The organism is Streptomyces hyaluromycini, from assembly GCF_002217755.1.
Classification (GTDB): Bacteria; Actinomycetota; Actinomycetes; order Streptomycetales; family Streptomycetaceae; genus Streptomyces; species Streptomyces hyaluromycini.
In genome coordinates this window covers 416,319-645,320 of record NZ_BCFL01000016.1, presented here as the reverse complement: position 1 = coordinate 645,320, position 229,002 = coordinate 416,319, and the positions used below count along the sequence as shown (strand labels likewise).

203 protein-coding genes, 1 tRNA gene, 1 pseudogene and 1 riboswitch are annotated in these 229,002 nt (G+C 70.1%); of the genes and pseudogenes, 111 read left to right on the top strand and 94 right to left on the bottom strand.

Features of this window, described 5'->3' with window-relative positions; translation table 11 throughout:
• Positions 1-92 precede the first annotated feature (92 nt).
• Positions 93-217: riboswitch (cobalamin riboswitch) on the bottom strand.
• 52 nt (positions 218-269) lie between these two features.
• The 4 genes from SSP29_RS02955 to SSP29_RS02940 form a co-directional block, all read right to left on the bottom strand.
• Positions 270-776, bottom strand: a complete 507-nt coding sequence (locus SSP29_RS02955; RefSeq protein ID WP_089098853.1) for a GNAT family N-acetyltransferase — start codon at positions 774-776, stop codon at positions 270-272.
• A 121-nt stretch (positions 777-897) separates the two neighbouring features.
• Positions 898-2,502 (bottom strand): monocarboxylate uptake permease MctP, encoded by a 1,605-nt coding sequence (gene mctP, locus SSP29_RS02950; RefSeq protein ID WP_089098852.1) that lies wholly within the window; start codon positions 2,500-2,502, stop codon positions 898-900.
• Positions 2,499-2,774, bottom strand: coding sequence for a DUF3311 domain-containing protein (locus SSP29_RS02945; RefSeq protein WP_150133444.1), 276 nt, complete (start codon positions 2,772-2,774; stop codon positions 2,499-2,501). Before SSP29_RS02945 ends, mctP begins: the two co-directional genes overlap by 4 nt.
• A 444-nt stretch (positions 2,775-3,218) precedes the next feature.
• Positions 3,219-3,983: a GntR family transcriptional regulator gene (locus tag SSP29_RS02940; protein WP_089098851.1), complete on the bottom strand. Its 765-nt coding sequence runs from the start codon at positions 3,981-3,983 to the stop codon at positions 3,219-3,221.
• A 359-nt stretch (positions 3,984-4,342) separates the two neighbouring features.
• On the opposite strand from SSP29_RS02940, the gene SSP29_RS02935 reads away from it, so the two are divergent.
• The 4 genes from SSP29_RS02935 to SSP29_RS02920 all read left to right on the top strand — a co-directional run bounded on the left by SSP29_RS02935 (position 4,343) and on the right by SSP29_RS02920 (position 9,169).
• Positions 4,343-5,629, top strand: coding sequence for an extracellular solute-binding protein (locus tag SSP29_RS02935; RefSeq protein ID WP_089098850.1), 1,287 nt, complete (start codon positions 4,343-4,345; stop codon positions 5,627-5,629).
• A gap of 226 nt (positions 5,630-5,855) precedes the next feature.
• Entirely contained in the window at positions 5,856-6,830 is a 975-nt protein-coding gene (locus SSP29_RS02930; RefSeq protein WP_089098849.1) for a carbohydrate ABC transporter permease, read from the top strand.
• Entirely contained in the window at positions 6,827-7,669 is an 843-nt protein-coding gene (locus SSP29_RS02925) for a carbohydrate ABC transporter permease (protein WP_089098848.1), read from the top strand. The genes SSP29_RS02930 and SSP29_RS02925 overlap by 4 nt, the downstream gene beginning before the upstream one ends.
• 9 nt (positions 7,670-7,678) lie before the next feature.
• Entirely contained in the window at positions 7,679-9,169 is a 1,491-nt protein-coding gene (locus SSP29_RS02920; protein WP_089098847.1) for a glycoside hydrolase family 3 protein, read from the top strand.
• Positions 9,170-9,206: 37 nt separating this feature from the next.
• Here SSP29_RS02920 and SSP29_RS02915 read toward each other — a convergent pair whose 3' ends face one another.
• Positions 9,207-9,743 (bottom strand): GNAT family N-acetyltransferase, encoded by a 537-nt coding sequence (locus SSP29_RS02915; protein ID WP_089098846.1) that lies wholly within the window; start codon positions 9,741-9,743, stop codon positions 9,207-9,209.
• A gap of 118 nt (positions 9,744-9,861) precedes the next feature.
• A complete protein-coding gene (gene nagB / locus SSP29_RS02910) occupies positions 9,862-10,647 on the bottom strand; it encodes a glucosamine-6-phosphate deaminase (RefSeq protein WP_089098845.1) in 786 nt (261 codons plus the stop codon).
• 637 nt (positions 10,648-11,284) lie between these two features.
• Between nagB and SSP29_RS02905 the strand changes: the two genes are divergently transcribed.
• Complete coding sequence (locus SSP29_RS02905) at positions 11,285-12,760, top strand: sensor histidine kinase (protein ID WP_089098844.1); 1,476 nt, start codon at positions 11,285-11,287, stop codon at positions 12,758-12,760.
• A gap of 208 nt (positions 12,761-12,968) precedes the next feature.
• On the opposite strand, the gene SSP29_RS02900 is transcribed toward SSP29_RS02905, so the two are convergent.
• Together SSP29_RS02900 and SSP29_RS02895 are read right to left on the bottom strand one after the other, a co-directional pair.
• A complete protein-coding gene (locus tag SSP29_RS02900) occupies positions 12,969-13,226 on the bottom strand; it encodes a WhiB family transcriptional regulator (RefSeq protein ID WP_010353616.1) in 258 nt (85 codons plus the stop codon).
• A gap of 320 nt (positions 13,227-13,546) precedes the next feature.
• Entirely contained in the window at positions 13,547-14,515 is a 969-nt protein-coding gene (locus tag SSP29_RS02895; RefSeq protein WP_089098843.1) for a diacylglycerol/lipid kinase family protein, read from the bottom strand.
• Positions 14,516-14,652: 137 nt separating this feature from the next.
• Between SSP29_RS02895 and SSP29_RS02890 the strand changes: the two genes are divergently transcribed.
• On the top strand, positions 14,653-15,096 hold the full coding sequence (locus SSP29_RS02890; RefSeq protein WP_089098842.1) for a hypothetical protein: 444 nt from the start codon (positions 14,653-14,655) through the stop codon (positions 15,094-15,096).
• Between the two features lie 101 nt (positions 15,097-15,197).
• On the opposite strand, the gene SSP29_RS02885 is transcribed toward SSP29_RS02890, so the two are convergent.
• The 3 genes from SSP29_RS02885 to SSP29_RS54885 form a co-directional block, all read right to left on the bottom strand.
• Positions 15,198-16,310, bottom strand: coding sequence for an RNA polymerase sigma factor SigF (locus SSP29_RS02885; protein WP_089098841.1), 1,113 nt, complete (start codon positions 16,308-16,310; stop codon positions 15,198-15,200).
• Positions 16,307-16,720: an ATP-binding protein gene (locus SSP29_RS02880; RefSeq protein WP_004925829.1), complete on the bottom strand. Its 414-nt coding sequence runs from the start codon at positions 16,718-16,720 to the stop codon at positions 16,307-16,309. Before SSP29_RS02880 ends, SSP29_RS02885 begins: the two co-directional genes overlap by 4 nt.
• A 273-nt stretch (positions 16,721-16,993) precedes the next feature.
• Positions 16,994-17,254, bottom strand: a complete 261-nt coding sequence (locus SSP29_RS54885; protein ID WP_089098840.1) for a UBP-type zinc finger domain-containing protein — start codon at positions 17,252-17,254, stop codon at positions 16,994-16,996.
• A gap of 61 nt (positions 17,255-17,315) precedes the next feature.
• On the opposite strand from SSP29_RS54885, the gene SSP29_RS02870 reads away from it, so the two are divergent.
• Positions 17,316-18,911, top strand: a complete 1,596-nt coding sequence (locus tag SSP29_RS02870; RefSeq protein ID WP_089098839.1) for a Na+/H+ antiporter — start codon at positions 17,316-17,318, stop codon at positions 18,909-18,911.
• Between the two features lie 217 nt (positions 18,912-19,128).
• On the opposite strand, the gene SSP29_RS02865 is transcribed toward SSP29_RS02870, so the two are convergent.
• Positions 19,129-20,010, bottom strand: coding sequence for a 1-aminocyclopropane-1-carboxylate deaminase/D-cysteine desulfhydrase (locus SSP29_RS02865; RefSeq protein ID WP_089098838.1), 882 nt, complete (start codon positions 20,008-20,010; stop codon positions 19,129-19,131).
• A gap of 33 nt (positions 20,011-20,043) precedes the next feature.
• Positions 20,044-20,634: an N-acetylmuramoyl-L-alanine amidase gene (locus SSP29_RS02860; RefSeq protein WP_089098837.1), complete on the bottom strand. Its 591-nt coding sequence runs from the start codon at positions 20,632-20,634 to the stop codon at positions 20,044-20,046.
• Between the two features lie 336 nt (positions 20,635-20,970).
• Here SSP29_RS02860 and SSP29_RS02855 point away from each other — a divergent pair, with 336 nt between their 5' ends.
• The 4 genes from SSP29_RS02855 (at position 20,971) to SSP29_RS02840 (ending at position 24,314) form a co-directional block, all read left to right on the top strand.
• Complete coding sequence (locus tag SSP29_RS02855) at positions 20,971-22,377, top strand: family 2B encapsulin nanocompartment shell protein (RefSeq protein WP_089098836.1); 1,407 nt, start codon at positions 20,971-20,973, stop codon at positions 22,375-22,377.
• A gap of 113 nt (positions 22,378-22,490) precedes the next feature.
• Positions 22,491-23,591 carry a family 2 encapsulin nanocompartment cargo protein polyprenyl transferase gene (locus SSP29_RS02850; protein WP_089098835.1) on the top strand — a complete coding sequence of 367 codons (1,101 nt, stop codon included), beginning with the start codon at positions 22,491-22,493 and terminating at the stop codon, positions 23,589-23,591.
• A gap of 156 nt (positions 23,592-23,747) precedes the next feature.
• Positions 23,748-23,957, top strand: a complete 210-nt coding sequence (locus tag SSP29_RS51335) for a hypothetical protein (RefSeq protein WP_107436135.1) — start codon at positions 23,748-23,750, stop codon at positions 23,955-23,957.
• 9 nt (positions 23,958-23,966) lie between these two features.
• A complete protein-coding gene (locus tag SSP29_RS02840; protein WP_089098834.1) occupies positions 23,967-24,314 on the top strand; it encodes a DUF952 domain-containing protein in 348 nt (115 codons plus the stop codon).
• Here the strand turns inward: SSP29_RS02840 and SSP29_RS02835 are convergent.
• The 3 genes from SSP29_RS02835 to SSP29_RS02825 all read right to left on the bottom strand — a co-directional run bounded on the left by SSP29_RS02835 (position 24,311) and on the right by SSP29_RS02825 (position 25,978).
• Positions 24,311-25,060 (bottom strand): VOC family protein, encoded by a 750-nt coding sequence (locus tag SSP29_RS02835; RefSeq protein ID WP_089098833.1) that lies wholly within the window; start codon positions 25,058-25,060, stop codon positions 24,311-24,313. The genes SSP29_RS02840 and SSP29_RS02835 overlap by 4 nt on opposite strands.
• Before the next feature lie 18 nt (positions 25,061-25,078).
• Positions 25,079-25,498 (bottom strand): VOC family protein, encoded by a 420-nt coding sequence (locus SSP29_RS02830; protein WP_089098832.1) that lies wholly within the window; start codon positions 25,496-25,498, stop codon positions 25,079-25,081.
• Positions 25,499-25,579: 81 nt separating this feature from the next.
• Positions 25,580-25,978: a helix-turn-helix transcriptional regulator gene (locus SSP29_RS02825; RefSeq protein WP_089098831.1), complete on the bottom strand. Its 399-nt coding sequence runs from the start codon at positions 25,976-25,978 to the stop codon at positions 25,580-25,582.
• 106 nt (positions 25,979-26,084) lie between these two features.
• On the opposite strand from SSP29_RS02825, the gene SSP29_RS02820 reads away from it, so the two are divergent.
• The 8 genes from SSP29_RS02820 (at position 26,085) to SSP29_RS02785 (ending at position 30,699) form a co-directional block, all read left to right on the top strand.
• Positions 26,085-27,239, top strand: coding sequence for an inorganic phosphate transporter (locus SSP29_RS02820; RefSeq protein WP_089098830.1), 1,155 nt, complete (start codon positions 26,085-26,087; stop codon positions 27,237-27,239).
• Positions 27,240-27,253: 14 nt separating this feature from the next.
• Positions 27,254-27,484: a hypothetical protein gene (locus SSP29_RS02815; RefSeq protein ID WP_089098829.1), complete on the top strand. Its 231-nt coding sequence runs from the start codon at positions 27,254-27,256 to the stop codon at positions 27,482-27,484.
• 33 nt (positions 27,485-27,517) lie between these two features.
• A complete protein-coding gene (ppk2, locus tag SSP29_RS02810; protein WP_089098828.1) occupies positions 27,518-28,420 on the top strand; it encodes a polyphosphate kinase 2 in 903 nt (300 codons plus the stop codon).
• 204 nt (positions 28,421-28,624) lie between these two features.
• Positions 28,625-28,825, top strand: a complete 201-nt coding sequence (locus SSP29_RS02805) for a hypothetical protein (RefSeq protein ID WP_089098827.1) — start codon at positions 28,625-28,627, stop codon at positions 28,823-28,825.
• Entirely contained in the window at positions 28,825-29,184 is a 360-nt protein-coding gene (locus SSP29_RS02800; protein ID WP_145968840.1) for a hypothetical protein, read from the top strand. The genes SSP29_RS02805 and SSP29_RS02800 overlap by 1 nt, the downstream gene beginning before the upstream one ends.
• 8 nt (positions 29,185-29,192) lie before the next feature.
• Positions 29,193-29,672 (top strand): GNAT family N-acetyltransferase, encoded by a 480-nt coding sequence (locus tag SSP29_RS02795; RefSeq protein ID WP_089098825.1) that lies wholly within the window; start codon positions 29,193-29,195, stop codon positions 29,670-29,672.
• A 222-nt stretch (positions 29,673-29,894) separates the two neighbouring features.
• A complete protein-coding gene (locus tag SSP29_RS02790) occupies positions 29,895-30,476 on the top strand; it encodes a DUF5994 family protein (protein ID WP_150133437.1) in 582 nt (193 codons plus the stop codon).
• Between the two features lie 7 nt (positions 30,477-30,483).
• Complete coding sequence (locus SSP29_RS02785) at positions 30,484-30,699, top strand: hypothetical protein (RefSeq protein ID WP_089098823.1); 216 nt, start codon at positions 30,484-30,486, stop codon at positions 30,697-30,699.
• A 72-nt stretch (positions 30,700-30,771) separates the two neighbouring features.
• Here SSP29_RS02785 and SSP29_RS02780 read toward each other — a convergent pair whose 3' ends face one another.
• Positions 30,772-32,040 carry an ATP-binding protein gene (locus SSP29_RS02780; protein WP_089098822.1) on the bottom strand — a complete coding sequence of 423 codons (1,269 nt, stop codon included), beginning with the start codon at positions 32,038-32,040 and terminating at the stop codon, positions 30,772-30,774.
• A 273-nt stretch (positions 32,041-32,313) separates the two neighbouring features.
• The gene (gene sodN, locus SSP29_RS02770) at positions 32,314-32,709 is read right to left on the bottom strand and encodes a superoxide dismutase, Ni (RefSeq protein ID WP_055634112.1); all 396 of its coding nucleotides are present in this window, start codon (positions 32,707-32,709) and stop codon (positions 32,314-32,316) included.
• A 145-nt stretch (positions 32,710-32,854) separates the two neighbouring features.
• Between sodN and sodX the strand changes: the two genes are divergently transcribed.
• Entirely contained in the window at positions 32,855-33,301 is a 447-nt protein-coding gene (gene sodX, locus SSP29_RS02765; protein WP_089099778.1) for a nickel-type superoxide dismutase maturation protease, read from the top strand.
• Here the strand turns inward: sodX and SSP29_RS02760 are convergent.
• Positions 33,193-33,834: a CGNR zinc finger domain-containing protein gene (locus SSP29_RS02760; protein WP_089098821.1), complete on the bottom strand. Its 642-nt coding sequence runs from the start codon at positions 33,832-33,834 to the stop codon at positions 33,193-33,195. The two genes, sodX and SSP29_RS02760, sit on opposite strands and share 109 nt — an antisense overlap.
• A 100-nt stretch (positions 33,835-33,934) precedes the next feature.
• Here SSP29_RS02760 and SSP29_RS02755 point away from each other — a divergent pair, with 100 nt between their 5' ends.
• Entirely contained in the window at positions 33,935-34,711 is a 777-nt protein-coding gene (locus SSP29_RS02755) for a class I SAM-dependent methyltransferase (RefSeq protein WP_089098820.1), read from the top strand.
• A gap of 63 nt (positions 34,712-34,774) precedes the next feature.
• Here the strand turns inward: SSP29_RS02755 and SSP29_RS02750 are convergent, their stop codons facing one another.
• The 3 genes from SSP29_RS02750 to SSP29_RS02740 are packed head-to-tail and all read right to left on the bottom strand — an operon-like array spanning position 34,775 to position 37,493.
• Positions 34,775-35,575 carry an amino acid ABC transporter ATP-binding protein gene (locus SSP29_RS02750; protein ID WP_089098819.1) on the bottom strand — a complete coding sequence of 267 codons (801 nt, stop codon included), beginning with the start codon at positions 35,573-35,575 and terminating at the stop codon, positions 34,775-34,777.
• Positions 35,572-36,501 (bottom strand): amino acid ABC transporter permease, encoded by a 930-nt coding sequence (locus tag SSP29_RS02745; RefSeq protein WP_089098818.1) that lies wholly within the window; start codon positions 36,499-36,501, stop codon positions 35,572-35,574. The genes SSP29_RS02750 and SSP29_RS02745 overlap by 4 nt, the downstream gene beginning before the upstream one ends.
• 32 nt (positions 36,502-36,533) lie before the next feature.
• Positions 36,534-37,493, bottom strand: a complete 960-nt coding sequence (locus SSP29_RS02740) for an ABC transporter substrate-binding protein (protein WP_089098817.1) — start codon at positions 37,491-37,493, stop codon at positions 36,534-36,536.
• Between the two features lie 583 nt (positions 37,494-38,076).
• On the opposite strand from SSP29_RS02740, the gene SSP29_RS02735 reads away from it, so the two are divergent.
• Together SSP29_RS02735 and SSP29_RS02730 are read left to right on the top strand one after the other, a co-directional pair.
• On the top strand, positions 38,077-39,309 hold the full coding sequence (locus SSP29_RS02735) for an NAD(P)-dependent malic enzyme (protein ID WP_089098816.1): 1,233 nt from the start codon (positions 38,077-38,079) through the stop codon (positions 39,307-39,309).
• A 322-nt stretch (positions 39,310-39,631) separates the two neighbouring features.
• Entirely contained in the window at positions 39,632-40,597 is a 966-nt protein-coding gene (locus SSP29_RS02730; RefSeq protein WP_089098815.1) for a zinc-binding dehydrogenase, read from the top strand.
• Between the two features lie 17 nt (positions 40,598-40,614).
• On the opposite strand, the gene SSP29_RS02725 is transcribed toward SSP29_RS02730, so the two are convergent.
• Entirely contained in the window at positions 40,615-41,706 is a 1,092-nt protein-coding gene (locus tag SSP29_RS02725; RefSeq protein ID WP_089098814.1) for a PadR family transcriptional regulator, read from the bottom strand.
• Between the two features lies 1 nt (position 41,707).
• Complete coding sequence (locus SSP29_RS02720) at positions 41,708-42,592, bottom strand: DUF4097 family beta strand repeat-containing protein (RefSeq protein ID WP_089098813.1); 885 nt, start codon at positions 42,590-42,592, stop codon at positions 41,708-41,710.
• Between the two features lie 214 nt (positions 42,593-42,806).
• Between SSP29_RS02720 and SSP29_RS02715 the strand changes: the two genes are divergently transcribed.
• The gene (locus SSP29_RS02715) at positions 42,807-43,601 is read left to right on the top strand and encodes a hypothetical protein (protein WP_089099777.1); all 795 of its coding nucleotides are present in this window, start codon (positions 42,807-42,809) and stop codon (positions 43,599-43,601) included.
• 163 nt (positions 43,602-43,764) lie between these two features.
• Here SSP29_RS02715 and SSP29_RS02710 read toward each other — a convergent pair whose 3' ends face one another.
• The 5 genes from SSP29_RS02710 to SSP29_RS02690 all read right to left on the bottom strand — a co-directional run bounded on the left by SSP29_RS02710 (position 43,765) and on the right by SSP29_RS02690 (position 50,908).
• On the bottom strand, positions 43,765-43,944 hold the full coding sequence (locus SSP29_RS02710; RefSeq protein WP_023586593.1) for a DUF6104 family protein: 180 nt from the start codon (positions 43,942-43,944) through the stop codon (positions 43,765-43,767).
• A 151-nt stretch (positions 43,945-44,095) separates the two neighbouring features.
• Positions 44,096-47,908 carry a multifunctional oxoglutarate decarboxylase/oxoglutarate dehydrogenase thiamine pyrophosphate-binding subunit/dihydrolipoyllysine-residue succinyltransferase subunit gene (locus SSP29_RS02705; RefSeq protein WP_089098812.1) on the bottom strand — a complete coding sequence of 1,271 codons (3,813 nt, stop codon included), beginning with the start codon at positions 47,906-47,908 and terminating at the stop codon, positions 44,096-44,098.
• A gap of 326 nt (positions 47,909-48,234) precedes the next feature.
• Entirely contained in the window at positions 48,235-49,344 is a 1,110-nt protein-coding gene (locus SSP29_RS02700) for a HAMP domain-containing sensor histidine kinase (protein ID WP_089098811.1), read from the bottom strand.
• On the bottom strand, positions 49,341-50,081 hold the full coding sequence (locus tag SSP29_RS02695; RefSeq protein ID WP_089098810.1) for a response regulator transcription factor: 741 nt from the start codon (positions 50,079-50,081) through the stop codon (positions 49,341-49,343). Before SSP29_RS02695 ends, SSP29_RS02700 begins: the two co-directional genes overlap by 4 nt.
• Before the next feature lie 110 nt (positions 50,082-50,191).
• A complete protein-coding gene (locus SSP29_RS02690) occupies positions 50,192-50,908 on the bottom strand; it encodes a spermine/spermidine synthase domain-containing protein (protein ID WP_089098809.1) in 717 nt (238 codons plus the stop codon).
• 254 nt (positions 50,909-51,162) lie between these two features.
• On the opposite strand from SSP29_RS02690, the gene SSP29_RS02685 reads away from it, so the two are divergent.
• On the top strand, positions 51,163-51,990 hold the full coding sequence (locus tag SSP29_RS02685) for a rhomboid-like protein (RefSeq protein ID WP_150133430.1): 828 nt from the start codon (positions 51,163-51,165) through the stop codon (positions 51,988-51,990).
• Between the two features lie 62 nt (positions 51,991-52,052).
• Here the strand turns inward: SSP29_RS02685 and SSP29_RS02680 are convergent, their stop codons facing one another.
• Together SSP29_RS02680 and SSP29_RS02675 are read right to left on the bottom strand one after the other, a co-directional pair.
• The gene (locus tag SSP29_RS02680; protein ID WP_089098808.1) at positions 52,053-53,561 is read right to left on the bottom strand and encodes a sulfatase family protein; all 1,509 of its coding nucleotides are present in this window, start codon (positions 53,559-53,561) and stop codon (positions 52,053-52,055) included.
• 395 nt (positions 53,562-53,956) lie between these two features.
• Complete coding sequence (locus SSP29_RS02675; protein WP_089098807.1) at positions 53,957-54,760, bottom strand: GNAT family N-acetyltransferase; 804 nt, start codon at positions 54,758-54,760, stop codon at positions 53,957-53,959.
• Positions 54,761-54,956: 196 nt separating this feature from the next.
• On the opposite strand from SSP29_RS02675, the gene lon reads away from it, so the two are divergent.
• Positions 54,957-57,383: an endopeptidase La gene (gene lon, locus SSP29_RS02670; RefSeq protein ID WP_089098806.1), complete on the top strand. Its 2,427-nt coding sequence runs from the start codon at positions 54,957-54,959 to the stop codon at positions 57,381-57,383.
• A 184-nt stretch (positions 57,384-57,567) separates the two neighbouring features.
• Here lon and SSP29_RS02665 read toward each other — a convergent pair whose 3' ends face one another.
• Positions 57,568-58,395: a lysozyme gene (locus SSP29_RS02665; RefSeq protein WP_089098805.1), complete on the bottom strand. Its 828-nt coding sequence runs from the start codon at positions 58,393-58,395 to the stop codon at positions 57,568-57,570.
• 276 nt (positions 58,396-58,671) lie between these two features.
• On the opposite strand from SSP29_RS02665, the gene SSP29_RS02660 reads away from it, so the two are divergent.
• Positions 58,672-59,163 carry a MarR family winged helix-turn-helix transcriptional regulator gene (locus tag SSP29_RS02660; RefSeq protein WP_089098804.1) on the top strand — a complete coding sequence of 164 codons (492 nt, stop codon included), beginning with the start codon at positions 58,672-58,674 and terminating at the stop codon, positions 59,161-59,163.
• A gap of 23 nt (positions 59,164-59,186) precedes the next feature.
• On the opposite strand, the gene SSP29_RS02655 is transcribed toward SSP29_RS02660, so the two are convergent.
• Positions 59,187-59,975, bottom strand: coding sequence for a protein phosphatase 2C domain-containing protein (locus SSP29_RS02655; protein ID WP_089098803.1), 789 nt, complete (start codon positions 59,973-59,975; stop codon positions 59,187-59,189).
• A 384-nt stretch (positions 59,976-60,359) separates the two neighbouring features.
• Here SSP29_RS02655 and SSP29_RS02650 point away from each other — a divergent pair, with 384 nt between their 5' ends.
• From SSP29_RS02650 to SSP29_RS02615, 8 genes are all read left to right on the top strand, one after another.
• Positions 60,360-63,248 carry a sensor histidine kinase gene (locus SSP29_RS02650; protein WP_089098802.1) on the top strand — a complete coding sequence of 963 codons (2,889 nt, stop codon included), beginning with the start codon at positions 60,360-60,362 and terminating at the stop codon, positions 63,246-63,248.
• Positions 63,245-63,748: a roadblock/LC7 domain-containing protein gene (locus SSP29_RS02645; protein WP_089098801.1), complete on the top strand. Its 504-nt coding sequence runs from the start codon at positions 63,245-63,247 to the stop codon at positions 63,746-63,748. The genes SSP29_RS02650 and SSP29_RS02645 overlap by 4 nt, the downstream gene beginning before the upstream one ends.
• Positions 63,745-64,167: a DUF742 domain-containing protein gene (locus SSP29_RS02640; protein WP_089098800.1), complete on the top strand. Its 423-nt coding sequence runs from the start codon at positions 63,745-63,747 to the stop codon at positions 64,165-64,167. The genes SSP29_RS02645 and SSP29_RS02640 overlap by 4 nt, the downstream gene beginning before the upstream one ends.
• Positions 64,148-64,783, top strand: coding sequence for a GTP-binding protein (locus SSP29_RS02635; RefSeq protein ID WP_089098799.1), 636 nt, complete (start codon positions 64,148-64,150; stop codon positions 64,781-64,783). Before SSP29_RS02640 ends, SSP29_RS02635 begins: the two co-directional genes overlap by 20 nt.
• A gap of 42 nt (positions 64,784-64,825) precedes the next feature.
• A complete protein-coding gene (locus tag SSP29_RS02630) occupies positions 64,826-66,082 on the top strand; it encodes a styrene monooxygenase/indole monooxygenase family protein (protein ID WP_089098798.1) in 1,257 nt (418 codons plus the stop codon).
• A gap of 199 nt (positions 66,083-66,281) precedes the next feature.
• Positions 66,282-66,935: a TetR/AcrR family transcriptional regulator gene (locus SSP29_RS02625; protein WP_089098797.1), complete on the top strand. Its 654-nt coding sequence runs from the start codon at positions 66,282-66,284 to the stop codon at positions 66,933-66,935.
• Positions 66,936-66,945: 10 nt separating this feature from the next.
• Positions 66,946-67,278 carry a DUF8847 domain-containing protein gene (locus SSP29_RS02620; RefSeq protein WP_089098796.1) on the top strand — a complete coding sequence of 111 codons (333 nt, stop codon included), beginning with the start codon at positions 66,946-66,948 and terminating at the stop codon, positions 67,276-67,278.
• Between the two features lie 114 nt (positions 67,279-67,392).
• Positions 67,393-68,535 (top strand): C40 family peptidase, encoded by a 1,143-nt coding sequence (locus SSP29_RS02615; RefSeq protein ID WP_089098795.1) that lies wholly within the window; start codon positions 67,393-67,395, stop codon positions 68,533-68,535.
• 117 nt (positions 68,536-68,652) lie between these two features.
• Here the strand turns inward: SSP29_RS02615 and SSP29_RS02610 are convergent, their stop codons facing one another.
• The 7 genes from SSP29_RS02610 to SSP29_RS02580 form a co-directional block, all read right to left on the bottom strand.
• Positions 68,653-69,591, bottom strand: coding sequence for an AurF N-oxygenase family protein (locus tag SSP29_RS02610; protein WP_089098794.1), 939 nt, complete (start codon positions 69,589-69,591; stop codon positions 68,653-68,655).
• Positions 69,592-69,715: 124 nt separating this feature from the next.
• Positions 69,716-71,173 (bottom strand): penicillin-binding transpeptidase domain-containing protein, encoded by a 1,458-nt coding sequence (locus SSP29_RS02605; protein WP_089099775.1) that lies wholly within the window; start codon positions 71,171-71,173, stop codon positions 69,716-69,718.
• Positions 71,174-71,202: 29 nt separating this feature from the next.
• The gene (locus SSP29_RS02600) at positions 71,203-72,564 is read right to left on the bottom strand and encodes an FtsW/RodA/SpoVE family cell cycle protein (protein WP_089098793.1); all 1,362 of its coding nucleotides are present in this window, start codon (positions 72,562-72,564) and stop codon (positions 71,203-71,205) included.
• Positions 72,565-72,607: 43 nt separating this feature from the next.
• Positions 72,608-73,081, bottom strand: coding sequence for an SH3 domain-containing protein (locus tag SSP29_RS02595; RefSeq protein WP_089098792.1), 474 nt, complete (start codon positions 73,079-73,081; stop codon positions 72,608-72,610).
• Positions 73,082-73,354: 273 nt separating this feature from the next.
• Complete coding sequence (locus tag SSP29_RS02590; RefSeq protein WP_089098791.1) at positions 73,355-74,590, bottom strand: ATP-binding protein; 1,236 nt, start codon at positions 74,588-74,590, stop codon at positions 73,355-73,357.
• The gene (locus SSP29_RS02585) at positions 74,587-75,333 is read right to left on the bottom strand and encodes a hypothetical protein (protein WP_089098790.1); all 747 of its coding nucleotides are present in this window, start codon (positions 75,331-75,333) and stop codon (positions 74,587-74,589) included. The genes SSP29_RS02590 and SSP29_RS02585 overlap by 4 nt, the downstream gene beginning before the upstream one ends.
• A 121-nt stretch (positions 75,334-75,454) precedes the next feature.
• Complete coding sequence (locus SSP29_RS02580) at positions 75,455-75,961, bottom strand: protein-tyrosine phosphatase family protein (protein ID WP_150133427.1); 507 nt, start codon at positions 75,959-75,961, stop codon at positions 75,455-75,457.
• A 101-nt stretch (positions 75,962-76,062) separates the two neighbouring features.
• On the opposite strand from SSP29_RS02580, the gene SSP29_RS02575 reads away from it, so the two are divergent.
• Positions 76,063-76,866 (top strand): nuclease-related domain-containing protein, encoded by an 804-nt coding sequence (locus SSP29_RS02575; RefSeq protein WP_089098789.1) that lies wholly within the window; start codon positions 76,063-76,065, stop codon positions 76,864-76,866.
• 22 nt (positions 76,867-76,888) lie between these two features.
• Here SSP29_RS02575 and ligD read toward each other — a convergent pair whose 3' ends face one another.
• Positions 76,889-77,770, bottom strand: coding sequence for a non-homologous end-joining DNA ligase (gene ligD / locus SSP29_RS02570; protein ID WP_089098788.1), 882 nt, complete (start codon positions 77,768-77,770; stop codon positions 76,889-76,891).
• 52 nt (positions 77,771-77,822) lie between these two features.
• Between ligD and ku the strand changes: the two genes are divergently transcribed.
• The 3 genes from ku to SSP29_RS02555 all read left to right on the top strand — a co-directional run bounded on the left by ku (position 77,823) and on the right by SSP29_RS02555 (position 81,674).
• Positions 77,823-79,031, top strand: coding sequence for a non-homologous end joining protein Ku (ku, locus tag SSP29_RS02565; protein ID WP_089099773.1), 1,209 nt, complete (start codon positions 77,823-77,825; stop codon positions 79,029-79,031).
• A 486-nt stretch (positions 79,032-79,517) separates the two neighbouring features.
• A complete protein-coding gene (locus SSP29_RS02560; protein ID WP_245883030.1) occupies positions 79,518-80,000 on the top strand; it encodes a DoxX family protein in 483 nt (160 codons plus the stop codon).
• Positions 80,001-80,207: 207 nt separating this feature from the next.
• Positions 80,208-81,674, top strand: coding sequence for a multicopper oxidase family protein (locus SSP29_RS02555; protein ID WP_150133424.1), 1,467 nt, complete (start codon positions 80,208-80,210; stop codon positions 81,672-81,674).
• A gap of 158 nt (positions 81,675-81,832) precedes the next feature.
• On the opposite strand, the gene SSP29_RS02550 is transcribed toward SSP29_RS02555, so the two are convergent.
• Complete coding sequence (locus tag SSP29_RS02550; RefSeq protein WP_145968838.1) at positions 81,833-83,404, bottom strand: hypothetical protein; 1,572 nt, start codon at positions 83,402-83,404, stop codon at positions 81,833-81,835.
• Between the two features lie 405 nt (positions 83,405-83,809).
• Between SSP29_RS02550 and SSP29_RS02545 the strand changes: the two genes are divergently transcribed.
• Positions 83,810-84,700 carry a DUF2207 domain-containing protein gene (locus SSP29_RS02545; protein WP_089098784.1) on the top strand — a complete coding sequence of 297 codons (891 nt, stop codon included), beginning with the start codon at positions 83,810-83,812 and terminating at the stop codon, positions 84,698-84,700.
• Between the two features lie 292 nt (positions 84,701-84,992).
• Here the strand turns inward: SSP29_RS02545 and SSP29_RS02540 are convergent, their stop codons facing one another.
• The 9 genes from SSP29_RS02540 to SSP29_RS02490 all read right to left on the bottom strand — a co-directional run bounded on the left by SSP29_RS02540 (position 84,993) and on the right by SSP29_RS02490 (position 91,563).
• Positions 84,993-86,012 (bottom strand): DNA-directed RNA polymerase subunit alpha, encoded by a 1,020-nt coding sequence (locus SSP29_RS02540; RefSeq protein WP_089098783.1) that lies wholly within the window; start codon positions 86,010-86,012, stop codon positions 84,993-84,995.
• A 482-nt stretch (positions 86,013-86,494) separates the two neighbouring features.
• Positions 86,495-86,908: a type II toxin-antitoxin system VapC family toxin gene (locus SSP29_RS02530; RefSeq protein ID WP_089098782.1), complete on the bottom strand. Its 414-nt coding sequence runs from the start codon at positions 86,906-86,908 to the stop codon at positions 86,495-86,497.
• Positions 86,905-87,168 (bottom strand): CopG family transcriptional regulator, encoded by a 264-nt coding sequence (locus SSP29_RS02525; RefSeq protein ID WP_089098781.1) that lies wholly within the window; start codon positions 87,166-87,168, stop codon positions 86,905-86,907. The genes SSP29_RS02530 and SSP29_RS02525 overlap by 4 nt, the downstream gene beginning before the upstream one ends.
• 257 nt (positions 87,169-87,425) lie before the next feature.
• Complete coding sequence (locus SSP29_RS59530) at positions 87,426-87,941, bottom strand: IS5 family transposase (protein WP_245883001.1); 516 nt, start codon at positions 87,939-87,941, stop codon at positions 87,426-87,428.
• On the bottom strand, positions 87,874-88,320 hold the full coding sequence (locus SSP29_RS59525) for a transposase (protein ID WP_245883000.1): 447 nt from the start codon (positions 88,318-88,320) through the stop codon (positions 87,874-87,876). Before SSP29_RS59525 ends, SSP29_RS59530 begins: the two co-directional genes overlap by 68 nt.
• 1,809 nt (positions 88,321-90,129) lie before the next feature.
• Positions 90,130-90,540 carry a type II toxin-antitoxin system VapC family toxin gene (locus SSP29_RS02505; RefSeq protein WP_089098779.1) on the bottom strand — a complete coding sequence of 137 codons (411 nt, stop codon included), beginning with the start codon at positions 90,538-90,540 and terminating at the stop codon, positions 90,130-90,132.
• The gene (locus SSP29_RS02500) at positions 90,537-90,818 is read right to left on the bottom strand and encodes a type II toxin-antitoxin system Phd/YefM family antitoxin (RefSeq protein WP_089099771.1); all 282 of its coding nucleotides are present in this window, start codon (positions 90,816-90,818) and stop codon (positions 90,537-90,539) included. Before SSP29_RS02500 ends, SSP29_RS02505 begins: the two co-directional genes overlap by 4 nt.
• Positions 90,819-90,886: 68 nt before the next feature.
• The gene (locus SSP29_RS02495; RefSeq protein WP_089098778.1) at positions 90,887-91,303 is read right to left on the bottom strand and encodes a PIN domain-containing protein; all 417 of its coding nucleotides are present in this window, start codon (positions 91,301-91,303) and stop codon (positions 90,887-90,889) included.
• Positions 91,300-91,563 (bottom strand): CopG family transcriptional regulator, encoded by a 264-nt coding sequence (locus SSP29_RS02490; protein ID WP_089098777.1) that lies wholly within the window; start codon positions 91,561-91,563, stop codon positions 91,300-91,302. Before SSP29_RS02490 ends, SSP29_RS02495 begins: the two co-directional genes overlap by 4 nt.
• 433 nt (positions 91,564-91,996) lie before the next feature.
• Between SSP29_RS02490 and SSP29_RS02485 the strand changes: the two genes are divergently transcribed.
• Both SSP29_RS02485 and SSP29_RS02480 read left to right on the top strand, forming a co-directional pair.
• Positions 91,997-93,109 carry a tyrosine-type recombinase/integrase gene (locus SSP29_RS02485; protein WP_245882999.1) on the top strand — a complete coding sequence of 371 codons (1,113 nt, stop codon included), beginning with the start codon at positions 91,997-91,999 and terminating at the stop codon, positions 93,107-93,109.
• Positions 93,110-93,797: 688 nt separating this feature from the next.
• Positions 93,798-96,512, top strand: coding sequence for an AfsR/SARP family transcriptional regulator (locus SSP29_RS02480; protein ID WP_089098776.1), 2,715 nt, complete (start codon positions 93,798-93,800; stop codon positions 96,510-96,512).
• A 21-nt stretch (positions 96,513-96,533) separates the two neighbouring features.
• On the opposite strand, the gene SSP29_RS02475 is transcribed toward SSP29_RS02480, so the two are convergent.
• Positions 96,534-97,427 (bottom strand): serine/threonine-protein kinase, encoded by an 894-nt coding sequence (locus SSP29_RS02475; RefSeq protein ID WP_089098775.1) that lies wholly within the window; start codon positions 97,425-97,427, stop codon positions 96,534-96,536.
• On the opposite strand from SSP29_RS02475, the gene SSP29_RS02470 reads away from it, so the two are divergent.
• Genes SSP29_RS02470 through SSP29_RS02455 form a run of 4 tightly spaced genes read left to right on the top strand, consistent with a single transcriptional unit; the run spans position 97,427 to position 106,419 of the window.
• The gene (locus SSP29_RS02470) at positions 97,427-99,079 is read left to right on the top strand and encodes a PD-(D/E)XK nuclease family protein (RefSeq protein ID WP_150133416.1); all 1,653 of its coding nucleotides are present in this window, start codon (positions 97,427-97,429) and stop codon (positions 99,077-99,079) included. The genes SSP29_RS02475 and SSP29_RS02470 overlap by 1 nt on opposite strands.
• The gene (locus SSP29_RS02465) at positions 99,028-100,137 is read left to right on the top strand and encodes a pPIWI_RE_Y domain-containing protein (RefSeq protein WP_275539743.1); all 1,110 of its coding nucleotides are present in this window, start codon (positions 99,028-99,030) and stop codon (positions 100,135-100,137) included. Before SSP29_RS02470 ends, SSP29_RS02465 begins: the two co-directional genes overlap by 52 nt.
• Positions 100,130-103,699, top strand: coding sequence for a pPIWI_RE_Z domain-containing protein (locus SSP29_RS02460; protein WP_150133415.1), 3,570 nt, complete (start codon positions 100,130-100,132; stop codon positions 103,697-103,699). Before SSP29_RS02465 ends, SSP29_RS02460 begins: the two co-directional genes overlap by 8 nt.
• A complete protein-coding gene (locus tag SSP29_RS02455) occupies positions 103,687-106,419 on the top strand; it encodes a pPIWI_RE module domain-containing protein (protein WP_089098772.1) in 2,733 nt (910 codons plus the stop codon). The genes SSP29_RS02460 and SSP29_RS02455 overlap by 13 nt, the downstream gene beginning before the upstream one ends.
• 556 nt (positions 106,420-106,975) lie before the next feature.
• On the opposite strand, the gene SSP29_RS02450 is transcribed toward SSP29_RS02455, so the two are convergent.
• Positions 106,976-107,047: transfer RNA gene (locus tag SSP29_RS02450), tRNA-Arg, on the bottom strand.
• 152 nt (positions 107,048-107,199) lie between these two features.
• Here SSP29_RS02450 and SSP29_RS54865 point away from each other — a divergent pair.
• From SSP29_RS54865 to rho, 7 genes are all read left to right on the top strand, one after another.
• A complete protein-coding gene (locus tag SSP29_RS54865; protein ID WP_245882998.1) occupies positions 107,200-107,664 on the top strand; it encodes a response regulator in 465 nt (154 codons plus the stop codon).
• A 110-nt stretch (positions 107,665-107,774) separates the two neighbouring features.
• Complete coding sequence (gene nrtL / locus SSP29_RS02440; protein WP_089098771.1) at positions 107,775-108,752, top strand: ArgS-related anticodon-binding protein NrtL; 978 nt, start codon at positions 107,775-107,777, stop codon at positions 108,750-108,752.
• A 19-nt stretch (positions 108,753-108,771) separates the two neighbouring features.
• Positions 108,772-110,163, top strand: a complete 1,392-nt coding sequence (gene lysA / locus SSP29_RS02435) for a diaminopimelate decarboxylase (RefSeq protein WP_089098770.1) — start codon at positions 108,772-108,774, stop codon at positions 110,161-110,163.
• Between the two features lie 137 nt (positions 110,164-110,300).
• Positions 110,301-111,599, top strand: a complete 1,299-nt coding sequence (locus SSP29_RS02430; protein ID WP_089099769.1) for a homoserine dehydrogenase — start codon at positions 110,301-110,303, stop codon at positions 111,597-111,599.
• Between the two features lie 6 nt (positions 111,600-111,605).
• Positions 111,606-112,664 (top strand): threonine synthase, encoded by a 1,059-nt coding sequence (gene thrC, locus SSP29_RS02425; protein ID WP_089098769.1) that lies wholly within the window; start codon positions 111,606-111,608, stop codon positions 112,662-112,664.
• A 276-nt stretch (positions 112,665-112,940) separates the two neighbouring features.
• Positions 112,941-113,882 carry a homoserine kinase gene (thrB, locus tag SSP29_RS02420; protein WP_089098768.1) on the top strand — a complete coding sequence of 314 codons (942 nt, stop codon included), beginning with the start codon at positions 112,941-112,943 and terminating at the stop codon, positions 113,880-113,882.
• A gap of 403 nt (positions 113,883-114,285) precedes the next feature.
• Positions 114,286-116,373, top strand: coding sequence for a transcription termination factor Rho (rho, locus tag SSP29_RS02415; protein WP_089098767.1), 2,088 nt, complete (start codon positions 114,286-114,288; stop codon positions 116,371-116,373).
• 158 nt (positions 116,374-116,531) lie between these two features.
• Here rho and SSP29_RS59520 read toward each other — a convergent pair whose 3' ends face one another.
• Positions 116,532-116,798, bottom strand: a complete 267-nt coding sequence (locus SSP29_RS59520; RefSeq protein WP_150133413.1) for a hypothetical protein — start codon at positions 116,796-116,798, stop codon at positions 116,532-116,534.
• 10 nt (positions 116,799-116,808) lie between these two features.
• On the opposite strand from SSP29_RS59520, the gene SSP29_RS02410 reads away from it, so the two are divergent.
• The 20 genes from SSP29_RS02410 to SSP29_RS60860 all read left to right on the top strand — a co-directional run bounded on the left by SSP29_RS02410 (position 116,809) and on the right by SSP29_RS60860 (position 135,663).
• Entirely contained in the window at positions 116,809-118,332 is a 1,524-nt protein-coding gene (locus SSP29_RS02410; protein WP_150133412.1) for a trypsin-like serine protease, read from the top strand.
• Between the two features lie 228 nt (positions 118,333-118,560).
• Complete coding sequence (locus SSP29_RS02405) at positions 118,561-119,685, top strand: LCP family protein (protein ID WP_089098766.1); 1,125 nt, start codon at positions 118,561-118,563, stop codon at positions 119,683-119,685.
• Between the two features lie 276 nt (positions 119,686-119,961).
• Entirely contained in the window at positions 119,962-120,186 is a 225-nt protein-coding gene (gene rpmE / locus SSP29_RS54860; RefSeq protein ID WP_030049623.1) for a 50S ribosomal protein L31, read from the top strand.
• 107 nt (positions 120,187-120,293) lie between these two features.
• On the top strand, positions 120,294-121,370 hold the full coding sequence (gene prfA / locus SSP29_RS02395; protein WP_089098765.1) for a peptide chain release factor 1: 1,077 nt from the start codon (positions 120,294-120,296) through the stop codon (positions 121,368-121,370).
• A gap of 35 nt (positions 121,371-121,405) precedes the next feature.
• Positions 121,406-122,251, top strand: coding sequence for a peptide chain release factor N(5)-glutamine methyltransferase (gene prmC, locus SSP29_RS02390; protein WP_089098764.1), 846 nt, complete (start codon positions 121,406-121,408; stop codon positions 122,249-122,251).
• A gap of 61 nt (positions 122,252-122,312) precedes the next feature.
• Positions 122,313-122,960: an L-threonylcarbamoyladenylate synthase gene (locus SSP29_RS02385; protein ID WP_089098763.1), complete on the top strand. Its 648-nt coding sequence runs from the start codon at positions 122,313-122,315 to the stop codon at positions 122,958-122,960.
• Positions 122,957-123,640: an arsenate reductase/protein-tyrosine-phosphatase family protein gene (locus SSP29_RS02380; protein ID WP_089098762.1), complete on the top strand. Its 684-nt coding sequence runs from the start codon at positions 122,957-122,959 to the stop codon at positions 123,638-123,640. The genes SSP29_RS02385 and SSP29_RS02380 overlap by 4 nt, the downstream gene beginning before the upstream one ends.
• Positions 123,641-123,931: 291 nt before the next feature.
• Positions 123,932-125,176, top strand: coding sequence for a serine hydroxymethyltransferase (glyA, locus tag SSP29_RS02375; protein WP_089098761.1), 1,245 nt, complete (start codon positions 123,932-123,934; stop codon positions 125,174-125,176).
• A 149-nt stretch (positions 125,177-125,325) separates the two neighbouring features.
• The gene (locus SSP29_RS02370; RefSeq protein WP_089098760.1) at positions 125,326-126,714 is read left to right on the top strand and encodes an MraY family glycosyltransferase; all 1,389 of its coding nucleotides are present in this window, start codon (positions 125,326-125,328) and stop codon (positions 126,712-126,714) included.
• A 302-nt stretch (positions 126,715-127,016) separates the two neighbouring features.
• Positions 127,017-127,448 carry a Cg1360 family ATP-synthase-associated protein gene (locus SSP29_RS02365; protein WP_089098759.1) on the top strand — a complete coding sequence of 144 codons (432 nt, stop codon included), beginning with the start codon at positions 127,017-127,019 and terminating at the stop codon, positions 127,446-127,448.
• Between the two features lie 225 nt (positions 127,449-127,673).
• Positions 127,674-128,507: a F0F1 ATP synthase subunit A gene (atpB, locus tag SSP29_RS02360; RefSeq protein ID WP_150133409.1), complete on the top strand. Its 834-nt coding sequence runs from the start codon at positions 127,674-127,676 to the stop codon at positions 128,505-128,507.
• Positions 128,508-128,583: 76 nt separating this feature from the next.
• A complete protein-coding gene (locus tag SSP29_RS02355; RefSeq protein ID WP_067003022.1) occupies positions 128,584-128,832 on the top strand; it encodes an ATP synthase subunit C-like protein in 249 nt (82 codons plus the stop codon).
• A 37-nt stretch (positions 128,833-128,869) separates the two neighbouring features.
• Positions 128,870-129,415 carry a F0F1 ATP synthase subunit B gene (locus SSP29_RS02350; RefSeq protein WP_089098758.1) on the top strand — a complete coding sequence of 182 codons (546 nt, stop codon included), beginning with the start codon at positions 128,870-128,872 and terminating at the stop codon, positions 129,413-129,415.
• Entirely contained in the window at positions 129,412-130,227 is an 816-nt protein-coding gene (locus tag SSP29_RS02345; protein ID WP_089098757.1) for a F0F1 ATP synthase subunit delta, read from the top strand. The genes SSP29_RS02350 and SSP29_RS02345 overlap by 4 nt, the downstream gene beginning before the upstream one ends.
• A gap of 133 nt (positions 130,228-130,360) precedes the next feature.
• Complete coding sequence (gene atpA, locus SSP29_RS02340) at positions 130,361-131,950, top strand: F0F1 ATP synthase subunit alpha (RefSeq protein ID WP_089098756.1); 1,590 nt, start codon at positions 130,361-130,363, stop codon at positions 131,948-131,950.
• Between the two features lie 21 nt (positions 131,951-131,971).
• Positions 131,972-132,886: a F0F1 ATP synthase subunit gamma gene (locus SSP29_RS02335; RefSeq protein WP_089098755.1), complete on the top strand. Its 915-nt coding sequence runs from the start codon at positions 131,972-131,974 to the stop codon at positions 132,884-132,886.
• Positions 132,886-134,322: a F0F1 ATP synthase subunit beta gene (gene atpD / locus SSP29_RS02330; RefSeq protein ID WP_089098754.1), complete on the top strand. Its 1,437-nt coding sequence runs from the start codon at positions 132,886-132,888 to the stop codon at positions 134,320-134,322. The genes SSP29_RS02335 and atpD overlap by 1 nt, the downstream gene beginning before the upstream one ends.
• 134 nt (positions 134,323-134,456) lie before the next feature.
• Complete coding sequence (locus tag SSP29_RS02325; protein ID WP_089098753.1) at positions 134,457-134,831, top strand: F0F1 ATP synthase subunit epsilon; 375 nt, start codon at positions 134,457-134,459, stop codon at positions 134,829-134,831.
• Positions 134,832-134,961: 130 nt separating this feature from the next.
• On the top strand, positions 134,962-135,408 hold the full coding sequence (locus SSP29_RS02320) for a DUF2550 domain-containing protein (RefSeq protein WP_089098752.1): 447 nt from the start codon (positions 134,962-134,964) through the stop codon (positions 135,406-135,408).
• A 132-nt stretch (positions 135,409-135,540) separates the two neighbouring features.
• A complete protein-coding gene (locus SSP29_RS60860) occupies positions 135,541-135,663 on the top strand; it encodes a hypothetical protein (protein WP_275539742.1) in 123 nt (40 codons plus the stop codon).
• A 195-nt stretch (positions 135,664-135,858) separates the two neighbouring features.
• On the opposite strand, the gene SSP29_RS02315 is transcribed toward SSP29_RS60860, so the two are convergent.
• Together SSP29_RS02315 and SSP29_RS02310 are read right to left on the bottom strand one after the other, a co-directional pair.
• Positions 135,859-137,685 (bottom strand): glycoside hydrolase family 18 chitinase, encoded by a 1,827-nt coding sequence (locus tag SSP29_RS02315; RefSeq protein ID WP_089098751.1) that lies wholly within the window; start codon positions 137,683-137,685, stop codon positions 135,859-135,861.
• A 155-nt stretch (positions 137,686-137,840) separates the two neighbouring features.
• A complete protein-coding gene (locus SSP29_RS02310) occupies positions 137,841-138,413 on the bottom strand; it encodes a cob(I)yrinic acid a,c-diamide adenosyltransferase (protein WP_089098750.1) in 573 nt (190 codons plus the stop codon).
• A 208-nt stretch (positions 138,414-138,621) separates the two neighbouring features.
• Between SSP29_RS02310 and SSP29_RS02305 the strand changes: the two genes are divergently transcribed.
• The 3 genes from SSP29_RS02305 to SSP29_RS51325 all read left to right on the top strand — a co-directional run bounded on the left by SSP29_RS02305 (position 138,622) and on the right by SSP29_RS51325 (position 142,829).
• The gene (locus SSP29_RS02305) at positions 138,622-139,470 is read left to right on the top strand and encodes a 3-hydroxyacyl-CoA dehydrogenase family protein (protein ID WP_089098749.1); all 849 of its coding nucleotides are present in this window, start codon (positions 138,622-138,624) and stop codon (positions 139,468-139,470) included.
• Between the two features lie 184 nt (positions 139,471-139,654).
• Positions 139,655-139,978, top strand: a complete 324-nt coding sequence (locus SSP29_RS02300; RefSeq protein WP_030672301.1) for an STAS domain-containing protein — start codon at positions 139,655-139,657, stop codon at positions 139,976-139,978.
• Positions 139,979-140,312: 334 nt separating this feature from the next.
• Positions 140,313-142,829, top strand: coding sequence for an ATP-binding protein (locus SSP29_RS51325; RefSeq protein ID WP_107436131.1), 2,517 nt, complete (start codon positions 140,313-140,315; stop codon positions 142,827-142,829).
• A gap of 354 nt (positions 142,830-143,183) precedes the next feature.
• Here the strand turns inward: SSP29_RS51325 and nucS are convergent, their stop codons facing one another.
• Positions 143,184-143,855 (bottom strand): endonuclease NucS, encoded by a 672-nt coding sequence (gene nucS, locus SSP29_RS02290; protein ID WP_089098748.1) that lies wholly within the window; start codon positions 143,853-143,855, stop codon positions 143,184-143,186.
• 288 nt (positions 143,856-144,143) lie between these two features.
• Here nucS and SSP29_RS02285 point away from each other — a divergent pair, with 288 nt between their 5' ends.
• On the top strand, positions 144,144-144,536 hold the full coding sequence (locus SSP29_RS02285; protein WP_089098747.1) for an SCO5389 family protein: 393 nt from the start codon (positions 144,144-144,146) through the stop codon (positions 144,534-144,536).
• 103 nt (positions 144,537-144,639) lie between these two features.
• On the opposite strand, the gene SSP29_RS02280 is transcribed toward SSP29_RS02285, so the two are convergent.
• A complete protein-coding gene (locus SSP29_RS02280; RefSeq protein ID WP_089098746.1) occupies positions 144,640-145,668 on the bottom strand; it encodes an LLM class flavin-dependent oxidoreductase in 1,029 nt (342 codons plus the stop codon).
• Between the two features lie 223 nt (positions 145,669-145,891).
• Here SSP29_RS02280 and SSP29_RS02275 point away from each other — a divergent pair, with 223 nt between their 5' ends.
• Positions 145,892-146,233, top strand: a complete 342-nt coding sequence (locus SSP29_RS02275) for an Rv1322 family protein (RefSeq protein WP_089098745.1) — start codon at positions 145,892-145,894, stop codon at positions 146,231-146,233.
• 12 nt (positions 146,234-146,245) lie between these two features.
• Here the strand turns inward: SSP29_RS02275 and SSP29_RS02270 are convergent, their stop codons facing one another.
• The 8 genes from SSP29_RS02270 to mce form a co-directional block, all read right to left on the bottom strand.
• Positions 146,246-147,130, bottom strand: coding sequence for an ABC transporter permease (locus tag SSP29_RS02270; RefSeq protein WP_089098744.1), 885 nt, complete (start codon positions 147,128-147,130; stop codon positions 146,246-146,248).
• Positions 147,127-148,410, bottom strand: coding sequence for an ABC transporter ATP-binding protein (locus tag SSP29_RS02265; RefSeq protein ID WP_089098743.1), 1,284 nt, complete (start codon positions 148,408-148,410; stop codon positions 147,127-147,129). The genes SSP29_RS02270 and SSP29_RS02265 overlap by 4 nt, the downstream gene beginning before the upstream one ends.
• Before the next feature lie 170 nt (positions 148,411-148,580).
• Positions 148,581-149,357, bottom strand: coding sequence for an ABC transporter permease (locus SSP29_RS02260; RefSeq protein ID WP_089098742.1), 777 nt, complete (start codon positions 149,355-149,357; stop codon positions 148,581-148,583).
• 1 nt (position 149,358) lies between these two features.
• Complete coding sequence (locus SSP29_RS02255) at positions 149,359-150,315, bottom strand: ABC transporter ATP-binding protein (RefSeq protein WP_089098741.1); 957 nt, start codon at positions 150,313-150,315, stop codon at positions 149,359-149,361.
• 56 nt (positions 150,316-150,371) lie between these two features.
• The gene (locus SSP29_RS02250; protein ID WP_089098740.1) at positions 150,372-151,148 is read right to left on the bottom strand and encodes a maleylpyruvate isomerase family mycothiol-dependent enzyme; all 777 of its coding nucleotides are present in this window, start codon (positions 151,146-151,148) and stop codon (positions 150,372-150,374) included.
• Positions 151,149-151,332: 184 nt separating this feature from the next.
• Positions 151,333-152,268, bottom strand: a complete 936-nt coding sequence (locus tag SSP29_RS02245; RefSeq protein ID WP_089098739.1) for a coiled-coil domain-containing protein — start codon at positions 152,266-152,268, stop codon at positions 151,333-151,335.
• Positions 152,269-152,463: 195 nt separating this feature from the next.
• Entirely contained in the window at positions 152,464-156,312 is a 3,849-nt protein-coding gene (gene scy, locus SSP29_RS02240; RefSeq protein ID WP_089098738.1) for a polarized growth protein Scy, read from the bottom strand.
• A gap of 222 nt (positions 156,313-156,534) precedes the next feature.
• A complete protein-coding gene (mce, locus tag SSP29_RS02235) occupies positions 156,535-156,975 on the bottom strand; it encodes a methylmalonyl-CoA epimerase (RefSeq protein ID WP_089098737.1) in 441 nt (146 codons plus the stop codon).
• A gap of 149 nt (positions 156,976-157,124) precedes the next feature.
• On the opposite strand from mce, the gene SSP29_RS02230 reads away from it, so the two are divergent.
• From SSP29_RS02230 to SSP29_RS02220, 3 genes are all read left to right on the top strand, one after another.
• Positions 157,125-158,330 (top strand): acetyl-CoA C-acetyltransferase, encoded by a 1,206-nt coding sequence (locus SSP29_RS02230; protein WP_089098736.1) that lies wholly within the window; start codon positions 157,125-157,127, stop codon positions 158,328-158,330.
• A 39-nt stretch (positions 158,331-158,369) separates the two neighbouring features.
• Positions 158,370-159,326, top strand: a complete 957-nt coding sequence (gene meaB / locus SSP29_RS02225; protein WP_089098735.1) for a methylmalonyl Co-A mutase-associated GTPase MeaB — start codon at positions 158,370-158,372, stop codon at positions 159,324-159,326.
• A gap of 151 nt (positions 159,327-159,477) precedes the next feature.
• Positions 159,478-160,719 carry an MFS transporter gene (locus SSP29_RS02220; RefSeq protein WP_089098734.1) on the top strand — a complete coding sequence of 414 codons (1,242 nt, stop codon included), beginning with the start codon at positions 159,478-159,480 and terminating at the stop codon, positions 160,717-160,719.
• Between the two features lie 67 nt (positions 160,720-160,786).
• Here the strand turns inward: SSP29_RS02220 and SSP29_RS02215 are convergent, their stop codons facing one another.
• The 4 genes from SSP29_RS02215 to SSP29_RS02200 all read right to left on the bottom strand — a co-directional run bounded on the left by SSP29_RS02215 (position 160,787) and on the right by SSP29_RS02200 (position 163,434).
• Entirely contained in the window at positions 160,787-161,263 is a 477-nt protein-coding gene (locus SSP29_RS02215; RefSeq protein WP_089098733.1) for a MarR family winged helix-turn-helix transcriptional regulator, read from the bottom strand.
• 92 nt (positions 161,264-161,355) lie between these two features.
• Entirely contained in the window at positions 161,356-162,153 is a 798-nt protein-coding gene (locus tag SSP29_RS02210) for an AIM24 family protein (protein ID WP_089098732.1), read from the bottom strand.
• Positions 162,150-162,800 (bottom strand): AIM24 family protein, encoded by a 651-nt coding sequence (locus SSP29_RS02205; RefSeq protein ID WP_089098731.1) that lies wholly within the window; start codon positions 162,798-162,800, stop codon positions 162,150-162,152. Before SSP29_RS02205 ends, SSP29_RS02210 begins: the two co-directional genes overlap by 4 nt.
• Position 162,801: 1 nt before the next feature.
• Positions 162,802-163,434, bottom strand: coding sequence for an AIM24 family protein (locus SSP29_RS02200; protein WP_089098730.1), 633 nt, complete (start codon positions 163,432-163,434; stop codon positions 162,802-162,804).
• Between the two features lie 393 nt (positions 163,435-163,827).
• Between SSP29_RS02200 and SSP29_RS02195 the strand changes: the two genes are divergently transcribed.
• The 5 genes from SSP29_RS02195 to SSP29_RS02175 all read left to right on the top strand — a co-directional run bounded on the left by SSP29_RS02195 (position 163,828) and on the right by SSP29_RS02175 (position 166,704).
• Positions 163,828-164,172, top strand: a complete 345-nt coding sequence (locus tag SSP29_RS02195; RefSeq protein WP_089098729.1) for a DUF3817 domain-containing protein — start codon at positions 163,828-163,830, stop codon at positions 164,170-164,172.
• Positions 164,169-164,462, top strand: a complete 294-nt coding sequence (locus tag SSP29_RS02190; RefSeq protein WP_089098728.1) for an MTH1187 family thiamine-binding protein — start codon at positions 164,169-164,171, stop codon at positions 164,460-164,462. Before SSP29_RS02195 ends, SSP29_RS02190 begins: the two co-directional genes overlap by 4 nt.
• A gap of 174 nt (positions 164,463-164,636) precedes the next feature.
• Positions 164,637-165,380, top strand: coding sequence for a hypothetical protein (locus SSP29_RS02185; protein ID WP_089098727.1), 744 nt, complete (start codon positions 164,637-164,639; stop codon positions 165,378-165,380).
• Positions 165,377-166,057, top strand: a complete 681-nt coding sequence (locus SSP29_RS02180; protein ID WP_089098726.1) for a DUF4166 domain-containing protein — start codon at positions 165,377-165,379, stop codon at positions 166,055-166,057. Before SSP29_RS02185 ends, SSP29_RS02180 begins: the two co-directional genes overlap by 4 nt.
• Entirely contained in the window at positions 166,054-166,704 is a 651-nt protein-coding gene (locus tag SSP29_RS02175) for a TetR/AcrR family transcriptional regulator (protein WP_089098725.1), read from the top strand. The genes SSP29_RS02180 and SSP29_RS02175 overlap by 4 nt, the downstream gene beginning before the upstream one ends.
• On the opposite strand, the gene SSP29_RS02170 is transcribed toward SSP29_RS02175, so the two are convergent.
• Entirely contained in the window at positions 166,701-167,045 is a 345-nt protein-coding gene (locus tag SSP29_RS02170) for a DUF6193 family natural product biosynthesis protein (RefSeq protein ID WP_089098724.1), read from the bottom strand. The genes SSP29_RS02175 and SSP29_RS02170 overlap by 4 nt on opposite strands.
• A gap of 20 nt (positions 167,046-167,065) precedes the next feature.
• Positions 167,066-168,055, bottom strand: coding sequence for an ArsR/SmtB family transcription factor (locus tag SSP29_RS02165; protein ID WP_089098723.1), 990 nt, complete (start codon positions 168,053-168,055; stop codon positions 167,066-167,068).
• Between the two features lie 85 nt (positions 168,056-168,140).
• On the opposite strand from SSP29_RS02165, the gene SSP29_RS02160 reads away from it, so the two are divergent.
• From SSP29_RS02160 to icmA, 4 genes are all read left to right on the top strand, one after another.
• On the top strand, positions 168,141-169,355 hold the full coding sequence (locus SSP29_RS02160; protein WP_089098722.1) for an MFS transporter: 1,215 nt from the start codon (positions 168,141-168,143) through the stop codon (positions 169,353-169,355).
• A 158-nt stretch (positions 169,356-169,513) separates the two neighbouring features.
• Positions 169,514-170,023 carry a MarR family winged helix-turn-helix transcriptional regulator gene (locus SSP29_RS02155; RefSeq protein WP_089098721.1) on the top strand — a complete coding sequence of 170 codons (510 nt, stop codon included), beginning with the start codon at positions 169,514-169,516 and terminating at the stop codon, positions 170,021-170,023.
• A 66-nt stretch (positions 170,024-170,089) separates the two neighbouring features.
• Positions 170,090-170,434 (top strand): DUF3817 domain-containing protein, encoded by a 345-nt coding sequence (locus tag SSP29_RS02150; RefSeq protein ID WP_089098720.1) that lies wholly within the window; start codon positions 170,090-170,092, stop codon positions 170,432-170,434.
• A gap of 91 nt (positions 170,435-170,525) precedes the next feature.
• Positions 170,526-172,226 carry a coenzyme B12-dependent isobutyryl-CoA mutase large subunit gene (gene icmA / locus SSP29_RS02145; protein ID WP_089098719.1) on the top strand — a complete coding sequence of 567 codons (1,701 nt, stop codon included), beginning with the start codon at positions 170,526-170,528 and terminating at the stop codon, positions 172,224-172,226.
• 279 nt (positions 172,227-172,505) lie between these two features.
• On the opposite strand, the gene SSP29_RS02140 is transcribed toward icmA, so the two are convergent.
• Positions 172,506-173,135, bottom strand: coding sequence for a TetR/AcrR family transcriptional regulator (locus SSP29_RS02140; RefSeq protein ID WP_089098718.1), 630 nt, complete (start codon positions 173,133-173,135; stop codon positions 172,506-172,508).
• 253 nt (positions 173,136-173,388) lie between these two features.
• Between SSP29_RS02140 and SSP29_RS02135 the strand changes: the two genes are divergently transcribed.
• From SSP29_RS02135 to SSP29_RS54840, 4 genes are all read left to right on the top strand, one after another.
• On the top strand, positions 173,389-174,360 hold the full coding sequence (locus SSP29_RS02135; protein ID WP_089098717.1) for a tetratricopeptide repeat protein: 972 nt from the start codon (positions 173,389-173,391) through the stop codon (positions 174,358-174,360).
• 645 nt (positions 174,361-175,005) lie between these two features.
• A complete protein-coding gene (locus SSP29_RS02125) occupies positions 175,006-175,653 on the top strand; it encodes a DUF6230 family protein (protein ID WP_089098716.1) in 648 nt (215 codons plus the stop codon).
• Between the two features lie 141 nt (positions 175,654-175,794).
• Positions 175,795-176,349 carry a DUF6114 domain-containing protein gene (locus SSP29_RS02120; protein WP_089098715.1) on the top strand — a complete coding sequence of 185 codons (555 nt, stop codon included), beginning with the start codon at positions 175,795-175,797 and terminating at the stop codon, positions 176,347-176,349.
• Positions 176,339-177,736: a hypothetical protein gene (locus SSP29_RS54840; RefSeq protein WP_174855913.1), complete on the top strand. Its 1,398-nt coding sequence runs from the start codon at positions 176,339-176,341 to the stop codon at positions 177,734-177,736. Before SSP29_RS02120 ends, SSP29_RS54840 begins: the two co-directional genes overlap by 11 nt.
• 106 nt (positions 177,737-177,842) lie before the next feature.
• Here the strand turns inward: SSP29_RS54840 and pyk are convergent, their stop codons facing one another.
• The 3 genes from pyk to pta form a co-directional block, all read right to left on the bottom strand.
• Entirely contained in the window at positions 177,843-179,273 is a 1,431-nt protein-coding gene (gene pyk / locus SSP29_RS02110) for a pyruvate kinase (protein WP_089098714.1), read from the bottom strand.
• A gap of 73 nt (positions 179,274-179,346) precedes the next feature.
• Positions 179,347-180,582 (bottom strand): acetate kinase, encoded by a 1,236-nt coding sequence (locus tag SSP29_RS02105; RefSeq protein WP_089098713.1) that lies wholly within the window; start codon positions 180,580-180,582, stop codon positions 179,347-179,349.
• The gene (gene pta / locus SSP29_RS02100; RefSeq protein ID WP_089098712.1) at positions 180,579-182,693 is read right to left on the bottom strand and encodes a phosphate acetyltransferase; all 2,115 of its coding nucleotides are present in this window, start codon (positions 182,691-182,693) and stop codon (positions 180,579-180,581) included. Before pta ends, SSP29_RS02105 begins: the two co-directional genes overlap by 4 nt.
• 201 nt (positions 182,694-182,894) lie before the next feature.
• Between pta and SSP29_RS02095 the strand changes: the two genes are divergently transcribed.
• Positions 182,895-183,920: an ATP-dependent 6-phosphofructokinase gene (locus tag SSP29_RS02095; protein WP_089098711.1), complete on the top strand. Its 1,026-nt coding sequence runs from the start codon at positions 182,895-182,897 to the stop codon at positions 183,918-183,920.
• A 64-nt stretch (positions 183,921-183,984) separates the two neighbouring features.
• Here the strand turns inward: SSP29_RS02095 and SSP29_RS02090 are convergent, their stop codons facing one another.
• The 4 genes from SSP29_RS02090 to SSP29_RS02075 all read right to left on the bottom strand — a co-directional run bounded on the left by SSP29_RS02090 (position 183,985) and on the right by SSP29_RS02075 (position 187,925).
• Entirely contained in the window at positions 183,985-184,725 is a 741-nt protein-coding gene (locus SSP29_RS02090) for a helix-turn-helix domain-containing protein (RefSeq protein ID WP_089098710.1), read from the bottom strand.
• Positions 184,726-184,795: 70 nt separating this feature from the next.
• The gene (locus tag SSP29_RS02085; RefSeq protein WP_089098709.1) at positions 184,796-185,626 is read right to left on the bottom strand and encodes a carbohydrate ABC transporter permease; all 831 of its coding nucleotides are present in this window, start codon (positions 185,624-185,626) and stop codon (positions 184,796-184,798) included.
• An 8-nt stretch (positions 185,627-185,634) separates the two neighbouring features.
• Positions 185,635-186,495, bottom strand: a complete 861-nt coding sequence (locus SSP29_RS02080) for a carbohydrate ABC transporter permease (protein ID WP_089098708.1) — start codon at positions 186,493-186,495, stop codon at positions 185,635-185,637.
• Positions 186,496-186,551: 56 nt separating this feature from the next.
• Entirely contained in the window at positions 186,552-187,925 is a 1,374-nt protein-coding gene (locus SSP29_RS02075; protein WP_438363771.1) for an extracellular solute-binding protein, read from the bottom strand.
• A gap of 158 nt (positions 187,926-188,083) precedes the next feature.
• Here SSP29_RS02075 and SSP29_RS02070 point away from each other — a divergent pair, with 158 nt between their 5' ends.
• Positions 188,084-188,548, top strand: coding sequence for a PPOX class F420-dependent oxidoreductase (locus tag SSP29_RS02070; protein WP_089098707.1), 465 nt, complete (start codon positions 188,084-188,086; stop codon positions 188,546-188,548).
• Between the two features lie 12 nt (positions 188,549-188,560).
• On the opposite strand, the gene SSP29_RS02065 is transcribed toward SSP29_RS02070, so the two are convergent.
• Both SSP29_RS02065 and SSP29_RS02060 read right to left on the bottom strand, forming a co-directional pair.
• Positions 188,561-188,752, bottom strand: coding sequence for a hypothetical protein (locus tag SSP29_RS02065; RefSeq protein ID WP_089098706.1), 192 nt, complete (start codon positions 188,750-188,752; stop codon positions 188,561-188,563).
• Positions 188,753-188,761: 9 nt separating this feature from the next.
• On the bottom strand, positions 188,762-189,613 hold the full coding sequence (locus SSP29_RS02060) for a helix-turn-helix domain-containing protein (protein WP_089098705.1): 852 nt from the start codon (positions 189,611-189,613) through the stop codon (positions 188,762-188,764).
• A gap of 241 nt (positions 189,614-189,854) precedes the next feature.
• Between SSP29_RS02060 and SSP29_RS02055 the strand changes: the two genes are divergently transcribed.
• Entirely contained in the window at positions 189,855-190,331 is a 477-nt protein-coding gene (locus SSP29_RS02055) for an ATP-binding protein (RefSeq protein ID WP_089098704.1), read from the top strand.
• A 5-nt stretch (positions 190,332-190,336) separates the two neighbouring features.
• Here the strand turns inward: SSP29_RS02055 and SSP29_RS02050 are convergent, their stop codons facing one another.
• Both SSP29_RS02050 and SSP29_RS02045 read right to left on the bottom strand, forming a co-directional pair.
• Positions 190,337-192,247: a tetratricopeptide repeat protein gene (locus SSP29_RS02050; RefSeq protein ID WP_150133398.1), complete on the bottom strand. Its 1,911-nt coding sequence runs from the start codon at positions 192,245-192,247 to the stop codon at positions 190,337-190,339.
• Between the two features lie 169 nt (positions 192,248-192,416).
• Entirely contained in the window at positions 192,417-193,265 is an 849-nt protein-coding gene (locus SSP29_RS02045) for a 5'-methylthioadenosine/S-adenosylhomocysteine nucleosidase (protein ID WP_089098702.1), read from the bottom strand.
• A gap of 122 nt (positions 193,266-193,387) precedes the next feature.
• Here SSP29_RS02045 and SSP29_RS02040 point away from each other — a divergent pair, with 122 nt between their 5' ends.
• Positions 193,388-193,948, top strand: coding sequence for a hypothetical protein (locus tag SSP29_RS02040; protein WP_089099764.1), 561 nt, complete (start codon positions 193,388-193,390; stop codon positions 193,946-193,948).
• A gap of 53 nt (positions 193,949-194,001) precedes the next feature.
• Positions 194,002-196,128, top strand: a pseudogene (locus SSP29_RS02035) (tetratricopeptide repeat protein); the annotation flags it as partial.
• Between the two features lie 232 nt (positions 196,129-196,360).
• Here SSP29_RS02035 and SSP29_RS02030 read toward each other — a convergent pair.
• Together SSP29_RS02030 and SSP29_RS02025 are read right to left on the bottom strand one after the other, a co-directional pair.
• On the bottom strand, positions 196,361-197,053 hold the full coding sequence (locus SSP29_RS02030; RefSeq protein WP_089098701.1) for a response regulator: 693 nt from the start codon (positions 197,051-197,053) through the stop codon (positions 196,361-196,363).
• Positions 197,053-198,675, bottom strand: coding sequence for a sensor histidine kinase (locus SSP29_RS02025; RefSeq protein ID WP_089098700.1), 1,623 nt, complete (start codon positions 198,673-198,675; stop codon positions 197,053-197,055). The genes SSP29_RS02030 and SSP29_RS02025 overlap by 1 nt, the downstream gene beginning before the upstream one ends.
• A 229-nt stretch (positions 198,676-198,904) precedes the next feature.
• Here SSP29_RS02025 and SSP29_RS02020 point away from each other — a divergent pair, with 229 nt between their 5' ends.
• From SSP29_RS02020 to SSP29_RS01990, 6 genes are all read left to right on the top strand, one after another.
• Positions 198,905-200,266, top strand: coding sequence for a cation:dicarboxylate symporter family transporter (locus SSP29_RS02020; protein ID WP_089099763.1), 1,362 nt, complete (start codon positions 198,905-198,907; stop codon positions 200,264-200,266).
• A 240-nt stretch (positions 200,267-200,506) separates the two neighbouring features.
• Positions 200,507-201,280 carry a DUF2127 domain-containing protein gene (locus SSP29_RS02015; RefSeq protein ID WP_089098699.1) on the top strand — a complete coding sequence of 258 codons (774 nt, stop codon included), beginning with the start codon at positions 200,507-200,509 and terminating at the stop codon, positions 201,278-201,280.
• Positions 201,281-201,309: 29 nt separating this feature from the next.
• The gene (locus tag SSP29_RS02010) at positions 201,310-201,738 is read left to right on the top strand and encodes a MerR family transcriptional regulator (protein WP_089098698.1); all 429 of its coding nucleotides are present in this window, start codon (positions 201,310-201,312) and stop codon (positions 201,736-201,738) included.
• On the top strand, positions 201,735-202,070 hold the full coding sequence (locus SSP29_RS02005) for a thioredoxin family protein (RefSeq protein ID WP_089098697.1): 336 nt from the start codon (positions 201,735-201,737) through the stop codon (positions 202,068-202,070). Before SSP29_RS02010 ends, SSP29_RS02005 begins: the two co-directional genes overlap by 4 nt.
• 149 nt (positions 202,071-202,219) lie before the next feature.
• The gene (locus SSP29_RS02000; RefSeq protein ID WP_150133394.1) at positions 202,220-204,490 is read left to right on the top strand and encodes a HelD family protein; all 2,271 of its coding nucleotides are present in this window, start codon (positions 202,220-202,222) and stop codon (positions 204,488-204,490) included.
• 591 nt (positions 204,491-205,081) lie between these two features.
• Positions 205,082-207,244, top strand: a complete 2,163-nt coding sequence (locus SSP29_RS01990) for a hypothetical protein (protein WP_089098694.1) — start codon at positions 205,082-205,084, stop codon at positions 207,242-207,244.
• A gap of 21 nt (positions 207,245-207,265) precedes the next feature.
• On the opposite strand, the gene glgB is transcribed toward SSP29_RS01990, so the two are convergent.
• The 5 genes from glgB to SSP29_RS01965 all read right to left on the bottom strand — a co-directional run bounded on the left by glgB (position 207,266) and on the right by SSP29_RS01965 (position 216,254).
• Positions 207,266-209,449 (bottom strand): 1,4-alpha-glucan branching enzyme, encoded by a 2,184-nt coding sequence (gene glgB / locus SSP29_RS01985; RefSeq protein ID WP_089098693.1) that lies wholly within the window; start codon positions 209,447-209,449, stop codon positions 207,266-207,268.
• Positions 209,450-209,467: 18 nt separating this feature from the next.
• A complete protein-coding gene (locus tag SSP29_RS01980) occupies positions 209,468-210,847 on the bottom strand; it encodes a maltokinase N-terminal cap-like domain-containing protein (RefSeq protein ID WP_089098692.1) in 1,380 nt (459 codons plus the stop codon).
• A 199-nt stretch (positions 210,848-211,046) separates the two neighbouring features.
• Positions 211,047-212,747 carry a maltose alpha-D-glucosyltransferase gene (gene treS, locus SSP29_RS01975; protein WP_089098691.1) on the bottom strand — a complete coding sequence of 567 codons (1,701 nt, stop codon included), beginning with the start codon at positions 212,745-212,747 and terminating at the stop codon, positions 211,047-211,049.
• Positions 212,744-214,798, bottom strand: a complete 2,055-nt coding sequence (locus SSP29_RS01970; protein WP_089098690.1) for an alpha-1,4-glucan--maltose-1-phosphate maltosyltransferase — start codon at positions 214,796-214,798, stop codon at positions 212,744-212,746. Before SSP29_RS01970 ends, treS begins: the two co-directional genes overlap by 4 nt.
• A 253-nt stretch (positions 214,799-215,051) precedes the next feature.
• On the bottom strand, positions 215,052-216,254 hold the full coding sequence (locus SSP29_RS01965; protein ID WP_089098689.1) for a S8 family peptidase: 1,203 nt from the start codon (positions 216,252-216,254) through the stop codon (positions 215,052-215,054).
• 166 nt (positions 216,255-216,420) lie between these two features.
• Between SSP29_RS01965 and SSP29_RS01960 the strand changes: the two genes are divergently transcribed.
• The 3 genes from SSP29_RS01960 (at position 216,421) to glgP (ending at position 224,210) form a co-directional block, all read left to right on the top strand.
• Complete coding sequence (locus tag SSP29_RS01960; RefSeq protein ID WP_089098688.1) at positions 216,421-216,798, top strand: Pepco domain-containing protein; 378 nt, start codon at positions 216,421-216,423, stop codon at positions 216,796-216,798.
• A gap of 85 nt (positions 216,799-216,883) precedes the next feature.
• Positions 216,884-221,488, top strand: a complete 4,605-nt coding sequence (locus SSP29_RS01955) for a wHTH domain-containing protein (RefSeq protein WP_245882997.1) — start codon at positions 216,884-216,886, stop codon at positions 221,486-221,488.
• Positions 221,489-221,585: 97 nt separating this feature from the next.
• Positions 221,586-224,210: an alpha-glucan family phosphorylase gene (glgP, locus tag SSP29_RS01950; RefSeq protein ID WP_089098686.1), complete on the top strand. Its 2,625-nt coding sequence runs from the start codon at positions 221,586-221,588 to the stop codon at positions 224,208-224,210.
• 106 nt (positions 224,211-224,316) lie between these two features.
• Here glgP and SSP29_RS01945 read toward each other — a convergent pair whose 3' ends face one another.
• The 3 genes from SSP29_RS01945 to SSP29_RS01935 all read right to left on the bottom strand — a co-directional run bounded on the left by SSP29_RS01945 (position 224,317) and on the right by SSP29_RS01935 (position 225,627).
• Entirely contained in the window at positions 224,317-224,505 is a 189-nt protein-coding gene (locus SSP29_RS01945) for a DUF7196 family protein (RefSeq protein ID WP_089098685.1), read from the bottom strand.
• 133 nt (positions 224,506-224,638) lie between these two features.
• Complete coding sequence (locus SSP29_RS01940) at positions 224,639-224,887, bottom strand: hypothetical protein (RefSeq protein WP_089098684.1); 249 nt, start codon at positions 224,885-224,887, stop codon at positions 224,639-224,641.
• Positions 224,888-225,219: 332 nt separating this feature from the next.
• The gene (locus SSP29_RS01935; RefSeq protein WP_150133392.1) at positions 225,220-225,627 is read right to left on the bottom strand and encodes a DUF1360 domain-containing protein; all 408 of its coding nucleotides are present in this window, start codon (positions 225,625-225,627) and stop codon (positions 225,220-225,222) included.
• A gap of 655 nt (positions 225,628-226,282) precedes the next feature.
• On the opposite strand from SSP29_RS01935, the gene SSP29_RS01930 reads away from it, so the two are divergent.
• The 3 genes from SSP29_RS01930 to SSP29_RS01920 all read left to right on the top strand — a co-directional run.
• Complete coding sequence (locus SSP29_RS01930) at positions 226,283-227,245, top strand: right-handed parallel beta-helix repeat-containing protein (protein ID WP_150133391.1); 963 nt, start codon at positions 226,283-226,285, stop codon at positions 227,243-227,245.
• A 516-nt stretch (positions 227,246-227,761) separates the two neighbouring features.
• Positions 227,762-228,565, top strand: coding sequence for an IPT/TIG domain-containing protein (locus SSP29_RS01925; protein ID WP_089098681.1), 804 nt, complete (start codon positions 227,762-227,764; stop codon positions 228,563-228,565).
• Between the two features lie 147 nt (positions 228,566-228,712).
• The coding region (locus SSP29_RS01920) for an IPT/TIG domain-containing protein (protein ID WP_174855928.1) at positions 228,713-229,002 on the top strand (290 nt) is incomplete at its 3' end.

Sequence of the window (229,002 nt, the reverse complement as noted above, 5' to 3'; positions counted from 1 at the left end):
CGGAGGGCAGGGGGCAGCACGAGCGCACGTGGGCACGCGTCGAGACCCTGGCCCACTCCACGAGGCCCGGACGTCAGAACGCCCTCGCCGGGTGGCTGGGCGTGCTGTCGGCAGGTCCTCGGACTGACTCCTGTGCACGAACATGCACAAGTACACCGTTGCGGGACAGTTCCGGATTCGCACCGGATTCCCCTGCGGCGACAGCGAGCATGAGCATACATCTAGTGCCGGGTTGTCACGTCACCCCCAGATGTTGTGTCGCGGTGGTGTCAGAGCGTCAACTGATAGGTGAGGAGAGTGAGGTCGTCCAGGTGCGGCACGGGATTCCAGTCCCGCTCCGGTGTGCGGACGAAGCCCAGGCGTTCGTAGATGCGGTGGGCGGTGTGCATGCTTCGCTGGGTCGACAGGACAACGGCCGTGCAGCCCTCGGTGGCCCGTGCGCGGTCGACGCAGGCACGGACGAGGGCCTCGCCGGCGCCCTGGCCGCGGGCGGCCCGGCCGACGGCGAGCATGCGGATCTCGGCCTCCGCGGGGGCGGCGAGGTCGGCCATCGGGCCGGGGCCCGGGACGAAGGTGACACCGCCGAGGAGGGTGGTGCCGCGAACGGCGACGAGAACGCCGGCCGCGGCTGCCCGCTTTGCCACGTCCTTGAGTTCGGTGAGATATGAGTCGCTCTCACCGAAGTCCAGGAGGCCGTCCTGGAGGTAGGCCTGGGCGGTTGTCTCGCCGAGGGCGTCGTATTCGGCCGGGCGCACTTCCCGGATGACGAAGTCCATGCGGGTGAGTGTGTACGACAGCGGGCCGCCGAGGGTGGGATTTCCCGGTGGCCCGCTGCGGGTTGTGGGTGGTTGCTCGCGCCCATGCGGCGGAGCCGCACATCGATACAGCCCCGCGCCCCTAAAGGGGCGCGACAGCCGGAGGCAGTTCCACTTCCACTTCCGGGTCGCCCGCGTCCGCCGTGTAGTCCTCGGGGCTGGTCTGGTCGATGCCCTCGGGGGCCTTCAGCGCCTTCAGGGCGAAGGTCAGGACCACCGTGACCACCACGTTCAGCACGAACGCCGTCAGGCCGATGTAGCCGATCTCGCCGATGCCGGGGATCTCCTTCGAGGAGCCGCCGAAGTGCTTCTGGGTGGGAGAGGCCACGCCGTACGCGGCGGCCGTGCCGTAGACCATGCCGACCGCCCAGCCCGCCAGCAGGGCCCAGCGGTGGAACCAGCGGGTGAACAGGCCGCCCACCAGGGACGGGAAGGTCTGCAGGATCCAGATGCCGCCCAGCAGCTGGAAGTTGATGGCGACCGTCTTGTCCATGGTGAGGACGAAGACCAGCGCGCCGACCTTCACCAGCAGGGACACCAGCTTGGAGACCTGGGCCTCCTGTTTCGGCGTGGCGTCCGGCTTGATGAAGTCCCGGTAGATGTTGCGGGTGAAGAGGTTCGCGGCCGCGATGGACATGATGGCCGCGGGGACCAGGGCGCCGATGCCGATCGCGGCGAAGGCGACGCCCGCGAACCAGTCCGGGAACATGTTCTCGAACAGCTGCGGGATGGCCAGCTGGCCGTTGGTGACCTTGACGCCGGCCGCGATGGCCATGAAGCCCAGCAGGGCGAGCAGGCCCAGCATCAGGGAGTACAGCGGCAGGATCGTGGTGTTGCGGCGGATCACGTCACGGCTCTTCGAGGAGAGCGTCGCGGTGATCGAGTGCGGGTACATGAAGAGGGCGAGCGCGGAGCCCAGCGCCAGGGTGGCGTACGTCCACTGGCCGGCCGGGGCCGGGACCAGGCCGCCCGCTCCCGCCGCCGTGAACTTGTCGCCCGCCTTGGCGAAGATGTCGTCGAAGCCGCCCAGTTTGATCGGGATGTAGATGATCGCCACCGCGATGACGATGTAGATCAGCGCGTCCTTCACGAACGCGATCAGGGCGGGGGCGCGCAGGCCGGAGGAGTAGGTGTAGGCCGCGAGCACGCCGAAGGCGATGAGGAGCGGGAGGTCCTTCAGGAACCAGTTGGTGCCGTCGCTGCCGCCGACGCCCATCACGTCGAGCACCGCCTGGATGCCCACGAGCTGCAGGGCGATGTATGGCATCGTTGCCAGGATGCCGGTCAGGGCGACGGCGAGCGAGAGGCCACGCGAGCCGAAGCGGCCGCGCACGAAGTCCGAGGTCGTCACGTAGCCGTGCTTGTGGGAGACCGACCACAGGCGGGGCAGGAACGTGAAGATCAGCGGGTAGACCAGGATCGTGTACGGCACCGCGAAGAAGCCGGCCGCTCCCGCCGCGTAGATCGCCGCCGGTACGGCGACGAAGGTGTAGGCCGTGTACAGGTCGCCGCCGAGCAGGAACCAGGTGATCCAGGTTCCGAACGACCGGCCGCCGAGGCCCCATTCGTCGAGGGAGTGCTCGTTCTCGGCCTTGCGCCAGCGCGCGGCCAGGAAGCCGATGGCCGTGACGGCCAGGAAGAAGAAGACGAAGACGCCGAGCGCGACGCCGTTCACACCGTCCTTCACTTCGCCGCACCCCCGTCCGTGCTCGTGGCGGCCTTGCGTGCGCGCTGGTCACGCTGCCACAGCTGGTAGGCGGTCATGGTGAGCGCGGTGGAGAGCAGCACCCACAGCATCTGGTACCAGTAGAAGAACGGGATCCCGATGAACACGGGGTCCGTCTTGGCGTACGAGCCCACCCACAGCATCGCCACGAAGGGCGCTATCAGGCAGAGGGCGATGGCGACGCGCACAGGCGTCATCACCGCCGCTTTGGTCACATCGGACGCATCTGACATCTCGCGGCTCCGTCCCCTCACTGACCGCACGGCGATCACCGTTGTTCACCTGTGTAATGCGCAGGCAATCATGGCGAACGCGTGAGGTCAGTGGAAGACCTCATCCGCATATCGGTATGTCGATTTGGTGGAGAAGCGTGATGAGCCGTCAGGAGGGACGGGATGTGAACGGCCTCAGTCCTGGGGCCTCTTGAGCCGCGCCACGCTGCGTTGTCCCGGGGGGTAACCCCCGGACCCCCAGCCGACCACACGCCCGGGTGGGCGTCAGTCCTGGGGCCGCTTGAGCCGCGCCACGCTGCGTTGTCCCGGGGGGTAACCCCCGGACCCCCAGCCGACCACACGCCCGGGTGGGCGTCAGTCCTGGGGCCGCTTGAGCCGCGCCACGCTGCGTTGTCCCGGGGGGTAACCCCCGGACCCCCAGCCGACCACACGCCCGGGTGGGCGTCAGTCCTGCGGCCTCTTGAGCCGCGCCACGAACTTGTAGCGGTCGCCGCGGTACACCGAGCGCACCCATTCCACCGGCTGGCCCTCGCGGTCCAGGGAGTGGCGGGAGAGCATCAGCATCGGCAGGCCCACGTCGGTGCCGAGCAGGCCGGCCTCGCGCGGGGTCGCGAGGGAGGTCTCGATGGTCTCCTCGGCCTCGGCGAGATGGACGTCGTACACCTCGGCGAGGGCGGTGTACAGGGACGTGTACTTGACGAGGGAGCGGCGCAGCGCCGGGAAGCGCTTCGCGCTGAGGTGCGTGGTCTCGATCGCCATCGGCTCGCCGTTCGCCATGCGCAACCGCTCGATGCGCAGCACCCGCCCGCCTGCCGTTATGTCGAGCAGGCCGGCGAGCCGGTCGTCGGCGGTGATGTAGCCGATGTCCAGCAGCTGCGAGGTCGGCTCCAGACCCTGGGCGCGCATGTCCTCGGTGTACGAGGTGAGCTGGAGCGCCTGGGAGACCTTGGGCTTGGCGACGAAGGTGCCCTTGCCCTGGATGCGCTCCAGGCGGCCCTCGACGACGAGTTCCTGCAGGGCCTGGCGGACGGTGGTGCGGGAGGTGTCGAACTCGGCGGCCAGGGTGCGCTCGGGCGGGACCGGGGTGCCGGGGGCCTGTGTCTCGGTCATTTCGAGCAGGTGCTTCTTCAGGCGGTAGTACTTGGGCACACGCGCGGTACGGACGGCTGTCCCGCTCTCGTTCTCCGCACTGCTGACGTCGGTGCTCATGCTCCGCCTTCCCGGCTACTGGTACTGCTCGCCACGTGGCACGGCAGCGTACCGGGGTTTCCGCTGCACGCTGCGTGATCCCTTCTGTATACCGTCGCAGGCCCTTCTGGTCTAGTCCATCGCTGGAGTGGTCTACCGGAATTGTCTCGTCCGCGCCTCGGGTTTTCGAGGGGTTCTTACTTAAAGGTTCCTGCATATGTAGGTCGCATAACGGCTGGTCGGAGCTCATTCGGCCACCCTTGACAGGCCTACTGGTCTGGGCCAAGCTTCCCGCACTGGTCTACACCATTGGTCCAGGTCCCGGCCCAACGCTCGTGCGGGGAGGCAGGGGGGTTTGTGGCATCCCTGAGGAGGGTGGCGTGAAGCGCAAGCTGATAGCCGCGATTGGTATCGCGGGCATGGTCTTCTCGGTCGCGGCGTGTGGCAGTGACAACAAGGACGACAACAAGGCCCAGGGGTCGGACGCCAAGGCGCTGACCGTCTGGCTCACGGTGGACGCGCAGAACAACTGGCCCGACCTGGTGAAGGCCGCCGACGCCGCCGTGCAGAAGAAGCACCCCGGCATCAAGATCAAGCACGAGTACTACGGCTGGCCCGACAAGAACACCAAGCTGGACGCCGTCCTCGCCACGGACAAGGCCCCCGACGTGGTCGAGATGGGCAACACCGAGATGCTCGGCTACATGGTCAAGGGCGCCTTCGCCCCCGTCGACGCCTCCCAGTTCACCAGCTCCGACCAGTGGCTCGACGGCCTCAAGGCCTCCGTCACCTACCAGGGCAAGACCTACGGTGTGCCGTACTACGCCGGTGGCCGCGTCGCCAACTGGCGCAAGGACATCGCCGCCTCGGCCGGCATCAAGACCACGCCGAAGACCTACACCGAGCTGACCGCCGACCTGGACAAGATCCAGAAGAAGGAAGGCGACAAGTTCAGCGCCTGGTACCAGCCCACCCGTGACTGGTACGCGGCCATGTCCTTCGTCTACGACGCCGGCGGCTCCATCGCCGTCGAGAACGGCGGCAAGTGGCAGGGCAACCTCTCCTCGCCGGAGTCCATCAAGGGCCTCAACGAGTTCAAGAGCGTCATCGACAAGTACATGCACGGTGACAAGACCAAGGACGAGTCCGACCGCTACATCGTCTACGGCCAGGGCAAGTCGGCCATGATCTTCGGTGCCGCCTGGGAGGGCGCGACCGCGGCCGACCCGAAGAACGACAAGACCGGCGGCAAGCTGAAGGACAACCTCGTCAACTTCGTGATGCCCGGCCCGTCCGGCAAGAACATGCCGGTCTTCCTGGGCGGCTCCGACCTCGCCATCCCGGTGAAGTCCAAGGCGCAGGCCGTCGCCGCCGAGTGGATCAACGCGTTCACCGGCCCCTCCGGCCAGAAGGGCCTGATGGCCAAGGGCAACCTGCCCAACAACAAGACCGACCTCGCCACGCTGAAGAACGACCCGGCGACGGCGGTGCCGGCCACCGCGGCCGAGTCCAACTGGTTCGTGCCGATGGCGCCGGGCTGGGGTCAGGTCGAGAAGGCCCAGGTGCTCCAGACGATGCTGCAGAACATCGGCACCGGCAAGGAGTCGGTCGAGGCGGCGGCCAAGGAGGCCGACGCGGCGATCGACAAGGTCATCAACACCCCGTAGTGGCCTGCGGTCGGGCCTGGCCGACGGGGGGCCGGGCCCGGCAGGTGGGTGATGTCAGAAGGTGCCGCGATGGGTTGGTGGGTTGGTGCCGGTTCGTTGTGGCTGGTCGCGCAGTTCCCCGCGCCCCTGACGGGGCGCGAGACGCGCCCCCTGACGGGGCGCAGGGCGTGTCCCCTGAAGGGGCGCGTTGCTGCGGGCCTCTCTCGATCTGTTTGAGGAGCGCACGATGAGTGCCGTTGATACGACCACACCCGCCAAGGTGCCGGCACCTCCACCGGACTCCCCGCAAAGACCTCGTGCGAACCGGCGCTCGGGCGGTCCCGCCGTCCCCTGGCTGCTGCTCGCCCCCTGCCTGCTGATCCTGGCGCTCGTCCTCGGCTATCCCCTCTACCGGCTGGTCACCCTCTCCTTCCAGGACTTCGGGCAGTCCCAGCTGTGGGGGTTCAAGCCGGCCGAGTGGACCGGGTTCGGGAACTTCTCCAAGGTGCTCGGCGACAGCGAGTTCTGGCAGGTCGTGCTGCGCACGATCGTCTTCGCGGCCGGCTGCGTCGTCTTCACCATGGTCGTCGGCATGCTCGTCGCCCTGCTGCTGCAGCGCGTCTCCGGCTGGGTGAAGACGCTGGTCAACATCGCGCTGGTGGCCAGCTGGGGCATGCCGGTCATCGTCGCCACCACGGTCTTCAAGTGGCTCTTCGACTCCGACTACGGCGTCCTCAACGCCGTGCTCAGCAAGCTCCCCGGGGTCGACATGGTCGGCCACAACTGGTTCGCCAGCGGGCCCGAGGGGCTCGCGGTGATCATGCTCCTGGTGGTCTGGGGAGCGATCCCCTTCGTGGTCATCACGCTCAGCGCCGGACTCACCCAGGTTCCGCAGGAACTGGAGGAGGCCGCCCGGCTCGACGGCGCCGGTCCCTGGGGCGTCTTCCGTTACGTCACGCTGCCCATCCTCAAGCCGGTCATCGTGATGCTCACGACCCTCTCGGTCATCTGGGACATGGGCGTCTTCCCGCAGGTCTTCGTGATGCGCGGCGGCCACCCCGAGGCCGAGTTCCAGCTGCTGACCACCTGGTCCTACGACCGCGCCTTCGTCGTCAACGACTACGGGCAGGGCTCCGCGATCGCCCTGCTCACCGTGCTCCTCCTGCTCGGCGTCGTCGCCGTGTACATGCGCCAGATGCTGAAGATCGGAGAGGTCGAATGAGCACCGTCGCCACCCCCGGCCGCAGGAAGGCGAAGGCCGGCTGGAACCTCCTCGGCCTCCTCGTCTTCGTCGTCGCGGGCTTCCCGGTCTACTGGATGCTGAACACGGCGTTCAAGCCCGCGAAGGACGCCATCGACCCGGACCCGAGCCTGCTGCCCACCGGCATCACCCTGTCCAACTTCAGCCGCGCCCTGGACATCGCCGACTTCTGGGGCCCGGTCGGCCGCAGCCTGATCGTGTCCCTCTCCGTCGTGGTGATCGGCATGGTCGTCGGACTGCTGGCCGCCCTGGCCATCTCCCGGTTCGCCTTCCGCGGCCGGAAGATCGTGATCGTCGGCATCCTCGCGGTCCAGATGATCCCGCTGGTCGCCATGATCATCCCGGTCTTCCTGCTCCTCAACGACCTGGACCAGTACGACAAGCTCAGCGGCCTGATCATCACCTACCTGACGTTCATCCTGCCCTTCACGGTGTGGACCCTGCGCGGCTTCATCGTCAACATCCCGAAGGAGCTGGAGGAGGCCGCCATGGTCGACGGCTGCTCCCGCACCGGCGCCTTCGTCCGGGTGGTCTTCCCGCTGCTCGCCCCCGGCCTCGTCGCCACCTCGGTCTACGGCTTCATCCAGGCCTGGAACGAGTACCTCTACGCCCTGATGCTGCTCAGCCAGGACCACCAGACGGCGACCGTCTGGCTGGCCAACTTCACCACGCAGCACGGCACCGAATACGCCCCGATGATGGCCGGCGCCACCATGCTCGCCGTGCCGATCGTCGCCCTGTTCCTCCTCGTCCAGCGGAAGATGGCCGCAGGCCTCACCGCGGGCGCCGTGAAGGGATAACCCCCTCCGATGACTACATACGCCAGCGGCACCGACACGCTCACCCGCGACGCGCTGACGGTCCTCCAGCCGGGCTTCACCGGCACCACCGCCCCCGACTGGCTGCTGCGCCGGCTCGGCGAAGGCCTCGCCTCCGTGGGCGTGTTCGGCCGCAACATCATCTCGGCCGAGCAACTCGGCGCACTCACCGCCCAGTTGCGTGCCGAGCGGGACGACGTCCTGGTCGCGATCGACGAGGAGGGCGGTGACGTCACCCGCCTTGAGGTGCGCACCGGTTCCTCCTTCCCCGGCAACAACGCCCTCGGCGCCGTCGACGACCCGGAGCTGACCCGGCAGGTCGCCCTCGAACTGGGCCGCCGCCTCGCCGCCTGCGGGGTCAACTTCAGCTGGGCCCCGGTCGCCGACGTGAACTCCAACTCCGCCAACCCGGTCATCGGCGTCCGCTCCTTCGGCGCCGACCAGGACCTGGTCGCCCGCCACACGGCGGCCTACGTCACCGGCCTCCAGGCGGCCGGGGTGGCGGCCTGCACCAAGCACTTCCCGGGCCACGGTGACACCGCCGTCGACTCCCACCTCGCCGTGCCCCGCATCGACGTGACCGCCGAGGTCCTGCACTCCCGCGAACTGGTGCCCTTCCGCGCCGCCATCGCGGCCGGCACCCGCGCCGTGATGAGCGCGCACATCCTGGTCCCCGCCCTGGACCCGTCCCGGCCCGGGACGCTGTCCCACCGCGTCCTCACCGAACTCCTCCGCGGGGAACTCGGCTACGACGGCCTGATCGTCACCGACGGCATGGAGATGCAGGCCATCGCCGGGACCTACGGCATCGAGCACGGCTGCGTCCTGGCGCTCGCCGCCGGAGCCGACGCGATCTGCGTGGGCGGCGGCCTCTCGGACGACGAGACGGTACGACGGCTGCGCGACGCCCTGGTCGCGGCGGTCCGCTCCGGCGAACTCCCCGAGGAACGCCTGGCGGATGCGGCGCAGCGGGTACGGGCACTGGCGGCCTGGACGGCCACGACGGAAGTGGCCGAGCCGGACCCGACCCTCACGGACATCGGTCTCGTCGCCGCCCGCCGCGCGCTTCATGTGACGCGCGTCGACCCGTACACGCCCCCGACCGAGCCGCTCTTCGTCGCCTCCCTCACCCCCGAGACCAACATCGCGGTGGGCACGGAGACCCCGTGGGGCGTGTCCGCCGAACTGACCCGTCTGCTGCCCGGCACCGAGACCGGCAGCTTCGCGGGCGAGGACGCGGGCCACGCGGCGATCGTGGCGGCGGGGGAGCGCCGTATCGTCGCGGTGGTGCGCGACGAACACCGGCACCCCTGGATGACCACGGCCCTGGACATCCTGCTCAAGGCCCGCCCCGACACGATCGTGGTGGAGATGGGCCTGCCCCAGGCCCCGCCCCGGGGCAACCTGCACATCGCGACACACGGCGCGGCGAGGGTCTGCGGCGTGGCGGCGGCCGAGGCCGTCGCGGGCGTGACCGCGTAGCGCAATTCACCGGGGTGCGGTCATCCGCCGGACGGTGTCACCGGGCCGATGACCGCACCCCGAACCACTGCTCGGCGCCGTACGCCTCGAATCGCTCCAGCTCGGTGAAGCCGAGCTTCGCCGCGAGGCGCATCGAGCGGACGTTGGCGGTCTGGGTGTAGAGCACCACCGGCTCACCGGGAAGCACACCGGAAAACCAGTCGAGTGCCGCCGCGCACGCCTCGCCGGCGTACCCGTGTCCCCACGCGTCCGGCAGGAACAGGTAGCCGAGGTGGGTCTCCCCGGCCTCCCGGCGGTGGACCGGAGTCCCGGGGTTCTGCGGGTCGAGCTGGACCGTGCCGATCGCCGCCCCGTCGAGCTCGACCACGAAGAAGCCGGGGCGCCGTCCGGGCACCTCGGGCACCGTGCGTTCGAGCTCTGCACGCGGTCGGGGGCCACCGAGGTAGGTGCCCACCTCCGGCGAGGCGCCCAGCTCGATGACCGCCGCCCGGTCCCGAGCCTCGGACCCCCGCAGCACGAGCCGCTCGGTCCTGATCGGGGCGGGCGGCCAGACGTCGGGCCCTAATACAGTCATGGCGGGCAACCTACCCGAGGCCCCCGCGCTCCCGCGCCCCAAAGGGGCGCGGGGAACTGCGCGAGCAACCCCCACACACGATCAGTCCGAATCGAACCGAACCCGGCAGACGAATCCGCTAAATCCCCTGCCACCCCGGCTTGTTGGAAAAGGTGTACCGGAAGTAGTCCGCGAACTTCAGCTTGGACGCGGCGCCCTCGTCGACGACCACCGTGGCATGCGGATGCAGCTGCAGCGCCGACGCCGGGCACACCGCGGCGACCGGCCCCTCCACCGTCGCCGCGACCGCGTCGGCCTTCCCCTCACCCGTGGCCAGCAGCACCAGGTGCCGCGCCTCCAGGATGGTCCCGATCCCCTGGGTGATGACGTGGTGCGGCACCTGCGCGATGTCCCCGTCGAAGAACCGCGCGTTGTCGACCCGGGTCTGCTCGGTCAGCGTCTTGATCCGGGTCCGCGAGGCCAGCGAGGAACACGGCTCGTTGAAGCCGATGTGCCCGTCGGTCCCGATCCCGAGCAACTGCAGGTCCACGCCGCCCGCCCGCGTCAGCTCCGCGTCGTAGGCCTTGCAGGCGGCCTGCACGTCCTCCGCCGCGCCGTCGGGGCCGAGGAACGCGCCCATCCCGATCCCGAGCGGCTCCAGCACCTCGCGCTGCAGCACCGACCGGTACGACTCCGGATGCTCGGCCGGCAGCCCCACGTACTCGTCGAGCTGGGCTATCCGCGCCCGCGAGGTGTCCACGGCACCGGCCCGGACCTTGGCGGTGAGCGCCTGGTAGATGGGCAGCGGGGTCGAGCCCGTGGCCACCCCGAGCAGCGCGTCCGGCTTCTGCCGGATCAGCTGGGCCATGGCCTCGGCGATCAGCTCGCCACCCGCGGCGGCGTCCGGAACGATGACAACTTCCACGCTGGGCCTGCCGTTCTGAAGAGGGCTGGAGGGTCTGGAACGTCTATGTGGTTTAGACCAATCCGATGGGACCAATCTAACAGAACCGGTCCCTGTCCCCGCGGGCCGGGCGCAGGGAAAGGGGACAAGTGCGAGGTTACGTGAATACGTCAGATGGGGTGAATTAAGGATAATTTCCGCGACTCGCCACGGCCTCCTCCTGGGGCCGAGGGAAATTGCCCTGACCAACCGCCCCCACGGCCCATCCCGGCGGGCTAGGCTGCGACCGCATCAACTGTGAACAGTCTCCAACGCATGGACACACACCGTGGTCTAGTCCACAATTGCGTACGAGGGCTGAACGAGTACGGCATCAGCCGTACGGCACAGTCACACTCTTCCGTCTTCCCCGCACAGGAAGGCGGACCGAGGAACCGGAGCTCTCTGCCCTGACTGCCCCGGATCCTCACCTTCGGCCGGTCGGGACCGCACACCCCGCGGCCGTTGCTGCTCCGGGCTGCGGTGCCGGGAGGGTTGAGGGTCCCTCCCAGGCGCCGCGGCCCGCGGGTGTTTCCGGGCCCGCCGTCTCGCCTGGCCCCGCTCTTCCTGGACCCGCTGTTTTTCGGCCATCCACATACCCCCAGGTACGCTCACAGACGTGCCCTCCATGAACGAACTGGTCCGCCAGCACACCGCCCTCGACGACTCCGACCTCGAGTGGCTCCATCTGCTGGTCTCGGAGTGGCAGCTGCTCTCCGACCTCTCCTTCGCCGACCTGGTCCTGTGGGTCCCCACCCGGGACGGCACCCGGTACGTCTCGGTGGCGCAGATGCGCCCCAACACCGGCCCCACCTCCTACCAGGACGACATGGTCGGCCATCTGGTCCCGCGCGGCCGCCGGCCCATGCTGGACATCGCCCATGACGAGGGCCGGATCGTCCGCGAGGGCGACCCGGAGTGGCGTGAAGAGGTCCCCGTACGGGTCGAGTCCATCCCGGTGCGGCGCGAGGGCCGGATCCTCGGGGTCATCGCGCGCAACACCAACCTGCTGACCGTGCGTACCCCGAGCCGCCTTGAGCTCACCTACCTCCAGAGCGCCTCAGACCTGGCGCAGATGATCGCCGCCGGATCGTTTCCCTTCCCGAACCAGCAGGTCGACATGGACGCCTCGCCGCGCGTCGGCGACGGTCTGATCCGGGTGGACGGCGACGGCATCGTCCAGTACGCCTCCCCGAACGCCCTCTCCGCCTACCACCGCCTCGGCCTCGCCGCCGACCTGCTCGGCCATCACCTCGGCCAGACGACCGCCGAACTCGCCCCGACCAAGGGTCCGGTGGACGAGGCGCTCGCCAAACTCGCCAGCGGCTGGGCGCCGCGCGAGTTCGAGATCGAGTCCGAGGACGGCGTCATCCAGTTCCGGGCGATCCCGCTCAAGCCCAAGGGCACCCGGATCGGTTCCCTGGTGCTGCTCCGGGACGTCACCGAACTGCGGCGCCGCGAGCGGGAGTTGATCACCAAGGACGCGACCATCCGGGAGATCCACCACCGGGTGAAGAACAACCTCCAGACGGTCGCCGCGCTGCTGCGGCTCCAGGCCCGGCGCATCGAGTCGGACCGCGGCCGGGAGGCCCTGGAGGAGGCCGTACGGCGGGTCGGCTCCATCGCCATCGTGCATGAGACGCTGTCTCAGAACCTGGATGAGCGGGTGGAGTTCGACGAGATCGCGGACCGGGTGCTCGCCATGGTCGCCGAGATCTCGCCGGGGAAGGTCACCGGCCGGCGCAGCGGCCGCTTCGGGATACTCGATGCGGAGGTCGCCACCCCGCTGTCGATGGTTCTCACCGAAATTCTGCAGAACGCCCTCGAACACGGCTTCCGCGAGGGCGACACCGGCACCGTCGAGGTCACGGCGGTCCGCGGCGGCACCACCAAGGAGGCCCGGCTCCTCGTCACCGTCCAGGACGACGGCGTCGGCCTGCCCGAGGGCTTCGACCCGCACCGCTCCGGCAACCTCGGCCTGCAGATCGTACGGACGCTGGTGGAGGGCGAGTTGGGCGGCACGTTCGACATGGTGCCGGCGCCGGAGCGGGGGACCCGGGTGATCCTGGACGTACCGGTGCGTCCGCAGAAATAGGCCCCCAGGATGGGGCCTTCTGGAACAGGCCTTCAGGATCAGGCCTTTCGGGCAGCAAAGAGCCCCGGACCTGGTGGGTCCGGGGCTGCTCGCTCGTTGCTGCTCGTACTAAGCGCATCGGGGGTACTGCGCGCTGCGGCTCGGGGGCGGGAGATGCGTACTCGCTGTACGCGCCGCCAAGCTCAGGCTGTCACCAGGGGTGGGACTGTCAGGCGGTGGCCTGACGGGCCCGGTTGCGGGCGGCACGGCGCTTCATCGCGCGACGCTCGTCCTCGCTGAGACCACCCCAGACGCCGGAGTCCTGGCCGGACTCAAGCGCCCACTGCAGACACTGATCCATAACGGGGCAGCGACGGCAGACGGCCTTGGCTTCCTCGATCTGCAGCAGCGCAGGACCGGTGTTGCCGATGGGGAAGAAGAGCTCGGGGTCTTCCTCGCGGCAAACGGCGTTGTGACGCCAGTCCATGGCTGCTACCTCTCCTTGGTATTACATGCACGTTGCTTGTGAATGTGAACGCTTTCACGAATCCCTCAACAAGTGAAGGGCCGACCGCCAGGTTCCCTGGCAGGGGTCCTGTGAGTTGAAGTGGGATTCCGGTGATCAGTGGAGGCCGGTCTTGCGGGCCGTCCCGATCGCCACGTAGAGCCTCGCAAACCTCAGCGACGGATACAACCCCTTCCGGAAAGTTTTTTTTGATTCCTCGGTGTCGACTGGGTCACAGCCGTACTTCCATGGGGTGGACCCTGGCCTAAACGTTCGAGTGAAAGGACTTTAGCCCGTTCCGCTCACACAATCACACGCAGTGCACTGCGTACGCCTGTGAACGTCACGCTCGTACGCAGTCCTAGGTGGTCGCCGTCCATCTGAAGGGGGAGGGGGACCTTCGAATGCAAGGTGAACTGGTCCAGGTCGTGCAGCGACACCGCATGCTTGCCGTGGGGTCCGCGCTCGGGGGACGAAGTGAGCAACTGCGTGCCATACCGGGCAACCGCGGCGGTCGACAGGCGGCTGAGGCCGAGTACGTCGATGCCTTTATCGAACGAGGCCTTAGGTGACGTGTACATCGGGCGATTGCCGAGATACGTCCAGGGCGAGGTGTTCGAGACTATCGCGACGACGAGATCGTTGATCGGGTCGGCGCCGGGCCGTTCGAGGGTGATCGTGCCGTGCCGCCGGTGCTGCTCGCCGAAGAACTGCCGGACCACCTGACGGACGTACAGCGCGTGCGTCGACTTCTTGCCGAGCTCGCGCTGCTGCTCGACCCGGCCGACCACGCCCGCGTCGAAGCCGAGTCCCGCGTTGAAGGTGAACCAGCGGGCCGGGACCGCTTCGTCCTCGGTGCCGGGTGTGCCGGCGGTCAGACCGAGGCCGACGAGGCGCTCGCGTTTCTCGCGCAGCGCGTCCAGCAGGTCGCCGGTGGCCTCGACCGGGTCGTTGGGCAGCCCCAGGGCGCGGGCGAAGACGTTGGTGGAGCCGCCGGGGACCACCGCGAGGCCGGGCAGCCGGTCCGGGTCGGGGCCGTTGTGGAGCAGGCCGTTGACCACCTCGTTGACCGTGCCGTCGCCGCCGAGCGCCACGACGAGGTCGATGTCGTCGCTCTCCGCCGCGAGCCGCGCCAGGTCGCGGGCGTGGCCGCGGTACTCGGTGGTGACCGCCTCCAGCTTCACTTCGCTCGCGAGCGCGTGGATGAGGACGTCGCGCCTACGTGCGCTTGTGGTGGTTGCCGCCGGGTTGACCACGAGAAGTGCACGCATGGATTGCAGCGTACCTACTGGAAAGTACCGGGCCCAGACCGAGTTAGGGATCCGGTAAGAGACAGGGGCGTGAGTCTCGACACTCGGGTGCGAGGGGCGCGGGTCCCGCCGCGGGGCCGAGGGCTACCCTTTCCGGCGTGAGCAGTGAGCATGTGCCTACGGCCGAGAGCGCCGACGGAATCGACGGACCCCGCCCGCGACGGCTGACGTATGCCGCCGCGCTGGCCGGGCTGGAAGGGCTCGCGCTGGTCGTCGGCGGGGTGTGGCTGGCGGTGCTCGGGTTCACCGGGGATCCGGACGACCGCGGGCAGGCGATCACCGGGGGTGTCACCGTGATCGTGCTGGCGCTGCTGCCGCTGATCGCTGCGCGCGGGCTGCTGCTGCGGAAGAGCTGGAGCCGGGGGCCGGCGGTGATCACGCAGATCATGGCGCTGCCGGTGGCGTACAACCTGTTGCAGGCCGACAGTCTGGCGATTCCGGTGGGGATCGTGCTGGCGGTGGTGGCTGTGGCTTCGCTGGTGTTGCTGGTGAACTCTGCTACTACCCAGGCCCTTGGGATCAAAGGGCCGGGTCGTAGCTGACCTGCGGGCCGGTGGGGGCTGAGCGCGCCCACGCGGCGGAGCCGCATATTGATACAGCCCCGCGCCCCTTTGGGGCGCGCTCGGCCCCGGGGCGCTTGAAACTACTCCTCGACGAGCAACTTCTCCCGCAGCTGCGCCAAGGTCCTCGCCAGCAGCCGTGAGACGTGCATCTGGCTGATGCCGACCTCCTGGGCGATCTGGGACTGGGTCATGTTGCCGAAGAAGCGGAGGAGAAGGATCCGCTTCTCTCGGGGCGGGAGGTCTTCCAGCAGGGGCTTGAGGGACTCGCGGTACTCGACGCCCTCCAGGGCCTCGTCCTCCGCGCCGAGGGTGTCGGCGACCGCCGGCGACTCGTCGTCGGTGTCGGGGACGTCCAGGGACAGCGTGGAGTACGCGTTGGCCGACTCCAGGCCCTCCAGGACCTCCTCCTCCGAGATCGCGAGCTTCTCGGCCAGCTCGTGGACCGTGGGAGAGCGGCCGTGCTGCTGGGACAGCTCCGCCGTGGCGGTGGTGAGCGCGAGGCGCAGCTCCTGCAGCCGGCGCGGGACGCGGACCGCCCAGCCCTTGTCGCGGAAGTGGCGCTTGATCTCGCCGACCACGGTCGGGGTGGCGTACGTCGAGAACTCCACGCCCCGGTCCGGGTCGAACCGGTCCACCGACTTGATCAGGCCGATGGTGGCGACCTGGGTGAGGTCGTCCAGCGGCTCGCCGCGGTTGCGGAACCGGCGCGCGAGGTGCTCCACGAGCGGCAGATGCATCCGGACCAGCCGATTGCGCAGCTCCGCGTACTCGGCGCTGCCCTCCTTCAGTCCGCGCAGCTCGACGAACAGGGCGCGCGCGCCGCTGCGGTCCTGAGGCTGGCTGCGTTCCTGAGGTTCGTGCTGGGTCGCCTGCACCACCTCCGCGGCCAGCGCCTGGTCCTCGGCGTATCGCTCGTGCTCGCTCATCGTCCCGCCCGTCGCCCTTCCACGAGCCTTCGCCCCGGCTCGGTGCGGGGCCGCGACCCCGTTCCGACCTTCCGGGGGCGCGCTCTGCACGGCACCCTCCAGACCGACCTGCGCGGAGGCGTCCTCCGGGTGCGGCCTGGCCTGTTCCGGGATGCCGTCGATGCCGTCAGCCATGCGGCGGGAGCCGGCCTCGGGGCCTTCGCCCCCGGCCGGCAGCTCCCGTGTGCCGCGCTCTTCGTCCCGCACCGGCCCGTCCCCGTTCCTCACGCCGGCCCGGGTCCCGCGCCGCGCTGTTTGTAGAGGCTGATCGACACGGTCTTGTCCTCGTCGACGGCCGACGAGACCTTGCCCGCCAGGGCCGAGAGCACGGTCCAGGCGAAAGTGTCGCGCGAGGGGGCGTGGCCGTCCGTGGTCGGGGCGGAGACCGTGACCTCCAGCGAGTCGTCGACGAGGCGGAAGACACAGCTGAGCACCGAGCCGGGAACGGCCTGCTGGAGCAGGATCGCGCAGGCCTCGTCGACCGCGATGCGCAGATCCTCGATTTCGTCCAGGGTGAAGTCCAAGCGGGCGGCGAGACCGGCCGTGGCCGTGCGCAGCACCGACAGGTAGGCACCCGCAGCCGGCAGCCGGACTTCCACGAAGTCCTGGGTCGCGGGCTCGCCTGCGATCTGGGACACCCTCACCTCCATGGTGGTACAAGCTTTTCGGGGCCGAGGGTCGCCCCTCGGGGTAACGCACTACGTGGTTCAGCGGTGACGCTACCGCGCTCCGAACTTTTCTGTCCCCGGGACCCCAACCCCCTGGACGTCACTCACAGTAAACCTGTGGATACGCTCCGTGTCTAGGGGTCTGCCTTGCCCAATTGGGAAGAGCGCGCGCCGGGTTGACGTACCCCGGCGTCGAACCGTCGAACCGTCGGCGCTGTCGTCTTCAGCGGCCGTAGTGCAGTGTCACACGAGCACGTGGTCGACAAAGCACCAGCGCCAGTCCTCGCCGGGCTCGAACGTCCGCATTATGGGGTGGCCGGACGTCTCGTGGTGGCCTGTCGCATGTCTTCCCGGCGACGAGTCGCAGCAGGCGACGTGGCCACAGGTCAGACAGAGCCGCAGCTGTACCGGGTGCCACCCCTTGGCGAGACACTCCGGGCACGTCTCGTTCAGCGGGTCGGGTTCCGGGTGCGGCAGCGCCTCGCGGTGCGTGCACTGTTTCATGATTGCCAGATTACGACGGGTGTGCGGGTGGCCGCGCGAAAAACGAGGGCGGGCGAGGATCATGGACGTGATGCCACTGCTGTTGCTGGTGGCGGGGAGCGCCGCGATCGCGGCGGCGGCCCGGCGCACTCCGGTGCCGGCGCCCCTGCTCCTGGTGGCCGTCGGGCTGGTGGTGTCGTACATCCCCGGCATCCCGGACTACACCCTCGACCCCGAGGTCGTCCTGCCGCTGCTGCTGCCGCCGCTCCTCTACACCTCGGCGTCCGACAGTTCCTATCTCGACCTGCGTGCCCAGATGCGGCCGGTCGCGCTGCTCTCGGTCGGATACGTGCTCTTCGCGACCTTCGTGGTCGGCTGGGCGGTCTACCTGCTCGTCCCGGGCATGCCGCTGCCGGCCGCCCTGGTGCTGGGCGCGGTGGTGGCCCCGCCGGACGCGGTGGCGGCGACGGCGGTCGCGCGACGGGTGGGCCTGCCGTCCCGGATCACGACGATCCTCCAGGGCGAGTCGCTGCTGAACGACGCCACCGCGATCACCGCCTACAAGGTCGCCCTGGCGGCGGCCGTCGGCGCGGGCGCCACCTGGATCGGCGGCATCGAGGAGTTCCTGCTCGCGGCGGTGGGCGGGGTGGGCGTCGGCCTGATCCTGATGGCGCCGCTGCACTGGCTGCGCACCCACCTCAAGGAGCCGCTCCTCCAGAACACCCTCTCCCTGCTGATCCCCTTCGTCGCCTACGGCGTCGCCGAGCAGTTCCACGCCTCCGGAGTCCTCGCCGTCGTGGTCGTCGCGCTCTATCTCGGCCACCGCGCGTGGGAGGTCGACTTCGCCACCCGGCTCCAGGAGGAAGCGGTGTGGAAGATGGTCGCCTTCATCCTGGAGTCGGCGGTCTTCGCCCTGATCGGCCTGCAACTGCCGATCGTGCTCAGGGGACTCGGGCAGTACGCGGGCGTGCAGGCCGCCTGGTACGCGGTGGTCGTCTTCCTGGTGGTGGTCGCGGCCCGGTTCGCCTGGGTGTACCCGGGGACCTTCGTGCCCCGGATCCTGTCCGCGCGGATCCGGGAGCGCGAGCCGAACCCCACCTGGAGGGGTGCGATGGTGACCTCCTGGGCCGGGATGCGCGGGGTGGTCTCCCTGGCCATCGCCTTCTCGATCCCGGTCACCGTGCACGGCGGCGGCGCCTTCCCGCACCGCAACCTGATCCTGTTCCTGACCTTCACCACCGTGATCGGCACGCTGGTCGTACAGGGACTGACCCTGCCCCCGCTGATCCGCCGCCTGAGCTTCCCCGGCCGCGACCCGCAGGCCGAGACCCTCGCCGAGGCCAACGCCCAGGCCCAGGCCTCCCGTTCGGCCGAGGCCCGCCTCGACGAACTCCTCACCGACGACCGCAACGAACTCCCGCCACCGCTCGCCGACCGCCTCCGCTCGGTCCTGGAGCGCCGCCGCAACGCCGTCTGGGAACGCCTGGGCCAGACCAACCCCGTCACCGGCGAGTCGGTCGACGACACCTACCGCCGCCTCTCCCGCGAGATGATCAGCGCCGAACGCACGGTCTTCGTCCGGCTCCGCGACCACCGCTACATCGACGACGAGATGCTGCGCACCCTGCTGCGCCGGCTGGACCTGGAGGAGGCCGCCGCATACCGGGAGGCCGGGTGAGCCGGCGCGTTCCGAGTCGGCGCATTCACCCCCTGCCGCCGGTCCGGCGGGGGATCATTGGAGCGACGCGGCCGAAACGTGGGGACAGGGTGGCCCGGGGGGATCGATGACCGACACTGACACCGACGCGCACGCGCAGCGGTTCCTCATCAGCCTGAACAGGAAGCGCCAGGCCCAGAAGCTCCGGAAACTCCGCACGTCCAGGTCCGCCCACTGATCAGGCCGTCAGCACCGCCACCACGTCCACGCCCCGCCCCAGGCCGCCCTCCCGGGCCAGCTCGACCAGCCCGTACAGCAACTTGGCGACATACAGCCGCTCCACCCGCACCCCGTGCCGCTCCTCGAAGTCCTCCGCGAAGGCGTCGAGTTCCGGTGCCGTACGCCCGTACCCGCCGAAGTGGAACCGCTCGTCGAGCGACCACCGTCCGCGCCGCCCCCCGAACGCCTCCTCCTGCAACCGCCGTATCTCCCCCGCCAGGAACCCGCCCCGCAGCACCGGCACCCCCAACGCCCGCTGCCCCGCCCCCAGTCCGGCCGCCAGACCGGCCAGGGTGCCCCCGGTCCCGCAGGCGATCGCCACCACGTCGGCCCGCCCCCGCAGCTCCGCGCCGAGGGCAACGCAGCCGCGTACCGCGGCCGCGTTGCTGCCGCCCTCCGGCACCACGTACGCGCCCTCGGCCGCCACCGCCCGCAGCAGACCGGCCAGCACGTCCGGCTCGGCCTTGCGCCGGTAGGTCGGCCTGTCGACGAAGTGCAGCCGCATCCCGTCGGCCGCACACCGCGCCAGTGCGGGATTCAGCGGCCGGCCGGCCAGTTCGTCGCCCCGCACCACGCCCACCGTGGGGAAGCCGAGGAGGCGGCCGGCGGCGGCCGTGGCGCGCAGGTGGTTGGAGTACGCCCCGCCGAAGGTGACGAGCGGACGGCCGGCCGCCGCCTCGATGTTGGGGACCAGCTTCCGCCACTTGTTGCCGATCAGCTCCGGGTGGATCAGGTCGTCCCGCTTGAGCAGGAGACGGACGCCGTGCCGGGCGAACCGGTCGTCGGTCACCTCCTGGAGCGGGGAGGGGAGCCGGGGGGTGAGTATGTCGGCGCTGGTCACGTCGTCATTGTCGCCCGGGGCGGTCGCACGGGCTCACTTCAGCCGGTCCCGGACGCGCTCGCGCAGCCAGGCCATCGAGAAGCCGCGCGGGTCCGCCTTTCCCGGCTGCCACTCCAGGTGCCCGATCACCGACCGCTCCGACCAGCCGTGCTGCCGGCACACCGCCGCGGCCACCTTCTCGATCGCCTCCAGCTGGGCCTCGGGCCAGGGGTCCTCGCCGTCGCCCAGGTTCTCGCACTCGAAGCCGTAGAAGTGCCGGTTGCCGTCGGTGTTCGCCTCGTTGTCGGGGGGCAGGGCCTTCTCGGCGATCACCGCGCGCAGCACGTCGTCGTCGCCCGGGCCCGCGTGGTTGGCGCGGCCGTAGCCGACGAGGTGGACCGTGCCGTCCTTGGTGACGACGCCGTGGCACAGCGGTCCGGGGAGGTCGGGGCGGCCGTCGTAGCAGATCCGGACCGTGCGCTCGGCGCCGTGGGTCACCGTGTGGTGGATCATCACGCCGTGGACGGGCCCCCAGGGGCCCTTGTGGTTCCGGTTGTGTTCTCTCCAGTCGCCGACCTCGACGACCGTGACGCCCTCGTCCCGCAACACGTCGAGGAAAGTGCCCGCGGACATGGGTGGGGCCATGACCGCCTCCTTCGCATCTGAACTGCCTGCACTGTCCGAGCTGTCTGCACTGTCTGAGCTATCCGGATCTTCCAAATCTTCTGGGCTTTCTACAGAAGTCGGGCTTTCCGGGCCAGCCTTGTTCGAACGCGTTCGGATCTCGTGCGAGTAGATCAGGACAAGTCGTCATATCGAGGGGCGGCGGATGGCGGGATGTGTCGGCATGCCCAGTAGTCCGATGATCCATTCCCGCTCTTTCGGGTAATGGTCCCAGCACGCTCCGTGATGAAAGGGTGACCCGTGAGACCGATGCGTGGGCAGTTCGGCGCCCGCGCAGGTATGGGAGGGCATTTCCTTATGTCGGTAGGCGAAGAGGTCCGCACGGATCAGGGCAAGCCGCAGCAGTCTCTGGACACGGCGGCAGCGCGGAACCTGGCCACCACGACCAAGTCCGCGCCACAGATGCAGGAGATCAGCTCCCGCTGGCTGCTGCGGACACTGCCCTGGGTCGACGTCCAGGGCGGCACGTACCGGGTGAACCGACGGCTCACCTACACGGTCGGCGACGGCCGTATCACCTTCCTGAAGACCGGCGACCGCGTCGAGGTCATCCCCGCGGAGCTGGGCGAGCTGCCCGTGCTGCGCTCGTACGAGGACGAGGAGGTGCTGGCCGAGCTGGCCCAGCGCTGCCGGCAGCGCGACTTCGCCCCGGGCGAGGTCATCGCCTCGTTCGGCAACGGGGCGGACGAGGTCCACCTGCTCGCCCACGGCCGCGTCGAGAAGATCGGCACCGGCCCCTACGGCGACGACGCGGTGCTCGGTGTCCTCGCCGACGGCGCTTACTTCGGCGAGCAGGGCCTGCTCGACCCGGACGCCATCTGGGAGTACACCGCCCGCGCGGACACGGCCTGCACCGTGCTGACCCTGTCCCGGCAGGACTTCGAGCAGGTCGCCGAGCGCGCCGACTCACTGCGCGAGCACCTTCAGCAGCTGCGCGCGATCCCCGAACAGCGCACCAACAAGTACGGCGAGAAGGAGGTCGCCCTCGCGGCCGGCCACAGCGGCGAGCCCGACATCCCGCACACCTTCGTCGACTACGAGGCCCGGCCGCGTGAGTACGAGCTGAGCATCGCCCAGACCGTGCTGCGTATCCACACCCGCGTGGCCGACCTCTACAACCAGCCGATGAACCAGACCGAGCACCAGCTGCGGCTCACCGTCGAGGCGTTGAAGGAGCGCCAGGAGCACGAGCTCATCAACAACCGGGAGTTCGGCCTGCTCAGCAACTGCCAGTACGACCAGCGGCTGCAGCCGCACGACGGCGTGCCCAGCCCGGACGACATGGACGAGCTGCTCAGCCGGCGGCGCGGCACCAAGTTCTTCCTCGCCCACCCGCGCGCGATCGCCGCCTTCGGCCGTGAGCTCAACAAGCGCGGACTGGTCCCGGAGACGGTCGAGATCGGCGGCAACCGCATCCCGACCTGGCGCGGCGTCCCGATCTACCCCTGCAACAAGATCCCGGTCACCGAGGCCCGGACCACCTCGATCATCGCCATGCGTATCGGCGAGAACGACCAGGGCGTCATCGGACTCCGGCAGTCCGGGATCCCCGACGAGATCGAGCCGAGCCTCTCGGTCCGCTTCATGGGCATCAACGAGCAGGCGATCATCAGTTACCTGGTCACGGCCTACTACTCGGCCGCCGTTCTGGTCCCGGACGCCCTCGGTGTGCTGGAGAACGTCGAGATCGGCCGCTGGAGGTGACGTTTCCGCACTTGGTGGCCGTGTCCCCGCCCTCCGGGGCGGGTACACCCTCGGGGTACGTGCCGAGCCGGGGCGAACACGCCACGGTACGCGCACTCCGCGAGGGGGAGGTCATGGCCGAGTTCGTGACGGAACGGCAGCAGCGTGCCACGCAGTTGCCGCCGGGGAGGTCGGAGCCGCTCGACGGGTCCGAGGCGACGGCGATCCTGGAGCGGGTCCGGGCGTCCGTCGACCCCGAACTGCGCACCGCCGTGGCCTCGTTGCCCGCTTCGATGGGGCGGATCGCGCGCTACCACTTCGGCTGGGAGCACGCGGACGGCACCCCGGCGGACGGCAACGCGGGCAAGGCCATCAGGCCCGCGCTGGTCCTCGCCGCCGCCGACGCGCTCGGCGGACCGGCGGCCCGCGCGGCCGCCGTACGGGCCGCGGCCGCCGTGGAGCTGGTGCACAACTTCACCCTGCTGCACGACGACGTCATGGACCGGGACACCTCCCGCAGGCACCGGCCCACCGCATGGACCGTGTTCGGCGACGCCGACGCGATCCTCGCCGGGGACGCCCTCCAGGCGCTGGCCCTCAGGCTGCTCGCCGAGGACCCCCACCCGGCGTCCGGGACGGCCGCCGCCCGGCTCGCGGACTGCGTCCTCGAACTGTGCGCGGGACAGCACACGGACACGGCCATGGAGGACCGGGCGCCCGACGAGGTCACCCTCGACGAGGTGCTCGCCATGGCCGAGGCCAAGACCGGCGCGCTGCTCGGCTGCGCCTGCGCGCTGGGCGCGCTGTACGCGGGGGCGGGAGCGGCGGAGGTGGCGGCGCTCGACGGCTTCGGCCGCCAGGCCGGGCTGGCCTTCCAGCTGATCGACGACGTCATCGGGATATGGGGTGATCCACGGCGCACCGGCAAGCCGGCCGGCGCGGACCTGGCCGCCCGCAAGAAGTCCCTGCCGGTCGTCGCGGCCCTCACCTCCGGCACCCCGGCCGCCGCCGAACTCGCCGAGCTGTACGCCATACCGCATGTGCGGGCCGACGCCGACGAGATCGCGCGTACCGCACTGGCAGTGGAGAGGGCGGGCGGACGTGACTGGGCGCAGTCCGAGGCGGCCGACCGGATGGCACGGGCGATGCAGGAGCTCACCCGTGCCGTGCCCGATCCGGAGGAGGCCGGCGGACTGCTCGCGCTCGCCGAGTTCGTGACCCGGCGCAGCCGGTGAGGACCCCGGAGTCCCCGGGACCGCGCGGCTCCTGACCCCGCACGGTTCTCCGGGGGCTCCGGCCCGATGGGTCCCGCACATCCCCACGGTGTGCGGGGCCCGCCGATTCCCGTCCGGCGGCGGGCGCGACCGCCGGGCCCGGCCTACGCTGGGGGCATGGACAGCCAGGACCAGGTCTGTCCGGTCTGCGGACAGGCCGTCGAGCGCGTGGTGCGGCGGCACAAGACCCTGGGAGCCTGGGTTCCGGTCTGGGGACCCGGTCCCTGCCGCAACCCCCGCTGCGGCGAGCGCACCGCCCCGCCGGGCCCGCAGGAGGCGTCACCGCCCAGGCCCCCGCCGCCCGAGTCCGCCGGGCCGAGACCGTAGCGTGTCCGCATGACCGGACTCCCGAACATCCTGCACATCACCGAGCGCTCCCTGTGGGAGGAGGCCCGCGCGCGGGGCGGCTACGAGATGTCCACCCGCGGCCGCACCCTCCAGGAGGAGGGCTTCATCCACTGCTCCACCCGCGACCAGCTCCCGCGCGTGGCGGCCTTCCTGTACGGCTCCTACGACGGCCCGGACGAGCTGGTGGTCCTGGTCGTGGACCCGGCACGGGTCGGTGCCCCCGTGAAGTGGGAGGCGCCGGAGCCGGGCGCGGAGGAGTTCCCGCACATTTACGGACCGATACCGGTCGCGGCCGTGGTCGACGTGGAGCCCTGGACCCAGCCCCCCGTCGCTTAGCCCCTAACCGCGGCTCGGGGGAGGCCGCCGGTCTCCGGGTCGCGGCCGGTCAGGCAGTAGACGCCGCCCGCCGGGTCGCGCATCACCGTCCAGTGGCGGCCGTCGGCCACGTGCACGGCGCCGAGCTCCTCGTGCCGGGCGCGGGTCGCCGGGATGTCCGCGCAGGCCAGGTCGAGGTGGGCGGCGGCGGGCTGTTCGGCGTCCAGCCGCTGGAGCAGGATCCGCACGGGCAGGCCGGCCGGCGGCCTGAGCACCCGGAACTCCGGCAGCGCGCCGGTCAGCAGCTCCCAGCCGGTCAGTTCCGCCCAGAACGCGGTCTCCGCCTCGTAGGCGGACGGCGGGATGTCGAGGCTGACCTGGTCCAGCCGGCTGCCCGCCACGACCGGCGGCCGTACCGACTCCCCGTGCCAGGGTGCTGCGCACCACAACTGCCCGGCGGGCGACCGCAGGACGGCCCACCCGTCGTGCTCGGCGACCGTCTCGGCACCGAGTTCCCGGGCCCGCTTCACGAGGCCGGGCACGTCCTCGACGCAGAGGTCCAGGTGGGCTCCGCCGGGGCCGGACCAGACGCCCTGGAGCTTGACGCAGGCGTCGACGCCGGAGGCCGGCAGCAGCGTCACGAACTCGTCGTCCTCGCCACGGGGTGCGGAGAGGAAGGTGCCGGTGACGGCCGTCCAGAACGCCTGGGCGGAGGCGAGGTGCGCGGCGGGGCGGTCGGCGAAGACGTACGTCCAGCGGATGCTCATGCGGTGATCGTAAATGTGCTACTCGGCTGCCCGGCGTTCCGTGAAGCGCAGCAGGTTGCCCGCCGGGTCCCGGAACGCGCAGTCCCGCACCCCCCAGTGCTGGTCCGTCGGCTCCTGGATCACGTCGCCGCCGTGCTCCCGCACCCGCTCGTACAGCGCGTCGCAGTCGCTGGTGGAGAAGATCACCCCGCGCAGCATGCCCTTGGCGAGCAGCTCGGCCATGGCCTGCCGGTCGGCGGGGGAGGCGTCCGGGTTGGCGCCCGGCGGCTCCAGCACGATCTCCACGCCCGGCTGCTGCGGCGACCCGACGGTCACCCAGCGCATCCCCTCGAACTCCACGTCGTTGTGGACCTCCAGGCCGAGGACGTCACGGTAGAAGGCCAGCGCCTTGTCGTGGTCGTCGACGGCGATGAAACACTGCGCGAGTTTTACGTCCATGGGGCCAGGCTAGGAGGAAACGTCCGGCCGCGCGTGCGGTCGGTTCCGTGCTGTCGGTTCCGTGCGGTCAGTTGTGTGCGGTCAGTACGGCCTGCGGCGTGGGCGGGTGAACGTACGGGCCACGCAGGACGGGATCACCGTGCTCTCCTCGTGGTCCCGCGCCCGGTACGCGCTCGGCGTCTCCCCGACCAGCTCGGTGAACCGCGAGCTGAAGGACCCCAGTGACGTACAGCCGACCGCCATGCACACCTCCGTCACCGTGAGGTCGCCGCGGCGCAGCAGCGCCTTGGCCCGCTCGACCCGCCGGGTCATGAGATAGCTGTACGGCGTCTCCCCGAAGGCCTTGCGGAAGCTGCGCTGGAAATGGCCGGGGGACATGACCGCGGTGCGGGCCAGTTCGGCCATGTCGAGCGGCTCGGCGTACTCGCGGTCCATGCGGTCGCGCGCCCGGCGCAGCCGCCGCAGATCCTCCAGGGTCATTCGCCCAGCATGGCATGCACATCACGCACACGAGCGGGGTCTGTTTTTGGACGGCCGTTTGCCTCTGATTCTCGCGCAATTGATCCGCCCTTGTTTGCATAAAGGAATGGACCACATCACGTTCCTCGTGGCGGTCGTGATCGTCACTGCACTTGCGTTCGACTTCACCAACGGGTTTCACGACACGGCGAACGCGATGGCCACGTCCATCGCGACCGGCGCGCTCAAACCGAAGACAGCCGTTCTGATCAGTGGCGTTCTGAACCTGGTCGGAGCCTTCCTCTCGACGGAGGTCGCCAAGACGATCTCCGGCGGCATTGTGAACGACGCCAAGGTGACCCCAGCGATGATCTTCGCGGGCCTCGTGGGGGCGATCCTGTGGAATCTGGTGACCTGGCTGGTAGGGCTGCCCTCCAGCTCCTCGCACGCGCTGTTCGGCGGCCTGATCGGCGCCGTGTGGGTCGGCGCGGGCTCCGGCGCGATCAACTTCGACAAGGTTGTCGAGAAGATCATCATCCCTGCGTTCGCCTCGCCGGTGGTGGCGGGCGTCGCCGCGCTGATCGCGACGTACTGCGCCTACAAGCTCACCGCCCGCAGCCGTGCGGACTCCGTGACCAAGGGCTTCCGGCTCGGGCAGATCGGCTCGGCCTCGCTGGTCTCGCTCGCGCACGGCACCAACGACGCCCAGAAGACCATGGGCATCATCACCCTGACCCTGATCTCGGTCGGCGCGCTCCCGGGCGACGCCGGCCCGCCGGTCTGGGTCATCTTCACCGCCGGTCTCGCCATCGCCCTCGGCACCTACATCGGCGGCTGGCGGATCATCCGCACCATGGGCAAGGGGCTGACCGAGATCCAGTCCCCGCAGGGCTTCGCGGCGGAGACCGCCTCCACGGCGGTCATCCTGACCTCCGCGCACATGGGCTTCGCGCTGTCCACCACGCAGGTCGCCTCCGGTTCCATCCTCGGCGCGGGCGTCGGCCGGCGGCTCGCGGAGGTCCGCTGGGGCGTCGCCGGCCGTATGGTGGCCGCCTGGGTGATCACCCTGCCCTCCGCGGGGCTGGTCGGCGGCATCTCCGCGGCCGCCGTCAAGCACGGCGGCAACTTCGGCACGGTCGTGGTCGCGCTGGTCGGCGCCGCGCTCGCGACGGGCATCGTCCTGCTGTCGCGTCGTAACCCGATCGACGCCAAGAACGTGAACGACGGCCACGAGGTCGCCGTCCGCACCACGCCCCCGTCCAACGTCGGCACCGCCGCCTGAGTGAGGGAGTACCCATGAGCATCGACTGGACCGCGCTCGGCGAGGTCACCGCGGTGAGCATCGGAGTTACATTCGCAGTGGTGGTTGTCTTCGCCCTGGGCGTCCTCGGGCTCGCCCGCCACGAGGGCGCCAAGGAGCAGGGCGGCACCAGCGCGGTCGGCGCCGCCCAGGCAGGGCTGTGCTTCCTCGCCTGCGTGGCGGTGGTGGCGTACGGCATCTACCTGATCGTGCCGCAGTTCCACTGACCCACCGACCCACAAGCCGCTGAGGAGGACTGGATGACGACGCCGGACCTGCTGTCCGACCTGGCCGACCTGAAGGTCGACTACAGCGACCCGGACGACCCCGTACTCATCCGCCCGGACGGATCCCCGATCGACACCTGGCGGGAGAACTACCCGTACGCGTCGCGCATGGTGCGCAAGGAGTACGAGTGGCACAAGCGGCTCCAGCAGATCGAGCTGCTGAAGCTGCAGACCTGGATCAAGGAGACGGGGCGCCGGATCGTCATCGTCTTCGAGGGCCGGGACGCCGCGGGCAAGGGCGGCACCATCAAGCGCTTCACGGAGCACCTGAACCCCCGTGGCGCGCGCGTGGTGGCACTGGAGAAGCCCACGGAACGCGAGAGCGGTCAGTGGTACTTCCAGCGCTACGTCGAACACCTGCCGACCGCCGGTGAGATCGTGATGTTCGACCGCTCCTGGTACAACCGGGCCGGCGTCGAGCGGGTCATGGGCTTCTGCTCGGACGACGAGTACCGGCGCTTCATGCGGCAGGCCCCGCTGTTCGAGCGGATGCTGGTGGACGACGGGGTGGACCTGGTGAAGTTCTGGTTCTCGGTCTCGCAGGGCGAGCAGCGGACCCGCTTCACCATCCGCCAGGTCGACCCGGTACGGCAGTGGAAGCTCAGCCCGATGGATCTGGCCTCGCTGGATCTCTGGGACACCTACACGGCCGCGAAGGTCGCGATGTTCCGCGAGACGGACACGGAGTACGCGCCCTGGACCGTGGTGAAGAGCAACGACAAGAAGCGGGCCCGTGTCGAGGCCATGCGCAGCGTGCTGGCCCGCTTCGACTACGCCAACAAGGACGAGGAGGTCGTCGGCAGCCCGGACCCGCGGATCGTGGGTGCGGCGGCCGGCCTGCTGGAGGCGGGCGAGGACGACCACGGCGGGCACTGATCCCGTCACCAGGCGGAGGGCCGGTCGGACATCCGACCGGCCCTTCCTCGTGTCCCGCCCCCGCACCTCCCGCGCGTGCCCGTCGACTTGGCGCAAAATCGCCCCGACATGGCCGGTGGGCTCGCCAATGATGGACGCCATGATCCAGATTGCGCTCGTGAACGGCCCTGCCGAGAACCGTGTGACGGGGCGGGCGACCCGGGCGTGAGCACTCGCGGCGCGTCCACGACCATCGCGCGGGCGGCGCTGCCGCTGTACGTGTCCACCCTCGCCGCGGCGGCGGCCTCGCTCGTCGACACGGCGCTCCTGGGCCGCCATGCCACCGTCTCCCTGGCCGCGTTCGCCGTCACGGTGGCCGTCTTCAGCCGGCCACGGCCGCGGTGGCGGGTGCGCTGCGCGCGGTGATGCCCTTCGTCGCGCCGCACCGGGACGACCCCGAGGAGCTGCTGCCGGTGGTCCTGGCCGTGGTGGTCACCGATGCCCTGCAGGCGGTCGCGGGCTTCGGGCTCGTCGGACTCAAGCGCGCCGGGCCGAGCCTGGTGTCGACGGCGGTGTGGTTCGGGATCCTGGCCGCGGTGTCCGTACCGGTCGCCGACGCGGCCGGACTGCCCGGGCTGTGGACCGCCCTGGCGTGGCCAACCTGCTCCAGGCCGTCACCAAGACGATCTCCTTCCGGCGGCACGCCGGCCGCCTCGCCGCGGCCGCCGTGCCGGCGGGGGAGCGGGTGCGAGCGGATGGACAGGAATCGGCCCGGTGACCCATGATCCCTTGCATGATCCGCGCCGCCACCGAGAACGACGTCACCGAGATCCGCGCCATGATCCGTGAACTCGCCGCGTACGAACGGGCCGTGGAGCAGGCCCGGGCCACCGAGGCACAGCTCCGCGAAGCGCTGTTCGGCCCCCACCCGGCGGCCTACGCGCTGGTCGCCGAGGACGACACCACGGGTGAACTCGCGGGCTACGCACTGTGGTTCCCGAGCTTCTCGACCTGGACCGGAACCCGGGGCATGCACCTGGAGGACCTCTACGTACGCCCGCACGCCCGCGGCGGCGGCCATGGCAGAGCCCTGCTCGCCGCCCTCGCCGCGCTCTGCCTGAGCAGCGGTTTCGAGCGCTTCGAGTGGTGGGTGCTGGCCTGGAACGAGCCGGCGATCGGCTTCTACCGGTCGCTCGGGGCGGAGTTCCTCGACGAGTGGCGGATCTGCCGCCTGACCGGCGCCCCGCTCAAGGAACTGGCCGCCGCCTCGTAGACCGCCGTCGGTGGAGTGGTCGCGGCCGGTGCCGTAACAGCCCGCTGCCGCCAGGTGCGAATCAGGGACCGGCTCTGACAGGGTGTGCCTCGGGCACCCGGGAGCAGGTCTCGAAGGCAGAGAAATACCAGGTCATCCGCGACTTCTTGGGTCAGCGGGCGGAGTAGTGTGAAGGCACCGGGAGTTCTTCGCGCACCGGCTCCGCTGCGGGTGCCGTTTCCGGTGATCGACGACGCCGGGTCGCACCCATGGGCCCGGGGATCGGTTCGCGGCATGCCCGTGACCATTGACCGCACGACATCGAGCAGGCCCGCGCCGTCGGTCCGGCTGTCCCTGACGCCCGGGCCGGGCGGGCTGGACGGCATGTGGTGGCCTCGCTCCCGTGCCCTCACCCGTGAGCTGCCACTCCTGACGGCGGCATTGGGCGACCTCTGGGGCCGCATCACAGGTGTCACGCTGAACCCCGCTTACTGGCCCGTCATGCCGCATCGGGTGTCCGTCGCCGGGCGCACCGTGGATGTGGGCTGGTCCACCGAAGAGCAGGATCCGCACAGACTCACCCTTTTCTTCGCCGACGGCCGCCGGGACGTGCTGGTGATTCCGCCGGAGACCGGTGCGGATGCCGCCGCACAGCTGATGGCCGGCGCCGACATCGATGCCCCGACCCGGGAGGGGGCGGCAGAAAGGATCGATGCCCGGGGCAGGGAAGAAGCGTGGGAGACCGATGGCGGACTACGTCCGACGTCGTCCCTGTCCCGGCCCGTGGGTTCGACAGGGCGGCTGCCCGCCCGCCGGCGGAGGTGAGAGGACCATGACACTCGTCGCCGTGGCGGTGTTGCTGGTCGTGATCGCCGTCGGAGTCGTTCTCATCCACCTGCTCAACGTCCAGCACGACGAACGCATCGCTGCCTTCCACTACAGCGACGCTCTGCCGGGGATCGGCCGCCGGCTCCGCAGGCACCGCCGGCGGACCGCGGACGGGACCGCCGACCCGCCCGACGGCGACAGCGACCGCGACCGCGGATGACATCGCTTCGGGCCCGACCGGGGCAGGCGGTCCGCACGTCCGTCGCAGATCGACTCCCCGTCGGCCCGGACGCTAGATGCGGGCGAACTTCTCGGTCTGCTGGGAGAATTCCTGGGCCATGGCGGCGCTGACCGTGGGCTTGGTGTCGGTGATCGTGTCCAGGTAGTCGTCCGTGGTGGGCGCGGTCCGGGTTCCGGTGTCGAAGGTGCGCTCGAACTGGGCCTGGGAGACGGTTCGCGCGGCGTGGGCGATGTCGGCGGGGGTGAACCCCTCGCTGGCGGACGCGAGTACCGCGCTGTCGGCTCGCGCGCCCGCTCGGGCCAGGTAGCTCTCCCACAGCGCGGTCCTGGCGGTGTGGTCGGGAGGGCCGATCGGCAGCACGTAGTCGAAGCGGCCGTGTCGCAGGAACGCGGAGTCGAGCGTGGTCACGTTGTTCGTGGCGCAGACGAGCAGCCGTCCGTCCTGGCCTCGGAACCGGACGATCGCCTTGAGCAGTTCGTTGACGACGCCGACCGCGGTCGCGTCCGCGCCGCCGCGTTCGCCGGCGATCTCCTCGACCTCGTCGATGAAGACCAGGACGTGGTCGAGCCGGGCGATCTCGTCGAAGCGCCGGTTCAGCCCGGTCGCCAGACCGTACTCGGCGGCCAGACGGGCGGGGAACAGTTCGAGGAAGGGCCAGCCCAGGCGGCTGGCGATCGCGTGCGCGAACGTGCTCTTGCCGGTCCCGGGCGGGCCGAACAGCATCACCGCCCGGGGCGGTTCCACTCCGTGCTGGGCGGCCAGTTCGGGATGGGCCAGCGGCAGGACCAGGCGCCGCTCGATGAGCTGTTTCTCCCGTTGCATGCCCGCGACCTTCTGCCACAGTCCCCCCGGCGGCAGCTCCGCTCCGAGCGAGGACAGGGTGTCGGCCGACTGCGGGGTCACCGGCCCGCGCTTCTCGAAGAAGACCAGCCCGGGGCGGGCGCCGAAGTCGCAGTTGTGCAGAGCGACGGCACCGGTCTCGCCCTCGGGCAGGACGGCGTGCACCGCCCGGACGCCGGCGGCGAAGAGCCGTTGCTCAAGGGCGGTGATCAGGGCACTGCCCAGCCCGCGCTGCCGCCGGCCGGGCGCCATGCAGATGCGCAGGATCCATGCCTGTTCGCCCTCCACCCTGCTCACCGCGGCGCCGATCAGCGCGTCGTCCGCCGTGGCCACCACGGCGGGGTGGCGGGCCTGGAGAGCCGTCACGGCGTCCGCGAGCGGGAAGAGCGGCGGCTCCTGGGTCGTGCTGCTCTCCATGTCGACTCGGATCAGGGCTTCGAGATCGTCCGGGGTGTAGTCCCTGACCCGCCAACCCGTCATGATCAGCTCCGCGTGTTCGGCCGTACTCCCATCATCGGCCGATGCCGGGGGGACGCGCGCGACAGCCGGCGGCCACGAGTCCGCCCTGGCGGCCCGGACCGCTCGCACGCACCTTCACCGCGGTACGCGGGGTGATGCCGCGGGCCGCGGCCGGGCGGGGGAAAGACCGCACCCGGACCGCCGTGGACGCCGTGCTCGGCGGCCTGCGGGCCGGGTGCGGGGAGGGTGACGCTGCAACTGAAGTAATCGCAGGTCAGAAGGCATGAATAATGATCAGGCCTTCTTGGTCTCCCAGAAGATCTTGTCGATCTCGGCGATGAGCTCCAGGGCCTTCTCGCCGGTCTTCGGGTCCGTGGACGCCTTGGCGGCGGACAGGGCCTTCAGGGTGTCGTTCACCAGCACGTGCAGCTGGGGGTACTTCTCGAAGTGCGGCGGCTTGAAGTAGTCGCTCCAGAGCACCGAGACGTGGTGCTTGGCGAGCTCGGCGCGCTGTTCCTTGATGACGGTGGCGCGCGCCTGGAAGTGCGGGTCGTCGTTGGCGGCCATCTTTTCCTGCACGGCCTTCACCGACTCCGCCTCGATGCGGGCCTGGGCCGGGTCGTACACACCGCAGGGCAGGTCGCAGTGCGCGCTGACCTTGACCTTGGGGGCAAACAGGCGGGAAAGCATGGAGCATTCCTTCCTCGTGATCGTCTTCTCAGGTGGGACATTACTCCCTGGGAAGCCCGTTTTCGCGAGTGCCCCCATGGGCTTAGGACAAAAGTCCAGGGTCAGACTGAGACTGGTGGAGGAACGGACCGGGGAGGTGCCGGGGATGCCGGAGCTGTCGCAGGAGACCGAGCGGGGGAGGGGCGCCGCGCCCTATGGACTGGCCGAGGTGACCGGCCCGTCCATGGTGCCCACGCTGTACCAGGGGGATCAGCTCCTGGTGCGGTACGGGGCCCGGGTACGGGCCGGTGACGTCGTCGTCCTGCGCCACCCTTTCCAGCAGGACCTGCTGGTCGTCAAGCGGGCCGTGGAGCTGCGCGAGGGCGGCTGGTGGGTGCTCGGGGACAACGCGTACGCGGGCGGGGACAGCACGGACTACGGGACCGTGCCGGACGAGCTCATCCTCGGCCGGGCCCTGTTCCGCTGGCGGCCGCGCAGGGCGGATCAGCGTTCGCCGCTGGCGCTGGTGCGCTGGGCGCTCTCGGCCGCCAGGCCGGTGCTGTCGTCCGACCGTTCGGGCCGCTCCGCCTCCAGGCGCTTGCGGGCCCGGTAGGCGGCCACGTTCGCACGGGTCGCGCAGCGGTCCGAGCAGTAGCGCCGGGAGCGGTTGGTCGAGGTGTCGAGGTAGGCGTTGCGGCAGGGCGCCGCCTCGCACAGGCCGAGCCGGTCGACGCCGTACTCGGTGAGGTGGAAGGCCAGGCCCATCGCCGCGATCGCCGTGTAGCCGGCGGTGGCGTTGGAGGGGTGGTCGGCCAGGTGCATGTGCCACAGCGGGCGGCCGTCCTCGTCCCGGAAGTCGTGCCCGGAGATCTGCGGGCTGACCGGGAACTCCAGCAGGAGTGAGTTCAGCAGGTCCACGGCGAGGGTCTCCTCGCCCTTGTCGGCCGCCTCGAAGACCGCGCGCAGCCGGGCCCGGACCGAGCGGAAGCGGGTGAGGTCGGCGTCGGTGGCGCGCCGGGCGGCCTGCTGGTTGCCGGCGAAGAGATCGCGGACGGCCTCGACCGAGGTCAGGGAGTCCTTGCCCCGGGCCGGTTCCTCGCTGTTGACGAGCCGGACGGCGTAATCCGAGTAATAGGCCAGTTCCACTTGTAGTCCTTACGCGGGCACTCTATGGTCGGTCGTGCGGTCGGGTAATAGCCGGTCGTGCTTCCAGGGTATTACGAGGCTTGTGCGGTGGAGGGTTGCCATGACGGATGCGCCGACGACCATGACTACGACCGGGGCCGACTGGGGTGCCTGGCAGGAGAGCTGGGACCGGCAGCAGGAGTGGTACATGCCGGACCGCGAGGAGCGGTTCAGGATCATGCTCGACATGGTGGAGGCACTCGTCGGTACGGCACCCCGGGTCCTCGACCTCGCGTGCGGCACCGGCAGCATCACCACCCGGCTGCTCGCCCGCTTCCCGGACGCGGTGAGCACCGGGGTCGACCTCGACCCGGCCCTCCTCGCCATCGCCGAGGGCACCTTCGCGGGCGACGACCGGGTCACGTTCGTCACCGCCGACCTCAAGGACCCGGAGTGGTCCGCGAGGCTGCCGTACGACTCGTACGACGCGGTCCTCACCGCCACGGCCCTGCACTGGCTGCACAGCGAACCCCTCGCGGCCCTCTACGGTCAGGTCGCGGGACTCGTCCGCGACGGCGGTCTCTTCATGAACGCGGACCACATGATCGACGACAGCACGCCCCGGATCAATGCGGCGGAACGGGCGCAGCGGCATCGCCGTATGGATCAGGCCAAGGCGGCGGGGGCGCTGGACTGGGCCGAGTGGTGGCAGCTGGCGGCGCAGGACCCGGCGCTGGCCGGGCCGACGGCCCGCCGCTTCGAGATCTACGGCGAGCACGCGGACGGCGACATGCCCCCGGCGGCCTGGCACGCGCGCGTGCTGCGTGAGAAGGGGTTCGGGGAGGCGCGGGCGGTGTGGTGCTCGCCGTCGGACACCCTGCTGCTCGCCCTCAAGTAGACAGGCCGAAGGGGCGGTACGAGAGGAGTCGTACCGCCCCTTCGGCGTCGTGAGCCGTGGTCCCTACAGCACCTTCGACAGGAACGACTTCGTCCGGTCGTGCTGGGGGTTGGTCAGGACGTCGCGCGGGTGGCCGGACTCGACCACCACGCCGTCGTCCATGAAGACCAGGCTGTCGCCGACCTCGCGGGCGAAGCCCATCTCGTGCGTGACGACGATCATCGTCATGCCGTCCTCGGCCAGGTCCCGCATCACGTCCAGGACCTCGCCGACCAGCTCCGGGTCGAGCGCGGAGGTCGGCTCGTCGAAGAGCATCAGCTTCGGCTGCATGGCGAGCGCGCGGGCGATCGCGACGCGCTGCTGCTGGCCGCCGGAGAGCTGCGCCGGGTAGTGCCCGGTGCGGTCGCCGAGGCCGACCCGGTCAAGGAGGCGCTGTGCCCGCTCACGGGCCACCGCCTTGGACTCGCGCTTGACCTGGACCGGCGCCTCCATGACGTTCTCCAGGGCCGTCATGTGCGGGAAGAGGTTGAAGCGCTGGAACACCATGCCGATGTCCCGCCGCTGCGCCGCGACCTCCTTCTCCTTCAGCTCGTAGAGCTTGTCGCCGTGCTGGCGGTAGCCGACCAGGTGGCCGTCGACGTACAGCCGGCCGGCGCTGATCTTCTCAAGATGGTTGATGCACCGCAGGAACGTGCTCTTGCCGGAACCGGACGGGCCGATCAGGCAGAACACCTCGCGCGGCAGCACCTCCAGGTCGATGCCCTTGAGGATGTGCGCAAGACCGAACGACTTGTGCACGCCCTCGGCCTTGACCATCGGCGCCCCGCTGCTCGGCGGGGTGATGTCCTTCGCGAGACCGCTCATCGGGCCACCTCCGGGCGACGGAACGAGCCCCACCGGGACAGGTTCTTCCGCAGCCGCTGCAACGGCGTCGGCGGCAGGCTGCGCGACGAACCGCGGGCGTAATGGCGCTCGATGTAGTACTGGACGATGCTGAAGATCGTGGTGAGGAACAGGTACCAGATGCACGCCACGAAGTACATCTCGACCACCGCGAGCGAGGTGCTGGAGATGTCCGTGGCCCGTTTGATCAGCTCGGGGAACTGGACCACGGACGCCAGCGACGACGTCTTCAGCATGTTGATGTACTCGTTGCCCGTCGGCGGCACGATGACCCGCATCGCCTGCGGCAGGATCACCCGGCGCAGCGTCTGGGGCTGGGTCATGCCCAGCGCGTGCGAGGCCTCCGTCTGGCCCTCGTCGACCGACTGGATACCGGCCCGGACGATCTCCGACATGTAGGCGGCCTCGTTCAGGCCCAGGCCCAGGAGCGCCGCCAGGAACGGCGTCATCACCTGGTTCATCTCGTCCTTGTAGAACCCCAGGTTGAGGATGGGGAACACGAGCGCGATGTTGTACCAGAGCAGCAACTGGACCAGGACCGGGGTGCCCCGGAAGAACCAGATGTAGAACCAGGCAACCGTGCTGGTGACCGGGTTCGACGACATCCGCATGATCGCGAGGATCACACCCAGGACCAGGCCCAGCACCATGGCCAGTACCGAGATGTACAGCGTGTGCCAGGCACCCGACAGGATCGTCCCGTCGGTGACGTAGTCCGGGATGATGCCGTAGTTGATGTCCGCGTTGGAGAACGCCATGCCGATCAGCACCAGGATGGCGATGACCACCGCGGCGGCCACCCAGCGCCCGTAGTGGCGCACCGGGATGGCCTTGATCTGCTCCGGCGGCACGGACGGCGCCGGGGTCTTGTCGACCGTGTCAGTCACAGTGACGGCCCTTCAGTCGTGACCGGGGATGGTCAGGAGCCGCCGTTGATCTTCGACTCGGTCACCGCGCCCTGCGTGACGTTCCACTTCTCCAGGATCTTCTGGTAGTCGCCGTTCTTGATGATGGCGGCCACGGCGGCCTGGATCGCGTCGCGCAGCTGGGTGTTCTCCTTGCTGACCGCGATGCCGTACGGGCCGGCCTCGATCTGGTCGCCGACGACCTCGAAGTCCTTGCCGCTGCCGGACGTCTTGGCGTTGTAGGCGGCCACCGGGAAGTCGTTGAGGTCGGCGACGGAGGCGCCCTGCTTCAGACGGAGCAGCGCCTCGGGGTCGGTGTCGAAGGTCTGCAGCGTGATGGCCTTCTTGCCGTCCTTCGTACACTTCGTGCTCTGCGTCTTGGCGATGCCCTCGGACGTGGTGCCCTTCTGCAGTGCCACGACCTGGCCGCACAGGTCGTCCAGGGACTTGATGCCCTTCGGGTTGCCCTTCTGGACCAGGATCGAGGTGCCGGCGGTGAAGTAGTCGACGAAGTCGACGCCGTTGCCCACCTTCTTGCCGGTGTCGGAGTCGACGCCGTCCTGGCGGGCCTTCGTGTCGTTCATCGCCGACATGATCGCGTTGAAGCGGTTGGCCTGCAGACCCACGATGAGCTGGTCGAACTTGCCGTTCTGGAAATCGAACTTGACGCCCAGCTGCTTGCCCAGGGCGTCCGCGATGTCCGGGTCGACACCGACGGCCTTGCCGTTCTCCATGTACTCGACCGGCGGGTAGGCGATGTCGGAGCCCACCTTGATCACGCCGGCCTTGCGGATGTCGGCCGGCAGCTTGCTCGCCAGCGGGGCCGAGGACGTCGAGGAAGAGCCGCTGTCGCCGCCCTTGTCGGTCTGGTCACCGCAGCCGGTGAGGACCAGGGTGCCGGCGACCGCGATCGCACCGAACGCGGCAATCCTGGAGCGCGAGGCGGTGGTACGACGGGTGAAGCGTGCGGTCATGGTGGGTTCCTCCGGCGGTGGGTAGGACAAGCCGATATACCGATGTGTCTGATATGTCGATATGCCGTTGGGTCGACGGAAACACACACCTTCGGGTGTCGCGACCTCGTGGGTTTACGGCATCCTGCCATTGGGATTGCTCCAAGCAGACGTGTCACCATGTCAAAATCGGATAACGGGTGACCCCCGTGACGCGTCAGGCCGGTCCTTCCTCGACCCGCCGCCCCGCACATCTGCGGGAATCCGACCTTTTGGCCGGAAGATCTACGGTTCACCGCCGGTACATCTCAGGCTCCGCCCCGTGGTCGTCCACCGGTCACTCGGCCGCTCATCTGTCGGTTACCTACGACATCCGTGATGTGACCTTGCGCCTATTCGACTCGTCGGGAGCGCCGTCCGTCCGGTAAGAAGGTTCTTTACACCCCTCATCCGGGGCTCAGGGCGCGTGTGCGGCGCGTCCGTCGCGCAGGTGCTCGTACGTGCCACTCGTACGTATCAGTGATCGGGCCCTGCGCGGTGCCCGCCCACTCCCTCACCGGGAGTGGCCGACCCTCAAACCATGCATACCTAAGGGGTAAGACAAGTGGCAGCGGAGATCGTCAATCCTCGCAGCGACAGCGCGTCGGGCAATACGGACCAGGACGGCGGGGCCGAGCCCCTCGATTCCTTCGATCCAGTGTTCGCGCTGCACCGCGGCGGCAAGATGGCCGTGCAGGCCACCGTGCCGATCCGTGACAAGGACGACCTTTCCCTCGCGTACACGCCCGGAGTCGCGCGCGTGTGCACCGCGATCGCGGAACAGCCCGAGCTGGTCAACGACTACACATGGAAGTCGTCCGTCGTGGCCGTCGTCACCGACGGTACGGCCGTGCTCGGCCTCGGGGACATCGGTCCCGAGGCCTCCCTCCCCGTGATGGAGGGCAAGGCGATCCTCTTCAAGCAGTTCGGCGGCGTGGACGCGGTTCCCATCGCCCTCGCCTGCACCGACGTCGACGAGATCGTGGAGACCGTCGTCCGGCTCGCCCCCTCCTTCGGCGGGGTCAACCTGGAGGACATCTCGGCGCCGCGGTGCTTCGAGATCGAGCGCAAGCTCCAGGAGCGGCTCGACATCCCGGTCTTCCACGACGACCAGCACGGTACGGCCGTCGTGACGCTGGCGGCGCTGCGGAACGCGGCGCGGCTCAGCCGGCGGGAGATCGGGCAGCTGCGGGCGGTGATCTCGGGCGCCGGCGCGGCCGGGGTCGCCATCGCCAAGATGCTGGTCGAGGCCGGCATCGGGGACGTCGCCCTCGCCGACCGCAAGGGCATCATCTCGGCCGACCGCGACGACCTCACCGCGGTCAAGCGCGAGGTCGCCGGGTTCACCAACAAGGCCGGGCTCAAGGGCACCCTGGAGGACGCGCTGGCCGGCGCCGACGTCTTCATCGGCGTCTCCGGCGGTACGGTCCCGGAGGAGGCCGTCGCCTCGATGGCCGAGGGAGCCTTCGTCTTCGCGATGGCCAACCCGAACCCGGAGGTGCACCCCGACGTCGCCCACAAGTACGCGGCGGTCGTGGCGACCGGGCGGTCGGACTTCCCGAACCAGATCAACAACGTGCTGGCGTTCCCCGGGATCTTCGCGGGCGCGCTCCAGGTGCGGGCCTCCCGGATCACCGAGGGGATGAAGATCGCGGCGGCGGAGGCGCTGGCGTCGGTCGTCGGGGATGATCTTGCCGCCGACTACGTCATTCCCTCTCCGTTCGACGAGCGGGTTGCGCCTGCGGTGACCGCGGCGGTGGCCGCGGCTGCGCGGGCCGAAGGGGTTGCCCGGCGGTGACTCGAATGGCCTCGCTCTTCTTGGGCGGGGCCATTTCTTTGCCCACCGGCCCACCCGATGGGGTGCCTGCGAGGTGAGCGTTGTTCTGGGGGCTGCCGCCCCCAGACCCCCCGCGGATGGGGGGTGGAGACGGTCGTCTTCGGGTGCCGGTCGGTGGGGGGCTGGGCGCGCCCACGCGGCGGAGCCGCATATCGAATACAGCCCCGCGCCCCTTACGGGGCGCTTGTGCGCGGCCCTGTGGGCGGGGCGCCGTGCGCAAGAGGGGATGTGTCACAGCGGCGTCCGGTTTCGCGGTCGCCGCCGGGAACCTATCGTCGGCCCTATGTTCGCCGTCTACGCCGCCCGAATCGACCGCGACCAGCCGCTCTCCGGCCTTGAGTTGGGGGAGCGACCCGCCCCCGAGGCCCGGCCCGGCTGGAGTACCGTCGATGTTCGGGCCGCCTCCCTCAACCATCACGACCTCTGGTCCCTGCGCGGCGTCGGTCTGCCCGAGGAACGGCTGCCGATGATCCTCGGCTGTGACGCCGCCGGCGTCGACCAGGACGGCAACGAGGTCGTCCTGCACTCCGTGATCGGGCAGAGCGGCCACGGGGTCGGGCCGAACGAGCCCCGGTCCATCCTCACCGAGCGCTACCAGGGCACCTTCGCCGAGCAGGTCGCCGTGCCCACCTGGAACATCCTGCCCAAGCCCCGGGAGCTCTCCTTCGCCGAGGCCGCCTGCCTGCCCACCGCCTGGCTGACGGCCTACCGGATGCTGTTCACCAACGCGGGCGTACGCCCCGGCGACTCGGTCCTCGTGCAGGGCGCGGGCGGCGGTGTCGCCACGGCCGCGATCGTGCTCGGCAAGGCCGCCGGGCTGAGGGTCTTCGCCACCAGCCGCGACGAGGCGAAGCGGAAGCGGGCCCTGGAACTGGGGGCCGTCGAAGCGGTGGAGCCGGGGGCCCGGCTGCCACAGCGGGTGGACGCCGTCATCGAGACCGTCGGCGCCGCCACCTGGTCCCACTCGGTGAAGTCGCTGCGGCCCGGCGGCACCCTCGTCATCTCCGGCGCCACCAGCGGCGACCGTCCCTCGCACGCCGAGCTGACCCGGATCTTCTTCCTGGAACTGAAGGTCGTCGGCTCGACCATGGGGACCAAGGACGAGCTGGAGGATCTGCTCGCCTTCTGCGCCGCCACCGGAGTACGCCCTGTCATCGACGAGCTGCTCCCGCTCGACCGCGCCCGCGAGGGCTTCGAACGGCTGGAGTCCGGCGACCAGTTCGGGAAGATCGTGCTGACCGGCTCCTGAGCGGGCGGCGCCGCTCCTCAGGGCTTCGGGCCGCGCAGCAGCGCTCCTATGTGTGCCGCCGCCGTCGACAGGTGGCGGCGGGCCTCGCGGAGCTGGTCCGTGGTGACGCCGTGGTCACGGGCCGCGTCGCGGATGTCGTCGCGGAAACGGTCCAGGAGCCGGTCGAGGTCGCGGGCCGGGTCGCCGGTGCCGGTCTCGTCGCCGTGCGCCCACGCGGGGGCGTACTGCGCCGGGAAGTCCTCCGGGGTCTGCGAGTACTCCGGGGCCGGTGCGGGGGGCGGCTTGCGCAGGTCCGGGCCGGTGCCGGCACCGGTGTCGGTGTCGGGGGTCGGCTCGGTGCGGCCGGCGAAGCCGAAGTCCTTGCCGAAGTCCTTGCCGTAGTCCTTGCCGAACTCGCCGAACTCCTTGGCGAGTTCGGTGAGGCCCTCGCGGACTCCCGTCGGCCAGTCGCCGCGCGTGAAGTGGTCCTGGACGTGCTCCTGCACCCGGCGGGCGATGCGCTGCATCTCCTCCTGGGCCTGGGCCCGCGCCCGGGCCTGGGCCTCCTGGGCCTGCCGGCGGGCCCGCTGGGCCTCGTCACGGGCCCGGCGGCTCTCGTCCTTGGCGCGGCGGGCCTGCTCCTTCCACTCCTGCTTGACCCGGCGCATCTCCTCCTTGGCGGCCCGCCACGACTCCTTGTCGCCGGGGTCGCCGTACTCCCCGGTGCCCGTCGCGCCGCCGTGCCGGGCCTCGGAGGCGGCCGCGCGCACCTCGCGGCGCAGATCGCCGGCCGCGCCGCGCACGTCGGCCCTTATCTCGGCGGCCAGTTCCGCCACCGACTCGCGGATCTCCAGCTCCAGGTCGGCCAGTTCGCCGCTGCGGTCAGCCAGTTCGGCCCGGCCGGCGTCCGTGATGGCGTAGACCTTGCGACCGCCCTCGGTGGTGTGGGTGACCAGGCCCTCGGCCTCCAGCTTGGCGAGGCGGGGGTAGACGGTGCCCGCCGACGGGGCGTACAGGCCCTGGAAGCGCTCTTCCAGCAGCCGGATCACCTCGTAGCCGTGGCGCGGGGCCTCGTCCAGCAGCTTGAGGAGGTAGAGGCGGAGGCGGCCGTGGGCGAAGACGGGAGGCATGTCAGAGCACCTTCTTTTCGGTCGTGCCGCCGGTCGTGTCGTCGGTGGCGCCGTCCGAGGTGCCGTCGTCGTCCTCCTTGGGCGGGCGGCGCAGCAGGGCGATGGAGCCGGAGACCGTGGTGGCGCGGAGCTTGCCGGTGCCCGCGCCGAGGCGGCCGGTGATCTTGTGGGCGCCCCACTGGCCGTGCACCCGCAGTCCGTCGAAGGCGTTGGAGATCGTGCCGCTCGCGGTGTTGGCCTCGACCTCGGCGTCGGCCGGGTGCGGCAGCCTGATGGCGATCTCGCCGGAGACGCTGGTCAGCCGGACGTCGGTCGGGCCGTCCGGGTCCAGGTCGATGATCATCGAGCCGCTGACCGAGTCGGCCCGCACGGCGGAGCCCGAGCCCTCGACGACGGTCAGGTCGCCGGAGACGGAGTTGAACCGCAGGTTGCCGGTGACGGCCTGGGCCTCCAGGTTCCCGGACACCGTGTCCGCGCGGACCTCGCCGGAGAGGGCGACCAGGGTGGTGTCACCGGTGACGCCCTTGACCACCGAGGTGCCGGTGATGCCGGAGACGACGGCCGCCGCGCCGACCACGCCCACCTCCACCCGGGTGTCCGCCGGGACGGCCAGGGAGACCACCGCGCTGCGCCGCCAGCCCTTGCGGTCGAGCCACTTGAGGAAGCCCTTCCAGGGGAGGTCCTCATAGGCCACCGTGAGGGTGCCGCTCTCGTGCGTGACGATCAGGGGCGGGCCCTCGATCTCGGTGACTTCCAGGCGGGTGGAACCCTCGTCGGTGCCCACGACGTTGACTGTTCCGTTGACGATGCGGACGTGCAGGTCGCTCACGGGGGTGTCGAAGTCGAGCTTCCTGGGCTCGGCGACGGACCACTCGGACTTGGACATGGTGCGGACCTCCTAGGACCGGACACGACGGCTGGACGCGAACGCGATTGCCCGGCTCGCGCCATATCGCGTCTTCCATGAAACACGATATATCGCGGCCGGGGGAAGTCAAGACACTCTTCCGAGTGATGGGGGCGGGCTCGAACTTGACCTCAATGGGTCCGGTGAAGCCCTATATCAGGCGATAAGCGGGTGAATTGCTTAGCGTGTGTTCATGCCGACGGACGAATCGAAGGCCGTCTCCCGGCCTGCCTCCGCCCCCTCTTCCGGCGCCCTGCTGCTCTGCCGGGCCGCTCCCGACGCCGTCACCCCGCTCGCGGCCCTGCTGCGGCAACGGATGCTGCTGACCGAGGCCGGCGAGTGGAGCCTCCTCGTCCCCGAGGGCACGCCATGGCTGCGCGCGGGCGAGCCCGTCGACCGCGTCCTGACCGGCTGGGCCACCGCGCTCGCCGTGGGGTCCGCGTGGCCGGTGCTCGGGCTGTGGTGGGACGCCGACCGCGCCGGCTTCACCCTCGCCGCCGGATTCCGCCGCCCGGTCGGCTACGCGTGGCTCGCCGACGGCACGCCGGCCGGGGAGACCGGGGCGATGCACACGTTCGCGGCGCGCCTGGGGCTGGATTCGGTGCTGGACATGCAGTACCTCGACCGGCTGGCCACGCCGGATCCGGCGGCCGACGCGGGCGCGCGGCTGCGGGGGCTGACCGCTGTCCTCACGCGCGCGGGGCTGGAACTGCCGGAGGAGCTCGCGCCCGGCGAACCGGCCGAACGTCTCTGCGAGCTGGCCGGCGCCGGGGCCCACGTGAGGCATGTCGAGGGCGTGGGGGCCGGCCGGGCGGAGGGCGGGATGCCGAGGGCTCATCGGCTGGCTCTGGCAGAGGTGGTGGTGGGGCTGCCGGCCGCCGCGTGGGGGATGCGGCGGCGCAGCGTGGGGTGGGCCGCCGTGGGAGCGGTGCTGATGGTGCACGGGGCGCTGGAGCTGTCGTACGAGACGGTGTTTCCGCGGGACTGACCGGCGATCGGTCCCGGGCAGGGCCGTACTTCGGCTGCGGGCCGGTGAGGGCCGGTCGCGCTCACGCGCCGGAGCCGCACATCGATTCAGCCCCGCGCCCCTGACGGGGCGCTGATCGTGTCCGGCGTCAGCCGGGCGCGGCCCCCGGGGCGCCAAGGGCCTGCTACTCCTCGTCCTCGTCGTCCAGTCGCGCCAGCCAGGTCGCCAGGCGCTCCACCGGGACCTCGAAGTCGGGGTTGAGATCGACGAACGTGCGGAGCTGTTCCGCGAGCCACTCGAAGGTGACCTCTTCCTCGCCGCGTCGCTTCTCCAGCTCCTCGATGCCTCGGTCGGTGAAGTACATGGGTTGCTCTCCTGCGAACCTGTGTCGGTGCCCGTTGACGGGTTCCTACCAGCCTAATGTCCCGGGTTCGCGCGTCGGATCACGAGCGGGAGATGCCGCAAGGGCCCGGCCCCCGCAACGGGGACCGGGCCCTTCACCGCGTGCCGGAGGCCTAGGCCTCGAAGACCTCGCGCACCAGCTGCTCCTGCTCGGCCTGGTGGCGCTTGGCCGAACCCACCGCCGGGGACGAGGAGTGCGGGCGGGAGATGCGGCGCAGGCGCTCGCCGGCCGGGACGTCGGCGCCGACCGCCAGGTCCAGGTGGTCGATCAGGTTGAGCGCGATGAACGGCCAGGCACCCTGGTTCGCCGGCTCCTCCTGGGTCCACAGGTACTTCTCGGCGTTCGGGTACTTGTTGACCTCGGCCTGGAGCTCCGCACCCGGCAGCGGGTACAGGCGCTCCAGACGGATGATCGCCGTGTCCGTGACACCGCGCTTCTGCCGCTCGGCCTCAAGGTCGTAGTAGACCTTGCCGGTGCAGAAGACGACCTTGCGGACCGCGGCCGGGTCGACCGAGGCGTCGCCGATGACGGGGCGGAACTGCCCGCTCGTGAACTCCTCCGCCTTCGAGGCCGCCGCCTTGAGGCGCAGCATCGACTTCGGGGTGAAGACGACCAGCGGCTTGTGGTGCGGGTTGTGCACCTGCCACCGCAGGAGGTGGAAGTAGTTCGAGGGGAGGGTCGGCATCGCGACCGTCATGTTGTTCTGCGCGCACAGCTGCAGGAAGCGCTCGATGCGGGCCGAGGAGTGGTCCGGGCCCTGGCCCTCGTAGCCGTGCGGGAGGAGGAGGGTGACGCCACTGGTCTGGCCCCACTTCTGCTCCGCCGCCGAGATGTACTCGTCGATGACCGACTGGGCGCCGTTGGTGAAGTCACCGAACTGCGCCTCCCACATCACCAGCGCGTCCGGACGGGCCAGCGAGTAGCCGTACTCGAAGCCCATCACCGCGTACTCGGAGAGCAGCGAGTTGTAGACGTTGTAGCGGGCCTGGTCCTCGGACAGGTAGAGGAGCGGGGTGTAGTCCGCGCCCGTCTCCCGGTCGATCAGGACCGCGTGGCGCTGGCCGAAGGTGCCGCGCTGGGAGTCCTGGCCGGAGAGGCGCACCGGGGTGCCCTCCATCAGCAGCGAGCCGATGGCGAGGGTCTCGCCCATGCCCCAGTCGATCGTGCCGTCCTCGATCATCGCCGCCCGGCGCTGCAGCTGCGGCAGCAGACGCGGGTGGACGGTGAAGTAGTCCGGGATGTTGACCTGGGACTCGGCGATGCGCTTGACGGCCTCCGTGGAGATCGCCGTCGGCACGGCCACCGGGAAGCCGTCCTGCGGCTCGTGGGCGTCCGCGGCGGTCGGCTGCGAGGTGGCCTCGCGGACCTCCGTGAAGACCTTCTCCAGCTGGCCCTGGTAGTCCTGCAGGGCCTGCTCGGCCTCTTCCAGGGTGATGTCGCCGCGACCGATCAGGGACTCGGTGTAGAGCTTGCGCACCGAGCGCTTCTTGTCGATCAGGTCGTACATCAGCGGCTGGGTGAAGGCCGGGTTGTCCGACTCGTTGTGACCGCGGCGGCGGTAGCAGATGAGGTCGATCACCACGTCCTTGTTGAACGCCTGGCGGAACTCGAAGGCCAGACGCGCGACGCGCACGACGGCCTCGGGGTCGTCGCCGTTCACGTGGAAGATCGGGGCCTCGATCATGCGGGCCACGTCGGTCGCGTACATCGAGGAGCGCGAGGACTCCGGGGCGGCGGTGAAGCCGACCTGGTTGTTGATGACGATGTGGACCGTGCCGCCGGTGCGGTAGCCGCGCAGCTGCGACATGTTCAGGGTCTCGGCCACCACGCCCTGGCCCGCGAAGGCCGCGTCGCCGTGCAGCGCGACCGGCAGGACCGTGAAGTCCGTGCCGCCCTTGTTGATGATGTCCTGCTTGGCGCGGGCGATGCCCTCGATGACCGGGTCGACCGTCTCCAGGTGGGACGGGTTGGCGGCCAGCGAGACCTTGATCTGCTCGCCGTCCAGGCCGGTGAAGGTGCCCTCGGCGCCCAGGTGGTACTTCACGTCGCCGGAGCCGTGCATCGACTTCGGGTCGAGGTTGCCCTCGAACTCGCGGAAGATCTGGGCGTACGACTTGCCGACGATGTTCGCGAGGATGTTCAGGCGGCCGCGGTGGGCCATGCCGATGATGACCTCGTCCAGGCGGGACTCGGCCGCGGAGTCGATCACCGCGTCGAGCAGCGGGATGACGGACTCGCCGCCCTCCAGGGAGAAGCGCTTCTGGCCGACGTACTTCGTCTGCAGGAAGGTCTCGAAGGCCTCCGCCGCGTTCAGGCGGCGCAGGATCCGCAGCTGCTCCTCGCGCTCCATCTTGGAGTGCGGGCGCTCCACGCGGTCCTGGATCCACTTGCGCTGCTTGGGGTCCTGGATGTGCATGAACTCGATGCCGGTGGTGCGGCAGTACGAGTCGCGCAGCACGCCGAGGATGTCGCGCAGCTTCATCATCGACTTGCCGGCGAAGCCGCCGACCGCGAACTCGCGCTCCAGGTCCCACAGGGTGAGGCCGTGCTCGGTGATGTCCAGGTCGGGGTGCTTGCGCTGCTTGTACTCCAGCGGGTCGGTGTCGGCCATGACGTGGCCGCGGACCCGGTAGGAGTGGATCAGCTCGAAGACGCGGGCGGCCTTCGTGACGTCGTCGTCGTGGGAGGCGTCGATGTCCCGCAGCCAGCGGACCGGCTCGTACGGGATGCGCAGGGCCTCGAAGATGTCGTCGTAGAAGCCGTTCTCGCCGAGGAGGAGGTTCGCGACGCCGCGCAGGAACTCGCCGGAGGCGGCGCCCTGGATGACCCGGTGGTCGTAGGTCGACGTGAGCGTCATGACCTTCGAGATGCCGAGCTTGTTCAGGGTGTCCTGGCTGGTGCCCTGGAACTCCGCGGGGTAGTCCATGGAGCCGACGCCCATGATGACCGACTGGCCGGGCATCAGACGCGGGACCGAGTGGACGGTGCCGAGGCCGCCGGGGTTGGTCAGGGAGACCGTGACGCCGGTGAAGTCGTCCATCGTCAGCTTGTTGTCGCGGGCGCGACGGACGATGTCCTCGTAGGCCTGCCAGAACTCGAAGAAGTTCAGCGTCTCGGCCTTCTTGATGCCGGCCACGACGAGCTGGCGGTCGCCGTTGGGCTTCACCAGGTCGATGGCCAGGCCGAAGTTCACGTGCGGCGGCTTGACCAGGGTCGGCTTGCCGTCCTTCTCCGCGAACGAGTAGTTCATCGACGGCATGGCCTTGAGGGCCTGCACCATCGCGAAGCCGATCAGGTGCGTGAAGGAGATCTTCCCGCCCCGGGCGCGCTTGAGGTGGTTGTTGATGACGATGCGGTTGTCGAACAGCAGCTTCACCGGGACCGCGCGGACCGAGGTGGCGGTCGGCACGTCCAGCGAGGCGCTCATGTTCTTCGCGACGGCGGCGGCGGGACCACGCAGGGTGACCAGGTCGGGACCGTCGGGCGCCGCGGCGGCGGGCGCGGCCTTCGCGGCAGCGGCGGCCGGCTTCGCGGCGGCCGGAGCCGGGGCGGCGGCCGGCTTCGCGGGCGCTGCGGCCTGCGGAGCGGCAGGCGCGACCGGAGCGGGCGCGGCGGGCGCCTGGGCGACGGGCGCGGCCGCGACGGGCGCCGGAGCCGCCGGCTGGGCCGGCGCGGGTGTCGTGGAGGTGGTGCCCGCGGCCCCCGCGGCCGCGGTACCCGCCGGAGCCGAGGCGGCGGGCGCCCCCGGCTTGTAGTCGGCGAAGAAGTCCCACCAGGCTCGGTCTACCGAATTCGGGTCCTGGAGGTACTGCTGATAGATCTCGTCGACGAGCCACTCGTTCGGTCCGAACGCGGCTGCGGGGTTCTTGCCCGCTTGGTCTGCGTCGGTCGAGATGCTCGAGTTACTGGGGGACTGTGGCGACACGGCGGCAACCGCCCTCTTCCGCTTCACAAGGTTATGGACAGCGGGAATAAAGGCTACGCCTCCAAGACCGCGAAGGTCAGGTCGGGCCGGTTCATCGTCGCGTAAGTCACACCGAAAACCGTGTTTCAGGGCTTGATATGGCGGGAAACAAACGCGGTTGCGCTGTGAGAGGACGGAACCGGGCATGGCTCCGCACCGCCGGTGATCACCTCGCCCCGGCACCCGGCCCGACACGCGCGGGTGCCGCACCTGATCACACGTGTCCGGCTGTGCGGACGGCCGTGCGGACCACAGATGGATCTTGAGGCTCCGGATCGAACTTTACGTCAACTTGGAACGGAGGAAAGCCCCGGGAGAGTGACGATAATCCTGCAGCCCCGCTCGGATTCGGCCACGCCGATCCGGCCGCCGTGCAGATCCACCGCCCACCGGGCGATCGCCAGCCCGAGTCCGGTGCCGCCGTCGCTGCCCGGTCCGTGCGGCCGCCGTACGGCGCCGCGGTTGAAGCGCTCGAAGACGCGGTGCCACTCCGAGCGCGGGATGCCCGGGCCCTCGTCCAGGATCTCCAGCTCCAGCGACTCCGGCTGCGGCCCGCGCCGCGCCTTCACGGTCACCCGGCCGTGCGCCGGGCTGTGCTTGACCGCGTTGTCGATGAGGTTCGCCACGACCTGGTGGATGCGCTCCGGGTCGGCGTGCGCGGTCAGCTCGGGCGGGGAGACGTCGAGGTGCAGATGGACGTCGGTACGGGTGTGGTTCCCGGAGCCCGAGGTCATGCCCCCGCGCGCCCCGGCGACCATGTTGGCCTCCTTCAGCACGCCCGAGAGGTACGGCCACACCTCGAAACGGCGCTGCCGCAGGGGGACGACGCCGTTGTCGAGCCGGGACAGGTCGAGGAGGGTCTCGACCAGGCGCCCGAGGCGCTCGGTCTGCTTCAGCGCCGTGCGCATGGTCTCGGTGTCCGGCTCGGCGATGCCGTCGACGACGTTCTCCAGGACGGCCCGCAGGCCCGCGATGGGCGTGCGCAGCTCGTGCGAGACGTTCGCGACCAGCTCCTTGCGCTGGCGGTCCTGGGCCTCCAGCTCGTCGGCCATGACGTTGATCGTCTCGGCCAGGTCGCCCAGCTCGTCCCGGCGGTTCTCCCGCACCCGGCGCGTGTAGTCGCCCTGCGATATCGACCGGGCGACCGCGTTCATGTCGTCCAGCGGCGCGGTGAGCGAATGCGCCACGAACTGCGTTATCAACAGTGTGGCGATCATCGAGAAGACCGTGATGAAGCGCAGCTCCGTCTTGGTGTGCACCGCGACGATCGACAGACCGGTGGTGATCAGTACCGAGACGACGACGAGCGCGCCCAGCTTGGTCTTGATCGAGAACGGGCGTACGGCGCCCCAGGGCTCCTCCCCGGGGCCTCTCGGTCCGGCCGGCCCCCCGCTCATGGCGTCGGTGTCTCCAGGGCGTAGCCCACACCGTGCACGGTGCGGATCCGCTCGGCGCCGATCTTCCGGCGCAGCGCCTTGATGTGGCTGTCGACCGTGCGGGTGCCGGAGGCGTCCGCCCAGTCCCACACCTCGGCGAGCAGCTGCTCACGGGAGAGCACTGCGCGCGGGGTGTTCGCCAGGCACACCAGGAGGTCGAACTCGGTGGGGGTGAGGTGGACGTCCTCGCTGCGTACCCGGACCCGGCGCTGTGCGTGGTCGATCTCCAGCTCGCCGAGGCGCAGGATGCCCGAGCGCGGGGTGGAGGCCGCGATGGCCGCCCGCTCGACCCGCCGCAGCAGTACGTGCACGCGCGCCGCCAGTTCCCGCATGGAGAACGGCTTGGTCATGTAGTCGTCGGCGCCGACCCCGAGGCCGACCAGCATGTCGGTCTCGTCGTCCCGCGCGGTGAGCATCAGCACCGGCACCGGCCGCGCGGCCTGCACGCGCCGGCAGACCTCCAGACCGTCGAAGCCGGGCAGCATGATGTCGAGGATCAGCAGGTCGGGCTGCCAGGCCTCGGCGGTGTCGACGGCCGCCGGACCGTCGCCCGCCGTTTGCACGAGGAACCCCTCGGCGCGCAGGCGGGCCGCGATGGCGTCGACGATCGTGGGGTCGTCCTCGACGACCAGAACCCGGCGCTGGGCGCCCGGAGTCGCCGTGGCCGTGCCGTTGTGCGAGGTGTGTGTCTGCTCCATCGCCCGCCCCTGTGTGCTTTCCGGAACCAGTGGGGTGATCCCATGACTGCGATTGACGCTTGAATGATCCGCGTCAGGGATGCACATTACGGTGACAGGAGGCGCACTCGCTATCCAGGGCGGACGGCAAGGTGAACGACGTCCGGAACGCCCCGGGCAACCGGGATCTCTTCGGTACGCACCTGCTTGAACCCGGCATTCCGCAAGGATTCTTCGAATTCCGCGGAGGGCTGCGCCGACCATACGGCCAGTACCCCGCCCGGCCTCAACACCCTTGCGCAGCCCGCGAGTCCGGCCGGTGAGTAGAGCCCCTCGTTGCCCTTGTCGACGGTCCAGCCGGGGCCGTTGTCGATGTCCAGGCACAGTGCGTCGAACGTGTCCGATGTCTCATTGACGTAAGTGACGAGATCTCTCTGGACGATCGTAGTGCGCGGATCGGCGAACGCGCGGGCGGAGAGCGCCGAGAGCGGGCCGTCCCGGTGCCAGTCGACGACCGCCGCCTCCCGCTCCACGACCGTGATCCGCCCCCAGTGGGGGTCCTGTGCGGCATGGGCGAGCGAGAACCCGACGCCCAGCCCGCCGATCAGCACCGCCGGCTCGCTCCGCCCGTCCAGCGCCTGGCGGGCGGCGTCCACGAGCAACCGTTCCGAGCGCCCGTCGGAGGTGTCCATCAGGAAGCAGCCGTTGGCGATGATCTGCAGGAGTTCGCCGTGTCTGCGCAGCACCACCTCGCCGTACGGCCCGTCGCGCCGGTCCAGGACCACAGGGGAACCAGGGGAACCGGCGTACGCGGAGGCCGCGGAGCTCGCGGAGGCTGAGCTGGTCATGGCGGCCATCCTGCCCCAACAGGGCTTTGCGGCCACGCGAATTACGGGTGGCGGGCAGCCGCACGGGTGTCACCCGTTCGAGGGGCCGTCCGGCGCTTCGCGCCCAGGGGTGACCGGATACGGCTCGTATGGTTCCTCGTGACCCCTCTTGGTTCTTCAGAAAATCCTGTGAATCGTCCCCCGGGTGGCCCCGGTCACAGACAGCGGCTCGTGGGACGGCGAAGGGTGGGGTGAAACGGAAGGAGCGCCTCACCGTGGAACGGACCGTGAGGGCCGCAGCGACGCCCACGCCCGAGCCCCTTCCCGCCGGGGACGTCGCCGCCCTGCTCGACGGCGTACCGCGCCAGCGCGGCCCGGTCGCGGCCCCCGCGCCGGAGACGGCCCGCCCCGCCCTCCGTCCGTACCTCTGGCGCCCGATGGCCCGGCGGCTGCTGCCCTGGCGGCTGCTCCCCACCCCCACCGGCACCCCGGTCACCTTCGCCTACACGGCGATCCTGGCCCTCACCTCGCTCTTCGCGAGCTACGCGAGTCCCGGCCTGCTGGACACGCTCTACCAGGACTCCAGCACCGATGTCGCCCATCTGCTGCGTACCCCGGTCTTCGTCCTGCTGGCCAGCGCGCTGTGGATCGCGGGCGGGCTGCTGTCGCCGTTCGCGCTGGCCTTCGTGCTCGTCCTGACCGCGCTGGAGCGGCGGATAGGCGGTGCCCGCGCGATCCTCGTCTTCCTGACGGGCCATGTCCTGGCGACCCTCGCGACCGAGATCCCGGTCGGTCTCGCGGTCCTGGTCGGCCGCCTCCCCGACACCTCCCTGCACCGTCTCGACTACGGCATCAGCTTCGGCGTGGCCGCCAGCATCGGTGCGCTCTCCGGTCTCCTGGCCCCCTGGCTGCGCTGGCCGTTGCTCGCGCTGGTCGGCTACAGCCTCGTCACCGACCTCATCGCCTTCCAGGACCCGATGACCGACTGGGGGCACCTGATCGCGCTGGCCATCGGGACCGGGCTCTGGCCGGTGGTACGACGCTGGCGGCGGGAGCGGGCCCAGGACCCGGCCCAGGACCCGGCCCTCGCCGTCGCCGCCTGACCACTCAGGCGCGCCGCGCCGCCGCCTGACCACTCACGCGCGCCGCGCCGCCGCCCGGACACTCACGCGCGCCGCGCCGCCGCCAGGCTCTTCGCCGACTCCGGGACGCCGAGGGCCGCTTCCTGTTCGGCCGTGGCGCCGTGCAGGCGGTTGGTGAGCTGGTACGGGTCGGCGGCCAGGTCGTAGAACTCGCGGAAGAGGACCGCGCCGTCGCCCTGCGTGGGCCGGCCCTGCCCATCGAGGCGGGTGCGGTAGTACTCCGTGTACTGCGTGGACCTGCCGACGTGAGTGGCCCAGGTGTGGATCGGCTCCTGGTCCTGCCGGTTCCACCACCACTCGGCGAGGAGCAGGTCGCGGTCGTTGCGGGGGTCGAGGAGCGAGTGGCCGTCGTGCGGGGTGTCCGGGGTGATGCCGGCCGCGTCCAGGAAGGTCGGGGCGATGTCGACATGGCCGGTGAGCCGGTCGTCGACGGTGCCCCGGCCCAGGCCGTGCGCCGGCCAGGACAGCCAGAACGGCACCTCCAGACTCGGCCGGTACGGCACCGACTTGCGCAGCCAGCCGTGGTCCGCCCAGCACAGCCCGTGGTCGCTGGTGAACAGCACGAGCGTGTTCTCCAGCTGCCCCAGCGCACGCAGCTTGTCCTGGAAGTCCCGCATCGCGTCGTCCACCGACAGCAGGGTGCGCAACTGGCGCCCGCGCAGCGCCTTTCCCTGGTCGTACGTGTGCTTCGCCGTGCGCAGGAACGGCGGCTTGTCGCTCTTGTCGCCCTCGTAGACGGAGGGCCGGCCCGGCCACTCCGGCACGCGCGCGTGCGCGTACTTCCGCTCCGGGATGTTGAGTTCGTGCGCGCTGCGGGTGGCGACGTACGCGAACCAGGGCCGGGTGTCGGTGCGCGATTCGTCGATGAAGGCGAGGGTGCGGTCCCTGATGACGTGGGTGTCGTAGCCGGGGATGTTCCGGACCGTGCCGTTGTCGTTGTAGTGGCCGTTGTAGTACGCCACCGGTTCCTGGAGGAGCCACTCGTCGAAGTGCGGCGGGTTGTCGCCGGTGTGCCAGTAGTTGAGGTACTTGCCGAACAGCCCGGTGCGGTAGCCGGCCTCGTGCAACTGGCGCTGCACGGTGGTGTGCTGGTCGAGGTGGTACGGGTGGCGGGTGTCGAGGACGCCGTGGTGGTGCGCGTACCGCCCCGACATGATCGAGGCTCGGGAGGGCGCGCAGAGCGGGGTGTTGGCATGCGCCCGAGCGAAGGTCACCCCCTGCCCGCCCAGCCAGTCGGCGGTACGGCGGATCGCCCAGTCCGTCTCCTTCGGCTGGTCGTCGGTGAGGACCAGGAGGATGTTGGGGCGCGGGTCGGTGCGGGGGAGGGGCGAGGCCGAGGACGCCGACGACGCCGGGGGGCGGCTCGCGGCGGGGGCGGCGGGGGCGGTGCGGGCGGGGGCGGGGGAGCCGGCCCCGTCGTCGTCCACGGCCCGCAGGGTCAACGGGACGGCGGCGCCGGCCGCGACGACGGCGGCGCCGGTGAGCACGGTGCGCCGTGCCGGCCGCTTGGGCGTCGGCTGCTTCTCACCCATGTTTTCCCCCGAGCCCCGTTGTGTGCCGCCGCCGTTCACTGTGAATCTGCTGGCAGTTTCGGCTCTTTTCCTGTGAGTTGCGTTGCGGGGGTGTGGCGATGCCCTTGCGGAGTCATGGCAGTCGCATTGGAGGGCGGATACCGGCCCTTCTTCTCTTCCCGCCGCAACGGTGCTCAGCGCCGACGGCGTTGTTTGGCGGTGCCGGGCCTGCCGGGGCCACTCGCCGTAGTGGGTGCCGGGCGGTTGCCGGGTGCGGCATCGTCGTGGCTGGTCGCGCAGTTCCCCGCGCCCCTTTGGGGCGCGCTGCGGGCCGGGGTGGCATCGTCGTGGCTGGTCGCGCCCTCGCGGCGGTAGCCGCATATCGAATACAGCCCCGCGCCCCTTTGGGGCGCGTTTCAGTGGGCCGGGGCCCAGACGTACGGCGTTGTTGTCGTCACCGCTGTGAAGCCCAGGCGTTTCAGGATCGGGGCGCTGTCGTCCGAGGCCTCCACGAGGAGGTAGGGGGCGTTCCGGGTTGCCGCGCGGGTCGCCCGGAGGGCCACCAGCGCGCGGTAGATGCCCCTGCCGCGCCACTCGGCCAGCGTGGAGCCGCCCAGCAGCATGGCGAAGTCGGTGCCGGGCCGGAAGGCCACCCAGGCCGCCGAGACGACCTCCCCGGCCGCCTCGGCGACGTAGATCTCGGTGCCGTCCGGGTCCACCGCGAGCCGGCCCCTCAGGTACCCGGCGATCCACGTCATGTCCTCGCCCCACACCGCGGTCTCCAGCGCGGCGATCCGGTCCAGGTCCGCGTCGGCGGTGACCCGGCGCAGGGTCACCTCCGGGGGGAGGCCGGGGGTCGGTACGGCCAGGTCCTCGACCAGGGCGATCACGACCGTCTCCCGTGGCTCGGGCACGAAGCCCGCCGCGCGCAGCCGGTCGGGCAGATCCGCCGGCTCGTCGTGCCCGCGCGTCTTCCACTCCACCGCCTCGCCGCGCGCCGCGAAGAAGTCCCGCTGCCGGGCGATCAGCGCGTCCAGCTCGGGGCCGCGCACGCCGCCCCAGTCGCGCGGCCCGGTCACGAAGCCGCGGTGCTGGCCGACGACCCGGAGGGCGGGGCCGTCGTGTTCGTAGGTGATCCCGGGCGCGGGGACGGGCTGGACGGCGCGCATCTGCGCGTCGTAGGCGGCCAGCAGGGCCGCGGTGTTGTCGGTGTCGGTCATCGGCCGACCGTACGGGGAATGGGCCCGTGCCGATCAACTGTTTTTGCAGGCGTGGACCTCGGCTGCTTTCCCCGTCGTACACCCCGTACGACCAGGTCAGCAGCCGATCGCTCACAGCGAACGCATCCCTGGGAACATTCGGTGGCTCACATGCATTGAGTCGGCATAACTCAAGTTGACTGCCGAAGGGGAGATCATGGCTTCGACGTCCGCATCACTCACCCTCCCTGTGCTGCCTCTCGACGGCGAGGTCGTGCTGCCCGGGATGGTGGTCCCGCTGGACCTGAAGGACCCTGATGTACGCGCCGCCGTGGAGGCTGCGCAGGCCGCCGCCCGCACCGAACCCGGCAAGCCCAAGGTGCTGCTGGTGCCGCGTGTCGACGGGACCTACCCGGGCACCGGTGTGCTCGGCACCGTGGAACAGGTCGGCCGCCTCGCGGACGGCGACCCGGGCGCGCTGATCCGCGGCCGGTACCGGGTGCGCATCGGCGCCGGTACCACCGGCCCGGGTGCCGCCCTGTGGGTGGAGGGCACCCGCATCGACGAGAACGTCCCGGACCCGGTGCCCGGTCATGTCACCGAACTGGTCAAGGAGTACAAGGCCCTCGCCACCGCCTGGCTGCGCAAGCGCGGCGCCTGGCAGGTCGTGGACCGCGTCCAGGCCATCGACGAGGTGTCCCAGCTCGCCGACAACTCCGGGTACTCGCCCTTCCTGACGACCGAACAGAAGACCGAGCTCCTGGAGACCACCGACCCGGTCGCCCGGCTCAAGCTCGCCACCCAGCAGCTCCGCGACCACCTCGCCGAGCAGGACGTGGCCGAGACCATCGCCAAGGACGTCCAGGAGGGCGTCGACAAGCAGCAGCGCGAGTTCCTGCTCCGCCGCCAGCTGGAGGCGGTCCGCAAGGAGCTGCGCGAGCTGAACGGCGACGCCGCGAAGGACGGCGAGGAGTCCGACGACTACCGCGCCCGCGTGGAGGCCGCCGACCTGCCCGAGAAGGTCCGCGAGGCCGCCCTCAAGGAGGTCGACAAGCTGGAGCGGTCCAGCGACCAGTCGCCCGAGGGCTCGTGGATCCGCACCTGGCTGGACACGGTGCTCGAACTGCCGTGGAACGAGCGAACCGATGACACTGGCGCGTACGACATCCAGGGCGCCAAGGCGATCCTGGACGCCGAGCACGCCGGTCTGGAGGACGTGAAGGAGCGGATCACCGAGTACCTGGCGGTGCGCAAGCGCCGTAACGACCGGGGGCTCGGGGTCATCGGCGGCCGCCGTGGCGGTGCCGTCCTCGCCCTCGTCGGTCCGCCCGGCGTCGGCAAGACCTCGCTCGGCGAGTCGGTCGCGCACGCCATGGGCCGCAAGTTCGTCCGGGTCGCCCTCGGCGGCGTCCGGGACGAGGCCGAGATCCGCGGTCACCGCCGTACGTACGTCGGCGCGCTGCCCGGCCGGATCGTGCGGGCCATCAAGGAGGCCGGTTCGATGAACCCGGTCGTCCTGCTCGACGAGATCGACAAGGTGGGCTCCGACTTCCGCGGCGACCCGGCCGCGGCCCTGCTCGAAGTCCTGGACCCGGCGCAGAACCACACCTTCCGCGACCACTACCTGGAAGTCGAACTCGACCTGTCCGACGTCGTCTTCCTCGCCACCGCCAACGTCCTGGAGGCGATCCCGGAGGCCCTGCTCGACCGCATGGAGCTGGTCCGCCTGGACGGCTACACCGAGGACGAGAAGGTCGTCATCGCCCGTGACCACCTGCTCCCGCGCCAGCTGGACCGGGCCGGTCTCGGCAAGGACGAGGTGATCCTCGACGAGAGCGCGCTGCGCAAGCTCGCCGGCGAGTACACCCGCGAGGCGGGCGTCCGCACCCTGGAGCGCTCGATCGCCCGGCTGCTCCGCAAGGTGGCCGCGCAGCACGAACTGGGCGACCGGGAGCTGCCGTTCACCATCAGGGACGAGGACCTGCGCGCCCTGATCGGCCGCCCGCACCACGTGCCGGAGTCCGCGCAGGACCCGGCCGAGCGCCGCACGGCGGTCCCGGGTGTCGCCACCGGCCTCGCGGTCACCGGCGCCGGCGGCGACGTCCTCTTCGTCGAGGCGTCCCTCGCCGACCCGGAGACGGGCGCGGCGGGTCTGACCCTCACCGGTCAGCTGGGCGACGTGATGAAGGAGTCGGCGCAGATCGCCCTGTCCTTCCTCCGCTCGCACGGCGCCGAACTGGAGCTTCCGGTCGGCGACCTGAAGGACCGGGGCGTGCACATCCACTTCCCGGCGGGCGCGGTCCCGAAGGACGGCCCGAGCGCCGGCGTCACCATGACAACGGCCCTCGCGTCGCTGCTCTCCGGGCGGCTGGTCCGCACGGACGTGGCGATGACCGGTGAGGTCTCGCTGACCGGCCGGGTGCTGCCCATCGGCGGCGTGAAGCAGAAGCTGCTCGCCGCCCAGCGCGCCGGGGTGACGACCGTCATCATCCCGAAGCGCAACGAGGCCGACCTGGACGACGTCCCGGCCGAGGTGCTGGACAAGCTCGACGTCCACGCCGTGACCGACGTCCGGCAGGTCCTGGAGCTGGCGCTCGCGCCCGCCACGAACGGCGCGGCGCCGGAGGTTCCGGTAGCGGCGTGACGGACGCTGCCGGATGCAGAAGGCCCGGGTCCCCGCGAGGGGGCCCGGGCCTTCGCCCTGTGCGCCGTCATTCGTCCGCGGCGCCGTCGTGGCTGGTCGCGCCCACGCGGCGGAGCCGCACATTGCTACAGCCCCGCGCCCCTTCGGGGCGCTGCAGAACAGCGGCGGACTTCACCCGGTCTGCTCAGCCGTTGGCGAATGCGTCCACCTTGTCGACGGCCCCGTTGAACTTGTCGTGGTCCCCGACCGTCGGTCCGGTCGACGTGTACTGCCACATCGTGTACTCCGACCAGCCGGCCGGCAGCGTGCCCACGTCCGAGGCGTACCGGGCGACCCACAGCGGGTTGGCGGCGCCGAAACCGCTGTAGTTGCCGGTGCAGTCCTTCCACCAGCTGGTCGCCGTGTAGACGACCGCGGGCCGGCCCGTCCGGGCCTTGTACCGGTTCAGGAAGTCGGTGATCCAGGTGACCATCCCGCTCGCGGATTTGCCGTAGCACGCTGCGCCGTACGGGTTCCACTCGATGTCCAGGACGCCGGGGAGGGTCCGGCCGTCCTTGGACCAGCCGCCGCCGTGGTCGACGAAGTAGTCGGCCTGGGTGGCGCCGCCCGTGGTGTCCGGGGTCGCGAAGTGGTAGGCGCCGCGGATCATGCCGACGTCGTAGGAGCCGTTGTACTGCTGGGCGAAGTAGGGGTTCGTGTAGTACGTGCCTTCCGTGGCCTTGGTGTACGCCCATCTGACCCCGCTGCTCAGCAGGGTCGACCAGGCGACGTCGCCCTGGTAGCTGGCGACGTCGACACCCTCGGTCTGGGTGGCGAGGCCGGTCTTGGGCGTGCCGCTCTGGCCGTCGTGGGCCAGGACGCCCATGCCCATGTACGCCGAGCCGCGGACCGGGACGGCCGGGCCGGAGTCGTCACCGTGGGCGTCGGCGCGGGCGGAGGTCGGGGAGAGCGCCGCCAGCAGCAGCGCGAGCAGGGCGGTGAGGAGTGTGGGGGCGGGTCTGTGCACGGGCATGACGTGCCTCCGTGGGGTGAGGTGGGGTCCCAGGTATGCCAGAGGCGGTCCGTCTACGCGGCGCGACACGACGCGGTGTCACACGGCGTGACCCCACCTGTTGGCGTGGGCATGCCATCAATGGCCTCGGTGTGGACGCTCCGCACGGGGCGGAGCGCCGGGAAGGGGGTCCGGAGGCCGCCGTTGGTCTGAGCCTGCGGAATACTTGGCGAGCTGCGGCGATGACGGGGCTTGACGGAAACTTTCAGGACTGCGAAACCGATCAGGGGTGCTGACGTGCACGAGGACGAACAGGGCGACGAACAGCGCGCCGCCGCCGGGTTGACGCCGAGCGGTGCGGACCAGGAGTTCCTGGCCCTGGAACGCGAGTTGACGGTGCTGCTGCGCCGCGCCCGGGCCAGCCAGGGCGAGATGGCCCGGGAGGTCCACCCCGACCTGGAGTCCGCCGCGTACGGACTGCTCGTGCGGCTCGACGAGTGCGGCGGCCAGCGCGCCACCGAACTGGCCGCCTACATCGGCGTCGGCAAGGCCACCATGTCCCGCCAGCTGCGCGCCCTGGAGGAGCTGGGCCTGATCGCCCGGGAGCCCGACCCGGCCGACGGGCGGGCCTGGCTGGTCGCCCTCACCGACGAGGGCCGGCGCCGGGTCGGCACGGTCCGCGAGGCCCGCCGCGGCCGTTACGTCCGCCAGCTCGCCCACTGGCCCCGCCTGGAGGTCGCGGAACTGGCCCGGCTGCTCCACCAGTTGAACGGCGTCATGGAGAAGTAGCCGTCACGCCGTCACCGGGTGCCTCACAGCTCGACGTACACCACCGTCGCGTCGTCGTGCGTCTTGCTCCGCCGCAGGAACACCCGCTCCTCCCGGTCGGCCGCCTCCAGCTCCCGCACCCGGTCGACCAGTGCCCGCGCCCCCTCCTTGCGGACGACGCCGAGAAGGGCCGTCCAGTCGCCCTCGCGGAACTTCTCCGTCCAGCGGGTCGCCCCGTCCGTGAGGGCGGCCAGCGCGCGGACCTCGGCGCGGGGCACGGTCCCGGTGACGGCGCGGTCGGCCACCGAGGGGTCGGCGGCGGCCGTGAAGAAGCCGCCCTCCCTGTTGCGGACCGTGGCGTCGGCGATCGTGTCCGACGCCAGCGAGGCGCGGGGTACGCGGTCGAGCCGGTCGTCCAGGACCGGGGTGACCGTGCCGTCGGGGGATCTCAGGAGCAGCGCGGAGTCGGACAGGACCAGGAACTCCACGGTCTCCTCGGACCAGCGGCTCAGCACGACCGTCGCCTGGGGCGTACGCGGGTGAGAAAGGTCACAGGTGTCACCATGTGCGGCGGCTGTGCGGTCGATCGCCCGTTCGAGGATCTCTCGCAGCGTCAGATCTCCTCGCGAAACGGTCAGTTCGGTCAGCGCGCCGCCCAGCCGTGCGGTGAACCAGGGGACGGAATGCAGACACCCGGTGCCGTCCCGCGGCGGGGTGACCCCGTCCAGGACGATCACACAACCCCCCTGCCCCGAGGCGGGAAGCCCGACACCGGCGAAGTCCTCGTTGGGGCGCTCGGGGGTGCCGGGTTCCGAAACGACTTCAGTACGCATTCGGCCAGTCTGCACGACCCCTGCACAGGCTTCACCAAAGGCTGGCAACGGCCTTGGAATTGACGCGGTTCCGCAGGTCAGCCGCCTGTTTTGGGGTGGAATGGCGCACTCCGGGAAGCTGCGGTGGCGAATCCTGCCAAAGCCTGCCGTCCGCGTCCAACCGGCCAGCCGGAAAAGGACCCCGCACGGTCCGCCGGAACTTGCCCGCCAACTCCCCTCCGATGTTCACTCCTTCGGGTGGCGGGTGGGTCGATGTGAGTCCACTGCCCACCGGCGCTGGGAGGGTCGGGGACCGTACGAATCGGGTGCACGCACCACTGGGCACCGAAATGCCGGGGATTATGACGGGGTGCCACCCAGCCCCTTGGGTACACGAGTTCAGGAATGCGAGCACCGGTGCAGAAGACGCGGCCTCGGCGCACAGGCAAGACGACGGCCTCCGAAACGGGCGCCGCGGCCCCCGTCGGCACCGGCCGCCCCAAGCACGTCCGCACCCGGCTGATCCTGGCCGTGGCCGTGGTCGCCGCCGCGATCGCGGGGGCCGGAGCGCCCGCCCTGCTCACCGCCTCCGGGCAGCTGAGCGACTCACAGGACCTGGTGACCCTGGCCGGCCGGACCCAGGACGCGCTGGCCCTCGCCAACTCGCTGGCCGACGAGCGCGACGACGTCACCTCCTACATCGCGGCGGGCCGCCCCAAGTCCAAGGCGCCCTCGGAGGACCGCAGCGCCCGTGTCGACCGCCAGGTCGAGGACCTGCGCGCGGACACCGACGCCCCCGGCTGGCTCCGTACCGACCTGGACGGCATCGCCGCCGTCCGCCGCGCGGCGCTCACCGGCAAGAGCACGGCCCTCGAAACCCACGAGGCGTACTCGGGGACCATCACCGAACTGCACCGGCTCGCCGAGGAACTGGCCGAGCAGATGCCCCCCAGGGCCGGCTCCGGCGCCTACGCGCTCGCCGAACTGGACTCCGCCGTCCAGCAGTCCGCGGCGGCCCGGGGCCTCCTGCTCGCCGCCCTGAACATCCCGAGCACCACCCAGACCACGATCGACCCGATCACCGGTCTGCCCACCACCAGCACCACCACCTCCGCGGCCGACAAGAAGCAGCGCGACGCGCTCACCGCCGCCGCCCAGCAGGCCAGGCTGCGCGCCGACGCGGCCCTCGCCGACTTCCGCGACACCGCGCCCAAGGCGGCGGTCGACTCGTACGACTCCACGGTCACCGGCAACGACGTCAACAACGCCGACAAGTACCTGGCCGCCCTCACCGACCAGCCGACCCTCTCCGACGACGACCTCGGCACCGGCACCAAGAAGCTGGACGCGGCGCTGTCCGCCCGGGTCGAGCTGATGCGGGGCGTGGAGTCGGCCCTCTACGACCACCGCACCAAGGACCTCGCGGTGCTCCGCGACGACGACGTCACCGCGCTGGAGATCCGGGTCGCGGTGCTCGGCGCCCTGATGCTGGTCGCGGTCGGCATCGCCACGGCCATGGCCCGCACCCTCACCCGCCCCCTCTCCGTGCTCCGCCGGGGCTCGGCCCGCCTCGCCGAGGCCGAGGACCCGCGCACCGCGGAACCGGTCGCCTTCACCGGCCGCAACGACGAGTTCGCCCAGGTCGTCCGCTCCGTCAACGCCCTGCACGCGCACGCCGCCGAGCTCTACGACCGCATCGCCACCCTGGAGACCGACCGCAAGCACCTGGTCGGCCAGCGCCAGAAGATGGCCGACGCCCGCGAAGAGCTGCGCGCCGAGGTCACCGACGCCGCGGACCAGCTGGAGCGGCTGCGCACCAGCATCGGTTCCACCTTCGTCAACCTCGCGCTGCGCACGCTCGGCCTGGTGGAACGTCAGCTGGCGGTCATCGAGACCCTGGAGGAGCGCGAACAGGACCCGGACCGCCTGTCGACCCTCTTCAAACTCGACCACTTCGCCACGGTCATGCGCCGTCACAGCGAGAACCTCCTGGTCCTCGCCGGCACCGAGCACGTCCAGCAGCACGCGGGCCCGATCCCGCTGGTGGACGTCGTCCGGGCGGCGGTCAGCGAGATCGAGCGCTACGAGCGGGTCCGGATCGCCTCCCTTCCCCCGCACGCGCACGTGGCCGGCTTCGCGGCCGACGACCTCTCCCACCTCCTCGCCGAACTGATGGAGAACGCCACCGCGTCCTCCCCGCCCGACGTCCCCGTCGAGGTCTCCGGCTGGCTGCTGGAGAGCGGCGAGGTCATGCTCTCCGTCCAGGACGAGGGCATCGGCATGACCGCCGACCGCATGGTCCGCCTCAACGGCCGACTCGCCGCATTCGACCCCGAGTCGCCCTACGACCAGGAGGGCGAGGACGGTCTCGGCCTCGGCCTCTACGTGGTGGCCCGGCTGGCCCACCGGCACGGCGCCCGCGTCCAGCTGCGCGAGCAGAAGCAGGGCGGGGTGGCGGCGGTCGTGGTCCTGCCCCAGCCGCTGCTGGCCCAGGCCCCGCCGACGGCGGTCCCCTCGGCCACCACGGCCCCGGGCGGCGCCCACGCCTTCTCCCTCCCCGGCGCGGACGCGGAGGTCAACTCCAACGTCCTGTACGGCCGCTCCACGTCCGGCGACCCCCTGGTGACGCTGGCGGAGAAGGCGGTGCGGGAGGCGGACGAGCACGGTTCGGCCGTGCGGGGGGCCGGCGAAGAGGCGGTGCTGCCGGTACGGAGGGCCGACGACGACGCCGTGCACGAGCAGTCTGCCCCGCCGAAGCCGGAGGCCACCGAGCCGACGGCTCGCCCGAAGGTTCCGGCGGAGACGTTCGCCGAGACGACGATGGAACTGCTGGTCCCGCTGGAGCCGGAGGCGGGGACGGCGAAGGAGCAGGCGCACCCTGCCGACGCCGGTGCTCACGCGCGCCCGCTGCCCGCGGCCGCCGACGGCGAGCACGCCCCACTGGGGCCACCGGCACCCGACCACGAAAGCCGCACGGGTGGTGCGGGTGGGGACGAAACCGCCGAAGGCGAAGCCGAGGACCCGGTCACCAGCAAGGGCCTCCCCAAGCGCACCCCCAAGATCACCGCTCCCGCCCCACCGCCCCGTCAGCGCAGCACCGGCGTCGACGCGGATGCCCTCCGCCGCAGGCTCGGCGGCTTCCGCAGGGGCGCCGACGCCGGCCGGCGTGACGTCGAGGCGGAGATCGCCGAGCAGACGGGGCAGAACAAGGTGCCGAGCACCGTACGAGCCGTACCCGGAACAGCCGTTTCCGAAGAAGCCACGGGGGGCACTGTCGAGGAGGCAAGCAGTTGACCGCGCCCAGTACCTTCGGACTGAGCAGTGAGGCTCGTAACCTGCACTGGCTGCTGAGCAACCTCATCGAGGAGGTGCCCGGTATCCAGTCGGTCGCCGTGGTCTCCTCGGACGGACTGCTCCTGCTCTCCTCGGACCCCGGCCAGAACGAAGCGGCCCGCGAGGCCAGGAACGAGAAGCGGAAGGGCCCGCGCGGCTCCGCCGCCGACCTCGCCACCATCGTCTCCGGCATCGGCAGCCTCACCGTCGGCACCGCCAAGCTGATGGACTTCGGTCCGGTCAAGCACACGATGGTCGCGATGGACGAGGGCAGCCTCTTCGTGATGTCGATCAGCGACGGCTCGCTGCTGGGTGTGCACGGCAGCGCGGAGTGCGACATGAGCGTGGTGGCATATCACATGGCACTGTTCGTCGGCCGGGCCGGCCACGTCCTCACCCCCGAACTCCGCACCGAGCTACGCCAGTCCCTGGAGGCCGACGCGCCGAGGAGTGGCCGATGAGCAACGCGCCGAAGGACCGCAGGCAGAACCTCCCGGTACGCGGCGGCGACCGCAAACCCGCCCGCGTCCGCCCCTACTCGCTCACCGGCGGCCGTACCCGCTTCGGCCACGTCCTCCTCGTGGAGACGTTCGTGGCGGCCCTGGAGGCCCCGGAGGAGCGCAAGGAACTGACGAATGGTTCCCTCAACACCCGGGTGATGCCGGAGATGCGGGCCATCGTCGAACTGTGCCGCCGCATGCGCACGGTGGCCGAGATCGCCGCGCTGCTGAAGATGCCGCTCGGCGTGGTCCGGGTCCTGCTCAGTGACCTCGCGGACCAGGGAAAGATCCGTGTGTACGGCACCGGGACCGGTCACGGCGCCGGCCGCCCGGACCGCGCTCTGCTGGAAAGGGTGCTGAGTGGACTACGCCGTCTCTGACGCCACCGGCGTCAACCCGCTCCTCGACGGGGAGGAGCACATACGGTCCTGGCAGACGGACCGCAGCCGGGCCCCCATCGCCACGAAGATAGTCGTGGCCGGCGGCTTCGGTGTCGGCAAGACCACGCTGGTCACCGCCGTCTCGGAGATCACGCCCCTGCAGACCGAGGCGCTGATGACCGAGGCGAGCGAGGAGACCGACGACCTCACCGCCACGCCCGGCAAGACGACCACCACCGTGGCCATGGACTTCGGCCGCATCACGCTCGACGACGACCTGGTGCTCTACCTGTTCGGCACGCCGGGCCAGCAGCGCTTCTGGTTCATGTGGGACGACCTGGTGCGCGGCGCGATCGGCGCCGTCGTCCTCGCGGACACCCGGCGCCTGAAGGACTGCTTCCCGGCGCTGGACTACTTCGAGAGCTGCGGACTGCCGTACGTCGTCGCGGTCAACCACTTCGACGGCAGCGAGCGCTTCGAACCCGAGGACGTGCGCGAGGCATTGACGATTCCTCCGCACATACCTGTAATGATCATGGACGCCCGCCGTCGGATCTCGGCCATCGAGACACTGCTGTCCCTGGTCGCCCACGCGCTGGACGAAACCCCCGAGTAGCACCCCGGGTAGATCTTCTGAACCCTTAGGAGCCACCACCGCATGCGGAAGATACTCGTCGTGGGGGCCGGCCAGGCCGGTCTCCAGCTCGCCCTCGGCCTCCAGTCGCACGGCTACGAGGTCACCCTGATGTCGAACCGGACCGCGGACGAGATCCGCTCCGGCCGGGTCATGTCGACGCAGTGCATGTTCCACACGGCACTGCAGCACGAGCGCGATCTCCAGCTGAACTTCTGGGAGTCCCAGGCCCCGAAGATCGAAGGACTCGGTGTCTCGGTCGCCGCCCCCGGCTCCTGGGCCGAGGGCCCCGCGGCCCGTGCGATCGACTGGGTGGGCAAGCTCGACGGGTACGCGCAGTCGGTCGACCAGCGGGTGAAGATGGCCGGCTGGATGGAGACCTTCGCGCAGCGCGGCGGCCAGCTGGTCATCCACGGCGCGGCGGTCGGCGACCTGGACTACTTCGCCCGTACCTACGACCTGGTGCTGGTCTCGGCCGGCAAGGGCGAGCTGGTCCAGATGTTCGGCCGCGACGCCTCCCGCTCTCCCTACACGGAGCCGCAGCGGGCCCTGGCCGTCTCCTACGTCCACGGCCTCGGCCCCCGCCCCGAGCACCCGGACTACTACGCGGTCCGCTGCAACCTGGTCCCGGGCGTCGGCGAGCTCTTCGTCATGCCGACGCTGACGACCTCCGGCCCCGCCGACATCCTCTTCTGGGAGGGCATACCCGGCGGCCCGCTGGACGTCTTCAACGGCGTCAAGGACCCCTCGGAGCACCTCTCCCTGACCCTGGAACTCATGGAGCGGTACACGCCCTGGGAGCACGCGCGGGCCACCAAGGTCGAACTGACCGACGCCGGCGGCACCCTCGCCGGCCGTTACGCCCCCACCGTCCGCAACCCGATCGGCCGCCTCCCCGGCGGGGGCCTGGTCCTCGGCGTCGCGGACGTCGTCGTGGCCAACGACCCGATCACGGGCCAGGGTTCCAACTCCGCAGCCAAGTGCGCCGCCTCCTACCTCGCCTCGATCCTCGAGAACGGCGAGAAGGAGTTCGACGAGACCTGGATGCAGGAGACGTTCGACCGCTACTGGAACACGGCCCAGCACGTCACCAAGTGGACGAACGCCATGCTGGCGCCGCCGCCGGAGCACATCCTCAACCTGATCGGCGCCGCGGGCCAGCTCCAGCCGGTCGCCGACCGCTTCGCCAACGGCTTCAACGACCCCTCCGACTACGAGAACTTCTTCTACGAGCCGGACAAGACGGAGGCCTACCTGGCGTCGGTGGCCGGGGCCGCCTGAGCAGGCCGGTTTTCGGCCGCGGGCGCGTGGTGGCTGGTCGCGCAGTTCCCCGCGCCCCTTCGGGGGCGCGTTGCCGTAGCGCCCCGTCAGGGGCGCGGGGAACTGCGCGAGCAACCACGATGGCGCCGCACCCGACCGACGGCCCCTCCCGGCACGGCGGCCGTCGCGGCGCTCCCAGCCCAGCGCATACGCTGATCGCATGACCCCGCAGGCCGCCACCCCCGCCTACCGCAGGCTGTCCGTCGAGGAGCGGCGCAGCCAGCTGCTCGACGCGGCCCTCTCCCTCTTCGCGCACCGTGCGCCCGAGGACGTCTCGCTCGACGACGTGGCGGAGGCGGCCGGGGTCTCCCGCCCTCTGGTGTACCGCTACTTCCCCGGCGGCAAGCAGCAGCTCTACGAGGCCGCCCTCAGGTCGGCCGCCGAGGAACTCGAACACTGCTTCGACGAGCCCCGTGAGGGCGCCCTCCTGCCCCGGCTGGCCCGCGCCCTCGACCGCTACCTCGCCTTCGTCGACCAGCACGACGCCGGCTTCAGCGCCCTGCTCCAGGGCGGCAGCGTGGTGGAGACCTCGCGGACGACGGCGATCGTGGACGGCGTACGGCGGGCCGCCGCACAGCACATTCTCAGCCACCTGGCCATCGCCGACCCGGGCCCCCGGCTGCGGATGACCGTCCGGATGTGGATCACCGCCGTCGAGGCGGCCTCCCTCATCTGGCTCGACGAGGACAAGCAGCCGCCCCTCGACGAGCTGCGGGACTGGCTGGTCGACCAGTTCGTCGCCGTACTCAGCGTGACCGCGCGCCGTGACCCGCAGACCGCCGCCCTCGTCGACGCCCTCGCGGCGGATGGCTGAAACTGGTGCCGTGAAGAGTCAGGACACTCCCTTCGAGGGCGGCCCCATGGACGGGCGGGTGCTCCCCGTGCTGCTCGGCATGACGGGCCACCCCCCGAAGATCTACCGCATCCCGGTCCCGGACCCGGCCGGCGGGCCGCCCACGGTCCTGGTCTACCGCCGCGTGCCCCGCGGTCAGAGCAAGCGTCTGGGGCTGTCCCAGGGCTGGAAGTACGAGTACGACCCGACGGGCAGGGGCGGCGGGACGGGCGGCGGCAGGCAGAAGTGGCCGTGGTCGAAGCCGGACCCCGCCCCCGCACCGGACGCGAGGCCGCCCGGCGGGCCGGACGACACCGACGGGTGACATGACTACGCCGAATCGCGCACATGCGCCGCGCGGACCACGCATACACGTCTGATTATCACGTGATCATCGCGATGTGGAACGGAGAGACCGTCCCGCATTGGAGGTGATGACGTGCCAGGAAGGTTCCTGCGTCTGGCCTGTACGGCCGCGGTGGCGGCGGCCCAGGCCGTCCTCACGCCCCTGCCCGCACTCGCCGCACCCGACCCCGGGCGGCCGGTCGCCGAGCTGCTGACGGACCTTCAGCAGGCGTACCGGCAGGCCGAACAGGCCACCGAGACCTACAACGCGGCCGCGGAACGGCTGAACCGGCAGCGCACCGAGGTGACCCGGCTGGACGGGGAGCTGGCCGAGGCCCGGCTCTCCCTGCACGGCAGCAAGGACGAGGCGGGCCGGCTGGCCCGGCAGCAGTACCAGAACGCCACCGGGCTCTCCCCGTACCTCCGCCTGCTCCTCGCCCGGGACCCGCAGCACGCGCTCGACGAGGGCCATGTCATCGGCGAGCTGGCGCGCGAGCGGGCGAAGACGGTGGGCCGGCTGGCCGACGACGAGCGGAGGCAGACCGCCCTGACCCGCCGGGCCCGCGAGGCACTCGACACCCGGCTCGCCCTCGCCGAGCAGCAGAAGAAGCAGCGTGACGAGGTACGGGCCCGCCTCTCCGACGTGGAGCGCATGCTGGCCGCCCTCACCCCCGGCCAGCTCACCGCCCTGGCGGACCTGGAGCGGACCGAGACGGCGGACGCCCAGCGGAGCCTCACCACGTCCGGCGCCCTGGGCACCACCACGCCGCCCCCCTCCCCGGAAGGCGACCGCGCGGTGCGCTACGCGGTGCAGCAGCTGGGGAAGCCGTACCAGTGGGGAGCGGCGGGCCCGGCGTCGTACGACTGCTCGGGCCTGACCTCGCAGGCCTGGGACCACGCCGGTACGCCCATCCCGAGGACCAGCCAGGAGCAGTGGGCCGACCTGCCCCACGTCCCCCTGGACAGCCTCCGCCCCGGCGACCTGGTCGTCTACTTCCCCGAGGCCACCCACGTCGCCCTCTACCTCGGCGACGGCAAGGTGGTCCAGGCCCCCCGCCCCGGCGCGAAGATCAAGGTCTCCCCGATCGCCGCCAACCCGATCCTGGGCGCGGTACGGCCTGACTCCAAGGCCCAGCCCCTGGCTCACTACACGCCCCCGACGATCCCGAAGACGGCGACAGAGGGCCCGGACGAAAGCTTCGGAACTCTGCCGCCGACGGCGCCGACTTCTACCTAGGGGCGCGGGGCTGTATCGACATGCGACGCGGACACCTACCAAGGGGCGCGGGGCTGTATCCGATATGCGGCTCCGCCGCGTGGGCGCGACAAGCCCCCACCGGCCCGCACCCGAAACTCAAGCCAGCAGCCCCGAGCTCTTCCACAACCGCCGCCCCGCCCCCCGGAGAACCCCGATGTCATCCAGAAAGTCGGTCAGCCGCTTCGCGCCCGTCTGCATGACCTCCCGCCGATGCCCGCTGGCCCGCACCTGCGCCACGGCCTCCCGCCGGTCCAGCCCCACGTTCGTGTAGACCTCCGGATTGACGAAGGCGACCGAGAACACCCGCGCGAACTCACCGGAGGTGACCCGCGTGAACTCCTGCGACCACCGCGGCGCCGTCACCATCTGCCGGCGCAGCTCCTCGCGGGCGTACCGCACATGCCGGGCCTCCTCGACCACATGGATCCGGGTGACCCCGCGGACCAGCGGCTGGACCCGCTCGTCGGGGAAGGTCAGCCGCTGCATCCAGTCCAGGACCTCCTCGCCCAGCAGAGTGGCCGTGAAGGAGCCGGGGGTCGTGGAGATCGTCTTGAAGAGGCGGCCCAGGTTCTGGTGGGCCCGGCTCACCGGGTACCAGGGCGCGTCACCGCGTGCTATCAGCCGCGCGAACATCTTCGAGTGCCGGCACTCGTCCTCGATCTCGGTCAGCGCGTAGCGCACATGCGCACTCGTCGCCGCCTTGTCGTAGATGTGCCGGACCAGCAGCTGCATCAGGATCAGCTCGAACCAGATGCCCAGCGAGGCCAGTGCGGCGGCCTCGTGCTGGGAGAGCAGGATCCGCTGTTCCTCGGACATCCGCTGCCACATCGGCGTGCCGTACAGCGACACCAGCTCCGGCGGCCAGAACCACTTGCCCTCCTCGAAGGGCGCGTCCCAGTCCAGCTCCTTGTCCGGGTCGAAGGAGTGCTTCGCGGAGGAGACGAGCAGCCGTTCGGCCACCTGCTCGCGGTCCTTGAGCAGGCCGAGCGCGTCCCGCAGTCCGTCGACCGCGTCGGCTTCCGTCAGGGTCGTCATGGCTCCCTCACCTCGTTACCCGGGGGTATGTCGTCGTCCGCTCTTATGAGACCGCCTGTCAGCAAGCCGGTCAATCCCTCGCGCGCGACTTGTTGACTCCGCGTCTACCCCGGTACCGGACCCCTCAGAAGCCGAGCACCGCCCGCATCACCGCCCGGGCGATCGGCGCCGCGTCCCCGCCCCCGCTGATGTCCGAGCGTTCGGCCGCCGCGTCCTCGACCACCACCGCCACCGCGACCTTCGGCTCCAGGTCGTCGTCCGCCTGCGCCCAGGACACGAACCAGGCGTACGGCACCCCGGAGTTGCCGAGGCCGTGCTGCGCGGTGCCGGTCTTGCCGCCGACCGTGGCACCGCGGATCGCCGCGTTCGTGCCGGTGCCCTCCCGGACCACGTCGACCATGAGTTCCTTCATCCGCACGGCCGTCGCGGGACTCATCACCTGCCGCACCTGCCCCGCACCGCCCGTGCCCACCGTCTCACCGGTCCGCCGCACGGTCCGCTCCACCAGATACGGCGGATGCGCGAGCCCCCCGTCCGCCACCGCCGCCGCGACCATCGCCATCTGCAGCGGCGTGGCCCGGGTGTTGTACTGCCCGATCGAGGACAGGGCCAGCTGCGCCTTGTCCACGCTCGTGTCGAAGGTGCTCGGCGCGGCGGTGAACGGGATGCGCAGCCGGGTGTCGTTGAAGCCGAACGCCTCCGCCGTCGCCGTCATGTCCGCCGCCCCCACGTCCACGCCCAGCTTCGCGAAGACCGTGTTGCAGGACCACTCGAAGGCCGCCCGCAGCGAGGCGTCCGCGCAGCCGTCGCCCTCGTTGGTCAGCCGGGTCGTGGTGCCCGGCAGCCGGTAGGGGTCGGGGGAGTCGGTCGGCGCGTCCAGGTCGGTGACCACGCCCGCGTCGAGGGCGGCGGCCGCCGTCACCACCTTGAAGGTCGAGCCCGGCGGATACGTCTGCCGTACCGCCCGGTTGAGCATCGGCTTCTCCGGGTCGCCGTTCAGCCGCGACCAGGCCGCGGTCACCGCCGCGCCGTTGCCGGACAGCTGGGAGGGGTCGTACGACGGGGTGGAGACCAGGGCGAGGATCCGGCCGGTCGCCGGTTCGATCGCGGCCACCGCGCCCTTGCGCGAGCCGAGCCCCCGGTAGGCGGCCTCCTGGGCGTACCGGTTCAGGGTCGTGACGACGTTCCCGCCCGGGTTCACCGCCCGGCCCGTGTCGTTCCACAGCGGGAACGGCGCCAGCATCGGGTCGGTCCCGGAGAGCACTCCGTCCTCGGCGTGCTCCAGGAACGTCGTGCCGTACAGCTGGGAGGCGAAGCCGGTGACCGGGGCGTACAACGGGCCCTGCGGATACGTGCGTTCGTAGCGCAGCTGCTCCCCGCTGTCCCGGGAGCCGGTGACCGGCACACCGCCGACCAGGATGTCGCCGCGGGGGAGGCCGTAACGGGCGATGGAGTTACGGCGGTTGGCGGGGTTGTCGTCGTAACTGCGCGCCAGGACCACCTGGACACGGGCCGCGTTGACGAGGAGGGCGAACAGCAGCAGGGCGCAGAGGGCGCGGGCCCGCCGGACGTACCTGGCCATGCCGCCCCGTCGGCGGCCGTACCCGGTGGTCATGGGGCCACCTGTCCGTCGTAGTGGCGGCGGGCCGAGTCGCTCACCCGGATCAGCAGGGCCACGATCGCCCAGTTGGTGACGACCGAGGAGCCGCCCTGGGCGAGGAACGGCATCGCCATGCCGGTCAGCGGGATCAGCCCGGTCACGCCGCCCGCGATCACGAACACCTGGAGGGCCAGGATCGAGGCGAGCCCGACCGCGAGAAGCCGGCCGAAGGGGTCGCGCAGGGCGAGACCGGCCCGGTAGCCGCGCTCCACGAGCAGACCGTAGAGGAGGAAGATCGCGGAGAGTCCGGCGAGACCGAGTTCCTCGCCCGCCGTGGCCAGGATGAAGTCCGACTTGGCGGCGAAGCCGATGAGGACGGAGTGGCCGAGGCCCAGTCCGGTGCCGAGGACCCCGCCGGCCGCGAACGCGAAGAGCGACTGGGCGAGTTGGTTCGGCCCCTGGCCCGCGTCGATCGAGGCGAAGGGGTGCAGCCAGTCCTCGATACGGCCGTGCACATGCGGCTCCAGACGGCCGACGGCGAGCGCGCCGAACACGGCGAGCAGCAGGCCGACGGCGATCCAGCCGGTGCGCCCGGTGGCCACGTACAGCATCACGACGAAGAGGCCGAAGAAGAGGAGTGAGGTGCCGAGGTCGCGTTCGAGGATCAGGACGCCGACGCTCACCAGCCAGATGGTGACGATCGGGCCGAGCACCCGGCCCGTCGGGAACTGCATGAACCACAGCCGGCGGCCGGCGTAGGCGAGCGCGTTGCGGTTGGCGGCGAGGTACGCGGCGAAGAACACCGCGAGCAGCACCTTCGCGAACTCGCCGGGCTGGATGGAGAATCCGGCGAACCGGATCCAGATCCGGGCCCCGTTGACGGCCGGGAAGAGGATCGGCAGGAGCAGCAGGACGAGCGCGGCGGCGACGCAGACGTACGCGTAGCGCTGGAGCACGCGGTGGTCGCGGAGCATCAGCACGACCAGGATGAAGAGGCCGACGCCCAGGGTGGACCAGACGAGTTGGGCGGGGGCCGCCCGGTCGCCGGGGGTCTGCAGGTCCAGCCGGTAGATCAGGACCAGGCCGATTCCGTTGAGCAGCACGCCGATCGGCAGGGGCAGCGGGTCGGCGTACGGGGCACGCAGGCGTACGGCGAGGTGGGCGACGAGCGCGAGCACCCCGAGGCCGGCGCCGTAACCGGCGGCGCCGGGCGGGACGGTGCCGGTCTTTGCCAGGCCGACCGCGCAGTAGCCGTACACGGAGAGCAGGACGGCCAGCACGATCAGGGCGAGTTCGATGCCACGGCGCCGGGGGAGGCGTACGGCGTAGGTGGGGGTCGCGGTCGCCGCCAGGGTGGTTCCGGCCTTGGTCATGTCCGGAACTTACCCAAATAGCGTGAGTTGCGGGTCTTGCTGGTCAGCACCAGCGTGGCGTGCGCCCGAGGGTGTCGATGTCGCGGGCGGGGCCCCAGGCCCAGGTGCCGTCGGTGAGCAGGTACCAGACGCGGTCGCCGTCGACGGGGTCGCCGGTGGCCCGGCAGTAGATGGAGACCTCCTCGCCGTTCGCGACGAACCGGACCCGCCGGCTGCCCCGCTCCGGCTGGTCGCGCAGCCAGACGCCGTCCCGTGCGGTGACGACGCCCCGGTAGCGGGCGGGGGCGTTGCCCCCTGGGTCGTCGGTGCCGCCGGGGCCGAGGAAGTCGTCGGCGCCGGCGGTGTTGCCGGTGTTGCCGACGCCGTCGAGGTGGTCGGGGTCGTGGGGGTCGCCGTACTGGCCGGTCCCCGGGTCGGCACTGTCCCAGCCGTCGTCGGCGAGGGCGGGCGAGGTGCCGCAGAGGGTGACGAGGGCGGCTATCGCGAAGCCGCGGGTGAGCGTGGAGCGCAGGGGCATGGGGGTCTCCGAACGGGACGGGGTGCAGGTGGATAGGGGAACCTGACTATTCGCCACGTTAGGAGGGGTGTGAGTTGGGCGCCTTTTGCGTTGAGCCGAAGGGGGAGTGACGGAGAGTGGTGCATGTGCCGGCCGGTGGGGGTTGCTCGCGCCCACGCGGCGGTAGCCGCATATCCAATGCAGCCCCGCGCCCCTAAAAGCCCCTTTAGGGGCGCGGGGAACTGCGCGACCAGCCACACACCACCCGCGGCCGCGCGCACCACCCGCATCCCCCTACGGGAGCGTCAGCGTCGCCACCGCCCCGCCATCGATCGCGTTCGCGAACGACAGCCGCGCCCCCAGCACCTCCGCCTGCCCCACCGCGATCGTCAGCCCCAGCCCGTGCCCCTTGGTCCCGCCCTCCGTCCGGAACCGCTGCGGGCCGTGTGCCACCAGGTACTCGGGATAGCCGGCCCCGTGGTCCCGCACGGTGACCTCCTTCCCCTCCACCGTCAGCACCACGGGCCCCCGCCCGTGCCGGTGCGCGTTGGCGATCAGGTTCCCCAGCACCCGCTCCAGCCGCCGCCGGTCGGTCTCCACCCACACGTCCCGTACGACCTTCACCTCGGTCTCCGTCCCGGACGCCCGCACCACCCGCTCGGCCAGCGTGCCCAGCGCCTCCGCGTCGGTCTCCAGCCGCTCCCGGCCCGCGTCGAGGCGGGAGATCTCCAGCAGGTCCTCGGTGAGCGTGCGCAGCGCGGCCACCCGGTCCCGCACCAGTTCCGTCGGCCGCCCCGGAGGCAGCAGTTCCGCCGCCGCGTGCAGCCCCGTCAGCGGCGTCCGCAGCTCGTGCGCCACGTCGGCCGTGAACCGCTGCTCGCTCAGCAGCTTGCTCTGCAGCGACGCGGCCATCCCGTCCAGCGCGGCGGCGACCGCGGCCACCTCGTCCTGCGGGCGGGTCGGGTCCTTGGTCCGGGGGTCGTGCACACGGGCGTCCAGGTCCCCGGCGCTGATCCGCCGGGCCACCTGGGCGGTGCCGTGCAGCCGCCGGGTCACCCGGGTCACCGCGAACGCGCCGACCAGCAGGGTCGCCCCGATGGCGAGCGCCGACGACCAGAGGATGGAGCGGTCCAGGCCGGCGATGGTGCTGGCCTGCTGGGAGTAGTCGACGGCCACCGCGAGCGACCGGTTCCGGTCGGCCGGGCCCGCCGCCCACATCACGGGATGACCGTCGTCCTCGTCCCGGGCGACCATCGTGCCGCGCTCCCCGGTCAGCGCCAGCGCCCGCAGCCGCGGCGGCAGCCCGCGCGGGTCGACGCGGGCGCCCCGCGGCAGCGCGTCGCCCGCCTCGTAGGCGGTCGTCGCCTCCGCCAGCCGGGCCAGCGCCTGATCGCGGGCCTGTGCGACGGTCTGGTCGGTCACCGACACATGCACCAGGACGCCGAGCAGCGCGGCCAGCGCACAGCACATCACCGTGATGAACGCCGCCGACTTCGCCGCGAGCGTCCCGGCCCAGTGCGGGAGCCTCATCGCGCGCCCGCCGAAGCCGATGCCGATGCCGATGCCGATGCCGACGGCACCGGGGTGTGGGTGTGCCGGCCCTTGCCGGTGCGCAGGAACTCGTCCCGGGAGAACACCATCGCCTTGCGCTCCGGGTCCCACGCCCAGGTCGTCCGGTACTCGTACCCGCTGATCCCGGCCGGCGACCGCACGATCACCGTCCGCCCGGCCAGCTCCACGCCGATGATCGCGTCGTTGTCGTCGAGGACCTGCACCAGCCGGTGCTTCGCGACGGTGTACACACGCAGCGCGGTCTGGTTCGTCGGATACAGCCGGAAGCCGAGCGTGAGCTCGTCCCGCCCGTCCCCGGTGAGGTCCCGGTAGTACGGCTTCAGCAGCGGACACCGCGCCCCGCCGCCGCCCGCCGAGCACTCCTTCATCCGGTCCGCGGTCTCGTGGTACGCCCCCGTGGCCCCGTAGTCCGCCGGATCCGAGGCGATCTCCGCCCGTACGACGGCCACCGGATCCACCCCGCGGATGTCGTCGCCGGGAACCGTGATCCCCTTGACGGTCTCCGTGCTGCCCTCGTCGTAGGGCCAGGCCGGGCTGGACGCCGGCCGCAGGTCGGGCCAGAGCTTCGCGGGGCTGATCGCGGTCGGGGCCGCCCCTGCCGCGCGCAGCCCGCCGGAGTCGCCGCAGCCGGCCGCGGTCACCGTCAGCAGCGCGACGGCGGCCGCGGTCACGGCGGCACGGACGGGACGACGGGCTGGCACGCTGCTCCTGGCTCGGCGGGGTCGGTGGGCGGGGGACGGCCCCGTACACCCTATTCGTGGATTCGTAGGGAAGTCCTTTTTGCACCTCGGGGGCGGTGCAGGGGCCGGTGCAGGGGAGAGGCTACTCGGCGAGCTCCTCCAGGAGCCGGGCGGTGGACAGACCGGCCCGCAGATAGGCCACGAACAGTTCGTTGTGCAGCGCCCAGGGCGAGCGCCGGGCCCGCACCAGCCGGATCGCCTCCTCCGTCGTACGCCCCTGGTGCACCAGCGCCTGCGCGACCACGAGCCCGGACCGGTTGTACCCGCTGTAGCAGCGCACCAGCACCGACCGCCCCGTGTCCAGGGCCTCGCTGGCCGCCAGCGCGAGGCGCATCACCCCCGCCAGCTGGGTGCCGTCCAGCGGCCCGTCCGGTATCGGCCACACATGGTGCTCGATCCCGGCGTCCGGACCGTGCCCGGGCAGCCGCAGCAGACTCTGCACCAGGTCGAACTCGTCCCGCACCACGGCGGGCTCCAGCCGCCCCGAAGGCCCCCGGAACTCGTGACCGCCCATCCACAGCCCGGGCAGCACCTCGCTCCAGGGACTGTCCGGAGCCGGCACGTCGTACTGCTCCCCACGGATCCGCACCCGGCGCCTCCCCGCTGCGCGCGCCAACCCCTGTCAAAGGTAGCGGGGTTCTTGCCCCTGGAGCACCCCGCCTGTTCCCATGGTCGAGGGGTGATGACGCAATGAGCGGACTGCGCGTCGTGCCGACCTGGCGGCACGGTCAGGAGCGACTGTACGTATGCCTCACGGACGGAAGGAACATCGCCTGGTACGACCGTGAGGCGGGCCGGGTCAACCTGCTCAGCGAGGAGCGGCGGGACGACGTACTGGAGACCCTGAGGCCGTTCCTGACCGGCTCGGTCACGATCGGGCCGCCACCCGTGCCGACCCCCGCGGAACTGGCGCGGCTGACCCTGCATCCCGACGACGACCTGGCGCCCAACCGCCCCGGCGAGGCGCTGCTGGTCGCGCTCGACCGGGACCCCGGTCCGGCCCACCGTCTGCGCCCCGACCCGCGCCGCCGTTCCCTGACCGCGGAACAGACCGTCGGCGACGCGCTGGACCAGTTGGACGGAGCCGGCTGGCACGCCCTGCACTCCGTCCCGCTGCCCGGCGGCGACCGCCTGCACCACCTGCTGATCGGGCCCGGCGGCCTGTTCTGCGTGTACTCCCTCTACGCCCGCAAGCAGAAGGTCCTGGTCGCCGACCCGATGATCACGCTGGGGCGCCGTGACCCCCAGCCTCTCCTGCGCCGCCTGCGGGCGGACGCCGACCGGGCCTCGTACGCCCTCACGGCGGAGGTCCGTCCGGTCCTGGCCCTGATCGAGCCGGCGGACGTCAGGCTGACGGCCCCGCCGCGCGAGGTCCACATCCTCCGCGACCGGGACCTGGACAGCCTGTCCCGCCTGGGCGGCGTCCTCAAGCCGGCGGACGTGGAGGCCCTGCACGCCATGGCGAGGGACCGCAACACGTGGGCGAGGGTGTAGGGCTCCGCAGGGCGACGGCCCCTCAGGGCAGTGCCGCCGCGCGCTCCGCGTCCAGCAGCGGGGCCAGCAGGTCCCCGTGGTCCTGGACGCGCGGCATGATGTCCCCCGCCCGGAACGCCAGCTGGCCCGCGGCCCGGCACTCCGCGACCTCCTGCCACGTCACCGGCGCCGACACCGTCGGCTCCCGCCGTGCCCGCAGCGTGTACGGCGTGGCCGTCGTCTTCCGTGCCGCGTTCTGGCTCCAGTCCACGAACACCTTCCCCGGCCGCAGACTCCGCGTCATCCGGTGCACCACCAGCCGCGGCATCGCCCGCTCCGCCGCCACGGCCAGCTCCTTCGCGTACTCGCTCACCCGCTCGCTGGACGCCCCCCGCACCGCCGCCAGCAGATGCAGCCCCTTCGAACCGGCCGTCTTGGCATACGCCTCGATCCCGTCCGCCGCCAGCCGCTCCCGGAGCCAGAGCGCGACCTCGCAGCACTGCACCACCGTCGCCGGGGCGCCGGGGTCCAGGTCGAGGACGATCCGGTCGGCCTCGTCCGGTGTCCGCACCAGCCACTGGTGCGTGTGGAACTCGGTGACCAGGTTCGCCGCCCAGATCAGACTCGCGAGGTCCTGCACCAGCACCATCCGGGCCGCCCCATCCGACCGCGGCACCTCGGCGGTCGTGACCCACTCGGGCGTACCCGGCGGCACGTTCTTGGTGAAGAACACCTGGCCTTCAGGACCGTCCGGGTACCGCAGGAAGGACACCGGCCGGTCCCGCAGATGCGGCAGCAGGACCCCGGACGTCGTCGCGTAGTAGTGCAGCAGCTCGCCCTTGGTGAACCCGGTCGCCGGATAGAGCACCTTCTCCAGGTTGCTGAGCGCGACCCTTCGCCCGTCCACCTCCGTGATCGGCGTCATACGATGACAATCTCACACAAAGGTGTACACCCTGGACGGAGGGAAGCCGCACGTGCGATCCATCTGGAACGGCGCGATCTCCTTCGGGCTCGTCAGCATCCCGATCAAGCTGGTGAACGCCACGGAGAGCCACTCGATCTCCTTCCGCCAGGTCCACACCGAGGACAACGGCCGCATCCGCTACCGCAAGTTCTGCGAGCTGGAGGACCGTGAGGTCACCCAGTCGGAGATCGGCAAGGGATACGAGGACGCCGACGGCACGATCGTCCCGATCACCGACGACGACCTGTCCCACCTGCCCATCCCCACCGCCCGCACGATCGAGATCGTCGCGTTCGTCCCCGCCGACCGGATCGATCCGCTCCAGATGGACGCGGCGTACTACCTGGCGGCCTCGGGCGCCCCCGCGGCGAAGCCGTACATCCTCCTGCGGGAGGCCCTGAAGCGCAGCCGCAAGGTGGCCATCGCGAAGTACGCGCTGCGCGGCCGCGAACGCCTCGGCATGCTCCGGGTGGTGGGCGACGCCATCGCCATGCACGGCCTGCTCTGGCCGGACGAGGTGCGCGCTCCCGAGGGTGTCGCCCCCGACGCCGACGTCACCGTCCGCGACAAGGAACTCGACCTCGCGGACGCCCTGATGGACACCCTGGGCGAGGTCGACCTGGAGGACCTGCACGACGAGTACCGGGAGGCCCTGGAGGAGGTCGTCGCCGCGAAGGCGGCCGGCGAGACCCCGCCGGAGGCCCCCGGGCCGGCGCCGGGCGGCAAGGTCCTCGACCTGATGGCGGCCCTGGAGAAGAGCGTGCGGGCGGCGAAGGAGTCGAGGGGGGAGGGCGTGGAGGGCGTGGAGGGCGTGGAGGGCGCGGAGGTCACGCCGCTGCCGAGCACGAGCGGCAAGAGGCCGGGGGCGGCTGCGAAGGAGACGGCGGCCAGGAAGCAGGCGGCGACGAGGACGGCGACGACGACGGCGACGAGGACGGCGACGAAGGCGGCGACGAGGACGGCGACGAGGACGGCGACGGCGACGGCGACGAGGACGGCGACGAGGACGGCGACGAAGGCGGCGACCTCGCCGAAGAGGGCGACGGCGGTGAAGACGACCACCGCGAAGTCTGTGGCGGAGGAGTCCACGGCCAAGAAGTCCGCGGCCAGGAAGTCGACGGCGAAGACATCGGAGGAGAAGAGGGCGGCGGCCAAGAAGACGTCGGCCAAAAAGACGTCGGCCAAAAAGACGGCGTCGGCTCGCAAACGCTCCGCGTGAGAGGCCCCGGCCGGTGGTGCACGGGCATGTATCCGGTGCGCGCCTCCATCCGCCTGACGATCCGTCACCGTGGTTGCCCCTTCGGTGTCGTTCGGATCCTCGTCGCGGCGCCCTGGGCGGTCGTGCCCCCGGGCGGTCGCGTCACCGGGCTGCGCCGTGTCCCCTCGGCCGGGCCGGTTATCGCCGATCGAAATAGTGCATATTTCAACATGTCATTGGTTATGACGACGTGATGGCGCAATGCTGGGTGGTGGGGGAGGGCCCGCCGCAGGGCGGGCAGACCGGCTTGTCCCCACCTGTGAAGGCATTGTCATGCGTGCACTGCATTTCCACCCCTTCGGCAGAACCCATCTCCTGTCACTGACCCAGCTACGCGCCCCTGCGGCCCCCGTCGCCCCCGCCGCGGAGCGCCGCAGGCCCCCCGATCAGCCCAGGACCGCCTCGGGCCCGCCGGGCGGGACGCACGCCGCCGGTCCGGTTGCCCGGCTGTCCGCCGCCGAGTGCGGGCTGCTGCTGATCAGGCTGACCTTCGGGCTGCTGATCGCCGGTCACGGTGCGCAGAAGCTGTTCGGCATCTTCGGCGGGCCGGGCCTGGCGGCGACCGGCAGAAGCTTCGACACCCTCGGCTACCACCCCGGCAAGCTCTTCGCCGTGATCGGAGGCCTCTCCGAACTCGCCGGAGGCCTCGGTCTGGCCGTCGGCCTGTTCACTCCGCTAGCGGCCGCCGCCGTCATCGGCGTGATGATCAACGCCATGGCGACCGTGAGCGGCGCGCACGGCCTGTGGATCCAGAACGGCGGAGTCGAGTACAGCGTCGCCATCTGCGTCGTCGCCTTCGCCCTCGCCGCCATCGGCCCGGGCCGGCTGTCCGTCGACCGGTTCTTCCCCTGGCGTTCGGACGGCTGGCCCGCCGCCGCCGTCGCGCTCGGTCTGGGCGGCATCGGTGCCGCGATCGCACTGAGCATCTGAACATCTGAGCAGCGGGACTGCCGCCATCCGTGTGGAAGCCCGGCCGACCGGAGTGGTTGCCGCCGCCGCGTGCGCGTGGCACGCCGAACGGCCGGCCCGCCCCTCCTACATTTCTCCTGCATTCCGGCCGTACATCCCGGCCCCGCCGGGCGTGGCACCGCCGTCCGGTCGCTCGGTTCTTCTGGGAGAGATGTGACCCGGTCCCGCATGCGTTCCTCGCCGGCCCTGCCGGTCGCCGGCCTGCTCCTCGCCACCGGCTGGCTGGCCGGCTGCGGGGACCTGACACCTGCCGGAGACCCCATCGGCACCCGGCAGCCCGCGCCGGAGGCCGGCCACCGCCCCGCGGCCGGACCACGGCTGCAGGACCCGCCGGAACTGGTCAGCCACGACGGCCTCCTCAAGGCGGCCATCGTGGTGGAACGCCGCAAGGTGCAGGTCGGCGACCGGCACCTGTACGCCACCACCTACAACGGGGCGTACATGCCGCCCACACTGCGCGTACGGCCCGGCGACCGCATCGACCTGACCATGACCAACCGAATCGCCGACGACACCAACGTGCACACGCACGGTCTGCACGTCTCCCCGCGCAGCCCCTCCGACGACGTCTTCATCGCCCTCAAGTACAACCAGTCGTACCACTACTCGTACCGGTTGCCGTTCAACCATCCGACCGGCACGTTCTGGTACCACTCGCACGCGGACATGATGTCCGCGCAGCAGGTCGCCGGCGGCGAGTCGGGGGTCATCATCGTCGAGGGCCTCCAGCAGCACCTGCCCCCGTCCCTGCGGGGCATCACCGAACACACCATCGCGTTCAAGGACTTCCAGGTCGAAGGCGACTCGATCAAGACGCACCCCCTCAAGATCGGGGCGCCCACGAACCGCACCGTCAACGGCCGGCAGAACCCGGTGATCGACATCAGGCCGGGGGAGACCCAGCTCTGGCGGCTCGCCAACATCGGCGCCAACATCTACTACAAGCTGCACCTCCCCGGCTTCCGCTTCCGTGTGATCGCCCAGGACGGCATCCCCGTCCGCAAGGCGTACGACCGGGACACGCTCGTGATCGCGGCCGGGGCGCGGTTCGACGTCCTGGTCCAGGGCGGCAGGCCCGGCACCACGCGCCTGGAGACCCTCAAGTACGACACCGGCCCGGCCGGAAACAAGTTCCCCCGGGCCGACCTCGCCACCGTCGTCACCGGCGGCACGCCCGTGCGCCGCGCCGTCCTGCCGACCGGCATCGCCCCGCACGAGGACCTGAGCAACGCGAGGATCGCGGCCCGCAGGACCGTCGTCCTCACGGAGAACAAGGCGGGCACGAAGTTCTACATCAACGGCCGGCTGTACGACCCGCACCGGATCGACTTCACCGGCACCCTCGACACCGTCGAGGAGTGGACCATCCGCAACGACTCCGACGAGATCCACTCCTTCCACATCCACACCAACGACTTCCAGCTGATGAGCATCGACGGGAAGCCCCAGGACCCTGCCCACGGCTGGTACGACACCATCGACGTGCCCGTGCGCGGCAAGGCGGTCATCCGCATGCACTACACCGACTTCACCGGGAAGACCGTGGTGCACTGCCACATCCTCAACCACGAGGACATGGGGATGATGGCCGTCCTGGACATCGTCGCGCCCCGCGGGGACTCGCCCGGCAAGTGACCGTTCGCGCCGGGCGGCGGTCCGATGCGGCCGACGCGGCCACGCTGGTGGCGCCGCGAACCCGGCAGCGGTCCCGCCACCAGCCGCCCACCGCCAAGGCCCCGACCCCGGCGTGACGGCTACGGCGTGACGGCTAGGGCATGACGGCTAGGGCGTCCTCATCCGATGGCGTATGCCCGGTACACCGTCTCCACCGAACGGTCCCCGGCGGCGTCCGTCACCTCGGAGCGCAGGGCGACGGCGCCGGAGGCCGGGTTGTGGACGGCGGCCTGCCAGGTCGTGCCGGAGTGCTTGACGGTCGCCGACTTCCAGGTCTTGCCGCCGTCGGCGGACGACCAGACCCGGACGGACTTGGCGGTCACCTTGGTGAGCTTCAGGTCGGGGCCCTGGGAGCCGTGCCCGGCACTGACGTCGACGGTCGTGGTGCTGTCCGGTGCGGCCTGGTTGTGGCTGTTCAGCCCGGTGGGCAGGAACCGGGTCAGGAAGACGGGTGCGACCAACGACTTGTCCGGGTCGGCCTTGAAGTACCAGTCGAGGGTGGCGCGCGGCGACAGCATGCCGGTGGGGAAGGTGATCCCCGGCCGGTAGCGACGGGCGTCGACGGTCAGCCGGTACCAGCCGGCCGAGCGGACGGCACCGGAGAACTCGGCGTCGCCGGTACCCCAGTTGGTCAGGGTCTTCTTCTTGATGGTGGTGCTTCCCTTGGAGAGCACCACCGTCTCCTTCGTCGGGTCGGCCCCGCTGGTGCCGACGTCGGGGTCGCCGATCAGGGCGTCCGGAATGAAGGTGACGGACTTGTCCCCGAGCATCGGCAGGTAGTGCAGTGGACTCCACACGGCCCGGCCGAAGGACTGGGTGACACTCTGTCCCGCCGTCAGCGTCCTGACCTTCGGGAATCCGCCGCTGACACCTTCGCCGTCGCTCGCGGTGATGTTGTCGCGCGGCTGCCAGGTCCCGGGAGTCACATGGACGGTGGCGCTGTACGGTGCGTCGTCGTCGCGGACGTCGGCCATCAGGTCGGTCGTGCAGTCGTCGACCTTCGGCACCGCCTGGACCGCGGTGCCGGTCTGACGGCCCATCTGCGTACCGCTGCGTACCGAGAAGCGCACCGTCGCCAGCTTCGACCGCTTGAACGACCCACCGGGCGAGGTCGGAATGCCGGTGCTGTTCTTCACGGCGACGTAGCTGTCGTCGCCCGACCACTGCGCCAGGTACCCGAACTGCAGCAGCTTGGAGGAGTTCGGGATGGCGTAGAGGGCCCCCTCGTCGTTCCAGCCGCCCGCGCTGTAGGCGGAAGGCATGTCGCCGACACCGGCTGCGCACACCTGCGCGCTGATCCGCGCCGGGCCGGTCACGTCGGCGGGCGTGTCGAGCGAGACCTTGACGGCCTTGCCCTTGCGCGCGTCGAGCGTCACCGACTTGCTGCCCGACACCTGTACGACCTGGGCGCCGATGGTGTCGGTGCCCAGCCCCTCCGTGGCGCTCTCGTAGATGTCGGTCATCGCGATGTAGCGCCCCGACGGCAGGCTGAGCCGTTTGCCGGACTTGACGCTGTACGTCTGACCGGACGACACCGCGACGACGGTGACCGTCGTCGAGACCTTCCCACCGTGCCGCCCCAGCGTGGTGACGGTCAGCGACCCCGACGCCGCCCGCGCGGAAGCGGCGGAGACAACCAACGGCACCAGCGCGGCCACCCCGACGAAAGCGAGCGATCTCCGTCGCACCATCATCAACTCCCCCTCGAACCCCCGAAGTCAGCCAATCATAGGTGTGCCACGGACATGACAGACCAGGTAGGGGGCCTCCGCCTGATCAAGCCGCGGCAAGGAAGGATCACGTGGTCACCGGCACACGCGAAGAGCTGGCGCAGACAGGGATACGACGTGCAGTGTCGCGCGTCCGCGGACGTGCTGTCAGCTCCTTGTGCCGGCGCGCGCCTGGCTAAGCGAGGGCACTCCCGCGTGGTGCCGGGGCGAACGGGACCGGCGAGCGTGTCCCGCCCGGCAGGCCCAGCGCCGACGCCGTGCCGAAGCAGGCACCGCCGCGCGCGGCCTACGCGGTCATGGGCATTGATGGTGGCTCGTTGTGTGCGAGCGGACTGGGCAAGCAGCGGGCCGGGGATACTGACCCGCATGACGGACTGGCTCATACTCGTCGGCTGTCTGGTGATCGCGTTGACGGCCATGGCGGTCGACGGCATCGGGCGCGCGAATGCCGAAGACGCCCGGCTGGAAGCGTTCGTGGCCGAAGACCGCCGCAGCGCGTTCGTCGAGCCGGACACCGTGGAACGACTCGGTCCGGTGGAGTTGGGCTGTCTGAGCGGCTCGGGCTCTAGGTCGGCGAAGCAGGGGGCAGTGGCCAGACTGGTGGCCGATGGCGTGCTCCACCGCTTGCCGCCCGACGGGCCCGGGCCCCAGCGTTGGGTCGCCCGCGGCCGGTTGCCCGAGGACGCCGACGAGTTCGAACGCGAGCTGTGGACCGCGGCGGCACCGGGCCGGGCCCACTCCGTCGGCCGGCGGGGCCACTACTTGTGGGCCCTGCCGGATCCCGTGGGCCTCGCGCGTGCGGCGGAGGCGCGGTTGATCAGCGAAGGCTATGCGCGGCAGCCGGGAGAACTCCTTCCCAGCGGCGGGCAGCGGCACCGGGGTCGGTGGTCGACGGCTGCCGCGGCGCTGGCGGTGCCGGCGGTGACCGTACTGCTCCTCGACCATGCCTGGATCCGAGCCGTGCTGGCGCTGCTCATCGGCGCGTTCACGCTGGGGGCGGCGTCGAATTCGAGCGACTCGATCCTCCCGCGGAGGCTGCCCGCCAGAACCGCCAACGGGGAGCTGCTGCTCCACCTGGCGCGTGAACGGTTCGCGGACCTGAATCCGGCGACGCGTCCGGCGTCGAAGGCGTACGACCCCCGCACGGTGCGCATGGCGGTCGCGCTCTTCGGCGCCACGGTACTCGAACGCATCGACGACGGGATCCTGGCCGACTGGCACAAGCCGACGGCCGATCCCGACGGCCCCGGAGAGTGATCCCGAGCCGTCCTGCGCTGCCCCCACTGCAGGGAACCCGGCTTCGGGTCGCTTGCGTCGGACCGGCCGGGGTGACGGCCGCAGCGGGCAGACCGGAAGCCGACGCCCGCCGACCGGCCAAGTCACGGTCCGTATGTGAGACACCGGAGCCGCGCCGCGCTGCTGCCGGCTGCCATCGCCAGGGATGTGCGCGGGCCCGGCCCGGCCGAGGCCTCACTTCGGGCAGGGAACAGTGTTGAGGTTCTCCTGTCCCTGTCCGCGAAGTGTCTCCAAGGCCGGCGGAGCGCAGCGTTCAGTACTGCTCGGTCTCCACGAAGCCCGCGTCCGCGTCGTCGGCGCCGAAGGCGTCGGCGGCGGCGATCGGGTTGAATCCGGGCGGGCTGTCCTTGAGGCCGAGGCCCATGCCGGCGAGCTTTTCCTTGACCTCGTCGATGGACTTCGCACCGAAGTTGCGGATGTCCAGGAGGTCCGCCTCGGAGCGCGCGATCAGTTCGCCCACCGAGTGGACGCCCTCGCGCTTGAGGCAGTTGTAGGAGCGGACCGTGAGCTCCAGCTCCTCGATCGGCAGTGCCATGTCGGCGGCGAGGGCGGCGTCCGTGGGGGTCGGGCCCATGTCGATGCCCTCGGCGTCGATGTTCAGCTCACGGGCGAGACCGAACAGCTCGACCAGGGTCTTGCCGGCGGAGGCCATGGCGTCACGCGGACGCATCGCCTGCTTGGTCTCGACGTCGACGATCAGCTTGTCGAAGTCGGTGCGCTGCTCGACACGGGTCGCCTCGACCTTGTACGTGACCTTCAGCACCGGCGAGTAGATGGAGTCGACCGGGATACGGCCGATCTCCTGGCCCACCTGCTTGTTCTGCACGGCGGAGACGTAACCGCGGCCACGCTCGACCGTCAGCTCCATCTCCAGCTTGCCCTTGCCGTTGAGCGTGGCCAGGACGAGGTCGGGGTTGTGCACCTCGACACCGGCCGGCGGCGCGATGTCGGCGGCGGTGACCAGACCCGGACCCTGCTTGCGCAGGTACATCACGACCGGCTCGTCGTGCTCGCTGCTCACGACGAGCTGCTTGATGTTGAGGATCAGGTCGGTGACGTCCTCCTTGACGCCCGGCACGGTGGTGAACTCGTGCAGCACGCCGTCGATCCGGATCGACGTGACAGCCGCGCCGGGGATCGAGGACAGGAGGGTACGGCGAAGGGAGTTGCCGAGGGTGTAGCCGAAGCCCGGCTCCAGCGGCTCGATCACGAACCGGGAACGGAACTCGTCGACGACCTCTTCGGTCAGGGACGGACGCTGAGCGATCAGCACGAGGTGTTGCCTCCAGAGGTTCGGCGCCCGCTGTATGACGCCATAGACCCTATGAAGGGTACGTGCCACAGGGCCTCAGCAGGCCGAACCCTCTGCCTCCAACCCGGTGAGGTGCCTTGTCGTTCCTCGATCCGGCGGCCTCGGCCAAGCGGCGGAACAGCATGGCGGACGCGTTGGCGAGTGTCGTTCCCGTCCTGGTCAAACCGACGCGGGGGCGGCCTGCCCCGGACGCGCTCCGGCGGGCGCTGCGTTCGTACGTCCTGCCGGTTCCTCGACGGGGCCGGGAGCGGCCGGAGCAGATTGCCACGGCCGTTCGGTGGATCGAGAAAGCGTCGCCACCGGCGGGGAACTCCAGGAGATCGCCCGGGCGTAACCCTTCCGGCGTCAGATTGGGGCCGGATCGAGTTGGCGGAGACCCGGCCCACGGCTGGAAAGGCATCGGAGGCCGTTTGTCGGGCGCGCACCGCTCTCGGTTGCCGGCGTCAGACTTTGATGACGGTGATGCGAGAGCCGCACAGGGCGGTGAGATCCTCGGGGTCTGAGGTGAGGACCGTCGCCGGACCGGGGGCGGCGAGGGCTGTGGCGCCGAGTATGGCGTCGACGGCGTACTTGTGGCCGTGCAGGCCGGCGTCGGCGAGGAGGGTGGCGGCGTGACGGGCGATGGGCTCGGTGACCGGCTCGATGACGAGGCGGGACAGGGTCCATTCCAGGGCCGGGCGGTTGATCCGCGGGTGGATCACTTCCACGAGGGTGGCCGCGGAAGTGATCACCCGCAGGTCGTCGGCGCGGGCGAGGGCGAGCCAGCCGGTGACCGTACGGTCGCGCAGTACGGCCTTGGTCAGCCCTTCGCTGTCGAGAACCAGGGTGCCGCCAGGGATGGCGGGGGACGGGGTCACGCGGCGCTCGCCCCGCCTTGGGTCTGTTGCTCTCGGGCTTCGTGGAGTTGGTCGCGCAGGGCCTGGATCTCTTCGTCGGTGACGGGGCCGTGTTCGGCCTCCGCGACCGTGATGAGTTCGTTGAGGTTGTCCCGCTCGATCTGACGGGCAACGGCCGCGGCGACGTAAGCGGACAGTCCGGAGGGACCGCTGCGGGCTTTGGCTGCTTCGGCGATGTCGCGCGGCATGGTGATCGAGTATTTGCCGGTAGGCTCGCTCATGCTACGTATCCTACCTTGAATCCTCCCGGCGGCTTCGTGGAGCTGGAAGGGAGATGTGCCTGCGCTGCGTGCTCTGACGTGAGCTCCAGTCCGGGCTCCCAGAAAGCGGTGCTGACCTGTCACAAGGCCCGTCAAGATCATTGCGTTGTCATTGCGTGATCACTGTCATGGGGTTGCATCGAGCCGCATCCGCCTGCGCATACAAAAAGACCCCGCACTCAGCCGACTAGCTGGCGGCGGGGTCTTTAGACGTCATTTCAGTTGGTGAGTCGGCGGTGGCATATGAGGGTCGCGGCGATGGCGGTGAAGGCGAGGAAGTGTTCCGGCTTCCGCTCGTAGCGGCGGTGGAGGCGCTGGCAGCCGGACAGCCAGGACGCCGTCCGCTCTACGACCCAGCGGTGCCGGCCCAGGCGCCGGGACGACTCGATGCCCTTGCGGGCGAGGCGGTGCCGGATGCCGCGGGAGGACAGTCGGCGCCGCAGGTGCCGGTAGTCGTATCCCTTGTCCCCGTGCAGTTTGCCGGGCCTGCGGCGTCGTGGGCCGCGGCGTGAGCGGATGGGCGGGATGCCGCGGACCAGCGGGATCAGGGCCTGGCTGTCGTGGAGGTTCGCCGCGGAGATGCCGATCGACAGAGGCAGCCCACGGCGGTCCATGATGAGGTGGATTTTTGACCCTTCTTGCCGCGGTCGGTCGGATTCGGTCCCGTCAGCTGCCCCCTTTGAGGGCCCGGACGCTGACCGAGTCGATCGCGCAACGCGACCAGTCCAGACCACCTCGGGAACCGAGTTCGTCCAGGACCAGGCGGTGGAGTTTGGCCCACACACGGGCCTCGGTCCACTCGGTGAACCGGCGGAAGGCGGTTACCCCCGACAGCCCGAAGCCCGGCGGCAGTTGGTTCCAGGTGCAGCCCGAGGTCGCGACGAAGATGATCGCGGCCAGCACCTCACGGTCCCCTCGCCGACGATGTCCACCGCCCTGCGGGCGTTCCGGAGCCGGCGAGACCACCCGCTGGAACAACTCCCACAGGTCTTCCGGCGCCAGCCGTGCGACAAGCGCAGCAGTCATCACCTCAGACTGCCGCAAGATCACGCCAACTGAATTGGCTTCTAAATAGGGGTCGTCCCGGAACGGACACGCGATGAGGAGGTTCACCTTCTCCGACGCCTGGCCTTTTACACTTTCGCCGTCACACAGCGTGAGAGATGACGTGAGAAAGACAAATGAAATGCTGCGTATGCGTATGTATGGGCCCCCACGCCCCCTTGTGCTCCGTGCGGTGCTTATCACCACGCTCGTCGTGCAGTCGGCTGTGCTCATCGCCCAGGACTCGCAGATCGACAATCTGCGGACGCAGCACGTCGACCTCGAGACGCAAAGCGTCGTAGCCGGCCCCTCCGGCCCGCCAGGCCCGTCGGGTCCGGCTGGCCCTGCCGGCCCGCCAGGAAGAAACGGGCAGGATGGGAGGAACGGGCAGGAGGGCAGGAACGGGCAGGAGGGGAGACCTGGCAAGGATGGCAAGGACGGCAAGGACGGCAAGGACGCTGTTGCCACTCCAAGGCCTACCGTCACCGTCACCCTGCACAGCTGATCCCCGCGGTCACCATGGGGACGTCAAGGACGGGGCTCTCTCGGGCATTTCCTCCGCCACGCTGGATGTTCAACCAGCGTATAACCGGACGGGGATACTTGCGGTTGCGGCCGGCCATACACGACGAATCGCGATACCAGCCCGGTACTCCGCGGACGAGCGCGTATGCCGCGTGTCGGGAACGCGTCTGCGGGCCCCCTGGTCCCTACCTTTCCAACGTCCCCGCGGGATCTGGTGCGCTAGTGGTGCGAGTCGCCCTTCCTCCATCAACTTCCGCGGGGTGGCCATCGGTCGAGCAGCCTCTAGTGCCGCCTCGGGGCCTTGGGCGGCGCTCATCCTCGCTCGCGCTTCGCCTCGATGACGGGCTTCACTGCCTCCGTGCGGTGATCGACAAGCTCGCGGCGTCCGGGGCCGTTCTGGGGCAGGCGCGCGACGAGGAGGACAGCCTCTGTCCACTCCTTTCCATTTAAACCTTTCCGTCACGTAGCGTGAGGGACGACGTGAGAAACGTAAAAGAGAAACTGCTTAAGTGGCGCCCCCTCGGGCTTGGTGCCGCCCTGATCATCGCGCTTGTCGCACAGTCGACCGCGCTCGTCACCCATCAAATGCAGATCGACGATATGTGGGCACGGAACGTCCAGCTCCAGACGCACGGCGTCGAGGTGGGCCCTTCCGGTCCGCCAGGCCGCTCCGGTCCCCCCGGTCCGCCCGGCCCCGCCGGTCCGCCGGGCAGAAACGGGACGGACGGGCGGGCCGGGAGAGGCGGGGACGATGGGGACGATGGGCCCAATGGGAGGATGGGGCGTCACGGAAGAAACGGTGTAGTGCTGGCACCCAAGTAACAACGCCGTTCTTCCGTCGCGGCGTGGCGTCCACACGTGAGTGTGTCGCGTGTATCGCAGATGGTGCGTGGACGCTGAGAGACAGTGAAAAAGGGCGGGAGTCAGTGAGACTGACTCCCGCCCTTTCATGTCGGCATTCGCACTGGTCAGAGCATGATTCTTGCTGGCTGACCGGCGAGTGCCCCCGGCAGGATTCGAACCTGCGCACACGGCTCCGGAGGCCGGGCAGTTCCCAGGCGTTTTAGCAGGTCAGCGGCTTGACTGACTAACTGTCAGGCTCGTCGTCCCGCGCATGTCCCGCGAAAGTGAAATGCCCTGCTTTTCTGTCTTGTCTTAGTTGTCACCTGGTGCCCGTCGGCCGCGGTGGTGCCGCCGAACAGACGGATCCTGTCCGTTGAGTCACGGTGCGCCCCGACGGTCTGTAGTCATTCTTCGGCTGGCTGCTTCGGCCGGCCGCGCCCCGTGTTGGGCAGGCCCTCCTGAGGGAGGGGCTTGACGGGTCCGTTGGGCGAGCGAGTTGCTCCGGCTCCATCATGCAGGTGCAAGATGCGGCAGTCCGAGTGCTGCGACAGCGTCCGCCAGCTCCTTGTCGTAGGTGACGAAACCGTCCAGCTCTCGGTGCAGAGGGACGGCTGTTGCCAGGTGAATGGCGTCCAGAGTGCCGAGTCTTTGCACCTCGAAACCGGCAGCGCGGGCCAGAACGTCGTCACCGAGGATGATCTGGTCTATCCCGGTGAGCGTATTGCCGACCAGGAACGGCACTCGCTGCCGATCGACACCAGCTCGCCGGAACGTGCGCGCGATCTCAACCCCGGCCAGCTGGGAGGTCACGAGACGACCGTCGATGCCCAGTCCTGCCCGCCAGCTGCGAAGCGCCTGCGTCTCTGCCTCCTGCTGTACGAACTTCAGCAGAGCGCAGGTGTCCATGTAGTAGAGGCTCAACGCGTGCGCTCCCGGTCGCGCTCGGCGATCAGCGCATCCGACAGCGAAGGCAGCTCGGCCAGATCGCCGATCAGCTCGGGCAGTGTGCCTGGATTCACCGCGCGACGCACCTGGCCGGTCGCAATCAGCTGGTCCAGGGCCGATGTGGGCTCTTCGGCGGGGGACATGCGGATGACAGGCTTGCCGTGCTCAGTGACGACGAGCGTCTCACCTGCGCGAACCCTCGCTGTGACTTTCGACGGATGGTGGTTCAGCTCTCCGAGCGGGATGGTCTCCATGCGATAAAGGTACACAAAAAATGTGTACAACGGGAAGCTGAAGTGAGACGGGTCTTCTGCGGGCAGGATCAAACTTTGATCACGGTGGCCCGTCCGCCGCATAGCGCGGTCAGGACCTCGGGGTCCGAGGTGAGGATGGTGACGGGGCCGGGGGCGGCCAGTGCCGTGGCGCTGAGCATGGCGTCGATGGCGTACTTGTGGCCGTGCAGGCCGGCGTCGGCGAGGAGGGCGGCGGCGTGACGGGCAATGGGCTCGGTGACCGGTTCGATGACGAGGCGGGAGAGGGCCCACTCCAGGGCCGGGCGGTTGATCCGGGGGTGGACCACTTCCACGAGGGTGGCCGCGGAAGTGATCACCCGCAGGTCGTCGGCGCGAGCGAGGGCGAGCCAGCCGGTGACGGTGCGGTCGCGAAGGACGGCCTTGGCCGGCCCTTCGCTATCGAGGACCAGGGTGCCGCCGGGGGTAGCGGCGGAGGAGCGGGTCATGCGGTGTTCGCCCCGCCTTGCGTTGGCTGCTGGCGGGCCTGGTGGAGCTGGTCGCGTAGGGCCTGGATCTCTTCGTCGGTGATGGGCCCGTGCTCGGCCTCGGCGACCTGGATGAGCTCGTTGAGATTGTCCCGCTCGATCTGGCGCGCGACGGCGGCGGCGACGTAGGCAGACAGACCTGAAGGGCCGCTGCGGGCCTTGGCGGCTTCGGCGATGTCGCGGGGCATGGTGATCGAGTATTTGCCGGTACGACCACTCATGCTAGCTATCCTACCTCTGATCCTCCCTGGTCGAGTGGAGCTGGCGCAGGGAACCGTAGAGTCGCTCGCTGCGGATGGCTCCATCCTTGTCTGGGGGTGCGCAGAGGGGACCGCAGCGCCGTCGTTGCTGCTGAGGCTTGATGTGGGCATCCAGGACGTTCACCTGAACAGAAAGGTGGTGGACGTCATGAGGAACTCGAAATCTCAGGCGCGCGGCGTCCCCGGGAGGAGGCGAGGCCGGAGGGCCGTGGCTGGCCGACGCTCAGGGGGTGCTACGGACGTCAGGGCGCTGACCGATGACCTTGGTGCCGCGCTCCTCCGCGTTGTTCGGCCAGGCTCTGCGGATAAGCCGCCTGTGGGGACCAGTCATGGTTCGCCGCAAGGGCGCGCGGCCGGGGTCAGCTGGTACGCCTTTGCTCTGGAGTACATGGAGATGAGGTGGCCCCTGATCGCGGCGAAGACCCGGGACGAGATCAACGACGCACTGTGTGCTATCACCCAGGCGATGCTCCGGGACGTGCGGGGCCGTCCGAGCGATGAGCTGCTGCGACGGGCGATGCGGGGCTGGGCGTTCGTCTTCCCGCGGCCGGAGCCGCGTGAGATGCCGGCTGATGTCCGGTTGGCTCTGCGCTGGGTGGCTGGAGCCTCACGCCCGCTGGCCGATCTGATGGATCCGGCCGTGATGCGGTCCGTGCTGACAGCCCTGCGGCTCAAGAAGGATGGCGCGGTCGCAGCGGCCGAGACGCAGCGGCACAAGCACAAGGTCATGGTCAACGCCGTGCGGTATGCCGTCGAGCAGCACAGATTGCCCGCCGACCCGCTTGCTCCCATCAAGTGGAGCGTGGCTGAGACTGCTGACCAAGTCGACCCGCGGGTGGTCGCCAACCCCAGTCAGGCGCGTTCCCTGCTGTGCGCGGTCTCCTACGTCGGCGGTTTCCGGCGGGCGCGCGGACGGCGGCTGGTCGGGCTGTTCGCCGGGATGTACTACGCCGGGCTTCGGCCCGCCGAAGCGGTAGCGGTGACTTTGCCCAACTGTGTGCTGCCTGCCGAGGGCTGGGGCCAGGTGACCCTGCACCGCACCCTGCCGCAGGCGGGCAGGCGGTGGACCGACACCGGAAGAGCCCATGACGAGCGCGGTCTCAAGAGCCGTCCAGCCGACGACACTCGGCCCGTACCGTTGCCGCCCGAGCTGGTGTCGCTCTGGCGGGAGAGCATAGACACCTTCGGCACCGCGGACGACGGGCGGCTGTTCTTCAACGAGCGCGACGGCATCGTCGGGTCCAGTGCCTACGATCGCGTCTGGCACGAGGCCCGTGAACTTGCCCTCTCGCCGGACCTGGTGCGCTCGCTGCTGGCAGGCCGTCCTTATGACCTGCGGCACTCGGCTTTGTCCACCTGGCTCAACGCTGGCGTCGATCCCGCCGAGGTTGCCGAACGCGCAGGCAACAGCGTTGAGGTCCTCATGACCTGCTACGCCAAGTGCCTGTATGGACGGCAAGCGATCGCCAGCCAGCGCATCGAAAGGCTGTTGCGCGAGTACGGGTAAGCCCGCTTCGGGTGGCATCTCGGATGTCGCCGCCGGTAGCGAAGTGCTTCGTGCCTTCGGGCCGTGGGATGTCAACGCATTCGACTCACCCGCAGAGTTGGAGGAGCAGGGCGCCCCATGCCCAGTCAAGGGCCTGACCACCCGTCGTGAATCAGGCCCCTGACCTGGTGTTTACCTAGTCGATTTCGGTGAACAGTTCGACCTCGTAGGCCCGTTGAGCTGTAGGACGGACCGGCTTCCAAAGCCGACCGCGCCGTGCAACCGAGGTCGGCTCGGGAGCGGGCTGCGGCGTCGGGCGGGGCCTCCGACGGCGGCGAGGTGGCACCGTTGCCTTGACCCTTCGCCTGGATGAGGGGCGGCTGGTGCCACGCTGGACGTGCTTTCGCTGTATGGACTTCATGGGTTTCTCCCTACGTTTCGTTACCTAGTGGTCGGGTTTGTGCCCTTAGGGCACCTTTCCGGATTCGAGTGTCGTCGTGCCCTGCTGCACACACCCCGAGGTATTCCGGCGATCCGTCGGAATGAGTGGGGTGGGGTGATTGCAGCGTGGCAGATCGGTCGAGCAATCGCCAAGCGGCGTGCGTTAGTCGAACGTTAATGGGTGTCCGATGCTCCGTGGCATGCTTTCTCGTGCCGGCCGATGTGGCCGATCGCGGCGTGGGCCGCGGGGATATGAGGGTTGGCGATCATGGAATTTCGAGTACTGGGACCGGTGGTTGCGCTGCGGGCGGGATTGCCGGTCAGGATGAAGTCGGCGAAGTCTCTCGAGCTCCTCGCTGTTCTGCTTATGGAGCCCGGTCATCGTGCCTCGCACGCTAGCGTTACGCGCTACCTGTGGCCGGGGAAGGAAGCGAATGCTAATCGAATTCGCCAGTGTTTTCATCAATTACGGCAATCGTTGCCAGATATCGCCCAGCGGAACGAGCGGGGATACTGCCAGATACAGGCTGATCCGCTGAGTGTCGACTATCTTCGCTTCCGTGAATTCCGCCGCGCTGCAGATGCCGCAGAGAGCACGTCGATGCGGCTCAAGGCACTCAGATCGGCGCTCGGCGAGTGGCGGGGAACACCCCTGGAAGACATGCCGGATGAAGGATTTGAACGAAAGCGCGGCGAACTCATCACCGAGCTGAGGGATGCGATGGCGGCGTGTGTCCTCGCCGAGTTGGAGTGCGGGAAGGCGCCTGCTGCGCTCGATCGGGCCAGCTCCGCGCTGGTCCGCTGGCCGGAGAGCGAGACGCTACTCGAACTCAAGGTGCGTGCCCTGCGTGCCCTCGGCAGGCATGACCAGATCGAGTCGCTGCTCGCCCGCTGGGAGCGGCAGTTTGGGCGGCCCACTGTTCACCTGCTGCTTGTCGGCGAAGCCGAAGAAGCAGGCTCAGCAGAGACTGGCAGCTCGCTGTTGTCAGTGCGTGCGAAGCCCCGGCAGCTCCCACCGCAGCCCGTCGAACTGATCGGCCGTCAGCCTCAGATCGGCCGAGTGGTGAAGACTCTGCTGGGACATACGGCTGGGCGGAGCAAGGTCGTCGTGCTCACCGGCATGCCCGGTGTCGGGAAGACCTTCCTCGCTGTGCGAGCGGCTGCCCAGGTAGAGGAGAGCTTCCCGGACGGGATCCTCTATGCCGACCTCGGCGGATTCTCGCCAAGGGAGCCGGAGCGGCATGGCCCCGTCCTTGCCAGGTTCCTGAACGATCTCGGAGTGCGCCCCTCGACTCCGACGATGGACGGCATGGTCTCGGCTTACCGGACCGCACTTGTGGACCGTGCGGTCCTGCTGATCCTGGACAACGCGCGTGATGAGGAGCATGTCCGGCTGCTGCTTCCCGGACTCGGGGCCAGTGCGGCGATCGTCACCAGCCGTCGCCAGTTACATGGGCTGGCGATCCGAGAGGGAGCGGAGCTCGTAGACCTCCCTCCGCTGGGTCGGCAGGACGCGACCGAACTGTTGAGGACACGGCTGGGTGAAGACCGAATGCGCATGGCCATTCCGTTCGCCGACGACCTGGTCGAGCACTGCGGCGGGGTGCCGCTGGCGCTCGGGATCATGGCCGCCCGAATCTTGCAACGCCCTCCCCAGGCACTCGCAGGCATGGTCCGTGAATTGCGAAAGGAGAGCACCAGGCTGCGTTCCCTTGACATGGGCTCGGAGAACTTGAGTGTTCGCCTGTCGCTGGAAGCGTCCCACAAGCTGCTGTCGGAGCCGGCGGCGAGGCTCCTTTGGCAACTGGCGGTTCACCCGGGGCCGACGGTCAGTTGGGCGGCACTGCGGGCGCTCGAATCGGACAATGCCGTCGGCGTCAGTAACGCGATGGATGACCTGAGGCGGATGAGCCTGGTGACTGAGCCGACCTTCGAACGCTACTCCCTGCATGACCTGATCCGCGTCTATGCCGGCGAACTGGCGGCTCGGCAGGATGAAGCCGAGCGGGTCCGGGTGGTGGAGCGAGTGCTGCATTTTCTGCTGCACAACGCGTGGGTCTGTGACCGGAAGCTGGATCCTGGCCGTCGACTGCCCATTGGGGAACCTCGGGACGTCGAGGTCGTGGCTCCGACTGGCGCGGCGGATGCGATGTCCTGGTTCGAGAGCGAGTACTCGACGCTGACTGCTGCGGTCGGGCTTGCCGAGGATCGTGGACTCGACCGCTACACATGGCTGCTGTCGATGGTCCTGGTGACCTTCCAGTGGCGCTCGGGCCGCAATCTGGATGCGCTCAAGTACCTGACCAGCGCCGTCGATGCCGCGAGGCGGGAGGCGAGTCCTGCGGACGTGGCCATGGTTCACCGGATGCTTGGCGGTACTCACCGGGGCCTCGGGAATCTGGCTCAGGCAACGCAAGAACTGCGCAGGGCGGTACGGGTGAGCGAGGACGACGTGGACGTTCCCGGTGTTGCCATGGGGCGTTATGTTCTAGGCGTTCTGCTGCGCGAGAGCGGCGCACCGAGCGAGGCGCTGGAACATTTCATGGCCGCCTTGTCTGCCTTCGAACAACTTGGCGACCCCCTGGGCAGCGGGGCCGCCCTCAACGGCATTGGAAGTGCCCGCTACGACTTGGGTCAGTACGACGAGGGGCTGGAGCACTGCCTGCGGTCGCTGGCCCTGCTGGACACTACGGATGACGTAAACGGGCGGGCACATGTGTTGTTCAGCCTGGGCCGGATCCGGGTGGCACTGGCGGAGTACGAGGCCGCCGTCATGGACTTTGAGCAAGCCCGCGACCTCTACCAGTCGCTGACCTATGGGAGTCGGGAGGCCAGGACGCTGGTCTGGCTTGCGGATGCGCTCTGCGGTGCCGGTCGGCCTCGGGAAGCTGAGGAGGCGATCGAGCGGGCTCAGGCCCTCCTGGGCGAACTGGGAGAGAGCGACCTCGACGCTGCGGTCGAGCAGTTGAGGTGCCTGCCGTGACAGCGAGTTCTCAAGAGAGGATCACGATCCGGACAGTCCGAGCCGGTACGGGGCCGTCGGGTCGGGACGGGTGGCCTTCGGGGACGAGGCGGAGCCAGGCGTGGGCAGTATCGGCCGTAGATAGCCCAACACCTCGGCCACGCCGTTCGGCCGCTCGTGCGGATCGACCGAGACCATGGCGAGCGCGAGACTCCAGAGTGTGCCGGGGATCTCGGCACGGAAGTCCTCTGGGAAGGCTGAGGCGGTGTCCTCGGGCGGACTCTCCCGGCCGCTGTACGGCAACTCTGACACGGTCATCGCGAACAACATTGCACCGAGGGAGAAGACATCGGCCTGTGGGGTGAGTACTGAGGCCGGGTCGTACTGCTCCGGAGCGGCGTATCCGAGAGTGCCGCGAGGATCGGCGTTCACCTCTCCGACCGGGACAGAGATGCCCACGTCCAGCAGCCGGACCCGGCCGTCGGATTGCATCATCACGTTGTTCGGTGTGACGTCCCGGTGGACATACCTCTCTGCGTGCACGCCTTTCAGAATCTCGCAGAGCTGTGCGACAACCGACACCGCTGCAGCGGCTGGAACGGGATGGTGCTCGTTGATCCACGACGCAACCGTGATGCCCTCGACGAGTTCCATCACGATGTACCGGCGTTTGCTCCACCCATAGCGGCCGTTCCCCAACACCTCCGGGATTCCTGGCACGTTCGACATGAATCGAAGTCGTTCTAGTTCCTCGTCCAGATGCCGACCGAAATAGGAGTAGCTGGTTGTCGATTCGAAGGTGCGGGGGAATTGCGATTTGACCGCCACGTCCTGGCGGAGGTGCTCGTCCCGAGCGACGAAGATCTCACCCTCACCGCCATGGCCGAGCCTTCGCAAAATCCGGTAACGGCCGTCAAGAAGAGTTCCAGGAAGCAATGCATCCGCTCCATGCCAGAAGGGAACCCCCGGTCGGCTCGATCACACGCCCCGGGGCTCAGAGAAGTGAGGGTATTATGGCAGCGAGTTGGCCCCCTGACGGCCTGGTTGGGGATTCCGACGTCATTGAGGTACGCCTCGGCATGTTCGGTCCGGAGCGGTACCGATGCCCGGCGTCCGATGTGTTCAGAGCTCGCGGACTACGGCCGCGCGAGCGGGCCGTTTGGAAGCCCGAGATGCTGAACCCGTTCCCCAACGGCCCCTTCATGGACGCGGCTGACAAACTCGAATGGCCGGTGAATGAGCCGCCGCCGAGCGCGCCCCGCGGTGGTCGGCGGCGTCCGCTGCACGACGGCGTACAGCGGTGGACCGAGCATGCGCTCCGGATGTACCAGGAGGCGTTCCCTGCGGATCCGAACCTCCGACTGACCCCTCGCCCTTGGGTATACAGGTACCATCGCCCGAGCAGCGACGGCCGGGGCACTGTGGAGTACCGGATCACAGCATGGGGACGCTGCTTAGAGCACGGCGACGGTCGCCTGCGTGAGCTACGCCTGCCGGTCAACCGGCTTCGTAAGCGCAGTGCGGCGGAGCGCGCCGTGGCTGCATTGGTCGTGGCGGAGGGGAATTTCGATCCCCGGCTCGAACGGATCAAGGTTATCCAGTTCGCGCTCTCCGACGGCCGAACGGACACGATTTTCGACGGCACTCGGGACGAGGCGTTGGCCTTGTACCGGGCCGCCGGGGCGCCGGCCGTACGCGCACTGCTCGACAGCCAGGAGTACCGCCCCGGTACTGCATGCACTGCGTGTACCGCCGCGCCCGTCTGCCCGGCACTTCCAAGGGCCGAAGGGCTGCTCGGGCTAGCCGATCTGAGCCGGCCACGACGCAGTTGGTCCTCGACCACAGGGCGGGGGCACCAGGGTTGTCCGGCCCGGAGCTATCTGCGCGGCCTTCGGATCCCAGCCGATGACACCGTGGAGCGGAGTGCAGCCGTCGAGCGTGGGCGGGCGGTCCACGCGTTCCTCGCCGAGCGGCATGGCCGACGTCCGCATAAGTCGTGTACCCCCGAGATCCCGGTGGACTGGGTGCCTGAGGGCTACCGACTTCCCGACGAGGAGCGGCAGCTCGGGGCCGAGCTATTGCGTCATCACGCAGAAGTGTGCCCACTCCGTACGGCTGAACCGCGATCGGAGATCCAGACTGAGCCCAGGCTGGTGTTCGACGACACAGCGGCGGACTTGCTGGTCCTGGCGGAGCCCGACCTGCTGTACCGGGACGCGGGCTCCTGGGTCTGGCGGGAGACCAAGACCTCCGCCAGTGACCGGACGCGCCGCAACATACTGGCTACCTACCCTCAACTGGCCCTGGGCGTCCGGATCATCGGCGGTGGCGTGCTGCCCAGGCCGCAGGCCGGAGGACGGGTCGAACTGGAACTGCTGCACCCCGGAGGCGTCGATCTGCGCATCCTCGACCCGTCTGCTCCGGAGACCCAGGCCGCTGCCGAATCGGTGCTGCGTGAGCAAGTTTCGGGCTGGCACGCGGAGACGCTCTTCGAGGCCGTCCCCGGTCCCGAGTGCGCCACCTGTGAAGTGGCTAGATGGTGCTCTGCACGGCAGCCGCAGGGGGATGGAGCGGGGGCAAGCCCGTGAGTGGCGATGAGTGGACGGACGTTGACCTCCTCGCGGAGGTGGCCCGTGGTGTGATCGAACTGACCTCAGTGGACCGGTCGTCGGCATTCCGGCTGCCGTACCCGGCGAGCCTCCAGCTGGCTCTGGACCGCGTGGTGCTGGTGGGGCTGACGCATGGACAACCGGTGCCCCTCGGAGTGCCGGAGTTGCTGTCTTGGTGCAGGGAACGAGGGCTGTCGGAATGGCCGATGACATTGCCAAGCGGTTTCTTCACCGACGATGCCCGCCTGATCGATCCCGCGGCGCGCGAGCCGACCCTGACCTGCGCCGAACTGGCCTCCCATGGCCCGCGCGGCATGCTGGAGCAGGAGGCCGAGACCCTGCTCGCTGAACTCGCTGATACCTGCGGCACCGTGGAGCGGTTCGGCCTGTGCCGTGACTTCCTCATCAAGCGGCCTGTCATCTTCCGGTTCGACCCGATGGAGATGCTCCAGCCGACTGTGGCTCAGACTTGGAAGCTGGTCAAAGACCTCTACGGCCCCCTGCCGGACCGCTTCCCGATCGACGGGCTGGTGCACCGCTGCAAGAGCTGTCTGTTGCTTGCCAAGCCCGTGACGAGGGCCGGTCCCTGGTGCGAGGGCGGTTGTCCACCGGGGGACCGCGAATTCGAATCGTCGCAACAGCTCGGGCACGCCCTGGCTCTGCCGTTCGGGCTCAGGCTTTTCCTGGCGCTCCCCGGCCGCACCGAACATACCGTCCGTTCCCGTCTCGCATCGCAGGCCCAGTTGCTCCCGCTGGGCCTGGGCGTCCACCGCGTCGTCGGCCACGACGGGACACTCCTCACCTTTCAGGTCCACGACAGGGAACAGCCCGCTCCAGCCGCCCTGCGGGCAGCGGATGTCGCTGCCCGGCTCGGCGGACCTCTTGACGTCGTAGTCCCAGACAAGCTTGCGGCGCGCCCCGGGTACCGGCAGGACTTCGACCGTGCGATGCCTGCCGACGCACGGGTGCGCCTGATGTCCGCGAGCGAGTTCACCACGCCGAAGCCGACCGGCCGAGCGAGGAGGAATCATGCGTAGCACCGCCCAGTCGCTGGGTGAGGTGGTCGACTGGCTGTTGAAAGCCGCACCGCAGCTGAAGAGAGCCCGGTTGGTCTCCCTTTGTGAGATCGAGGTCGGTCTCCTCCTCCAGGAGCGATTTGCTGTCGGCGCGCCGGCAGCGGATGCCTGGACGCTCTTCAGCGGGTACCCGTTCGCGTGGGCCTGGGAAGCCGTAGATGCGGCCGGGCAACGAACCCTCCGCACGGCCCGGCACACACTATGGACCTGGGGCCGTCGTCTGGCCTGGACCGAGGCGCTTGAGGAGTACCAGCGGCTTGACCGCCAGCTCCGTGCCTACGAGGTTGCCGATCCGGGCCTTCCGGCCGTCCGGCGCTCCTCGTTGTCTGTGGCGCCGGACCGTTGGGAGACCTACGAGCTGCTGCTGCGCGAGGCACCGGTGTTTGCCGGACGGCCCTTGGCGTTCGCGAAGGCCGGCCGACATGCCTTCCCGATCGGTCGGCATCTGACCACCGTCCAGTTCCCCGAACAAACCCTTCCGCCACCGATCGGCCATGACCTCGCGGCGCACCCGGCGAACGGGGGTGAGCCGCTGACCTTCCAGTGGGACGACCTGGTGAGGACCGCGGAGTTCATGGACTCGGTGAAGTCCGAGAATTGGGCCGGACGGCTGGATGCGATTCACCTTTTCACACGCCAAGCCGGGAGGTTCGAATGCGCGGACACTTTCGAGGTAGCGGGGATCCAGCATCTGCTGGGCATCGTCGGTGCCGGCAAGAGCACTCTGCGAGACGTGTTGGCCGTGCACCTGGCCAAGCGGGGCCATCGGACGACCGTCGTCGTTGGGGACGTCGCCGAGCAGCTCAAACTGGTTCAGCTGTACAACACGTACGTCCCGGGTTCGGCCGCCCCGGTGCTCGGCGCGACGGGCCGTCAACAGCACGCTGAACGGCTGCACCGGCGACTGGTCGGTCGTGGCGCGCGCAATCTGCTCGCCCACGACGACGCTGGGTTCGCGTACCTGAGCACGTCCTGCGTCCTGAACGCGTTGCGGCGCACGGATGGCCAACTCGCCCACGACCTGCTGGGTTTCGGCGAGGCGCCGTGCACCAGGCTGCAACCGCCCGGCAGCCGTGGCGATTACGCGGACGACCTGTGGGTACGGCGCCGGGTGGCCTGCCCGTTCTGGTCGGGCTGCCCCCGTCATCACGGCGCCCGCGAACTGGTCGATGCGGCTGTCTGGGTCGCCACACCCCCCAGCCTGATCGACTCGGCGGTGCCACACGTCCAGAACCATGAGCGCATCCGCTACCTCGAACTCGCTTGTCGGCGCAGCGACCTGGTGATTGTCGACGAGGCAGACCGGGTCCAGATGCAACTCGACCGGATGTTCGCGCCAGGCATCCCGCTGATCGGCGGCGGTCCCGACACCCGGTCCTTCCTCGACGATGTCAACCAGCATCGCATCCGTGAGTTGGCCGGTGCAGGACGGATCCAGCTGTCGGACCGAGACGTCGAGAACTGGTCGGCCGCTGTCAACACCACACAGACCGCTGCCGACCGTCTGGTCGCCATGCTGGTCAGCGATGTCGGCCTGCGTGATTGGGTCAGGACGGGTTACTTCAGCGCCTGGACGCTCCAGCTCCGCCTGTTGGAGGAGCGGTACCCGTTGCTGGAGGACTACGACGGCACTCAGACCGAGGCGACGGAGTCCGGCGCCGAGCGTGCCCTTCGGGAGTCGCGACGCCGACTGACCGAGATCCTTGACGGCTTCCGAGAGAACCCTTTCGGCGACCGGCGCCCGGTCCCCGAGGACGGCAACGCACTTACTGGCCTGCTGAGCGAGCTTCTGCACACCAACTACCGTGAGCACACGCGCAGTCGGCTGGAGAAGGTGCTCCGCGACCTCTTCGATCTCGATCCGCTCCTGGAGTCGACCGACGAGAGCCGGGAGCGCTACCAGGAGCTACGCGCCCGCGCCCATGGTGAGCGGGGGCGGAAACCTGCGCAGCGTGCCACGAGCCGCAAGACGTCCAGGCGTCAGCGGAAGGACCGCCTGCCAGAGAATCCGGACCAGTGGCTGAATCTGCTGATGACCCGCTTCGAATTCACTTTGTTGCTCAGCGCGCTGGAGCCCAAACTCTCTCTGATCAACGCCATGTGGCCGCGCGTCGCGGCGGCACTCAATCTGGGTTTCAATGAGATGTACCGCAGACCGCTCGACTACGGCCCGATGGTGCCCGAGGCGCCAATGGGCAATGTGATCGGCTTTCAGTTCCTGATGGAAGGCCCGGACCTCGGTGGAGCGCGCACTGGAGAGTTGCGCTTCTTCCGCTGTAGCGGGGTCGGCCGGGAACTGCTCCGTGCGATGCCTGACCTGCCGACGGTGGACGGTCGGCCCGGCACCAACGTCCTGCTGATGTCGGGCAGCAGCTGGGCCGGGAGTTCCAGTCGCTACCACATCCCGGTACCCATCGGCGTGATCATCGAGCCGGATCCGAAGGAACTGAAACGGATCGCTGAACAGAGCGAGTTCCGCTTCGAGTTCGTCCGCGACGACTGTCAGTGCCGTGTGGCTTGCGATTGCCAGGTACCCAACGAGGCAGAGCGGCTCTCCGGTGAGCCGCTCGACCAGCGAGCCGCCATCCTGCGCCGAATGGCCATTGCCCTTGGTAAGGACGACACCGGAATCAGCCGTCTCCAGGAGGAGCTGAGGCTTCTCCCGGAGAGCCGCCGCCATATCCTCCTGCTTGTCGGCAGCTATGAGGAAGCCAAGCTCGTGGCGGACACCCTGCACACCCTCAACAAGCGCTGGAGGGGCAGAGTCCGTCGTTTGGTGTCCGACGACGACCCCGATGCCGGCACTTGGCCGGGCGACGACGAAAACCATGCTCCCGTTCTGCGCCGCGGCGATGTGGAGACGCTGGCCAACACCAGTGCCGAGATCTTGGTGGCACCCCTGCTCGCGGTGGAACGCGGACACAACATCCTCGATATCGACCGCCGGCACGCCGCAATCGGCTCGATCTACTTCCTCGCTCGGCCCAACCCGCGTCCCGACGACCTCGGCCTCGCGGTGCACGCGATCAACGACTGGATCGTGCGTGCCATCGACGGCGGGGAGTTCGCCGACTGGGTCCGAGGCGAGCTCACCCTGGGTCTGGGCGCTCGCAAGGTCAGGGACCTGGCCCGTTCTCAGTGGTACCGGGTACTGGCCAGAAGCATGGCCTGGAGCCGTCTGAGCGACGACGACCGGAAGCAGGTCACCTGGGATCTACTCGTGCTGATCTGGCAGGTGATCGGCCGCTCCGTGCGCGGCGCGGTGCCCACCCGGGTCGCATTCGTCGACGCCGCGTTCGCGCCCAACCTGGCCACCGGCCAGTCGCCAGGTCAGCTGGACACCCCGACGACCAGTCTCCTGCACAGCATCCATGCCGTGCTCAAGCCCTACTTCACCCCGGACGATCTTGTGCCCGCGGCCGACCGGCACATCGTTCAGGCGCTCTACCGGCCGATGTGGGCTGCCCTTGACCGCTGCCTCACCCAGTTCGCCGACGAAGGGAACACCGCATGCACCGCCTGATCAGCACCACCGCCTACGAACCGGACCCGCAGGCCGGAGCCTGGGCCGAGCAATATCGCGTCATGAGTTTTCCTGAGGAGTGGCGGACCGAGTTCATGGACCTTTATCGGCGACGGTGGCGTCGCCGGGAACAACCGGTTGGCCTGCCGATCAGCAAGCTCAATGACCTGCTTCGGGCCACAGCCCCGGGCCTAGTGGCCACCGGGCGGGGAGCCGGAAACAGTGCCGAGTCGCCCTGGTTCTACGCGTCCGAGGAGATGCCAGCCGAGTTGGTCGCCCCGCTGCTGGTGTCCTGGGTGATGACCCTGCCGCCCGGCGCCGACTCCGATGCCGAGCGTACGGCCGACCACCAGGCGGCTCTGGATCGGGCACTGGCGTTGATCGACCAGCACACCCCGCAGTGGCGGTACGAGTCTGTGGACCTCACCGCAGCAGAGATCTCCCCGGGTGGCACGGCACAGCCTGACAGGAGGCTCTACCACCTGCTGCCCGAGTGGATCGGCGCCAGGCTCGCCGCCAGCCCTCTCCACCTTAACGGCGTCCACCTCTCCTTCCGGCTGGTCACCCGAGACCAGGGAGTCGAGCTGGTCAGCTGGCCGCCACGGACGTACACGCGAGGAAAACGCGCCTGGTACTACTCGGGTCTGGTGACCATCACCCTCCAGACGGTGCCGTTCGCCGCGCGATTCCGGGTGCATGTCTCGTACGGGATCCGCCGTTGGGCCACCGGATCGCCCGTACGGCTGCCAGAGGGCCGAGGTGCGACTGCCCTGCTCGACGCACCACTGCCCTGGCCTGGGGCTGCCGGTTCGCGCCGACGGCTCACCGCCAACTCCCTGACCTTCGACCGCAGCCTTGGAGTGCTTGCCTGGAGTCGGCATAGCCTGGTCGACCTGCTGCCCGAACTTGACGTGCTTCGCGCCTACCCCAAGCCGACCGAGTTGATCACCGAACCGGTCGACTGGATCGAGGGCCGCGACGGAGTTGCCGCAGGCATCCTGCACAGCACGGCGATGGGTCGGCACGGCGTCGGCACTGGACTCATGCCACTTGAACGTTCGCTCCTCGACCGTTGGTTTGAGGAGAGCCTTCGCCCCGTCCTTCGTCGGGTGCCCAACCTGGAACGCGCGCACCGGAAGGCCAAGCCCGTCCTGCTGCCCACCTCGCAGGCGAAGGATCTGGAGAAGCAGGAGATGCGCTCCCGACAACGCGTGCGAGCCCGGCGCGATGCGGTACGTGCGGCGCTCGACGGGCAGCCGCTGCTCGTGGACATGGTCTGGCAGACCGAGGAGACCCGGGACGAGTTGGTCGCGGCGCTCTGTGAGTGGTTGGGACTGCCGACCGGTTCCGGAGGAGCGGAAGACGACCGTGAGTGGCAGGACGGAGACCTGCATGTTGTGCTCCGTGCCCGGCCGCTCGGGGCTCTGGGTGCTCCGCTGGAGGTCATCCGGAAACCCGGTCGGTCACGGGCCCAAGCACTGGCCGAGGCCGTGCAAGAGCGGGCCGCGCGAACAGCTGCCCAGTTGGGCCCCGGAACCGGGGTGGTAGGGCTGGCGATTGTGGAGACACTAGGCCCCGATCGGTTCTCAGCGCAGGACTCCGACCCTAAGCCGGCACTGCGGCACGGCTGCGCCGCGGCCCGGCGGGTCAGCCAGTTCATCGTCGTACCGGAGGACTCCGACGGGGCCGTGGCGCTACGCGCCCGGTCCGCCCTGGCGGACGGGATGCGCCAGCTCGGCGCCGTGGTCCCGCCGGATCAGCGGCTGGACGAGGTATTCGCGGACGATCTCCAGTACCTCGCGCTCTGGCACGTCCGGCGACAGGCCAACGGGCCAACCCGGAAGACCGGACAGCGCCTGGTCGCCCTCCGGATCCGCCCACATGATCCGGTGCACCCCGTACGAGGGTGGGACGACGTCCGCAAGGAATGGGTGCCTTACGCCCAGCTGCTCCTCACCATAGCCACTGATGGTGCAGTTGCGGATGCCGCCGCAGCGAGGACCCGATCAGGCCCATCCGCCTCGACCACCGAGGAGCGGCGCGAAGAGGTCGAGCGCCAGATCAGGTCGTTGCTCTATCAGGTGCGTGACCGGCCGACCCTACTGCTGGCGAACAGCGGCAATCTGCGTGAGGCTTGGCCCGGCCTCAACAACGGCCAGTTGGGCAGGGACATGATTAAGTTCCACGGTGAGCCGCCTGCCCGGCTCGCGCTCTTCGGGAGGGACCTGCGGATGGTGTTGCTTCGGGACGCTAACAGCCGTGGCGAGACACCCCAGTGGTACGCACCCGCCGAGACCGATGAGGAGACGCCGGGGTTCTCCGCCGGTCTGTGGGCGGCACCGGACGCAGGCCCGGACGGCCGGGTGTTCATCAGTACCGTCGGCAAGCCGCCATCCGCAGGCACGGTGCGGAACGACCTGCGCAAGCTGGTGCCCGACAAGGACTGGCCACACGGCCCTGCAGCCACGGCCTGGAACCCGCAAGCTCTGGAACTCACAGTGCTCGGCTGCCTGTCCGCGTCGGCCCTGGCGGCCGCAGGACGCACCGGCATAGCTCCGGACCGGCCCGCAGTGGTAGCGGCGGTCGCCCACCAGCTGCGCTTTCACGATGAGTACCATCCCCTCTCTCGACCGCTCCCACTTCACCTTGCGAAGCTGGCCGAGGAGTACTTCCTGCCGCTTGCAGTGGGCCATGGCTCCGGCGACCGGGCAGGACTCTGAGTAGCCGCCTGCGACGTGATGCTGGCCGCTTCACGGTTCGCTCGAACTGTGAAGCGGCATCCGGTCGTCTCCACCGGGAGCGGAAAGGCCCCGTATCAGCAGGAGCTTTGCCGCTGGTGCCGAGGATCGTGGCGCTCCATGGGATCTGAAGCCCGTAAGGCACTCGGTTCCAGGTTCCTGCACTCTGTCGGAACGCCTGCCGTGTTGTCCTCCGGGCAGCTGGACGGGCTCAAACAGCTGGCTGACCCCGGGGTCCAGGAAAGTGGAACGGCCTGTTCCTCCATATGTTTTCCGAACGCGCATGCGGGAAAACGTGCAGGTCATAGCAAGTGTCCGCCGGTGTCGGCTCCGCTTTTCGGCGTTCCCGTCCCGCATATGTCCCGCGCGGGCGATTTCACGGGATCGGACATTTGGGATTCCGTTCGTCCTGAGCCGCAAAGCCGCAGGTTGACGCCTTCTGGGACGAGTGGTTACGGCGAGGTAGGCCGTGTGCGTTTTGGCATGCACAAGAAAAGCCCTGACCGGCGTTTCCGCTGGTCAGGGCCTTAATCCGGAGTGCCCCCGGCAGGATTCGAACCTGCGCACACGGCTCCGGAGGCCGTTGCTCTATCCCCTGAGCTACGGGGGCGTCTGGCGTTGAGCTGTTGCTCGCGGCGACGGGTAGAACACTACCAGCTCGGTCGGGGTGATCAGGAACGGGTTTCCGGGGGTGCTCCCCCGCAGGGGGCGGAAGTCGGGAAAACCCGGACGCGGTGGCCGGTCCGGACCTACTCTCGAGTTGTGCCAGGGGCGTCGGGTCGGGTGCTTGTTGTGGACGACAACAAGGTCATCCGGCAGCTGATCAGGGTCAATCTCGAACTGGAGGGTATCGAGGTCGTGACCGCGGCCGACGGTGCCGAGTGTCTGGATGTCGTTCATCGGGTGCGCCCCGACGTGATCACCCTCGACGTCGTGATGCCCCGGCTCGACGGGCTGCGGACCGCCGCCCAGTTGCGTGCCGACCCCCGGACCCACGATCTGCCGCTCGCCATCGTCAGTGCCTGTACGCAGTACGAGGTCGAGACCGGTCTTGACGTCGGCGTCGACGCCTTTCTCGCCAAACCCTTCGAACCTGCCGAACTCGTCCAACTGGTGCGGGAGTTGATCGAGCGGCGGCGAGGCGGCGCGACGGGGGAGGAAGAGGGCGTGGGCGACGAGGTCCACTTCTCGGGGGAGCGGGCCGGGGGCAACCCCGCCTATCCGTGACCTCTGAGGATCCGCAGGGATCCGCAGGCCTGTGGACCCACCCGTCCACATCCCGGACTCGGCCCTGACCGGCTCGCCTACCCACCCCCCTCCTCCCCTACGCTTGTCCCGTGACCCCCGTCGAGCTCTCCCGTACCGTGCTGCGCGCGGTGCGTCGTGCCGTGGACGAGGGAGAGCTCAGTGTGAGCGTGCCCGAGCGGGCCGTGGTGACGCCGCCGGGGCCCGGGGGCTGCGGGGACTACGCCACCAACATCGCGCTGCAGCTCGCCCGGCCCGCCGGACAGCCGCCGCTGCGGGTCGCCGAGATCCTGGTGCCTCGTCTCGCGGAGTGCGCCGGCGTCGAGGACGTCGTCGTCACCGGGCCCGGGTTCCTCAACATCTCCCTCAGCTCCGCCTCGTCGCCGACCGCCACCCTGGTCGGGGAGATCCACGGCCTCGGGGCCGCCTACGGCCACGGCGCCGCCCTCGCCGGGCAGGTCGTCGCGCTGCGGGTGCCGTACGACGTCCGGGCCGAGGTCGTCGCCGACGCGGTGGTGAGGATCGTTGCGACCCAGGGCGGCCGCGGCGAGGTCGGTCACGGCGAGCCCGTCGGTCTGCGGCCCGTGCCGGCGCCGGAGGACCCCGCCCCGCTCGGGCCCGACGCCGCCCAGTGGGCGCTGCTGTATCCGGCGGCGCACGACCGGCCGAGGATCACCGCCGACCATCTCGTGCAGCGGGAGAGCAATCCGCTGTTCCGGGTGCGGTACGCGCACGCCCGGGTGCGGGCCGTCGGGCGGGGGGCGGGGCGGCTCGGGTTCGCCGCCGTGCCCGGCGACGTTCCCGACGCTCCGAGCGCCCTGGTCACCGCCCTCGCCGACTACCCCCGCATCCTCCTCGGCGCGGCCACCCACCGCGCCCCCGACCGGCTCGCCCGGCACCTCGTCACCGTCGCGGATGCCGTCCTGCCGTTCCTGCCGACCGTGCTGCCCCACGGCGAGGAGAAACCCTCGGCCGCCCACCGTGCCCGGCTCGCCCTCGCCGCAGCCGCCGGGACGGTGCTGGCCGGCGGTCTGTCCCTGCTCGGCATCGACGCACCCGATCACCTCTGAAGAGAGCGCCAGAAGAGCAATGAGCCGTTCCGCACATCCCGCCGGGCCCCGGCACGCCGATGTCCTGCCCGAGGGCCACTATGCCGCCCCGCCCAACGACCTCAACGCCCTCGACGCGAAGGTGTGGGCCCAGACCGTCACCCGGGACGCCGACGGGGTCGTCACCGTCGGCGGTGTCGACGTGAAGACCCTCGCCGAGGAGTTCGGCACTCCCGCCTACGTCCTCGACGAGGCCGACTTCCGGGCCCGGGCGCGTGCCTGGCGGACCGCCTTCGGGCCGGACGCCGACGTGTTCTACGCAGGCAAGGCGTTCCTGTCGCGGGCCGTCGTGCGCTGGCTGCACGAGGAGGGGCTCAACCTGGATGTGTGCTCCGGGGGCGAGCTGGCCACCGCCCTCTCCGCCGGTATGCCCGCCGACCGCATCGCCTTCCACGGCAACAACAAGTCCGGGGCGGAGATCCGCAGGGCCGTCGAGGCCGGCGTGGGGCGGATCGTGCTCGACTCGTTCCAGGAGATCGTGCGGGTCGCTCACATCGCGCAGGAACTCGGCACGCGGCAGCGCGTGCAGATTCGTATCACCGTGGGCGTCGAGGCGCACACGCACGAGTTCATCGCCACCGCGCACGAGGACCAGAAGTTCGGGATTCCGCTGGCGGGCGGGCAGGCCGCGGAGGCCGTGCGGCGGGCCCTTCAGCTCGACGGCCTCGAACTGATCGGCATCCACTCGCACATCGGGTCGCAGATCTTCGACATGTCGGGGTTCGAGGTCGCCGCGCACCGGGTCGTGGGGCTGCTCAAGGACATCCGGGACGAGCACGGGGTCGAGCTGCCCGAGATCGACCTGGGGGGCGGGCTCGGGATCGCGTACACGAGCGACGACGACCCGCGTGAGCCGCACGAGATCGCCAAGGCGCTCACCGAGATCGTGACGCGGGAGTGCGAGGCCGCGAAGCTGCGGACGCCCCGGATCTCCGTGGAGCCGGGTCGGGCCATCGTCGGCCCTACCGCCTTCACGCTCTACGAGGTCGGCACCATCAAGCCCCTCGACGGGCTGCGGACCTATGTGTCGGTCGACGGAGGCATGTCGGACAACATCCGGACCGCGCTCTACGACGCCGAGTACAGCGTCGCCCTGGTGTCCCGGACCAGCGACGCCGAGCCGATGCTCGCCCGCGTCGTCGGCAAGCACTGCGAGAGCGGGGACATCGTGGTGAAGGACGCGTTCCTGCCGGGCGACCTGGCACCCGGTGACCTCATCGCCGTACCGGCCACCGGCGCCTACTGCCGGTCCATGGCCAGCAACTACAACCACGTGCTGCGGCCGCCCGTCGTCGCCGTGCGCGAGGGCGAAGCCCGGGTGATCGTCCGGCGGGAGACGGAGGAGGACCTGCTGCGTCTCGACGTCGGGTGACACGGATGGAAGATCTCCTGTCTGCCATCCTCACAGAATGAAATAGATGTCTCACGATCCGGACGAAGGGTAGAAACTCCCGTCCGGTGAGTGAGACTGGTGCAACCGTAGACGGTATGAGGAAACGAGGTCGGATGATGCGTACGCGTCCGCTGAAGGTGGCGCTGCTGGGCTGTGGGGTTGTCGGCTCAGAGGTGGCGCGCATCATGACGACGCACGCCGACGATCTCGCCCAGCGGATCGGCGCTCCGATCGAGCTGGCCGGTGTCGCCGTACGACGGCCCTCCAGGGTCCGCGAGGGCATCGACCCGGGCCTGGTCACCACCGACGCCACCGCCCTCGTGAAACGCGGCGACATCGACGTGGTGGTCGAGGTCATCGGCGGGATCGAGCCCGCCCGCACCCTCATCACCACCGCCTTCGAGCACGGCGCGTCGGTCGTGTCGGCGAACAAGGCGCTGCTCGCCCAGGACGGCGCCGCCCTGCACGCCGTCGCCGAGCAGCACGGCAAGGACCTCTACTACGAGGCCGCCGTCGCCGGAGCCATCCCGCTGATCCGCCCGCTGCGCGAGTCCCTCGCCGGCGACAAGGTCAACCGGGTGCTCGGGATCGTCAACGGGACGACCAACTTCATCCTCGACAAGATGGACTCCACGGGGGCCGGGTACCAGGAGGCCCTCGACGAGGCCACCGCGCTCGGGTACGCGGAAGCCGATCCGACCGCCGACGTGGAGGGCTTCGACGCCGCCGCCAAGGCCGCCATCCTCGCCGGCATCGCGTTCCACTCGCGGGTGCGGCTCGACGACGTCTACCGCGAGGGCATGACCGAGGTCACCGCCGCCGACTTCGCCTCCGCCAAGAACATGGGCTGCACCATCAAGCTGCTCGCCATCTGCGAGCGCGCCGGGGACGGTGGCTCGGTGACGGCCCGCGTGCACCCCGCCATGATTCCGCTGACCCACCCGCTCGCCTCCGTGCGCGGCGCGTACAACGCCGTCTTCGTGGAGTCGGACGCGTCCGGTCAGCTGATGTTCTACGGGCCCGGCGCCGGCGGTGCGCCCACGGCCTCCGCGGTCCTCGGCGACCTGGTCGCCGTCTGCCGCAACCGGCTCAGCGGGGCAACGGGGCCCGGCGAGTCGGCGTACGCCGCCCTGCCCGTGTCGCCGATGGGCGATGTCGTCACGCGCTATCACATCAGCCTCGACGTCGCCGACAAACCGGGTGTTCTCGCCCAGGTCGCCACCGTGTTCGCCGAGCACGGGGTTTCCATCGATACGGTGCGGCAGCACGGACGGCAGGACGGGGACGGCGAGGCCTCCCTCGTCGTCGTCACCCACCGGGCCTCCGACGCCTCCCTCTCGGGGACCGTCGAGGCGCTGCGCAAGCTCGACACCGTGCGGGGTGTCGCCAGCATCATGCGGGTTGAAGGAGAGTAACCAGCAATGACCCACCAGTGGCGCGGAATCATCGAGGAGTACCGGGATCGACTCCCGGTGTCCGACACCACGCCGGTCGTGACGCTCCGCGAGGGCGGCACGCCCCTCGTGCCCGCGCAGGTGCTCTCCGAGCGCACGGGCTGCGAGGTCCACCTCAAGGTGGAGGGCGCCAACCCGACCGGGTCCTTCAAGGACCGCGGGATGACCATGGCGATCAGCAAGGCCAAGGAGGAGGGCGCGCAGGCGGTCATCTGCGCCTCCACCGGCAACACCTCGGCCTCCGCCGCCGCGTACGCCGTGCGCGCCGGGATGGTCTCCGCCGTGCTCGTGCCCCGGGGCAAGATCGCGCTCGGCAAGATGGGCCAGGCCCTCGTGCACGGCGCGAAGATCCTCCAGGTCGACGGCAACTTCGACGACTGCCTCACCCTCGCCCGCAACCTGAGCGAGAACTACCCGGTGGCGCTGGTCAATTCGGTCAACCCGGTGCGCATCGAGGGCCAGAAGACCGCCGCCTTCGAGATCGTGGACATGCTCGGCGACGCACCCGACATCCACGTCCTGCCGGTCGGCAACGCGGGCAACATCACCGCGTACTGGAAGGGGTACAAGGAGTACGCCGCCGACGGCATCTCCACCGGGACGCCCCGGATGTGGGGTTTCCAGGCCTCCGGCAGCGCCCCGATCGTGCGCGGCGAGATCGTCAAGGACCCCTCGACCATCGCCACCGCGATCCGCATCGGCAACCCCGCCTCCTGGCAGTTCGCCCTTGCGGCCCGGGACGAGTCCGGCGGCTTCATCGACGAGGTGACGGACCGTGAGATCCTGCGCGCCTACCGGCTGTTGGCCGCGCAGGAGGGCGTCTTCGTGGAGCCCGCCTCCGCCGCGTCCGTGGCCGGTCTGCTGAAGGCCGCCGAGCAGGGCAAGGTCGACCCCGGCCAGCGCATCGTCTGCACGGTCACCGGCAACGGCCTGAAGGACCCCGACTGGGCCGTCGCCGGCGCCCCGCAGCCGGCCACCGTGCCGGTCGACGCGGCAGCCGCGGCGGAGCGCCTCGGCCTCGGCTAGAGAACGGCTCAAGGGGCGTCCCGGACGCTCATGGGGAGTTCCCGGACAGGGAACTCCCTAAGGAGGGGGCACAGGGGGCTTACGACACGCATCGTGCGCCTCCTGTGCGCCCTATGTCGCCACAGAACCTTCCTTCGATAGGCTGTACCGAACCCGCCCGCTGCATATGCCTCCGCATATGGCGCGGTGCCGCGCCGTCTCCACGGCCCGAGGGTCCCTCACGTACCTATCGAATGTCATTCGACCATCACGCAGCTCAAGGAGAGTCATCGAGCGATGGCCGGTCCAGCGTTCCGCGCCGCCGCCGTCCGGGTGCGCGTCCCCGCCACCAGCGCCAACCTCGGCCCGGGCTTCGACGCCCTGGGCCTCGCGCTGGGGCTCTACGACGACGTCGTCGTCCGGGTGGCCGACTCAGGGCTGCACATCGACATCGCGGGGGAGGGCAGCGAGACGCTGCCGCGTGACGAGAGCCACCTCCTCGTCCGCTCCCTGCGCACCGCCTTCGACCTGCTGGGCGGACAGCCCCGCGGCCTGGAGATCGTGTGCGCCAACCGCATCCCGCACGGCCGTGGCCTCGGCTCCTCCTCCGCCGCCATCTGCGCCGGCATCGTCGCCGCCCGTGCGGTGACCATAGGCGGCGAGGGCAGACTCGACGACGCGGCCCTGCTGGAGCTCGCGACCGAGATCGAGGGCCACCCCGACAACGTGGCGGCCTGTCTGCTCGGCGGCTTCACGCTCTCCTGGATGGAGTCCGGCGCCGCCCGGGCGATCAGGATGGAGCCCAACGATTCCATCGTTCCGGTGGTTTTCGTGCCCGGGAAGCCGGTCCTCACCGAGACCGCGCGCGGACTGCTCCCGCGCACCGTGCCGCACGTCGACGCCGCCACCAACGCGGGCCGTGCCGCCCTGCTCGTCGAGGCCCTCACCCGGCGCCCCGAGCTGCTGCTGCCCGCCACCGAGGACCGTCTGCACCAGGAGTACCGCGCCCCCGCCATGCCGGAGAGCGCCGCCCTGGTGGAGCGGCTGCGCGCCGACGGCATCCCGGCCGTGATCTCCGGTGCCGGCCCCACCGTGATGGCGCTCGCCGACGCCGGCAGCGCCGACAAGGTGCAGGCCCTGGCCGGTCCGGGCTGGGCCGCCAACCGGCTGAACCTCGACGTCCAGGGAGCGAGTGTGCTGCCGCTCGCGCCCGCCAATGACAATTCCGGCGACATGTGACGCGCACGATTGCCGGATTTGGAGAGGGGGAATGTTTGTTGGATCCGGTAGTGTTAACCTCAAGTCTGCACCCGACCCCACCATGGCGAGGTGCATCGTGTCCCCGTCGGGGACAGACATTCTTCCGGGAGTCTCCCAAGCCACTCAGCGTTCTGTATGACGTACCTGGGCAGTACGCCGTACCCGGGCACTGAGCGGGCCGCTGGGCACGCTCCGGAATGGGTGCTACCACGCTTCGTGACACCGGGTGCCACGGCTGAGGAAGCGCCGTCATCAGAAATTCTCTCCGCCGTTTAGGCGGACCACCGCCCCGGCACGGTCCACACAGCAAGGACCGAAGCCGGACAGCACAACCGGTCGCCGAGCCAGACAGGCCGACGTCCGCTCCAGGGAAGGACCCTTCGTGAGCGACACCACCGATCTGATGGGCGCACGTGTCGAGGAGACCGCTGCCGCGCCCGCCACGGACGCCTCCGCGCCTGCCTCCGGTGCCGGCTCCCGGCGGCGCCGCGGTACCGGCCTTGAGGGCATGGTGCTGGCCGAGCTTCAGCAGGTCGCATCCGGCCTCGGCATCAGGGGCACCGCGCGCATGCGCAAGAGCCAGCTGATCGAGGTCATCAAGGAGGCGCAGGCTGGGGGCACCTCCCAGGCCCTTTCGGGCTCTGGGGGAGGGGGAGCCCCCGCCAAGGCCGAGACCGCCACCGAGACCAAGCCGAAGCGCCGGGCCACCTCCAAGGCCCGTACGGGCGAGGAGGCCGCCGAGAAGAAGGCGGAGCAGGCCGCCGAGGCCCCCGCCGAGAAGGCCGTGGCCCAGCAGCAGATCGAGATCCCCGGCCAGCCGGCCGGCGGTACCTCCCGCACCGGCGAGGCCGAGCGCGGCGGGGACGACGCCCCGGCCGAGCGCCGCCGTCGCCGGGCCACCGCCGAGGCCGGCAGCCCCACCGCCACCGGCGCCGAGACGATCGCCGCCGAGGCGAAGACCGAGCCGAAGGCCGAGACGCCCGCGCAGCCCCAGCAGCAGGGCGAGGCCAGGGCCGACGCCGGTGACGACGGCCGTGGCCGCCGTGACCGCCGTGACCGCGGCCGTGACCGGCGCAACAAGGGCGACGAGCAGCAGGGCGGCGGCCAGGGCGGCCGCCAGGACCGGCAGCAGGACCGCCAGGACCGTCAGGACCGTCAGCCGCAGCAGCCGCAGCAGCAGGGCGGCGGCCGGCAGGACCGCAACGTCGGTCCGCAGGACGACGACGAGTTCGGCGACGGCCGCCGTGGCCGTCGCGGCCGCTACCGCGACCGTCGTGGCCGTCGTGGCCGTGACGAGATCGGCGGCTCCGAGCCGCAGCTCGCCGAGGACGACGTCCTGATCCCCGTCGCGGGCATCCTCGACATCCTCGACAACTACGCGTTCATCCGGACCTCCGGCTACCTGCCCGGTCCGAACGACGTGTACGTCTCCCTCGCCCAGGTCCGCAAGAGCGGTCTGCGCAAGGGTGACCACGTCACCGGTGCGGTCCGCCAGCCCAAGGAGGGCGAGCGCCGCGAGAAGTTCAACGCGCTGGTCCGCCTCGACTCCGTCAACGGCATGGCGCCCGAACAGGGCCGTGGCCGCCCGGAGTTCAACAAGCTGACGCCGCTGTACCCGCAGGACCGGCTCCGTCTGGAGACGGACCCGGGCGTGCTGACCACCCGCATCATCGACCTCGTCGCGCCGATCGGTAAGGGCCAGCGCGGTCTGATCGTGGCCCCGCCGAAGACCGGCAAGACCATGATCATGCAGGCGATCGCCAACGCGATCACGCACAACAACCCCGAGTGCCACCTGATGGTCGTCCTCGTCGACGAGCGTCCGGAAGAGGTCACCGACATGCAGCGGTCGGTCAAGGGCGAGGTCATCTCCTCGACCTTCGACCGTCCGGCCGAGGACCACACCACGGTTGCCGAGCTGGCGATCGAGCGCGCCAAGCGCCTGGTGGAGCTGGGCCACGACGTCGTCGTGCTGCTCGACTCGATCACGCGTCTGGGCCGTGCGTACAACCTCGCGGCGCCGGCCTCCGGCCGCATCCTGTCCGGTGGTGTCGACTCGACCGCCCTGTACCCGCCGAAGCGCTTCTTCGGTGCGGCCCGCAACATCGAGGACGGCGGCTCGCTGACCATCCTCGCCACCGCCCTGGTGGACACCGGGTCCCGCATGGACGAGGTGATCTTCGAGGAGTTCAAGGGCACGGGCAACGCCGAGCTCAAGCTCGACCGGAAGCTCGCCGACAAGCGCATCTTCCCGGCGGTGGACGTCGACGCGTCCGGCACCCGTAAGGAAGAGATCCTGCTCGCCAGCGACGAGCTTGCCATCGTCTGGAAGCTGCGCCGGGTGCTGCACGCCCTCGACCAGCAGCAGGCGGTCGAACTGCTCCTCGACAAGATGAAGCAGACGAAGTCGAACGCCGAATTCCTGATGCAGATCCAGAAGACGACGCCGACACCCGGTAACGGGGACTGACGGTAAGGAAAAGAACCGCCTCCTGCAGTGCGCAGGGGGCGGTTCTTTGCGTTTTCCTCCTCGGTGTACGATCGCGCCCTTCGGTCAATTGACCGAATGTCGAACTCCTTATCCCGAGGGGGGACTTAGGTGGGTACACCCACGTCCGGGAGCGGTCGTCACAGACGTCGGATACGTTTTGCGCTGCCCGTCGCCGCGGCCGGAATCGCCGCCGCCGTCACGGCCGCACTGATCTCGACCTCCGCCAGCGCGGCCACCCAGCCGGCGCCCACGGTCAAGCCGTCCGTCAGCACGGCCTCGCAGGCCACGCTGAACGAGCGCATCGCCGGCGCCCTGGCCACCTCCGGCACGACCAGCACCACGAAGTCGTCCGGCTCCGCCGTCTCGCCGAAGATCATCGGTGGCAACGAGACCACCATCTCCACGGCGCCCTGGATGGCCCAGCTCTGGTACTACGACGACAAGGGCACCACCAGCACCAGCGACGACGAGGGCTTCTTCTGCGGCGGCTCGGTCGTCTCGCCGACGAAGATCCTCACTGCCGCGCACTGCGTCTGGGACGAGACGAACAACAAGCCTTACAACTGGAAGGCCAACGGCGCCGTCATCACCGGCACCGCGTCCCTGCCCACCAGCAACAGCGACGGCAGCGCCAACCTGCACGGGGGCACCGCCACCGCCGTACTGCGCCAGTGGAACAACCCGTCGTACAACCCGTCGACCATCAACAACGACGTCGCCGTGCTGACCCTGGGTGCCCCGGTCAAGGCCACCCCGATCAAGCTGACGACCAACACCGACACGACCTCGTACAAGGCCGGCACCAGTGCCAAGGTCTACGGGTGGGGCCGCACCAGCTCCACCTCGGACGACATCTCCGAGACGCTGAAGACGGCCACGCTGCCGGTCCAGTCCGACAGCACCTGCTCGACCTACTTCGGCAGCCTGTTCATCAAGGGCCACATGGTCTGCGCGGGCAACCCCGCCACCGGCTCCGACACCGGCACCACCGCCACCTGCAACGGCGACTCCGGCGGCCCGCTGGTCGTCGGCGGCCGCGTCGTCGGCGTGGTCTCCTGGGGTGTCACGGACAACGGCGTCGACTGCGTCGTGCAGGGCTCCTACAGCGTCTTCACGAAGGTCAGCACCTACGTCGGTGCCGTCTACGCGCAGATCGCCGACTCCAACCTGAGCTACACCGACGGCAAGGCCGACCTGTTCGCCCGCAAGTCGTCGAGCAAGGTCGGCTACGAGCTGGACTCCAAGGGCACCTCGCTCGCCTCCCGCGTCTCCCTGGGCGACTGGAGCGGCGTCAACGCCGTCCTGCAGGCCGACCTCAACCGGGACGGCTTCCAGGACTTTGTCTACCGGCTCTCCTCCGGTGACGTCTACTGGGACCACTTCGTGCTGAACAGCGCGGGCACCGGCGGCTCCTGGGCCTCGAAGAAGATCTTCACCAACTGGAAGACCCGCAAGGCCATCGTGATCCCCGGTGACCTCACCGGCGACTACCTGCCCGACGTGCTGTCCGAGGACTCCGCCGGTGTGCTGTGGCTGTACCCGGGCAAGGGCGACGGCACCTTCGGCGCCCGCGTCCGCATCGGCGGCGGCTGGAGCCAGTACAACCAGCTGCGCGGCGTCGGCGACTTCAACGGCGACGGCAAGGCCGACCTGCTGGCCCGCAAGAGCAGCGGCGGCGACCTGTACCTCTACAAGGGCACCGGCAAGTCCGGCACCGGCCTCTTCTCGGCCCGCGTGAAGGTCCGCTCCGCCTGGACCGGCTTCAACACCCTCGCCGCGGTCGGCGACCTGACCGGCGACGGCAAGGCCGACCTGCTGGCCCGGACGACCGGCGGCACGCTGTACCTCTACCCGGGCACCGGCAAGGGGACCAGTGAGATCTTCGGCACAAGGAAGTCGCTCGGTACCGGTTTCCAGCAGTACGACATCTTCGGCTGACATACCTGGTGAGCGGGGGTTCGCCCCACTTGCCCGATGACGTCCGATCACTCAGTGTGCCCATCGCTCCACGCGGTGGGCACACTGCGTTGTGCAACCCTTTCCCGAGTTTCGCCGTCTGACGAGGCGGAGCGACGATGGTCCGGTACGTGCCGATGATCCGGGTACGCCGGGCCTGACCCTGAAAGCAGGGGATAACCGAGAAGTCGTACGAGAACAGAGGAGCCCATGTCCCCCGAGAGCACGCCGGAGCCGGTCATACCCGAGGCCGGAGCGAGCCGCGGCAGAGGCCGCCGCCGCAAGGCCCCCGGCAAGGGCCGCAGGGCGCTGCTCGTCACCGCCTGGACGGCGGCCGGCATCCTCGTCCTCGGCGGCACCGGTGTCGGCTACCTGTACTTCAAGCTCAACGGCAACCTCAAGACCGTCGACATCAACCAGGCGCTCGGCACCGACCGGCCCACCAAGGTCGACAACGGCTCCGAGAACATCCTGGTCCTCGGCTCGGACACGCGTTCCGGCGCCAACAAGAAGCTCGCCGGCGGCGCGGACGACGGCAGCGCACGCTCCGACACGGCGATGATCATCCACGTCTACAAGGGCCACAAGAAGGCCGCCGTGGTCTCCGTCCCCCGTGACACCCTGGTCGACCGCCCCTCCTGCACCGACGCGCACGGCACCACCCACTCCGCCGCGACCGGCGTGATGTTCAACTCCGCGTACTCCACGGGCGGCGCGGCCTGTGCGGTCAAGACCGTCGAATCGCTCACCGGCATCCGCATGGACCACTACCTGGAGGTCGACTTCTCGGGCTTCCAGAAGCTCGTCGACGAGCTCGGCGGGGTCACGGTCACCACGACGAAGAACATCGACGACCGGGAGAGCCACCTCGACCTCAAGGCCGGCACACACACGCTGACCGGCAAGCAGGCCCTCGGCCTGGTGCGCACCCGGCACGGCGTCGGCGACGGCTCCGACCTGGGCCGCATCCAGCTCCAGCAGGCCTTCGTCAAGGCCCTGATCGACCAGGTCAAGCAGGTGGGCGTCTTCACCAGCCCCAAGAAGCTGTACGACCTGGCCGACACCGCGACGAAGACGGTCACCACCGACTCCGACATCGGCTCGGTGAACTCCCTGATCGGCTTCGCGGACGGGCTGAAGTCCATCAGCTCCAAGAACATGCACATGGTGACGATGCCGGTCGAGTACGACCCGGCGAACCCGAACAGGGTGATCGTGGCCGAGGCGAAGGCGAAGCTGGTCTGGAAGGCCCTGAAGAACGACAGGCCGATCCCGGCGAGCGCCACGAAGGGCACGGCGACGGGGCAGGCCAAGGGGGTCGTGACGTCGTCGTGAGGGTGCGGCTCGGTGGGGGCTGATCGCGCCCACGCGGCGGAGCCGCACATCGATACAGCCCCGCGCCCCTGAAAGACAGGTGGGACCAGCTGACCTGCTTTTCAGGGGCGCGGGGAACTGCGCGACAAGCCCCCACTCGCCCGCAGGGAATAGATCACCGAAGCCCCCGGTTTTGGGCTATGCGTCCAGCCCTGGCAGACTGGTACGTCGGCCCCGGTTCACGCCCCGCAAGCCCGCGTAGGCGACCCGGTGCCCTCCCGATATCTAGGAGACACCTTGAAGCGCGAGATCCACCCCGAGTACGTCGAGACGCAGGTCAGCTGCACCTGTGGCGCGTCGTTCACCACCCGTAGCACGATCACCAGCGGCACCATCCGTGCCGAGGTCTGCTCCGAGTGCCACCCGTTCTACACGGGCAAGCAGAAGATCCTCGACACCGGTGGCCGCGTGGCCCGCTTCGAGGCCCGCTTCGGCAAGGCTGCTGCCGGCTCCAAGAAGTAGCGAGCCCCATTTCGCCGGTCCACGGCCACGCTCCGACGAGGGCGTGCCCGGGACCGGCGTTTTTGGTCGCCCGCCTTCCCTTCCGTACGCAGTATCAGGAGCCCAAAATGTTCGAGGCCGTCGAGGAACTCGTCGTCGAGCACGCAGACCTGGAGAAGAAGCTCGCCGACCCGTCGGTCCACGCCGACCAGGCCAACGCGCGCAAGCTGAACAAGCGCTACGCCGAACTCACTCCGATCGTCGCCACGTTCCGCTCCTGGAAGCAGACCGGCGAGGACATCGAGACCGCGCGTGAACTGGCCGCCGACGACCCCGACTTCGCCGCCGAGGTCAAGGAACTGGACAAGCAGCGCGACGAGCTCACCGAGAAGCTGCGCCTGCTGCTCGTGCCCAGGGACCCGTCCGACGACAAGGACGTCATCCTGGAGATCAAGGCGGGGGCGGGCGGAGACGAGTCCGCCCTGTTCGCCGGCGATCTTCTGCGCATGTACCTCCGGTACGCCGAGCGCGTCGGCTGGAAGACAGAGATCATCGACTCCACCGAGTCCGAGCTCGGCGGCTACAAGGACGTCCAGGTCGCCGTGAAGACCAAGGGCGGCCAGGGCGCCACCGAGCCCGGCCAGGGTGTCTGGGCGCGGCTGAAGTACGAGGGCGGCGTGCACCGCGTGCAGCGGGTGCCGGCGACCGAGTCGCAGGGCCGTATCCACACCTCGGCGGCCGGTGTGCTCGTCACGCCGGAGGCGGAGGAGGTCGACGTCGAGATCAACCCGAACGACCTCCGGATCGACGTCTACCGGTCCTCCGGGCCCGGCGGGCAGTCCGTCAACACCACCGACTCCGCCGTGCGCATCACGCACATTCCCACCGGAGTCGTCGCCTCCTGCCAGAACGAGAAGAGCCAGCTGCAGAACAAGGAGCAGGCCTTGCGTATCCTGCGCTCCAGGCTGCTCGCCGCGGCGCAGGAGGAGGCGGAGAAGGAGGCCGCCGACGCCCGCCGCAGCCAGGTCCGCACCGTCGACCGCTCCGAGAAGATCCGCACGTACAACTTCCCGGAGAATCGCCTCTCGGACCACCGCGTGGGCTTCAAGGCGTACAACCTGGACCAGGTCCTGGACGGCGACCTCGACGCGGTGATCCAGGCCTGCGTCGACGCGGACTCGGCCGCCAAGCTCGCGGCCGCGTAAGCCATGCACGACTGAGTACGACACGGAGGACCAGCGTGAACCTGCTGCTCGCCGAGGTGGCCCAGGCCACCCAGCGGCTGGCCGACGCCGGCGTGCCCTCGCCGCGCAACGACGCGGAGGAGCTCGCCGCGTTCGTGCACGGCGTGAAGCGGGGCGCGCTGCACTCCGTCAAGGACTCCGACTTCGACGCCCGCTACTGGGAGGTCATCGCCCGCCGGGAGCAGCGCGAGCCGCTCCAGCACATCACCGGGCGGGCGTATTTCCGGTACCTCGAACTCCAGGTGGGTCCCGGCGTGTTCGTGCCGCGCCCCGAGACCGAGTCCGTGGTCGGCTGGGCCATAGACGCCGTGCGCGCCATGGACGTGGTCGAGCCCCGCATCGTCGACCTGTGCACCGGATCCGGCGCCATCGCGCTCGCCCTCGCCCAGGAGGTCCCGCGCTCGCGCGTGCACGCCGTGGAGCTGTCCGAGGAGGCGCTCCAGTGGACCCGCAAGAACATGGCGGGCTCCAGGGTCGACCTGCGCCAGGGGAACGCCCTGGACGCCTTCCACGACCTCGACGGCCATGTCGACCTGGTCATCTCCAACCCTCCGTACATCCCGCTCACCGAGTGGGAGTACGTCGCCCCCGAGGCCCGCGACTACGACCCGGAGCTGGCCCTGTTCTCCGGCGAGGACGGCCTGGACCTGATCCGGGGCATCGAACGCACCGCGCACCGGCTGCTGCGCCCCGGCGGTGTCGTCGTCATCGAGCACGCCGACACCCAGGGCGGCCAGGTGCCGTGGATCTTCACCGAGGAGCGGGGCTGGGCCGACGCGGCCGACCACCCGGACCTCAACAACCGCCCCCGCTTCGCGACCGCCCGCAAGGCGCTGCCGTGAGCACCCCGCAGGCAGTGTTTTCCGAAGTCCAGAATTACGTGTACGAGGAGGCCCGCTAGACATGGCACGGCGATACGACACCAACGACGCGACCGACCGCGTGACGGGTCTGCGCGAGGCCGCGTCCGCCGTCCGCCGGGGCGAACTGGTGGTGCTGCCGACCGACACGGTGTACGGCATCGGCGCCGACGCGTTCACCTCGGAGGCGGTCGCCGACCTCCTCGACGCCAAGGGCCGGGGCCGCAACATGCCCACCCCGGTGCTGATCGGGTCCCCGAACACGCTCCACGGTCTCGTCACCGACTTCTCCGAGCTGGCCTGGGAACTGGTCGACGCGTTCTGGCCGGGCGCCCTCACGCTGGTCGCCAAGCACCAGCCGTCCCTGCAGTGGGACCTGGGCGACACCCGGGGCTCGGTGGCCGTCCGGATGCCCCTGCACCCCGTCGCCATCGAGCTGCTCACCGAGGTCGGCCCGATGGCCGTCTCCTCCGCCAACCTCACCGGCCACCCGTCCCCGGAGACCTGTGACGCCGCGCAGGAGATGCTCGGCGACTCCGTCTCCGTGTACCTCGACGGCGGCCCGACCCCCGGCAACGTCCCCTCGTCGATCGTCGACGTCACCCGCGAAGTTCCGTTGCTGCTGCGCGCGGGCGCGATCTCGGCGGAGGAGCTGCGGAAGGTCGTACCCGACCTTGAGGTGGCGAATTGACAGCCCCTGACGCGGGGCGTGGCATAGGCAACGGGGAAAGCGCGGCGGAGATCACGACGACGTTCGTGGGGCTGCCGCGCGACAGCTTCCGCATCCTCCACGTCAGCACCGGCAACGTGTGCCGCTCGCCGATCACCGAGCGGCTGACCCGCCATCTCGTGACGGACCGGCTCGGCGCCTTCCTCGGCGGCGGGCTGGTCGTGGAGAGCGCGGGCACCTGGGGCCATGAGGGCGCGCCCATGGAAGCCAACGCGGAGGCTGTCCTCGCCGACTTCGGTGCGGACGCCTCCGGTTTCGTGGGGCGCGAACTGCTCGACGAGCACGTGATCCGGGCCGACCTGGTCCTGACCGCCACCCGCGACCACCGGGCCCAGGTCATCTCCATGGGCCACTCGGCGGGCCTGCGCACCTTCACGCTGAAGGAGTTCACCCGGCTGGTCCGCGCGATAGACCCGGCGACCCTGCCGCCGACGTCGGAAGGCGTGGTCGTCCGGGCGCGTGCGCTGGTCCGTGCGGCGGCGGCGCTACGCGGGTGGCTGCTGGCGCCCACGGCGGAGGCGGACGAGGTCTACGACCCGTACGGCGCCCCGCTCCCCTTCTTCCGCTCGATCGGCGACGAGATACACGAGGCGCTGGACCCGGTGGTCACAGCGCTGACGGGCGTCCCGGCGCGGATGTAAGCCCCCGTTTCTCACATCGGCACCCGGCGCTGTCGGCCGTGCCCACCCGTTCCGCCCTGCGGAACGCCTGCCCACGGCGGTTGCGGAAGCGGATGCCCACGGCGGAGCGCCCCGTAAGGGGCGCGGGGAACTGCGCGGGCAACCCCCACGCACCCGCACTCGCGCGACCGGCCGCAATCACCCCTCCCGCAGCGAAACCACCAGCACCACGGTCGTACGCACAAACCGCGCGTCCACCCCATACCGGGCCTACATTGGTCATACGTCACCGTCGACCGCCCGGAGCCTGTCATGTCGGTCACCCCTGCCCTCCTCCAGGGCGATCTGCTGCGGCGGCAGGATCCGGAGCTGGCCGAGATCCTGCTGGGAGAGCTGGCCCGGCAGTCGACGTCGCTGCAGCTGATCGCCGCCGAGAACTTCACCTCCCCGGCCGTGCTGGCCGCGCTGGGATCGCCGCTGGCCAACAAGTACGCCGAGGGGTATCCGGGCGCCCGGCACCACGGCGGCTGCGAGATCGTGGACGTCGCCGAGCGGCTCGCCGTGGACCGGGCCAAGGCCCTGTTCGGCGCCGCGCACGCCAATGTGCAGTCCCACTCGGGGTCGTCGGCCGTCCTGGCCGCGTACGCCGCCCTGCTGCGCCCCGGGGACACCGTGCTCGCCCTGGGGCTGCCCTACGGCGGCCATCTCACGCACGGTTCGCCGGCCAACTTCTCCGGCCGCTGGTTCGACTTCGTCGGGTACGGGGTGGACGCCGAGAGCGGGTTCATCGACTACGACCAGGTGCGGGCACTGGCCCGCTCGCACCGGCCCAAGGCGATCGTGTGCGGGTCCATCGCCTATCCCCGGCACATCGACTACGCCTTCTTCCGCGAGGTCGCCGACGAGGTGGGCGCCTACCTCATCGCCGACGCCGCCCATCCCATCGGGCTCGTCGCCGGGGGAGCGGCACCGAACCCGGTGCCGTACGCCGACGTGGTGTGCGCGACGACACACAAGGTGCTGCGCGGGCCGCGCGGCGGGATGCTGCTGTGCGGTTCGCCGGAGCTGGCCGAGCGGCTCGACCGGGCGGTGTTCCCGTTCACGCAGGGCGGCGCCCAGATGCACACCATCGCCGCGAAGGCGGTCGCGTTCGGGGAGGCGGCAACACCGGCGTTCACCGCGTACGCCCATCAGGTGGTCGCCAATGCGAGGGTTCTCGCGTCCGGGCTGGAGGAGGCGGGGCTCGTCGTCACCACGGGCGGCACGGACACCCATCTGATCACCGTCGACCCGGCGCCGCTCGGGGCCGAGGGGAAGGCCGCCCGGGGACGGCTCGCGGCCGCCGGGATCGTCCTCGACTGCTGTGCCCTGCCGCACGGTGACGCGCGGGGGCTGCGGCTGGGCACCGCCGCCGTGACCACACAGGGCATGGGGGAGACGGAGATGGCCCGGATCGCGGTGCTGCTGGCGGGCGTGGTGAGCGGTGTCACGGACCCGGGGAGGGCGCGTGACGAGGTGCGCGAGCTCACCGGTAGATTTCCGCCGTACCCCGGGTGAGAGGGGGTGGGCGCAGCGTCGTACACCCGTTGTACGCCCGGCTCACAGCCATCCGTGCAACCATCGTCGCTACCCGGAAGTCCCCACACATATGCGTCCCTCGCTAGGGTGTGGGGCTGTGATGGCCAGCGAGACATGTGGGGAAGCCTGTGCGTGAATACCTGCTGACGCTCTGCATCACGGCCGCGGTGACGTACCTGCTGACAGGGCCGGTACGGAAGTTCGCGATCGTGGCAGGGGCCATGCCGGAGATCCGGGCGCGTGACGTGCACCGGGAGCCCACTCCGCGGCTCGGCGGGATCGCGATGTTCTTCGGCCTGTGCGCGGGGCTGCTGGTCGCCGACCACATGTCCAACCTCAACGAGGTCTTCGAGAACTCGAACGAGCCGCGGGCGCTGCTCTCCGGCGCGGCCCTGATCTGGCTGATCGGTGTGCTCGACGACAAGTTCGAGATCGACGCGCTGATCAAGCTGGGCGGTCAGATGATCGCCGCGGGCGTCATGGTCATGCAGGGTCTGACGATCCTGTGGCTGCCGGTGCCGCTCGTCGGCACGGTGGCGCTGACCCCGTGGCAGGGCACCCTGCTGACGGTGGCCCTGGTGGTCATCACCATCAACGCGGTGAACTTCGTCGACGGCCTGGACGGCCTGGCCTCCGGCATGGTGTGCATCGCGGCCGCGGCGTTCTTCATGTACGCCTACCGGATCTGGTACTCGTACGGCATCGAGGCCGCCGCCCCGGCGACGCTGTTCTCGGCGATCCTGATGGGCATGTGCCTGGGCTTCCTGCCGCACAACATGCACCCCGCCCGGATCTTCATGGGCGACTCCGGGTCGATGCTGATCGGCCTGGTGCTGGCCGCCGGGGCGATCTCGGTCACGGGCCAGGTCGACCCGGACGCGATGAAGCTGTTCGCCGGGTCCGAGCGCAACACCGTCCACCAGATGGTGCCGGTCTACATCCCGCTGCTGCTGCCGCTGACCATCATCGCGGTGCCGGCCGCCGACCTGGTGCTGGCGATCGTGCGGCGCACCTGGCGCGGCCAGTCGCCGTTCGCGGCGGACCGCGGGCACCTGCACCACCGGCTGCTGGAAGTCGGTCACTCGCACAGCAGGGCCGTGCTGATCATGTACTTCTGGGCGGCCCTGATCGCCTTCGGGGCGCTGGCCTACTCCGTGAACTCCGCGTCCATGTGGATCGTGCTCGGTGTGGTGTTCCTCAGCGCGATCGGCCTGGGGCTGCTCCTGCTGCCGCGGTTCACGCCGCGGGCCCCGATGTGGGCGCAGGCCATCGTGCCGCCCCGCTACCGGCGCCGCGGGACGGTCCAGCCGGCCGAGGAGCCGGCGGCGGCAACTGTCGGGGCGGCGGAGTCCGTTGAGCTGGAGGAGCCGGAGAAGCCGAGCGACGAGCACCGCTCCCCGGTGACCGCCGCAGTGGCCTCGGCGAACGGCGCGACGGCGCCCTCGGTCAACGGTGCGACCGCCATCGGCGCCCGTTCGCGCCTCCTGGATCGGCGCACTTCCGAGACGTCCCGCTGACTCCGCCAAGGTAAGAATCTGACTAGAGCATTGCCAAGTCGTGGGGGACCAAAGCCCCCTAATACCAGACACAACGGCTCGGTTTTTGCTCAGACGCGCAGGTTCGCTCTCATGTGTGACGGCGAGCACACCTACCAGGTAAAGACCTCATCAAATAGTTTGTGATACGGTTCACGAGAACCCCGGACAGAGTCGAAGGACCCGACTGCGACGGTCCGTCAGCGTGAGGTCTTCGACCCTCCGACCGGGACTACGCTCGTCCATGACGACACCTGCCCCCCTGTGAAAGCGGAGTTGCCGCCATGCCGTCCAATGACGCCCGGATCCTGGCCCAGGTCGCCGTACCCACGGCCGCTGTCGGCGTGCTCGCAGCCGTCGTCAGCGGAGTGGTCGCGGGCGGCAAGGGGGCGATCGGGGCGATCGTCGGGACGGTGATCGTGATCCTCTTCATGGGGATCGGTCTCTACGTCCTGCAGCGCACGGCCAAATCCATGCCGCAGCTCTTCCAGATGATGGGCCTGATGCTCTACGCGGCCCAGCTTCTGCTGCTGTTCATCTTCATGGCCGTGTTCAAGAACACGACGCTGTTCAACCCCCGGGCCTTCGCCATCACGCTCGTGGCCGCCACGCTCACGTGGATCGCGGCACAGACCCGTGCCCACATGAAGGCCAAGATCCTCTACGTCGAACCCGAGAAGTCCGAGAAGTCCGAGAAGTCCGGACAATCGTCGTGAGAGGTAGGGCCGGGATAAAGGCGTACGAGAGATGCTGCTATCGTCCGGTGCCAACTGCGGCATCGCGGGCGCGGGCATCTGAGCTGACGCCTGCTCAATCGCGAGGCGAGATGCCCCCCAGCCGCCCCCACATCCGTAACACCAGTCCCGTGCCGAACCGCGGCCCTGCGCCGCGCCGACACAACGAGGTTGCCGTACCTATGCGCCACGCTGAAGGAGCCCGCGGTGAGTGCTGACCCGACGCAGACGCTCGCTTTCGACACGAGCTGTCACCTGTTCGGAAACGACGGGTGCGGTTTCGACACGGTCGCTCCGGGCCTGCACTCGTTCCTGTTCAAGCCGCTTTGGGGCGGCGCGGACAGCAACGTGTACTTCAACAAGACGATGCTGCTGGCGCTGCTCGGGTCGATCATCGTCATCGGCTTCTTCTGGGCCGCCTTCGCCAGGCCGAAGGTCGTCCCGGGCAAGCTCCAGATGGTGGCCGAGGCCGGATACGACTTCGTCCGCCGCGGTGTCGTCTACGAGACCATCGGCAAGAAGGAAGGCGAGAAGTACGTCCCGCTCGTCGTCTCGCTCTTCTTCTTCATCTGGATGATGAACCTCTGGTCGATCATCCCGATCGCCCAGTTCCCGGTGACCGCGATCATCTCGTACCCCGCCGCCCTGGCCGCGATCGTCTACATCCTGTGGGTCTCGCTGACCTTCAAGCGGCACGGCTTCGTCGGCGCCTTCAAGAACTTCACCGGCTATGACAAGTCGCTCGGCGCGGTTCTCCCGCTGTCGATGACGATCGAGCTCTTCTCGAACCTGCTCGTGCGGCCCTTCACCCACGCCGTCCGGCTCTTCGCGAACATGTTCGCCGGCCACACCCTGCTGCTGCTCTTCACCGTTGCCAGCTGGTACATGCTCAACGGCGTCGGCATCGCCTACTCCGGTGTCTCGTTCGTGATGGTCCTCGTGATGACGGCCTTCGAGCTCTTCATCCAGGCTGTCCAGGCCTACGTCTTCGTACTGCTGACCTGCAGCTTCATTCAGGGCGCGCTCGCCGAGTCCCACTGAGCGCCAACCCGACCCACCACCCATGACATCCGGTGGCCAACCCCCACCGGTCATTGAAAGAGAAGGAAGAACCGGCATGTCCGTTCTGCACGAGACCCTGGCCGCTGTCCAGATCAAGGGCAACCTCGGCTCCATCGGTTACGGCCTCGCCGCGATCGGCCCGGGCGTCGGCGTCGGCATCATCTTCGGTAACGGCACCCAGGCCCTCGCCCGCCAGCCCGAGGCGGCCGGCCTGATCCGCGCCAACCAGATCCTCGGCTTCGCCTTCTGTGAGGCGCTCGCCCTGATCGGTCTGGTCATGCCGTTCGTCTACCCGGCCTCCTGACCCGACCGCAGCGCACGTTTAGACGAAAGGCACTGATATGAGCCCCCTGGTTCAGCTGGCGGCGGAGGAGGCCGAGAACCCCCTCATCCCGCCGATCCCAGAGCTCGTCATCGGCCTCATCGCCTTCGTCATCGTCTTCGGCTTCCTCGCCAAGAAGCTCCTTCCGAACATCAACAAGGTTCTGGAGCAGCGCCGCGAGGCGATCGAGGGCGGTATCGAGAAGGCCGAGGCCGCCCAGACCGAGGCCCAGAGCGTCCTTGAGCAGTACAAGGCGCAGCTGGCCGAGGCCCGGCACGAGGCCGCGCGCCTGCGCCAGGAGGCTCAGGAGCAGGGCGCCACGCTCATCGCTGAGATGCGCGCCGAGGGCCAGCGGCAGCGTGAGGAGATCGTCGCCGCCGGTCACGCGCAGATCGAGGCCGACCGCAAGTCCGCCGCGCAGGCGCTCCGTCAGGACGTCGGCCACCTGGCCACCGACCTGGCCGGCAAGCTCGTCGGCGAGTCCCTTGAGGACCACGCCCGTCAGAGCCGCGTGATCGACCGCTTCCTCGACGAGCTTGAGGAGAAGGCCGAGGCGGCGCGATGAACGGAGCGAGCCGCGAGGCCCTGGCAGCCGCACGTGAGCGTCTCGACGCGCTGACGGACTCCACGTCCGTGGACGCGACGCGGCTCGCCGACGAGCTGGCGGCCGTCACCGCGCTGCTCCACCGTGAGGGAGGCCTGCGCCGGGTCCTCACCGACCCGGCACAGGCCGGCGAGGCGAAGGCCGAGCTGGTCCGGCGCCTGATCGGCGGCCAGGTCTCCGAGACCACCGCCGACCTGGTGTCCGGCCTGGTCCGCTCCCGCTGGTCGCAGCCCCGCGACCTGGTGGACGCGCTGGAGCAGCTGGCGAACACCGCCGACCTCACGGCCGCGGAGAAGTCCGGCGCGCTGGACGACGCCGAGGACGAGCTGTTCCGGTTCGGCCGGATCGTCTCCTCCAGCACCGAGCTGCGCGCCGCGCTCACCGACCGCAAGGCCACCGTCGCCGCGAAGACCGAGCTGCTGCACCGGCTGCTCGGCGGCCGTGCCAAGCCGGTCACCGAGCGTCTGGTCACGCGCCTTGTGACCGTGCCGCGGGGACGTAGCCTGGAAGCGGGCCTGGAGGCCCTGTCGAAGCTGGCCGCGGAGCGTCGCAGCCGTGTGGTCGCCGTGGTCACCTCGGCGGTGCCGCTGAGCGAGCCGCAGAAGCAGCGCCTGGGCGCCGCCCTCGCGAAGCTCTACGGCCGCACGATGCACCTCAACCTCGACGTCGACCCCGCGGTCGTCGGCGGGATCCGGGTGCAGGTCGGTGACGAGGTCATCAACGGTTCCATCGCGGACCGGCTGGAGGACGCGGCCCGCCGCATGGCGAGCTAGCACCTCGGTGGTCGAGAACAAGCAGTACGTACTTACGACGGCCCGGGTTGGGCCGTACATGAAGAATCCTGGGGGTCGCCCCCAGACCCCCCAAGTGAAACTTCGGGCCCAACAAGGAGAGCAGGGAACCCAGATGGCGGAGCTCACGATCCGGCCGGAGGAGATCCGGGACGCGCTGGAGAACTTCGTCCAGTCGTACAAGCCGGACGCGGCCTCGCGCGAGGAGGTCGGTACGGTCACCCTTGCCGGCGACGGCATCGCGAAGGTCGAGGGCCTCCCCTCGGCCATGGCCAACGAACTGCTGAAGTTCGAGGACGGCACCCTCGGCCTCGCGCTCAACCTGGAAGAGCGCGAGATCGGCGCCATCGTCCTCGGTGAGTTCAGCGGCATCGAGGAGGGGCAGCCGGTGCAGCGCACCGGTGAGGTCCTCTCCGTCGCGGTGGGCGAGGGCTACCTCGGCCGCGTCGTCGACCCGCTCGGCAACCCGATCGACGGCCTCGGCGAGATCGAGACGTCCGGCCGCCGCGCCCTGGAGCTGCAGGCTCCCGGCGTCATGGCCCGTAAGTCGGTGCACGAGCCGATGGAGACCGGCTACAAGGCCGTCGACGCGATGACCCCGGTCGGCCGCGGCCAGCGCCAGCTGATCATCGGTGACCGCCAGACCGGCAAGACCGCCCTGGCCGTCGACACGATCATCAACCAGCGCGACAACTGGCGCTCGGGCGACCCGAAGAAGCAGGTCCGCTGCGTCTACGTCGCCATCGGCCAGAAGGGCTCGACCATCGCCTCCGTGCGTGGCGCCCTCGAAGAGGCCGGCGCGCTGGAGTACACGACCATCGTCGCCGCCCCGGCGTCCGACCCGGCCGGCTTCAAGTACCTGGCGCCGTACACCGGCTCGGCCATCGGCCAGCACTGGATGTACGACGGCAAGCACGTCCTCATCATCTTCGACGACCTCTCGAAGCAGGCCGACGCCTACCGCGCCGTCTCCCTGCTGCTGCGCCGCCCGCCGGGCCGTGAGGCCTACCCGGGTGACGTCTTCTACCTGCACTCCCGTCTCCTTGAGCGCTGCGCCAAGCTCTCCGACGAGATGGGCGCTGGCTCGATGACCGGTCTGCCGATCGTCGAGACCAAGGCCAACGACGTCTCGGCGTTCATCCCGACCAACGTCATCTCCATCACCGACGGCCAGTGCTTCCTGGAGTCGGACCTGTTCAACGCCGGTCAGCGCCCCGCGCTGAACGTCGGTATCTCCGTCTCCCGAGTCGGCGGTTCCGCGCAGCACAAGGCGATGAAGCAGGTCTCCGGCCGCCTCCGTCTGGACCTCGCCCAGTACCGCGAGCTGGAGGCGTTCGCCGCCTTCGGTTCCGACCTGGACGCCGCGTCGAAGTCGCAGCTGGAGCGTGGTTCCCGACTGGTCGAGCTGCTCAAGCAGGCTCAGTACCAGCCGATGTCCACCGAGGACCAGGTCGTCTCCGTGTGGGCCGGCACCACCGGCAAGATGGACGACGTCCCGGTCTCCGACATCCGCCGCTTCGAGAAGGAGCTCCTGGAGTACCTGCACCGCAAGGAGCAGGGCCTCATGACCTCCATCAAGGAGGGCGGCAAGATGTCGGACGACACCCTCACCGCTGTTGCCGACGCCATCGCCGAGTTCAAGAAGCAGTTCGAGACCTCGGACGGCAAGCTTCTCGGCGAGGACGCCCCGGCCGCGGCCAAGTGACGTAAGGAAGGGACCTGACTCATGGGAGCCCAGCTCCGGGTCTACAAGCGTCGCATCCGATCCGTCACCGCGACCAAGAAGATCACCAAGGCGATGGAGATGATCGCCGCCTCGCGTGTCGTCAAGGCGCAGCGCAAGGTGCGGGCCTCCGCGCCGTACGCGACCGAGCTCACCCGCGCGGTCACGGCGGTCGGTACGGGGTCGAACACCAAGCACCCGCTGACCACCGAGGCTCAGACGCCGACCCGTTCCGCGGTGCTGCTCCTCACGAGCGACCGCGGTCTGGCCGGTGCCTTCAACTCCAACGCCATCAAGTCCGCCGAGCAGCTGACGGCGCGCCTTGAGGCGGAGGGCAAGGAGGTCGACACGTACATCGTCGGCCGCCGCGGTCTGGCCCACTACAACTTCCGCGAGCGCAAGGTCGTGGAGTCGTGGTCGGGCTTCACCGACGAGCCCTCGTACGCGGATGCCAAGAAGGTCGCGGCGCCGCTGATCGAGGCCATCGAGACGGAGACGGCGGACGGCGGGGTGGACGAACTCCACATCGTCTACACCGAGTTCGTGTCGATGATGACGCAGACGGCGCTCGATGCCCGGCTGCTGCCGCTGCGCCTCGAAGAGGTCGCGGAGGAGAAGCCCCAGGGCGAGATCCTTCCGCTGTACGACTTCGAGCCCTCGGCGGAGGACGTCCTCGACGCCCTGCTGCCGCGCTACGTGGAGAGCCGTATCTACAACGCGCTGCTCCAGTCGGCGGCTTCGAAGCACGCTGCCACGCGGCGCGCGATGAAGTCGGCCACCGACAACGCGGGCGAGCTGATCAACACGCTCTCCCGGCTTGCCAACGCGGCCCGCCAGGCCGAAATCACCCAGGAAATCAGCGAGATCGTCGGTGGCGCCAGCGCCCTGGCCGACGCGACCGCGGGGAGTGACCGCTAATGACCACCACTGTTGAGACCGCGACGGCCACGGGCCGCGTCGCCCGGGTCATCGGCCCGGTCGTCGACGTGGAGTTCCCCGTCGACGCGATGCCGGAGATCTACAACGCGCTGCACGTCGAGGTGGCCGACCCGGCCAACGCCGGCGAGAAGAAGACGCTGACCCTGGAGGTCGCCCAGCACCTGGGTGACGGCCTGGTCCGCACCATCTCCATGCAGCCCACCGACGGCCTGGTCCGCCAGGCCCCGGTCACCGACACCGGCGACGGCATCACCGTCCCGGTCGGCGACTTCACCAAGGGTAAGGTGTTCAACACCCTCGGTGAGGTGCTGAACGTCGACGAGCAGTACGACGGCGAGCGCTGGTCCATCCACCGCAAGGCCCCGAACTTCGACGAGCTTGAGTCGAAGACCGAGATGTTCGAGACCGGCGTCAAGGTCATCGACCTGCTCACCCCGTACGTCAAGGGTGGCAAGATCGGTCTGTTCGGCGGTGCCGGCGTCGGCAAGACGGTGCTCATCCAGGAGATGATCTACCGCGTCGCCAACAACCACGACGGTGTCTCCGTGTTCGCCGGTGTCGGCGAGCGCACCCGTGAGGGCAACGACCTCATCGAGGAGATGGCCGACTCGGGCGTCATCGACAAGACCGCCCTGGTCTTCGGCCAGATGGACGAGCCCCCGGGCACCCGTCTGCGCGTGGCCCTCGCGGGTCTGACCATGGCGGAGTACTTCCGCGATGTGCAGAAGCAGGACGTGCTGTTCTTCATCGACAACATCTTCCGCTTCACGCAGGCCGGTTCCGAGGTCTCGACCCTGCTCGGCCGGATGCCCTCCGCGGTGGGCTACCAGCCGAACCTGGCCGACGAGATGGGTCTCCTCCAGGAGCGCATCACCTCGACCCGCGGTCACTCGATCACCTCGATGCAGGCGATCTACGTCCCCGCGGACGACCTGACCGACCCGGCCCCGGCCACCACCTTCGCCCACCTCGACGCGACGACGGTGCTCTCCCGTCCGATCTCGGAGAAGGGCATCTACCCGGCCGTGGACCCGCTGGACTCCACGTCCCGGATCCTGGACCCGCGCTACATCGCGGCGGACCACTACAACACCGCCATGCGCGTGAAGACGGTCCTCCAGAAGTACAAGGACCTCCAGGACATCATCGCGATCCTCGGTATCGACGAGCTGGGCGAGGAGGACAAGCTCACCGTCCACCGTGCCCGTCGCGTGGAGCGCTTCCTGTCCCAGAACACCCACGTCGCCAAGCAGTTCACCGGCGTCGACGGGTCGGACGTCCCGCTGGAGGAGTCGATCGCCGCGTTCAACGCGATCATCGACGGCGAGTACGACCACTTCCCGGAGCAGGCGTTCTTCCTGTGCGGTGGCATTGAGGACCTCAAGGCCAACGCCAAGGAGCTGGGCGTCTCCTGAACACCCTGAGTTCTTCCGAACTCATTGCGTTCTTCGGGTGAGGGGGCGGGCGCGTCCCGCCCCCTCACTCACGCCTACTAGAATTGACCCCAACACCCGGCACCCCTGCCGGGTGGTGACCCGAGGAGCCACCCTTGGCTGCTGAGCTGCACGTCGAGCTCGTCGCCGCGGACCGCCAGGTCTGGTCCGGCGAGGCCACCCTGGTCGTCGCACGCACCACGTCCGGCGACATCGGCGTCATGCCCGGTCACCAGCCGCTGCTCGGTGTGCTGGAGTCGGGCCCGGTGACCATCCGTACGAGTGATGGTGGAACGGTCGTCGCCGCGGTGCACGGCGGTTTCATCTCGTTCGCGGACAACAAGCTCTCGCTGCTGGCCGAGACCGCCGAGCTGTCGGACGAGATCGACGTCCAGCGCGAGCAGCGCGAGCTGGAGCGCGCGAAGGCGGAGGGCGACGCCACCGCCGAGCGGCGCGCCGACGTCCGTCTGCGGGCGGCGACAGCGCGCTGACACACTGCGCGTATGCGTTGACGTAACTCAGCCGCGGCTGGGGCCGGAGCCATTCCGGACCCAGCCGCGGCTGAGGTAGATCTGGGTCTTTTTACGTTCCATTACCTAGGAGACGAGGAGGTCGGTGCCGATGGTCCTCGCTCTGACTGTGGCCGGAATCGTGGTCGCGCTGGTGGTGGTGGGACTCTTCCTGTTCGGCCTGCGCCGCAGACTGATCCAGCGCTCCGGCGGCACCTTCGACTGTTCCCTGCGCTGGGAGGTCCCCGAGAAGACGGACACCAGCGGCAAGGGCTGGAGCTACGGCGTCGCCCGCTACAACGGCGACAGCGTCGAGTGGTACCGCGTCTTCTCCTACGCCTACCGCCCCCGCCGGGTCCTGGAGCGCGACCGGATCGAGGTGGCCGGCCGCCGTCTCCCCGAGGGGGAGGAGGAGCTGGCCCTGCTCTCCGACGCCGTCATCCTCGCCTGCACCCATCGCGGCACCCGTCTCGAACTCGCCATGAGCGAGGACGCGTTGACGGGCTTCCTCGCCTGGCTGGAGGCGGCCCCGCCCGGACAGCGGGTGAACGTCGCCTAGTTCCTCGCCACCCGACACAGGGGGTTCGGGGTGTCGGCGCCCTGACCTACGGCGACCGTGTGCGGTTCAGGGCTGAGTGACACCGTGAAGTTGAGGGGCGAGGCGGCCAGGAGGGCCGCGAGGGTCGCCCCGGTGAACACCCCCAACGAGGTCGCCCTGGAGGTGACCGGCCGTTCTCCGGAGCCGGCCGGCCGTGCCGCCGGTCCGGACGGGTGCGCCCTGTTCTGCCTGCGCTTCATTCTTTCCCCCGAATGAATCGTTCCGCTTGTCTTCTGGAGACATCGATTCTTCCCGGCCGACGGCCCTCTTTCAGCCGCCGACCGGCCTGCCCGCAGGGCCGAACGTCCCCTTCCGCGCACGCGGGGGGCGTGCGAGGGGTGAAACGCGCCGTCGCGGACGGCCCGAAGGCCGCCCGCGACGGGGTGGGGGGTTGGGGATGGAGCGAAGGGGTCAGCTCAGCCCGGAGTTGATGGCACTCACCAGCTCACCGTCGCTGGTGTCACCGCTGAACTCCCAGAAGAACGCGCCGCCGAGGCCCTGGGTCTTGGCCCAGCTCATCTTCCCGGCGATCGTCGACGGGGTGTCGTACGACCACCAGTTGGTGCCGCAGTGGGCGTATGCCGTGCCCGCGATGGTGCCGGTGACCGGGCAGGACGTCTTGAGGACCTTGTAGTCCTCGATGCCCTGTTCGTACGTTCCGGTCGCTGCACCCGTGGCCGTGCCGCCCGGCGCGTCCTGGGTGACGCCGGTCCAGCCTCTGCCGTAGAACCCGATGCCGATCAGCAGCTTGCTCGCCGGCACGCCCTGCGCCTTGAACTTGGCCATCGCGTCGGCCGTGTCGAAGCCGGCGGTCGGGATGCCCGTGTACGAGGTGAGCGGGGAGTGCGGGGCGGTCGGGCCGGTGGTCGCCCAGGCGCCGAAGAAGTCGTACGACATCACGTTGTACCAGTCGACGTACTGGGAGGCGCCCGCGTAGTCGGTGGCGTCGATCTTGCCGCCGGAGGAGCCGTCGGCCGTGGTGGCCGCGGTGACCAGGGCGGAGGAGCCGAACTTGGCGCGCAGCGCGGACATCAGGTTCTTGAAGGCCGCCGAGCCGCTGGTGTCGCAGCTCAGACCGCAGGCGTTCGGGTACTCCCAGTCGATGTCGATGCCGTCGAAGACATCGGCCCAGCGCGGGTCCTTGACCAGGTTGTAGCAGGAGTCCGCGAACGCGGTCGGGTTGGCCGCCGCCTGTGCGAAGCCGCCGGACCAGGTCCAGCCGCCGAAGGACCAGAGGATCTTGATGTTCGGGTACTTGGCCTTCAGCTCGCGCAGCTGGTTGAAGTTGCCGGCCAGCGGCTGGTCCCAGGTGTCGGCGACGCCGCTGACCGACGTGTCGGCGGTGAACGTCTTCTGGTAGTCGGCGTAGGCGTCGCCGATCGCGCACTGACCGTTCGTCACGTTCCCGAAGGCGTAGTTGATGTGCGTGATCTTCGCCGCGGACCCGGACGTCACCAGGTTCTTCACCTGGTAGTTGCGGCCGTAGATGCCCCACTCGGTGAAGTAGCCGAGCTTGACCTTGGAGCCGGTGGTCGGGGGAGTGGTCGTACCGCCGGTGGTGTGCACCGCGACCGCGCCGCTGACCGGGCCGGTCTGGTTCGCGGTGTCGCGGGCCTGGACGGTGTAGGAGTAGTCGGTGCCGGCCGTCAGACCCGTGTCGGTGTACGAGGTCGTGGTCACCGTGGAGACCACCTTGCCGTCGCGCAGGACGTCGTAGTTCTTGACGCCGTTGTCGTCGGTGGCGGCGGACCAGTTCAGCTGCACCGAGGTGTTGGTGATGCCGGACGCGGTCGGGGTGCCGGGCGCGGAGGGCGCCGCGTCACCGGGGACGGTGGTGCCGCCGTCACAACTGGCGCCGTTGAGCAGACAGTTGCTCGGTGATCCCGAACCGGCGCCGTTGAAGCCGAAGGAGACGGAGGCGCCGGGGGCGATGGAGCCGTTGTAGGACTTGTTCTTGGCGGTCCAGTGGGTGCCGGAGGAGGTGACGTCCGCGTCCCACGCGGAGGTGACCGACGTTCCGGAGGGGTAGTCCCACTCGACGGTCCACGAACTGATGGTGGTGGTACCGGTGTTCTTGACGGTCCACTGGCCGCCGAAGCCGGTACCCCAGTCCGAGGTCTTGGCATAGGTCGCGGTGGCGGACGTCGCGGCCTGGGCGGGGCTCGCGAGACCGACCAGACCGGCCAGGGGGAGCACCAGCGTCGCGAGCCCTGCCGCGACTCTGTGTCTGAAGCGCATGCTGCGCCTCCCTCTCGATCGGGGGTGACGTGGGCATGACTGAGCCTTCATGCCCATGGTGCCGCGAGAATAGAAAGGTCTGGACCACCGGTCAATAGGTCTGGACCACTCCGTATACGGCTGTCAGCTCCCCAACTCCCGTGCCCCGACGGCCGTTACCGCTCCCCGCCGGGCACCCACAGCACGTCCCCGACCTCCTTGTTGGCCGTGCGGGCGAGAATGAACAGCAGGTCCGACAGGCGGTTGAGGTAGGTCGCGGTCAGCGGGTTCATCGCCTCGCCGTGCGCCTCCAGCGCGGTCCACGTCGACCGCTCGGCCCGCCGTACGACCGTGCAGGCCTGGTGGAGCAGGGCCGCGCCCGGGGTGCCGCCCGGGAGGATGAAGGAGCGGAGCTTCTCCAGCCGCTCGTTGAAGCGGTCGCAGTCCGCCTCCAGCTTGTCGACGTAGAACTGCTCGACCCGCAGGGGCGGGAACTGCGGGTTCTCCACCACCGGAGTCGACAGGTCCGCGCCGACGTCGAAGAGGTCGTTCTGCACCCGGGTGAGCACCTTGACGACCTCCTCCGCCAGCCCGCCCAGCGCGATCGCCGTCCCGATCACCGCGTTCGCCTCGTTGGCGTCGGCGTACGCCGAGATCCGCAGATCCGTCTTGGCGACCCGGCTCATGTCCCCGAGAGCGGTGGTGCCACGGTCGCCGGTCCTGGTGTAGATGCGCGTCAGATTGACCATGCGGCCAGCGTAAAGGTGTCCCGGGGAAGCCGGGCCGCGCGGTACGTGGCGCGAAACGGACCGTGCCGTCGGGGGTGCCTGACGGGACGTGACGGTTGTCTCACGTCCTGAGACCGTGACACGCGTTACTTACCGGGTTTCCGGGCCCCCGACGAGCGCTAGGGTCCCGCCCAAGAGGCATACCTCAACAGCGTGTAAGGGGAGCGGAGTGGCACGGAAGCTTGCCGTCATCGGGGCCGGCCTGATGGGTTCCGGTATCGCCCAGGTCGCCGCACAGGCCGGCTGGGACGTGGTCCTGCGAGACGTCACCGACGAGGCGCTGGACCGTGCGGTCGGCGGCATCCAGGCTTCGTACGACAAGTTCGTGAGCAAGGGCCGGCTGGAGGCGCACGACGCCGACGCCGCCCTGGCCCGCATCACCACGACCACCGACCTGGACGCGGTCGCGGACGCGGACATCGTGGTCGAGGCCGTCTTCGAGAAGCTGGAAGTCAAGCACGAGATCTTCCGCGCCCTCGACAAGATCGTGCGCCCGGACGCCGTACTCGCCTCCAACACCTCCGCCATCCCGATCACCAAGATCGCGGCGGCCACCGAGCACCCCGAGCGGGTCGTCGGCGTCCACTTCTTCTCGCCGGTGCCGATGATGCAGCTCGTGGAGCTGGTCCGCGGCTACAAGACCAGCGACGAAACCCTCGCCACCGCGCGGGAGTTCGCCGAGTCCACCGGCAAGACCTGCATCGTCGTCAACCGGGACGTCGCCGGCTTCGTGACGACCCGGCTGATCTCGGCGCTCGTCGTCGAGGCCACCAAGCTGTACGAGTCGGGCGTCGCCACCGCCGAGGACATCGACCTCGCCTGCAAGCTGGGCTTCGGTCACGCCATGGGCCCGCTGGCCACGGCCGACCTCACCGGCGTCGACATCCTGCTGCACGCCACGAGCAACATCTACACCGAGTCGCAGGACGAGAAGTTCGCCCCTCCGGAGCTGATGCGCCGGATGGTTGACGCCGGTGACATCGGGCGCAAGAGCGGGCAGGGCTTCTACACGTACTGAACATCAGTACGTAGCCCCCCTGACCACCTCTCAAAACGTACAAACCCCGGGGTTTTCACCCTCGGGGGTGAATTCGGTATCGGTTCGCTTACAGATGGCAACCTCTGACCGGCGAACGCAGTCAGAGGTTGCATTACCGGACATCACTTTCACGGAGTAGGACACGCACTCTCGGGGAGCGCATATGTACATCAGGGGCGACCACGCCGAGCTGGTCGTCGGGGGCCGCCTCGACGTACGCAGCGCGGCGGACGCCCGTACGGTCCTGCACTCGGCCGTCGACGACGGAGTCGGCGACCTGGTGCTGGACCTGTCCGAGCTGGACTCCTGGGACGCCACCGGACTCGGGGTGATCATGGGGGCCCACCGGCGGGCCGGCCGCTGCGGCCGCCGCCTGGTGCTGCGCGGCGTACCGCCGCAGATGCAGCGCCTGCTGGTGGCCACCCGGCTGCACCGGATCCTGGCGATCGAGGGGGGTATCGGGGTGGAGTCGCTGCCCCGGGTGTGACACCGGGACCGGTGCCGGGCCGTGCGGCGGCGAGCCGCCGGGACACGGCACACCATGGGGACACGGCGATCCGGTGTGAACCGGGCGACGGGGGTGACCCGGTCGGACGGCGCGCAAGCGCACGTCAGACGCAATCCTCACGAGACTGTGATGTCTCGGACGGCGCGGTACCCCGGACTGTCGTAGATACTGTGCCAAGGTTTAAGGTTCGGTCGCCCGCCGCCCTTGCCACCCTTCGAGCGCGGGCCCGGACCAGAAGCGACAGCGCAGTGTGCAACAGGCCGGGAGGGGCCGGAATTCACGGCACACGACGCTTTTGGGGGGCTAGGAACCTATGGACCCGAACAACCCGGGACCCGAGGGGTACGGCCAGGACGGCGACGGCAGCACGCCGCGCCAGCGCCCGCCCAGGGAATCCCTCACCAACGACTTCGGCCAGAGCGTGCCGGCGACGGCCCGCACCACGCGGCTGGTCACCGGCGACTTCCTGCTGACCGTCAACCCCGTCGACGGCAGTGAGATAGAACCCTGCCCGCCGACCGAACGCCCCGCCAGACCCGAGAAGCGCACCGCCGCCGAGCGTGCCGAGTACGAGCGCGGCGTCCGGCCGCCGGTTCCGCCCGGTCCCGCCCAGCCCGAGCTGCCGCTCCTGGAACGCCAGGACGACCGCGAGCGGCTCGTCCGGCTCCTCGCCCGCGGCCGCTCCGTGCGCCTCACCGGCCCCTCGGGCTCCGGCCGCACCGCGCTCCTCGACCTGGTCGCCGACGACTGCTCCGACCTCGCCCCCGACGGCGTGGTCCGCCTCAACGGCTTCCACCGCACGTCCGAGGACCTGCTCCACGACCTCTTCCGCGCCGTCTACAAGGCGCCCGCGCACCGCCCCGGACCCGACGAGCTCCTCGAACTGGTCCGTGACATCGGCGCGGTCGTCGTCCTCGACGACATCGAGTTCGGCGGCGCCGGGCTCGACGAGCTGATCGACGCCACCCCCGAGTGCGCCTTCCTGATCGGCGCCACCCCGGACGTGCCGGCGCCCACCGCCGACTCCGCGGTCGAGGAGGTCTTCCTCAGCGGCCTGGAGCGGGCCGGCGGCGTCGACATCCTGGAGCGCGCGGTCGGCCGGGTGCTCACCGAGGAGGAGGCCAACTGGGCCGGAGACCTCTGGTTCGAGTCCGAGGGCCTGCCGCTGCGCTTCGTCCAGGCGGGGGCGCTGCTGCGCCAGCGCGACCAGGTGCGCGCCAGCGCGGGCGCCGTTGACGAGTTCGGCGTCTTCGCATCCAACCTGTCCGATCTCGCCGATCTGCCGGCCGACGCGCCCCTCGACGCCGAGGCGACCGAAGAGGTCCCGCTCCCGTCCCTCGGCGAGGCCGCCGCGCCCGCCCCGCTGCTCGCCTCCCGGCTCAGCGGCTCCGCCCGGGCCACCCTGCGCTTCGCGGTCGCCCTCGGCGGCGAGGTGCCGAACCAGGCGCATCTGCCGGCCCTCGTCGGCGACACCCACGCGGACGCCGCCCTCGGCGAACTGGCGGGCTGCGGACTGGTCTCCCCGGTGGGCTCCCGCTACCGGCTCGCCGCGGGCGTCCTGCAGCAGCTGGAGGCCGCCGGATACGCCGACGACGCGACGGCCCAGGCACTCACGGCCGCCCAGCACTACAGCTGGTGGGCCGGGCACCCCTCGGTCTCCCCGGAGCGGGTCTGCGCGGAGGCTGACGCGGTCCTCGCCGCGCTGACGCTGCTGGTGCCCGAGACGGTCGCGCCGGCGGAGGACGAGGACAGCACGCCGGTACGACTGGCCCGTACGGCCGCGCCCGCGTTTGCGGCGGGGCTGCACTGGAGCGCCTGGGAACGGGTGCTGCGGGCCGGCGCGGAGGCCTCCCGGCTCGCCGGTGAGGTGGGCGAACAGGCCTACTTCCACCACGAGCTCGGCATCCTCGCGCTCTGCGGCGACCAGCTGGACCGCGCGCGGGCCGAGTTGGAGGCCTCGATCGGCCTGCGCGGGGCGCTCGCCGACAAGCGGGGTACGACGGCCGGCCGACGGGCCCTCGCCCTGGTGGCGGACCGCTCGGGCGAGGTCATCCCGGCCGTCGCCGCGATGGCCGGCGACGAGATTCCCGACGCCCGGCACGAGGAGTCCATATCCCCGGCGGGCGGCGTCACGAGGCCCTTCCCGGCGGTCCACTCGCCGGTTTCGGACACCCTGGTGACCCACAGGGTCCCGGGGCAGCCGGCGCCGGCCCAGGGCGGCGGGGGCGGCCTTGTCCGCATGGCCCGCCGGAACCTGGTGGCGGTGGGTGCGGGGGTGCTTCTGACGGCCGTCCTGGGCACCGTGGTCACCCTCGGCATGACCTCCAACAACAACGCCGACAACCCGTCCAACGACGTGAGCGTCAACCCGTCGGCGAGCGAGGGCACGGGCGACGGCAGCCTCGGCGCCGACCCCGGGCAGACGCCGGGCACGGGCGACACCGGCACGGCGACGGCCAAGCCGACGGACCCGGGCCCCGACGGCACCCTGGGCACGTCGGACGACCCGACGCCCCCCTCGGACACGAAGACGCCTTCGGCTTCGGCTTCTGGGACCAAGGGGTCGTCTAGCGGCGGTACGACGAGCTCGCCGTCGAAGTCGCCGACACCGACGCCGTCGACTTCGAAGTCGGCATCGCCGAGCCCGTCGAAGTCCGAGTCCCCGTCGGCGAGCCCGTCGCCGTCACCCTCGTCCTCGGCCCCGACCGACACTCCGTCCACCAGCAACTCGGCGAGCGGTCCCGCGTCCAGTGCTCCGGCGGCGTCGAGCAGCTCGGCGGCGGCATCGGAGAGCAGCAGCACGGGAACGTCGACCGGCACGCTGATCTGAGCTCCTGGGGCGTCCCGTCCTCCGTGCGCGGGACGCCCACCTCGGATACCGACTCCCAGGCCGACACCGGCCACTCGCCGGGCAAGCCGACACCGGGCGTCCGCCTGGCGGGTCTGCGTGGGGCGCTTGCCTTGGGGGCCGGAGTCGAGCCCGCCTCGGATGCCCGCGTTGATTTCCACGCCGCCCACCCCACTACCGCCGCGACGGCGCTCGGCCCCTACGGCGGTGACCGGCGGTTCCGGACCGGCCCGGGCCGAGTTCGGCACCGCCGGTTCGCGCCATCGTGGTGGAGCGCCGTCGCGGCGGTATCGGGGTGGGCTGCTCAGGGGCGTCGGCCCGGCCTGCCCAGGTCGGTCAGAACAGGCGGAGTTTGTCGTCCTCGATGCCGCGCAGGGCGTTGTAGTCGAGGATCGTGCAGCCGATGCCGCGGTCGGTGGCGAGGACCTTTGCCTGGGGCTTGATCTCCTGGGCCGCGAAGATGCCGCGGACGGGGGCGAGATGGGGGTCGCGGTTGAGGAGTTCCAGGTAGCGGGTGAGCTGTTCGACGCCGTCGATCTCGCCACGACGTTTGATCTCGATGGCCACGGTCCGGCCCTCGGCGTCGCGGCACAGGATGTCCACGGGGCCGATCGCCGTCATGTACTCGCGGCGGATGAGGGTGTAGCCGTCGCCGAGGGTCTCGATGCGGTCGGCCAGCAGCTCCTGGAGGTGCGCTTCCACGCCGTCCTTGATCAGGCCCGGGTCGACGCCCAGCTCGTGCGAGGAGTCGTGCAGGACCTCCTCCATCGTGATGATGAGCTTCTCGCCCGCCTTGTTGATGACGGTCCAGACGCCCTCCTCGTCACCCGTTCCCTCCTTGAGGGTGCACGGCGGCGACATCCAGTTGAGGGGCTTGTAGGCCCGGTCGTCCGCGTGGATCGAGACACTGCCGTCCGCCTTGACCAGGATCAGACGGGGAGCGGAGGGAAGGTGGGCGGTGAGCCGGCCGGCGTAGTCGACGGAGCACCGGGCGATGACGAGACGCATGGTCGGCAACGCTACTCGACGCCCCGCCCTCCACGCGATTCGCCCAGCCCCCCTCACAGCGGCCCCCGCGACCGGTCCTGCAGAGTCGCCTGCACACGCCTGTTCAAACCTGGCCGATTGTGTGCCTAAAGGGACCGGCGCATATACGCATTCTCCTGGTGGGGTCACCGTCCGTTGCCTACCGTAGTAAACGGGAGGTCGCGAAGTGTGTACTCAGCGTGTTCGGTATCGCGAACTCCCTTACCTGTCCGCCAACCCCTGTTGTTCGGGGGTGCGAGAGGAGTACCCATGTCGCTCGACGTCTCACCGGCCCTACTCGAACAGGCCGAGCGAGGCGAGGTCGACGAAGCGGATTTCGTCGACTGCGTCCGGACCTCCCTGCCCTATGCATGGGAGATGATCAGCTCCCTGGTGGCCCAGCTGAAGGTGGACGGCGGAGACTTCGCCGACAACCAGACGCCCCCGCCGGACGAGCAGGCACGCGGTCAGCTGCTGCGTGCGCTCGCGAGTGACGCCATACGCGGCGCCCTGCAGCGGCACTTCGGTGTGCGGCTGGCCTTCCAGAACTGCCACCGCGTGGCGGTGTTCCCGCTGGACGCCTCGGTCGACGAGACGCTGGCCCGCTTCACCTCGGTGCGCAATCAGCTGCTGAACCAGTCCCCGGAACTGCGGGACTGCTGACGCCATGCTCCGTTACTGCTGACGCAGTGAGCCGCTTGCTTGCCGCTCCACACGCGGGAGGTGCATCAGTCACTGGGGCGGCAAGCTCCCCGCGGCGGTGAGATCACCGGAGGTGCGGCAGCACCTCGGCACCCAGCCGTCGTACGTTCTCCTCCGTGGCCGCCAGATCCCCCGAGCCCTCCGTCAGCAGGGCGAAACGGGAGATGCCGGTCCGCTCGGAGGTGGCGGCGAGCCGGTCGACGCACAGCCGCGGGGTACCCACCGGGTGGAGTCCGCAGAGCAGTTCGGTGTACGCGAGCGGGTCCCGCATCGAGCGGAACCGGCCGTCCACCGTCATATGGGCCTCCAGGCCCTGTTTCAGCCAGCCCGGCATCGCCTTCGTCAGGGTCTCCGCGGCGTCGGTGCGGCTGTCCGCGATCTGGCAGACGCCGGCCGAGACATGGGCCGCCCCGGCGATCTCGTCGCCCGGCCGCCCGGCCGCCCGCGCGTGCTGCCGCCACAACGCGACCATCTCGGCCTTCTCCTCGTCGCCGACGTGCATCCCGAGCAGCATCGGCAGCCCCCGCTCGGCCGCCAGCCGGATGCTCGCCGCAGAGGTGCAGGCGACCACGACCTCCGGCCCCGGTACCTCCGTCAGCGCCTCCGACGGGCGAGGTACGACGGGGACCTCACGGAACGAGAAGCGCGGGCCGGAGGCCGACACGGCCGGTTCGCGCAGCCAGCGCATCAGCAGATCGAGTGACTCGGGGAAGCCCTGTTCGTACGCCTCCAGGCCGGAGCCGAAGACCTCCAGATCAACCCAGGGCCCGCCCCGCCCCACGCCGAGCGTGAAGCGGCCGCCGCTCGTCACATGCAGCAGTGCGGCCTGCTCGCCGAGCGCCACCGGATGGACCGTGGGCAGTACGCTCACCGCCGTACCGACCCGCAGACGCCGGGTGCGACCCAGCAGTAAAGCCGCCAGCGTGACCGCCGACGGACACGTGCCGTACGGCACGAAGTGGTGCTCGGCCAGCCAGACCGCGTCCAGACCGGACTCCTCGGCCACCTCCGCCGTGCGCACCGCCCGGTGCAGGGCTTCCCCCTGACCCTGGCCCGGGAACTGGGCGGCCAGCACAAAACTACCTACGCGCATCGCTTCTTCCTGCTTTCCTGGCTCCGACCCGGAGCTCCCCCACCGGGCATAACCGTCTGACACGTGCCGAGGACACGGCCTGGCGGAGAGATTTGCGGATTGTCTGGAGAATGGGTCGCCCTGGAGGGGGACTTGTGTGGGTTGGTGCCCTACGCGTACCCCCGTGCGCGCGTCGTAGGCTGGACACAGCCCGTGCTTCCTGTATAGCCCCGAGAGGTGCCCCGTGTCCCCGCGTCGCAACCGACCCAAAGGCCTGAACGGATCGGACTCGTCCGGCCGGAGCGCCGAGGACGACCGCGCGGACCGCTACGGCGGCTGGCAGTCCACCGAGAACTGGCAGGGCGAGGAGTGGAGCGTCCGGCATGTGGCGGGCGCCAGCGCGGTCGGCAAGACGTACCGCTGCCCGGGCTGCGACCAGGTGATCGCCTCCGGCGTCCCGCACGTGGTGGCCTGGCCCGAGCACTCGGGCGTGGACGAGCGCCGGCACTGGCACAAGGCCTGCTGGAACGCGAAGGACCGCCGCACCACACGGGTGCAGCGGCCCAGGAACGCGCCGAAGTTCTGACAGCCGTACGGCCTACACGTCCCGCTTCTCCAGCAGCGCGTACGCGCCCGCGAACGCGACGGCCGTCACACCCAGGATGATCCACAGCGGGTCCCAGCCCGAAGGGCCGGAATCGCTGAGGGAGTTGGAGTAGAAGACGCTCAGCTGGTTCGGGATCGAGTACTCGAACAGGGCGTTGCGCACCTTCTCCAGCGACGAGGAGAACATGAACAGGGCGATCACCAGCGGGGCGAGCACCGCGCCGATCATGATGGTGATGGCGCCCGCCGAGTGCCGGATGATCGAGCCGATGATCAGCGAGAGCAGTCCGAGCAGCGCGATGTAGAGGCTGACGCCGACGGTCCCCTTCAGCCATTCCCCGCCGGTCGGCGTCCGGGCGACGTCGTTCAGCATCGACACCTGCGTCATGGCCACGAACGCGCTGGCCGCGAGGGTGATCACGAAGGCGACCGCGAAGAAGACGATCGCCTTCGCCGCGAGCACGCGCGCGCGGGAGGGGCAGGCGACCATCGTCGTACGGATCATGCCCGTGCCGTACTCCGAGGCGGTCGTCAGCACGCCGAGCGTGATGATGCACATGCTGCCGAGCAGCAGCCCGAAGAAGCCGAGCGAGAGCGCGTTGCTGCCGGACAGGTCGTCGGGCGAGGAGGCGGAGTTGCTGACCACGGCGCCGGCAAGCAGGCCGATGCCGATCACCAGGAGAACGAAGACGCCGAGCGTCCAGATCGTGGAACGCACCGACCTGATCTTCGTCCACTCGGACGTGATCGCGTGCCCGAGGTGGGTGCGCACCACCGGGATCGGCGACACGTAGCCGGGGTACGAACCGCCGGGCGCCGCCTGCCATTCGGGCGCGGCCGGGGCCGCCTGCTGCAGCGGAGGCTGGTGGGTGCTCATCGGGCGTCCTCGGGCTTGGTCAGGTCGGCGGGGGCGGGAGCGGAGGCGGGGGCAGGTTCAGCGGCCGGCGCGGGTGCGGCGGCGGGCGCCGGAGCAGGCGCCGGAGCGGGCGCCGGCTGTGCGTAGGGGTTCGGGGCGGCCTGGGGAGCCCCGTACGGGCCCTGCGGGGCGCCGTAACCGCCGGCGGGCGCCGCGGGCGGGTACGGCGCCCCGGGTGCCCCGGGTGCTCCGTACAGCCCGGCCGGCCGGCCGCCCGGCGGGGGCGGCGGCGGGGCGTACCAGCCCGGCTGGCCCTGCCCGGGCACCGGCATCGGCGGCTGGGCGCCGGGCGGCAGGGGCTGCTGGAGGCCTGCCTTCTGGTCGATCGAGGACCGGTAGTCGACGGCGCCCTGTGTCATCCGCATGTACGCCTCCTCCAGCGAGGCCTGGTGCGGGGACAGCTCCCACAGCCGTACGTCCGCCTCGTGCGCGAGGTCGCTGATCCGGGGCAGCGGCAGCCCGGTCACCCGGAGCGCCCCGTCCTGCTCCGGCAGGACGTGGCCGCCGGCCTCGGTCAGCGCGGAGCTGAGCTTCTCGCGCAGCTGCGGGTCGGTGTCCGGGGTGCGGACGCGCGCGAAGTCGGCGGAGTTGGCCGAAATGAAGTCGGTCACGCTCATGTCGGCGAGCAGCTGGCCCCGGCCGATGACGATGAGGTGGTCGGCGGTCAGCGCCATCTCGCTCATGAGGTGCGAGGAGACGAAGACCGTCCGGCCCTCGGCGGCCAGGGACTTCATCAGGTTGCGCACCCAGAGGATGCCCTCGGGGTCGAGGCCGTTGACCGGCTCGTCGAAGAGCAGCACCTGGGGATCGCCGAGGAGTGCGGCGGCGATGCCGAGGCGCTGGCCCATGCCGAGCGAGAAGCCCTTGGAGCGCTTTCCGGCCACGTCCTGGAGGCCCACCACCCGGAGCACCTCGTCGACCCGGCGGGCCGGGATGGCGGACAGCTGGGCCAGCGAGAGCAGGTGGTTGCGGGCGGACCGGCCGCCGTGCACCGCCTTGGCGTCGAGCAGCGCGCCGACCTGGCGGGCGGCGTTCGGGAGCTTGCGGTACGGGAAGCCGCCGATCGTCACCGAACCGGCGGTCGGGTTGTCCAGTCCCAGGATCATCCGCATGGTCGTCGACTTGCCTGAGCCGTTCGGCCCGAGGAAGCCGGTGACGGCTCCGGGTCGTACCTGGAAGGAAAGGTTGTACACGGCGGTCTTGTCGCCGTAGCGCTTGGTCAGGCCTACAGCCTCGATCATGCTCCGCACCCATCGAAAGGATCAGGACAGCGGGGCAGACGCCCCCCGTAAGGGTTAGGAGGATATCGGGGAGCTGACGGTTCCGCCCAAGAGCATGCAAAGACTTCCGGCGACGGACCCGGCGACGGACCCGGCGACGGACCCGGTCACGGACCCGGTCAAGGACTCGGTCACTGGGCGTCGCGCCGCTTCAGCAGGACGTACCCGCCGGCCAGCGCCGCGATCACCCACAGCCCCATGATCCCGAGCCCGCCCCAGGGCCCGTACGGGACGTCGTCACCGGCCCTCGGCACCACCTGCATGATGTGGCTGCCCGCCTGGTCCGGCAGGAACCGGCCGATCTTCTTGGTCGCGTCGACGTTGCCGAGGATGTTGGAGATCAGGAAGAAGAACGGCATCAGGATGCCCAGCGACAGCATCGGCGAGCGCAGCATCGCGGCCACGCCCATGGAGAACATCGCGATGAGCGTCATGTAGAGCCCGCCGCCGACGACCGCGCGCAGCACCCCGGGGTCACCGAGGTGGGCCCGGTGGGACCCGAGCATGGCCTGCCCGAGGAAGAAGGCGGCGAAGCTGGTCACCATGCCGACCACCAGCACCAGAACCGCCGCCACCGCGATCTTGCTGAACAGGAAGGTGGCCCGCTGCGGCACGGCGGCCAGCGAGACCCTGATCATCCCGGTGCTGTACTCGTTGGAGACGACGAGCACCCCGAACACGATCATCGCCAGCTGGCCGAGGGTCATCCCGGCGAAGCTGATGTTCGTCGGGTCGAAGGAGAGCCGTTCGCGCGCCGGCATCCTGGAGAACTGGCTGTTCGCCAGCGCGGAGAGCAGCATCCCGAGGGCCACCGTGACCACCACGGCCAGGGACAGCGTCCACACCGTCGAGGCGACGGACCGGATCTTGGTCCACTCGGACTGTACGACCTGCGTGACGACGGCCATGTCATGCCCCCTTGTCCCAGCCGGAGCCCCAGGCCAGTGGCACCGGGGGCGAGTCGGCGTGCGCGTGGTACTCCACGGACTCCGCCGTCAGTTGCATGAACGCCTCCTCCAGCGAGGCCTGCTGGATGCTCAGCTCGTGCAGCACGATCCCGTTCTGCGCGGCCAGCTCCCCGATCGGCTCGGCCTTCCCGCCCTCCACCTCCAGGGCTCCGGCCCCCGTCTCGACGACGGTGATCCCGGCCCCGTGCAGCACGTCGAGCAGCCGCTCGCGCTGCGGGGAGCGGACCCGGACGTACGACCGTGAGTTCGTCCGGATGAAATCCGCCATGGAGGTGTCGGCGAGCAGCCGCCCCTGTCCGATGACCACGAGGTGGTCGGCAGTCAGCGCCATCTCGCTCATGAGGTGCGAGGAGACGAACACGGTCCGGCCCTGGGCGGCCAGCGACTTCATCAGGTTCCGGATCCAGTGGATGCCCTCGGGGTCGAGCCCGTTCACCGGCTCGTCGAACATCAGGATCCGCGGGTCGCCGAGCAGCGCCCCCGCGATTCCGAGCCGCTGCCCCATCCCGAGCGAGAACCCCTTGGCCTTCTTCCGCGCCACCGCCGTCAGCCCGACGGTGTCGAGGACCTCGGCCACCCGTGCCTGCGGAATCCCGTTGCTCTGCGCGAGGCACAGCAGATGGTTGAAGGCACTGCGCCCGCCGTGCACGGCCTTGGCGTCGAGCAGCGCCCCGATGTACGTCAGCGGGTCCTTGAGCTGCTCGTACCGCTTGCCGTCGATCCGCACCCGGCCGGCCGTGGGGTGGTCGAGCCCGAGGATCATCCGCATGGTGGTGGACTTCCCGGCACCGTTGGGCCCGAGGAACCCGGTCACGATGCCGGGCCGGACGGTGAACGTGAGGTCGTCGACCGCCGTCTTGTCCCCGTAGCGCTTGGTCAGGCTCGCCAGCTCGATCATGCGGCCACGCTAAGACCGGCCTACGGGGGCTGCCACTTGAGGGGGGCCGGTGTCTCCTACTCCTCCGGCTCCCAGGCCAGCAGCTGGTCGAACAGCCGTCGGTCCCCGTCGAGTTTCAGGGAGTCCACCGGGACCCGGTCGTACAGGGCGAGGACCAGCTCGCCGGCCGTGCCCCGCAGGGACGCATCGGCCGCGGGCTCCGTGTCCGGCGTCGCGAGACGGGCGGTCCGTGCGCCGTCGGCGGAGAGCCACAGGCGCCAGGAGCGGCCCTCGGTGGCGTGGTAGTCGACGGTGGCGGGCCGGTGCGGCCAGGGGGCCGTGGTCGCGCAGCAGGTGTGCAGGAACTCGTCGACGCCGTCGAGTGCCACCTCGTCCGGCAGCGGCTGCGGGGCGCCCGCGGCGAGCTGGGCGTCGTAGGTGTGCAGCGCGATCTCCTGGAGCTGGTGCCGGGCGCCGGCACCGGCGGTCTGCGGCGACTGCGACGCGGGCCACCACGTCCAGCAGCCGCGGTCCGGGCCGGACTCCCGCAGCGCGTCCAGCAGCTGCCGCGCCGACGCGGTCCACCAGTCCAGCAGGGCCTCGCGCTCCCGAGGCGCCGCCGGGGTGTCCCAGGCGGACTTGGCCGGGGGAGCGCCGGCGGGCCCCGTTCCGACGATGACGGCCCACTTGCGACGCCCCTCGCCCAGGTGCCGCACCAGATCGAACAGCGTCCACTCGGGGCAGGTGGGCACCCGCACGTCGAGGTCGGGCGCGGCGGCGACCGCGGCACGGAAGGCGGTCGACCGTTCGTCTATCAGGCGCAGCAGGTCGGAGAAGTCCAGAGTCGTTTCCACCCCGGATCTCTATCACCCGGCTCCGGCGGCCGGACAGCGATTTTCCCGGCCGACGCGCCCCGAACCCGGCGGTGTACAAGCAACCGCCCGCAACCCACCCGCACGAACGAAGGCCCGCACCCCCCGGAGGGACATGCGGGCCTTCGTTCGTGCGACGTCGGGAGTCGCCTCCTGGCGCGGTGAGTTACCGGGACTGCTGAGCCGGCACCCCGCGGGAGATCGGCTCGTCCTCCGCCGGGGAGCTGGCGGCGGCCACCGCGGCACCGGTCAGCGTGGCCAGCATCTCGCGGACGTTGGTCAGCTGGGCGTTGATGCTGTCGCGGCGGTTCGTCAGCGCGGCGAGCTCACGCTCGGATTCCGAACGGATCCGGTCGGCCTTGGCGTTCGCGTCCGCGACGATGTCCTCGGCCTGGCGCTGAGCCGTCTCGACGGTCTGACGGGCGCGGCGCTCGGCGTCGGTGCGCAGCTTCTCGGCCTCCAGGCGCAGCTGCTCCGCGCGGTGCTCGATCTCCGCGAGGCGCTTCTCGGCCTTCTGCTGGCGGGACGCCAGGTCACGCTCGGACTGCTCGCGGCGCTTCGCGAGGTTCGTCTCGAAGTCGGCGGCGGCCTGCGCGGCCTTCGCACGGGTCTCCTCGAAGAGGGCGTCCGCCTCCTCGCGCTTGGACTGCGCGTCCTTCTGGGCCTCGGAGCGCAGCTGCGACGCGTCGCTCTTGGCCTTCTCGACGATCCGGACGCCCTCGTCCTCGGCCTTGGCCTTGCGCTCCGCAGCGAACGATTCTGCGTCGTTGCGCACCTGCTGGGCCGCCGACTCGGCGAGCTCACGGTGCTGCTCGGCCGCCCGGCGGGCCTCCTCGCGCAGGTCCTTCGCCTCCTCCTCGGCGAGGCGGAGGATCTTCTCGACACGCGCGCCGAGACCGGCGTACGACGGCTCCGCGTCGGTGACCTGAGCCTGGGCGTTCTGCGTCTCGAGGTGGAGCTCCTCGATGCGCTTCTCCAGAGCGGTGATGCGGGCGAGAGCACTGTCACGGTCGGAGACGAGCTTGGAGATGCGTTCGTCCACCTGAGCGCGGTCGTACCCACGCCGCACAAGCTCGAAGCCGTAGGGGGAAGTGTCGCTCATGGGTTTCCTGTCGAGTGAGACCGGTGAGGTGATAGGTGGAATCCTAGGGGCCGATGCGGTGTGTCATCGAGCGGATGCGTGTTTGATCTGGAGAATGACACCACTTTTGGGTGGCCGGCTGTGAGATCGCTTGCCAAAGCCTCTGCCAAAGGTTCACGTAAAAGCCCCAGAATGCTACAGACCGGACTTTCGTCTCTAGCCTTCTGAGGACTTGCCACCCGATCGGGGTGCCCCCACCGTACTGCCCGCCTTGACGCCGCCGTCCTTGGCCGACGACGGGGTCTCGAAGGATTCCAACGCCTCCAGGACGTCCTGGACACGGGAGATCTCGCCGTTGATGTTCTCCCGCCGACGCTCCAGGATCTCCAGTTCGCGCTTTCCTTCCTCGACCGTGCGGCGCGCCTCGCGGATCGCCTCGGCCTTGAGCTCCTCGGCCTCCCGGACCAGCGTGGCCTTCTTCTGCTCGGCCTCCTTGAGCAGCCCCTCGGCCTTCTTGACGGCGGCGATCCGGACCTTGCCCGCCTCGGAGTTCGCCTCCGAGACCAGGTCCTTGGCCTTGGCCTGGGCCTTGGCGAGCTGCTCCTCGGCGGCCTTGATCAGCGCGTCGCAGCGGTCGCCGGTGGACTTCATGGTCTCGGCGGCCTCGCGGCGGGCCCGCTCGTGCAGCCCCTCGATCTCGGTGGTGATGCGCTCGCGCAGCTCCTCCGCGCGTTCCCTTATGGCGGTGGCGTCCCGGCGGGCGCCGACGAGCAGCTCGTCCGCGTCCGTACGGGCCTTCTCCACCATCGAGTTGCCCTCGACCGTGGCCTCGGAGACCAGCCGGTCGGCCTCGCTGCGGGCCGCGCCCACCATGGTGTCGGCCTGCGACTCGGCGTCCGCGGTGGTCTTCATCGCCTGCTGCTGTGCCTCGGTGAGCAGCTTGTCGGCCTCGGCGGTCGTCTCGTTGATGAGCGTGTCGACCTGCTCGGCCACGTCCTGGCGCCGCTTGTTGGCGTCCTTGCGGGCCTCGTCGAGGGTCCGCTCGGCCTCCTCGCGCGCGGAGTTGAGCATGCGCTCGACCGCCGCCTCCGCGTCCGCCTTGAGCCGCTCGGCGTCGGCGCGGGTCCGGTCGGCGTGCAGCTGGGCGGAGCCGACCGTCTCGGCGGCCTCGGCGCGCAGCCGCTCCGCATCGCCGGTGGCGTCCGCGATCAGCTTCTCCGCCTTGGCGATGGCGTCGGCGCGGACCCGGTCGGCCTCGGCGATGGTCTCGTTCTGGAGCAGCTCCGCCTCGTTGCGCGCCTCGGTGATGAGGGTGTCGGCCTGGGTCGCCGCGTCCGAACGCATCCGGTTGGCGTCCTCGCGCGCCTCGGCACGCGTGCGCGAAGCGTCCTGGTCGGCCTGGGCGACCGCGTCGGAGACCTCGGTGCGCACCCGCTGGGCATGGGCGGCCGCCTCGGACCGCAGCCGCTCCGACTCGGTCATCGCGTCGGCGACGGTCCGCTCGGCGAGCGCCTTCGCCGCCTCGGACGCCTCGGCCGCCTCGCGCCGGATCCGGGTCGCGTCCTCGCTGGCCCGCTCCCGCTCGGCGTAGGCGTCGGCGCGGACCCGGTCGGACTCTTCCTCGGCCTCCCGCCGGGTACGGTCGGCGGCGTGCTCGGCGGCCGAGCGCAGCCCGGTGATCTCCTGCTGCGCCTGCTCGTGCAGCCCGGAGACCGAGTCCCGTACCTGCTGGGCGTGGAGTTCGGCGGCCGACACCATCTCGGTGGCCCGCCGGTCCGCCTCCTCGACCAGCCGTACGGCCTCGGCCTGCGCCTCCTCGACGCGGTTGCGCGCCTGAGCCAGCAGGTCCTCGCTCTGCTCGCGGGCCCGCTCCCGCTCCTGGCCGGCCTCCTCGCGCGCCGAACCGAGCAGATCCTCGGCCTCCCGGCGGCGGCGGGCGGCCTCCTCCTGGGCGGCGGCCAGCGTCTCGGACGCCTCCGTGGACAGCCGCTCGGCGGCCGCCTGCGCCTCGGCACGCACCCGGTCGGCGGTGTCCTGGGCCTCCAGCTTGAGCCGCTCCGCCTCCGCGGCGGCCTCGGACCGCAGCCGTACGGCGATGCTCTCGCCCTCCGCGCGGGATGCCGACGCGTCGGCGGCGGCCTCGTCGCGCAGCCGCTCGGCCTCGGTCTCGGCCTGCTGCTGGAGCGTACGGATCCGCTCCGCGGCCTCGCCGCGCAGCCGGTCGGTCTCCTCGGCGGCCTCCCGGCGGATCCGCCCGGCCTCCTCGCGCGCCTCGGTCAGCGACTGCTCGGCACTCGTCAGCCGGTCCTCGGCCTCGGTGTGCAGCCGGGTCAGCTCGTCGGCGGCCTCCGCGCGCCGGGCCTCGACGCCCCGCTCGGTCTCCTCGCGCAGCTCGGCCGCGGCCCGCTCGGCGTCCGCCTTGAGCCCCTCGGACTGCTCCAGGACCTCCTCGCGGTGCCGGTCGGCCTCCTGCCGGGTGCGCTCCAGGGTCTCCTCGGCCTGCCGGCGCAGCGCGGTCGCGCGCTCGATGGCCTCGGTGCGGACCTTCTCGCTGTCCGTGGTCGCGGTCTGCCGCAGTTCGTCGGCGTCGGCCTTGGCCTTGGCGAGCAGTTCCTCGGCGGACCTGGCCGCCTCCTCGATCTGCTGGACGGTCTCGCGCCGGGCCTCGGCCCGGATCGACTCGCCCTCGGCGACCGCGTCGGTGCGCAGCTGCTCGGCCTCGCCGCGCAGCCGGCGGGCCTCCTCCTGCAGCTCGACCGTCTTGGCGCGGTACTCCTTGGTGTCGTCCTTCGCCGTGCCCTTGAGCTGCTCGGCGATGTCGTGCGCCTCGGCGCGCAGCCGGTCCGCCTCGGTCTCCGCCTCGGTGCGGATCCGTTCGGCCTCCTCGACCGCGCCCTTGGTGGTCTGCCTGGCCTCCTCGGAGGCCCTGTTCAGGACGTCCTCGGCGGTCTTGGCCGCCTTCGCCAGCTGGGAGGCGCTCTCCTCGGCGGTGAGGCTGCGGGCCTTCTCGGAAGCCTCCGCGGTGATCTTCTCGGCCTCGGCCCTGGCGTCCGCGACGATCTGCTCGGCGCTCGCCTTGGTGGCCTCCGCCTCCTTGGTGGCCTCGCTGACCAGCCGGGCGACCTGCTCCTTGGCGGTCTGGGTGCGCTGCTGGTTGGTGGCCTCGGCGCTGGAGAGGGCCTTGGTGGCGTTCGCCTCGGCCTCGGTGACCAGCTTCTCCGCCTCGGACTGCGCCTTGCGCAGCGCCTCCTCGGCCTCCGCCATCCGCTCCTCGGCGGCCCGGCTCAGCTCGCCCGCCTGCCGGCGGGCCGAGTCCGACTCCGTCGCGGTGGAGTTGCGCAGCTGCTCGGCGTGGTCGGTGGCCTCCTGGGCCTGCGTCGACGCGGCGTTCAGCAGCCGCTCGGCGTCCCGGCGGGCGCGCAGCAGGATCTGCTCGGCCTCCGCACGGGCCGCCTCGGCGTCGCCGGTCAGCCGCTGCCGGGCCTCGTCGGTCAGCCGCTGGGCCTCGGCCCGGGCGGCGGCCATGGCCTGCTCGGCCTCGGCCCGCGACTCGTCGAGCAGCCGCCGGGCCTGCGACTCGGTGCGCGCCCGCAGCTGCTCGGCCCACGACACGTTCTCGTTGACGTGCGACTCGACGGTCTGCCGGCGCTCGGCCAGCTCCTGGTCCAGCTGCTGGCGGCGGGTCACCGCCTCCTGGTGCAGCTCGGCCTGGAGCCGCGCGGCCTGCTCGGCGTGCTCCTGGAGGATCCGCTGGGTCTGCGCCCGGGCCTCCGCGGCCACCCGGTCCGCCTCCTGGCGGATCTGGTCGGCCTGCACCTGGGCGTTACGCAGCAGCTGCTCGGCGTGGTAGCCGATGTCACCGCCGTCGAACGCGGGCCGGGACATGATGGTGCGGCGCGCCTCGTGCAACTTGGCGCGCAGCACCTCGACCTGGTAGCCGAGGTCCTCGGCATGCTGGATCGCCTTTTCCCGCTCGGTCTTCAGCCGTTTCATCTCGGCTTCGAAACGAGTGAGGTGGTCGACGTCAGCCGCCGGCTCTCGCTCCTGGCTCTCGTAGCCCCGCACTGCGCGGTCCCATCCGTCCCCTGGTCGCAACCTTTTCCGAACGAGCTCCGTCCATCCGCCGAACGGGGCCCCCGGGGAATGGTGTCAGATCAACGGCGGAGCACGGGCTGCTGCCCCGACGCTCGTCCCCCGAAACCCGGACCCCGGCATGCGGCCGCCCCGGCCCTGCGAACCTGCGAAGGGACGACCGCCCCCAACCCTACCGGCCCATATGTACGAGGGTCAGTGCTCAGGTGACTCAACAGCCGCCGAAGTGACCAGTTCTGTCAGTACGCCGTGGCAATCCTTGGGGTGCAGGAAGGTGATCCGCGACCCCATGGAGCCGATCCGTGGCTCCTCGTACAGAACGCGTACGCCCTTGGCACGGATGTCGGCCGCGTCCCCGTCCACATCCGCCGTACCGAAGGCGATGTGATGCACGCCCTCGCCGTTCTTCGCGAGCCACTTGCCGACCGCCGAGTCCTCCCGGGTCGGCTCAAGGAGCTGCAGGTAGGAGGCGCCGCCGTCGGACGTCTCGTTGATCTTGAGCATGGCCTCCCGCACGCCCTGTTCCTCGTTGACCTCGGTGTGGAACACCTCGAAGCCGTACGTGGCCCGGTAGAACTCGACAGTCGCGTCGAGGTCGTGGCAGGCGATCCCGATGTGGTCGATTCGCGTCAGCATGGATTCAGTGCAGCGCCACGGCGATGGTTACGCAACGTGCCAGCGATCACACTGACGGCCCGATGACGGCACGGAGTGCCACGCAATACATTCGAAGTAAACCCTCGTTCACTCCTCGGCAGTGCAGCCGGTAAGGGGATTCGCAGCTCATGACCTCTGGAACCTCTGGCACCACCTCGGTGATCGTCGCGGGCGCGCGTACGCCCATGGGACGACTGCTGGGCTCGCTGAAGTCCTTCTCCGGAGCCGACCTCGGCGGCTTCGCGATCAAGGCCGCCCTCGACCGTGCGGGGATCGGGGGCGACCAGGTGCAGTACGTGATCATGGGGCAGGTGCTCCAGGCCGGCGCCGGGCAGATCCCGGCCCGCCAGGCCGCCGTGAAGGCCGGCATCCCGATGAGCGTCCCGGCGCTCACGATCAACAAGGTCTGCCTCTCCGGCCTCGACGCCATCGCCCTCGCCGACCAGCTGATCCGCGCGGGCGAGTTCGACATCGTGGTCGCGGGCGGCCAGGAGTCCATGACCAACGCCCCGCACCTGCTCCCGAAGTCCCGCGAGGGCTTCAAGTACGGCTCGATCGAGATGCTCGACGCGATGGCGTACGACGGCCTGACCGACGCCTGGGAGAACGTCCCGATGGGCGAGTCGACCGAGAAGCACAACACGCGCCTCGGCATCCTGCGCCCCGAGCAGGACGAGATCGCCGCGCTGTCCCACCAGCGGGCCGCGGCCGCGCAGAAGAACGGCATCTTCGAGGCCGAGATCACCCCGGTCGAGATCCCGCAGCGCAAGGGCGAGCCGGTCGTCTTCAGCAAGGACGAGGGCATCCGCGGCGACACCACGGCGGAGTCGCTGGGCAAGCTGCGGCCCGCGTTCACCCGCGACGGCACGATCACGGCCGGCACCTCCTCGCAGATCTCGGACGGTGCGGCGGCCGTGGTCGTGATGAGCAAGGCCAAGGCGGAGGAGCTGGGCCTGGAGTGGCTCGCCGAGATCGGCGCCCACGGCAACGTGGCGGGACCGGACAACTCCCTCCAGTCCCAGCCGTCCAACGCCATCAACCACGCCCTGAAGAAGGAGGGCCTGGAGGCCGGCGACCTGGACCTCATCGAGATCAACGAGGCCTTCGCCGCTGTCGCCGTCCAGTCAATGAAGGACCTCGGGGTGTCCACCGAAAAGGTGAACGTGAACGGCGGAGCCATCGCCCTGGGCCACCCCATCGGCATGTCCGGCGCCCGGCTCGTCCTGCACCTGGCCCTGGAGCTCAAGCGCCGGGGCGGCGGGGTCGGCGCGGCCGCGCTGTGCGGTGGCGGCGGCCAGGGTGACGCACTGATCGTGCGGGTACCGAAGGCCTGAGCAGGTTTCACCGAGCGAACGGAAGCGAGCGGAGCTGTGATGCAGGACGTCTCCTCACTGGTGGCCCAGGCCAGGGAGGGCCGACCGCGTGCGGTGGCCCGTCTGATCTCCCTGGTGGAGGGGGCGTCCCCGCAGCTCAGGGAGGTCATGGCGGCGCTCGCACCGCTGACCGGGAACGCGTATGTGGTGGGCCTGACGGGGTCCCCGGGGGTCGGTAAGTCGACCTCGACCTCGGCGCTCGTCAGTGCCTATCGCAAACAGGGAAAGCGGGTCGGCGTCCTGGCCGTCGACCCGTCCTCCCCCTTCTCCGGGGGCGCCCTGCTCGGCGACCGCGTCCGGATGTCCGACCATGCCTCCGACCCCGGCGTCTACATCCGCTCGATGGCGACGCGGGGCCACCTGGGCGGCCTCGCCTGGGCGGCGCCCCAGGCCATCCGCGTCCTGGACGCGGCCGGCTGCGAGGTGATCCTGGTGGAGACGGTCGGCGTCGGCCAGTCGGAGGTCGAGATCGCCTCCCAGGCCGACACCTCGGTCGTGCTGCTAGCCCCCGGCATGGGCGACGGCATCCAGGCGGCCAAGGCCGGCATCCTCGAAATCGGCGACGTGTACGTGGTCAACAAGGCCGACCGGGACGGCGCGGACGCCACGGCGCGCGAACTGAACCACATGCTGGGCCTCGGCGAGTCCCGTGGCCCGGGCGACTGGCGCCCGCCCATCGTCAAGACGGTCGCCGCCCGCGCCGAAGGCATCGACGAGCTGGTGGAGGCCCTGGAGAAGCACCGCGCCTGGATGGAGGAGCGGGGTGTCCTGACGGAGCGCCGCGTGGCCCGTGCCGCCCGCGAGGTCGAGACCATCGCGGTGACGGCCCTGCGCGCACGCATCGGCGACCTCCACGGCGACCGCCACATCGACGCCCTCGCCGACCGCATCGTGGCCGGCGACCTGGACCCGTACCGCGCGGCCGACGAGTTGGTGGCGAGCCTGACGGAGAGCTGACGATGGCCAGTCCCCGGTCGCCGCTGCTAACTTGACCGGCATGTTCCTCTCCTTGGCGTAAGAGCGCACCCCGCGCCACCGGCACGTGAACGCCCCGTGCCGTGGCGCGCCCAGGTGTCCCCTCTTCCGCCTCCGATCGAGGAACTCACCCATGTCCGCGTCGACTTCGTCGCGTCCTTCGCATGCCCTGCGGCCGTCCTACGCCGCCGTCCTGCGCGTCCCGCACGCGCGCCGCACCTTCCTGGCCGCCCTCGCGGCCCGTCTCTCCTACGGCACGGTCTCGCTGTCCGTTCTGCTGTCCGTGACCGGGGCGACCGGCTCCTATGCCGTCTCCGGCCTGGTGATGGCCCTGTTCGGCGGCACGGTGGTCGTCCTGCTGCCCGTCCGGGCGACCCTGGTGGACCGCTACGGCCCCCGGCGCGCCCTGCCGCCTCTGGCAGCCGTCTACAGCGCGCTGCTCTGCCTCCTGGCCGCCCTGACCTGGCGACCCGGCGCCCCACCGGCGGCCCTCGCCACGGCCGCCGCGCTCACCGGCTGCGTCGCGCCGCCGCTCGGCCCCACGATGCGGGCGGTGTGGGGCCGGCTGGTCGACGACCCCGGCCTGCTGCGGCGGGCGTACAGCCTGGACGGAGTCGCCGAGGAAGTGCTGTTCGTGTCCGGTCCGGCGCTGGTGGGCCTGCTGCTGCGCTTCGGCCCGCCGCCGGCGGGGCTGCTGCTGAGCGCGGTGCTGATGCCGGCCGGCACGTGTGTGTTCGTGATGTCACCGGCGGTGCGGGGAGTGGTCCCGCCGAAGAGGGAGAAGGGTCGCTCGCCCGGTCGCTTCCCGGCGGCGCCGGTGCTCGCGGCTGCCGGTCTCGGCCTGGCGCTGAGCGCGGCGGACCTGCTGGTGATGGCGTTCGCGGAGCAGCGGTCGTACGGCGACGGGGTCGTCCCCTGGGTACTGGCCGCGCTCTCCGCGGGCAGCGCGGTGGGAGGGCTGTTGAACGGGGCGGTGGAGTGGCGCCGCCCGGCGGGGGAGCGGCTGGCGTGGCTGGCGGTGGGACTGGGGGTGGTCCTGCTGGGCGCAGGGTTCGCGCCCGGGATGTGGACGCTGGCCGGGGCCATGGCGGTGGCGGGGGCGTTCGTGGCTCCGACCCTGACGACGGCGTATCTGCTGGCCGACGAGACGGCGGGGGAGGGGGAGCGGACGCGGGCCGGGGCGTGGGTGAACGCGGCGGTGAACGCCGGGAGTTCGGGTGGCTCGGTGGTGGCGGGGGTGCTGGTGGGGTCGGTGCCGCTGTGGGTGTGCTTCGCGCTGTCGGGTGGCGCTGCGGTGGTCGCCGCCGTAGCGGTGCGGGCTGTCCTCGGGCTGCGGCTGGGTGGGGGCTGGTCGCGCAGTTCCCCGCGCCCCTAAGGGGCGCCACGGCAAGCGGCGGACAAGACCTGAACCCTTGTCCGCCGCCTTCAGATGCCGTCTGTCGTCACGGTCGCCCGCGCTGCCCCCGCAGGTGTTCCGCGATCGGCTTCAGGCCCTTGTCCAGCTCTATGAGTGCCTCCGGCGACAGCAGGTCGATGAAGTGCCGCCGCACGGAGGCGACATGATGTGGCGCCACCTTCTTCATCGTCTCCATGCCGTGCTCGGTGAGGACGGCGAACAGCCCGCGGCGGTCGGACTCGCAGTTCTCGCGGCGGACCAGGTTCGCGTTCTCCATGCGGGTGATCTGGTGGGACAGCCGGCTCTTGGACTGGAGGGTGGCGGAGGCGAGGTCGCTCATCCGCATCCGGTAGTCCTCCGACTCGGACAGGTTCACCAGGATCTCGTAGTCGTTCATCGTCAGGCCGAACGGCTGCAGATCCTTTTCGAGCTGGTACGTCAACAGCCTGTTGACCTCCAGGTGGGTGCGCCAGGCGCACTGCTCCGCATCGGTCAGCCAGCGCGTGGCCGTCTCGGTCTCCATGAATCAAGTCTACCTAAAATGTTGAAAGGCGAACTAGTGAGGGTGGTGTGACTGTGCGCACGCGTTCGACGTCACACTCCGCAGACTACCGCTCACAGCCCGAAGCGACGCTGGAGGTCCCCCAGCTGTCCGGGAAGGCGCGGTGTGCCCGGTTGCTGTGGATGGCCTGTGGAGGGGATGCCTCCGCCGGGCACTCCGGGCTCGTGCGGAACCGCTCCCGTGGCCTGCTCGGCCATCAGGGTCTCGGTGGACTGGAGCAGGACCGTGCCGGCCCCTACGAACTCGAACTGGTGCTCCTCTCCGGAGGCCCCGCCGAGGCCTGTCAGCGCACGTAGACCGCCCATCACGCCGGTCATGTACCCGTGGTCGTAGTGGTGGCACGGGGAGGGGCAGTCGGCCCACCCCACCAGTGCCTGCGGGTCCACCCGGATGGGGGGTTCCATGAACACCACCGGACCGTTAGATGCGGCCACAAACTTTCCGGTTCCGATAAGGGTCAGAAAACCGGGAACGATTGATTGCTTCAGCGCAAGACTTGGCTGAAAAGCGAGCAGGTTGCCGGAGCGAATGGTCAGGTTGCCGTCTTCGAGGTCGTACGAGTTCACATCGAACGCCCGGTCGGCGAGGAGCATCCGGCCCGAGCCCTCCGCCACCACCCAGTCGCTCGCGTGCAGTGGCGAATGGAAGGAAGTGCGGACCAGGCGGTCGAGACGGCCGTGTCCGATGCCGTTGAAGTCGATCGAGCCGTAGTAGGCGATCATCTTCCCCTTCTGCAGGAACCACTGGCCGCTCTTGAGCTCCACGCAGAAGGTGTACTTGTTGACGTTGTCGTCGACGGGGAGGGTCATGGGGTCGTACACGACCGGTCCGGCTGCTCCGTATGTGCTCACAGCTTCTCCTCCGACGCCTGCACGTACACCATGCCGTTGCCGCTGAGCTCCAGCTGGAACGCCTCGCCGGAGCCGCGGCCCACCATGTCCCGCCAGCCGAGCGCGGACGACAGCTTGTTGCGCACGTCGCCGTGGTGGGCGACGTAGGCCTGCGGGTCGACATGGACCGGGCGCTGCGGAGTGATCGGGATCTCGAAGACCCCGCCGTGGGCCATCACGGCGACCGCGCCGTGGCCCTTGAGGGTGGTGGTGAACAGGCCCTGGCCGGTGACCTGGCCGCGCACCATGCCCATCACGCCGCCCTGGGAGCCCATGAACATGGTGCCCTGCTGCAGCGTGCCCTCGAAGGCGAGCAGCCGGTCCGCCTCGACGTAGAGGGTGTCGCCGGTGAGGGTGATGACCTGGACGTGGTGGCCGCCGTGCCCGAAGAAGACCGTGCCGCTGCCCTCGACGGTCATGAGGGGGGTCGCCTCGCCGGCGACCCGGCGGCCGAGCATCGACATCAGCCCGCCCTGGCCGCCCTGGATGTTGGGTGTGAAGGACACCTCGCCCTTGTAGGCGAGCATCGCCCCGCGCTGGCTGTACAGCCGCTGCCCGGGGACGACCGTCGCCTCGACCATCTTCGAGTTCACCTCGCGCAGGGCCATGTCAGACGTCCCCCGCGATCGTGTTCCGCTCGCTCGGCTGCACGTACACCAGGCCGTCCCCCTCGAACCGGATCTGGAAGGCCTCCCCGCCGCCCTCCCCGAGCAGCGTGCGGAAGGTCACACCCGACTGGAAGGACTGGCGGAGGCTGCCCTGGTGGGCGATGTAGGCGCCCGGGTCCACGGTCAGCGGGTACTGCGGGCTGACTCTCAGCACCACCGCCGGGCCGTCCGACATGATCGCCGCCTGGCCGTGGCCCTCGACCGTGGTGGTGAACAGGCCGTTGCCCTGCGAGGCGCCGCGCAGGCCCGTGAACGTCGTGCCGGTGCGCAGGCCGGCGTCGGTCGCGAGCAGGTTGCTCGACTCGACGTACAGCTTGTCGCCCTGGAGGCCGACCAGGTTGATCTCGGACGCCCGGTCCGCGAACCAGCACGTCCCGTGCCCCTTCACCTCCATCACCGTCATCTGCTCGCCGGTGAGCCGCCGGGTCACCATCCCGCGCAGCCCCTCGCCGCCGCCGCTCAGCTTCTTGAACGCCATCTGCCCGTCGTACGCGACCATCGAGCCGTTCTTCGCCTTCACGGCGTCCCCGGTCATCTCGACGGCGAGCACCTTGCTGCCCTGCAGTCGGAACATCGCCACGCTGCGAAGGTAGCCGCAGGCAGACGGCGGCGACAGGTCCCGTAGGTGGACATCACCCCGGATCGGTCCCCTAGGGCCTGTCTGACCATTCCCGTCTGCCTCGCGACGCCATGCACGCACTCTCGCCGCACCGGGCGCAGACCCAAGTACGTCCAGTACGAGGGCCTACGCCCGGCACGCCGAGAGCACGCACCTGACGCCGCGAGGCCGCCCTCCGGGCGACGACGGGAATTGTCAGACAGGCCCTAGGGGGCGGCCGGACACCGGCAGCGCGCCGGCCCCACCTCCCACCCCCGCGCGGGGACCGGCAGGCTCCTTTGCCACAATGGCTGAACGTTTGTGCTCGCGTTCACAAAGAGTGGACGTCTCTCCCACCGAAGGTGACTCGTGGACATCAAGACCGCCACCGCCATCCGACGCCTCCGCCTGGTCTCCGCCCCGGAGGCCGTCTCCTTCCTGATCCTCCTCGTCTGCTCGGTGCTGAAGCGGACCACGGACTTCAACGCGGTGCCCGTGATGGGCGCGATCCACGGTGTCCTGTTCATCCTCTACGTGATCTTCTGGGCCGACGCCTGGAGCCGCGCCAAGTGGTCCGCGGGGACCGCCGCCTTCTACTTCGTCCTCTCCGTCCTGCCGACCGGCGGTTTCTTCGCCGAGCGCAAGCTGCGCCGCGAGTCCGAGAACGCGGTCATCGCGGCCCGCGCCCGTCAGGAAGGGGCGGTGAAGGCATGATCGTCGCTTTCTCCGTGACGCCGCTCGGCGTCGGCGAGGACGTCGGGGAGTACGTCGCCGACGCGGTCCGGGTGGTCCGCGAGTCGGGGCTGCCCAACCGCACCGACGCGATGTTTACTTCGATCGAGGGCGAGTGGGACCAAGTGATGGACGTGGTCAAGCGCGCCGTCGCCGTCGTCGAGGAGCGTGCCCCGCGCGTCTCCCTGGTCCTCAAGGCGGACATCCGGCCCGGCGTCGGCGACGGGCTCACCAGCAAGGTGGCGACGGTCGAGCGGTACCTCGCCGAGTAGCCGAGTAGCCGAGTAGCCGAGCCGGCAGTCGGCGGAACCCCGGTCCTCCAGGGCCGGGGTTTTCCTCTGCCCCGCGATTGAGCGATCGCTCAAAAAAGGGTAACTTCATCTCGGGAGTTTTGAGCGATCGCTCAAAATGAGCTCAAAGGACCAGGTGACGGGGGTACGACACCAATGGGGCTCTACATAGAGGCGCACATCCGCGCCGACCTCGACGAACTGTGGGCACGCACCCAGGACCCCGGGCAGCACCAGCGCTGGGACCTGAGGTTCACCGAGATCACCTACCTCCCGCGTGCGGAGGGCGAACCGCGGCGCTTCCGTTACGCCACGCGCGTGCTGCCGTTCCTGACGGTCGCCGGTACCGGCGTCTCCGCGGGGGAGAGGGAACGCCCCGACGGCACCCGCACCTCCGCCCTGCGCTTCGCCTCCCCGGACCCGCTCTCGCTGCTCGCCGAGGGCAGCGGGTACTGGCGGTACGTACCGGTCCCCGGGGGCGTCCGTTTCCTCACCGGCTACGACTACCGGCCCCGGTGGGGCGCCGTCGGCGCGCTCGCCGACCGGCTGGTCCTCCGCCCCCTGATGGGCTGGGCGACCGCCTGGTCCTTCGACCGGCTGCGGCTGTGGCTGGAGCGCGGGATCACCCCGGAACGGGCACGGTGGAACTGGCTCGCCGAGATGGCGGCCCGGGCGCTGACGATCGCCGGCTGCGGCACCGGCCTGAGCCGGGGCCCGGTCCTCGGCACCCTCGCGCCCACCGTCGCCTTCCTGGTCCCGCTCCTCCTGGTCGTCGCCCTCTTCCTGGCCCTCGTCAAGTCTCCGCTCGCCACCACCCCGGCCGCCCGCCGCTGCCTGCGCACCCCGCCCGCCCGAGTGACCGCCCCGCGCATCCTGCGCACCCTGGAGAAGCAGCCGTGACCTCGATGTTCCGCACCGTGCTCGGCCCCGACTTCGACCGGCTGCACCCGCAGCTCCAGCGCCGCTTCTCGGTCGGCCTGGCGAGCGGCGAGGCCTGCACCGGCCACGGCGTGATGGACCGGATCTGGCACGGCGGGGCCTTCGTGAAGCCGTTCCTGGCGCTCGGCACCACCCGCAACATCCTGGTTCCGAAGGCCGCGAGGAACGTCCCCTTCAAGATCGAGAATGTGCCCTACGCGGACAGCTACGGCCGTGAGACGGTGACCTTCGTGCGCACCTTCGACCTGCCCGGCCGCCCCCGCCGCTTCGACGCCCAGATGGTGCTCAGCCCCAAGGGCGACCGCATCCTCGACTACCTCGGCACCCATCAGCACCTCGCCAGCGAACTGCACTTCCACGCCGAGCCCGACGGCTCCCTGCTGATCCGCTCCGGCGAACACCGCTTCAGGGAGGGTCCGGTGGACGTCCGCGTCCCCGAGCTCGTCGGCGCCACCGCCGAGGTGCGCGAGTCCTACGACGACCGGGCCGGCCGCTTCCGCATCCGGGTGCGGGTCGTGAACCGGTACTTCGGGCCGCTCTTCGGCTACCAGGGCACCTTCGAGGCGTCGTACACCGGCATCCGCGGCTGCGGGGTGCGGCCCGGGCTGCGGCCCGTCCGTGAGGAGCCGCGCGCGTGAGCCCGGAGACCGCCAAGTCCCTGGAGACGAAGACCAAGCTGCTGGAGGGCGCGCTGCGGACGCTCACCGAGCAGGGGATCGCCAAGACCTCGGCCCGAACGGTGGCGGCGGCCGCCGGGGTCAACCAGGCACTGGTCTTCTACCACTTCGGATCCGTGGACGAACTGCTCGCCGCGGCCTGCCGGTACGGTGCCGAGCAGGCCGTCGCCCGCTTCCGTCCCCGGCTCGCCGCCGTCGGCTCGTTCGCCGAACTGCTCACCGTGGGGCGGCAGATCCACGAGGAGGCGCGGGTGGGCGGCCATGTCGCCCTGCTCGGGCAGCTGCTGGCCGGCGCGCAGACCCACGAGGCGCTCCGGCCCGCCACGGCGGCCGGGCTCGACCTGTGGATCGCCGAGATAGAGAAGGTGCTCGTCCGGGTCCTCGCGGCCACGCCCTTCGGGGAGTTCACCGACCCGGCCGGGCTCGCCCGCACGGTCGCCGCGTCCTTCGTCGGCATCGAGCTGTACGAGGGCGTCGACGCGGCCGGCGCCCACGCGGCCCTGGACGCCCTGGAGCAACTCGGCGCGCTGGTGGCCGCGTTGGAGGACCTCGGCCCGGTGGCCCAGCGCGCGGTCCGGCACCGTCTGCGCCGCGCCGGCCGCGGTTAGCGCTGCCGCGGCTCGGGCGGCAGGTGTGCGACCAGCAGGGCGACGGCCTCCTCGGCCGTCGCGGCCTCGCCCAGTTCGGTGAAGTCGGACGAGTGGACCGTGTACGGCGGCGGGCCGTAGAGGACGTGCGGAAGGCGCTCGCCGGGACGTACCTCGCCGGGCAGACCGCGCAGGAAGTGCAGGCCGCCGTGGCTCGGGAAGGGGTACAGGGCGCGCAGCCGCGGTTCGGCGTGGGCCGCGTGCACGATCTCCACCAGTTCGTCGGTCATGTAGCCACGGGTGTTCGGACGTCGTTCGAGCAGCCACCGCCAGGCAGTGGCCGCGTCGGGTGCTTCCGGCATGGGCCTCATCGTGGCACGGGTCAGCCGCGCGGCGGCCCCGAAGCCAGCGTGATGCCCAGCGGGGTCCGCTCGTACAGCACCTGGTGGCCGTAGCGGTGGCGGGTGAGCAGCCCCGCGTCGCGCAGGACCGCAAGGTGCGCGGAGACCGAGGAGGGAGCGAGGCGCAGCCGGTGGGCGAGGGCGGTGGTGGTGGCCGGTTCGGTCAGCGCGGCCAGGACGGCGGCGCGGCCCCGGCCCAGCAGCCGTACCAGGGCGTCGGGGGTGGTGTCGGCCGGGTCGGTCCACAGGCCGCCGATGCCCCGGGCCGGGTAGACCAGCGTGGGCCTGGCCGGCGGGTCGAAGGTGCTGATGACGTCCGGCCAGGTGAACACGCTCGGCATCAGCACCAGGCCCTGCCCGCCGAGCCGCCGCTCGTACGCTCCGGGCGACTGAACGGTCAGCGTCCCGGACCGCCAGCCGCAGCGGCGGTGGATCTCCGGCAGCAGCCCGCCCAGGCCGACCTCCGCGAGCCGCCGGGAGTGGAAGGCGATGTCCGCCTCCAGCAGGGCGCGCAGCCTGGGCCAGTCCGGGGCCACCAGGACCCGCCAGGCCGCCTCCAGCGCATCCGTGAGCTCCCGGATCATGCGCGGCGGATCGGCCAGCCAGGCCCGGGCCGTCGGCGAGTCCGACGCGCCCGGCGTGTCCGCGAGCGACCGTGCGGTGTCCGCCCGGGCCGTCGCCGGGTCCACCGCCCGCAGGGCCGCCAGCTCCTCCTCGACGGAGGCCGCCGGGCCGGTCGGCGGCGGCAGCAGCCAGTCGGGGGAGTGACCGCCCCGGGGCATCAGCAGCCACAGCGGGGTCAGGTCGAGACCGGCCGCCACCGCCCTGATCCGCCGCAGCCAGGGCGCGTGATAGCCGTGCCGGTCCGGCCGCCGCAGCGTGCGCACCGCCTCCTGCGTCTCCCACAGCGGTGACACGGCGAACCGGCACCGGAGGAAGTCGTCCTCGTCGAAGTGGAGGTGGGAGGGCATGGCGGGGTCCCGGGCGGAGGAGCGGAAGATTCGGCTGGTGCCGAAACTCTAAGCGGGCGGCCGTGACGCGGGCACGCTGCCCTCCATGTCCGCGCCTGCCCTGGAGCGACCCGCCGGCTACGGCCGGGTCCTCGCCGTACCCGAGTTCCGTGCCGTCTTCGCCGCCCATGTGCTGTCCATGCTCGGCGTGATCGTCAGCGAGATCGCGCTCTCCGTGCTGGTGTACGACCTCACGGGATCGCCGCTGCTCAGCGCCCTGACCTTCGCGCTGGGCTTTCTGCCCTACCTGGTCGGCGGCACGCTGCTGGCCCCGGTGGCCGACCGGTTCCCGGCCCGCCGGGTGCTGGTGGTGTGCGACCTGGTGTGCGCGGGGTGCGTCGCCGTGATGGCGGTCCCGGGAACCGGCATCGGGGTGCTGCTCGGGCTGCGCTGCGCGCTCGCCGTCGTCTCGCCGGTGTTCGCCGGCACCCGGATGGCGACCCTCTCCGACGTCCTCGGCGGCGGCGAGCTGTTCGTGCTCGGCCGCTCCCTGCTGCGGATCGTCGCGCAGAGCGCGCTGCTGGCCGGTTACGGCCTCGGCGGGCTGCTCCTCACCGTCCTCGCCCCGCGGCACGCCCTGCTGATCACCGTCGGCACCTTCCTCGCCTCGGCCGCGCTGCTGCGCCTCGGCACCCGGCACCGCCCCGCCCGCGTCCGGGCCGCGGAGCGCGGCGGGGACGCTGCGGGCACCCGGCGGCTGCTCGCCGACCGCCGCGTCCGCCGCCTGCTCCTCCTCTTCTGGATCCCGGCGATGTTCGCCGTCGTCCCCGAGGCGCTCGCCGCCCCCTACGCCGACATGCTCGGCACCGGATCCCCGGGGCTCGGCCTGCTGATGTGCGCGCTGCCGGTCGGCACGATCGCCGGGGAGCTGTACGCCGGCGCCCGGCTCGGCCCGGCCGCCCGGGAGCGGATCGCCCTCCCGCTGGTCTGCCTCACCCTGCTGCCGTACCTGGGCTACGCCCTGCACCCGTCCCTCGCGCTCTCGCTGCTGCTCCTGGTGGCGGCGGGGGCGGGGTCGGCGTACGCGCTGGGCCTGGACCAGTGGTTCGTGCGGGCGGTGCCCGAGGAGCTGCGCGGCCGGGCCATGACCGTGCTCAGCGCCGGGCTGATGACCGTCCAGGGCGTCGGCATGACGCTGGCGGGGGTGGCCGCGGAGGCGGTGGGGGTACGGGCCGCGGTGGCGGGGGCCGGGGCGGTGGGGGCGGTGTGCTGCTGCGGGCTCGCGGCGGCGACCCGGCGGACACCGCGGCGGCTGCCGTAGCGACTGTCGTAGCGACTGCCCTGGCGGGCGTGCCCTCGGTTCCGCAACGGCTGCCCCGGCAGGCGTGCCGGCTGACGTGCCGTCGGTGCCCGTTGCAAAGGTGACCGAAAGCCGAGACACGGCTGACCGCTATATGACCGGCCGGTAGGGTCGGTGACGTGCCCAAGCCTCTCAGTCTTCCCTTCGACCCCATCGCCCGAGCCGACGACCTCTGGAAGCAGCGCTGGGGAAGCGTCCCGTCGATGGCCGCGATCACGTCGATCATGCGGGCCCAGCAGATCCTGCTGGCCGAGGTGGACGCGGTGGTCAAGCCGTACGGGCTGACGTTCGCGCGCTACGAGGCGCTGGTGCTGCTCACCTTCTCCAAGGCCGGCGAGCTGCCGATGTCGAAGATCGGCGAGCGGCTGATGGTGCACCCGACCTCGGTGACGAACACCGTCGACCGGCTGGTGAAGTCCGGTCTGGTCGACAAGCGGCCCAACCCCAACGACGGGCGCGGCACGCTCGCCACGATCACCGAGAAGGGCCGCGAGGTCGTCGAGGCGGCCACCCGGGACCTGATGGAGATGGACTTCGGGCTCGGGGTGTACGACGCCGAGGAGTGCGGGGAGATCTTCGCGATGCTGCGGCCGCTGCGGGTCGCCGCGAACGACTTCGACGAGGACTGAACCCGCCCTCCGCGCAGGAGTGACCCGGGACAAGATCTCCCGGAACGGGTGGTTACGCTCGTCCCCATGAAAAAGAGCGTGCTGACCCGCTACCGCGTCCTGGCCTACGTCACCGGTGTGCTGCTGGTGCTGCTGTGCCTGAGCATGATCGCCAAGTACGGGCTGGACATCGACGGTGCGGCCGACGTCACGCGCGTCGTCGCCATCGCGCACGGCTGGCTCTACGTCGTCTACCTGGTCTTCGCCTTCGACCTGGGCTCCAAGGCGAAGTGGCCGGTCGGCAAGCAGCTGTGGGTGCTGCTGGCGGGCACGATCCCGACCGCCGCCTTCTTCGTGGAGCGCAAGGTCACCCGTGAGCTGGACGCCAAGGTCACCGACGGTTCTCCGGTGGCCGCGAAGGTCCAGGCCTAGGCCGTAGACCCCCGGGTCGTACCGCCGTACGGACACCCGTGCGGCGGTTCTCCATCGACATTTACTTGGACGTCCTAGTAAATTCGAGGGTATGGACGCTGACGCCATCGAGGAGGGCCGCCGACGCTGGCAGGCCCGTTACGACGCGGCCCGCAAGCGGGACGCGGACTTCACCACGCTCTCCGGGGACCCCGTGGAGCCGGTGTACGGGCCCCGACCAGGGGACACATACGAGGGATTCGAGCGGATCGGCTGGCCGGGGGAGTACCCCTTCACCCGCGGGCTGTATCCGACCGGCTACCGCGGGCGGACCTGGACCATCCGCCAGTTCGCCGGGTTCGGCAACGCCGAGCAGACCAACGAGCGCTACAAGATGATCCTCGCCAACGGCGGCGGCGGTCTCTCCGTGGCCTTCGACATGCCGACCCTCATGGGACGGGACTCGGACGACGCGCGGTCGCTGGGCGAGGTCGGGCACTGCGGGGTCGCCATCGACTCCGCCGCCGACATGGAGGTCCTGTTCAAGGACATCCCGCTGGGCGACGTCACGACGTCCATGACGATCAGCGGGCCCGCCGTGCCCGTCTTCTGCATGTACCTCGTCGCCGCCGAACGGCAGGGCGTCGACCCGTCGGTCCTCAACGGCACGCTCCAGACCGACATCTTCAAGGAGTACATCGCCCAGAAGGAGTGGCTGTTCCAGCCCGAACCCCATCTGCGGCTGATCGGCGACCTGATGGAGTACTGCGCGGCCGGCATCCCCGCGTACAAGCCGCTGTCCGTGTCCGGCTACCACATCCGCGAGGCGGGTGCGACGGCCGCGCAGGAGCTGGCCTACACGCTCGCGGACGGCTTCGGGTACGTGGAGCTGGGGCTGAGCCGAGGGCTCGACGTGGACGTGTTCGCGCCCGGTCTCTCGTTCTTCTTCGACGCGCACGTCGACTTCTTCGAGGAGATCGCCAAGTTCCGCGCCGCGCGCCGGATCTGGGCGCGGTGGATGCGGGACGTGTACGGGTCCCGGTCGGACAAGTCGCAGTGGCTGCGCTTCCACACGCAGACAGCCGGTGTCTCGCTGACCGCGCAGCAGCCGTACAACAACGTGGTGCGGACGGCCGTGGAGGCGCTGGCGGCCGTGCTCGGCGGCACCAACTCGCTGCACACCAACGCCCTCGACGAGACCCTCGCCCTGCCGAGCGAGCAGGCCGCAGAGATCGCGCTGCGCACCCAGCAGGTGCTCATGGAGGAGACCGGGGTCGCCAACGTGGCGGACCCGCTGGGCGGTTCCTGGTACGTCGAGCAGCTCACCGACCGGATCGAGGCCGACGCCGAGAAGATCTTCGACCAGATCAAGGAGCGGGGGCTGCGGGCCCGTCCGGACGGCCGGCACCCGATCGGGCCGGTCACGTCCGGGATCCTGCGGGGCATCGAGGACGGCTGGTTCACCGGCGAGATCGCCGAGTCGGCCTTCCAGTACCAGCGGTCGCTGGAGAAGGGCGACAAGCGGGTCGTCGGCGTCAACGTGCACACCGGGTCGGTCACCGGGGACCTGGAGATCCTGCGGGTCTCGCACGAGGTCGAGCGGGAGCAGGTACGGGTGCTGGGCGCACGGCGGGCGGCGCGGGACGAGGGCGCGGTGCGTGCCGCCCTGGACGCGATGCTGGGCGCTGCCCGGTCCGGCGCCAACATGATCGAGCCCATGCTCGACGCCGTGCGCGCTGAGGCGACCCTCGGTGAGATCTGCGGGGTGCTGCGGGACGAGTGGGGGGTGTACACGGAGCCGGCGGGGTTCTAGGGCCTGTCTGACAATTCCCGTCTGCCTCGCGACGCCATGCACGCACTCTCGCCGCACCGGGCGCAGACCCAGGTACGGTCCAGTACGAGGGCCTACGCCCGGCACGCCGAGAGCACGCACCTGACGCCGCGAGGCCGCCCTCCGGGCGACGACGGGAATTGTCAGACAGGCCCTAGCCGCGTACCAGGGGGCTCCGCCCCCTGGACCCCCGGGACCTGTACCCACCCACCACCAGACTCGGTCGGCCGGGAAGTGGGCACCTTGGCCGGCTCGGCGTGGCTAGGGCGTCTCGGGCGACTGGGAGGCGAGGCCCAGCAGCAGGACCCGGGTGAAGTCGCGTACCCACGCCTCGTCCGCCGGCTTGCCGCTCATCAGGGTGCGGTGGACCACCGCACCCGCCACCATGTCGAAGATCAGGTCCACTGTGCGGGCGGCCTCCTCCGGGTCCGGCTCGGAGGGGAGTTCGCCCCGGCACTGCGCCCGGGCCCGGCCCTCCAGGACCAGCCGCTTCTGGCGGTCCACGATGGAGGCGCGGATACGTTCCCGCAGCGCGTCGTCGCGGGTCGACTCGGCGACCGCCGCCATCAGGCCGCTGCGGGCCTCCGGGCGGTCCAGGATCGCCGCGAACTGCAGCACCACGCCCTCGATGTCGTTCGCCAGGCTGCCGCGGTCGGGGAGTTCGAGTTCGTCGAACAGTTCCGCCACCGCGTCGACGACGAGCTCGTTCTTGCCCGCCCAGCGACGGTAGAGGGTCGTTTTTGCAACCCCGGCCCGCGTGGCCACGTCTCCCAGGGTGAGCTTGGACCAGCCCAGTTCGACCAGCGCCTGCCGCGTCGCCTCCAGGATCGCCGCGTCCGCGGCGGCGCTGCGCGGGCGGCCGGTACGGCCTGCGGGGGTACGGCTCTGCATCCCATGACCATAACCGGCGGTTCATGTGATGCCGTGAGGGAGATCACCGGAATGTGGTGTCGCGCGGACCTCCGATGGCATTACGCTACGAGTCGTAGCGAAAGCTCGTGGGTGACCGCACGGGCGACGACCACGGCGTGGGGTGGGGACCCGGCGCCCGATGAAGAGCTTGAGACAGGGAACGGCCGGGGGTCCGGGGGGTTGTCCCCGGGCTGTGGGGCACACACGCGCGGGAACGGGGGAGGATAGACGCATGCAGCCACGGAACATGTCCATGAGCGGCGTCGTCGACCTCGCCGCGGTCAAGGCGGCCCAGGAGGCCAAGACCAAGGCCGAGCAGGCGCGCGCCGAAACGGCCCGGCACGGTGGGGCCGGTGCCGTCTCCCCGGCCGATCTGGTCATCGACGTCGACGAAGCCGGCTTCGAGCGCGATGTCCTTCAGCGGTCCGCCGAAGTCCCTGTCGTCATCGACTTCTGGGCCGAGTGGTGTCAGCCCTGCAAGCAGCTGAGCCCGGTCCTGGAGCGCCTCGCCGTCGAGTACAGCGGCCGCTTCCTGCTGGCGAAGATCGATGTCGACGCCAACCAGATGCTGATGCAGCAGTTCGGGGTCCAGGGGATCCCGGCGGTGTTCGCCGTCGTCGCCGGGCAGGCACTGCCGCTCTTCCAGGGCGCGGCCCCCGAGCAGCAGATCCGCGAGACGCTGGACCAGCTGGTGCAGGTCGCCGAGCAGCGGTTCGGCCTGACCGGGCTCGTCGTCGATCCCGACGCGGAGCCGGGCGCCCAGCCGGAGCCCGCGGTGCCGGCGGGTCCGTACGACGCGCTCCTCGAAGCCGCCGTCCAGGCGCTGGACGCGGGTGACTTCGGCGGTGCGGTCCAGGCGTACAAGAACGTGCTGGGCGACGACCCGGGCAACAGCGAGGCCAAGCTGGGCCTCGCGCAGGCCGAGTTGCTCCAGCGGGTGCAGGGGATGGACCCGCAGGCGGTGCGCAGGGACGCGGCCGAGAAGCCGGCCGACGCCGAGGCGCAGATCGCCGCCGCCGACCTGGATCTGGTGGGCGGGCATGTCGAGGACGCCTTCGGGCGGCTGATCGAGACCGTGCAGCGGACGGCCGGGGACGACCGGGATGCCGTACGGCGGCGGCTTCTTGAGCTCTTCGAGGTCGTGGGCATCGACGACCCCCGGGTCGTGGGGGCGCGCCGGGCGCTGGCGCGGGCGCTGTTCTGAATCACGGTCTGAACACGGTTCTGACCAGTCGCTAAACGTCACGTCCTGTGATGCCCGAGTGAAAGATTTGCCGACGCGGGGCCACAGCGGCCGCTCTTTACCAAATCTTGGTAATCGCGGCCGCTGTTACTCGGAGTAAATCAGGGCTGTTGATGTGTCTGGTTCTGTCCAGCCGTCAACCGTTTTGCTCCACCCTTGGATGCCACCCAGAGTTGCTCTCCGAGACCGCTGGGTCCTCCTTCGGTTATCCGCCCGTTACTACCCAGTAACGAAGCCCCTTGTGCGGGCGGCGAGAATGCACCACGATCGGCGACGCTCGGTCCATTCCCGTACCCCGACAGCCGGTCGGGCCGCGGGTTCATGTGGGTCCCCACCGAGCAGAGTCGGCGGCAGTGACGCCGGCTCTTGGGCAGGGGGGTCTTCGCTCTGCGGCGAAGCCTGTCCAGCAAGGTTGTGCGTGATGCGTGTCAGGCGCGACCAGTGGTTGTCGCTCGGGGGTGATCGCCGGTGATCGAGGTGCGTTTCGTGCCTCCGAGTGCGGGCGCTCCCCTTCCGAGGACGTAGCACTTCTCCCATCCCTGCCCGGCCGAGCCGCCGTTGGGGGCGATACCGGGCCAGGAGATGTACGTCCGAGAAGGAGGAAATATGGAGTCCCAGGTGCGTGGCGGGACCAGATGGAAGCGGTTCGCTGTGGTCATGGTGCCCAGCGTGGCCGCCACGGCGTGTATAGGTGTCGCCCTCGCGCAGGGCGCTCTCGCCGCGTCGTTCAGTGTGTCGGGCCAGCAGTTCAAGGTCTCGGCCGACTCGCTGGAAGGTGACGGCTTCGTTCAGTACGGTGCGGTGGACTCGGGCTACACCCTCGCGGGCAAGAGCACGATCCACCCGGTGGCGGTCTCGGCGTTCAACAGCGCGGAGATCACCAACCTGTGCCAGTCCGTGGTCACCCCGAACGTCCCGATCTTCGGCAACGTCAGCCTGATCCTGCACGCGGGCACCGACGCGAAGAAGCCGGTCGAGGCGACCAAGCTGTACATCGACCTCGACGACCTCACCGCCGACGCGACGTTCACCAACATCAACATCGGTGTCGCCGCCAAGGACTCGACCAAGGGTCCGGGCGTCAAGTCGAGCGAGGTCAGCAACCAGCAGACGAACCCGTACGGGTTCGCGCAGGAGGCGGACCACGCCTCGCTGTCCGGCGTGAAGCAGACGGCGTGGGCCACCACCGCCGGAACCTTCAAGCTCAGCGGTCTGCACATGTCGATCTCGACGTCGGGAGCGGAGTGCTACTAAGCACTCTGTGACGGGCGGGGGAGCCGACGGCACCCCCGCCCTCCACCTTCTCCCCACAGTCTTCACGCGCGGTACAAGGAACCACCACCGCACCACACAACATCACCACCACAGCAACGCCGCACCAGGGAGCTGTTTTCCATGAGCGCCGAGACTCCTGCCGCACCCGGCCAGTTCACCCGCCGGAGGCTGCAGTTCCGCTCCTGGCGGGGCACACGGCCGTTCTGGGCCGGTCTGTACATCCTGCTCGCCGGTTTCCCGATCATGTACTTCCCGTACGCGCATCTCCAGATCGGCAACCTCACGGTGGCGATGGCGACCACCGCGGGTGCCGGATCCCTGATCATCGGCGTGCTGCTCGTCGTCCTGGGCATCAGCCTCTGGTACCAGAAGCACATCCGCACGTTCGCGGGAATCGCCGCGATCCTGCTGGCGCTGGTGTCCCTCCCCGTGTCCAACTTCGGTGGCTTCGTCATGGGCTTCCTGCTCGCCCTCGTCGGCGGTGCGATGGCCGTGGCCTGGTCCCCGGGCGCGCCCCCGAAGCCGCAGCCGGAGGGCGAGATCCCGCCGGCCAGGGACGACGCTCCGGAGGAGGCCGCCTACTTCACGGGTGCTGCGGACGGCGTGGACGAGTCGAACGACCTGTCAGGAACGAGCCCGGTGAACGGGGCGAACGGGAGGCACAGTGCCGGCTGACGAGGTGACCCACGGGACTGATGTGGACGAGTCCCGTGTGAGAACCGGGCCGCGCCATGCGGCACCCAAGAAGCCGCTGTTCACCAGGTTCCACATGCCGGCGGGCAAGGCGATAGCCTCCGTGGCGATGCCGACGGCCGTGCTCATGGGCTTCGGGTTCACGTCGACGCTCGCGATCGCCGACACCAACAGCACGTCGTCGGCGTCGTCGAAGAGCCTCGCCGAGGACTACAAGGACTGCGTCGCGGCCCTGGACTCGGCCTCGCCCTCCGCCTCGGCGAGCGCGAGCGACGGTGCCACGGACTCGGCCACGCCGTCCGCCACGGCCTCGTCCGACTCGCAGGACGCGACGTCGTCCGGCAAGTCCTCCTCGTCGGATTCAGGTTCCGGCGATGCGGCCACGCCGACGCCGTCCGCCTCCAAGTCGTCCTCGTCCTCGGGCGATTCGGGTTCCTCGGACTCGTCGGGTTCCTCCGGTTCGTCGGACTCCGGCAGCACGGCCACCCCGTCGCCGTCCGCCTCCGAGAGCAGCAGCAGCGGTGGCGGCCTGCTGGACTCGATCGGGAACGCGATCGGCAGCATCCTCAGCGGCGGCAGCACGACGAGCTCGTCCTCGTCGGACTCCACCGCGAGCCCGTCGCCGTCGGCCTCCGCCTCGGCGGACTCGTCGTCGTCCTCGTCGTCCTCGTCCTCCTCGGACAAGTCGTCGAGCAGCGACAGCGGCAGCAGCGACTCCGGCTCGGCCTCGGACACCGTCTCCAAGACCGCCAAGACGGTCACGGACACCGTGAAGGACACCACCGACACGGCGACCAAGGCGGCGGACGCGGCCACCAAGGCGGCCGCGGACGCCACGTCCAGCGCCTCGCCGAGCGCCTCCGCCAGCTCCAGCGCGTCGGCCGCCAACTGCGACGCCGCCACCGACGACACGAGCGGTGTCGACAACAAGGTGCCGGTGGCGGACGACCCCTGGTACCTCAGCGCCAGCTCGCTGACGCTGAAGAGCGCCGACTACCAGGGCATCGTCGAGGTGAAGACGGCCAGCGGCGAGACGAAGAAGGTGCTGAAGTACGTCATCTCGGGCGGCACCGACATCGGTGACCTGCACCAGACGGTCAAGGACACGAACATCGGCAAGACCTACCACGTGCAGGCCGCGTCCGGTTCCACGTCCACGATCCGCAACGGCTCCACGACGATGTACACGGAGTCCATCTCCGGCAACCTCTTCGGCCTGATCCCGATCACGTTCGACGTGAACAACCCGCCGCCGCTGAACATCCCGCTGATCTACTTCACCAACGTCAAGGTCACCCAGGCCGCCCAGTTCGGCGGCACCTTGCACATCCCCGGGATGCACGTCTACACGACCGACGGAACCGGCTGACCGCCGCCACAGACCCGTCCGGGAGCCGCAAAGCGACTGTGCCCCGCCGAGTACCGACTCGGCGGGGCACAGTCGTGTCCTGCGTTCAAGACCCGCTACCGGTGCGTCACTTGCTGCCGGTGTCGCCGATGTGGTGGACGCGGAGCATGTTGGTGGTGCCGGAGACGCCGGGGGGCGAACCGGCCGTGATGATGACGGTGTCGCCCGGGTTGAAGCGGTTGATCTTGGCGATCTCCTGGTCGACCATGTCGACCATCTCGTCCGTGCTGTTCACGAACGGCACCACGTGCGACTCCACGCCCCAGCTGAGGGTGAGCTGGTTGCGGGTGTTCTCGTCGGTGGTGAAGGCGATGATCGGCTGCTGTGCGCGGTAGCGCGACAGCCGGCGGGCGGTGTCGCCGGACTGGGTGAAGGCCACCAGGCCGCGGCCGCCGAGGAAGTCGGCGATCTCGCATGCGGCACGGGCCACCGAACCGCCCTGGGTGCGCGGCTTCTTGCCCGGGACGAGCGGCTGCAGACCCTTGCTGAGCAGCTCCTGCTCGGCCGCCTTGACGATCTTCGACATCGTCTTCACGGTCTCCACCGGGTACGCGCCGACGGAGGACTCCGCCGAGAGCATCACCGCGTCCGCGCCGTCCAGGATCGCGTTGGCCACGTCGGAGGCCTCGGCGCGGGTCGGACGGGAGTTGGTGATCATCGACTCCATCATCTGGGTCGCCACGATCACCGGCTTGGCGTTGCGCCGGCACAGCTCGATCAGGCGCTTCTGCACCATGGGGACCCGCTCCAGCGGGTACTCGACGGCGAGGTCGCCACGCGCGACCATCACACCGTCGAACGCCATCACGACGTCCTCCATGTTCTCCACCGCCTGCGGCTTCTCCACCTTGGCGATGACGGGGACCCGGCGGCCCTCCTCGTCCATGATCCGGTGGACGTCGTTGACGTCCTTGGCGTCCCGGACGAAGGACAGCGCGACCAGGTCGCAGCCCATGCGCAGCGCGAACCGGAGGTCCTCGATGTCCTTGTCGCTCAGCGCGGGCACGTTGACGGCCGTGCCGGGCAGGTTGATGCCCTTGTGGTCGGAGACGACACCGCCCTCGATGACGATCGTCTTCACCCGAGCGCCCTCGACGTCCAGGACCTTCAGCTCGACGTTGCCGTCGTTGATGAGGATCTGGTCGCCGCGCGAGACGTCGCCCGGCAGGCCCTTGTAGGTCGTACCGCAGATGGTCTTGTCGCCCGGGACGTCCTCGGTCGTGATGACGAACTCGTCACCGCGCTCCAGCTCCACCGGTCCCTCGGCGAAGGTCTCCAGACGGATCTTCGGGCCCTGCAGGTCGGCGAGGACGCCGATGGCACGGCCGGTCTCCTTGGCGGCGGCCCGGACGCGGTCGTACCGCCCCTGGTGCTCGGCGTGCGAGCCGTGGCTGAAGTTGAAACGGGCCACGTTCATGCCGGCCTCGATCATGGCGACGAGCATCTCGTGGGTGTCGACCGCGGGGCCGAGAGTACAGACGATTTTCGAACGGCGCATGGGGCGATCCTATCGGTTTGTTTCGCTACGGAATATTCCGTCTGGTGGAAGATACAAATGGGCGCTAATGTGCTCAGCTGTTATTTCCGACCGGTGCCGATCCGGTGCCGACGAGCGCGTACGTCTGGGTCGCGATCTCCAGTTCCTCGTCCGTCGGCACCACCGCGACGGCGACGCGCGCACCGGCCGGCGATATCAGCCGCGGCTCGTCCCCTCGTACGGCGTTCAGCCCCGGGTCGACCGCGAGCCCCAGTCCCTCCAGGCCCGCCACGGCCGCCTCCCGCACCGGGGCCGCGTTCTCGCCGACGCCTGCGGTGAAGGCCACCGCGTCGACCCGGCCGAGGACGGCGCAGTACGCGCCGATGTACTTCTTCAGGCGGTGAATGTAGATGTCGAAGGCGAGCTCTGCCTCTTCGTCGCCCTCGTCGATCCGGCGCCTGATCTCCCGCATGTCGTTGTCACCGCACAGACCGAACAAACCACTCCTCTTGTTGAGAAGAGTGTCGATCTCATCCATGGACATTTCGCCAACCCGGGCCAAATGGAAAATGACGGCCGGGTCCAGATCACCGGAACGGGTGCCCATCACCAGCCCCTCCAAAGGCGTCAGGCCCATGGAGGTGTCCACGCACCGGCCGCCCTGGACGGCCGACGCCGACGCCCCGTTGCCGAGGTGCAGCACGATGACGTTCACCTCTTCCGGTGTCTTTCCCAGCAGCCTCGCGGTCGCCCGGGACACGTACGCGTGCGAGGTGCCGTGGAAGCCGTAGCGGCGGATCCGGTACCGGTCGGCGATCCTCGGGTCGATCGCGTAACGCGCCGCGGACTCCGGCATGGTCGTGTGGAACGCCGTGTCGAAGACGGCGACCTGCGGCAGGTCCGGGCGCAGCGCCTGCGCGGTGCGGATCCCGGTCAGGTTGGCCGGGTTGTGCAGCGGGGCGACCGGGATCAGCCGCTCGATCTCGGCGAGCACCGCGTCGTCGATCACCGTCGGCTCGGTGAAGAACATCCCGCCGTGCACCACCCGGTGCCCGATCGCGGCCAGCTCCGGCGAGTCCAGCCCGAGCCCGTCCCTCCCCAGCTCCTCCGCCACGGCCTTCAGCGCGGCGTCGTGGTCGGCGATCGGCCCGACGGCCTCGCGGGTGTCACCGCTGCCGAGGCAGGTGTGCTTCAGCCGTGAGGTCTGCTCGCCGATCCGCTCGACCAGCCCCACCGCCAGCCGGCTGCTGTCCCGCATGTCCAGCAGCTGGTACTTCACCGACGAGGAGCCGGAGTTGAGGACGAGGACACGGGTCGGACGGTGGCTCACTGGGCGGTTGCCTTCTCGCTCGGGGACGCGGCCGGGGACTCGGCCGGGTGCTGGGCCTGGATCGCCGTGATGGCGACGGTGTTGACGATGTCCTGGACGAGGGCGCCCCGGGACAGGTCGTTGACGGGCTTGCGCAGCCCCTGGAGCACCGGCCCGACCGCGATCGCGCCGGCCGACCGCTGCACGGCCTTGTAGGTGTTGTTGCCGGTGTTGAGGTCCGGGAAGATCAGCACGCTGGCCTGCCCGGCGACCTCGGAGCCCGGCAGCTTGGTGGCGGCCACGGACGGTTCCACCGCCGCGTCGTACTGGATCGGCCCCTCGATCTTCAGATCGGGCCGCCGGGAGCGCGCCAGCTCGGTCGCCTCCCGCACCTTGTCCACGTCCGCCCCCGAACCCGACGTACCCGTGGAGTACGACAGCATCGCGATCCGCGGCTCCACCCCGAACCGGGCGGCCGTACCCGCCGCCTGGACGGCGATGTCGGCGAGCTGCTCGGCGTTCGGGTCCGGGTTCACCGCGCAGTCGCCGTAGACCAGCACCTTGTCGGCGAGGCACATGAAGAAGACGGACGAGACGATCGACGACCCCGGCTTGGTCTTGATGATCTCGAAGGCCGGCCGGATCGTCGCCGCCGTCGAGTGCACGGACCCGGAGACCATGCCGTCCGCCAGGCCCTCCTGCACCATCAGGGTGCCGAAGTAGTTGACGTCGGCGACCACGTCGTACGCCAGCTCCACGGTCACGCCCTTGTGGGCGCGCAGCAGGGCGTACTGCTCGGCGAAGGCGTCGCGCAGTTCCGAGGTGGCCGGGTCGATCAGCTGGGCGTCGCCGAGGTCGATGCCGAGGTCGGCGGCCTTCTTGCGGATCTGGTCGACGGGCCCGAGCAGTGTTATGTCACATACCCCCCGGCGCAGCAGCACCTCCGCCGCATGCAGCACCCGGGCCTCGGTGCCCTCCGGCAGCACGACCCGGCGCTTGTCGGAACGCGCCTGCTCCAGGAGCTTGTGCTCGAACATCATCGGGGTGAGCCGGCCGGTGCTCGGCGCCGAGACCCGCTTGTTGAGGCCGGCGGTGTCGACGTACCGCTCGAACAGGCCGAGCGCGGTCTCCGCCTTGCGCGGGGTGGCCGCGTTCAGTTTGCCCTCCAGGGAGAACAGCTGGGCGGCGGTGGGGAAGCTGTTGCCGGGCACGGATATCACCGGGGTGCCGGGGGCGAGCCGGGCGGCGAGGGTGAGGATCTCGTCGGTGGGCCGCTCGTTCAGGGTGAGCAGCACGCCGGCTATCGGCGGGGTGCCGGCGCTGTGCGCGGCCAGCGAGCCGACGACCAGGTCGGCGCGGTCGCCGGGCGTCACCACCAGACAGCCCGGGGTCAGGGCGGGCAGGAAGTTCGGCAGCATCGCGCCGCCGAACACGAAGTCCAGGGTGTCCCGGGCCAGCCCCGAGTCGTCGCCCAGCAGCACCTTCGCACCGAGCGCGTGGGCGATCTGCGCGACCGTCGGAGCGGACAGCGCGGGCTCGTCCGGCAGCACGTACACCGGCACCGGCAGCCGCCCGTCGATCCGCTCGGCTATCGCGTCGCGGTCCTCGCGGGCGACCCGGTTGGCGATCATCGCCAGCACGTCACAGCCCAGACCGTCGTACGCCCGGAACGCGTTCCGGGTCTCCGCCAGCACCGACTCCGCGCTCTGGTCGCGGCCGCCGACCACCGGGATCACCGAGGCACCGAACTCGTTGGCGAGCCGGGCGTTGAGGGACAGCTCGTCCGGGAACTGGGTGTCGGCGAAGTCGGTGCCGAGCACGAGAACGACGTCGTAGTCGCGGGCGACCAGGTGGAAGCGGTCGACGAGGGTGGAGACCAGCTCGTCGGCGCCGCGCTCGGCCTGGAGGGCGGAGGCCTCGTGGTAGTCCATGCCGTAGACGGTCGCCGGGTCCTGGGAGAGGCGGTACCGGGCACGCAGCAGTTCGAACAGGCGGTCGGGACCGTCATGGACGAGAGGGCGGAAGACACCGACCCGGTCGACCTGCCGGGTCAGCAGCTCCATCATGCCCAGCTCGACGACCTGGCGGCCGTCGCCGCGGTCGATCCCGGTCACGTACACGCTGCGCGTCACGTGTGCACTCCGTCTCTGTATAGGTCTCTGCGTACAGGTCTCTGTATAGCCGCACAAAAATCGCCCACCGGGGTGAGCGGAACCCTCTTGACAATACCCCCGGCGCCGGATAAGGCGCCCGTCAGGACTTCACCCGCCCGCGCGGCATGAAACAATCGGATCGGCTCATCGGTAACGACAGCGAGCAGGAGACACACCACCATGCGCATCGGAGTTCTCACCGCAGGCGGCGACTGCCCCGGCCTGAACGCCGTCATCCGATCGGTGGTGCATCGGGCTGTCGCACAGTACGACGACGAGGTCATCGGTTTCGAGGACGGCTTCCGGGGTCTGCTCGAAGGCCACTACGTCCCCCTCGACCTGGACGCGGTCGGCGGCATCCTGGCCCGCGGTGGCACGATCCTGGGCTCGTCGCGACTGGAGCGGGACCGTCTGCGCGAGGCCTGTGAGCGGGCCACCGACATGGCGGAGGAGTTCGGCATCGACGTGCTGATCCCGATCGGCGGCGAGGGCACGCTGACCGCGGCCCGCATGCTGTCCGACGCCGGCCTGCCCGTCGTCGGCGTCCCGAAGACCATCGACAACGACATCTCGTCCACCGACCGCACCTTCGGTTTCGACACGGCGGTGGGCGTCGCCACGGAGGCGATGGACCGCCTGAAGACCACCGCCGAGTCCCACCAGCGGGTGATGGTCGTCGAGGTGATGGGCCGGCACGCCGGCTGGATCGCCCTGGAATCCGGGATGGCGGCCGGCGCCCACGGCATCTGCCTCCCCGAGCGGCCCTTCGACCCCGCCCACCTGGTCAAGATGGTCGAGGAGCGCTTCGCCCGCGGCAAGAAGTTCGCCGTGGTCTGCGTGGCGGAGGGCGCGCACCCCGCCGAGGGCACGATGGACTACGGCAAGGGCGAGATCGACCTGTACGGCCACGAGCGCTTCCAGGGCATCGGCACGGCCCTGGCGTACGAACTGGAGCGGCGGCTCGGCAAGGAGGCCAAGCCGGTCATCCTCGGGCACGTGCAGCGGGGCGGTACGCCGACGGCCTACGACCGCGTCCTCGCGACGCGGTTCGGGTGGCATGCGGTGGAGGCGGCGCACCGGGGCGACTTCGGGAAGATGACGGCGCTGCGGGGGACGGACATCCAGATGGTGCCGCTCGCGGAGGCGGTGACCGAGTTGAAGACGGTGCCGAAGGATCGTATGGACGAGGCGGAGTCGGTGTTTTAAGGGGCGGTTCGGTGGTGGGGAGCTGCGGGCCGGTGGGGGTTGAGCGCGCAGTTCCCCGCGCCCCTTACGGGGCGCTGTCCATCCGCTCCCAGAAAAGGGTGACGATCCCCGTCAGGAAGTCCTTTCCCCTGTCCTCGGCCGACTCGGCTGTCGGGATGTTGCCCCAGGCCAGGGTTGCCGTCATCTGGCCCTGGTAGCTCTCGTGCAGATCGCGCAGCGTGTCCTCGATCAGGTGCTTGTCCAGGGGGACGACCTTGCCCACCTGGCGGACGTAGGCCTGCCAGCGGGTGGTGACCGCGCCCCGCAGCAGCTCCGCCAGTCTTTCCTCCTTGCCGGTGACGGTGACGAAGTCCGGCAGGGACAGCCGGAGGGCCTCGGCCAGGGCGGCGGACTGCCGTTCCGTGCCCTGCCACTCCTCGTCCTCCTCCATCGCGAGGTACCCGAGAAGGTCGAGGCCGACCGCCAGCGCCACGTCCTCCGGAGCCAGCCCGCGCGCGATCCGGTGCTCGCGCAGAGTCCGCGGCCGGCCGATCAGTTCGCCCGGGGCGCACCACAACACGCCCGCCAGCGCGGTGAGTTCGGGACTGCTGGGGATCACCGCGCCGCGCTCCCAGGCGAGGACGAGATCGGGCGTGGCGTACGGCAGCCCGTACGAGGCCCGCAGATCGTGGGCCACGTGTTCGGGACCCATGCCGAGAGCGGCACGGAGTCTGCGGGCGACAGGGGCGTTGAAGGGGGGACCTGGCTGGTTCGGCAGAGCTGGGGGTCGGCGCACAGCCGACAAGGTAGGGGCGGTCAAGGACATTGACTACGGTCCGTTCGGCCAGGAACACGGATTGTACGAACGTACGGTTTCCCTTGTACGTGTGACCTGTTCATCCCTTGACGGCGCCGCCCAGCGCGAATCCGCCGCCCAGCCGCCGCGCGACCAGGACGTACAGCAGGATCACCGGCGTCGAGTAGATGACGGAGAAGGCGGCGAGCTGGCCGTACGCGACGGTGCCGCGGTTGCCGAAGAAGTCGTTGATGCTGACCGAGGCGGGCATCTGGTCCGGCGAGAGCAGCAGCATGAACGGGACGAAGAAGTTGCCCCACATCATCACGAAGGCGAAGACGGTGACGACGGCGAGACCGGGTCCCATGAGCGGAAGCACGATCCGCACCAGCGACTGGGCGGAGTTGGCGCCGTCCGTCCACGCGGCCTCCTCCAGCTCCTTCGGTACGCCGTCCATGAAGTTCTTCATCAGCCAGATGGCGAAGGGGAGTTGGGAGGCGGCGAAGAACAGGATCGTGCCCTGCATGGTGTCGATGAGGTTGATCCGCACGAACAGCGCGTACACGGGCACCATGATCGCGGTGATGGGCAGGCTCGTCGCGAAGAGGATGGAGAGCAGGAACGGCCGGTTGAGCCGGGAGCGGTAGCGGGAGAGCGGGTAGGCGGCGAGGGCGGCGCACCCGACGGTGAGAGCGGTGGCGCCCCCGCACAGGATCAGGCTGTTGAGCAGCGGCGTGTAGGTGATGTCGGGGGTGAGGACCGCGTCGAAGTTCCCGAAGGTGAAGCCGTCCGGGATCCGCACCCGGAGATCGGCGTGCGGGTCGACGGCGGAGAGCAGCACCCAGGCGAGCGGCAGCACGAAGGCGGCGGCCACGACGAGGAGCCCGAGGTCGGCGGCGAGGCGGCGCGAGCGGTGGCGATTGCGAGGCATCTTTCGGCTCACACCTCCGTGCGCAGCAGCCGCATGTAGACGACGGAGAAGAGCGAGCCGACGAGGAGCAGCAGAAGGGCGACGGCGGTGCCGTACCCGATCATGCTGTTCTGGAAGGCCTGTTCGTACATGAAGAGGGGCAGGGTCTGGCTCCTGTCCCCCGGGCCGCCCCTGGTCATCACCCAGATCAGCCCGAAGACGGAGAGCGTCTGGAGGGTGTTGAGCATCAGGTTCGTGCCGATGGACCGCCGGATCATCGGCAGCGTGATGTGCCACATCCGCCGCCAGCCGCCGGCGCCGTCGACCTCCGCCGACTCCTCGATCTCGTTCGGTATCTCGTCGAGGGCGGCGGAGTAGACGAGCATCGAGAAGGCGGTGCCCCGCCACACGTTGGCGAACGACACGGCCAGGATGGGGAGCGTGAACAGCCAGTTCTGGGACGGGAGATGCAGGAAGTCGAGGATGGCGTTGAGCGTCCCCTCCCGCCGGAAGAAGGCGTACAGCAGAAACCCGGCGACGACCTCCGGCAGCACCCACGCCGTGATGACGATCCCGCCGGTGAGCGTCCGTACCGGCTTCGACGCCCGCCGCATCAGCGCGGCGAGCGCCAGCCCCAGCGTGTTCTGCCCGACGAGCGCGGACAGCACGGTGAAGACGAGGGTCAGCCAGACGGCGTTCAGGAAGGCGTCGTCGTGGAACGCCGCACGGAAGTTGGCGAAACCGACGAAGGAGGAGTGCGCCTGGCCGGTGAGCTGGAGGTCGGTGAAGGCGATCCAGGCGCAGTAGACGATGGGCCCGCCGAGGAAGAGGAGGAGCAGGACCAGGGCGGGGGTGAGGGGGAGAGCGCGGAACAGTCGCCGGCCGATCACAGGGTGACCGACCGACCGCTCCCCTGGCTGGCGCACTGCCTGACGCACTGCCTGACTCACTGGGTGACCACTTGGTTGCCGGTGACGTCCTTGAGCGTCGAATCGTAGGTACTCGCCGCCTTGTCGACCGACGCGTCACCGGTCGTCACGCTCTCCATGGCCTCCTGGATGGCGGTGGAGACCTTCGGGTAGGCCGGGTAGGCGGGCCGGTAGTGGGTACTGGCGACCAGGTCGGTGAAGAACTTGATGCCCGGCTGGGCGGATGTGTACGACGGATCGCTCGCGACGTCCTTGCGTACCGCGATCCCGGAGTTGGCGATGTACCACTTCTGGGCGTTCGCCTTGGTCTGCATGGTCTTGACGAAGTCGAAGGCGAGGTCGGGGTTGGCCGCCTTGCTGGGGATGGACCAGGTCCAGCCACCGGACATGCTGACCTGGCCGGGGGCCTGGCCGTGCTGGGTGGGCATGTAGGCGAGGCCGAGGTCCTTGGACCAGTCCGGCCACTCGTGCCCGCTGCCCTTCAGCCAGTCCTGCGGCAGCCAGGACCCGTCGAGGTCGATGCCGAGCTTGCCCTGGGGGAGGAGTTCACCGCGGACGGCGGTGCCGAAGTTGGGGTCGAGGGCGTCGGAGACGTCCGGCCCCAGCTTGTCCTTGTACACGGTCTCGACGAACGAGAGCGCGTCCTTGAACCCCTGGCTCCCGGCGATCCACTTCTTGCTCGTCCTGTCGTACAGCGGGTCGGTGGTCCCGTCGTTGGTGCCGTACAGCAGCATCTCGAAGCCCTGCATGGTGGCACCCTCGCCGACGGGCTTGCCCGTGTAGACGTTCAGCGGCGTGACGCCGGGGACCTTCTCCTTGACGGTCCGGGCGGCGGCGAGCACGTCGTCCCAGGTCTTCGGCTGCCAGTCGGTGGGCAGCCCGGCCTTCTTGAACACCCGCTTGTCGAACCAGAGCCCACGGGTGTCGGTCCCGTCCGGGACGCCGTACGTCTTCCCGTCCTCACCCTGGGCGGCCGCCTTGGCGGTGTCGACGAACTGCCCCCAGTCCTGCCACTTGGCGAGGTACGAGTCGAGGGGCTTGAGATACCCGCTGGTGATGTCGGAGTTGATGAGGAAGGTGTCCTCGTAGACCAGGTCGGGAGCGGTCCGGGGCGACCGGAGCATCTGTTGCAGCTTCGTGTAGTACTCGGAGTCCGGGGCCTTGATCGGAACGAGCTCGACCTTCTTCCCCGGGTACTCCTTCTCGAACTGCTTCTTGATGTCCGCGAGATACGTGTCCATCACCTTGATGGAGTTGTCCGTGGACTGCTTGAAAGAGATCTTCACGGTGTCGGGACTGCTCCCGGATCCGCTGCCGCACGCGGTGAGGGAAGCGGCGGCGGTGACGAGGGAGAGGGCAAGGATGCTGACGGCGGTGGGGCGCACGGGCACGACCTCCTCGGCGGCCACTGCACTGTGGCCTGGGGGTTCGTCTCTCTTGCCGTGTGAAGGTAAGTGGAGTGGTCTAGTCAGGTCAATGAGTCTGCGGGGGTTTGCTGGTTTGCTGGTTTGCTGGTTTGCTGGGACAGGGACGAGGCGAGGATGCCCCTATGTATTCCGTGGACCGCACAGGCAGGTTGGACGAGCACGTTCGTGAGCGGCTGCTGGCGCCGAACTTCTGGCATCTCGCGACCGTCGGGGCGGACGGTGTGCCGCAGGTGTCGCCCATGTGGGTGGACCTCGAAGGTGACCACGTCATGGTCAACACGGCGATCGGCCGCGTGAAGGAGGAGAACCTGCGGCGCAACCCCGCCGTCTCGCTCTCGCACCACGACCCGGACAACCCCTACGACCGGGTGGAGATCCGGGGGCGGGTGGTGCGGTTCGTGGAGGGGGAGGAGGCGGAGCGGTCCATGGACCGGCTGACCCGGAAGTACATCGGGGAGGACCGGTACCCGTGGCTGCTGCCGGGAGAGCGGCGGGTGATGCTGCTGATCGAGCCGGTGAGGGTACGCCGGGTGGTCGGGGTGGAGCCGTTCCGGCCGGGGGTGTTGGAGGGGGAGAGGGGCGAGTGAGGGGCTGGGCGGCTAGAGGAGGTGGTCGGCTCTGCCGGCCTTGATGTCGCGGACGAGGGCACGGAGGGCTTCGCGGGTGTCGGTGAGGTAGGTGTCCTCCTGGCCCGCGACGGCTATGTAGGCGTTGCCTTGGGGGTCGGTGCCCAGGCGGAAGCAGTTGGCTCCCTCGCCGCAGAAGGGTTCTTCCCAGGTGATGTCCGGCACGGGGTGCTCCTAGAGGTCGTCGGCGAGCGTGCGGATGAAGTCGCGGGAGGCGTCGGCGCCGAGGGCCACGCCCGCGGCCGCGTCGAGTTGGGCCCGGTACTTGCCCAGCTGTGCCTCCGTGTCGATGAACTCGGGACCGTGGGTGCTGTCCAGTTCGACGGTGTCGAGGCGGGGTACGGCGGCCTCGGCGTAGACGACGGACTGCCCGGCGCCGGGGAAGCCGCCCGCCTTGAACGGGATGACCCGAACGGTGACGCTGTCGCGCTCGGACATGCGCAGCAGGTGGTCGAGCTGTCGCCTCGCCACCTTCGGCCCGCCGAACTCCATACGCAGGGCCGCCTCGTGGAGGATCACGTCGAGGGCAGGGGGCTCGGCGCGGTCGAGAACCTGCTGCCGGTCCATGCGGTGGGCGGTGCGCAGGTCGATGTCGGCCGGGGCGAGGGGCGGGAAGACGGCGCCGAAGACCGCGCGTGCGTGCTCCTCGGTCTGGAGGAGTCCGGGCATGTGCACGGTAACCGCCATGCGCAGCCCCTCGGCGTGCCACTCCAGTTCCGCGATGTCCATGAAGCCGTCGCGGAGCTGCCCCCGGTACGACTCCCACCAGCCCTTCTCGCGGCTGCCCGCCATGGCTGCGAGTGCCGTGACGAGGGCCTGGTCCGTGCAGCCGTAGTTGTCCGCGAGGGTGCGGACGCGTTCGGGGCTGATGCCGGAGCGGCCGGACTCCATGTTGGGCACGTTGGTGCGCGGTACGGCCAGCAGGCCGGCGGCGTACTCCGTGGTCATCCCGGCCGCGATCCGCATCCTGCGTAACTCCTCGCCGAGGCGGCGCTGGCGTTCCGTCGGTGTGCTTCTCGGCGGCATGTGGTCCCTCGCGGCTGGCTGTTGACGGGGTCAGTCTGCCTTGCGGCGGGGGGTTGGTCCACCGGCCGGTTCCGTAGAGAGTAGTACGTGTACTCCTCAAATGCTCTACAGTCGGTGACGGGTCGCTTACGGATCGACGTCACCGGAAGTGCATCGCGCGAGCCTGCCCAGGTTCGCGCGACAGGCCACCGGTGGGGTCGGGTCGGCCTCTCAAGTCCCGTCTGATGAAGAGGAGTTACTCATGGCTACGTCCTGTCCCATCGCCACTGACGAGGTCTCGGAGATGGCGGCGCCGTCCCCGGACACGCTCGCCTACAGCTTCACGTTGCCTGCGGGGGCGGCCAGTTGCCGGGTCGCGCGGGCGGCCACCCGGGTCGTACTGAAGGTGCACGGGCTGGAGGGGCTGACGGACGCGGCCGTGCAGGTGGTGAGTGAACTGGCCGCGTGTGCGTGTCGGTTCACGCCGGGGGAGGACGTGTACGTGTCGCTGCGGTACCGGGAGGACGCGCTGCGGGTGATCCTCTACGACGGGCATCCTCGGCATCGTCACCCACGGGTCGCGGAGGCTTGCGAGGTGCGGAGGCGGGCCGCGCTGCGGGTGCTGGGGTGCGTGGTGCGGGCGTGTGAGGGGGAGTGGGGGTTCGGGGAGGGGCGGGAGCCTGGGGGTGGGACGCGGATGTGGGCGGTGTTGCCGGGGCGGGGGGCTCGGGGGTGGTGAGGGGGCTAGGCGAATTCGGCGGCCCAGGCGCGGGCTTGGGCGGCTTGGGTGGGGGCGTTGCCGCGGGTGTAGGCGTTGGCTGCCTGGAGTAGGCAGGCGCGCGCGTCGGCCGAGCGCTGGGCGGTCTCGTGGGCGAGGGCCAGGTTGAAGAGGGCCTGGCCAGCCCCGTACCAATCCCCGAACTCCTGATAGACGCGCAAAGCCTCGACATACGCCTCGATCGCCTCCTCCACCCGGCCCGCCTTCCGCAGGGCGATGCCGAGGTTGTTCCACGCGTTGGCCTTGCCGCGGCGGTCGTCGGTATCCCGGTGCAGGTCGCGGGCGTGGGTGTGGGCCTCGATCGCCTCCTCCACCCGGCCCACCTGCCCTAGGGCGAGCCCGAGATGGCCCCACGCGCTGGCCTCGCCGTGGCGGTCGTCGGCATCTTGGTGCAGGTCGCGGGCGTGGGTGTGGGCCTCGATCGCCTCCTCCACTCGGCCCGCCACATGGAGGGCGATGCCGAGGTTGTTCCACGTGCTGGCCTCGCCGTGGCGGTCGTCGGTATCCCGGTGCAGGTCGCGGGCGTGGGTGTGGGCCTCGATCGCCTCCTCCACCCGGCCCACCTCCCCCAGGGCGAGCCCGAGATGGCCCGACGCGATGGCTTCGCGACGTCGGTCCCCGGCACGGTGGGCGGCCTCCCGCGCGGCGCCGGCCACGGTGATCCAGTCGTCGAAATACCGTCGCCAGTCGAGATACTCCCCCAGCCGCAGAGCCAGCCGTACCGCCGCGCCCGCATACCGCTCCTCCCGAGCCCACCCGACCGCTGCCACCAGCCCTGCCCGCTCCCCGTCAAACCACGCCAACGCCGCACTCCGATCCCTGAAGCGCTCCGGCTCCACCATCCTCGGCAGCCACCGCAACCGAGCATCCGCTGCCCCTGCCCACCGGCAGTAGAACCCCAGCACCCTCTCCCGCGCTGCCTCCCCCTCCATCCGCAGCCTCACATCTCCCGCGACCACACTCACCCCGTACGCCCGCACCAGGTCATGCAACCGCCACCGCATCACCGAAGCCGCCCCCTCGCCGTCCCGGACCGGCGTGACGAGATGTGTGGCGGCCAAGTCCTCCAGCAAGGACAGCACCGTTTCCTGGTCCAGGTCAGCCAGTGCGGTCACCGCCTCCGTGCCGGTCTCCGCACCCGGTGCAAGGGCGAGCAGGCGCAGCAACCGAGCTTGATCAGGAGGCAGCCGGCGATACGAGGTCTCCAATACAGGCCGGAGGACGAGCGAACGTCCGTACTGATCCGTACCGCGACTGCCGTTGTCGAGGACGGTGGTCGGATCCCCGGTCTCCTTGATCTCGGCGACCAGCGAGGCGATGCTCCGGTGCCGGCGTCGGCGCAGCATCGCCGCGGCGATCTGGAGGGCCAAAGGCAAGTGGCCGCAGAGGTCGCCCAGTTCGCGTAGGGCGTCCGGTTCACGGGTGGGACGGTCGTCCCGCTCGTCGGTGTCGCACAGTGCCCGGCTGACCAGGGCGACGGAGTCGTCCGGATCGAGTGTCTCGAGGTCGATGAGGCGTACCGGCAGGGCGTCGGGGCGGTCCCGGGAGGTGATCAGCACGCGGTGGTGGTCCGTGCCCGGCAGTAGCGGGAGGTACTGGGAGGGATCCGAGGCGTTGTCCAGGATCAGCAGCATCCGGTCCTGCTGATCGGCGAGGAGCGCGCGGTAGGCGTCGTACTGGCGTTCCGTGGTCGGCGGCAGATCTGTCCCCCGGACGCCGAGAGCGTCGAGGAGGGCCAGGATCGCCTGGTCGGCGGTGACCGGGGCGTCGTCGTAGCCGCGCAGGTCCACGAAGAGCGTGCCGCCGGGGAACCACCCCTTCGCGCGCGCCCTATGCCCCGCCTCCACCGCCAGCGCGGTCTTGCCGATGCCTCCCATGCCGGTGACGGCGAAGATGAGGAGGGGGAGGGCGTCCTCGTCAGCCGTGTCTGGGGCGAGATGGGGGAGCAGGCGGTCCAGCTCCGCCGAGCGGCCGGTGAAGCCCAGCGGGCGCGGCGGCAGGGTGGCCGTCGCCTGGGGGACCGGGCCGTGGGCCGTGACCTTGCCGCTAGCGTCCGGTCTGCTTGCCGATGACGGGGCCGTGGAAGGTGCCGCCCCTGAAGTCGATGTGGTCGCCGCCGTACCGTACTTGGGGATCCTCCTCGGAGTCGGAGGACTCCCGGGGCTGGTGTTTGCGCAGGACCCCCACCGCCACCGACGCGGCCCGTTCGGCGGCGAGTGTCTGCGAGCCCGAGGCGTCGGCCGTGTGCTTGTCGGCGTTGGCGAGGTCGCTGATGCCGCGGATCACCAGGGCGTCCAACTGCCCGTTCAGGTGGGCCGCGTGGGCGGCGCCGGAGCCCTCCATCTCGATCGCGCAGGCGTCGTTGTAGTGGTGGCGGATGTGGGCGGCGAAGGCCGATCTGTCGTCGGCCAGGACGACATCGCCGACGGCGATCGCCTTGCGGTGCCCACGTACGTCCGGCATGTCCCGCAGGGCCGAGCGCGCCGCCTGCACCAGCCGGTGCGAGCCCTGCCAGACCTCGGGGCGTGCCTGAAAGCCTTCCGGTGTCTGCTTGCCGCCATGGATGGCGTACACCTTCGTGGCGACCACGACGTCACCGATCTCGATGTCGTCCTTGAGACCGCCCGCGACTCCGACGAAGAGCACCGCCTCGGGGTCGAGCCAGTCGACGATCTGCGTGGTGAGCGAGGCGGCGGTCAGGGCACCCACGCCCAGTTCGGCCAGCGCCACGGTCCAGGCGGTGTCCGCGAGCCGGCCGAGCTCGACCCGGGTGCCGCTCCTGGGGTGCACGATCTCCTCGGCGTCGACGAGATGGGCCCGCACGGCGTCGTACTCCTCCGGCAGAGCGGTGAGGACGACGGCTGCGGCGGTGGGACGCGGGTGCTTCGCGGGCATTTGTTTACGGTAGCGCCAAGTCGTACGGCGCATCGGCCTGTTGGGGCGTGCCGGGCTAGGAGCAGATCGGCGGGGGTATGGTCGACCGGCTGGAGTCGGCCCGTCGGGTGGGGGAGAGCCGTATGCCGGAGCAAGGGGTCACCGTCGGGCAGCTGCTGCTCGCCGAGTACCAGACGATCAAGGACGAGCAGAAGGCGCGGATCGGGTTCCGGGACAATCTGCTGTACGTGACACTCGGCGTGGTGGCCGCCGTCATCGCCGCGGCGGCGCAGGCGAAGCAGGCGTCGATGCTGCTGGCGCTGCCGCCGGTGTGTGTCGTGCTCGGGTGGACGTACCTGGTCAACGACGAGAAGATCTCGGCGATCGGGCTCTATGTGCGGGACGAGTTGGGGCCGAGGCTGGCGCAACTGGCCGCCGCAGACAGCGATTTCAGTACCTTCGGCTGGGAGGCGTACCACCGGAGCGACGTCCGGCGGCGGACCCGCAAGATGATCCAGGCTGTGATCGATCTGACGGCGTTCTGCGCGGTGCCGTTGGCGGCGCTGGTGGTGTTCTGGGCGGGCGGGGACCGTGGTGGGTTGCTGGTCGGGCTGTCGGTGCTGGAGGCGCTCGCTGTGGTGGGGCTCGGGGCGCAGGTGCTCCTGTACATGAGGCCGGCGAGACCGGCGCGGACGCCCGCTTGACGCCGTACCGTTGATGCCCATGCAGCAGGGGGCACCGGGGGACGGATCGGCGCATGAGAGCGGCTTTATCGGCTTTGCTGGCGGCCCTGGCCGAGGGCGCGGGTGGGGATGCCGGGCGGCGGGCGGTGGCGGAACTGGCGCGGCGGCTGGAGCGCGGCCCGGGTGCGTCGGCTGAGCTGCTCGCCGAGGCGGCTGGTGGTCCGGACGGGCGGGAGGTGCTACGGGGCTGGGGCGAGCGGGTGGCGGAGCTGCTCGCCGACGATCCGCAGGCCGCGGGTGCCGTCGCGACCGCAATGGAGCGGCTTGCGCCGGGCAGCGGGGCGCTCTGGTACGGCGGTGACCACGCCGACTTCAGCGGTGGGGTCTTCCTGGACAAGGTGGTCGGCCTCCAGGTCGTGATCCAACAGCGCGGGGCCGCTGCCGCACCAGAGGTACTGGCCTCGCTGCCGCCGAGGCCCGGAGGGTTCACCGGGCGGGCCGAGGAGATCGCCGAACTGCTGCGGGCGCTCGATGACTCCGCCGCGGTTCTCGTCACCGCCGTGTCCGGACTGGGCGGCATCGGCAAGACCGCACTTGCCGTCGAGGCCGCGTACCTGGCGTGTGGGAACGGGTGGTTCCCGGGCGGGGTGCTCTTCGTCGACCTGCATGGGTACGACGAGGAACCGGTCAGCGCCGATCAGGCCCTCCAGTCCCTGGTGCGGGCCCTCGGAGTGCCGCCGGAGCACATTCCGGCCACGACCGACGACCGTGCGGCTCTCTACCGGTCAGTGCTCGCCGAGCGGACGCGCGAACAGGGTGCGGTGCTCCTGCTGGCCGACAACGCGTCGTCGCCGGATCAGGTACGGCCGCTACTGCCGGGGGACAGCCGGCACCGGGTGCTGGTCACCTCCCGCGACCGACTGGCCCAACTCGGCGCCCGCCTGATGCCGTTGGATCAGCTCACCCCCGAAGACGCAATAGAACTCATCGATCTCGCGGTGCGAAACGCCAACCTTGAGGACAGCCGCGTGGCGGACGACGTCGAGGCTGCCACACAACTCGCCGACCTGTGCGGGCACCTGCCGCTGGCCCTCCAGATCGCGGCCGCCCTGCTGGCGGAGGACCGTGGCATGCCGGTCGCGGAACTCGTCGAAGGCCTTGAGTCCTCATACGACAGGCTCCTCCACCTCGACGACGGGGAGCGCAGCGTCCGAGCCGCCTTCGAGCTGTCGTACCGCCGTCTGCCGTCCGAGCAGGCCCGGCTGCTGCGTCTGCTTGCTCTTGCGCCTGGGCCTGAGGTGAGTGACGAGGTGGTCGCAGTGCTCACGGGGGCCGAGGCTTCGCCGCTGCGGAATCTGAGGACGCTGGCTCGTGCGCACCTCGTCGAGCGGGGGACCGGGCGAGGACAGTGGCGACTGCACGACCTGGTACGGGCGTTCGGGGCGGCTGTCGTGGCGCAGGACGTGGGGTTACGCGCGGAGGGAGAGGCCGCCCGGGACCGGGTGCTGGCGTTCTATTGCCAGTTGGCCGAGGCGGCCAACGACCGCTTCCGAGGGCTGCCGGGTACACCGGTGCCGGAGCGGTTCGCGGACCGGGCGGAGGCGCTTGCGTGGCTGGACAGGGAGCGGGCAGGTCTGGTGGCGGCGGTGATGTGGGCGCAGGAGAAGCGGTTCGCGGGCATGGCGGTGCAGCTGGCCGAGTTCCTCGCGGAGTACCTTGCCCGGCGACGGTACTTTGATGACCTGATCAGCGTCTGCGGTGCCGCGCTGGGGGCAGCACGCCGCGCGGGGGACCGATACCGCGAGGCCATCGCGTTGAACAACCTCGGCAACGCCCTGCAGACGGTGGGCCGGGCGGAGGAGGCGGTTGGCGTCCTCACTCTGGCCGGTGACCTCCACAACGCTGCCGGGAACAGGGTCGAAGAAGCCAGCACGTGGGTCAATCTCGGTATCGTCCTGCAGGAGTCGGGCCGGGCAGAGGAGGCGGTTGAGACCCTCACCAGAGCCGGTGACCTGTGCCGGGCAGCAGGGGATCGCGCAGGCGAGGCCGACGCGTGGGTCAATCTGGGAATCGTCCTGCAGACGGCGGGCCGGGCAGGCGAGGCCGTTGAGACCCTCACCCGGGCCCGCGACCTTTTCCAGGCCGTCGAGGACCGATACGGCGAGGCCAGGGCGTGGCACAGCTTCGCCATGGCCTCGCTGGCCGCAGGCCGGGTAGGGGATGAGATCGAGGCATATTGCAAGGCCCTGGAGATCTACCTCGAGTTCCAGGACTGGTACGGGGCAGGTCAGGTCCTGTGCGGTCTGGCCTTCGCCTACAGGTACGCTCTGCGCCCCGCCGAAGCCCGTGCCCACTACGCTCTGGCCGCCGACGCTTTCACCGTCGGAAACGCCCCCGCCGAAGCCGCCGAAGCCCGCGCCCTGGCCGAGACGCTCACCGTCGCCCCTCCCCCCGCCCCCACCGATAAACCAACTCCGGCCTCCCCACCTGCCCATACAACGGACTCCGCCCAGCCCGCCCCGCCTCCACCAAGTGCTCCAGATACCGCCGGGCCGTGATCCGCGAGATCCCCACGCTCTCCGCCAGCGCCGCCGCGGTCAGCCCCTCCTTCGACTCCCGCAACGCGAACGTCACGCGCTCCAAGGTCGGCGCACTCAAGCCCTTTGGCAAAGCCGCCGGCGACGGCGCCCGCAGTGCCGCCAGCGCCCGGTCCACCTCGTCCTGGCCGCTCGCCTCGCCCGCCGCCGCCCGGAACTCCGCGTACCGGGTCAGCCGGTCCCGGAGTGTCGCGAAGGTGAACGGCTTCAGGACGTACTGGACGACCCCCAGTGACACCCCCTCCCGCACCACCGCCAGGTCCCGTGCCGACGTCACCGCTATGACGTCCGCCTGATGCCCCGCCGCCCGCAGCGACCGCGCGAACTGCAGGCCGTGCACGTCCGGCAGGTGCAGGTCAAGGAGGAGCAGGTCCACCGGCGTACGGTCCAGGATCCGCCGCGCCTCCGCCCCGGTGTGCGCCTTGCCCACCGCCACGAACCCCGGAACCCGGCCCACGTACATCACATGCGCGTCCGCGGCCACCGGGTCGTCCTCGACGACCAGGACTCTGATCGGCTCCCCGGTCATCAGGCCTCGCCTCCCGCCACCGACGCCCGCAACGGCAGCCGTACCTCGAACACCGCTCCGCCCTCCGGCGCCTCCGTCACCGTCAGCGTGCCGTCCAGCCGTACGACCGCCTGCCGTACCAGGGCCAGCCCCAGCCCCCGCCCGCCCGGTCCCGCCGGCTTCGTCGAGAAGCCGCGCTGGAAGACCAGCTCGGCGTGGGCGGGGTCGACCCCCGCACCCGTGTCCGTCACCCGCATCACCAACTCGGCGTCCTCCGCGTACGCGGTCACCGTCACACGCGCCCTTACCGTCCCCTGGGCCGCGTCCACCGCGTTGTCGATCAGGTTGCCGAGGATGGTGACCAGATCGCGCGCCGACAGGCTCTCCGGTAGCAAACCGTCATCCAGCCGGCTCTCGTCCGAGACCACCAGCTCCACGCCCCGCTCGTTCGCCTGGGCGGTCTTGCCCAGCAGCAGGGCGGCGAGGACCGGTTCGCTGACCGCGGCCACCACCTGGTCCGTCAGCGCCTGCGCCAGCTCCAGCTCCGCGGTCGCGAAGTCCACCGCCTCCTCCGCCCGGCCCAGTTCGATGAGCGACACCACCGTGTGCAGGCGGTTCGCCGCCTCGTGGGCCTGGGACCTCAGGGCCTGCGTGAAGCCTCGCTCCGAGTCCAACTCGCCCATCAGGGACTGGAGTTCGGTGACGTCCCGGAGGGTGACCACCGTTCCTCGGCGCTCTCCGCCCGACACTGGCGACGTGTTCACCACCAGTACCCGGTCCGCCGTCAGGTGCACCTCGTCCACCCGGGGCTCGGAGGCGAGCAGCGCGCCGGTCAGAGGCGCGGGCAGCCCCAGCTCCGCCACCGACCGCCCCATGATCTCCCCCTCCGGGCCCACCCCCAGCAGCTCCCGACCCCCGTCGTTGATCAGCGCCACCCGGTACTGGCCGTCCAGCATCAGCAGCCCCTCGCGCACCGCGTGCAGCGCCGCCTGATGGTAGTCGTGCATGTGGCTCAGTTCCGCCGCGTTCATGCCGTGGGTGTGCCGGCGCAGGCGGGCGTTGATGACGTACGTGCCGAGCGCGCCCAGCGCCAGCGCGCTCGCCGCCACCCCCAGCAGCGCCGTCACCTGCTCCTGGGCGCGCTGGCTGATCGCCTCCACCTTGATGCCGGCGCTCACCAGGCCGATCACCCGGCCGTTCTCCCACACCGGGGTCACCGTGCGCACCGAGGCGCCGAGGGTGCCCTTGTAGGTCTCGCTGTGGGTCTGGCCGTGCTGGGCCGCCTCGATATGGCCCAGATAGTGCTTGCCGATCTCGTTCTGGTCGGGGTGGGTCCAGCGGATGCCCTCCGGGGTCATGATCGTGACGAAGTCGACGTCCGTGTCCCGCATCACCTGGAGGGCATAGGGCTGGAGCAGCCCCGAAGGGTTCTTCGTGTGGATCGCCGCGCGGACCGAGGGGGCGTCGGCTACCGACCGTGCCACCGCCGTCGCCTGCCGGGTCGCCGCCTCCTCCGCCTGGTGGCGGTCGCTGACGTACGTGAACAGCGCGTAACCGGCGACCAGTACCGCTATCAGCACGGCCTGCATGGCGAAGAGCTGGCCGGCCAGGCTGCGGGGGCGGGGGACGGACGGAAAACGCATGTCAGCAGTGTGCCTTCCGGGTCGGGCATGAACTCAATGAACGGAAGGGTGACCGCCCTCACACGGCAGGAGGATAGTCACCGCAGCGAGGAACGAACGGAAGCCGGACATTCGGTTCCGGCCATCACTTCCCGCCCTCGTGAGCCGCACCCCACCCCCCCATCCCCCGGACGTGAGCCGCACGCCGGTCATACCGACGAAGACGTCAAGGAGGCGAGCCGTGACGACGATGCCTGCGGCACCAGCCGCACCCGCTGTTAAGAGAGACCGCACCCACTACCTCTATATCGCGGTGATCGCTGCGGTCGCCCTCGGTATCGCGGTCGGCCTCATCTGGCCCGACACCGGAGTCGAGCTCAAGCCGCTCGGGACCGGCTTCGTCAACCTCATCAAGATGATGATCTCGCCGATCATCTTCTGCACGATCGTGCTCGGGATCGGGTCCGTGCGGAAGGCCGCCAAGGTCGGTGCCGTCGGCGGTATCGCGCTCGGCTACTTCCTGGTGATGTCCCTGGTCGCGCTGGGCATCGGTCTCGTCGTCGGCAACATCCTGCACCCGGGCGACGGGCTGCACCTCACCAACGCCCTCAAGGCCTCCGGACACAGCCAGGTCGACTCCGAGGCGCTCGGCCCGGTCGACTTCGTACTGTCGATCATCCCGACCACCTTCGTCTCCGCCTTCACCGAGGGCCAGGTGCTGCAGACGCTGCTCATCGCGCTGCTCGCCGGGTTCGCGCTGCAGGCCATGGGATCGGTCGGCCAGCCGGTGCTCCGCGGTGTCGAGCACATCCAGCGGCTCGTCTTCCGCATCCTGGGCATGATCATGTGGGCCGCGCCGGTCGGTGCGTTCGGTGCGATCGCCGCCGTCGTCGGGTCCGCCGGGCTCGACGCGCTCAAGAGTCTCGCCGTGCTGATGCTCGGCTTCTACGTGACCTGTGTGCTGTTCGTCTTCGTCGTGCTCGGCGCGCTGCTGCGGATCGTCGCCGGACTGAACATCCTCACGCTGTTCAAGTACCTCGCCCGTGAGTTCCTGCTGATCCTGTCCACCTCCTCCTCCGAGTCCGCGCTGCCGCGGCTCATCGCGAAGATGGAGCACCTGGGTGTCAGCAAGGCCGTGGTCGGTATCACCGTCCCGACCGGCTACTCCTTCAACCTCGACGGCACCATGATCTACATGACCATGGCGTCCCTGTACATCGCCGACGCCCTCGGTACGCCGATGTCGGTCGGCGAGCAGATCCCGCTGCTGCTCTTCCTGCTGCTGGCCTCGAAGGGTGCGGCCGGCGTCAGCGGCGCCGGGCTCGCCACGCTGGCCGGAGGTCTGCAGTCGCACAAGCCCGCGCTGGTGGACGGCGTCGGCCTGATCGTCGGCATCGACCGCTTCATGAGCGAGGCCCGCGCCCTGACGAACTTCGCGGGCAACTCCGTCGCCACCGTCCTGATCGGTACCTGGACCAAGGACATCGACAAGGCCCGGATGCAGCAGGTGCTCGCCGGTGAGCTGCCGTTCGACGAGACGACGCTGCTGGACGAGGGCGCGTCCGGCACGCCGGAACTGCCCGAGCAGCGCGAGGAACTGGCCAAGGCCTAGCTCCCAGGTCCGGCTTCCTCCGAAGGACCGCCGGACGTCCGGCCCGGCCTGAACCCGGGCCGGCCGTCCGGCCACCGCTCTCCGGGCGGCTGGGAACTCCCCCCGTTGCCCAGCCGCCCGGAGGCATGGTTCACCGCCGGCGGCCGCGCCGACCCCTCGGCCACGCCTGTCAGCCGTATCCACTAACGTGCCGTTCCTGTCCAACGGGAACGGCACGTCGGTATTTGGGAGGCACGGGGGATGGCGATCGACTGGGACCGTCGGCACTGCGCGCGCAAGGGGCATGTGACCTATGCCCCGGACGATCCGCGGCTGCGGGTGCGGCTGCACAGCCAGACCGCGGTCGGGGAGGCCTGGCGCTGTCTGCGCTGCGGCGACTTCGTGCTCGGCGAGCCGCACGGCTCGGGACCGGCCGGGGACGCCCCGCTGGTACCGCGCGGGAAGGTGCTGCGGGACCTGTTCATCCTGCGCTTCCTGGCGATCGAGCGTGCCGTGCGCGGGGTGTTCATCGTGCTGGTCGCGGTCGCGGTGTGGAAGTTCAGCAACAGCCAGGACGCTGTGCGCAGGCTCTTCAACGAGTACCTGGACACGTTCCGGCCGGTCTTCAGGCACTTCCACTACGACCTCGACCACTCACCGGTCGTCGGGTCGATCCAGAAGGCGTTCGGCTACAAGCACTCCACGCTGCTGCTGGTGGCCGGGCTGCTGCTGGCGTACGCGCTGATAGAACTCGTCGAGGCGGTCGGGCTCTGGTACGCCAAGCGGTGGGCGGAGTACCTGACGGTGGTCGCCACCGCCGCCTTCCTGCCTCTGGAGATCTACGAACTCACCGAGAAGGTCAGCTATCTGAAGATCGTGACTCTCGTGCTGAACATCCTCGCCGTGCTCTACATCGCCCTCGCCAAGCGGCTGTTCGGGCTGCGGGGCGGGCGTAAGGCCTTCGACGAGGAGCGGCAGAGCGCCTCGCTGCTGGAGGTCGAGGAGTCCGCGGGGGTCGAGCCGAGCTTGCCTTGACGTCGGCGTCAAGTCCTACGGTCACAGGTATGCGAATCGGCGAGCTGGCCGCACGGGCCGGGACCACCACGCGCGCCCTGCGGTACTACGAGGCGCGCGGGCTGCTGCCCGCGCGGCGGGCCGGGAACGGTCACCGGACGTACGACGAGAGCGATCTGAGGCTGCTCACACAGATCCGGACGCTGCAGGACTTCGGGTTCGAGCTGGAGGAGACCCGGCCGTTCGTGGAGTGTCTGCGGGCCGGGCATCCGGAGGGCGACACCTGTCCGGCGTCGCTCGCGGTCTACCGGCGCAAGCTGGCCGAGCTGGACTCGCTCATCGGCGAGCTGCAGGCCGTGCGGGCGAAGGTCGGGGTCCAGCTGGAGCGGGCGGAGCGGGCGCGGGACGTGCTGGCCGTCGAGGCGCTGGTTCCGGGGGGTCCGGAGCCGACCTGCGAACTGGGAGGACCCGGGCAATGATCAAGGCGGCGGGTGTGGCCGAGGTGACGGACGCGGACTTCGCGGCGGAGGTGATCGGGGCGGAACTGCCGGTGCTGGTGGAGTTCACCGCCGACTGGTGCCCGCCGTGCCGGCAGATGGGACCGGTGCTCACGGCCCTCGCGGCGGAGGAGAGCGGGCGGCTGAAGGTGGTGCAGCTGGACGTGGACACCAATCCGGAGACGACGAACGCCTACAAGGTGCTGTCGATGCCGACGTTCATGCTGTTCCGGGGCGGCGAGCCGGTGAGGTCGATGGTGGGCGCCCGGCCCAAGCGGCGGCTCCTTGAGGAGCTGTCCGACGTGCTGCTCTGAACCGGTCGGCTATACGAAGAATCCCCCGAGCAATTGCGCTCGGGGGATTTCTCTGCGTATATTCAACAGTTCGTGACTTCAAGTCGAACCGGAGTCGACGAGGTCACGGAGAAGTTCAGTGGGCACAGTATATCCGGGCGGGAGTGGAATTGTCAAACACCGAATTTCCGGACGATGAATTGCGTCACGAGCAGGAATTCATCGACGGACTGTACGCACGGGTGGACGCCCTGCGCGGCGACACCGAGGACTCGGTCGCGGACGCCCTCGCCCTCGGCGACAAGCCGATGCAGGCCCGCCTGGAGCGGGACATCCTGGTCGCCGAACGCTCCGGGCTGCTCGCCGCGCTGAACGCCGTGGACGGGTCCCTGTGCTTCGGGCGCATCGACCTGACCTCCGGTACGAAGCACCACATCGGGCGGATCGGGCTGCGCCTGGACGACGCCGAGCGCACCCCCGTCCTCATCGACTGGCGCGCCGAGGTCGCGCGCCCCTTCTACCTGGCCACCGGCCACACCCCGATGGGCCTGCGCCGCCGCCGGCACATCGCCACCGACGGCCGCCGGGTCGCCGCCCTGCACGACGAGATCCTCGACCTCGGCGACCGGGAGCGCACCGGCCACGAGGACCCCTCGGGCGACGCCGTGCTGCTCGCCGCGCTCAACTCGGCCCGCACCGGCCGGATGAGCGACATCGTGCAGACCATCCAGGCCGAGCAGGACGAGATCATCCGGGCGCCGTACCGCGGGGTCCTGGTCGTCGAGGGCGGCCCGGGTACGGGGAAGACGGCGGTCGCGCTGCACCGCGCCGCGTTTCTCCTCTACGAATACCGGGAACTGCTCGCCAAGCGGGCCGTGCTGATCGTCGGCCCCAACCCCGCCTTCCTCGGCTACATCGGCGAGGTGCTGCCCTCGCTGGGCGAGACGGGCGTGCTGCTGGCGACGGTCGGCGAGCTGTTCCCCGGCGTGCGGGCGACCGCCGCCGACACCCCCGAGGCGGCCGCCGTGAAGGGCCGGGCCGACATGGCCGACGTGCTGGCCGCCGTCGTACGCGACCGCCAGGCGCTGCCCGACCCGGTCCTCACGATCGAGCACGACCGCGAGGTGCTGATGCTCGACGACGGCCTGGTCAACATGGCCCGCGAACGCACCCGCGCCGCCCGGCTCCCGCACAACGTGGCCCGCGAGCACTTCGAGGGCCACATCCTCAACACCCTCACCGACCTGTACGCCGAACGCGTGGGCACCGACCCCTTCGACGGCAGCAGCCTGCTCGACCCCGCCGACATCACCCAGATCCGCGACGAACTCGCCGAGAACCCCGAGGTCTGGTCGGCCATCGACCAGCTGTGGCCGCGGGTGACCCCGCAGCGCCTGGTCGCCGACTTCCTCGCCGGTCCCGAGGGTTACGTGAGCGACGAGGACGCGGCCGCGATCCGCCGCCCGGTGACGCGGAAATGGACGGTCTCGGACGTGCCGCTGCTCGATGAGGCGGCGGAGCTCCTCGGCGTGGACGAGCGGGTCGCGCGGGCCCGCGCCGAGCGTGAGCGCGAGACCCAGATCGCCTACGCCCAGGGCGTCCTCGACGTCTCCTACGCCTCCCGCACCTACGAGTTCGACGACAAGGAGGACAGCGACCCGGAGGCCTCCGAGGTGCTGTCCGCGCACGACATCATCGACGCCGAGCGGTTCGCCGAGCGCCAGGAGGAGGAGGACTTCCGCAGCGCGGCCGAGCGGGCGGCGGCCGACCGCACCTGGGCGTTCGGGCACATCATCGTGGACGAGGCGCAGGAACTGTCGCCGATGGCCTGGCGGCTGCTGATGCGGCGCAGCCCGACCCGCTCGATGACCCTGGTCGGCGACCCGGCCCAGACCGCGGAGGCGGCGGGCGTCGGCTCCTGGGCGGACATCCTGCGGCCGTATGTCGAGGACCGCTGGGACCACACCCGCCTCGGCGTCAACTACCGCACCCCTTCCGAGATCATGGACCTCGCGGCGGCCGTGGTCCGCGCGGAGAACCCCGGCTTCGAGCCGCCGAGCTCGGTGCGCTCGACGGGCGTACGGCCGTGGGTGCGTTCCACGGACGACCTTCCCGGCGCCGTCGAGAAGGCCGTCGCCGAACTCGCCCCCGCCGAGGGCCGCCTGGCCGTCATCGCCCCGCGCGACCTGCACCGCTCCCTCGCCGCCCGCCTGGACGGCGTCACGGCCGGCACCGACCCCGACCTGACCCGGACCGTCGTCCTCCTCGACCCGCGCCAGGCCAAGGGTCTTGAATTCGACTCGGTACTGGTCGTGGAACCGGGCCGCTACGGCACCAGCGACCTGTACGTGGCCCTCACCCGGGCCACCCAGCGGCTGGGCGTGCTGCACACCGGCCCGCTGCCGAAGGGGCTGGATGCGGCGGCCTATACCGCTGATTGACCTCAAGGGCAAGAGAATTGAGGCGTGACCACCCGCCTGCATGGGGCGATCCTTTGTTCTGGCCTTCATGCGGGAGGGTGGGGTTCGCGGAAATTAGCATTTGAAAGATATGGCCCAAGCTGTACTGCGGGTGATGCTCAGGGTGCCAAGGTGGCCCTTGGGTGGGTGAACTCTCGCGGGATCGCTCTCTATGTTCTTCATATCTGTCACCGTTTGACATTCGGGCCGTCTTCCGGCGGGTGACGAGCCGTTTGTGGGGTGCTCGACTCCGGTTCGACACCTCGCAGTCGAGGTGCGAACCTCCTGCCATGAGCGATCCGAGTGACGACGAAGAGAAGCCTCTGGATAGAGTGCTGAGGCAGCTGGCCGAGGTGATGGGTCGGCTCGAGAAGATGGAACGGAGCCAGGTCAGGCGTGGAATATGGGCGGCCTGCCTCTCCATTCTTCTCTTCATTCTTGGACGCCTGTCCGATTTCTTCAGGAGTTGACCAAGGTTGACCTTGATCGGTCAGTTCTGATCGTAATACGTCATTCGCCTGATCCTGCTCTCATTCCCTCATACTGTATCTCTTCGGAGATTTGGGGGATTTGATGGCCGAAGTCGAGCGTCCGTTTCCACTGCCCGCCGCGCAGCAGGAGCAGGAGGAGTGGATCGAGGCGGTGCAGGCCACTCCGGGCGTCAACGTTCCGCGAGAGGCGCTGCAGAACATCGCGCCCTTCGTGGTGGAACCGGGCCGCCTTCTGGGCGCGGCCGATGGCGCGGGACGGCGCAGGCTGACGGAGAGCGCCCTGCGCCGGATCGGCACGGACGCCGGAGGCATGACGGTCGTCACCGTCCGCATGCACGGTGTCGGAGGCGTGGTCTGGGAGAACAACGAACGGATCAGCTCGGCGTGGCACTCGCTGGCCGATCCTTCCGAGGCCACCGAGGAGCGGCGCTCCCTGCCCCAGGTGCACGCCTGGACGCGGTCGGCTCCCGATGGCAGGGAACAGGCCTTCGCTGCGCTGCGAAGCTCCGTGGCGAGCAGGGCGGAACTGGTCGCCGATGTGGAGCTGGCCACCGAAGCCCTTGGCAAGCGTGTCGGGCATCGCCCCTACAACCTGCAGCAGGACCTCGTGCTCAACGGCCAGCTGGAGCCCGGGCTCTTCGTCGCGCAGCAGTTCCAGCTGGCTGAGGCGCCGCTCACGGACGACAACGGCCAGCCGCTGCACCCCGCCGAGTACTGGGGATGGATGGCCGTCCGCGGTAACAACCGGACGAAAGAGCGACAGGAGATCTTCGGAGTCAGCTCTGCCGAGGTGTTGACGGGCGTTCCCTTGAAACGGCTCGGCGGCGAGGGCGAGACCCTCGTCTTCGACCCCGAGGAATGGCTGGGGAAGCTCTCGGAAACCCTCAACGAGGAATACGCCACCGCAGCGGAGTGGGATCCCGAGAGTTCCTCCCGTGCGATCCGCGCGATGAAGGTGGCCGTCGTCGAGGCCCAGTTGGTGGTGGGCAGCACCGCTCCCCACCGGCTTTACCGCATTGCTCAGATGAGCAACCGGCGCGATCACGTTCACCCGCCGTTGGAATTCACTCAGAACGACCGCGGGCGAGCCCTCGCCCGTAGTGTTCTCGGTGCGTACGTGGCGGAGGGACTCCTGGACGAGAGGACCGCCGAAGTCCTCAGCGGGTCTGCGCCGGTCACCGACCTGCCCGGCGCGGCGAACAACGGCTCGGTGAGTGAACTCCGGGATCTACGCTCGATGCTGTTGCTGCGAGAACTCTTTCCCGCTGAGCGTGCCAAGCGCTTCGTCATCCGACGTGTGCTCAGCGAATCACCGCCGTCCCAACTCACCGCCACGGAAGTGAACCTGCGGGCCCGCGCCTGGTCTGCACTGACCTCGGAGAGCTATCCCAAGGCCTGGAATCCGCGTGTCGGCGAAGTGTTCCAGGCATCGGAGGTGCGCGACGGTGTCAAGCCGTCCGACCGCCCGCTGAGAGAGCTACTGGAGGCGGCCGACAAGGACGGCGCCGCGTTCGAGGAGATCGTGAGTTACCGCGCCGCGCACTGGCTTGCCGCCTTCGGCATCATCGAAGCCGACCGAGGCTCGTTGGCAGGTCAGAAAGCCGGCGACGAGGACGAGGGAAAGGAAGCGACCCGCGTACGACGCACCGTGCGCAATGCCCTGAACGCCCTGCGGAACAACAACCGTCAGCAGGCCGTCGCGGTGTTGAGGGAACTGGCCCGAGCCATGGACCAGGGCGACCGCAAACCGAGAAGGGTGAGTCAGTCCGGGGAAGCGCTGGTCGACCCCATGAACCGTACGTGGTTCAACCGTGAGTTCCCCAAGGCGACGGGGACGCGGTCCACCAAGGCCAAGGCCCCGGGCACGCAGGGTTCCCCTTCCCCTTCCCCTTCCCCTTCGCCGTCGCAGAGCGGAGGGGCGGTACCCGTTCCCACGGAGTCCTCCGCTGCGGACCAGGAGACCGCCTCGTCCGACGCCTCGACACCCCCACCGGGCCTGGCGGACGGCACCTCTCTGGAGCAGCTCGCGAAAGAACTGGTCGAGCAGGTCGGCAAGCTGCTCGACGAGTCGCGCCTGACGAAGGAACTGCTCGACCGGATGGCGGACCGGGCGCACCAAGAGGTGGCGCCGGTCGCGTTCAGCCGTGGCCAGGCCGACTCGATCGCTCGCGACGTGCCACGCACGCTCCGGATCCTCCGTGAACTACCCGAAATGGTCGAAGCGTTGGCCGAGCCCGGGGACTGACTCCGGGCCCGGTCGGTGATGTCAAGCCGGCCGCAGCCACACCGTGGCCAGCGGGGGCAGGGTCAGGCGGATGCTTGCCGGGCGGCCGTGGGCGGGCTGGTGCTCCGGTTTGACCGGGTCGGGGTTGGCGACGCCGCTGCCGCCGTACCGGGCCGCGTCCGTGTTGAGGGTCTCGTGCCAGGCGGGGATCTCGTCCGGGACGCCGAGGCGGTAGTCCTCGCGGACCACGGGGGAGAGGTTGGAGACGGAGAGGACAGGCGTGCCCTCGGCGTCCAGGCGGAGGAACGCGAACACGTTGTCCTCGGCCGCGTCCCCCGCGATCCACTGGAAACCGTCGGGTGCCGTGTCCCGCTGCCAGAGGGCCGGGGTCGCGCGGTACACCGTGTTGAGGTCGCGGACCAGGTCGCGCACGCCCCTGTGATCGGCCTCGGCGCCGTACCCCGGGTCGAGCAGCCACCAGTCGGGGCCGTGCGCCTCCGACCACTCCGCGCCCTGGGCGAACTCCTGGCCCATGAAGAGGAGCTGCTTGCCGGGGTGGGCCCACATGAAGGCCAGGTAGGCGCGGTCGTTCGCGCGCTGCTGCCACCAGTCGCCGGGCATCTTCGAGACGAGCGAGCGCTTGCCGTGCACGACCTCGTCGTGGGAGATGGGCAGGACGTAGTTCTCGCTGTACGCGTACACCATCGAGAAGGTCATCTCGTGGTGGTGGTACTTGCGGTGCACCGGCTCATGGGACATGTATGCGAGGGAGTCGTGCATCCAGCCCATGTTCCACTTCAGGCCGAAGCCGAGACCGCCGCCGTCGGTGGGGCGGGTCACGCCCTCCCAGGCCGTCGACTCCTCGGCGATGGTCACCACCCCGGGCGCCCGCCGGTAGACCGTCGCGTTCATCTCCTGCAGGAACGCCACCGCGTCCAGGTTCTCCCGGCCGCCGTGCTCGTTCGGCGTCCACTGGCCCGGCTCGCGCGAGTAGTCGAGGTAGAGCATCGAGGCGACGGCGTCCACCCGCAGCCCGTCGATGTGGAACTCCTCGCACCAGTACACGGCGTTCGCCACCAGGAAGTTGCGCACCTCGCGGCGGCCGAAGTCGAACTCCAGGGTGCCCCAGTCGGGGTGGGCGGCCCGGAGCGGGTCGGAGTGCTCGTACAGCGGCCGCCCGTCGAACTCCGCCAGCGCCCAGTCGTCCCGGGGGAAGTGCGCCGGCACCCAGTCCATCAGCACCCCGATGCCAGCCCGGTGCAGCGCGTCGACCAGGTACTTGAAGTCGTCGGGGGTGCCGAGCCGGGAGGTCGGCGCGTAGAAGCCGGTGACCTGGTAGCCCCAGGAGCCGCCGAAGGGATGCTCGGCGACCGGCATCAGCTCGACATGCGTGAAGCCCAGGTCGCTTACGTAGGCCGGTAGCTGGTCGGCCAGTTCGCGGTAGGTCAGGCCGGGGCGCCAGGACGGCAGGTGCACCTCGTAGACCGAGAAGGGGGCCTCGTGGACGGGGGTGTCGGCCCGGTGCGTCATCCACTCCGCGTCGGTCCACTCGTGGCGGGACGCGTGGACGATCGACGACGTGTGCGGCGGGACCTCCGTACGCCGGGCCATCGGATCCGCCCGCAGCGTCCGGGAGCCGTCCGGGCGGGTGATGTCGAACTTGTACAGCTCGCCCTCGCCGACGCCCGGCAGGAACAGTTCCCAGACCCCGGAGGAGCCGAGCGAGCGCATCGGGTACCCGGTGCCGTCCCAGAAGTTGAAACCGCCGGCCAGCCGCACGCCCCGCGCGTTCGGCGCCCACACCGAGAACCGGGTGCCCGGCACGCCCTGGTGGGTCGTCGGATGCGCGCCGAGCGCCTCCCACAGCCGCTCGTGCCGGCCCTCGCCGATCAGGTGCAGGTCCACGTCGCCCAGCGTGGGCAGGAAGCGGTACGCGTCCTCGGTCTCCTGGACCGTCCCGTCGTACTCCACCAGCAGGCGGTAGACCGGCACCTCGGAGAGGGGGAGCAGGGCGGAGAAGAAGCCGTCGCCGTCGTCGTGCAGTGCGGCCCGCAGGTCCTGCCCCGCGACGGCCGTCACCGCGCGGGCGTACGGGCGGAACGCGCGGACGGCGATCCCGCCCGGGACCGGATGTGCGCCGAGCACCGAGTGCGGGGCGTGGTGGGTGCCGTGCAGCAGCCGGTCACGGTCGTCTGCGGCCAGGGGCACGGGGTTCTTGGAGGTCACGGACGCGTCTCCCGGAGATCAGGTCGGGTCGGAGGTGGCGAGGCGTTGTACGGCCGACAGCGGGACGGGAAGCCAGTCAGGGCGGTGCCGGGCCTCGTAGACGACCTCGTAGACGGCCTTGTCGGTCTCGTAGGCCCGCAGCAGGACGGGATCGGTGCGCGGGTCGACGCCGGAGATCTCGGCATAGCCGGAACAGTAGGCCGCCCGGCACAGCCGCGCCCAGCCGGGGGCCGCCGGAGTCACCGAGTGGGCCGCGTAGTCGAAGGAGCGCAGCATCCCGGCGATGTCCCGCAGCGGCGGCTGCGGCATCCGGCGCTCGGCCAGCGGACGGGCCGGCTCCCCCTCGAAGTCGATCAGCGACCACTCCCCGGACGGTGCCCGCAGGCACTGCCCCAGGTGCAGGTCGCCGTGGATGCGCTGGGCGGTCCAGGTGCGGCCCTCGGTGGCCAGGTCGGCCAGCGCGGTGTAGGCGGACCGCAGCCCGTCCTCGTACGGCCGCAGCGCCGGTACCGCCTGTACGGCCGCCGCCAGCCGCTCGGTCATGCCCGCGACCTGAGGCTCCAGCTGACTGTGCCCGAGGGTGACGGTCGGCAGCGCCCGGGCCAGCGCCGTGTGCACCTCGGCTGTGGCCCGCCCCAGCGCCCGTGCCTCGGCTGTGAAGTCCTCGCCCTTGGCCAGCTCGCGCAACGCCAGCTCCCAGCCGTCGGTCGCGCCGCGTACGAAGGGCTGGAGCACGGCAAGCACGTACGGCTCGGCGGGCTCGTCGGCCAGCTCCGCCCGCAGCCAGGCCGTCGGGGCGGGTACCCGGGCGCAGCCCTCGCGGGCCAGGGCCAGCGGTAGCTCCAGGTCGGGGTTGACGCCGGGCACGACCCGGCGCAAAAGCTTCAGGATGAACGTATCTCCGTAGACGACCGAGGAGTTGGACTGTTCGGCGGTCATCAGCCGGGCCACCAGCCCGTCGCGTATCTCCCGGTCCGGGTCGCGCTCGAAGCGCAGCCCGCCGATGCGGGCCCGGGTGCGCAGGGCCTCCAGGAGCACCTCGGCGGGCCGGGGGTCGTACAGGGCGTCGTAGACCGTGTGTCCGGCCAGCGGGCCGTCGGTCACGTGTCCGATCAGCGCGGGCGCCAGCCGGGGCGGCAGCGCCTCGCGCACGCCTATGAGGAGCTGGTAGCAGTCGCCGGCCTCGGCGGGGGCCGGCGGCTGGTGGGCGCGGACCAGCAGGTGGTGCAGGCCCAGCCGGCCGTCCGACGGCAGGAGTTCGGTCTGGGCCACAGGGGAGAAGCCCGTGACCGGGCTGCCCTTGCCGGCGAACCAGCGCTGCCGGGGCAGCCACTCGCGCAGCAGGGGGTCGAGCGAGGCGAGGAGAGCGGGAGTGGACGGGCTGACCGTTTCCGCCATGGCGGTACGTCCTTTCCCCGGTCGTCGGGGGCGTTAGTGATGCGTGCCCCGGGCGGGCCGGAGGAAACCAACCGCCGCCGCCCGGGGTGGACTGTGCGTGAGCGCTCCGCTGGGTGTGCGGTTCTTCGTCTGCGGGCCGGTGGGGGCCGGTCGCGCAGTTCCCCGCGCCCCTACGGGGCGCTCCCCACCAGGTCCGCCGCTAGGCCGGCTCCGAGCGCAGCCGGAACCAGTAGAAGCCGTGCCCGGCCAGGGTCAGCAGGTACGGCAGTTCGCCGATCGCCGGGAACCGCACCCCGCCGAACAGCTCCACCGGATGCCGGCCGTTGAACCGCCTGAGGTCCAGCTCCGTCGGCTGCGCGAACCGGGAGAAGTTGTGCACACAGAGGACGAGGTCGTCCTCGTACTCCCGCAGGAAGGCGATCACCGCCGGGTTCGACGACTGCAGTTCGGTGTAGGACCCCAGTCCGAAGGCAGGATTCTGCTTGCGGATCTCGATCATCCGGCGGGTCCAGTGCAGCAGGGAGGACGGCGAGGACATGGAGGCCTCGACGTTGGTGACCTGGTAGCCGTAGACGGGGTCCATGATGGTCGGCAGGTAGAGCCGTCCGGGGTCGCAGGAGGAGAAGCCGGCGTTGCGGTCGGGGGTCCACTGCATGGGGGTGCGCACGGCGTCGCGGTCGCCGAGCCAGATGTTGTCGCCCATGCCGATCTCGTCGCCGTAGTAGAGGATCGGCGAGCCGGGCAGGGACAGCAGGAGCGCGGTGAAGAGCTCGATCTGGTTGCGGTCGTTGTCGAGGAGGGGGGCGAGCCGCCGCCTGATGCCGATGTTGGCGCGCATACGCGGGTCTTTGGCGTATTCGGCCCACATGTAGTCGCGTTCCTCGTCGGTGACCATTTCGAGGGTCAGCTCGTCGTGGTTGCGCAGGAAGATGCCCCACTGGCAGCCGGAGGGGATGGCGGGGGTCTTGGCGAGGATCTCCGAGACGGGGTAGCGGGACTCCCGGCGCACGGCCATGAAGATCCGCGGCATCACCGGGAAATGGAACGCCATGTGGCACTCGTCCCCGCCGCTGCGGTAGTCGCCGAAGTAGTCGACGACGTCCTCCGGCCACTGGTTCGCCTCGGCGAGCAGCACGGTGTCCGGATACTGCGTGTCGATCTCCTTGCGCACCCGCTTCAGGAAGTCATGCGTCGCGGGGAGGTTCTCGCAGTTGGTGCCCTCGCTCTGGTAGAGGTACGGCACCGCGTCCAGCCGGAAGCCGTCGATGCCCAGGTCCAGCCAGAACCGGAGCGCGGAGAGGATCTCCTCCTGGACGGCCGGGTTCTCGTAGTTGAGGTCCGGCTGGTGCGAGAAGAACCGGTGCCAGTAGTACTGCTTGCGGACTGGGTCGTAGGTCCAGTTGGAGACCTCGGTGTCGACGAAGATGATCCGCGCGCCCTGGTACTGCTTGTCGTCGTCCGCCCAGACGTAGTAGTCCCCGTAGGGGCCGTCGGGGTCCTTGCGCGACTCCTGGAACCACGGGTGCTGGTCGCTGGTGTGGTTCATGACGAAGTCGATGATGACGCGCATGCCGCGCTGGTGGGCGGCGTCGACGAACTCCACGAAGTCGGCGAGGTCACCGAACTCGGGGAGTACGGCGGTGTAGTCGGAGACGTCGTAACCGCCGTCCCGCAGCGGGGACTTGAAGAAGGGCGGCAGCCAGAGGCAGTCGACGCCGAGCCACTGCAGATAGTCGAGTTTCGCGGTCAGGCCCTTGAGGTCGCCGATGCCGTCGCCGTTGCTGTCCTGGAAGGAGCGGACCAGGACCTCGTAGAAGACGGCGCGTTTGAACCAGTCCGGGTCCCGGTCCTTGGCGGGGGTGTCCTCGAAGGTGTCCGGGACGGGTTCGTTGACGATCATTGTATGGGTGACCCTCCGATCTGCGGGGACGGTCGCAGGACGGTGAGGATGTGCGCGGTCCGGTGCCCCGGTTCCAGGCGCACATAGTTGGCCCTGCCCCAGTTGTAGGTTTCGCCGGTGAGCTCGTCGCGCACCGGCACCGACTCGTGCCAGTTCAGGCCGAGTTGCGGCATGTCCAACGAGACCGTGGCCTCCTGGGTGTGGTGGGGGTCGAGGTTGACGACCACCAGAACCGTGTTCGATCCGCTCCGCTTGCTGTAGACGATCACCGCTTCCTGGTCGGCGTGGTGGAAGTGGAGGTCGCGCAGCTGCCGCAGGGCCGGGCTGTTCCGTCGGACGGTGTTGAGGCGGGTGATGAGGGGGGCGATGCCGTCGGTGTCGGCGCGTGCCCAGTCGCGTGGCCTGAGTTGGTACTTCTCGGAGTCGAGGTACTCCTCGCTGTCTTCCTTCAGGGGGGTGTTCTCGCAGAGTTCGTAGCCGCTGTAGATGCCCCAGGTGGGGGAGAGGGTGGCGGCGAGCACGGCGCGGGCCTCGAAGGCGGGGCGGTGGCCGTGCTGGAGGTAGGCGTGCAGGATGTCCGGGGTGTTGGCGAAGAAGTTCGGCCGCATCCAGGCTGCGGACTCGCCGGACAGCTCGGTGAGGTACTCGGTGAGTTCCTGCTTGGTGTTGCGCCAGGTGAAGTAGGTGTAGGACTGCTGGAAGCCGGTCTGGGCCAGGATGCGCATCATCGCGGGCCGGGTGAAGGCCTCGGCGAGGAAGATCACGTCGGGGTCGGCCGCGTTGATCTCGGCGATCACCCGCTCCCAGAACACCACCGGTTTGGTGTGGGGGTTGTCGACGCGGAAGATCCGCACCCCGCAGTCCATCCAGTGCCGCAGCACCCGCACGGTCTCGGCGATCAGCCCGGGCATGTCGGCGTCGAAGGCGATCGGGTAGATGTCCTGGTACTTCTTGGGCGGGTTCTCGGCGTAGGCGATGGTGCCGTCGGGGCGGTGGTGGAACCACTCGGGGTGTTTCTCCACCCAGGGGTGGTCCGGCGAGCACTGCAGCGCGAAGTCCAGGGCGATCTCCAGGCCGTGGCGGCCGGCCTCCGCGACGAACCACTGGAAGTCCTCCAGGGTCCCCAGGTCGGGGTGGACGGCGTCGTGTCCGCCCTCGGGGGAGCCGATCGCCCAGGGCACACCGACGTCCTGCGGGCCCGGGTCGAGGGTGTTGTTGCGGCCCTTGCGGAAGGTGGTGCCGATGGGGTGGATCGGGGGGAGGTAGACGACGTCGAAGCCCATCTCCGCGATCTTCGGCAGGCGTCGGGCCGCTGTCCGGAACGTGCCGTGCGGCCGCTGTGGTGTCCCCTCGGAGCGGGGGAAGAACTCGTACCAGGAGCCGTACAGGGCCCGTTCGCGCTCCACGAGCAGCGGCAACGGCTCGGAGACGGTCACCAGCTCCCGCAGCGGATACCGCGCCAGGACCTTGTCGATCTCGGGTGTGAGGGCGGCGGCCAGGCGCCAGGGCGCGGGCCGTTCCTCGTCGCGGAGGGCGGCGACCGCGGTCAGCAGGATTTCCCGTTTTTTTGCCTTCGGGACCCCGGCGGCGGCCCGTTCGTAGAGCCGGGCGCCCTCCTCCAGGACCAGATCGGTGTCGATGCCCGCCGGGATCTTGATCTGCGCGTGGTGGCGCCAGGTGGTGACCGGATCTCCCCACGCCTCGACCTGGTAGGTCCAGCGGCCCGGTTTCCCGTCGACGGTGACGCTCGCGCCCCACCGGTCGGTGCCGGGGGCCAGCTCCCGCATCGGGGTCCAGGGGCCGGGCCGGCCCTTCGGGTCCTTCAGTACGACGTTGGCGGCGACGGCGTCATGGCCCTCGCGGAAGACGGTGGCGGTGACCTCGAACGACTCTCCGGTGACCGCCTTGGCGGGCCGGCGCCCCTGCTGGATCAGCGGGCGGACGTCGAGGACGGGTATGCGGCCGACGGCGGTGGCCTCGTCCGCGGGGGGTGGCGCGCCGGGTGACGTGCGCCGGGTCGGAGGTGCTGAGGAATGGTGCGTGGCGGGCATGACCGCTCCTGTCCGCGGCAACGAGGGTGTGGGCGGATGGATGGTGGGGAGGTGGGTCCTGCGGGTGTACCTGGTGTTTTACCGCTGAGTGGTGTCAGTGCTGTGTCTGTGGGGTGTACCGGAGGAGCCTTCCCACCCTATTCGGGTGGGCAATCCGGCACTTTGTTAACTACTCAGCCGTATGTCTACGCACAAGACCGGCCCCATTCTCGGCGAACGGGGCCGGTGGCGTGATCGCATACCAGAAACCGCTTTACGACTTCGGTACCCGGAGGAGTCTGTTCGGCGAGCCCGGCCCCGCACCGGACACCTTCCCGCCCGCCGCCCCCGCAATCAGGGCCTCGGCCACCTGGGCCGGGGTGGCCCTCCGGTGCCCGGCGAGATAGAGGGCGGCGGCGCCCGCCACGTGCGGTGCCGCCATCGACGTGCCCGAGTAGGTCGCCCTGCCGGTGTCGCTCGCGAACGAGTCCGAGGTGATCGCCACGCCCGGGGCGAACAGGTCGACCGCGGGACCGTAGTTGGAGAAGTCCGCGCGGGTGTCGCTGCGGTCGGTGGCGCCGACGGTGAGGGCCTGCGGCACGTCGGCCGGCGAGTAGCGGGCGGCCGGGAGGCCGTCGTTGCCGGCGGCGACCGAGTAGGTCACGCCGGCCCTGATCGAGTTCCGTACGGCGGTGTCGAGCTGGGCGCTGTGGTAGCCGCCCAGGCTGAGGTTGGCGACCGCGGGTCTGCGGGCGTGCGCGGTGACCCAGTCCACACCGGCGATGACCTGGGCGGTGGTGCCCGCCCCGGTGTCGTCCAGGACCCGCACGGAGACGATCCGGGCCTTCTTGGCGACGCCGTACCTGGTACCGGCGATGATGCCGGCGACATGGGTGCCGTGCCCGTTGCCGTCACCGGCGGACCTGTCGTTCCCGACGAAGTCCCAGCCGTAGCTTGCGCGTCCGCCGAAGTCGGCCTGAGTGATGCGGACACCGGTGTCGATCACGTACACGGTGACGCCGGCCCCCGCCGGCCCCGGCGAGGTGTACGACCTGTCGAGCGGCAGCGCCGCCTGGTCGACGCGGTCCAGGCCCCAGGACGGCGGGTTCTTCTGGGTCCGCTCCAGCCGCACCCGGCTGTCCTGGACGACGGAGGCGACCCGTGAGTCCGCGGCGAGCCGCCGGGCCTGTCTCGCGCTCGCCTCGACGGCGTAGCCGTTCAGCACACTGTCGTAAGTATGGCTTATTTTCGCCCCATACCGGGCGGCGACGTCCTTCCCGGCCGCCGACGCCCCCTTGATCCCCTCCTTGAGCGTCACCAGATAACTCCCGCCGACCGAACCGGCCCGGCCGACGTCGACGATGATCCCCTCCGGTACGGCGTGCGCGGGCAGGGTGGCCGTCGACAGCACCGCGGCCGTGACGACCGCGGTCAAGCCCCCCACCAGACGCAGACGCCGGGTACACGTCCGTGCCATGGCTGCGAGTCCCCCTCCTCAGCTCAGGGGGGCAGGGTCTCGCGGGGGGCCGGGCGCCACAAGACCGTGATGGCCCGGTTTCGTCGACTTGGGTGTTGTGCCTGGCAGTTGGGCCTATGATCGGCCGGACGTGACGTGATGAGGGTGAGGGTTGGGGGAGCCGGGCATGGAGTCCTATGCCGGGGAGCCGGCCGTTGCGGAGACCGCCGAGGAGCTGGAGTTCCTCGTGGTGGACGACGGGCCGGACGACGTACGCGACAAGTCCTTCGGCCGGCGCGGCGACGACGAGCCCCGGGTGCGCCGCCGCACGTTCAAACCGGCTGACCTGAACGCACAGCTGACCCGCACCCTCAACGGGCTCCGGGACGCCTTCGACGGACTCGACCGGGCCGGACCGGACGGCTGGGGCATCTCCGAGGTCCAGGTGTCCTGCCAGCTCACCGCCTCCGGACAGCTCGTCGTCCTCGGCGTCGGAACCCAGGCCCAGCGCACCGGGGGCATCCAGCTGACGCTGACCCCGCGGCCGGCCGGTGGTGACCGCTAGCGGACGCGGGCCGGACGGGCGGGAGCGGAGGTTCCGCGCGCTGCTGGTGGGCGTGGACCGGTACCGTGACCACACCTTCCGGTCCATGCCGTTCATCACCGGCGAGCTGCGCGCACTTGCCGAGGCGCTCAAGGAGTCCGGGTACCAGGAGCCGAAGGTCCTGGAGGCGGACGAACTGCACGCCCAGGTGATCGAGGAGGAGATCGAGCAGTTCGTGCGGAAGGCCGCGACCGGCGACCATCTGCTGCTGGTTCTGTCCGGCCACGGCTTCCACTCCGACGGCTCGGACTTCCTGGTGACCGGGCCGGCGCAGTACGACTCGCTGCGCTTCCAGAACCACTGCCTGAGGATCGAGTTCGGCGAGTTCCTCCTGGAGTCGAAGGCCACGCAGCTCGTCGTCGCCGTCGATGCGTGCCGGGAGCCCTTCGAGGAGCGTTCCAAGTCCCTGGGCTCCATCGCGAACTGGGGAAAGGGACACACCGGCTACGAAGACCGTGACGTGTCCGGACAGCCGCGATACGCGCATGTCTATGCCTGCACCCGCTACGAGACCGCGGGCTACGGCCGCGAGCCCGACGCGCCCGCCGACGACGAGACACGCGGATTCTCGTACTTCACCAGAGCTCTCACCGAGATCGCCCGCGACACGTCGGCGCCCGGCACTCTCGACGCGATGGAGACCCCGCTCGGCGAACGGGTCCGCGCGATCGCCCGGGACGACGGCTTCCACTCCGACCAGCGCGTGCAGATCACCTATGCCACCGGCAAGGAGGGCCTGCTGCTGTTTCCCGCGCATGGTGCGGGCCGGGCGGGACGGCAGGAGGGAGAACACCCCTGGCAGAAGGCCGCCGTCCAGCACGAGGCGTGGCACCGGGTGCGGCGTGGGGGCCTGACGGAGGCGCAACGGGACGAGGCGGTCGGCCAGGTGCGGGACGCTGTCGTCGCCCTGGTGGGCCGGTGGGGGCAGGAGACGGACAGCGCCGGAGCGTGGCTGGACGACTGCGGTGACATCTGGCGTCCGGCGGGGTGCGAGAGCCGGATGGCGAGCTGCGTGGCGGCGATGCTGCGCAGCGCCCCCGACCTCAGCCTCACCGAGGCCGCGCTGCTCGTCCTCGGCCCCTACCTCTACACCGCCTTCGGTACCCAACTCGCCTACCAGGCCCGGGACATCCGGCCGTGGACCCTGGTGGACGGCCCGCCCGCCGACCAGTCCCGTGCCTTCGGTACCCGTGCGGCCTTCGAACGCTACTTCTCCGGGCACACCGCCCTGAAGGACCGCGAGCGACGGGCCAGGCAACGCGGCCGGGACGGCGAGGCCCGCGCCGTCGCCTGGTGGCTGGCCCGGCAGTGGCTGCTGCGACTGCCGGCCGCGCGTGAGGAGGTCCGGCGGTCCGGACTCGCCGGGCTGGAGACACTGCCCTCCGACGCCGAGTTCGAGCCCGTGCTCGTCCGCCAGGTACTCGGGGCCGGCCGGCTGCGCAAGCTGGTCCACCTCATCGGCCTCGATCTCGAACAGACCCGTCCCCCGCAGTCGGAGACCGTCGCCGCACTGCAGCGCACGGAGCACACCGTCGACTGGGACCGGATCGGCACCCTGCTGACCGTCGCCCACCACATGGCGGCCGACCCCGTGCTGCTGCCGTCGCTGGTCGCCGAGCACCTCGGCATCAGTGAGCCGGTCAACGGCAAGGAGTTCCGGGAGACGCTGAGCAGCCTCGACTGGCAACCGGACGGCTCGCGCCGGGTCCTGTCCGTGGAGTGCCCGCACCAGTCCGTCGAACTCGCCCTGGGACAGCACATCGACGCCCTGGACCGTACGGTGCGTGCCGTCCTGGCAAGGCCGGACGGCGCCCGCGTCGCGGCCTGGGGCGTTCCGGCCGGCTTCGGCTCGGCCAAGGTCACACCCGCCCTCAACGATGACGAGACACCCCGGTACGAGGCCGTTGACGTGCGGTTCCGCCTCGACGGTGACCGGGTCCGCGATCTGCTCATGGGTGAGCAGCTGTACCGGGACCGTACGCTCGCGCTGCGCGAGCTGTACCAGAACGCGCTGGACGCGTGTCGGTACCGCCAAGCCCGCACCGAGCTGTGGAACCGCCGCAACCCGGACGAACCCGCCGACTGGCAGGGCGAGATCGTCTTCACCCAGGGGGTCGAGGACGGCCGCCCCTACATCGAGTGCCACGACAACGGCGTCGGCATGGGCCGCCATGAACTCCGTCGCCTGTTCGCCTTCGCGGGCAGCCGGTTCGTGGAGGAGCGGGACTTCCTGGCCGAGTGGGCGGAGTGGGAGAAGGAAGGGATCACCTTCCATCCGAACAGCCGGTTCGGGGTCGGCGTGCTCAGCTACTTCATGCTCGCCGACGAGATCCGGGTGACCACCACCAGGCTCGGGAAGAACATGCAGCCCGGTGAGCAGCTGGTGGTGCACATCGACGGGCCCGGCGCGTTGTTCAGCATCCAGTCCAAGAGGTCGGTGCTGCGGCCCGGGACCAAGGTGCGGCTCTATCTCCGTGACCCCGAGGAGAAGATCTCCTGCGGGGAGGTGCTGCGCAGACAGTTGTGGGTGTCGGACTTCTCGGTGCGGGTGGCGGAGGACGGCAAGGATCCCCTGGTGTGGGAGCCCCGCAGGCTGTCGGACTACGTCGGTTCGGGCTTTCCCGACCAGTACGCGGGGGCGTGGAAGTCCAGGGACGGCGAGACGGTGCCGGCCCAGGACGCCGGGGACGGCGTGTGGTGGTGCCCGGGCCTCGGCGCGGTCCTGGCAGACGGGCTGTGGGCGGGACAGGCCCGCTTCGGGGCCACGGTCAACCTCACCGGTGAGCAGGCGCCCAAGCTGAGCGTCGACCGGTCGACCATCCTCGACGACCACGAGGAGTACGTGGGCCGGCTCCTGGCCGAGAAGATCCCCGTGCTGTTCGAGGGGGATGGCCGGATTCTGTCGTTGGAGTGGCTGCAGGCGCTGATGATCGGCGGGTGGCCGCAGCGGGGTGGAAAGCTTCCTGATGGCAAAACACCGGCCGGACGGCAGGGGGAGCTCGCCGACCGCATCGCGGAACGCAGCGTGACCTGCGGCCATGAGTTTTCGATCCAGCCCTTCCTGGGGGCGGCTCTGCCGGTGGACACCGCCGTGGTGGGCTGCTCTCCGGCTGACCGGTGGCTGGTCGGGCTGGCAAGGATGGCCGGCGGGGCTATGGTCATCACGGGCGACAACACCGTCTTCAACGAATGGCGGGCGCGGGCCTGGTCTGCCGCCGATCCTGGTGCCGGAGTGGTACTTCGGCGTCCTCCGGTCCGCAAGGCCCGACCCACTGACGAGATGATTCTGGGGCGAGTCTCCGACCCGGACGAAGCTTTGACACCTGGCGAACTACTGGCGTGCTGCCTCGGCAGTGGCAGAACGCTGGCCTACGTGGTCGAGCGGCTTGGGGACTTCGGTGTACAGCTCCCCGATCAGGAGATTCTCAGTCGCCTGGCCGCAGTCGTCGACCGGGAGAAGGAGATGCCGCTTGCCCAGCTGGTGAAGATGCTCAGCCGGGACGCGGACGGCGTCGCGCCGTGGCTCCGTCCGGGCGACGAGGTGGACTTCACCCGCCTGAGCAGGCGCGGATTCGTCCTGCGGACGGCCGCGCGCCTGCTGGGCGGACTCGGGTTCCAGGTACCCGGCCACGAAGACATCGACAGGTTGACCTCGTCCGGTACGTGGCCCCCGCAGCGCAAGCACCTGCCCTGGATGGTGTTGTGCAGAAACCTTGATCCCCGTGCCGAACTCCCTCTCGACCAGCCTGTCCCGCGTACTCATTTGGCTGTCGCGGCGGGTGCGTTTCCCGGGCAGTCCGACAAGATCGCCGAGGCGCTGACCGCGGCCGGGCATCGTCTGCCGCGGGGCGCCGTCCCGGATCGGGCCGATCCCGTGGACCTCGCGCTCATCAGCGAGCGTGGCAACGGCCGGCCGCCGTGGCGCCGGGACGCCGGAGCTCTCCCTCTCCACCATGTCTTCGAGATCTCCCGGCAGACCGGAAGAGAAGTGGACGATCTGGCTCAGCGGGCGACCGCTCTCGGGTATGAACTCTCGGAGGTGCCGCGGGCGGAGGAACGGGACCTTTGCGCGCAGTTGGTCGAGGACATGACCAAGTACGCGGGCCTTCTCGACGCGGTGTTCCGTCTGCCCGCCGGCTTCGTGCTGGATCTGGCGAAGCACCACAGCCTGCCGGACCAAGAGATCGGGCGGCGACTGATTGATCTGGGATTCAACGTGTGTGCTCTGGACGAGCACCCGAGCCGGCCCCGAGACTACGGCGAGCTGATCTTGATGAGCCGTGACCTGAGAGGAGAGAAGCCCTGGCTGGACATGGCGCGTCCGGTTCCCTGGTACCACGTGCTGTGGGCGGCGCAGGACCAGCTAAGGGCACGGAAGGAGGTCATCGACGTGCTGACCCGCTGTGGCTACGACGTGGTCCCGGAGCCTCCGGCAGGGGACTGGACGAGCGCGGAGGATGCGACGCTTCTCCGCATCCTCCGCGGAGGGATGAACCATTGGCTCCGTGCAGGCTCGGCTGTCCCCCTCACCAACATTCTCCAGGCCGCCCACCGCCTCCGCCGTCCCCCCACCCAAGTCGCCCGCCGCCTCGAACAACTCGGTCACGTCCTCCCCGACGATCTGGAATTCGTCGAGCCCGGCATGCCCTGATCACCCACGCCAACCTCGAAGTAACGACTACCGTCGACGGGTACGACGGGACGCACAGCGCGGTGCGTCCCCCTCCGCACTCGCGTCGAGGTGGAATGTGAAGGCGATCCGTCGGTTCACCGTCCGTCCCGTTCTCCCCGAACCCCTCCGCCCCCTCAGTGACCTGGCCCGTAATCTGCGCTGGTCCTGGCACGCCGAGACACGTGACCTCTTCCAGGCCGTCGACCCCGAGCGCTGGGCAGCCTCGGAGGGCGACCCGGTGCGGCTGCTCGGCAGTGTGCCGCCGGCGCGGCTCGCCGAGCTGGCCGGGGACCGCCGGTTCCTGCGCCGGCTGACCGCGGTCGCCGACGACCTGGGCGACTATGTGACCGGCGACCGCTGGTACCAGACCCGGCCCCAGTCGGCCGAACTCCCGGCCGCGGTCGCCTACTTCTCACCCGAGTTCGGCATCACGGCCGCCCTGCCCCAGTACTCCGGCGGCCTCGGCATCCTGGCCGGCGACCACCTCAAGTCGGCCAGCGACCTCGGCGTGCCGCTGATCGGCGTCGGCCTGCTGTACCGGCACGGCTACTTCCGGCAGAGCCTGTCCCGGGACGGCTGGCAGCAGGAGCACTATCCCGTTCTCGACCCCAACGAACTTCCCGTGGCCCTGCTGAAGGAGGCCGACGGCACCCCCGCGCACGTCTCCCTCGCGCTGCCCGGCGGCAGACTGCTGCGCGCCCGTATCTGGCTGGCCCAGGTAGGCAGGGTGCCGTTGCTGATGCTGGACTCGGACGTCGAGGAGAACGACGTCGGCGAACGCGGGGTCACCGACCGGCTCTACGGCGGCGGCAGCGAGCACCGGCTGCTCCAGGAGATGCTGCTCGGGATAGGGGGTGTGCGGGCCGTACGGACGTACTGCCGGCTGACCGGCCACCCCGGGCCGGAGGTGTTCCACACCAACGAGGGCCACGCCGGCTTCCTGGGCCTGGAGCGGATCGCCGAGCTGGTCGCCGCCGGGCTGGACTTCGACTCCGCGCTGGAGGCGGTCCGGGCCGGCACGGTCTTCACGACCCACACGCCCGTCCCGGCCGGTATCGACCGCTTCGACCGGGAGCTGGTCGCCCACCACTTCGGGGCCGACGCCGAACTCCCCGGGATCGGCGTGGAGCACATCCTGCGGCTCGGCATGGAGACCTACCCCGGCGGCGAGCCCAACCTCTTCAACATGGCCGTGATGGGGCTGCGGCTGGCCCAGCGCGCCAACGGGGTCTCGCTGCTGCACGGGAACGTCAGCCGGGAGATGTTCTCCGGACTGTGGCCGGGATTCGACCCCGACGAGGTGCCGATCACCTCGGTGACCAACGGGGTGCACGCCCCGACCTGGGTGGCACCGGAGGTGGTCCGGCTGGGCGCCCGGCAGCTCGGCGACCGCCGTACCGAGGAGGCGCTGACCGTCGGCGGCCCGGAGCGCTGGGACGCGGTCGCCGAGGTCGCCGACCAGGAGATCTGGGAGCTGCGCCGCAGCCTGCGGGAGCAGCTGGTGCTGGAGGTGCGGGAGCGGCTGCGGGCGTCCTGGCGGCAGCGCGGCGCCGGTACCGCCGAGCTGGGCTGGATCGACGGCGTCCTCGACCCCGACGTCCTGACCATCGGATTCGCGCGGCGCGTCCCCTCGTACAAACGTCTTACGCTCATGCTGCGCGACCGCGACCGGCTGCTGGACCTGCTGACCCACCCGGACCGCCCGATCCAGATCGTGGTGGCCGGGAAGGCGCACCCGGCGGACGACGGCGGCAAGCGGCTGGTGCAGGAGCTGGTCCGGTTCGCCGACGATCCGCGGGTGCGGCACCGGATCGTCTTCCTGCCCGACTACGGCATGGCGATGGCGCAGAAGCTCGTGCCCGGCTGTGACATCTGGCTGAACAACCCGCTGCGCCCGCTGGAGGCGTGCGGGACGAGCGGGATGAAGGCGGCGCTCAACGGCGGCCTCAACCTCTCGGTGCTGGACGGCTGGTGGGACGAGTGGTTCCAGCCCGACTTCGGCTGGGCGATCCCGACGGCGGACGGCGCCGGCACCGATCCCGACCGCCGGGACGACATCGAGGCGGCCGCCCTCTACGACCTGCTGGAACAGCGGGTGACTCCCCGCTTCTACGAGCGCGGCCAGACCGGCCTGCCCGACCGCTGGATCGAGATGGTCCGGCAGACCCTGACCCTGCTCGGTCCCAAGGTGCTCGCGGGCCGGATGGTCCGCGAGTACGTCGAACGCCTCTACACCCCCGCGGCGCACGCCCATCGCTCGATGACCGAGGACACGGCCCGTGAACTGTCCGCCTGGAAGGGCAGGGTGCGGGCGGCCTGGCACGGGGTGTCGGTCGACCATGTCGCCACCACGGCCGCGACGGCCACCGCCGAACTGGGCACCACCCTCGCCCTGCGCGTCCGGGTCCGCCTGGGCGACCTCGCCCCGGACGACGTGGAGGTCCAGGCGGTCTCCGGCCGGGTCGACCCGGAAGACCGCATCACGGACGCGACGACGGTACCGCTGAAGCCGACGGGAGGCCCGGACCTGGAGGGTCACTGGACCTACGAGGGGCCGCTGGGGCTGGACCGCACGGGCCCCTACGGCTACACGGTCCGCATCCTCCCGTCCCACCGGCTCCTTGCCTCCGGGGCGGAGCTGGGGCTGGTGACGGCGCCGTCGGAGAGTGCGGCGGAGGGGGCGGGGGTGCTGCTGCGCTGACGCTCCGTCGGCTTCACAAGCCCCGACCCGGTGGTGGGGCCCTCTGCCGCATCGCGGCGGAGGGCCCGCGGGTTGGCCGAAGGCCACTGCCCCCCTGCCACGGCGGTCACGTCTGCCGTCCGTCCGGGGCGGTGAGGGTGACGACGGTGATGGTGCCGCTGTTGTCCGTTCGCCTTCTGGCTGCGTCGGCTTCCTGTGAGGTGAGGTAGTCGCGGTGGGTTCCGTCCGGCATCGTCAGCCGGTACACGGTGATCGTCCGGCGGGCGTGAGACTGTCCGCCGCAGTTGCAGCCCATGGTGGTTCTCCTTCATGGCCATGACGTTCCTGCTCGTCTCATTGGCCGCCGCCTTGGCCGGGGGGCTTGGCCAAGGCGGCGGTGATGTCGCCCCGCTGCCCCGGGTGCTGGGGCTCGGGGCCGTATGGTGCTGTCAGTCCGTTCCGGTCGGCGGATCAGCCGGGGCCGCGTAGTGCGAGAACTGGCTCGGGCTGCCGGCCGGAACGCTCGTACCGCCGAACGTGGCGATGGCGATGTCCACCGTGTCGACGCACGAGCTGGGGGCCATCGTGTGGGCCGGGGCCGTGAAGGTGACCTGGCTGGCTGAGGAGAAGACGGGTGCGGGCGTGACCGGGGTGCCCCCCACGGTGATGCCGGTGCCGGTGAGGAAGTGGTTCCGCACAGGGAGACCGAGGTTCCGCCGCCGGCCGGCCCGCAGGTGGTGTCCACACCTGTGACAGTCGGCTGGGCGCCAGGCCGAGACTCCGGGGGAAGAAGGCGCATCCCACAGCCGAGCCGGCTTGGACGAAACCTCTTCTGTCCATTTCTCCCATTCCATTCGAGTTTCGGGGTCACAAGCCGGGGATTACGCTCTTGGGGTCGGAAGGCAGCACGTAACGAGCGGGCCCGGTTCGGCCCTTGACGCTTGAGAGGTCGAAATTCCGGCGGTCGCGTTCACTGATCGCGAAAACCGGCCGGAGAAGCTCGTCCTTGTTCCCAAGAGGAACAGGGACGTCAGTCGAGCCAGAGCGACGCGACTCCGGACAGGTAGGACAAGGTCAGTGCCGCTGCGGGAATCTGAATCCATGGAGATTCACCGAGGTGGTAAGCCAGCGGTGCCACGCCGCCGGCGACCCAGATGCTGGTGCACCAAGTGCACGTCACGAGGTATGCGAGCTTGGACTCGTCGCCGAAACGGTCCGCGACCCGGATCCGGAAGCCGGCTGCGAGCGTGTCCTTGACGACGAATCTCGTTATGCGACAGGTGGAACCGAGCGCGAGTATGAATTGCGTGAGGTTCACGGCCCCCTCCAGGTTTTCGCCTTCGGGAATCGCGCGCTCGTGCGTCGATCGCGCCGAGCCCTGGGGCGGCGTCGGCCCGGCGATGGTTGGCGAGGACGGTGCACCGGTCGGCGCCGGCATCGCTCGGAGTTCAATTCTTCTGCGATGGGTCGGGTAGCGGAAGGGCGCATTCGGGCCCGAACAGAGCACCCGCGATGCATTGACGTATTGTAATTTAAGTTCCCGTGAGCGCCGTAGAGCGAGCACCGCGTGCGTTCTTGAGCGCCAGGCCGTGGTCTCGTCGGTGAACGATCCCTTCGGCGCCACGTCCTCGGCGTGCGGGCGGATACCTCGGCGTCCGTCCTGCCGATGTCCACACGGCGCAGCGGCTGTGCGGCACGTTCACGGATTTGCTCCCTCCCTTGCCGGACGACCGGGGTACCCCGTTCCAGGAGGGCCAGGGCGAAACAGGAATTCTGACGCACCGAAGGCGCGCCGTGCCGCTGGTCTGCGGCTCCGTCGCGTCGTCGCTCCCGGGGCGCGCCGCCGCGGCGAGCCGTCGTTCGGCAGAACCCTGTCACTCGTCCAGCAGCCGAGCGGATGCCGATCGTTATCCCCCAGCGCAGTCTGAGTCGTGGCTGCTACTCACGAACGCCTAAGGAGACACTTCGTGCGACCCGCGACCACGATCCGCGTTTTCATACCCGTCATGGTGCTGGTGGTATCGGCGGGGGCGTTTTCCGCCCCGGCGTCCGCCGACGAGAACCTAGTGAAGGAAGACGGCAGGAAGTCTGCCGTGGCCCCCGTGCCCTGCGGGAACGCGGCAGCCCTGGTCACCGCCGTCAGCAACGCCAACAGCGCCCCGGGAGGCGGGACCGTCGCACTGGCCACGGGGTGCGTGTACACGCTGACTTCAGTGGCGGCGACCGGCACCCACGGTCCCGACGGGCTGCCGATCATCACCGGGAACGTGACCATCTACGGCAGCGGAGCGACTGTCAAACGGGGTGCCTCGGCGCCGGACTTCCGGATCGCGGAGGTCGCCCACGGCGGGGAGCTCATGGTCAGCGGGGTCACCATCTCCGGCGGAAAGGCTGTTGACGGCGGCGGCATCCTCGACCTGGGGACGCTTACCCTGAGCCGGTCCCCTGTCACCGGCAACACCGCGAGCGGTATCGGCGGCGGCATCGAAGTCGACTCGGGCGGCACGGCGACCCTCTTGACGACCAATCTGACCGGCAACACGGCGGGGGACGGCGGCGGCATCCACGTCAATACGCCCGCCACGCTCACGTACTCCGGCGGAACGATCTCCGGTAATACCGCGATGTACACGGGCGGCGGTGTGGCGAGCTATGGAACCACGCTGCTGAGCAGCGCCACGATCCAGGGCAATGTCACGACCACCTTCGAGGGCGGCGGTGTCTTCGCCGGAGGCGGCAACCTCACCGTCAACGTCACCCGGATCACCGGAAACACCGCGGGGAGTTACGGCGGCGGTATCGCGAATTTCGGAAGCACCCTGAGGGTGTCGGCCAGCCCGGTATCGGGAAACACGGCCACGCTGAACGGCGGCGGAGTGTTCAGTCATGCCGGCACCACGCAATTGGTCGCGGCCGGCGTCACCGGAAACACGGCCAACGGCGGCCAAGGCGGCGGAATCTTCTCCGACGGCGGTACGGTGACGCTCACCGCGACCACGGTTTCCGGAAACCACCCGGACAACTGCGTCCCGGCGCTCGCCGGCTGCACGGGGTGAACCGTGAGGTGACCCCCTGAGGTTCGAAACGCCCCGCGCCCCTGGCATCTGCCAGGGGCGCGGGGCGTTTCGAACGCAGTCGATCGCGGGCTCCAGGGAGGAAAGGGGCGTACCCCGGCGTACGGAGTATAAGGCCGAAGCTTTTTCTTATAGTCGCACAAGCTTCCTGAAATCTCTTGTTCCACCTATCGCGCTTTTCTCTCTTTTGGTTCGCTCACATCAGGTGAGCGTTTCGGTAGCACCGGGACTCCGGTGCCCGTCCCGTTCCGCGCACGACTCGCCCTCTCGCACCAGACCAGGAGAGGCAACGAGTCCCGTCTCAAGTCGCCACCTCGCTCAGATGGCCTCCGGCCAAGGCCGTGGCGACCGGGGACCCGCAAGGGTCCGCATTCCCATCCCGCGATGTCACCCCACTTCTCCCGGCGTCTGTGCGCCGACGAGATCCGGTCCGTGGCCGCGGCCCTCATGCTCCCGGCGCACCCCTGCGCAGAGTGACACGAACAAAAGGAGAGACCCATGGCAGCAGTCATCACCTCAGTGGTGGACGAGACCAGCGGCACCAACCAGGGCAAGGTCGGCGACGTCGTCGACATCAACGGCACAGGGTTAGCCACCACCACCACGGTGAACTTCGGCGGGACCACCGTCACTCCGACGTCGGTCTCGAACATCCTGGTCAAGTTCGTGGTCCCCGCCACCGCCCCGTGCTCCGGCCAGGTCCAGGTCAGCGTGAAGCTCTCGAACGGAACCCTGAGCAACGGGCAGTCGTTCTTCGTCATCGCGGCGCCGAGCACCGTCTCGTCGAGTCCGGCGACCCTGTCTCCCGCAGGTGGCCTGCTCACGGTCCTGGGCACCGGCTTCGCGGCCGGAGGCCAGGTCACCGTGGGCTCTGCCGGCACGGTGGCCTTCGCCGCCGGCGGCAGCAACACCTCGGTCACCGTCACGGCGCCGGCGCACACCCCGGCGGGCTGCTCGGACTCCCAGCAGATCACGGTCACCACAGCCGGCGGCACGGGTACGGCGGGCACCTCGTTCGTCACCTACCAGAACCCGCCGACCCTCACGGGCACGGCTCCGACGTCGGGCACCGCCGGAGACCCGGTCACGATCAACGGCTCGTGCCTCGACAACCTCCTGTCGGTCACCTACACCGACTCGACGGGGACTCACACCGAGCCGGACCTCACCGCCTCCAGCTCCGGCACCTTCATCCTCAGCACCGTGCCCGGCGGCACGCTGGTCCCGGACCCCGTCAACCCGGGAACCATCACCGTGACCACCTCCGGCGGCACCGACACCATCCCCTTCACCATCACCTGACAGTTCTGGACGGGGGACTGGCGGCACCACGCACAGCCACCGTCGGCCGCGTCGCACGGCGCGGCCGACGGTGCCCTTCGCGCCCTGGCCAACAGTCATTGGTCAGGGCGCGGTCGTCCGCACGGCACAAGAAGGAGAAGAAGCATCATGGCACCCTTAGTGACCAGCGTCAGCCCCAGCCAAGGCAATCCGGCAGGAGGCACCGCCGTCACGATCAGCGGTTCCGGTTTCACCGGCGCCATCGCGGTCAGGTTCGGTTCACGCCTCGCCACCGACGTGGCCGTCGTGAGCGACACGCAGATCACGGCCACAACTCCGGCAGGGACCGGCACGGTCAGGGTGACGGTCACGGGGCCGACGGGAACCAGCACCCAGAACGTGACCTTCACCTACAGCGTTGTGCCGGCTCCGTCGATCACGAGTCTGGCTCCGCCGAG

What these genes read in the sequence shown, in the direction of transcription:
- SSP29_RS54885 (WP_089098840.1), bottom strand. Translation starts at nt 17,254, where the DNA reads ATGAAACAGTGCACGCACCGCGAGGCGCTGCCGCACCCGGAACCCGAC.
- SSP29_RS02610 (WP_089098794.1), bottom strand. Translation starts at nt 69,591, where the DNA reads ATGACGACCCTGACGGAAGCCGACGCGGTCGACGGACTGCGGGACGCG.
- SSP29_RS02230 (WP_089098736.1), top strand. Translation starts at nt 157,125, where the DNA reads ATGACCTCTGGAACCTCTGGCACCACCTCGGTGATCGTCGCGGGCGCG.
- SSP29_RS02725 (WP_089098814.1), bottom strand. Translation starts at nt 41,706, where the DNA reads ATGCCTCCCGTCTTCGCCCACGGCCGCCTCCGCCTCTACCTCCTCAAG.
- SSP29_RS02695 (WP_089098810.1), bottom strand. Translation starts at nt 50,081, where the DNA reads ATGGAGCAGACACACACCTCGCACAACGGCACGGCCACGGCGACTCCG.
- SSP29_RS02715 (WP_089099777.1), top strand. Translation starts at nt 42,807, where the DNA reads ATGCCGACGGACGAATCGAAGGCCGTCTCCCGGCCTGCCTCCGCCCCC.
- nucS (WP_089098748.1), bottom strand. Translation starts at nt 143,855, where the DNA reads ATGCGTCTCGTCATCGCCCGGTGCTCCGTCGACTACGCCGGCCGGCTC.
- SSP29_RS02215 (WP_089098733.1), bottom strand. Translation starts at nt 161,263, where the DNA reads ATGGAGACCGAGACGGCCACGCGCTGGCTGACCGATGCGGAGCAGTGC.
- SSP29_RS02575 (WP_089098789.1), top strand. Translation starts at nt 76,063, where the DNA reads ATGAGCGGACTGCGCGTCGTGCCGACCTGGCGGCACGGTCAGGAGCGA.
- SSP29_RS02170 (WP_089098724.1), bottom strand. Translation starts at nt 167,045, where the DNA reads ATGCCGGAAGCACCCGACGCGGCCACTGCCTGGCGGTGGCTGCTCGAA.
- SSP29_RS02095 (WP_089098711.1), top strand. Translation starts at nt 182,895, where the DNA reads ATGCGCATCGGAGTTCTCACCGCAGGCGGCGACTGCCCCGGCCTGAAC.
- SSP29_RS02605 (WP_089099775.1), bottom strand. Translation starts at nt 71,173, where the DNA reads ATGGCCAGGTACGTCCGGCGGGCCCGCGCCCTCTGCGCCCTGCTGCTG.
- SSP29_RS02160 (WP_089098722.1), top strand. Translation starts at nt 168,141, where the DNA reads ATGTCCGCGCCTGCCCTGGAGCGACCCGCCGGCTACGGCCGGGTCCTC.
- prfA (WP_089098765.1), top strand. Translation starts at nt 120,294, where the DNA reads ATGTTCGAGGCCGTCGAGGAACTCGTCGTCGAGCACGCAGACCTGGAG.
- SSP29_RS02285 (WP_089098747.1), top strand. Translation starts at nt 144,144, where the DNA reads ATGTCGCTCGACGTCTCACCGGCCCTACTCGAACAGGCCGAGCGAGGC.
- SSP29_RS02895 (WP_089098843.1), bottom strand. Translation starts at nt 14,515, where the DNA reads ATGCGTGCACTTCTCGTGGTCAACCCGGCGGCAACCACCACAAGCGCA.
- SSP29_RS02090 (WP_089098710.1), bottom strand. Translation starts at nt 184,725, where the DNA reads ATGTCCTTGACCGCCCCTACCTTGTCGGCTGTGCGCCGACCCCCAGCT.
- SSP29_RS02710 (WP_023586593.1), bottom strand. Translation starts at nt 43,944, where the DNA reads ATGTACTTCACCGACCGAGGCATCGAGGAGCTGGAGAAGCGACGCGGC.
- SSP29_RS01980 (WP_089098692.1), bottom strand. Translation starts at nt 210,847, where the DNA reads ATGGCGGAAACGGTCAGCCCGTCCACTCCCGCTCTCCTCGCCTCGCTC.
- SSP29_RS02190 (WP_089098728.1), top strand. Translation starts at nt 164,169, where the DNA reads ATGATCGTCGCTTTCTCCGTGACGCCGCTCGGCGTCGGCGAGGACGTC.
- SSP29_RS02700 (WP_089098811.1), bottom strand. Translation starts at nt 49,344, where the DNA reads ATGAGCGGGGGGCCGGCCGGACCGAGAGGCCCCGGGGAGGAGCCCTGG.
- SSP29_RS02025 (WP_089098700.1), bottom strand. Translation starts at nt 198,675, where the DNA reads ATGCGTTTTCCGTCCGTCCCCCGCCCCCGCAGCCTGGCCGGCCAGCTC.
- lon (WP_089098806.1), top strand. Translation starts at nt 54,957, where the DNA reads ATGGCTTCGACGTCCGCATCACTCACCCTCCCTGTGCTGCCTCTCGAC.
- SSP29_RS02590 (WP_089098791.1), bottom strand. Translation starts at nt 74,590, where the DNA reads ATGAGGCTCCCGCACTGGGCCGGGACGCTCGCGGCGAAGTCGGCGGCG.
- SSP29_RS02200 (WP_089098730.1), bottom strand. Translation starts at nt 163,434, where the DNA reads ATGTTCCGACTGCAGGGCAGCAAGGTGCTCGCCGTCGAGATGACCGGG.
- lysA (WP_089098770.1), top strand. Translation starts at nt 108,772, where the DNA reads ATGAGCCGTTCCGCACATCCCGCCGGGCCCCGGCACGCCGATGTCCTG.
- SSP29_RS02860 (WP_089098837.1), bottom strand. Translation starts at nt 20,634, where the DNA reads ATGGCCCCACCCATGTCCGCGGGCACTTTCCTCGACGTGTTGCGGGAC.
- SSP29_RS02280 (WP_089098746.1), bottom strand. Translation starts at nt 145,668, where the DNA reads ATGCGCGTAGGTAGTTTTGTGCTGGCCGCCCAGTTCCCGGGCCAGGGT.
- SSP29_RS01945 (WP_089098685.1), bottom strand. Translation starts at nt 224,505, where the DNA reads ATGGGCTGCAACTGCGGCGGACAGTCTCACGCCCGCCGGACGATCACC.
- SSP29_RS01935 (WP_150133392.1), bottom strand. Translation starts at nt 225,627, where the DNA reads ATGCCGGCGCCGACCGGTGCACCGTCCTCGCCAACCATCGCCGGGCCG.
- SSP29_RS02005 (WP_089098697.1), top strand. Translation starts at nt 201,735, where the DNA reads ATGATCAAGGCGGCGGGTGTGGCCGAGGTGACGGACGCGGACTTCGCG.
- SSP29_RS51325 (WP_107436131.1), top strand. Translation starts at nt 140,313, where the DNA reads ATGGACCCGAACAACCCGGGACCCGAGGGGTACGGCCAGGACGGCGAC.
- ppk2 (WP_089098828.1), top strand. Translation starts at nt 27,518, where the DNA reads ATGACGACGCCGGACCTGCTGTCCGACCTGGCCGACCTGAAGGTCGAC.
- SSP29_RS02665 (WP_089098805.1), bottom strand. Translation starts at nt 58,395, where the DNA reads ATGCCCGTGCACAGACCCGCCCCCACACTCCTCACCGCCCTGCTCGCG.
- SSP29_RS02655 (WP_089098803.1), bottom strand. Translation starts at nt 59,975, where the DNA reads ATGCGTACTGAAGTCGTTTCGGAACCCGGCACCCCCGAGCGCCCCAAC.
- SSP29_RS02320 (WP_089098752.1), top strand. Translation starts at nt 134,962, where the DNA reads ATGGTCCTCGCTCTGACTGTGGCCGGAATCGTGGTCGCGCTGGTGGTG.
- SSP29_RS02945 (WP_150133444.1), bottom strand. Translation starts at nt 2,774, where the DNA reads ATGTCAGATGCGTCCGATGTGACCAAAGCGGCGGTGATGACGCCTGTG.
- SSP29_RS02650 (WP_089098802.1), top strand. Translation starts at nt 60,360, where the DNA reads ATGCGAGCACCGGTGCAGAAGACGCGGCCTCGGCGCACAGGCAAGACG.
- thrC (WP_089098769.1), top strand. Translation starts at nt 111,606, where the DNA reads ATGACCCACCAGTGGCGCGGAATCATCGAGGAGTACCGGGATCGACTC.
- SSP29_RS02525 (WP_089098781.1), bottom strand. Translation starts at nt 87,168, where the DNA reads ATGAGCGAGCCTACCGGCAAATACTCGATCACCATGCCGCGCGACATC.
- SSP29_RS02125 (WP_089098716.1), top strand. Translation starts at nt 175,006, where the DNA reads ATGGAGTCCCAGGTGCGTGGCGGGACCAGATGGAAGCGGTTCGCTGTG.
- meaB (WP_089098735.1), top strand. Translation starts at nt 158,370, where the DNA reads ATGCAGGACGTCTCCTCACTGGTGGCCCAGGCCAGGGAGGGCCGACCG.
- thrB (WP_089098768.1), top strand. Translation starts at nt 112,941, where the DNA reads ATGGCCGGTCCAGCGTTCCGCGCCGCCGCCGTCCGGGTGCGCGTCCCC.
- SSP29_RS02045 (WP_089098702.1), bottom strand. Translation starts at nt 193,265, where the DNA reads ATGCCCGCGAAGCACCCGCGTCCCACCGCCGCAGCCGTCGTCCTCACC.
- SSP29_RS02630 (WP_089098798.1), top strand. Translation starts at nt 64,826, where the DNA reads ATGCGGAAGATACTCGTCGTGGGGGCCGGCCAGGCCGGTCTCCAGCTC.
- SSP29_RS02485 (WP_245882999.1), top strand. Translation starts at nt 91,997, where the DNA reads ATGAGGTGGCCCCTGATCGCGGCGAAGACCCGGGACGAGATCAACGAC.
- SSP29_RS02010 (WP_089098698.1), top strand. Translation starts at nt 201,310, where the DNA reads ATGCGAATCGGCGAGCTGGCCGCACGGGCCGGGACCACCACGCGCGCC.
- SSP29_RS02015 (WP_089098699.1), top strand. Translation starts at nt 200,507, where the DNA reads ATGGCGATCGACTGGGACCGTCGGCACTGCGCGCGCAAGGGGCATGTG.
- SSP29_RS02470 (WP_150133416.1), top strand. Translation starts at nt 97,427, where the DNA reads ATGCATCCGCTCCATGCCAGAAGGGAACCCCCGGTCGGCTCGATCACA.
- SSP29_RS02740 (WP_089098817.1), bottom strand. Translation starts at nt 37,493, where the DNA reads ATGACCGCACGCTTCACCCGTCGTACCACCGCCTCGCGCTCCAGGATT.
- SSP29_RS02055 (WP_089098704.1), top strand. Translation starts at nt 189,855, where the DNA reads ATGGCTACGTCCTGTCCCATCGCCACTGACGAGGTCTCGGAGATGGCG.
- SSP29_RS02480 (WP_089098776.1), top strand. Translation starts at nt 93,798, where the DNA reads ATGGAATTTCGAGTACTGGGACCGGTGGTTGCGCTGCGGGCGGGATTG.
- SSP29_RS01965 (WP_089098689.1), bottom strand. Translation starts at nt 216,254, where the DNA reads ATGGCACGGACGTGTACCCGGCGTCTGCGTCTGGTGGGGGGCTTGACC.
- SSP29_RS01970 (WP_089098690.1), bottom strand. Translation starts at nt 214,798, where the DNA reads ATGCCCGCCACGCACCATTCCTCAGCACCTCCGACCCGGCGCACGTCA.
- SSP29_RS02405 (WP_089098766.1), top strand. Translation starts at nt 118,561, where the DNA reads ATGTCCCCCGAGAGCACGCCGGAGCCGGTCATACCCGAGGCCGGAGCG.
- SSP29_RS02490 (WP_089098777.1), bottom strand. Translation starts at nt 91,563, where the DNA reads ATGAGTGGTCGTACCGGCAAATACTCGATCACCATGCCCCGCGACATC.
- icmA (WP_089098719.1), top strand. Translation starts at nt 170,526, where the DNA reads ATGGACGCTGACGCCATCGAGGAGGGCCGCCGACGCTGGCAGGCCCGT.
- SSP29_RS02495 (WP_089098778.1), bottom strand. Translation starts at nt 91,303, where the DNA reads ATGACCCGCTCCTCCGCCGCTACCCCCGGCGGCACCCTGGTCCTCGAT.
- SSP29_RS02135 (WP_089098717.1), top strand. Translation starts at nt 173,389, where the DNA reads ATGCAGCCACGGAACATGTCCATGAGCGGCGTCGTCGACCTCGCCGCG.
- SSP29_RS02795 (WP_089098825.1), top strand. Translation starts at nt 29,193, where the DNA reads ATGATCCGCGCCGCCACCGAGAACGACGTCACCGAGATCCGCGCCATG.
- glyA (WP_089098761.1), top strand. Translation starts at nt 123,932, where the DNA reads ATGTCGGTCACCCCTGCCCTCCTCCAGGGCGATCTGCTGCGGCGGCAG.
- SSP29_RS02350 (WP_089098758.1), top strand. Translation starts at nt 128,870, where the DNA reads ATGAGCCCCCTGGTTCAGCTGGCGGCGGAGGAGGCCGAGAACCCCCTC.
- SSP29_RS02455 (WP_089098772.1), top strand. Translation starts at nt 103,687, where the DNA reads ATGCACCGCCTGATCAGCACCACCGCCTACGAACCGGACCCGCAGGCC.
- SSP29_RS02825 (WP_089098831.1), bottom strand. Translation starts at nt 25,978, where the DNA reads ATGACCCTGGAGGATCTGCGGCGGCTGCGCCGGGCGCGCGACCGCATG.
- SSP29_RS02545 (WP_089098784.1), top strand. Translation starts at nt 83,810, where the DNA reads ATGACGGACTGGCTCATACTCGTCGGCTGTCTGGTGATCGCGTTGACG.
- SSP29_RS02430 (WP_089099769.1), top strand. Translation starts at nt 110,301, where the DNA reads ATGCGTACGCGTCCGCTGAAGGTGGCGCTGCTGGGCTGTGGGGTTGTC.
- SSP29_RS02085 (WP_089098709.1), bottom strand. Translation starts at nt 185,626, where the DNA reads ATGCCTCGCAATCGCCACCGCTCGCGCCGCCTCGCCGCCGACCTCGGG.
- SSP29_RS02140 (WP_089098718.1), bottom strand. Translation starts at nt 173,135, where the DNA reads ATGCAGAGCCGTACCCCCGCAGGCCGTACCGGCCGCCCGCGCAGCGCC.
- pyk (WP_089098714.1), bottom strand. Translation starts at nt 179,273, where the DNA reads ATGCGCCGTTCGAAAATCGTCTGTACTCTCGGCCCCGCGGTCGACACC.
- SSP29_RS02020 (WP_089099763.1), top strand. Translation starts at nt 198,905, where the DNA reads ATGCCTGCGGCACCAGCCGCACCCGCTGTTAAGAGAGACCGCACCCAC.
- SSP29_RS02345 (WP_089098757.1), top strand. Translation starts at nt 129,412, where the DNA reads ATGAACGGAGCGAGCCGCGAGGCCCTGGCAGCCGCACGTGAGCGTCTC.
- SSP29_RS02270 (WP_089098744.1), bottom strand. Translation starts at nt 147,130, where the DNA reads ATGAGCACCCACCAGCCTCCGCTGCAGCAGGCGGCCCCGGCCGCGCCC.
- sodN (WP_055634112.1), bottom strand. Translation starts at nt 32,709, where the DNA reads ATGCTTTCCCGCCTGTTTGCCCCCAAGGTCAAGGTCAGCGCGCACTGC.
- SSP29_RS02900 (WP_010353616.1), bottom strand. Translation starts at nt 13,226, where the DNA reads ATGGACTGGCGTCACAACGCCGTTTGCCGCGAGGAAGACCCCGAGCTC.
- SSP29_RS02755 (WP_089098820.1), top strand. Translation starts at nt 33,935, where the DNA reads ATGACGGATGCGCCGACGACCATGACTACGACCGGGGCCGACTGGGGT.
- SSP29_RS02460 (WP_150133415.1), top strand. Translation starts at nt 100,130, where the DNA reads ATGCGTAGCACCGCCCAGTCGCTGGGTGAGGTGGTCGACTGGCTGTTG.
- SSP29_RS02185 (WP_089098727.1), top strand. Translation starts at nt 164,637, where the DNA reads ATGGGGCTCTACATAGAGGCGCACATCCGCGCCGACCTCGACGAACTG.
- SSP29_RS02955 (WP_089098853.1), bottom strand. Translation starts at nt 776, where the DNA reads ATGGACTTCGTCATCCGGGAAGTGCGCCCGGCCGAATACGACGCCCTC.
- sodX (WP_089099778.1), top strand. Translation starts at nt 32,855, where the DNA reads ATGCCGGAGCTGTCGCAGGAGACCGAGCGGGGGAGGGGCGCCGCGCCC.
- SSP29_RS02800 (WP_145968840.1), top strand. Translation starts at nt 28,825, where the DNA reads ATGCCCTTCGTCGCGCCGCACCGGGACGACCCCGAGGAGCTGCTGCCG.
- mce (WP_089098737.1), bottom strand. Translation starts at nt 156,975, where the DNA reads ATGCTGACGCGAATCGACCACATCGGGATCGCCTGCCACGACCTCGAC.
- atpD (WP_089098754.1), top strand. Translation starts at nt 132,886, where the DNA reads ATGACCACCACTGTTGAGACCGCGACGGCCACGGGCCGCGTCGCCCGG.
- SSP29_RS02165 (WP_089098723.1), bottom strand. Translation starts at nt 168,055, where the DNA reads ATGCCCTCCCACCTCCACTTCGACGAGGACGACTTCCTCCGGTGCCGG.
- SSP29_RS02465 (WP_275539743.1), top strand. Translation starts at nt 99,028, where the DNA reads ATGGTGCTCTGCACGGCAGCCGCAGGGGGATGGAGCGGGGGCAAGCCC.
- SSP29_RS02855 (WP_089098836.1), top strand. Translation starts at nt 20,971, where the DNA reads ATGTCGGTAGGCGAAGAGGTCCGCACGGATCAGGGCAAGCCGCAGCAG.
- SSP29_RS02365 (WP_089098759.1), top strand. Translation starts at nt 127,017, where the DNA reads ATGCCGTCCAATGACGCCCGGATCCTGGCCCAGGTCGCCGTACCCACG.
- SSP29_RS02830 (WP_089098832.1), bottom strand. Translation starts at nt 25,498, where the DNA reads ATGGACGTAAAACTCGCGCAGTGTTTCATCGCCGTCGACGACCACGAC.
- SSP29_RS02245 (WP_089098739.1), bottom strand. Translation starts at nt 152,268, where the DNA reads ATGAGCGACACTTCCCCCTACGGCTTCGAGCTTGTGCGGCGTGGGTAC.
- SSP29_RS02915 (WP_089098846.1), bottom strand. Translation starts at nt 9,743, where the DNA reads ATGACTGTATTAGGGCCCGACGTCTGGCCGCCCGCCCCGATCAGGACC.
- treS (WP_089098691.1), bottom strand. Translation starts at nt 212,747, where the DNA reads ATGATCGTCAACGAACCCGTCCCGGACACCTTCGAGGACACCCCCGCC.
- SSP29_RS02070 (WP_089098707.1), top strand. Translation starts at nt 188,084, where the DNA reads ATGTATTCCGTGGACCGCACAGGCAGGTTGGACGAGCACGTTCGTGAG.
- SSP29_RS02385 (WP_089098763.1), top strand. Translation starts at nt 122,313, where the DNA reads ATGGCACGGCGATACGACACCAACGACGCGACCGACCGCGTGACGGGT.
- SSP29_RS02120 (WP_089098715.1), top strand. Translation starts at nt 175,795, where the DNA reads ATGAGCGCCGAGACTCCTGCCGCACCCGGCCAGTTCACCCGCCGGAGG.
- SSP29_RS02355 (WP_067003022.1), top strand. Translation starts at nt 128,584, where the DNA reads ATGTCCGTTCTGCACGAGACCCTGGCCGCTGTCCAGATCAAGGGCAAC.
- SSP29_RS01955 (WP_245882997.1), top strand. Translation starts at nt 216,884, where the DNA reads ATGCCGTTCATCACCGGCGAGCTGCGCGCACTTGCCGAGGCGCTCAAG.
- atpA (WP_089098756.1), top strand. Translation starts at nt 130,361, where the DNA reads ATGGCGGAGCTCACGATCCGGCCGGAGGAGATCCGGGACGCGCTGGAG.
- SSP29_RS02640 (WP_089098800.1), top strand. Translation starts at nt 63,745, where the DNA reads ATGAGCAACGCGCCGAAGGACCGCAGGCAGAACCTCCCGGTACGCGGC.
- SSP29_RS02030 (WP_089098701.1), bottom strand. Translation starts at nt 197,053, where the DNA reads ATGACCGGGGAGCCGATCAGAGTCCTGGTCGTCGAGGACGACCCGGTG.
- SSP29_RS02220 (WP_089098734.1), top strand. Translation starts at nt 159,478, where the DNA reads ATGTCCGCGTCGACTTCGTCGCGTCCTTCGCATGCCCTGCGGCCGTCC.
- ligD (WP_089098788.1), bottom strand. Translation starts at nt 77,770, where the DNA reads ATGACGCCGATCACGGAGGTGGACGGGCGAAGGGTCGCGCTCAGCAAC.
- SSP29_RS02690 (WP_089098809.1), bottom strand. Translation starts at nt 50,908, where the DNA reads ATGACCAGCTCAGCCTCCGCGAGCTCCGCGGCCTCCGCGTACGCCGGT.
- SSP29_RS02595 (WP_089098792.1), bottom strand. Translation starts at nt 73,081, where the DNA reads ATGCCCCTGCGCTCCACGCTCACCCGCGGCTTCGCGATAGCCGCCCTC.
- SSP29_RS02720 (WP_089098813.1), bottom strand. Translation starts at nt 42,592, where the DNA reads ATGTCCAAGTCCGAGTGGTCCGTCGCCGAGCCCAGGAAGCTCGACTTC.
- SSP29_RS02150 (WP_089098720.1), top strand. Translation starts at nt 170,090, where the DNA reads ATGAAAAAGAGCGTGCTGACCCGCTACCGCGTCCTGGCCTACGTCACC.
- SSP29_RS02335 (WP_089098755.1), top strand. Translation starts at nt 131,972, where the DNA reads ATGGGAGCCCAGCTCCGGGTCTACAAGCGTCGCATCCGATCCGTCACC.
- SSP29_RS02780 (WP_089098822.1), bottom strand. Translation starts at nt 32,040, where the DNA reads ATGACGGGTTGGCGGGTCAGGGACTACACCCCGGACGATCTCGAAGCC.
- SSP29_RS02850 (WP_089098835.1), top strand. Translation starts at nt 22,491, where the DNA reads ATGGCCGAGTTCGTGACGGAACGGCAGCAGCGTGCCACGCAGTTGCCG.
- SSP29_RS02870 (WP_089098839.1), top strand. Translation starts at nt 17,316, where the DNA reads ATGGACGTGATGCCACTGCTGTTGCTGGTGGCGGGGAGCGCCGCGATC.
- SSP29_RS01990 (WP_089098694.1), top strand. Translation starts at nt 205,082, where the DNA reads ATGGCCGAAGTCGAGCGTCCGTTTCCACTGCCCGCCGCGCAGCAGGAG.
- SSP29_RS02925 (WP_089098848.1), top strand. Translation starts at nt 6,827, where the DNA reads ATGAGCACCGTCGCCACCCCCGGCCGCAGGAAGGCGAAGGCCGGCTGG.
- SSP29_RS02315 (WP_089098751.1), bottom strand. Translation starts at nt 137,685, where the DNA reads ATGCGCTTCAGACACAGAGTCGCGGCAGGGCTCGCGACGCTGGTGCTC.
- SSP29_RS02835 (WP_089098833.1), bottom strand. Translation starts at nt 25,060, where the DNA reads ATGAGCATCCGCTGGACGTACGTCTTCGCCGACCGCCCCGCCGCGCAC.
- SSP29_RS02205 (WP_089098731.1), bottom strand. Translation starts at nt 162,800, where the DNA reads ATGGCCCTGCGCGAGGTGAACTCGAAGATGGTCGAGGCGACGGTCGTC.
- SSP29_RS02940 (WP_089098851.1), bottom strand. Translation starts at nt 3,983, where the DNA reads ATGAGCACCGACGTCAGCAGTGCGGAGAACGAGAGCGGGACAGCCGTC.
- SSP29_RS02410 (WP_150133412.1), top strand. Translation starts at nt 116,809, where the DNA reads ATGGCCCAGCTCTGGTACTACGACGACAAGGGCACCACCAGCACCAGC.
- SSP29_RS02300 (WP_030672301.1), top strand. Translation starts at nt 139,655, where the DNA reads ATGTACATCAGGGGCGACCACGCCGAGCTGGTCGTCGGGGGCCGCCTC.
- SSP29_RS02820 (WP_089098830.1), top strand. Translation starts at nt 26,085, where the DNA reads ATGGACCACATCACGTTCCTCGTGGCGGTCGTGATCGTCACTGCACTT.
- SSP29_RS02675 (WP_089098807.1), bottom strand. Translation starts at nt 54,760, where the DNA reads ATGACCGACACCGACAACACCGCGGCCCTGCTGGCCGCCTACGACGCG.
- SSP29_RS02920 (WP_089098847.1), top strand. Translation starts at nt 7,679, where the DNA reads ATGACTACATACGCCAGCGGCACCGACACGCTCACCCGCGACGCGCTG.
- SSP29_RS01925 (WP_089098681.1), top strand. Translation starts at nt 227,762, where the DNA reads ATGGCAGCAGTCATCACCTCAGTGGTGGACGAGACCAGCGGCACCAAC.
- SSP29_RS02050 (WP_150133398.1), bottom strand. Translation starts at nt 192,247, where the DNA reads ATGGGAGGCATCGGCAAGACCGCGCTGGCGGTGGAGGCGGGGCATAGG.
- SSP29_RS02600 (WP_089098793.1), bottom strand. Translation starts at nt 72,564, where the DNA reads ATGACCAAGGCCGGAACCACCCTGGCGGCGACCGCGACCCCCACCTAC.
- SSP29_RS02310 (WP_089098750.1), bottom strand. Translation starts at nt 138,413, where the DNA reads ATGGTCAATCTGACGCGCATCTACACCAGGACCGGCGACCGTGGCACC.
- SSP29_RS02555 (WP_150133424.1), top strand. Translation starts at nt 80,208, where the DNA reads ATGCGTTCCTCGCCGGCCCTGCCGGTCGCCGGCCTGCTCCTCGCCACC.
- SSP29_RS02625 (WP_089098797.1), top strand. Translation starts at nt 66,282, where the DNA reads ATGACCCCGCAGGCCGCCACCCCCGCCTACCGCAGGCTGTCCGTCGAG.
- SSP29_RS51335 (WP_107436135.1), top strand. Translation starts at nt 23,748, where the DNA reads ATGGACAGCCAGGACCAGGTCTGTCCGGTCTGCGGACAGGCCGTCGAG.
- SSP29_RS02260 (WP_089098742.1), bottom strand. Translation starts at nt 149,357, where the DNA reads ATGGCCGTCGTCACGCAGGTCGTACAGTCCGAGTGGACCAAGATCCGG.
- SSP29_RS02265 (WP_089098743.1), bottom strand. Translation starts at nt 148,410, where the DNA reads ATGATCGAGGCTGTAGGCCTGACCAAGCGCTACGGCGACAAGACCGCC.
- SSP29_RS02840 (WP_089098834.1), top strand. Translation starts at nt 23,967, where the DNA reads ATGACCGGACTCCCGAACATCCTGCACATCACCGAGCGCTCCCTGTGG.
- SSP29_RS01960 (WP_089098688.1), top strand. Translation starts at nt 216,421, where the DNA reads ATGGAGTCCTATGCCGGGGAGCCGGCCGTTGCGGAGACCGCCGAGGAG.
- SSP29_RS02550 (WP_145968838.1), bottom strand. Translation starts at nt 83,404, where the DNA reads ATGGTGCGACGGAGATCGCTCGCTTTCGTCGGGGTGGCCGCGCTGGTG.
- SSP29_RS02930 (WP_089098849.1), top strand. Translation starts at nt 5,856, where the DNA reads ATGAGTGCCGTTGATACGACCACACCCGCCAAGGTGCCGGCACCTCCA.
- SSP29_RS02500 (WP_089099771.1), bottom strand. Translation starts at nt 90,818, where the DNA reads ATGGAGACCATCCCGCTCGGAGAGCTGAACCACCATCCGTCGAAAGTC.
- SSP29_RS02040 (WP_089099764.1), top strand. Translation starts at nt 193,388, where the DNA reads ATGCCGGAGCAAGGGGTCACCGTCGGGCAGCTGCTGCTCGCCGAGTAC.
- SSP29_RS02750 (WP_089098819.1), bottom strand. Translation starts at nt 35,575, where the DNA reads ATGAGCGGTCTCGCGAAGGACATCACCCCGCCGAGCAGCGGGGCGCCG.
- SSP29_RS02730 (WP_089098815.1), top strand. Translation starts at nt 39,632, where the DNA reads ATGTTCGCCGTCTACGCCGCCCGAATCGACCGCGACCAGCCGCTCTCC.
- SSP29_RS02680 (WP_089098808.1), bottom strand. Translation starts at nt 53,561, where the DNA reads ATGGGTGAGAAGCAGCCGACGCCCAAGCGGCCGGCACGGCGCACCGTG.
- SSP29_RS02060 (WP_089098705.1), bottom strand. Translation starts at nt 189,613, where the DNA reads ATGCCGCCGAGAAGCACACCGACGGAACGCCAGCGCCGCCTCGGCGAG.
- SSP29_RS02255 (WP_089098741.1), bottom strand. Translation starts at nt 150,315, where the DNA reads ATGATCGAGCTGGCGAGCCTGACCAAGCGCTACGGGGACAAGACGGCG.
- SSP29_RS02785 (WP_089098823.1), top strand. Translation starts at nt 30,484, where the DNA reads ATGACACTCGTCGCCGTGGCGGTGTTGCTGGTCGTGATCGCCGTCGGA.
- SSP29_RS02815 (WP_089098829.1), top strand. Translation starts at nt 27,254, where the DNA reads ATGAGCATCGACTGGACCGCGCTCGGCGAGGTCACCGCGGTGAGCATC.